This window comes from Corynebacterium sp. 22-2729 (assembly GCF_053479475.1).
In genome coordinates this window covers 1-217,544 of the sequence record NZ_JBRBCA010000003.1, presented here as the reverse complement: position 1 = coordinate 217,544, position 217,544 = coordinate 1, and the positions used below count along the sequence as shown (strand labels likewise).

At 59.5% G+C, this 217,544-nt stretch carries 168 protein-coding genes, 4 tRNA genes and 2 pseudogenes; 52 read left to right on the top strand and 122 right to left on the bottom strand.

The window, feature by feature from the left end; genetic code table 11:
- Positions 1 to 169 precede the first annotated feature (169 nt).
- Positions 170 to 988 (bottom strand): translation elongation factor Ts, encoded by an 819-nt coding sequence (gene tsf, locus ACUY2T_RS03600; protein WP_293790051.1) that lies wholly within the window; start codon positions 986 to 988, stop codon positions 170 to 172.
- 170 nt (positions 989 to 1,158) lie between these two features.
- Entirely contained in the window at positions 1,159 to 1,953 is a 795-nt protein-coding gene (gene rpsB, locus ACUY2T_RS03595) for a 30S ribosomal protein S2 (RefSeq protein WP_293790048.1), read from the bottom strand.
- Positions 1,954 to 2,422: 469 nt separating this feature from the next.
- On the opposite strand from rpsB, the gene ACUY2T_RS03590 reads away from it, so the two are divergent.
- The gene (locus ACUY2T_RS03590; protein ID WP_448307599.1) at positions 2,423 to 2,977 is read left to right on the top strand and encodes a peptidoglycan DD-metalloendopeptidase family protein; all 555 of its coding nucleotides are present in this window, start codon (positions 2,423 to 2,425) and stop codon (positions 2,975 to 2,977) included.
- Here ACUY2T_RS03590 and ACUY2T_RS03585 read toward each other — a convergent pair.
- From ACUY2T_RS03585 to betT, 11 genes are all read right to left on the bottom strand, one after another.
- Positions 2,952 to 3,860, bottom strand: coding sequence for a tyrosine recombinase XerC (locus tag ACUY2T_RS03585; RefSeq protein ID WP_448307598.1), 909 nt, complete (start codon positions 3,858 to 3,860; stop codon positions 2,952 to 2,954). The two genes, ACUY2T_RS03590 and ACUY2T_RS03585, sit on opposite strands and share 26 nt — an antisense overlap.
- A 17-nt stretch (positions 3,861 to 3,877) precedes the next feature.
- Complete coding sequence (gene dprA / locus ACUY2T_RS03580; protein WP_448307597.1) at positions 3,878 to 5,068, bottom strand: DNA-processing protein DprA; 1,191 nt, start codon at positions 5,066 to 5,068, stop codon at positions 3,878 to 3,880.
- A 3-nt stretch (positions 5,069 to 5,071) separates the two neighbouring features.
- On the bottom strand, positions 5,072 to 6,601 hold the full coding sequence (locus tag ACUY2T_RS03575; RefSeq protein WP_448307596.1) for a YifB family Mg chelatase-like AAA ATPase: 1,530 nt from the start codon (positions 6,599 to 6,601) through the stop codon (positions 5,072 to 5,074).
- A gap of 3 nt (positions 6,602 to 6,604) precedes the next feature.
- Positions 6,605 to 6,967: a YraN family protein gene (locus tag ACUY2T_RS03570; protein WP_448307595.1), complete on the bottom strand. Its 363-nt coding sequence runs from the start codon at positions 6,965 to 6,967 to the stop codon at positions 6,605 to 6,607.
- Between the two features lie 191 nt (positions 6,968 to 7,158).
- Positions 7,159 to 7,464, bottom strand: a complete 306-nt coding sequence (locus ACUY2T_RS03565) for a DUF2469 domain-containing protein (RefSeq protein ID WP_005295294.1) — start codon at positions 7,462 to 7,464, stop codon at positions 7,159 to 7,161.
- A 4-nt stretch (positions 7,465 to 7,468) separates the two neighbouring features.
- Positions 7,469 to 8,095, bottom strand: a complete 627-nt coding sequence (locus ACUY2T_RS03560) for a ribonuclease HII (protein ID WP_293790028.1) — start codon at positions 8,093 to 8,095, stop codon at positions 7,469 to 7,471.
- Between the two features lie 6 nt (positions 8,096 to 8,101).
- Positions 8,102 to 8,968, bottom strand: coding sequence for a signal peptidase I (gene lepB / locus ACUY2T_RS03555; RefSeq protein WP_448307594.1), 867 nt, complete (start codon positions 8,966 to 8,968; stop codon positions 8,102 to 8,104).
- 85 nt (positions 8,969 to 9,053) lie between these two features.
- Positions 9,054 to 9,395 (bottom strand): 50S ribosomal protein L19, encoded by a 342-nt coding sequence (gene rplS / locus ACUY2T_RS03550; protein WP_293790022.1) that lies wholly within the window; start codon positions 9,393 to 9,395, stop codon positions 9,054 to 9,056.
- 113 nt (positions 9,396 to 9,508) lie between these two features.
- Positions 9,509 to 11,740 carry a Tex family protein gene (locus tag ACUY2T_RS03545; RefSeq protein WP_448307593.1) on the bottom strand — a complete coding sequence of 744 codons (2,232 nt, stop codon included), beginning with the start codon at positions 11,738 to 11,740 and terminating at the stop codon, positions 9,509 to 9,511.
- Positions 11,741 to 11,831: 91 nt separating this feature from the next.
- Positions 11,832 to 13,403 carry an aldehyde dehydrogenase family protein gene (locus tag ACUY2T_RS03540; RefSeq protein ID WP_448307592.1) on the bottom strand — a complete coding sequence of 524 codons (1,572 nt, stop codon included), beginning with the start codon at positions 13,401 to 13,403 and terminating at the stop codon, positions 11,832 to 11,834.
- Positions 13,404 to 13,451: 48 nt separating this feature from the next.
- On the bottom strand, positions 13,452 to 15,689 hold the full coding sequence (betT, locus tag ACUY2T_RS03535; protein WP_448307591.1) for a choline BCCT transporter BetT: 2,238 nt from the start codon (positions 15,687 to 15,689) through the stop codon (positions 13,452 to 13,454).
- A 231-nt stretch (positions 15,690 to 15,920) separates the two neighbouring features.
- On the opposite strand from betT, the gene betA reads away from it, so the two are divergent.
- Positions 15,921 to 17,705 carry a choline dehydrogenase gene (betA, locus tag ACUY2T_RS03530; protein ID WP_293790010.1) on the top strand — a complete coding sequence of 595 codons (1,785 nt, stop codon included), beginning with the start codon at positions 15,921 to 15,923 and terminating at the stop codon, positions 17,703 to 17,705.
- Between the two features lie 6 nt (positions 17,706 to 17,711).
- Here betA and trmD read toward each other — a convergent pair whose 3' ends face one another.
- From trmD to ftsY, 9 genes and pseudogenes are all read right to left on the bottom strand, one after another.
- Positions 17,712 to 18,560, bottom strand: a complete 849-nt coding sequence (gene trmD, locus ACUY2T_RS03525; protein WP_293790007.1) for a tRNA (guanosine(37)-N1)-methyltransferase TrmD — start codon at positions 18,558 to 18,560, stop codon at positions 17,712 to 17,714.
- A gap of 2 nt (positions 18,561 to 18,562) precedes the next feature.
- On the bottom strand, positions 18,563 to 19,126 hold the full coding sequence (rimM, locus tag ACUY2T_RS03520; RefSeq protein ID WP_448307590.1) for a ribosome maturation factor RimM: 564 nt from the start codon (positions 19,124 to 19,126) through the stop codon (positions 18,563 to 18,565).
- 3 nt (positions 19,127 to 19,129) lie between these two features.
- Positions 19,130 to 20,473 carry an NADP-specific glutamate dehydrogenase gene (gdhA, locus tag ACUY2T_RS03515; protein ID WP_448307589.1) on the bottom strand — a complete coding sequence of 448 codons (1,344 nt, stop codon included), beginning with the start codon at positions 20,471 to 20,473 and terminating at the stop codon, positions 19,130 to 19,132.
- Positions 20,474 to 20,704: 231 nt separating this feature from the next.
- Positions 20,705 to 21,232, bottom strand: a complete 528-nt coding sequence (gene rpsP, locus ACUY2T_RS03510; protein WP_448307588.1) for a 30S ribosomal protein S16 — start codon at positions 21,230 to 21,232, stop codon at positions 20,705 to 20,707.
- Positions 21,233 to 21,416: 184 nt separating this feature from the next.
- Positions 21,417 to 25,529 carry a hypothetical protein gene (locus tag ACUY2T_RS03505; protein ID WP_448307587.1) on the bottom strand — a complete coding sequence of 1,371 codons (4,113 nt, stop codon included), beginning with the start codon at positions 25,527 to 25,529 and terminating at the stop codon, positions 21,417 to 21,419.
- Positions 25,530 to 25,578: 49 nt separating this feature from the next.
- A complete protein-coding gene (gene ffh / locus ACUY2T_RS03500; RefSeq protein WP_448307586.1) occupies positions 25,579 to 27,168 on the bottom strand; it encodes a signal recognition particle protein in 1,590 nt (529 codons plus the stop codon).
- 93 nt (positions 27,169 to 27,261) lie between these two features.
- Positions 27,262 to 27,600: a P-II family nitrogen regulator gene (locus ACUY2T_RS03495; RefSeq protein WP_448307585.1), complete on the bottom strand. Its 339-nt coding sequence runs from the start codon at positions 27,598 to 27,600 to the stop codon at positions 27,262 to 27,264.
- Positions 27,597 to 28,914 (bottom strand): annotated as a pseudogene (locus ACUY2T_RS03490) (ammonium transporter). The gene ACUY2T_RS03495 and the pseudogene ACUY2T_RS03490 overlap by 4 nt, the downstream one beginning before the upstream one ends.
- 281 nt (positions 28,915 to 29,195) lie before the next feature.
- Entirely contained in the window at positions 29,196 to 30,617 is a 1,422-nt protein-coding gene (ftsY, locus tag ACUY2T_RS03485) for a signal recognition particle-docking protein FtsY (protein WP_448307584.1), read from the bottom strand.
- 79 nt (positions 30,618 to 30,696) lie between these two features.
- On the opposite strand from ftsY, the gene ACUY2T_RS03480 reads away from it, so the two are divergent.
- Positions 30,697 to 31,992, top strand: a complete 1,296-nt coding sequence (locus ACUY2T_RS03480) for an alpha/beta hydrolase (protein WP_448307583.1) — start codon at positions 30,697 to 30,699, stop codon at positions 31,990 to 31,992.
- Here the strand turns inward: ACUY2T_RS03480 and lysX are convergent.
- From lysX to ACUY2T_RS03405, 15 genes are all read right to left on the bottom strand, one after another.
- Positions 31,961 to 35,212 carry a bifunctional lysylphosphatidylglycerol synthetase/lysine--tRNA ligase LysX gene (gene lysX, locus ACUY2T_RS03475; RefSeq protein WP_448307582.1) on the bottom strand — a complete coding sequence of 1,084 codons (3,252 nt, stop codon included), beginning with the start codon at positions 35,210 to 35,212 and terminating at the stop codon, positions 31,961 to 31,963. The two genes, ACUY2T_RS03480 and lysX, sit on opposite strands and share 32 nt — an antisense overlap.
- 22 nt (positions 35,213 to 35,234) lie before the next feature.
- Positions 35,235 to 38,822: a hypothetical protein gene (locus tag ACUY2T_RS03470; protein ID WP_448307581.1), complete on the bottom strand. Its 3,588-nt coding sequence runs from the start codon at positions 38,820 to 38,822 to the stop codon at positions 35,235 to 35,237.
- A 21-nt stretch (positions 38,823 to 38,843) separates the two neighbouring features.
- Positions 38,844 to 42,338 carry a chromosome segregation protein SMC gene (gene smc, locus ACUY2T_RS03465; RefSeq protein ID WP_448307580.1) on the bottom strand — a complete coding sequence of 1,165 codons (3,495 nt, stop codon included), beginning with the start codon at positions 42,336 to 42,338 and terminating at the stop codon, positions 38,844 to 38,846.
- A 28-nt stretch (positions 42,339 to 42,366) separates the two neighbouring features.
- Positions 42,367 to 42,768 carry a GtrA family protein gene (locus ACUY2T_RS03460; RefSeq protein WP_448307579.1) on the bottom strand — a complete coding sequence of 134 codons (402 nt, stop codon included), beginning with the start codon at positions 42,766 to 42,768 and terminating at the stop codon, positions 42,367 to 42,369.
- A 6-nt stretch (positions 42,769 to 42,774) separates the two neighbouring features.
- Positions 42,775 to 44,253: an alanine/glycine:cation symporter family protein gene (locus ACUY2T_RS03455; protein WP_448307578.1), complete on the bottom strand. Its 1,479-nt coding sequence runs from the start codon at positions 44,251 to 44,253 to the stop codon at positions 42,775 to 42,777.
- A gap of 99 nt (positions 44,254 to 44,352) precedes the next feature.
- Positions 44,353 to 45,216 (bottom strand): bifunctional DNA-formamidopyrimidine glycosylase/DNA-(apurinic or apyrimidinic site) lyase, encoded by an 864-nt coding sequence (gene mutM / locus ACUY2T_RS03450; protein ID WP_408925566.1) that lies wholly within the window; start codon positions 45,214 to 45,216, stop codon positions 44,353 to 44,355.
- Positions 45,209 to 45,943 (bottom strand): ribonuclease III, encoded by a 735-nt coding sequence (gene rnc, locus ACUY2T_RS03445; RefSeq protein WP_408925565.1) that lies wholly within the window; start codon positions 45,941 to 45,943, stop codon positions 45,209 to 45,211. The genes mutM and rnc overlap by 8 nt, the downstream gene beginning before the upstream one ends.
- A 40-nt stretch (positions 45,944 to 45,983) precedes the next feature.
- Positions 45,984 to 46,523, bottom strand: a complete 540-nt coding sequence (locus tag ACUY2T_RS03440) for a YceD family protein (RefSeq protein ID WP_293789975.1) — start codon at positions 46,521 to 46,523, stop codon at positions 45,984 to 45,986.
- 18 nt (positions 46,524 to 46,541) lie between these two features.
- Positions 46,542 to 47,276, bottom strand: coding sequence for a DivIVA domain-containing protein (locus ACUY2T_RS03435; protein WP_293789973.1), 735 nt, complete (start codon positions 47,274 to 47,276; stop codon positions 46,542 to 46,544).
- A 59-nt stretch (positions 47,277 to 47,335) separates the two neighbouring features.
- Entirely contained in the window at positions 47,336 to 47,821 is a 486-nt protein-coding gene (coaD, locus tag ACUY2T_RS03430) for a pantetheine-phosphate adenylyltransferase (protein WP_448307577.1), read from the bottom strand.
- Between the two features lie 10 nt (positions 47,822 to 47,831).
- Positions 47,832 to 48,401, bottom strand: coding sequence for an RsmD family RNA methyltransferase (locus ACUY2T_RS03425; RefSeq protein WP_293789969.1), 570 nt, complete (start codon positions 48,399 to 48,401; stop codon positions 47,832 to 47,834).
- A gap of 19 nt (positions 48,402 to 48,420) precedes the next feature.
- Positions 48,421 to 48,654: an acetyl-CoA carboxylase biotin carboxyl carrier protein subunit gene (locus ACUY2T_RS03420; protein ID WP_448307576.1), complete on the bottom strand. Its 234-nt coding sequence runs from the start codon at positions 48,652 to 48,654 to the stop codon at positions 48,421 to 48,423.
- 26 nt (positions 48,655 to 48,680) lie between these two features.
- Positions 48,681 to 50,846, bottom strand: coding sequence for an ATP-dependent DNA helicase RecG (locus ACUY2T_RS03415; RefSeq protein ID WP_448307575.1), 2,166 nt, complete (start codon positions 50,844 to 50,846; stop codon positions 48,681 to 48,683).
- A gap of 3 nt (positions 50,847 to 50,849) precedes the next feature.
- Entirely contained in the window at positions 50,850 to 52,385 is a 1,536-nt protein-coding gene (locus tag ACUY2T_RS03410) for a DAK2 domain-containing protein (RefSeq protein ID WP_448307574.1), read from the bottom strand.
- 128 nt (positions 52,386 to 52,513) lie between these two features.
- Positions 52,514 to 53,014 carry a VOC family protein gene (locus ACUY2T_RS03405; RefSeq protein WP_448307573.1) on the bottom strand — a complete coding sequence of 167 codons (501 nt, stop codon included), beginning with the start codon at positions 53,012 to 53,014 and terminating at the stop codon, positions 52,514 to 52,516.
- Positions 53,015 to 53,027: 13 nt separating this feature from the next.
- On the opposite strand from ACUY2T_RS03405, the gene ACUY2T_RS03400 reads away from it, so the two are divergent.
- Entirely contained in the window at positions 53,028 to 53,495 is a 468-nt protein-coding gene (locus ACUY2T_RS03400) for a MarR family winged helix-turn-helix transcriptional regulator (protein ID WP_408925560.1), read from the top strand.
- On the opposite strand, the gene ACUY2T_RS03395 is transcribed toward ACUY2T_RS03400, so the two are convergent.
- On the bottom strand, positions 53,492 to 54,190 hold the full coding sequence (locus ACUY2T_RS03395; RefSeq protein WP_408925559.1) for a uracil-DNA glycosylase: 699 nt from the start codon (positions 54,188 to 54,190) through the stop codon (positions 53,492 to 53,494). The two genes, ACUY2T_RS03400 and ACUY2T_RS03395, sit on opposite strands and share 4 nt — an antisense overlap.
- A 9-nt stretch (positions 54,191 to 54,199) precedes the next feature.
- Positions 54,200 to 55,198 carry a thiamine-phosphate kinase gene (locus ACUY2T_RS03390; protein WP_448307572.1) on the bottom strand — a complete coding sequence of 333 codons (999 nt, stop codon included), beginning with the start codon at positions 55,196 to 55,198 and terminating at the stop codon, positions 54,200 to 54,202.
- Between the two features lie 94 nt (positions 55,199 to 55,292).
- Here ACUY2T_RS03390 and ACUY2T_RS03385 point away from each other — a divergent pair, with 94 nt between their 5' ends.
- On the top strand, positions 55,293 to 56,405 hold the full coding sequence (locus ACUY2T_RS03385) for a DUF3515 domain-containing protein (protein WP_448307571.1): 1,113 nt from the start codon (positions 55,293 to 55,295) through the stop codon (positions 56,403 to 56,405).
- A 225-nt stretch (positions 56,406 to 56,630) separates the two neighbouring features.
- Here ACUY2T_RS03385 and ACUY2T_RS03380 read toward each other — a convergent pair whose 3' ends face one another.
- Together ACUY2T_RS03380 and ACUY2T_RS03375 are read right to left on the bottom strand one after the other, a co-directional pair.
- Complete coding sequence (locus ACUY2T_RS03380) at positions 56,631 to 57,734, bottom strand: D-alanine--D-alanine ligase family protein (RefSeq protein WP_448307570.1); 1,104 nt, start codon at positions 57,732 to 57,734, stop codon at positions 56,631 to 56,633.
- An 81-nt stretch (positions 57,735 to 57,815) separates the two neighbouring features.
- Entirely contained in the window at positions 57,816 to 58,820 is a 1,005-nt protein-coding gene (locus tag ACUY2T_RS03375; protein WP_448307569.1) for an NAD(P)H-dependent glycerol-3-phosphate dehydrogenase, read from the bottom strand.
- 104 nt (positions 58,821 to 58,924) lie between these two features.
- Between ACUY2T_RS03375 and ACUY2T_RS03370 the strand changes: the two genes are divergently transcribed.
- Positions 58,925 to 59,953, top strand: a complete 1,029-nt coding sequence (locus tag ACUY2T_RS03370; protein ID WP_448307568.1) for an NUDIX hydrolase — start codon at positions 58,925 to 58,927, stop codon at positions 59,951 to 59,953.
- 3 nt (positions 59,954 to 59,956) lie between these two features.
- Here the strand turns inward: ACUY2T_RS03370 and leuD are convergent, their stop codons facing one another.
- Complete coding sequence (leuD, locus tag ACUY2T_RS03365; RefSeq protein WP_408925554.1) at positions 59,957 to 60,553, bottom strand: 3-isopropylmalate dehydratase small subunit; 597 nt, start codon at positions 60,551 to 60,553, stop codon at positions 59,957 to 59,959.
- Positions 60,554 to 60,587: 34 nt separating this feature from the next.
- A complete protein-coding gene (leuC, locus tag ACUY2T_RS03360) occupies positions 60,588 to 62,009 on the bottom strand; it encodes a 3-isopropylmalate dehydratase large subunit (protein WP_408925553.1) in 1,422 nt (473 codons plus the stop codon).
- Positions 62,010 to 62,067: 58 nt separating this feature from the next.
- On the opposite strand from leuC, the gene ACUY2T_RS03355 reads away from it, so the two are divergent.
- The gene (locus tag ACUY2T_RS03355; protein WP_408925552.1) at positions 62,068 to 62,802 is read left to right on the top strand and encodes an IclR family transcriptional regulator; all 735 of its coding nucleotides are present in this window, start codon (positions 62,068 to 62,070) and stop codon (positions 62,800 to 62,802) included.
- Between the two features lie 68 nt (positions 62,803 to 62,870).
- On the top strand, positions 62,871 to 63,308 hold the full coding sequence (locus ACUY2T_RS03350; protein WP_408925551.1) for a carboxymuconolactone decarboxylase family protein: 438 nt from the start codon (positions 62,871 to 62,873) through the stop codon (positions 63,306 to 63,308).
- Between the two features lie 7 nt (positions 63,309 to 63,315).
- Here ACUY2T_RS03350 and ACUY2T_RS03345 read toward each other — a convergent pair whose 3' ends face one another.
- On the bottom strand, positions 63,316 to 63,582 hold the full coding sequence (locus tag ACUY2T_RS03345; RefSeq protein ID WP_408925550.1) for a hypothetical protein: 267 nt from the start codon (positions 63,580 to 63,582) through the stop codon (positions 63,316 to 63,318).
- Positions 63,583 to 63,705: 123 nt separating this feature from the next.
- Between ACUY2T_RS03345 and ACUY2T_RS03340 the strand changes: the two genes are divergently transcribed.
- Genes ACUY2T_RS03340 through ACUY2T_RS03325 form a run of 4 tightly spaced genes read left to right on the top strand, consistent with a single transcriptional unit; the run spans position 63,706 to position 67,311 of the window.
- Positions 63,706 to 64,386 carry a DUF1707 SHOCT-like domain-containing protein gene (locus ACUY2T_RS03340; protein ID WP_408925549.1) on the top strand — a complete coding sequence of 227 codons (681 nt, stop codon included), beginning with the start codon at positions 63,706 to 63,708 and terminating at the stop codon, positions 64,384 to 64,386.
- 9 nt (positions 64,387 to 64,395) lie between these two features.
- Positions 64,396 to 64,986: a GIY-YIG nuclease family protein gene (locus ACUY2T_RS03335; protein ID WP_448307567.1), complete on the top strand. Its 591-nt coding sequence runs from the start codon at positions 64,396 to 64,398 to the stop codon at positions 64,984 to 64,986.
- Positions 64,983 to 66,227 (top strand): DUF2075 domain-containing protein, encoded by a 1,245-nt coding sequence (locus ACUY2T_RS03330; protein WP_448307566.1) that lies wholly within the window; start codon positions 64,983 to 64,985, stop codon positions 66,225 to 66,227. Before ACUY2T_RS03335 ends, ACUY2T_RS03330 begins: the two co-directional genes overlap by 4 nt.
- The gene (locus tag ACUY2T_RS03325; protein WP_408925547.1) at positions 66,220 to 67,311 is read left to right on the top strand and encodes a M24 family metallopeptidase; all 1,092 of its coding nucleotides are present in this window, start codon (positions 66,220 to 66,222) and stop codon (positions 67,309 to 67,311) included. The genes ACUY2T_RS03330 and ACUY2T_RS03325 overlap by 8 nt, the downstream gene beginning before the upstream one ends.
- 23 nt (positions 67,312 to 67,334) lie before the next feature.
- Here ACUY2T_RS03325 and ACUY2T_RS03320 read toward each other — a convergent pair whose 3' ends face one another.
- On the bottom strand, positions 67,335 to 68,864 hold the full coding sequence (locus tag ACUY2T_RS03320) for a peptide MFS transporter (protein WP_448307565.1): 1,530 nt from the start codon (positions 68,862 to 68,864) through the stop codon (positions 67,335 to 67,337).
- Positions 68,865 to 69,001: 137 nt separating this feature from the next.
- Positions 69,002 to 69,074, bottom strand: a tRNA-Glu gene (locus ACUY2T_RS03315).
- 111 nt (positions 69,075 to 69,185) lie between these two features.
- On the opposite strand from ACUY2T_RS03315, the gene ACUY2T_RS03310 reads away from it, so the two are divergent.
- The gene (locus tag ACUY2T_RS03310; RefSeq protein WP_448307564.1) at positions 69,186 to 70,415 is read left to right on the top strand and encodes a YihY/virulence factor BrkB family protein; all 1,230 of its coding nucleotides are present in this window, start codon (positions 69,186 to 69,188) and stop codon (positions 70,413 to 70,415) included.
- A 779-nt stretch (positions 70,416 to 71,194) separates the two neighbouring features.
- Here the strand turns inward: ACUY2T_RS03310 and ACUY2T_RS03305 are convergent.
- Both ACUY2T_RS03305 and ACUY2T_RS03300 read right to left on the bottom strand, forming a co-directional pair.
- Positions 71,195 to 73,618: a DNA cytosine methyltransferase gene (locus tag ACUY2T_RS03305; protein WP_448307563.1), complete on the bottom strand. Its 2,424-nt coding sequence runs from the start codon at positions 73,616 to 73,618 to the stop codon at positions 71,195 to 71,197.
- 948 nt (positions 73,619 to 74,566) lie between these two features.
- Positions 74,567 to 75,808, bottom strand: coding sequence for a hypothetical protein (locus tag ACUY2T_RS03300; protein WP_448307562.1), 1,242 nt, complete (start codon positions 75,806 to 75,808; stop codon positions 74,567 to 74,569).
- Positions 75,809 to 75,988: 180 nt separating this feature from the next.
- Between ACUY2T_RS03300 and malP the strand changes: the two genes are divergently transcribed.
- From malP to ACUY2T_RS03255, 9 genes are all read left to right on the top strand, one after another.
- Complete coding sequence (malP, locus tag ACUY2T_RS03295) at positions 75,989 to 78,370, top strand: maltodextrin phosphorylase MalP (RefSeq protein ID WP_448307561.1); 2,382 nt, start codon at positions 75,989 to 75,991, stop codon at positions 78,368 to 78,370.
- A 196-nt stretch (positions 78,371 to 78,566) separates the two neighbouring features.
- A complete protein-coding gene (kdpF, locus tag ACUY2T_RS03290) occupies positions 78,567 to 78,659 on the top strand; it encodes a K(+)-transporting ATPase subunit F (RefSeq protein WP_034992682.1) in 93 nt (30 codons plus the stop codon).
- Positions 78,656 to 80,308, top strand: coding sequence for a potassium-transporting ATPase subunit KdpA (gene kdpA, locus ACUY2T_RS03285; RefSeq protein WP_448307560.1), 1,653 nt, complete (start codon positions 78,656 to 78,658; stop codon positions 80,306 to 80,308). The genes kdpF and kdpA overlap by 4 nt, the downstream gene beginning before the upstream one ends.
- On the top strand, positions 80,305 to 82,518 hold the full coding sequence (kdpB, locus tag ACUY2T_RS03280; RefSeq protein ID WP_448307559.1) for a potassium-transporting ATPase subunit KdpB: 2,214 nt from the start codon (positions 80,305 to 80,307) through the stop codon (positions 82,516 to 82,518). Before kdpA ends, kdpB begins: the two co-directional genes overlap by 4 nt.
- Positions 82,519 to 82,570: 52 nt before the next feature.
- On the top strand, positions 82,571 to 83,164 hold the full coding sequence (gene kdpC, locus ACUY2T_RS03275; RefSeq protein ID WP_448307558.1) for a K(+)-transporting ATPase subunit C: 594 nt from the start codon (positions 82,571 to 82,573) through the stop codon (positions 83,162 to 83,164).
- Between the two features lie 126 nt (positions 83,165 to 83,290).
- Positions 83,291 to 85,972 carry a DUF4118 domain-containing protein gene (locus tag ACUY2T_RS03270; RefSeq protein WP_448307557.1) on the top strand — a complete coding sequence of 894 codons (2,682 nt, stop codon included), beginning with the start codon at positions 83,291 to 83,293 and terminating at the stop codon, positions 85,970 to 85,972.
- On the top strand, positions 85,969 to 86,661 hold the full coding sequence (locus ACUY2T_RS03265; protein ID WP_448307556.1) for a response regulator: 693 nt from the start codon (positions 85,969 to 85,971) through the stop codon (positions 86,659 to 86,661). The genes ACUY2T_RS03270 and ACUY2T_RS03265 overlap by 4 nt, the downstream gene beginning before the upstream one ends.
- A 104-nt stretch (positions 86,662 to 86,765) precedes the next feature.
- Entirely contained in the window at positions 86,766 to 89,333 is a 2,568-nt protein-coding gene (locus ACUY2T_RS03260) for an esterase-like activity of phytase family protein (protein ID WP_448307555.1), read from the top strand.
- Positions 89,334 to 90,008: 675 nt separating this feature from the next.
- A complete protein-coding gene (locus ACUY2T_RS03255) occupies positions 90,009 to 90,602 on the top strand; it encodes a Type 1 glutamine amidotransferase-like domain-containing protein (RefSeq protein ID WP_034975217.1) in 594 nt (197 codons plus the stop codon).
- 203 nt (positions 90,603 to 90,805) lie between these two features.
- Here ACUY2T_RS03255 and ACUY2T_RS03250 read toward each other — a convergent pair.
- A pseudogene (locus ACUY2T_RS03250) lies at positions 90,806 to 90,947 on the bottom strand (NAD(P)(+) transhydrogenase (Re/Si-specific) subunit beta); the annotation flags it as partial.
- A gap of 87 nt (positions 90,948 to 91,034) precedes the next feature.
- Here ACUY2T_RS03250 and ACUY2T_RS03245 point away from each other — a divergent pair.
- Both ACUY2T_RS03245 and ACUY2T_RS03240 read left to right on the top strand, forming a co-directional pair.
- Positions 91,035 to 91,886: a hypothetical protein gene (locus ACUY2T_RS03245; protein WP_448307554.1), complete on the top strand. Its 852-nt coding sequence runs from the start codon at positions 91,035 to 91,037 to the stop codon at positions 91,884 to 91,886.
- A gap of 24 nt (positions 91,887 to 91,910) precedes the next feature.
- Complete coding sequence (locus tag ACUY2T_RS03240) at positions 91,911 to 92,654, top strand: hypothetical protein (RefSeq protein ID WP_448307553.1); 744 nt, start codon at positions 91,911 to 91,913, stop codon at positions 92,652 to 92,654.
- Here the strand turns inward: ACUY2T_RS03240 and ACUY2T_RS03235 are convergent.
- The 8 genes from ACUY2T_RS03235 to ACUY2T_RS03200 all read right to left on the bottom strand — a co-directional run bounded on the left by ACUY2T_RS03235 (position 92,651) and on the right by ACUY2T_RS03200 (position 98,528).
- Positions 92,651 to 93,085 (bottom strand): LURP-one-related family protein, encoded by a 435-nt coding sequence (locus ACUY2T_RS03235; protein ID WP_448307606.1) that lies wholly within the window; start codon positions 93,083 to 93,085, stop codon positions 92,651 to 92,653. The genes ACUY2T_RS03240 and ACUY2T_RS03235 overlap by 4 nt on opposite strands.
- Positions 93,086 to 93,130: 45 nt before the next feature.
- Entirely contained in the window at positions 93,131 to 93,277 is a 147-nt protein-coding gene (locus tag ACUY2T_RS03230; protein ID WP_448307552.1) for a hypothetical protein, read from the bottom strand.
- Between the two features lie 6 nt (positions 93,278 to 93,283).
- Positions 93,284 to 93,356, bottom strand: a tRNA-Glu gene (locus ACUY2T_RS03225).
- A 1-nt stretch (position 93,357) separates the two neighbouring features.
- Positions 93,358 to 93,429 (bottom strand) — tRNA-Gln (locus ACUY2T_RS03220).
- 240 nt (positions 93,430 to 93,669) lie between these two features.
- Positions 93,670 to 95,172, bottom strand: a complete 1,503-nt coding sequence (gene gltX, locus ACUY2T_RS03215; RefSeq protein ID WP_448307551.1) for a glutamate--tRNA ligase — start codon at positions 95,170 to 95,172, stop codon at positions 93,670 to 93,672.
- 180 nt (positions 95,173 to 95,352) lie between these two features.
- Positions 95,353 to 96,408 (bottom strand): alpha/beta hydrolase family esterase, encoded by a 1,056-nt coding sequence (locus ACUY2T_RS03210; RefSeq protein ID WP_448307550.1) that lies wholly within the window; start codon positions 96,406 to 96,408, stop codon positions 95,353 to 95,355.
- 157 nt (positions 96,409 to 96,565) lie between these two features.
- A complete protein-coding gene (locus ACUY2T_RS03205) occupies positions 96,566 to 97,609 on the bottom strand; it encodes an alpha/beta hydrolase family esterase (protein WP_448307549.1) in 1,044 nt (347 codons plus the stop codon).
- A 109-nt stretch (positions 97,610 to 97,718) separates the two neighbouring features.
- Positions 97,719 to 98,528, bottom strand: a complete 810-nt coding sequence (locus ACUY2T_RS03200; protein ID WP_448307548.1) for a TIM barrel protein — start codon at positions 98,526 to 98,528, stop codon at positions 97,719 to 97,721.
- A 162-nt stretch (positions 98,529 to 98,690) separates the two neighbouring features.
- On the opposite strand from ACUY2T_RS03200, the gene ACUY2T_RS03195 reads away from it, so the two are divergent.
- The gene (locus tag ACUY2T_RS03195) at positions 98,691 to 99,833 is read left to right on the top strand and encodes an isochorismate synthase (RefSeq protein WP_448307547.1); all 1,143 of its coding nucleotides are present in this window, start codon (positions 98,691 to 98,693) and stop codon (positions 99,831 to 99,833) included.
- A 24-nt stretch (positions 99,834 to 99,857) separates the two neighbouring features.
- Here the strand turns inward: ACUY2T_RS03195 and ACUY2T_RS03190 are convergent, their stop codons facing one another.
- Positions 99,858 to 100,670 carry a fumarylacetoacetate hydrolase family protein gene (locus ACUY2T_RS03190; RefSeq protein ID WP_448307546.1) on the bottom strand — a complete coding sequence of 271 codons (813 nt, stop codon included), beginning with the start codon at positions 100,668 to 100,670 and terminating at the stop codon, positions 99,858 to 99,860.
- 133 nt (positions 100,671 to 100,803) lie between these two features.
- On the opposite strand from ACUY2T_RS03190, the gene ACUY2T_RS03185 reads away from it, so the two are divergent.
- The gene (locus ACUY2T_RS03185) at positions 100,804 to 102,513 is read left to right on the top strand and encodes an alkaline phosphatase D family protein (RefSeq protein WP_448307545.1); all 1,710 of its coding nucleotides are present in this window, start codon (positions 100,804 to 100,806) and stop codon (positions 102,511 to 102,513) included.
- Between the two features lie 66 nt (positions 102,514 to 102,579).
- Here the strand turns inward: ACUY2T_RS03185 and ACUY2T_RS03180 are convergent, their stop codons facing one another.
- On the bottom strand, positions 102,580 to 103,596 hold the full coding sequence (locus tag ACUY2T_RS03180; protein ID WP_448307544.1) for a 3-isopropylmalate dehydrogenase: 1,017 nt from the start codon (positions 103,594 to 103,596) through the stop codon (positions 102,580 to 102,582).
- Between the two features lie 172 nt (positions 103,597 to 103,768).
- Here ACUY2T_RS03180 and ACUY2T_RS03175 point away from each other — a divergent pair, with 172 nt between their 5' ends.
- Together ACUY2T_RS03175 and ACUY2T_RS03170 are read left to right on the top strand one after the other, a co-directional pair.
- Complete coding sequence (locus ACUY2T_RS03175; RefSeq protein WP_448307543.1) at positions 103,769 to 104,650, top strand: ABC transporter ATP-binding protein; 882 nt, start codon at positions 103,769 to 103,771, stop codon at positions 104,648 to 104,650.
- 5 nt (positions 104,651 to 104,655) lie between these two features.
- Positions 104,656 to 106,287 (top strand): ABC transporter permease, encoded by a 1,632-nt coding sequence (locus ACUY2T_RS03170; RefSeq protein ID WP_448307542.1) that lies wholly within the window; start codon positions 104,656 to 104,658, stop codon positions 106,285 to 106,287.
- Between the two features lie 80 nt (positions 106,288 to 106,367).
- Here ACUY2T_RS03170 and serA read toward each other — a convergent pair whose 3' ends face one another.
- From serA to ACUY2T_RS03120, 10 genes are all read right to left on the bottom strand, one after another.
- Positions 106,368 to 107,957: a phosphoglycerate dehydrogenase gene (gene serA / locus ACUY2T_RS03165; RefSeq protein WP_448307541.1), complete on the bottom strand. Its 1,590-nt coding sequence runs from the start codon at positions 107,955 to 107,957 to the stop codon at positions 106,368 to 106,370.
- A 98-nt stretch (positions 107,958 to 108,055) separates the two neighbouring features.
- Positions 108,056 to 109,276: a GTP-binding protein gene (locus ACUY2T_RS03160; protein WP_448307540.1), complete on the bottom strand. Its 1,221-nt coding sequence runs from the start codon at positions 109,274 to 109,276 to the stop codon at positions 108,056 to 108,058.
- A 54-nt stretch (positions 109,277 to 109,330) separates the two neighbouring features.
- A complete protein-coding gene (locus ACUY2T_RS03155) occupies positions 109,331 to 110,110 on the bottom strand; it encodes an ATP-binding cassette domain-containing protein (protein WP_434829658.1) in 780 nt (259 codons plus the stop codon).
- The gene (locus tag ACUY2T_RS03150; protein WP_448307539.1) at positions 110,110 to 111,162 is read right to left on the bottom strand and encodes an iron ABC transporter permease; all 1,053 of its coding nucleotides are present in this window, start codon (positions 111,160 to 111,162) and stop codon (positions 110,110 to 110,112) included. Before ACUY2T_RS03150 ends, ACUY2T_RS03155 begins: the two co-directional genes overlap by 1 nt.
- 20 nt (positions 111,163 to 111,182) lie before the next feature.
- Positions 111,183 to 112,094: a FecCD family ABC transporter permease gene (locus ACUY2T_RS03145; RefSeq protein WP_448307605.1), complete on the bottom strand. Its 912-nt coding sequence runs from the start codon at positions 112,092 to 112,094 to the stop codon at positions 111,183 to 111,185.
- A gap of 126 nt (positions 112,095 to 112,220) precedes the next feature.
- Positions 112,221 to 113,114 (bottom strand): ABC transporter substrate-binding protein, encoded by an 894-nt coding sequence (locus ACUY2T_RS03140; protein WP_448307538.1) that lies wholly within the window; start codon positions 113,112 to 113,114, stop codon positions 112,221 to 112,223.
- Positions 113,115 to 113,202: 88 nt separating this feature from the next.
- Positions 113,203 to 114,168 (bottom strand): cation diffusion facilitator family transporter, encoded by a 966-nt coding sequence (locus tag ACUY2T_RS03135; protein ID WP_448307537.1) that lies wholly within the window; start codon positions 114,166 to 114,168, stop codon positions 113,203 to 113,205.
- Positions 114,169 to 114,265: 97 nt separating this feature from the next.
- Positions 114,266 to 115,282: a ketol-acid reductoisomerase gene (gene ilvC, locus ACUY2T_RS03130; protein WP_448307536.1), complete on the bottom strand. Its 1,017-nt coding sequence runs from the start codon at positions 115,280 to 115,282 to the stop codon at positions 114,266 to 114,268.
- Between the two features lie 156 nt (positions 115,283 to 115,438).
- Complete coding sequence (gene ilvN, locus ACUY2T_RS03125) at positions 115,439 to 115,957, bottom strand: acetolactate synthase small subunit (protein ID WP_448307535.1); 519 nt, start codon at positions 115,955 to 115,957, stop codon at positions 115,439 to 115,441.
- Positions 115,957 to 117,819, bottom strand: a complete 1,863-nt coding sequence (locus ACUY2T_RS03120; protein ID WP_448307534.1) for an acetolactate synthase large subunit — start codon at positions 117,817 to 117,819, stop codon at positions 115,957 to 115,959. Before ACUY2T_RS03120 ends, ilvN begins: the two co-directional genes overlap by 1 nt.
- Positions 117,820 to 118,331: 512 nt before the next feature.
- Here ACUY2T_RS03120 and ACUY2T_RS03115 point away from each other — a divergent pair.
- From ACUY2T_RS03115 to ACUY2T_RS03100, 4 genes are all read left to right on the top strand, one after another.
- Entirely contained in the window at positions 118,332 to 120,098 is a 1,767-nt protein-coding gene (locus ACUY2T_RS03115) for a mechanosensitive ion channel family protein (RefSeq protein ID WP_448307533.1), read from the top strand.
- A gap of 13 nt (positions 120,099 to 120,111) precedes the next feature.
- A complete protein-coding gene (locus ACUY2T_RS03110; protein WP_448307532.1) occupies positions 120,112 to 120,693 on the top strand; it encodes a PH domain-containing protein in 582 nt (193 codons plus the stop codon).
- Positions 120,694 to 120,788: 95 nt separating this feature from the next.
- The gene (gene ilvD, locus ACUY2T_RS03105) at positions 120,789 to 122,636 is read left to right on the top strand and encodes a dihydroxy-acid dehydratase (protein ID WP_293789872.1); all 1,848 of its coding nucleotides are present in this window, start codon (positions 120,789 to 120,791) and stop codon (positions 122,634 to 122,636) included.
- Between the two features lie 105 nt (positions 122,637 to 122,741).
- Positions 122,742 to 125,195 (top strand): ATP-binding cassette domain-containing protein, encoded by a 2,454-nt coding sequence (locus ACUY2T_RS03100; RefSeq protein ID WP_448307604.1) that lies wholly within the window; start codon positions 122,742 to 122,744, stop codon positions 125,193 to 125,195.
- Positions 125,196 to 125,214: 19 nt separating this feature from the next.
- Here ACUY2T_RS03100 and ACUY2T_RS03095 read toward each other — a convergent pair whose 3' ends face one another.
- From ACUY2T_RS03095 to gatC, 8 genes are all read right to left on the bottom strand, one after another.
- Complete coding sequence (locus tag ACUY2T_RS03095; protein ID WP_448307531.1) at positions 125,215 to 126,471, bottom strand: DoxX family protein; 1,257 nt, start codon at positions 126,469 to 126,471, stop codon at positions 125,215 to 125,217.
- Positions 126,472 to 126,565: 94 nt separating this feature from the next.
- Complete coding sequence (gene gatB / locus ACUY2T_RS03090) at positions 126,566 to 128,083, bottom strand: Asp-tRNA(Asn)/Glu-tRNA(Gln) amidotransferase subunit GatB (protein ID WP_448307530.1); 1,518 nt, start codon at positions 128,081 to 128,083, stop codon at positions 126,566 to 126,568.
- Between the two features lie 46 nt (positions 128,084 to 128,129).
- A complete protein-coding gene (locus ACUY2T_RS03085; RefSeq protein WP_448307529.1) occupies positions 128,130 to 129,227 on the bottom strand; it encodes an HNH endonuclease signature motif containing protein in 1,098 nt (365 codons plus the stop codon).
- Between the two features lie 166 nt (positions 129,228 to 129,393).
- A complete protein-coding gene (locus ACUY2T_RS03080) occupies positions 129,394 to 130,422 on the bottom strand; it encodes an ATP-dependent 6-phosphofructokinase (protein WP_293789865.1) in 1,029 nt (342 codons plus the stop codon).
- Positions 130,423 to 130,488: 66 nt separating this feature from the next.
- Positions 130,489 to 131,925, bottom strand: coding sequence for a DHA2 family efflux MFS transporter permease subunit (locus ACUY2T_RS03075; protein ID WP_448307528.1), 1,437 nt, complete (start codon positions 131,923 to 131,925; stop codon positions 130,489 to 130,491).
- Positions 131,926 to 132,609 (bottom strand): NUDIX domain-containing protein, encoded by a 684-nt coding sequence (locus ACUY2T_RS03070; protein ID WP_448307527.1) that lies wholly within the window; start codon positions 132,607 to 132,609, stop codon positions 131,926 to 131,928.
- 136 nt (positions 132,610 to 132,745) lie between these two features.
- Positions 132,746 to 134,248 (bottom strand): Asp-tRNA(Asn)/Glu-tRNA(Gln) amidotransferase subunit GatA, encoded by a 1,503-nt coding sequence (gene gatA / locus ACUY2T_RS03065; RefSeq protein ID WP_448307526.1) that lies wholly within the window; start codon positions 134,246 to 134,248, stop codon positions 132,746 to 132,748.
- Positions 134,249 to 134,323: 75 nt separating this feature from the next.
- Positions 134,324 to 134,629, bottom strand: a complete 306-nt coding sequence (gene gatC / locus ACUY2T_RS03060; RefSeq protein ID WP_293789857.1) for an Asp-tRNA(Asn)/Glu-tRNA(Gln) amidotransferase subunit GatC — start codon at positions 134,627 to 134,629, stop codon at positions 134,324 to 134,326.
- A 63-nt stretch (positions 134,630 to 134,692) separates the two neighbouring features.
- On the opposite strand from gatC, the gene ACUY2T_RS03055 reads away from it, so the two are divergent.
- Positions 134,693 to 135,361, top strand: a complete 669-nt coding sequence (locus ACUY2T_RS03055) for an amino acid-binding ACT domain protein (protein ID WP_293789855.1) — start codon at positions 134,693 to 134,695, stop codon at positions 135,359 to 135,361.
- 46 nt (positions 135,362 to 135,407) lie between these two features.
- Here the strand turns inward: ACUY2T_RS03055 and ilvA are convergent, their stop codons facing one another.
- Together ilvA and ACUY2T_RS03045 are read right to left on the bottom strand one after the other, a co-directional pair.
- Entirely contained in the window at positions 135,408 to 136,979 is a 1,572-nt protein-coding gene (gene ilvA / locus ACUY2T_RS03050; protein WP_448307525.1) for a threonine ammonia-lyase, biosynthetic, read from the bottom strand.
- 90 nt (positions 136,980 to 137,069) lie between these two features.
- Positions 137,070 to 138,587: a cation:dicarboxylate symporter family transporter gene (locus ACUY2T_RS03045; RefSeq protein ID WP_448307524.1), complete on the bottom strand. Its 1,518-nt coding sequence runs from the start codon at positions 138,585 to 138,587 to the stop codon at positions 137,070 to 137,072.
- 555 nt (positions 138,588 to 139,142) lie between these two features.
- Between ACUY2T_RS03045 and ACUY2T_RS03040 the strand changes: the two genes are divergently transcribed.
- Complete coding sequence (locus ACUY2T_RS03040) at positions 139,143 to 140,480, top strand: hypothetical protein (protein ID WP_448307523.1); 1,338 nt, start codon at positions 139,143 to 139,145, stop codon at positions 140,478 to 140,480.
- 36 nt (positions 140,481 to 140,516) lie between these two features.
- On the opposite strand, the gene ACUY2T_RS03035 is transcribed toward ACUY2T_RS03040, so the two are convergent.
- On the bottom strand, positions 140,517 to 141,191 hold the full coding sequence (locus tag ACUY2T_RS03035) for an exonuclease domain-containing protein (protein ID WP_448307522.1): 675 nt from the start codon (positions 141,189 to 141,191) through the stop codon (positions 140,517 to 140,519).
- Positions 141,192 to 141,467: 276 nt separating this feature from the next.
- Between ACUY2T_RS03035 and ACUY2T_RS03030 the strand changes: the two genes are divergently transcribed.
- From ACUY2T_RS03030 to ACUY2T_RS03020, 3 genes are all read left to right on the top strand, one after another.
- A complete protein-coding gene (locus ACUY2T_RS03030; protein WP_448307521.1) occupies positions 141,468 to 143,423 on the top strand; it encodes a vWA domain-containing protein in 1,956 nt (651 codons plus the stop codon).
- Between the two features lie 25 nt (positions 143,424 to 143,448).
- The gene (gene ligA / locus ACUY2T_RS03025; RefSeq protein WP_448307520.1) at positions 143,449 to 145,506 is read left to right on the top strand and encodes an NAD-dependent DNA ligase LigA; all 2,058 of its coding nucleotides are present in this window, start codon (positions 143,449 to 143,451) and stop codon (positions 145,504 to 145,506) included.
- Positions 145,507 to 145,571: 65 nt separating this feature from the next.
- Positions 145,572 to 146,414: an aldo/keto reductase gene (locus ACUY2T_RS03020; RefSeq protein WP_448307519.1), complete on the top strand. Its 843-nt coding sequence runs from the start codon at positions 145,572 to 145,574 to the stop codon at positions 146,412 to 146,414.
- On the opposite strand, the gene ACUY2T_RS03015 is transcribed toward ACUY2T_RS03020, so the two are convergent.
- The 3 genes from ACUY2T_RS03015 to ACUY2T_RS03005 all read right to left on the bottom strand — a co-directional run bounded on the left by ACUY2T_RS03015 (position 146,411) and on the right by ACUY2T_RS03005 (position 149,075).
- Complete coding sequence (locus tag ACUY2T_RS03015) at positions 146,411 to 147,397, bottom strand: IS481 family transposase (protein ID WP_448307518.1); 987 nt, start codon at positions 147,395 to 147,397, stop codon at positions 146,411 to 146,413. The genes ACUY2T_RS03020 and ACUY2T_RS03015 overlap by 4 nt on opposite strands.
- An 86-nt stretch (positions 147,398 to 147,483) precedes the next feature.
- Positions 147,484 to 148,137, bottom strand: coding sequence for an NAD(P)-dependent oxidoreductase (locus ACUY2T_RS03010; RefSeq protein WP_448307517.1), 654 nt, complete (start codon positions 148,135 to 148,137; stop codon positions 147,484 to 147,486).
- Entirely contained in the window at positions 148,134 to 149,075 is a 942-nt protein-coding gene (locus ACUY2T_RS03005) for an EamA family transporter (protein ID WP_448307603.1), read from the bottom strand. Before ACUY2T_RS03005 ends, ACUY2T_RS03010 begins: the two co-directional genes overlap by 4 nt.
- 16 nt (positions 149,076 to 149,091) lie before the next feature.
- On the opposite strand from ACUY2T_RS03005, the gene ACUY2T_RS03000 reads away from it, so the two are divergent.
- Positions 149,092 to 150,006, top strand: coding sequence for a LysR family transcriptional regulator (locus ACUY2T_RS03000; RefSeq protein ID WP_293789837.1), 915 nt, complete (start codon positions 149,092 to 149,094; stop codon positions 150,004 to 150,006).
- Positions 150,007 to 150,054: 48 nt separating this feature from the next.
- On the opposite strand, the gene ACUY2T_RS02995 is transcribed toward ACUY2T_RS03000, so the two are convergent.
- Genes ACUY2T_RS02995 through ACUY2T_RS02985 form a run of 3 tightly spaced genes read right to left on the bottom strand, consistent with a single transcriptional unit; the run spans position 150,055 to position 153,537 of the window.
- Positions 150,055 to 151,083, bottom strand: coding sequence for a hypothetical protein (locus ACUY2T_RS02995; RefSeq protein ID WP_448307516.1), 1,029 nt, complete (start codon positions 151,081 to 151,083; stop codon positions 150,055 to 150,057).
- An 8-nt stretch (positions 151,084 to 151,091) separates the two neighbouring features.
- Positions 151,092 to 152,285: a tRNA 2-thiouridine(34) synthase MnmA gene (gene mnmA, locus ACUY2T_RS02990; RefSeq protein ID WP_408925477.1), complete on the bottom strand. Its 1,194-nt coding sequence runs from the start codon at positions 152,283 to 152,285 to the stop codon at positions 151,092 to 151,094.
- Positions 152,286 to 152,328: 43 nt separating this feature from the next.
- On the bottom strand, positions 152,329 to 153,537 hold the full coding sequence (locus ACUY2T_RS02985) for a cysteine desulfurase family protein (protein ID WP_448307515.1): 1,209 nt from the start codon (positions 153,535 to 153,537) through the stop codon (positions 152,329 to 152,331).
- Positions 153,538 to 153,713: 176 nt separating this feature from the next.
- Here ACUY2T_RS02985 and ACUY2T_RS02980 point away from each other — a divergent pair, with 176 nt between their 5' ends.
- Positions 153,714 to 154,868, top strand: coding sequence for an ATP-binding protein (locus tag ACUY2T_RS02980; protein WP_448307514.1), 1,155 nt, complete (start codon positions 153,714 to 153,716; stop codon positions 154,866 to 154,868).
- Positions 154,869 to 154,983: 115 nt separating this feature from the next.
- On the opposite strand, the gene ACUY2T_RS02975 is transcribed toward ACUY2T_RS02980, so the two are convergent.
- The 5 genes from ACUY2T_RS02975 to ACUY2T_RS02955 form a co-directional block, all read right to left on the bottom strand.
- Positions 154,984 to 155,937 (bottom strand): electron transfer flavoprotein subunit alpha/FixB family protein, encoded by a 954-nt coding sequence (locus ACUY2T_RS02975; protein WP_448307513.1) that lies wholly within the window; start codon positions 155,935 to 155,937, stop codon positions 154,984 to 154,986.
- A gap of 21 nt (positions 155,938 to 155,958) precedes the next feature.
- A complete protein-coding gene (locus ACUY2T_RS02970; protein WP_293789825.1) occupies positions 155,959 to 156,747 on the bottom strand; it encodes an electron transfer flavoprotein subunit beta/FixA family protein in 789 nt (262 codons plus the stop codon).
- A 92-nt stretch (positions 156,748 to 156,839) separates the two neighbouring features.
- Positions 156,840 to 158,012 (bottom strand): THUMP-like domain-containing protein, encoded by a 1,173-nt coding sequence (locus tag ACUY2T_RS02965; RefSeq protein ID WP_448307512.1) that lies wholly within the window; start codon positions 158,010 to 158,012, stop codon positions 156,840 to 156,842.
- 13 nt (positions 158,013 to 158,025) lie between these two features.
- Entirely contained in the window at positions 158,026 to 158,937 is a 912-nt protein-coding gene (locus ACUY2T_RS02960) for an NUDIX hydrolase (protein WP_448307511.1), read from the bottom strand.
- A gap of 10 nt (positions 158,938 to 158,947) precedes the next feature.
- Positions 158,948 to 159,871 carry an ABC transporter ATP-binding protein gene (locus ACUY2T_RS02955; protein WP_448307602.1) on the bottom strand — a complete coding sequence of 308 codons (924 nt, stop codon included), beginning with the start codon at positions 159,869 to 159,871 and terminating at the stop codon, positions 158,948 to 158,950.
- A gap of 51 nt (positions 159,872 to 159,922) precedes the next feature.
- Here ACUY2T_RS02955 and ACUY2T_RS02950 point away from each other — a divergent pair, with 51 nt between their 5' ends.
- Both ACUY2T_RS02950 and glgB read left to right on the top strand, forming a co-directional pair.
- Entirely contained in the window at positions 159,923 to 161,947 is a 2,025-nt protein-coding gene (locus ACUY2T_RS02950; protein WP_448307510.1) for an alpha-1,4-glucan--maltose-1-phosphate maltosyltransferase, read from the top strand.
- 11 nt (positions 161,948 to 161,958) lie between these two features.
- Positions 161,959 to 164,094, top strand: a complete 2,136-nt coding sequence (gene glgB, locus ACUY2T_RS02945; RefSeq protein WP_448307509.1) for a 1,4-alpha-glucan branching protein GlgB — start codon at positions 161,959 to 161,961, stop codon at positions 164,092 to 164,094.
- 49 nt (positions 164,095 to 164,143) lie between these two features.
- Here glgB and ACUY2T_RS02940 read toward each other — a convergent pair whose 3' ends face one another.
- The 17 genes from ACUY2T_RS02940 to rho form a co-directional block, all read right to left on the bottom strand.
- Positions 164,144 to 165,163, bottom strand: coding sequence for a tetratricopeptide repeat protein (locus tag ACUY2T_RS02940; RefSeq protein ID WP_448307508.1), 1,020 nt, complete (start codon positions 165,161 to 165,163; stop codon positions 164,144 to 164,146).
- 44 nt (positions 165,164 to 165,207) lie between these two features.
- Complete coding sequence (gene nucS / locus ACUY2T_RS02935; protein ID WP_448307507.1) at positions 165,208 to 165,933, bottom strand: endonuclease NucS; 726 nt, start codon at positions 165,931 to 165,933, stop codon at positions 165,208 to 165,210.
- A 59-nt stretch (positions 165,934 to 165,992) separates the two neighbouring features.
- The gene (locus ACUY2T_RS02930) at positions 165,993 to 166,412 is read right to left on the bottom strand and encodes a DUF2550 domain-containing protein (RefSeq protein ID WP_293789804.1); all 420 of its coding nucleotides are present in this window, start codon (positions 166,410 to 166,412) and stop codon (positions 165,993 to 165,995) included.
- Between the two features lie 101 nt (positions 166,413 to 166,513).
- Positions 166,514 to 166,888 (bottom strand): F0F1 ATP synthase subunit epsilon, encoded by a 375-nt coding sequence (locus ACUY2T_RS02925; protein ID WP_293789802.1) that lies wholly within the window; start codon positions 166,886 to 166,888, stop codon positions 166,514 to 166,516.
- A gap of 12 nt (positions 166,889 to 166,900) precedes the next feature.
- Positions 166,901 to 168,346, bottom strand: a complete 1,446-nt coding sequence (gene atpD / locus ACUY2T_RS02920; RefSeq protein ID WP_293789799.1) for a F0F1 ATP synthase subunit beta — start codon at positions 168,344 to 168,346, stop codon at positions 166,901 to 166,903.
- Positions 168,347 to 168,348: 2 nt separating this feature from the next.
- Positions 168,349 to 169,329, bottom strand: a complete 981-nt coding sequence (locus ACUY2T_RS02915) for a F0F1 ATP synthase subunit gamma (RefSeq protein ID WP_434819959.1) — start codon at positions 169,327 to 169,329, stop codon at positions 168,349 to 168,351.
- Between the two features lie 66 nt (positions 169,330 to 169,395).
- Positions 169,396 to 171,033, bottom strand: coding sequence for a F0F1 ATP synthase subunit alpha (atpA, locus tag ACUY2T_RS02910; RefSeq protein WP_434819986.1), 1,638 nt, complete (start codon positions 171,031 to 171,033; stop codon positions 169,396 to 169,398).
- Positions 171,034 to 171,125: 92 nt separating this feature from the next.
- On the bottom strand, positions 171,126 to 171,944 hold the full coding sequence (locus ACUY2T_RS02905) for a F0F1 ATP synthase subunit delta (protein WP_293789793.1): 819 nt from the start codon (positions 171,942 to 171,944) through the stop codon (positions 171,126 to 171,128).
- A 5-nt stretch (positions 171,945 to 171,949) separates the two neighbouring features.
- Positions 171,950 to 172,510, bottom strand: a complete 561-nt coding sequence (locus ACUY2T_RS02900) for a F0F1 ATP synthase subunit B (protein WP_005292982.1) — start codon at positions 172,508 to 172,510, stop codon at positions 171,950 to 171,952.
- A 69-nt stretch (positions 172,511 to 172,579) separates the two neighbouring features.
- Positions 172,580 to 172,822, bottom strand: coding sequence for an ATP synthase F0 subunit C (locus tag ACUY2T_RS02895; RefSeq protein ID WP_005292984.1), 243 nt, complete (start codon positions 172,820 to 172,822; stop codon positions 172,580 to 172,582).
- Positions 172,823 to 172,915: 93 nt separating this feature from the next.
- Positions 172,916 to 173,716, bottom strand: coding sequence for a F0F1 ATP synthase subunit A (atpB, locus tag ACUY2T_RS02890; RefSeq protein WP_293789779.1), 801 nt, complete (start codon positions 173,714 to 173,716; stop codon positions 172,916 to 172,918).
- A 358-nt stretch (positions 173,717 to 174,074) separates the two neighbouring features.
- Positions 174,075 to 174,572, bottom strand: coding sequence for a hypothetical protein (locus ACUY2T_RS02885; RefSeq protein WP_448307506.1), 498 nt, complete (start codon positions 174,570 to 174,572; stop codon positions 174,075 to 174,077).
- A gap of 5 nt (positions 174,573 to 174,577) precedes the next feature.
- A complete protein-coding gene (locus ACUY2T_RS02880; RefSeq protein ID WP_448307505.1) occupies positions 174,578 to 175,750 on the bottom strand; it encodes an MraY family glycosyltransferase in 1,173 nt (390 codons plus the stop codon).
- Entirely contained in the window at positions 175,750 to 176,409 is a 660-nt protein-coding gene (locus ACUY2T_RS02875; protein ID WP_293789771.1) for an L-threonylcarbamoyladenylate synthase, read from the bottom strand. Before ACUY2T_RS02875 ends, ACUY2T_RS02880 begins: the two co-directional genes overlap by 1 nt.
- 55 nt (positions 176,410 to 176,464) lie before the next feature.
- The gene (locus tag ACUY2T_RS02870; protein WP_448307504.1) at positions 176,465 to 177,379 is read right to left on the bottom strand and encodes a N5-glutamine methyltransferase family protein; all 915 of its coding nucleotides are present in this window, start codon (positions 177,377 to 177,379) and stop codon (positions 176,465 to 176,467) included.
- 25 nt (positions 177,380 to 177,404) lie between these two features.
- Complete coding sequence (gene prfA, locus ACUY2T_RS02865) at positions 177,405 to 178,481, bottom strand: peptide chain release factor 1 (protein WP_293789765.1); 1,077 nt, start codon at positions 178,479 to 178,481, stop codon at positions 177,405 to 177,407.
- A 3-nt stretch (positions 178,482 to 178,484) separates the two neighbouring features.
- Complete coding sequence (gene rho / locus ACUY2T_RS02860; protein ID WP_448307503.1) at positions 178,485 to 180,212, bottom strand: transcription termination factor Rho; 1,728 nt, start codon at positions 180,210 to 180,212, stop codon at positions 178,485 to 178,487.
- 288 nt (positions 180,213 to 180,500) lie between these two features.
- Here rho and ACUY2T_RS02855 point away from each other — a divergent pair, with 288 nt between their 5' ends.
- Both ACUY2T_RS02855 and ACUY2T_RS02850 read left to right on the top strand, forming a co-directional pair.
- A complete protein-coding gene (locus tag ACUY2T_RS02855) occupies positions 180,501 to 182,171 on the top strand; it encodes a long-chain fatty-acid--CoA ligase (protein WP_448307502.1) in 1,671 nt (556 codons plus the stop codon).
- A gap of 66 nt (positions 182,172 to 182,237) precedes the next feature.
- Positions 182,238 to 182,921 carry a DedA family protein gene (locus tag ACUY2T_RS02850; RefSeq protein WP_448307501.1) on the top strand — a complete coding sequence of 228 codons (684 nt, stop codon included), beginning with the start codon at positions 182,238 to 182,240 and terminating at the stop codon, positions 182,919 to 182,921.
- Here ACUY2T_RS02850 and thrB read toward each other — a convergent pair.
- The 5 genes from thrB to argS form a co-directional block, all read right to left on the bottom strand.
- Positions 182,918 to 183,844 (bottom strand): homoserine kinase, encoded by a 927-nt coding sequence (gene thrB, locus ACUY2T_RS02845; RefSeq protein ID WP_293789754.1) that lies wholly within the window; start codon positions 183,842 to 183,844, stop codon positions 182,918 to 182,920. The genes ACUY2T_RS02850 and thrB overlap by 4 nt on opposite strands.
- Entirely contained in the window at positions 183,844 to 184,917 is a 1,074-nt protein-coding gene (gene thrC, locus ACUY2T_RS02840; RefSeq protein WP_448307500.1) for a threonine synthase, read from the bottom strand. The genes thrB and thrC overlap by 1 nt, the downstream gene beginning before the upstream one ends.
- 151 nt (positions 184,918 to 185,068) lie before the next feature.
- Positions 185,069 to 186,394 (bottom strand): homoserine dehydrogenase, encoded by a 1,326-nt coding sequence (locus ACUY2T_RS02835; RefSeq protein ID WP_448307499.1) that lies wholly within the window; start codon positions 186,392 to 186,394, stop codon positions 185,069 to 185,071.
- Between the two features lie 123 nt (positions 186,395 to 186,517).
- Positions 186,518 to 187,933 carry a diaminopimelate decarboxylase gene (gene lysA / locus ACUY2T_RS02830; protein WP_448307601.1) on the bottom strand — a complete coding sequence of 472 codons (1,416 nt, stop codon included), beginning with the start codon at positions 187,931 to 187,933 and terminating at the stop codon, positions 186,518 to 186,520.
- A gap of 131 nt (positions 187,934 to 188,064) precedes the next feature.
- Positions 188,065 to 189,735, bottom strand: coding sequence for an arginine--tRNA ligase (gene argS, locus ACUY2T_RS02825; RefSeq protein ID WP_448307498.1), 1,671 nt, complete (start codon positions 189,733 to 189,735; stop codon positions 188,065 to 188,067).
- Positions 189,736 to 189,863: 128 nt separating this feature from the next.
- Between argS and ACUY2T_RS02820 the strand changes: the two genes are divergently transcribed.
- Both ACUY2T_RS02820 and ACUY2T_RS02815 read left to right on the top strand, forming a co-directional pair.
- Positions 189,864 to 189,936 (top strand) — tRNA-Arg (locus tag ACUY2T_RS02820).
- Positions 189,937 to 190,133: 197 nt separating this feature from the next.
- Complete coding sequence (locus tag ACUY2T_RS02815) at positions 190,134 to 190,622, top strand: hypothetical protein (protein ID WP_448307497.1); 489 nt, start codon at positions 190,134 to 190,136, stop codon at positions 190,620 to 190,622.
- A 5-nt stretch (positions 190,623 to 190,627) separates the two neighbouring features.
- On the opposite strand, the gene ACUY2T_RS02810 is transcribed toward ACUY2T_RS02815, so the two are convergent.
- The 4 genes from ACUY2T_RS02810 to ACUY2T_RS02795 all read right to left on the bottom strand — a co-directional run bounded on the left by ACUY2T_RS02810 (position 190,628) and on the right by ACUY2T_RS02795 (position 198,857).
- Positions 190,628 to 193,405: an AAA family ATPase gene (locus tag ACUY2T_RS02810; protein WP_448307496.1), complete on the bottom strand. Its 2,778-nt coding sequence runs from the start codon at positions 193,403 to 193,405 to the stop codon at positions 190,628 to 190,630.
- A gap of 22 nt (positions 193,406 to 193,427) precedes the next feature.
- A complete protein-coding gene (locus ACUY2T_RS02805) occupies positions 193,428 to 194,696 on the bottom strand; it encodes a metallophosphoesterase family protein (RefSeq protein WP_448307495.1) in 1,269 nt (422 codons plus the stop codon).
- An 8-nt stretch (positions 194,697 to 194,704) separates the two neighbouring features.
- The gene (locus ACUY2T_RS02800) at positions 194,705 to 195,583 is read right to left on the bottom strand and encodes an SWIM zinc finger family protein (protein ID WP_448307494.1); all 879 of its coding nucleotides are present in this window, start codon (positions 195,581 to 195,583) and stop codon (positions 194,705 to 194,707) included.
- A gap of 157 nt (positions 195,584 to 195,740) precedes the next feature.
- A complete protein-coding gene (locus ACUY2T_RS02795; protein ID WP_448307493.1) occupies positions 195,741 to 198,857 on the bottom strand; it encodes a DEAD/DEAH box helicase in 3,117 nt (1,038 codons plus the stop codon).
- 173 nt (positions 198,858 to 199,030) lie between these two features.
- Between ACUY2T_RS02795 and putP the strand changes: the two genes are divergently transcribed.
- The 3 genes from putP to ACUY2T_RS02780 all read left to right on the top strand — a co-directional run bounded on the left by putP (position 199,031) and on the right by ACUY2T_RS02780 (position 201,920).
- Positions 199,031 to 200,611, top strand: coding sequence for a sodium/proline symporter PutP (putP, locus tag ACUY2T_RS02790; protein ID WP_448307492.1), 1,581 nt, complete (start codon positions 199,031 to 199,033; stop codon positions 200,609 to 200,611).
- A gap of 155 nt (positions 200,612 to 200,766) precedes the next feature.
- Positions 200,767 to 201,342, top strand: a complete 576-nt coding sequence (locus ACUY2T_RS02785) for an HNH endonuclease family protein (RefSeq protein WP_448307491.1) — start codon at positions 200,767 to 200,769, stop codon at positions 201,340 to 201,342.
- Positions 201,343 to 201,434: 92 nt separating this feature from the next.
- A complete protein-coding gene (locus ACUY2T_RS02780) occupies positions 201,435 to 201,920 on the top strand; it encodes a hypothetical protein (protein ID WP_293789730.1) in 486 nt (161 codons plus the stop codon).
- 287 nt (positions 201,921 to 202,207) lie between these two features.
- Here the strand turns inward: ACUY2T_RS02780 and ACUY2T_RS02775 are convergent, their stop codons facing one another.
- Together ACUY2T_RS02775 and ACUY2T_RS02770 are read right to left on the bottom strand one after the other, a co-directional pair.
- A complete protein-coding gene (locus ACUY2T_RS02775) occupies positions 202,208 to 204,361 on the bottom strand; it encodes a DEAD/DEAH box helicase (protein ID WP_448307490.1) in 2,154 nt (717 codons plus the stop codon).
- Positions 204,362 to 204,471: 110 nt separating this feature from the next.
- Entirely contained in the window at positions 204,472 to 205,869 is a 1,398-nt protein-coding gene (locus ACUY2T_RS02770) for an FAD-dependent oxidoreductase (protein ID WP_448307489.1), read from the bottom strand.
- A gap of 261 nt (positions 205,870 to 206,130) precedes the next feature.
- Between ACUY2T_RS02770 and ACUY2T_RS02765 the strand changes: the two genes are divergently transcribed.
- A complete protein-coding gene (locus ACUY2T_RS02765; RefSeq protein WP_448307488.1) occupies positions 206,131 to 206,619 on the top strand; it encodes a hypothetical protein in 489 nt (162 codons plus the stop codon).
- 13 nt (positions 206,620 to 206,632) lie between these two features.
- On the opposite strand, the gene ACUY2T_RS02760 is transcribed toward ACUY2T_RS02765, so the two are convergent.
- Entirely contained in the window at positions 206,633 to 207,526 is an 894-nt protein-coding gene (locus ACUY2T_RS02760) for a hypothetical protein (RefSeq protein ID WP_448307487.1), read from the bottom strand.
- 126 nt (positions 207,527 to 207,652) lie between these two features.
- On the bottom strand, positions 207,653 to 209,167 hold the full coding sequence (locus ACUY2T_RS02755) for a carboxylesterase/lipase family protein (protein ID WP_448307486.1): 1,515 nt from the start codon (positions 209,165 to 209,167) through the stop codon (positions 207,653 to 207,655).
- 143 nt (positions 209,168 to 209,310) lie between these two features.
- Between ACUY2T_RS02755 and ACUY2T_RS02750 the strand changes: the two genes are divergently transcribed.
- The 3 genes from ACUY2T_RS02750 to ACUY2T_RS02740 all read left to right on the top strand — a co-directional run bounded on the left by ACUY2T_RS02750 (position 209,311) and on the right by ACUY2T_RS02740 (position 217,370).
- On the top strand, positions 209,311 to 210,078 hold the full coding sequence (locus ACUY2T_RS02750) for a hypothetical protein (protein ID WP_448307485.1): 768 nt from the start codon (positions 209,311 to 209,313) through the stop codon (positions 210,076 to 210,078).
- A gap of 69 nt (positions 210,079 to 210,147) precedes the next feature.
- Positions 210,148 to 213,621, top strand: a complete 3,474-nt coding sequence (locus tag ACUY2T_RS02745; RefSeq protein ID WP_448307484.1) for an ABC transporter ATP-binding protein — start codon at positions 210,148 to 210,150, stop codon at positions 213,619 to 213,621.
- Positions 213,622 to 213,674: 53 nt separating this feature from the next.
- On the top strand, positions 213,675 to 217,370 hold the full coding sequence (locus ACUY2T_RS02740) for a multifunctional oxoglutarate decarboxylase/oxoglutarate dehydrogenase thiamine pyrophosphate-binding subunit/dihydrolipoyllysine-residue succinyltransferase subunit (RefSeq protein ID WP_448307483.1): 3,696 nt from the start codon (positions 213,675 to 213,677) through the stop codon (positions 217,368 to 217,370).
- An 81-nt stretch (positions 217,371 to 217,451) separates the two neighbouring features.
- Here ACUY2T_RS02740 and ACUY2T_RS02735 read toward each other — a convergent pair.
- On the bottom strand, positions 217,452 to 217,544 hold a 93-nt coding region (locus ACUY2T_RS02735), incomplete at its 5' end, for an IS3 family transposase (RefSeq protein WP_448307600.1).

Below are 217,544 nucleotides of genomic sequence, written 5' to 3'. Positions count from 1 at the left end.
CCCTGCTCGAAACACTCCACTAACTGCTCGCGCTGATATTCACTTAGCGAACTTCGTGCTCTCAATGAAAACTACTCCCCACTAGTCGGTAACTGATTTCTCAGTCCAACTAATGGGGAGCAGTTCACCTATCGGTGCGGGGACTTTTGTAGCTAAGCCTGGTGGCTATTTAAGCCTGGCCAACCTCGAAGCGCTTGAAGCCCTTCAGGGTCACGCCAGCCTCGTCCATAACCTGCTTAACAGACTTCTTGGACTCGGTGACAGACGGCTGATCCAGCAGGCAAACGTCCTTGAAGTAGCCCTTCAGGCGACCCTCGATGATGTTCGGCAGAGCCTTCTCCGGCTTGCCCTCCTCGCGAGCGGTAGCCTCAGCGATCTCGCGCTCCTTGGCGACGGTCTCGGCCGGAACTTCGTCGTTGCTCAGGAACTTAGCCTTCAGAGCGGCAACCTGCATAGCGGCAGCCTTAGCTGCGCCCTCGTCATCGCCCTCGTAGGAGACCAGTACGCCGACTGCCGGCGGCAGGTCTGCGGAACGGTGGTGCATGTAGACGGCAACCTTGTCACCCTCGATGGTGGTGGCGCGCTTCAGCTCCAGCTTCTCGCCGATCTTTGCGGACAGCTGCTGCAGGGCGTCGATTGCCTTCTGGCCATCAACCTCGACTGCCTCGAGCTCTTCGCGGGAGTTAGCCTTAGCCTCTGCAGCGGCAGCCGCGACCTTGTCGGCGAACTCGATGAACTCGGAGTTCTTAGCGACGAAGTCGGTCTCAGCGTTAACCTCGATCATGGTGTTGCCGGAAACGGCAATCAGACCCTCGGAAGCGGAGCGCTCTGCGCGCTTGCCGACGTCCTTAGCACCCTTGATGCGCAGGATCTCGATGGCCTTGTCGAAGTCGCCTGCGGCTTCTTCCAGGGCCTTCTTGCAGTCCATCATGCCGGCGCCGGTGATCTCGCGGAGCTTCTTTACGTCTGCAGCGGTGTAGTTCGCCATGTGGGGCGATCCTCCTTCTGGTGGAAGTGTTTCATAGTGGCTGAAATAACAGTTTTTAAAATCAGTCCTGTTTTCCAGCCTAGGTTACAAGTAACGCCCACGCCCGTCGGACACGGGTCTAAAACTGTGTCCCATACGGGGGTGGGCGCTATTCGCTGGCCAAAAGCAGCCTATGCCTCGGAAGACTCGGTCTTCTCAGCCTCTGCCTCGGTAGCCTCGGCCGGTGCCTTCTCGGCGTCGCCAGCAGCTTCCTTAGCAGCAGCCTCCTGGCGCTCAGCGCGAGCCTGGCGGCCAGCCTCAACAGCGGAGGAGATGATGCTGGTCAGCAAAGTTGCGGAACGGATTGCATCGTCGTTGCCCGGGATCGGGTAGTCGACAACGTCCGGGTCGCAGTTGGTGTCCAGGATGGCAACAACCGGGATGTTCAGCTTCTGTGCCTCGGAGACAGCGATGTGCTCCTTGTTGGTGTCGACGATCCACAGTGCGGACGGGGTCTTGGTCATGTCCGCGATACCGCCCAGAACGCGCTCCAGCTTGTTGCGCTCGCGGGTCAGCATCAGAACTTCCTTCTTGGTGCGGCCCTTGTAGCCGTCCTCAGCTGCGTCCATTGCCTGCAGCTCCTTGAGGCGGTGCAGACGCTTAGCAACAGTCTGGAAGTTGGTGAGCATACCGCCGAGCCAGCGGTGGTTGACATAAGGCATGCCCACGCGCTCTGCCTCGTTAGCAACGGCCTCCTGAGCCTGCTTCTTGGTGCCGACGTACAGGATGTTGCCGCCGTGGGCAACGGTCTCCTTGACGAACTCGTATGCCTCGTCGATGTAGGTCAGGGTCTGCTGCAGGTCGATGATGTAGATGCCGTTGCGGTCGGTGAAGATGAAGCGCTTCATCTTCGGGTTCCAACGACGGGTCTGGTGACCGAAGTGGACACCAGCGTCCAGCAGCTCGCGCATAGTAACAACAGCCATGGTGTTACAGGGGCGTATCTTCTTCTAGCCGACCATGTGGCCGGCGCCGCCCCTTCCTCGCTTTCAAAGTTTAGGGTTTGACGGTTTTCTTCACGATGCACTCGACACTCACTGTACGTGGGTGGCTTATGCACCATCCTGGCAGATATTCCCCGATGTAGCTGTGGCTCGCCATGTTCGCCCGCTTACGGGACCGTGCTGGTGAGCCATTGTGTGGGGTGCGAATTATCTACGCGTAGTCAGTAGCCTTGCTTCACCCCGCGGTCTTCGCGAAACCACTTGCACTTCCTTGAGCGGTGCAGAGACGAATCCGGACATACTGCGCTTGCAACACTACCCCCTTTCACGCAGCTAAAACAAGTCCACTACACCGCGCGTCGCACGCAATCTGTGGACAACTTTGACTTATCCACAAACTCGTTCGCTTACTCTTTCTTTTTGGTGACGCCCCCACGCATCATTTCTAACCATGACCCCTTGGTTCTTACGTCTTCTGTACAGCGCTTTTGCAACGGTTTTCCTGTTGTATGCCGCTCCCCTGCCTCCTGCCGTTCCCAGTGCTTCATTTCCGGAGCATTCCACCCAGATTGTGCGTTCTCATCGTCTCCCCACTTCCAAGGATGCGACGGTTCTCCGTGCTGCGGACATACCCGATCAGGCGTGGAAGCCCGGGCACCGGGGTGTGGATCTCCAGGCAACTCCCGGGCAGGTCATCGTGGCGAGCCGGGGCGGCGCTGTAGCCTTTGCCGGCGTGGTGGCAGGCACTCCTGTGGTTTCCATTAGTCACTCTGACGGTATCCGCACGACGTATGAACCGGTGCTGGCTCGGGTAAAAGCAGGACAACAGGTACGCCGGGGTGAGCCCATCGGCGTGCTTGCGGATGCCACAGCCCTGCCGGACTATGCCCGTGCATCACCAGGACTGTCGTGGGGCGCGCGTATTGAGGGCAAGGAGCGAAGGTATATAGACCCGATGACGCTGCTCGGCAGTGTGCGCGTCAGGCTCTGGGATGTGCCTGGTTAAAAACAGCCTTCAAACGTTCGGTACCTACGTGGGTGTAAATCTGCGTGGTGGACATATTCGCATGCCCCAACAGTTCTTGTACGACGCGCAGATCAGCTCCACCTTCAAGGATTGCAGTGGCTGCAGAATGTCGCAGACCGTGGGGGGAAAGTTTCGGACCGGGTCCTGCCTGAGTGACCCTGTTCACCACATTGCGAACCTGACGGGGGTCGATGCGCTTGCCGCGCACTCCGACGAAGAGCGCCGAAGTTTCTTTTGCCATTTCTTTGCGCACGGATAGCCACTGCTCCAGCGCTGACACCACTGTGGCTCCGAAAGGAACGACCCGCGTCTTATTTCCCTTACCCGTGACACGCAGGAGGTTGTTGGAAAAGTCAACGTCGTCGACATCACACCCTGTCAGCTCAGAGACGCGGATACCCGTGGCGTAGAGGAGCTCGACCATGGCCCAGTCGCGAATGCCGGTAGGTGTGGCATTTTCCGGCTCGGTGCGCAGCCCGTCGAGCAGCTCGGAGGCCTGGTCGGCGCGCAATACTCGCGGGAGCGTGCGCTGCGGTTTCGGGGCTTTAAGTGCGGCAACGGGATTGGCGCTAACGAACCCACGGTGTGCCAGGAAGGCTCCAAAGCCCCGCATGCTGGAGGCGAGACGGGAAAGGCTTGCTCGACTTGCCCCGCTGTCTACCGCCCAGCCGAGAACATCACGAGCTCGGTCGAGATCAAACTCCTCGATCCGCTCCAGCCCCTCCAGGGCGTTATCAAGGTCTCGGCGATACGCGCGAATGGTGTTTTCGCTGCGCCCCACCACATGGCGGAGGTGCTGTTCATAATCGTCCAGTGCGGCACTCAACGATGCCTTGTTGCCGACGGGACGGGAGTTGCTCATGTGACTAATGTAGCCGGTCACTCAACCCTAATCCAGCAATCCGCCTCTCTGCGAAGCCTGCCCATCGCTTCCAAGTCGCGTAGGCAGCGGATCACCGTACGAGCTGGCAAACCGGTGGCTTCCACCAATTGAGACAGCCGACCTTCGCTCCCCCGGCCGGAGGGCAAACCTGCGGCGTCAAAAATGGCTGTCTGCTCCCAGCTCAGAAGAGACGAGCGATCTTCTTCGGCAAACCCCAGACTCATCTGCTCCCCCAGGGGGCTTAGATCTTCAATCAAGTCTCTAGCACTGACTGCCAGCGTGGCCCGCGAGGTGCGAATACGGTCGAGGCACCCCAACGACGCATGCGAGGTCACCGGCCCAGGCACCGCGAAAGTTGGTTTAACGAAAGCCTCCGCCCAGTTCAAGGTGTTGAGCGCCCCGCTCCTAAGGGGCGCCTCCACCACCAAAGTCGCCTGGCCAAGTGCTGCGGCGATGCGGTTACGAGTAAGGAAACGGTGGCGCGCAGGCGGAGTGCCAGGAGGATATTCACTGATGACCAGTCCCCCTGCGGCAATGATGTGCTCGAATAGCTCTGTGTGAGCCTTGGGATAAGGAATATCCAAACCGCAGGCCATCACCGCCACCGTAGGCGCTTTAGACTGCAGAGCCGCCCGGTGGACAAGTGCATCGATTCCCACCGCACCCCCGGAGATCAGGCTAAAACCCGCATCGGCCAGATCTCTAGTGAAAGACTGCGTGACCTGCTCGCCGTAGCGCGTCGCCGCACGTGTGCCTACGACGGTGACGGAGCGTCGCACGGCCACATCCAGGCGAATATCTCCACGCACCCACAACGCAAACGGCGCGGCGGCCTGTCCGCGCACGGAAGAATCATGGTCGGCACCTGAATTGGCCATTCGCATGAAGCTGGCGCTAAGTTCCTCCGGCCATTCATCGTCCTCGGGTGTGACAAGTCGCCAGCCGCGCGCAGCAGCCAGCTCAATGTCCTTTGATGGATCCTGTTCATATCGCTGTGAAGTCGCGTCGGCCAGTTCATCGGGCAGCCTGCCACCCCGGCGCGCCAATGCCTCGGCGACCACTTTAACCTGCGACGCCCCAGCCTTTTCCCATCCTTCCGGCCAGAGCAAGTCCAGCACATCAGTCCGGGAAGCTTCCACGACGCGTCGCAGATAGGCCCACTCATAGAGATTGTCAGTGGTTGTCATGGCTTATGCCACCTCCGTTAGTTCCTGGTCTGCTCCGAAGAGTTCCACCGCGTCACTGATATGCCCCAGATGTGGCGCGGGTGCAGACTCCAGATCCGCGAGTGTCCACGCCACACGGATGGTGCGGTCAACGCCCCGCTGGGTGATAGTGCCTGTTCGAAGCATGTCCTCGAGCAGCAACTCACCGGCTTCATCTACTCCCACCTCCCGCAAATCCTTTCCGGGTACCAGGGCGTTGCTGGCTGTGCCCCATCGCTGACGCGCACGATCCCGCGCTGCAGCTACCCGCTCTGCCACCACCGCGGTGGACTCAGACGAGTTTTTAAGCCCCGCTATCTGCGGTCGCCCCGTAGTGCGGGCAAACACGTCCACCCGATCGCGAAGCGGGCCAGAAAGCTTCGCCTGATATCTGAGCCGGGTTCCGGAAGGACATGTGCAGTCAATGGCCAGCTCTGCCCCGCACGGACAGGGATTCGCGGCTAATACCAGCTGGAAATCCGCGGGAAAAGTCGAAATCCGTTGTGCACGCACAAGCTCTACCCGGCGCAGCTCCATGGGCACGCGCAGAGTGTCGAGGCAGTCCCGGCGCGCCTCACTGACCTCATCGAGAAATAGAACACCGTGGTGTGCGAGACTCACCGCTCCGGGAACTGGCACACGTCCTCCACCAATCAATGCCGCTGGAGTCACAGAATGGTGCGGGGCGATGAAAGGCCTTCGGCCAGCAAGCACCTCCGGAAGATTCCCCTTGACCCCCGCTAAAGAATGCACGATGGCAGCCTCCACGCGCTCGCTATCGCTCATTGGCGGCAAGATTCCTGGCAACCGCTCGGCCAGCATGGACTTGCCGCTTCCCGGAGGTCCAATAAGCAACAGGTTATGTCCGCCTGCCGCAGCAACCTCCACTGCCCGGCGTGCCGCCGGTTGTCCCAACACCTCCGCCAGATCCCCCACCTCACGGGGAGGCACCTGTTGCCCTGGTTGTGCTTCCGGTAAGTCTCCGCCTCTTAACCACTCGATAACGCTAGCGAGATTGCGGGCTATCAGCACCGTTACCGCAGACTCCGCTGCCTCCGCCGCAGCGGCAGCCTCTGCCTCATTGCCCGCCGGAACCACAACCGTGGAAAATCTCTCCATCGCCGCGGCCAATACGAGAGCAAACACCCCTTGTACTGGGCGAATCTGCCCATCGAGTCCCAGCTCCCCCACTAGGACAGTTGCAGACAGTCTGCCAGCCACCACTGCGTCCTCCGCAACCGCGGAGAGCATCGCACACACCATCGCCAGGTCGTATCCCGCCCCCTGCTTCGGCAACCCAGCTGGTGACAGACTCATCACCGTCCTCGACCCCGGCCACGCCACGCCCGAGTTCTTTAACGCCGAGCGGATGCGATCCTTCGCCTGCACCACCGCGGTATCCCCCATACCCACAATCGAGATGCCGGGAAGCCCCCTGCTCACATCACATTCGACGGTAATAACCGTCCGCCGCGTCCCCTCCAACGCCAGCGCTTGCGCATGCCCTACGGCCATCGGTCACCACACCCCCTGGACATGCTCCCGCACGCCCTGCGGACCAACGTCGATCACATCCACGCGCATTCCCCCGGAAAAGCGCACCCCCTCGCGATTCTGTTCCAGCCACAGGCCAGCCACGGTGCGTATCCGCCGCAGCTTCCGTGGACCGACTGCTGCCACTCCGCCCCCGTCGGAGTCCGAGGTGCGATACTTCACCTCGATAAAGGCGAGATCGCCCTCAGGCGTGCGTGCAACTATATCCAACTCCCCGTAACGAGTATGGAAATTGCGTTGCAGTACCTCATATCCCGCCCGATGCAGATACTCCGCGGCTAGGTTTTCCCCTGCGTTACCCACCCGCCGCTTGTTCACCGTTGGCACTGTCGCTTCCCCTCACTTCCTCGCGTCCCCTACCTTTTCAATCGGCACCGGCTCTTTCACGGCCAGCACCTGGTTCACAAGTGTGGAGCATTATCCACGCGAGGGGGCGTCACCAAACAAGAAGGGCAAAGCAAAAGCCCAGGGGTCTGTGGATAACCTCTGGGCTGTGAATAAGAAGGGAAAGTTACTGGTTAGTCTGGCAGTTGCAGTTCGGGCTTGTCGAGTTCCTCGATGTTGACGTCCTTGTAGGTGATGACGCGAACATAGCGGACAAAGCGGGCAGGCCGGTACATATCCCACACCCAGGCATCGGACATGCGGACTTCGTAGTACACCTCGCCGCCGGAGTTACGGGGAATCAGCTCGACGGCGTTGGCCAGGTAGAAGCGGCGCTCGGTCTCCACCACATAGGAAAACTGGCTGACCACGTCGCGGTACTCGCGGTACATCGACAATTCGACGTTAGCTTCGTAGTCGTCTAGTTCCTCAGCGCTCACGGACTTACCCTCGATCCTTTCCCTCTAGCCACTGCCGATGCGCAGCGGCCACGTTCTTGTAACTGTAGCGGTGATAAGGGGTGCCACCATGCAGACTCACCGCGTTCATGTGTGCCTTGGTGCCATAGCCCTTGTGACTAGCCAAACCATACCCCGGGAACTCTTCGTCGAGGGTTCGCAACACTCGATCCCTGGAAACCTTTGCCAGCACGCTTGCCGCACTAATGCATTTCGCCATCTGGTCGCCTTTGATCACTGGCAGGTGCGGCATAGGAAGTCCCGGCACCTTGACCGCGTCGGTCAACACATACCCCGGCTGAACGTCCAATGCCGCGACTGCGCGACGCATGCCGGAAACATTGGCGTGCTGAATACCAAAACTGTCGATATCCGCGGCGCTGATGTGGATGATCGAATACGCCACGGCGACGTCCTTGATGACCTCAAAGAGGCGCTCGCGGGTTTTCTCAGTCAGCTTCTTCGAATCGGTGAGCCGCTCCAGCCCCGCACCGTCTAAATCTGTGGGGAGGATGCATGCCGCAATGGAGATCGGCCCGCAGCAGGCGCCACGACCGGCCTCGTCCACCCCCGCTACGGGCCCCAGCCCCGCGGCTTCTAACTCGCGTTCCAAGGAGCTTTAGCCCTGGATCGGCAGGGAGTCCACGCCACCGATACGGTTAACTGGCAACAGAATGGACTCGACCTCGCCGACGATGTTTTCCACCGGGATGGTGCCCTGGTGCTCATCCCCCATGTGCGCGCGAGAATCCAGGGAGTTGGTGCGGTTATCGCCCATAACCCAGACGGCATCATCCGGCACGGTAACCGGGCCGAAGTAGTTACCCTGGCATTCCTTAGATCCCATGGTGGGGTCGATCGGGTTGACGGGCGGATCCATCGTGTAAGAATCATCGACCTTCTTACCGTTGACCATGATTCCCGGGTCGCCCTCCTGGCACTGCACCGTCTGCCCACCGGTGGCAATCACGCGCTTGACCAGGGTATTTTCATCGGGAGCGACAATGCCGATGGTGGCGCCGAGGTTCTGCAGGCCACGCACGACACCATTGGAACTGCGACGGGAAGTGTATTCTTCATTCCACGATTCGGTGCCCACGAAGACAATTACGTCGCCCGGATCAGGCATCTTGTTGCCACGATAAGCCAGTTTGTTGACGAAGATGCGGTCGGGCGTACATCCCTGACAGCCGTGGAGAGTGGGTTCCATCGACTCGGAAGGAATCAAGTACATGCGGCCAACGAAGTTGTTGAACGCACCTAGCACTAGCATCGTCACCAGGATGATGATCGGCATTTCGACCCACCATGGGTAGGTCTTCTTCTGCTTCTCTTTCTTCTTTTTGTTAGGTGACGCCCCATCCTCCGGCTGCGCAGCGGCCTTCGGTTCACCATTGGCGTCTTCCGGGGCTGGGCGCTGGGTGGGGTACTCGCCCGGCTGGCCAGGGAGCTGCTGGGGATCGTTCGGTTCCTGTCGATGAGTCACAAATAGCCAGGATACCAGTGGCAAGAAAAGCAAAAAACCCAGCCACGAAACTGTGGCTGGGTAGTTAGCACTTAGGGGGTAAGTACTAGCGGCGCTCCTTGATGCGGGCTGCCTTGCCGCGACGCTCGCGCAGGTAGTACAGCTTCGCACGGCGAACCTTACCGCGGGACAGAACGTCGATGTGGTCGATGTTCGGGGAGTGAACCGGGAAGGTACGCTCCACACCAATGCCGAAGGAGATCTTGCGGATGGTGAAGGTCTCGCGGATGCCGGAGTTCTGACGACGGATTACAACGCCACGGAAAACCTGCAGACGGGACTTGCTGCCCTCGATAACCTTGACGTGAACGTCCAGGGTGTCGCCAGGGCGGAAATCAGGAATGTCATCGCGCAGCTGAGCTGCGTCAACCTTGTCAAGAATGTGCATGGATAAAATCCTTTTGCTCGTCTGGATAGAGGATCCTCGCGGCTTTTCGCTTGTTCCACGCGCCTACGGGTTCGTACCCACAACAGAAATTAACTTGAGTAGTATGCCATCGGTCAGCGGCGTTTACCAAATCCGGCGTTTTTTAGTGCAGCGGCCATGCTGCCCTGTGGCCGGCGCTTCTTTCTGCCCTGCTTGCCGCTGGCCTTTGGCTCATCCTGCAAGCGTAGGGAAAGCCCGATGCGGTTGCGGGGCACATCCACGTCGACCACGCGCACCTTTACAACCTCGCCAGAGCTCACCACGTCGTGTGGATCCTTGACGAATTGATTGCTCATTGCGGAGACGTGGACAAGGCCATCTTGGTGGACGCCGACATCCACGAATGCACCGAAGGCGGCAACATTCGTCACGGTGCCTTCCAGCACCATGCCGGGGCGTAGATCCTTGATGGTCTCAATCCCTTCGGCCAGCGTGGCGGTCTTAAACGTCGGGCGTGGATCGCGCCCGGGCTTGTCCAATTCCGCTAAAACGTCCGTGATTGTGGGAATTCCGAATGTGTCATCGGCGAAGTCTTTGGCGCGCAGTTTGCCTAGCACGGCGGTGTTGCCCACAAGCTGTGGCACCTGCACGCCCGTGGATTCAACAATGCGCCGAACCAATGGATAAGCCTCTGGGTGGACTGCCGACCCATCCAGCGGATCAGCCGCACCATTGATGCGGAGGAAGCCCGCGGCCTGTTCGAAAGCCTTCGGCCCCAGACGGGGAACCTTCAGCAACTCCTTGCGGGACTTAAACGCCCCGTTTTCGTCCCTGTAGGCCACAATATTTTCGGCCAATGTGGGCGTAACACCTGCGACTCGGCTGAGCAACGGGGCGCTGGCGAGGTTGACATCCACACCCACGGAGTTCACTGCATCCTCCACCACGCTATCCAACCCGGCGGCGAGCAGAGCCTGGTTCACATCGTGCTGGTACTGGCCGACACCGATCGACTTCGGGTCGATCTTCACCAATTCCGCCAAGGGATCCTGCAGACGTCGAGCGATGGAGACAGCCCCACGGAGGGAGACATCCATATCGGGGAACTCCTGTGCGGCCACCTCTGAGGCGGAGTACACCGATGCGCCGGCTTCGGAAATGACGACCGTCTGGGGCTTCGTCCCCTCGGCCAGCCCGGCAATTTCCTTTGCCAATTTCTCGGTTTCGCGGCTGGCGGTGCCGTTGCCCACGGCTAGCAGTTCCACGCCGTGCTTGTTCACGAGGGCGCTCAAAATGGTGCGAGCTTTATCCCACTGTCCGGAGTGTGGATAGACCACAACCGTATCCAAAACCTTGCCGGTGCTGTCCACGACGGCGCATTTCACTCCATTGCGATAGCCCGGATCCAGCCCTAAGGTCGCGCGGTGGCCAGCCGGTGCCGCCAAGAGCAGATCCTTCAGGTTCTTGGAAAAGACATTGACTGCAGCTTCGTCTGCTTTTTCCTTAAGGCGCATCCGCGCATCCACCGCAGAGCTCACGGCCAGCTTGGTGCGCCAGCCGAAGCGAACACACTCGGCACGGAACTTATCCGCCGCGTCCCCCTGCGACCCCAACCCGGTGCGGTCAGCGATGATTCCCTGGTAGAACTCGTCACTCTCCCCCGGGGCGAAGTTAACACGCAGCACGCCCTCGTTTTCGCCGCGCAGCAGTGCTAGCACGCGGTGGCTTGGCAAATCCCCGAAAGGCTCATTGAACTCAAAGTAATCGCGGTACTTCTGGCCTTCCTCCTCCTTGCCCTCGATGACCGCGGATTCGGCGCGGCCCCGGCGGAAGTACTCCTCGCGAATCTCCCCCACCACATCGGCGTCGGTGGAAATGTCCTCAACCACGATGGCTCTGGCGCCCGCCATCACTGCGGCGGCGTCAACAAAACCTTCTTGAACATAGCTTTCCGCCAGTTCGGGACTACCGCCGGCGAGGAGCTTTTCGACCAGTTCCCCGAGCCCCGCCTCTCGCGCGATGGCAGCCTTGGTGCGACGGGACTTCTTGAACGGCAGGTAGAGGTCCTCGAGCCTTGCCTTCGTGTCCACTTCCAAAATTTTTTGCCGCAGCTCATCGGTCAGCTTGCCCTGCTCGTCAATGCTCTTCAGGATTGTTTCCTTGCGCGCGGCCAGCTCGCGCAGGTAATCGAGGCGCTGCTCTAGCTGGCGCAACTGGCCATCATCCATGCCACCGGTGATCTCCTTACGGTAGCGGGCGATGAAAGGCACGGTCGCCCCACCGTCGAGCAAATCGATGGTCGCTTGGACGCGAGAAACTTCCACCCCAAGTTCGTGGGCAATGCTGCTAGCGATGCTATCGGTCATTCCCCACATTCTAGAGGGGCTACTGCTTGCCGAAGTCCTCGCCCCACTCCGGGGCGTCGTTGGTGAACTCAGTCAGCTCCGGCTGCAGTACCTATCCTTTGAACCACCCCGTTACCGCCGGGGCGATGTTCGTGTAAACATGCTTGTGCTCTTGGTACTCGGCCAGTCCGGTGGGGCCAAGTTCTCGGCCATTGCCGGACTGCTTCATTCCGCCCCACTCTGCCTGGGGCAGGTAGGGGTGGAAATCATTAATCCAAATGGTACCGTGACGCAGCTTGCGCGCGACCCGTTCAGCCTTTCCGCCATCCGTGGTCCACACGGCCCCAGCCAGGCCGTACTCCGTGTCATTGGCAATGGCGACGGCCTCGTCCTCAGTGGTGAAGGTCTCGATGGTCACGGTGGGGCCGAAGGCTTCATCGTGAACGCAGTCCATCTCCTGAGTGCAGCCATCAATGATCGTCGGCAGGTAGAACACGCCCTTGGTCAGGTCGGTGTTGCCCGTCGCGTGGCTACCCTCGTTGTCCTCAGCAGTCGGGATTCGGCCACCGCAGAGAATGTTGGCGCCCTGCTCACGTGCATGATCGACGTAAGCGGCGACCTTGTCCCGGTGGTCGGCAGAAATCAAGGCGCCGGTCTCGGCAGCCTCATCCAGCGGGCCACCGATCTTGATCTGCTCAGCCTTGGCCACGAGTGCCTTGACGAATTCGTCGTGGATGGACTCCTCCACCACGATGCGAGAACCCGCGGAGCACACCTGGCCCGAGTGCACGAATGCACCGTTGAGCGCGTTATCCACTGCCGCGTCGAAGTCTGAGTCGGCAAAAATGACATTCGGGTTCTTGCCGCCCAGCTCCAAAGCCACGCGCTTGACGGTCTCCGCCGCATTCCGGGCGATTAGCTTGCCGGTAACAAGGCCACCGGTGAAGCTGACCATGTCCACGTCCGGGCTTTGCGAGAGGGGGTTGCCGCAATTGGCGCCCGCGCCGGTGATCAGGTTCGCCACGCCTGCGGGCAGTCCCACCTGATTCAGAACTGTCATCAGCATCATCGCGGTGTGTGGCGTCAGTTCCGCCTGCTTCAGCACAAAGGAGTTACCCGCCGCCAATGCCGGTGCAACCTTCCAGGCCACCTGCAGCAGTGGATAGTTCCACGGGGTGATCAAGCCGCACACGCCGACGGGCTCGGCGTCGATACGAGAGCGAACATTCGCATCACCCGGATCGACCACACGACCCGCCTGGTGCTGGACGAGAGTGCCAAAGAATTCAAAAGAGTTGGCAATGTCATCCATGTCGATCTCTGCTTCGGCCAAGCGCTTTCCGGTGTCGGCCGCTTCTGCACGAGCGAAATCATCTTTGTTCTCGCGGATCTTCTCAGCGACCTTCAGCAGCAACTTGCCACGCTCGACAGCGGGAACATCGGCCCATACGCCGGAATCGAAGGCAGCGCGGGCGGCAGCGATGGCCTTGTTCGTATCTTCGTCGGAGGCCTCGGAGACCACTCCTACCGTGGTGTTATCAGCGGGGTTGATGATGGTGCGGGTCTCACCGTTGTTGGCTGGCACCCACTTGCCGTTGATAAACAGCGAAGCGGGGGCGCCTTCATTGTGGTGTACCCCGGCCAGCAGATCGCAGGTAGTCGGGTCGAAGAGTGCAGCGTTCATATTTGAGGTTCTCGCTTTCCGATTGTTCTTGCGGTCGAGTGAAAGGTTTTAGTCTTCGGTCCAGGCACGCACGGGGTCGGCACCGTCGGACATGTCCGAGGTACCTGGCAAGTCGCGCTGCATGTGCAGGAACTCTAGGTGACGCTCGTAAAGATCCAGGACGTTATCGATCAGTTGCTCGGTCGTATAACCGTAGATGTCGTAGCCGAGGGAGCCCGTGTTATCGAAGACCTCCAAGCGGTAGTAGTTCTCCCCATTGCTAGTGTTGCGAGTAAAGCTCGGCACCGGATGTTCCATTGGGTAGATCTGGTAGCGGAAATCTTGTTCTTCGCCCAGGTGCAGGGTGAGATCCAGCTGGTTTACCGGCAGGTTGGGCACTTCGGCAGCCACCAGCGTAGTCTCGATTCCCTTGTCATTCAGTTCGCGGGCGACGGATGCCAAAGCGGGCTGGGCGACGTTGACCAGATATTCATTGGCCTTGGAAGCGCTGGGCCACGTGGAGGCTCGCGAGAGGCGCTTGCGCCAAGACTGATTGTCCCCAGATCCACTCGAGCGGCCGGACATGGCGCTGTGCAGGGAAACACTGCGGGCTTCTGTCGCGTAGCTCTCCAGGCGCAGCGAGCGCCATAGTCCAAGCATGATGAGGTAGATCACGATGGTGAACGGAAGTCCCATCACGATGGTTGCGTACTGCACTGTTTGGACGCCATTAACTTGCAACATGACAAGCGTCAGTACACCGACCAATACAGCCCAGAAAATGCGGGACCACTTCGCCCCGTCCTGGCGGGAATCTTCGATCTTGGAGGTGAAGTTGGCGGTCACTAGAGCGCCGGAGTCGGCAGAGGTGATGTACAGCAGCAGGCCGATCAGTGTGGAGAGAACGATCAGTACCGTGCCGCCACCCATGTCCTGCAGCAAGGCATAGAAACCTTGTTCCGGATACTCCATCGTGTTGTTGGCGAAGTCCATATCTCCGCTGATAACGCGACGCAAAGCGGTATTACCAAACAGGCTCATCCACAGCAGGATGAACAGGAAGGGAATGGTCAGCACGCCGACGACGAACTGTCGCAGGGTGCGGCCACGGGAGATGCGGGCCAGGAATAGACCGACAAAGGGAGCCCATGCCACCCACCAAGCCCAGAAGAACAGGGTCCAGGCGCCCATCCAGGCCTTGGTGGATTCCGGATCCTCGGAGAAAGCAAACGTGTCCATGGTCATGCCTGGGAATGACGAGACATAGTCACCGATATTCATGACGAGGGCGTCAAGAAGGAAGGCAGTCTGGCCGGTCACCGTGACGTAAACGACCAAGCCAATGGCGAGCAACACATTGATTTCGCTCAGTCGCTTGATGCCCTTGTCCACGCCAGAGACCGCAGAGAGAGTGGCCACGCCGACGGCGAAAATGATCAGGCCGGATTGTACGGCGACACCTTCGTCCCAGCCGAAGATGAGGTGCAGGCCATAGGTCAGCTGCACCACGCCGATACCGAGAGAGGCGGCGATGCCGAAGACGGTGCCCAGAACTGCGGCAATGTCCACCGCACCTCCGATGGGACCGTGGATGCGCTTGCCGATCAACGGGTACAGGGCGCTACGGATAGCTAGAGGCATGTTCAGGCGGTAGGCGTAGTAGCCGAAGGCCATGCCCATCAGGGCGTAGAGAGCCCAACCGGTGATGCCGTAGTGGAAGAGAGCCCACACGACGGCTTGCTCGGCAGCTTCCCGGGTTTGTCCATCGCCGACGGGCGGAGCCATGTACTGAGTGACAGGCTCGGCTACGGCGAAAAACATCAGGTCTACACCGATACCAGCGGCGAAGAGCATCGCCGACCAGGAGAATAGGCGGAATTGCGGGCGAGAGTGGTCTGGCCCAAGGCGGATCGAACCGGACTTGGAAAAGGCGACCACGAGGACGAAGATCACAGCGACTGTTGCGGTGACGATGTAAAACCAGCCGAGGTTGGTGGAGATCCAGCCAGTCACCGACGCCAAAGTGTCCTTGGCTTGCTCCCGCCCCACGAAGGCATAGAGCGCAACTGCGAGGATGCCCAAGGCGGAGATGATGAACACAGGCCAATTGGTCTTAGGGGGCGTTACTTCACCGGGCGAATAGCTATCGCGGTCATTAACATCAAAAGAGCCGACAATGACACGCGGACCGGAGGCCTTCTTCCTTCCCACGATGCGCCGGGCTTTGAGGTCGTTTTGTGCAGGCGGCCCGGTGCTTGTGGCACCGTCAGTCGATTCGGGCCGGGAGTCGTTGTCGGAATTGGTCATGTAATTCTCCTCGATTACTTCCCGCCAAAGGGAGTTCATTTTCTAAGAAATACAATTTTCTAGACTACACAGCTATTTCTAATATGCCAGCCGAACCCCTCATATAGGTGCCATTCTCACCTCACTAGCGAGGTATGCCAAAATTAGGTTTTACCTGCTACCTAGAAATCCTATTAAGAAACTGGCATACTAGATTTTGTTCAGTCATTTAACTAGGAGGTAAGTGAAAAGATGGGCTTCATCGACAAGCTGATTCCAGGTAAGAAGAACGACACCGAAGGCCAGGTCGTCGAAGATCGTCGTCGCGATACTGTCATCGTCGGCGGCGGATCCGCAGGTTCGGTTTTGGCCAACCGACTTTCCGAAGACTCCACCAAGGACGTCATGGTTCTAGAGGCCGGACGCCCCGACTCCCTGTGGGATCTGTTCATCCATATGCCCGCCGCATTCTCCTTCCCTATCGGCGACAAGCACTACGACTGGGAGTACGAGTCCGAGCCGGAGCCAGAGATGAACGGTCGCCGTATCTACCACGCCCGCGGCAAGGTGCTGGGTGGCTCCTCCTCCATCAACGGCATGATCTTCCAGCGCGGCAACCCGATGGATTACGAAAAGTGGGGCAACCTGCCAGGCATGTCCAACTGGGGCTGGAGCCACGTTCTGCCCTACTTCAACAAGATGGAAACCGCGCTGGCCGCTGACCCTGATGACCCACGTCGTGGCCACAACGGTCCGCTGAAGCTGACCCGTGGCCCGGCAACCAGCCCACTATTCCAGGCCTTCTTTAAGTCCGTCCAGGAAGCCGGCTACAACCTGACCAACGATGTAAATGGCTACCGACAGGAGGGCTTCGCACCCTTCGACCGCAACATCTTCGAGGGCAAGCGCCTCTCCGCGGCTCGTGCGTACCTGCACCCGGTAATGAACCGCAAGAACCTCGACGTGCGCACCCGCGCATTCACCACCCAAGTAATCATTGAAAACGGCAAGGCCGTGGGCGTGGAATACCAGTGGAAGGGTCAGACCCACCGTGTCTTCGCCGACAAGGTCATCCTTTGCGGCGGCGCCTTCAACACCCCGCAGCTACTGGAGCTATCCGGCATCGGCGACCGCGCAGTGCTGGAGAAGGCAGGAGTCGAGGTCAAGAAGCACCTGCCCGGTGTGGGTAACAACCTGCAAGACCACCTCGAGGTCTACGTGCAGTACAACTGCACCCAGCCGGTCAGCTCCCAGCCCTACTACAAGATGATCAACCGCCCGTTCATCGGTCTGCAGTGGCTGCTGACCCACCGTGGCCCGGTTGCTTCTTCCCACTTCGAGGCCGGTGGCTTCGCCCGCTCCAACGACGACGAGGCCTACCCGAATCTGATGTTCCACTTCCTGCCGATGGCGATCCGCTACGACGGCTCCCAGCCGGAAGGCGAGCACGGCTTCCAGTTCCACGTCGGCCCGATGTACTCCGATACCCTGGGGCACGTACACATCAAGTCCAATGACCCGAAGGAAAAGCCGGAGATCCTGTTTAACTACCTGGCCACCGAGCAAGATCGCCGCGAGTGGGTCGAGGCAGTGCGTACCTCCCGCAAGCTGCTTGATACCCCGGCAATGAAGGAGTTCACCGACGGCGAGATCTCCCCCGGCGCTGCTGTGCAGACCGATGAGGAGATCCTGGAGTGGGTTCGCAATGACGCAGAGACTGCCCTGCACCCCTCCTGTACCGCCAAGATGGGCCCGGCAGACGACGAGATGGCCGTTGTCGACCCGGAGACCATGCAGGTGCACGGCGTTGACGGCCTGTACATTGCCGATGCATCGGTCATGCCGATCATTACCAACGGCAACATCTACGCTCCTGTCGTCATGTTGGCGGAAAAGGCTGCCGACCTGATCAAGGGTGAAAAGCCACTGGATCCGATCGACGCTCCCTTCTACCGCGCCAAGCAGGACATGCCGCTGTACGCGGAAGGCGAAGAGGTTCGCGACCACGTCAACGCCATCCCCGGCGCTGACCACTAGGAGCGTTTAGCCTTCTAGGCCGTCAAGGTACGCCCGGTCTGCTTCGGATAGCTCCACGCTACCCAGCAGGTCAGGGCGTATTTTTTTAGTCCTGGCGAGGGATTGCTCTCGGCGCCATTGGGCGATCTTGGCATGGTTGCCACTAAACAATACGTCGGGCACGTCCAGCCCACGCCACTGCCTGGGGCGGGTGTAGCTAGGCCCTTCTAAGAGACCATCTTGGAAGGAATCCTCCTGGTGGCTAGCTTGGTTACCCAACACGCCAGGGATCAGCCTCACCATGGCTTCCGCCATGACGAGCACCGCTACCTCGCCGCCAATCAGTACATAGTCACCGATGCTGACTTCCTCCACGCGATAGCGGTTCTGTGCATCCTCCACTACGCGCTGGTCAATGCCCTCATAGCGGCCGCAGGCAAACACGACATGCTCTTCCCTACTCCACCGTTCAGCCATGTCTTGGGTAAACGGTCGCCCTGCCGGTGTGGGCACAATAAGCAGCGGTTTTGTGACGCCACCTGTTCCCCCTCCTGCCACCCCAGCATCGGTCTCGGGGGTTGCGGGCAGCAGGTTGCGTTTGTGTTCCGCAGAGGTTTCCAGGTCGGCTGTGGCAGCTGCCGGACCAGTTCCCGCCGCCACATCATCAAGTGCTGGCCCCCACACCTCGGGCTTCATCACCATGCCCGGACCACCGCCGCAGGGGGTGGAATCCACCGACTGGTGTACGTCGTTGGTCCAGGCCCGCAGGTTGTGCACGCCGACGCTTAAGATTCCCTGCTCGATGGCCTTGCCCAGCAGAGCATGGCGCAGAGGTTCGAGATACTCGGGGAAGATCGTTACAACATCCAGGCGCACAGCTAACTCAGCTCCAAAAGCCCCTCTGGCGGGGTCAGTACGATTACTTCTTCTTCCAGATCCACCACCGGGACGATCTCATGACGGAAGGGCACTAGTACTTGCTTTCCAGCTGTGGGCAGCTGGGATTCGGCGTCAATAAGAATAGCGAGCAACTGCCCGGCTGGGGTGTGCTCGACGCCGACGACCTCGCCGACCAGATCCCCGAGCTCGATCTCGTCTCCTTCAGCATCCGTGCCGGGCACGAGAAGATAGGCGATCAAACCCTCGAGTTCGTGGTCGTAGAAACCGTCATCATCCTCATCGTGGATCGGAGCGGCAAAGAAGCGTACGCCGCGTAGCGATTCGGCGGTGGTGCGGTCAGTGATCTCCTCAAACGTGACCAGGAGGCGCCCCTGGTGAGGGCGATAGGCGCGCACGGTGAGCTTCAGCTCCTTACCCGCCTGCTTACCTGTGAGAACCTCGCCGGTGGCGAAACGCTGCTCCGGGGTGTCCGTCGTGGGATCGACAACGACCTCTCCACGCACGCCATGGGGTTTAATTACCCGACCGATCTGCAGCTCCATTGGCTAGATGACGCCCTGGGCGAGCATAGCGTCTGCCACCTTACGGAAGCCGGCAATGTTAGCGCCGATGATGTAGTCGTCTTCCTTGTCGTATTCCTTGGCTGTGATGTCGCAGGACTTGAAGATGCCGCGCATGATGTCGCGCAGTCGCTTATCCGTGTAGTCGAAACTCCAGGAATCGCGGGAGGCGTTCTGCTGCATCTCCAGTGCGGAGGTTGCGACACCACCAGCGTTGGCTGCCTTGCCCGGGGCAAAGAAGATCTTGCGCTTGCGGAATACCTCAATGGCTTCCGGAGTGCAGGGCATGTTTGCGCCCTCGGCAACATAGCGGCAGCCGTTGTCCGCCAGTATCTTTGCGGCTTCACCGTCCAGCTCATTCTGGGTAGCACATGGTAGGGCTACGTCTGCCTCGACCTCCCAGATATTGCCGCCAGCGTGGTAGGTCACGCCATCGGTCTCCTTGGCGTAATCGGACAAGCGGGCGCGACGAACCTCCTTCACGTCCTTCAGCAGCTCGATGTCCACGCCCTCCGGGGTGAATACATATCCAGAGGAATCGGACATCGCCACGACGGTCGCACCAAGCTCCTGAGCCTTCTGAGCTGCGTAGATCGCAACATTACCGGAACCGGAAACAATCACCTTCGCACCGTCGAAGCGATCACCGTGAGCCCCCATCATCTCCTGAGTGAAGTACACGGTGCCGAAGCCGGTAGCTTCAGTACGCACGAGGGATCCACCCCAAGTCAGCCCCTTGCCGGTGAGTACGCCGGACTCGTGACGGTTCGTCATGCGACGGTATTGGCCAAACAGGTAGCCGATTTCCCGGCCGCCCACGCCGATATCGCCGGCAGGAACGTCCACTTCTTCGCCGATATGATTGTGCAACTCCGTCATAAAGGACTGGCAGAACGACATGATCTCACGGTTCGACTTTCCCTTCGGGTCGAAGTCGGAACCGCCCTTGCCGCCACCGATGGGCAGTCCGGTGAGGGAGTTCTTAAAGATTTGCTCGAATCCCAGGAACTTGATGATGCCCAGGTTTACAGACGGGTGAAACCGCAGGCCGCCCTTGTAGGGCCCCAGCACGGAGTTGAACTGCACGCGGAAGCCACGGTTCACGCGAACTTCACCCTCGTCGGTGATCCACGGCACGCGGAAGATGACCTGGCGCTCTGGCTCGCACATGCGCTCAATCAGCGCGTAGTCAGCGTAGTGCTCGTCCTTCTTCAGCACGTACGTCAGGCTGTCCAGCACCTCTGCGACAGCCTGGTGAAATTCGGGTTCACCAGCGTTGCGCTGGATGATCTGCTGGTAGTAACCACTGACGGTTTCTTCGACGTTCATTGAGGGATGCCTTCTTTGCCTCTAGCGAAAACTCCACATCCGGGCTTGCAGCCGTTTCTGTGATGACAGTCATTAAGTCTACTCCCCATGACCGACAACACATTCAAGCGGTAGTTATGGGGGCACTACCTTCGGCCAAGATCAAAGAAAAGCCCAAGAGAAAACCCCAGGCGAGCAATGAATGCTCATACCTGGGGTGAAAAGCGATTGGCGGCAGAATCGCCTGCGCTTTTACTCTGCGGACTCAGCCTCAGCTTCGCCCTCGGAGTCAGCAGCCTCAGCCTCAGCCTTCTCGGCCTCCTCAGCTTCCTTAGCAGCAGCCTCTTCAGCAGCGGCAGCCTCGGCAGCAGCCTTGGCCTCTGCTTCTTCCTTAGCCTTGCGCTTCTTCTCGGTGATAGCCTCTGCGGTCGGGCCATCGGCAGCCTCAGCCAGAGCCTCGTTGAACAGATCCAGCTTGGACTTCTTCTCCTCGGCCACCTTCAGGGTGCCCTCTGCACCCTCGATGCCCTTGAACTTCTGCCAATCACCGGTGACCTTCAGCAGAGCCAGAACAGGCTCGGTCGGCTGAGCACCAACGCCCAGCCAGTACTGTGCACGCTCAGAGTCGATGCGGATCAGGGAAGGCTCCTGGGTCGGCTGGTAGATGCCCAGGTTCTCAATAACCTTGCCGGAACGCTTGGTGCGGGAATCCTGAACAACGACGCGGTACTCCGGGGTACGGATCTTACCCAGGCGCTGCAGCTTAATCTTGACGGCCATGTGATGGCTCCTTTTCTTCTAGTTGGTCACTGGGCAGTTCAGACACTCCGTCAATGTCAACGGAGCCGGTTCAACCCTTGGTATTTTTGCTGCGCGTGACCACCGGCCGACCGTGGTCGGGGACAGTGTTACACAGACAACCTGGATAAGTGTAGTAGCGGTTACCGACTGGAACCAAATCCGTCTAGTGCCCCTTCACTGTCTGTTTCTTCCAGCCGAGTGCGACAAATTCCCGGCGATCTCCAGCGACATAGTGCTCGACCAGTCTCAGTGCTTCGTCGAGGCTCTTGGTCTTCCGCTGAAAGTTTTCGATCTGTCCGAAATCGTGGCCCCATCCGACAATAAAGCTGGTACGAAACCTTCCACCGTCGTTGTAAACCCGAATGTAATCGCCCTCTACCTGCGAATCGAGCACCTGGATAAAATCGCCGTTCTTTCGCAGCTTCACAGCCCGCAGAACGTGAAGGTTCTCTGGACCAAGGGGAACCGGCTCGAAGAGGTTCGACTGCATTTCGAAACGCGTGTTCCCCTGCCACGGTACCGGGGATTGGCCAAAGCCATGCCATTTCACAGAGCCTAGAAGTGCCGACGGCGCTTGGATAAAGATCTCAAAGGCCGCACAAGTCTCTCCATCCGTCAGACCATTCACCGCGTAGTTCATTCCACCCGGCACCTCATAAGACAGCAAGTACCCTCGTCTTTTGTTCTTCACGGTAAGGTTAAATTCTTGTAGCGTGGCATTGGCCTCTACAGCTGGCGTTCCTGCCGCCATTTGGATGTGCTTGCTCACCTCCACCACTTCGTCGATTGCCAGGTTCTCTACTGCTTCCGCGAACGCCGCACCCGATGGTTCTACCCAAATCTGGGTAACGGAGCTGTGGTTCGATTTCATCATGATGCAGTATTCCAAGGAATCTGTCCCGGTTCGGGCACGATTCAAGAAGACATGCCTGCCGTTAAGAACGACGGATATCCCGTACTTCATTGCAAGGTGCAGAATCGTGGCAAAGGTTCCGACAAACACCGCCCGCTCCACCCACACGCGCGTCACGGCAAACGACTCTAAAGCGGCGCCCTGCGGCCCTGAGAATCGCACGCTGTCGGACCGCTCTGCCTGCAGGGCATAGACAAATGCCTCCATGTCGCCGGACGTTAAATGATTGTTCTGCGCTAGCCACCTCTGAAAGTGCAAAACGGTCGAATTTGCCCAGGGTGCTTCGCGTTCCGGTAGCACCAAGAGGCTCACCTCAGCCACGCCTTGCGGAGCAAAACGCTCCTCCATGGACGGCACGAATGCCTGGAAGGCACTATTCACTGCGGCTGCATCGGCAGCCACGTACCAACGGGCAAACTCGACTGTTTCCTGTCCACTAGTGAATGTTCGAGTCGCAACAAAACCGTTGTCCCGGCTCAATGTGGCGAGCCATTGACCCTGATGGGTTTGGCCGAATGTCAAGCGCTCCCTAGGCTTATCCTGCAGTGGCATCATGGTTCCCCGCGGAAGTTCGATCACGGCGTCGAAGCGGCGAAGCGGCAAAGCCTGTCGCTTTTCTAGAGTTACTTTCTCCATCGCGCCTACTGCTTCGTCCTCACGCCACGGGAGCTGACCAAGGTATGGGCTGCGATCCGCGAATGCGAGCAACAACTCTTGTGCTTCGTCAAAGTTCCGGGCACGAAGCTCGAGGTTCTTTTTAGGGTCGCCAAGGACGGGCTTCGCAAACTGCCACTTTAGCAACCAACTGCCGTCGTGCTGGAGCTGGGCGGACAACGCTTGACTAGGACGGAAGAAACTCCGCCCGATTTCAACTCTCAGCCATGCGTCATTCAGATGGGGGCTCCGCAGGGCATCTTCAAAAGCTATGTCCAAGGTTCTTGGCGAAACCTCACGCCAGTAACTGCCGAGCGAGTTCGTCAATCTTGCTCCACTTCCGACCTGAATGTCGGAGCCGACACCATTAGCAAGTAGTCCTCCATCGGCATCGAATACAAGCGCATGGTGCTTCAATGCGATTTTGCAGATGCCTCGGATACGTTCCGTATCAAGCGGATCTACCAGAACCTCTAATCGTAGCTGTGGCACAAACTTCTGTTTAAAGAGCTCTTCGAGGTCTCGGCAAATGTCCTCCATCTCTGATGGCGGAACACGTAGATCCATTTGATCGTTGGCATTGAACTCTTGGACAAGCTCGTGGTGATTCCTGTTTGTCTGGGTCCTGGGAACATAGATAAAAAGCGGGGTTTGTGCCCTCCTAGGCTCTACCCGAATTTGCCTCTTTTCCAGCATTGTCCAGTGATCACCGACGAACTCCTTGTAGATCTTGGTGGTCTCGTCGACATCGCTGGCATAGACAGCGCCGCGTTCGGTTTCGCCGTGGTTGTAACCCCATGTCGTCATGACCCAGCCGGGGTTATCGGCATGCTCGATCCTTAGGAAGTCACCGGGAGTGCGCACATCCGTTATCTCGATCCAGCCGCCTGGGTCATTAGACGCAAACTCTTTAAGCGACTGAGAGAACTTTCGGTCATCCAAGCGGATGGGGGGTTTTAGGGTCGGTGTGCTGATATCGAATGGAAGGTTACTAGCACTCCTTATATCCCCGGAATGTATGTCCCAGTCAATGAACTCGTCAAGCTCTAGCGGTTGCTTCGCTACCTGCTCGAAAAGGTCGAGGACTTGTCCTTGCGACAGCTTTTTAGCTTCCTTCAAAGACCAGCCATGAAAACGCCCTTCCTCTACAATCTCGGATGTATAGGCCTTAATGCTGAAGTTGTCGAGAATCTGGCTGTCCGGCTCAACAATGAGAATTTGCCGACACCCAGGGTGTTCTTCGGATGTGTAGGTTAGCCGCAGTTGCCAATCCGAGTAGCTCAGTGTCATTGCTTCTTCCATCGCCTGCAGTGTGGCGATTTCCCATCGGTTTCGGCACTGGCTCGACCCGAAAAGTTCTGCTGTACTTCGCCACTCCCCTTCACCGCGCCGTCCGGACGGATTGAGCAATACCCAATTCCCATCAACAACCAGAGAAACACCGTGCCGCATGGCGACGGCCGTCAGCAGGTCGAAGGTACGAGCCGATTCCTCTTGTGGAACCTTCATCATGATCTGCCCACGCTCTGCAGTTTCTGGGTCGATGACTTCAAACCACGAAGCAAAGTCCCGCATTATCTCCTGCAGAAAACTCTCCACGGAGCCGACAGCTTGAAAGCTACGGCTCATCGCAAACTCATGGATTCTGCAGACTGAGGAGTTGGTCCACGGCTCATCACGTTCTGGAAGAACCACCGCACTCACAATGTGCATCGGCGGTTCAGGTATCTCGGCGGTCTCTGGAAAGTAGTCAAGGAACGTGCCTCGCTCATTGCGGGTATAGGCCTCCGCGATCTCCAACAAAGTTTCGAAGTTATCAAAGGTCTTTTCCAAGCCACCTGACGTAGACCGTTTCAGAGCCGCACGCCATTTTCCTTCAGGGGCTCTTCCCAGCTCCAGCGAAAACTCGGGCTGGTCATGAAGACACAGCATGGATTTTTCGGGAAGATCGCGGAATGCCCCGAGCCGTCGCAGTCTGTATTGCATGCGCTGCTTAAGGTCGCATGTCGCAATACATAGTTCAGGTCTCAGCACACTCCTCAATCGCTGCGAAGGAACCGACCAGTAATGCTGGAGAATTGTCGGGCAGCGATCCGCGAAGGCGAGGAGCATCGCGCGCGCATCCACATACCCGCCAGCCCGACGCCATTGCACATCAACAAGCTCACTGCTGGTTTTTGCCCATACCACTTCGATCTCGCCGTTTTCCAGCAGGTGAAAACGCATCGAATGCCCGAATTCATCGGGGCGGGGCCCATAACTGGTGACTCTCACCCATACCCCCTCGGTGGTGCTGGCACGCAACGCATCTGCGAAAGCACGATCCACGGTGTGCTCGCTGATCTGAGTCCACACCGTGCCCAGGGAGTTCGTCAGATAAAACTCTGGAGCAATTGCACCGTTGATACCGCTGGCGTCGACGAGAAGATCTCTGGTACCCACATAAGCATTTACGCGGTGCTTAACCGCTGCGAGTCGAATGTCGTGTACCGCGAATGGATGTTCGGTATCTACGGTGGCGCTGATCACCCGGCGGGCTGGGAAGTCTGCTTCCAGGATGTCCCCCAAATCCTGGGCAAAGTGCTTCATTGCTGGATCCGGCGTGCGTCGCAGTTCCTCGAGATCTGCGTCCTGCAACAACGCCGCCTGAACTTCGTGGTTGTTGGCGATGCGCGAAGGGGGCCGGATGAAATGAAGCTCAAATTCCATGTAGCCCAAGTTACCGACTTAGGCGATATCCCACCGGGCTAATGAACCGCTACTTCTTGGGGAAGTTCATCTTCGACAGATCGATCCCCTCGAAGCCTGGGGGCAGCTGCTCCTGCATCTTTTCCAGATCCTTCATGCTGGGCATGCCGCCACCCATACCCGGCATTCCACCCATTCCCGGCATTCCAGGCATTCCGCCGCCCATGCCCTTGCGCATGTTCTGCTTCTTCTTTTTGGCGTTCTTGCCCTTTTTGCCCTTGCGGTGAACCTTCTGTTTCTTGGTAGCCGAGCGTCCACCCAGGCCGAACTGGCCGGCCATCTTGCCCATCATCTTCTTGGCCTCAAAGAAGCGCTCCACCAGCTTGTTTACGTCGGAGACGCTGACGCCGGAACCATTGGCGATGCGCTTGCGGCGGGACGCGTTCAGAATCTTCGGGTCTTGGCGCTCTGCCGGCGTCATGCCGCGGATGATGGCCTGGATGCGATCCAGCTCTTTTTCGTCCACCATGTCGGCCATCTTCGACATCTGGGAGCCACCGGGCATCATCTTCAGGATGTTGCCCAAGGGACCCATCTTGCGAACCATCAGCATCTGCTCGAGGAAGTCCTCCAGCGTCAGGTCGCCGGAGGCCATGCGCATGGCAGAATCTTCGGCCTTCTCGGCATCCAGAACCTGCTCGGCCTGCTCGATAAGGGTCAGTACATCGCCCATGCCGAGGATGCGGTTAGCCATGCGGTCCGGGTGGAAGATGTCGAAGTCTTCCAGCTTCTCACCCGTGGAGGCGAACAGGATCGGCTTGCCGGTGACCTCACGGATCGACAGCGCAGCACCACCGCGGGCGTCACCATCCAGCTTCGTCAGGACGACACCCGTGAAATCCACGCCATCGCGGAACGCCTCGGCCGTAGTAACGGCATCCTGGCCGATCATGGCGTCAATAACAAAGAGCACCTCGTCGGGCTCCACCGCATCGCGAATGTTGCGCGCCTGGCGCATGAGCTCCTCGTCAATGCCCAAGCGACCCGCGGTATCGATGATGACGATGTCGTGCTGGCTGCGATAAGCCTCTTCGATACCGCGCTGGGCAACGTCGACGGGATCGCCGTGGCTGGTGCCCATCTCGTGCTCATGGGAATCCAAGCTGGTTCCCGGATCCGGTGCGAAAGTCTTTACTCCGGCGCGCTCACCGACGATCTGCAGCTGCTGCACCGCACCTGGACGCTGCAGGTCACAAGCCACAAGCATCGGAGTGTGGCCCTGCTTGGCTAGGTGCAGAGCTAGCTTACCGGCCAGGGTCGTCTTACCAGCGCCCTGCAGACCGGCCAGCATAATGACTGTCGGCGGGTGCTTGGCCAGGTTTAAGCGGCGGGTTTCGCCGCCTAGGATCTCCTTGAGCTCCTCGTTGACGATCTTGATGACCTGCTGGGCGGGGTTAAGAGCCTCGGATACCTCTGCCCCCGCGGCGCGTTCCTTAATGCGCTTAATGAAGGCACGCACCACCGGTAGGGATACGTCTGCCTCCAACAGCGCAAGGCGGATCTCGCGAGCGGTGGCATTGATATCAGCCTCGGACAACTTGCCCTTGCCACGAAGGCCCTTCATGGCAGATTGCAAGCGGTCTGACAAAGACTCAAACACTAGTGAGTGCTCCCTTGTAGGTGTCGAAGGATGGCTTTTAACTCCCCCAGCTTAGCCAGTGGCCAACGGAACAGTCACATTCAGCCGGCCATGTTACAGTGCGGCCTCCCCGCGCTCGCCGGTGCGTACGCGGATCACCTCGTCCACCGGTGTGACCCAGATCTTGCCATCGCCAATTTTTCCGGTGCAGGCCGCGCCGACGATCGCGTCGACGATGCGGTCCACTGACGCGTCTGCCGCGACGATCTCTAGCTTGACTTTCGGCACGAAGTCCGACGCAAACTCGGCGCCGCGATATACCTCGCTGTGTCCACGCTGACGGCCAAAGCCTTGAGTTTCGCTGACGGTCAACCCGTGGATTTCAATGGACTCGAGTGCCTGCCGGATATCAGGCAGGGTGAAAGGCTTAATCACTGCGGTGATGAGTTTCATTCTTCTTCTCCCTTGTGCTGGGCGTTGTACAGGCTACGGATGTGCGAACTGGATGTAACTTTGAGGTCGTAGGCGGACTCGCGGTGCTCCACCAAGTCGATGCCCGTATCCTCATCTCCGTCGTCGACCCTCCAGCCGATGGTGGCCTTAATAAGCAGCGCCAGCAGATACGTAATCACACTGGAAACTACCATCGCCACGACAGCGATCACGATCTGCACAGCCAGTAGCTTGAGGCCATCCTTTCCACCGCCGGTGAGCAGCCCATTGTCCTTGGACAATAGTGCCAACCCAACGGTTCCCCACAGTCCAGCGGCTAGGTGTACGCCGACGACGTCGAGGGAATCGTCGTACCCGAAGCGGTATTTAAGCCCAATAGCCATACATGCGATGACGCCACCTACGAATCCGAGAATGATGGAGGTCAGCGGCGTCAACGTTCCCGCTGCCGGGGTGATCGAGACTAACCCTGCGACGGCGCCAGAGGCAATGCCTAGCGACGTTGCGGCGCGGTCGCGGATCGTCTCACAGCACATCCATCCGAGCATCGCAGCTGAGGCTGCGACAGTAGTGTTCACCCAGGAAATCCCCGCAATACCATCCGCGGCGAACGCCGAGCCTCCGTTGAAGCCGTACCATCCGAACCACAGCAGCGCCGTGCCGAGCATCACCATCGGCAGATTGTGAGGGCGCCCCACCTTCGTTGGGAAACCGGCTCGTTTGCCGACGATCAGCGCCAGGACGAACGCTGCCGTACCCGCGGAAATGTGCACCACAGTGCCACCGGCGAAGTCGATCGGGGCGATAGTGGCCTCCCCTTCGGTCGTACCGAACATCCATGCGGCGATGGAACGCTCACCATCGCCAAGCAGGCCACCGCCCCACACCATGTGGGCCAGAGGGAAATACACCAACGTGACCCAGGCGCCTGCGAAGGCCAACCAAGCGGCGAACTTCACGCGCCCCGCTAGCGCACCGGAGATGATTGCAGTGGAAATGATGGCGAAGGTTACTTGGAAGCCAATGTCGATGGCATTCGGGTAGCCGTTCGCACCTTCGATGGGCTGGCCCGCGGCGTCAAAAAATTGGCCAGAAAGTCCGAATGCGGTGAAGGGGTTACCGAACAACCCCGCGATGTCCTCGCCCGCGTAGGACATAGACCAGCCCCACAGTACGTACAGGACGGGGACGAGGGCCATCACACCGAAGGACATCATCATCATGTTCAGGACTTGACGGCGTCCCGTCATTCCGCCGTAGAACAATGCGAGTCCGGGGGGTCATGAGCAGCACCAGCGACGCGCTGATGAGCATCCACGCTGAATTGCCGGAGGAAAGTACAAGTTGGTCTGGGGTCATGGTTTTCATCCATATCTGTGAGTCTCAGCACTTGTGAGGCAAAGACTAAGCAGTCCCGATTACGCATTCGGTAGCTTAAAAATTCTTTGAGACGCAGATCACTGGTTTTCTGACCCAAAAACGCAATCAACCCCGCACGCGTCACACATGCGGGGTTGACTTAAAAAATTTTTTGTATGGAAGCTGCCCGGCGGGGTGGATTTTCTACCCCAGCGGGGTTCTAGCCCACAAAGGTTCTAGCCCAAGAGTGCGTCCACGAAGCCTTCCACTTCGAAGGGGGCAAGGTCGTCCGCGCCCTCGCCGAGACCCACCATCTTCACGGGCACGCCGAGCTCTTCCTGCACCTGGAAGACAATGCCGCCCTTGGCAGTGCCGTCGAGCTTGGTGAGAACCACGCCGGAGATGTCCACAACCTCGCGGAACGTGCGCGCCTGCATGAGGCCGTTCTGGCCGACAGTTGCATCCAGCACCAGCAGTACTTCGTCGACCTTGGCCTTTTTTTCCACAACGCGCTTGACCTTGCCCAGTTGATCCATCAGGCCAACGCTGGTGTGCAGACGACCTGCGGTATCGACAAGTACGACGTCTACGCCCGCGTCGATGCCCTTCGCCACTGCGTCGAAGGCCACGGATGCGGGGTCTGCGCCCTCGGCGCCACGGACTGTTTCTGCCCCTACTCGACGCCCCCACGTCTCTAGCTGATCAGCTGCAGCCGCACGGAACGTATCGGCCGCACCCAGAAGCACCTTGTGTCCCATACCGATGAGCACACGCGACAGCTTGCCTGTGGTGGTGGTCTTGCCAGTTCCGTTGACGCCCACCACCATGATCACAGCTGGTTTGCCGTCGTAGGGCATGGCCTTAATGGAACGATCCATGTCCGGCTTACAGGCATCAATGAGCGCTTCGCGGAGCATGGCGCGAGCTTCCTGCTCGCTGGATACGCCATTGATTGCGATGCGCTCGCGGAGGTCGTCAACAACCTTCATGGTCGTCGGGGTACCCAAGTCGGCCATAAGGAGGGTGTCTTCAATTTCCTCCCATGCGTCTTCGTCTAGGTCACCGGCGCTCAAGATACCCAGCACGCCACGACCGATGACGTTCTGGGACTTGGACATGCGGCCACGCAGCTTGCCCAGGCGCCCCTGCACTGGGGCGATCTCCTCGCGTTGCTCCGCTGGTGCGGGTTCTTCTGGTGTGGTTTCTTCCACCGGCTCCGGTTCTGGCACCGGTTCCGGCTCGGGCGTTTCTACTGGTTCCTCAGTGGGTTCTGGTTCCTTAGAAGGCTCCGGCTCTTCGGTTGGCTCAGGTTCTGCCACAGGTGCCGGGGTGGGCACCGACTTCGGAGCTTCCGGTTCTGGGGTTGGCTCAGGTTCTGGGGTTGGTTCCGGAGTTGGTGCCGACTGCTTCAGCTCCTGGTCAGGCCGCAACTCCGGCTGCTTCTCCGGCTGCTTGGCTTCCCCACCACCAGCGGTGAAGTTGAAGCCACCCTGCGCCTTGTAATCGCCGCTGCTTGGCTTCTTCTGCTCGATCTCCTCCTTCTTTTCAAAGGAGACCTGCTTCGCCTTCTTCCGGCGTAGCCCCAGAACAACGAGAATCGCCACGATAATGGCAAGAACCAAAAGTCCAATAAGGACCCACATCACAACAGTATTCATAGCCTCCAGTGAATCAGAACTTCAGCATCGATGCCGACTCATATCTTGTTTTTCCACTTTCGGTCTAAGATGTGACTTCGTGCCTGAGTATGTTCGCAGCATCCCCCTCACCGGAACCTGGCCGGAAGTAGTCACTTGGTTCCTGATTCTCAGTACCCTCATTGCGCTTCACTTTTCGCTTCCCGACGATCCCCCGGGACGTCGCAAGAGGGCAATTATCTGGTCCATTATCGTGACCGTAGTTCTGACCTGTGGCGGTCTCGCGGCGTTGCTGTGGGGCACCACCACTCCGTGGTCAGAAATCGGAATACGCCTCGTGCTAGGCGCAGCCACCATCATCCTTGCTGGAAACATGGCCGCATGGTGCGTAAAGGCGTCAATAAAAAAGATCTGGACGCTACTGCTCGTCGCGGTACTCGCCGTCGGCGGCGCGGCAGTGGCAAATCAGTCCTATGAACTCTATCCGGACGTCGGAGAGGTAGACCCAGTCGAGCTGCGAACCTTTAATAGCGTGGACGAACTCCCGAAAGCGCAGTCAATCCCGCTGAAGGACTGGCTCAAGGCACGGCATGACAACCTCCCTAGGGAGGGCAGCATGCTCAAAGTCTCGGCGCCGAAGGAAAAATCTCAGTTTCACGCACGCGACATGCGCGTCTATCTGCCACCAGCCTGGTTCAGCTCCCCGCGGCCGCAACTGCCTGTGCTCGTGCTGTTGGCGGGCATTCCAGGGGATCCCGACCAATGGTTCGACACCGGTGACGCCAACACCGTCGCCCGCAAATATCAACAGCAGCACGATGGTGTGGCACCGATCATCATTTCTGCCGATGCGACGGGTGGGACATGGGAAAATCCAGTGTGCACCGACTCGAACAAGGGCAAAGTGCAAACCTACCTGACGGAGGATCTGCCCCACTGGATCCAACAGAACCTCTCCCCCAATCCCGACCAGCACACCTGGACCCTCGGTGGGCTTTCCTACGGGGGAACCTGCTCATTGCAGGTCATAACAAACCACCCGGATGTCTACGGTAGTTTCGTCGACATCTCCGGCGAGAGGACTCCCGACGACGGGATCGGACACGACTCCACTGTGCAGGACTTCTTCGGTGGATCGGAAGTGAAGTTCAAGGCGCACAACCCCGAGGACCTCATGAAGAAACACAAGTACCCGCGCACCGCGGGCATGTTTATTGCCGGGCGCGCCGACTCGGAGGCCACCAGCGACCTCAAGCACCTTCACAAAGTGGCAGTGAACGCTGGAATGAAAGTGAGCTACAGCGAGGTCGATGGCGGGCATAACTTCAAGACCTGGCGATCCGGCCTCAAACTAGCCTTTCCGTTTATTGTCCGCCGGGGTGGGCTGGAAAGCTAAGCACTCCGCGGATCGGGCGGCCGGTCAGCAGCATGATAAGCCGGTCCACGCCCAGGCCCAGGCCACCAGTTGGTGGCATGCCGTTTTCTAGAGCATCCAGGAAGGCCTCATCGACTTCCATCGCCTCTGGGTCGCCACCTGCTGCCTTCAATGACTGAGCTTCCAGGCGATCGCGTTGTTCCAGCGGGTCGGTGAGCTCCGAATACGCTGTGCCAAGTTCCACTCCCCAGGCCACCAAATCCCAGCGCTCGGCCACGCCAGGCTGGCTGCGGTGCTGGCGAGTCAATGGGGATACGCTCGTCGGAAAATCCGTGTAAAACGTCGGCGTAGTGGTTGTGCACTCCACCAGCTGTTCATAGATTTCCTGCACAATCTCGCCTGCATCCCACCCCGGTTGGGTGGCAATGCCATGGGCCGCACAAAGCTCCAACAGCGTCTCGAACTCAGTATCCGGGGTGACAGCCTGGCCGACTTTTTCGCTAATGGCCCCGTAGACGGTCTTCACTGGGAAGTCCCCAGCGATACTCACCTCATTGCCCTGCGGATCCATCACCACTGGCTCGCCCCGGTAGGCAGTCGCGGCGGCTTGGATGATTCGCTGAGCCACCACCCGCATCGTCTCATAGTCACCGTGCGCCTCATACGCCTCCACCGTGGTGAACTCCGGGTTGTGCGTTGCATCCACCCCTTCGTTACGGAACACGCGTCCCAGCTCGTATACCCGCTCCGCCCCCTGGGTCAGCAACCGCTTCAAGTACAACTCCGGTGCAATGCGCAGATAAAGATCCTGGTTGGCCGCATTACTACGGGTCTTAAAAGGCCGCGCATTGGCGCCACCGTGGACACGCTGCAGGATCGGTGTTTCCACCTCCACAAAACCCAGCTCATCCAAGGTACTGCGGATCGCGGCATTCACCACGCTGCGAGCACGCAGACGCTCATTGACCTCCACAATGCCAGCGCCCCGGCGCTGCAAGGGGTGCAGCCCCTTTGCCTCAATGTCGATACTGTGCACCAGCAGCGAGGGCTCACCGGAACGCGACTGCCCGCGAGTACCCGTCGCCGCAATCAGGTCGCCTAGATCCAGTGCCCGGACACGTGCGCTGAGTGTCTCCTCCGGCGCCTCCACAATCATCTGGCACTTCCCCGACGCATCACGTAGGTCGATAAATGTCAGCGCACCGAAGTCGCGCTTCGCCACGATCCTTCCTGCCACCCGCAATTCCCCGGCAGCGGTGGCGTCACTACCTTCGGCAACCTCGACACACTGAGTAAGGGCAAGGGCAGAACCATCATCGGCCCGCTCCGCGACAGGCCACGGCTCCGCGCCTGCCTCCCGCAACGCCATGGCCTTCCTGATACGCACCGCAGTTTGCTCACTGGCGGACTTTTTATTGGCATCCGTGAGCTGCTCCACGTAGTTCAGCGCCTGTGCTGCCTCAGGTTGACCGGTGGCCGCCTGCTCACGGTGTGTCTCTTCAGAGCGGCTAAAAAGCGCACCCACCGTCGGCACGAAGCCCTCGGCAATGCCGGAGGCGAAACCGACGCGCGCCATCGACAGCGAATCCGGATAACACACATAACGTGGAATCCAGACGGGCTTGTATTTCTGGTTAGAGCGGTACAGCGTTTCCATCTGCCACCACTTCGACAAATACGACAGCACCCGGCGCGCTTGCCTGCGAATCGGCCCCACGGCCACGGCATCTTCGCTGGCGAACAGCTCGCGGAAAACAGCAAAGTTAAGAGAGAGCTTCTGCAGGTTCGCCTCTGTACACAACGCGACGATCATTGCCTCGACCGTGCCATTCGGTGCCTTAGGACTGCGGCGCATAAGGTCCAGCGAGGCACCGCTTAGACCCCACGGGATGAACGAAAGCACCGCCACTGTTTCTTCGCCCACCAGCGCTTCGGCCAGCAGGCAGTCTTTATCCTGCGGATCGCCTAACCTTCCCAGCGCCATAGAGAAACCACGTTCGTCGGTGGTGTCGCGCCATTTGTCGGCAAGTTCTTCGACGTGCTGCATCTCTTCGGCGCTGAGCTCGCCGTGGCGGCGAATCCGCACGCGCACCCCAGCCTTGTGCGCGTGCGCCCGCGCTTGCCGAACCTCACGCAGTTCGGATAGGTGGAAGTGCTGTGTATCGATGACGGCCTCGTCCCCCAGGTGGATCGAGCTCAGCCCGTGTCTTTCGTAGGCTCTCGTTCCTGGTTCGGACGCCCCCATCACAGCGGGCACCCATCCAAATGACCGTGCGCGTTCCAACCAGGCGACGATTGCCTCATCCCAGTACCTGGGATCGCCAATCGGGTCAGCTGACGCCAGGCAGACGCCAGCCTCGATGCGGTACGTCACCGCTGCCCGGCCTTTAGGCTCATACACAACTGACTTATCGCGCCGGGTAGCGAAGTATGCCAGGGAGTCGTTGGCGTTGAAGCGTCGAATGAGGGCGCGTATGGCTTTTTCATCCTCGGCGCTGATACCGAACTCGTCACGGTGCGAGCGCAGCAACAGCAGCCCAGCCACCAGCAACACCAGTGCCGCGAGGGCGGAAACGAGGAAGCTCACGAACTTCGGCGGATGCCCGACTACGTAGGTGTGGTTAAACAGGGAGAAACCGGCGGAGTGGTTCAAAGCCCACAGTGTGCTCCATTCCGGTGCTAGGTCGCCGTGGAAGAAGTGCACCAGCACCAGGGCAATAAGGAAAACCGCAACGGTGCCTCCAAGCCACACCAGAAACGCAGTGAGGATTGCTCCCTTCACGGTGTGAGTGTAGAAGTCCCTGCGCTGCCGCAGCATCAAAATTAACAGCAGGAGCTGCACGCCCATGCCAGTAATAAACAGCGAGTGCGCCCACTGCGGGCCTTCGTCGAAGTACTGCGGCAGGCACAGGAGGATGACGTTACTAACGTTGAGAACCAGCAGCGCGGCAACCGCCACCACCCAGGCAGCGCGCTTTGCTTTGTATAGCCCGACTCCCAGCACCAATAGTGCGGCGGACCATGCGACGGAGGGCACCGGTACGGGGAGAAAGACGTTGTCCATCACCACCAGCAGGTGGCGGACGTGCACGCGCGCTGCCGTGGATATGCTGAGCACCAGTGCTATCAGGGCATAGGCGCACAGGATGGTGCCGATAAAACGCGGGAAGAACTCCGGGGTCGCTGCGTCAACCTGTGTTCTATCGCTTCTCCATTGAGCGTTTCTGCGATAAACATTCACTCAACGAATTATGCACTTCCACCTATACGGTTGGGCCAAACACGCCGCGCACCATCGCATCTGCCATCACAATATCTCCGGTTACCAGGTCCGGAACCAAGCGCGCCATGGCAGCCCATCCGGGGTAGGCACTGAGCAGCTTGCCGAGGCTGGACATCTTCTTGTGTGCGTACATGCGCGTAGCCAGAGCGAACACCATGGAAATCACGGGAGCCAATGCCCAACGGTTTTCCGGGTTGTCGGTATCTACTCCGTCGAGCTTGTCGAAGCGCACGCGTGCAGACAAGTACAGCTGACGGTTGGCTGCCTTGACCTTACGCAGAAGGGTTACGGCGGTCTTCATGAGCTCCGGATCACCCAGCAGCTCGGAGAGCTCCTGCCGCTTATTGAAAGTCTCAAACACAGCGATCAGGCGACTATTCTCTTCGCTCAAAGCTCCAGGCACCACACCGGCCTTACCGAAGAACATATCCAGCACGGCCTTTTGCTGCGCGGGGTCCATGTGCGCGATCTGCACGGTCGTGTTGTCGATGCAGGCTGTATCCAGGGACACATCGCGGCCGGTATCCACCGTTTGCACTACAGGTTGCCCGGCGATCTTCTTAAGCTCTTCTTTTAGGCGCTTGTCTTGTTCTTTCTCTTCTGACGCCCCCTCGGTATCCACCAGCGATAGGTCGCCCAAAACCTCAAGGGCTGCGATCCACGGGGTGTTCGAGCGTTCGACGTCGGCTCCCACCAAGGTGGAGTGAACCAGCCCGGACAGGATGAACTGGGCGGGACGATCCGCCGCGGACACGAGAGATTGGGACATGGCGTGGACGGACTCGCGGGGATTGTTCGTCAGCGCCGTACGCAGCTTATCCAGCACGTCGAAGCGTCCGCGCAGCCAGCCGGCCTGCACGTCCCACAGCGTGGACAAGGTGGCTGCGTCGCAGGGAAGCTGGTCGGACTCCCCCGCCAGGAAGGCAGAGAGCTGCACCCACGGATCAGTTTCGCCATCTAGTCCACTGCCTTCGGCGCCAGCACCGTAGTAGCCCTCGGCCTCGGCAACTGCACTGTGCGGGCCGGCGGCGACGGGTGCGCGAAGGTAGTTAAAGCGATCCCGGCCGAATAGCTGCACGCTCAAAGGACCTGCGCCCACTAGATCTGCGGGAAGCTCGCCGTATGCGATGGCCGCGCTCCCCTTGGGGGCGGCAGTCAGTTCCACGAAGGATGCCGCTTGCCAGGGGGCGGTGTTTGGCCACACCCAAGCTCCAGCACCTGGGGCGCCGAATTGCACAGGCACGTCCTCGGAATCACTCAGAATACGCAGCGTGGAGCCATCGACGTCGGCGGTGTAGTCGAAGGCAGGCACGATGCGCGCCAAACGCACACTCACGCGACGGTCTTCGACAAACTCCAGTTCGATGGATCCAGAGGCCATCGTGGCTAGGGAGGCTTCTGCACTGGCGAGGTCTACGAACCAGGTCACCTCGTCGATGGTTTGTAGTTTCAGGGTGCGCACCGGCGCGCCGTGGTGGTTGCGGATCACTACGCGTGCGTCCCCCATGAGAGCCAGGTTTTCCGCCTTCGAACCCATGCCTGGGCGCAACCCGGGGCGCACGCGGAACCGGGTTTGGGTGTCAATCGCACGGGCGGAGATTTCAATGGGATCGGTGCGCCACATCGGTGCTTCGCCCCGCATCGTCAGTTGGTAGCGCAGTCGGGAAGGCTTCACGATGACAGGCAACGCATCGCCAGCCTCGGTCTCCACGACGGTCGTGCTAAAGCGATCCGCGGGGCCGAGTTTCTGCGGCGAAATTTTCTCGAAGGGCTTTTCCCCTGGCATCAAGCGCACTGTCACGGGGCTTAAGCCTCCAGCCATGGGCAGGCGGGTTTGGGTGCTGGGGCCGCCAAACTCCATCTCCAGGGAAAGCCCCTCCACCAGGGCGTATTCGTGACGGAAGGATTCGTTGCGGGGGCCACGCAGACGCACCAGGTACTCGCCCACCCAAGGGCTATCCCACGCCTCGGGGTCAAAGACGTCGAATACGCCGCCTTCCGCTGGCACTTCCAGCGGTTCTTCCTCAGATACCGCCTCGCCGGTTTCGCCTGGTCCCGCATAAGACGATACCGACAGGTACCAGATCTCCTCCGCACCGGAGATTGTCGGTGGGAACTCTACTTGCAGGCTTTCGGAGTGGATGACCTTACCGCTAGTGGTCTCCACGCCACCGACCACGTCATCGGGCTCCACGAACTGGGCGCGCTGGCGCGGATCCACCGCGCGCACTCCAGCCATGGAGGGGCTATGTTCACCGGGCTTGGCGATGTGCAGACTCAGGCATTCGCTGAGGTCCAGCAGGCGAATAACCCAGCCGCTCCAACTCTTCATGGGTTGTTCTTCCATCACCGGGATGTCCGCCCCGGTCACCGGATCCACCGCCGTGGTCTCGGCGGGCACGACTACATAGACCTGTTGGTGGTGCAGGGACACGCGCCCTGTCAGGTCCGCGCCGCGAATGGTGAATACCAGTACTGGATCTTCGGTATCGACCAGCGGCAGCTGCCAGTGCTGACCGTCGTTGGCGTTGCGAACGCTCACCTTGCGCAGCGGCTGGCGGACGGGAATATCCAGGATCTCGGAAACCGCCCTCCCGGCGTTGTCGGCGTGCATCGTGCGGAACGCCGCGGGCGCACCATCGAAGTCGACTCGCCAACGCACCTCAGTGTGTACCTGTCCCCCGGTTTCCAGGGACTGTGCGGGAAGTCGCAGCACAACGCGCTGTCGGAGTGTGTCTAGCTGTAGGCGCGGCTGATCTTCGCGGTGCGCCACTCCCACGCTATGACGCCGATCCTGCGTGCCTACCGGCCTTTCCCGCAGCTCCTCAATCACATCCTCCTGGATGAGTGCCGGTAGCTCCACTGGCGGGAGGGTGTATTCCCAAGTATCGGGGTGGACAGCGGCATGGGAGACGACCTCCACGATCGGAGCGATCAGTTTCTCTGCGGTCTGAGGCAGCGTGGCGCACAGTGGACCAACTTGGCGGGGTTCGTCAGCCAACTCGGCGACGATCCCCTCGGCGATGCTGGAAGGGGTTGCATCGGTGTCTTCCGCCCGTCGATTTTCCACCAGCTCGATCAACTCGGGCACCCAGTCCGAGGCAATGCCAACGTGAGCGAACAAACGTCCGAGTTCGCCATCTGGCCCTCCGGATACGGCATCCATCGGATCCAGCCCGGCGGCGGAAAGCAGCTCTGCGAAGCGTCCCTCGATCAGTTGGGTACGTGTGGGCGTCGGCTCCAAACCAAGGCCGTACCAGTACTCCGCGGGCAGCTCCGAGACCTCATTGAACCGCGCGGCGCGGGACAGCAACGTGGCAATCGTCAGCGCGGGACATGCCTGCAGCAAAGCCTCTTCGGTGGAACCAGCAGCGACCTGGCGGGCGATAAACGTGCCAAAGAAGCGACTCAGTCGCTCCAGCTCGTCACCGTCGATATCCAGTTCTACGAAGAGTTCCACCTCCGCCAGCTTCCCGGCGAGAGCCGCCTCGGTAGACGAGGCCCATGGCAAGAGGGAATCTTGTAGGTCGGAGATCGGACTGGCTGGAATCTTCTCACTGGAACTCACGCGACCATCCTACGCGAGGGCTCAGCCGGTCTTCTCGGGAGCCATCCTCTGCGAAATCACCCTGGTCACACCGTCGCCGCGCATGGTCACGCCATAGAGAACATTCGCCACATCCATGGTGGGCTTTTGGTGGGTAATGACAATCAGCTGCGAATCCTTCCGCAGCTCCTCGAACAGCGCGATCAAACGGCGCAAGTTCACGTCATCCAGGGCGGCCTCGACCTCATCCATCACATAGAACGGGCTCGGACGCGCCTTGAAGATGGCCACCAACATCGCCAGTGCCGTCAGAGACTTCTCACCGCCAGAGAGAAGCGATAGTCGCTTGACCTTCTTACCCGGCGGACGGGCTTCGACCTCGATGCCGGTAGTCAGCATGTCATCCGGGTCGGTCAGCACCAACCGGCCTGCGCCGCCCGGGAACAGGGTGCTGAATACCTGCGGGAAGGCCACCTCAACGTCGTTCCATGCTTCGGTGAACAGTTGCAGAATGGTCGCATCGACATCTGCGATCACCTCGTGCAGATCGTTGCGGGCACGCTCGACGTCATCTAGCTGCTGGGCGAGGAAGTTGTAGCGTTCCTCCAATGCCTTGAACTCCTCTAGCGCCAGGGGATTCACCTTGCCCAGCGAGTTCAGCGCCTTCTCCGCCTTCTTTAGCTCGGCCTTGGTGGCGGTCGCGTCGAAATCTTCTGGCAGTTCTTCGGCCAGTAGCTGCTCGGCGGTAAGCCCCAGCTGCTCCATTGCACCCGCCACGGCTTGCTCGATCTTCACCTGCGCCTGAGTGCGCGCCAGCTCGGCGGTGTGCGCGCTGTCGTTCATTCGCCCCAGCTGCGCGGTCAGGGCAGAGACCTTGTCGCGCTGCTGTGCCATCGTGGTCTGCCACTGCTTGTGCGCTTGCTCGGTGTGCGAGCGGTTGGTCTCGGCGGTGGCCAGCGCATCGCTGATTCGGTCGGCGATTCGCTGCGCCTGCTCACGCACGCAGGTGGCCATTTCGCGCGCGGCGGCACGGCGTGCTTGTTGCTGTTGGTGGTGCTTGCGCGCGGCCTCTTCCGCCCGGGCTTGGCGGCGTAGGTTCTCAGCCTTGCCGCGAGTGGATTGGGCGCGCTCCTCCGCCGTGCGCTGCGCTAAGCGCGCCTCCATTTCCATTGCCTTGACCTGTGATAGATGCAATGCTGCGGCATCGCGCTCAGCCGACGAGGGTTCGGTGGTGTGTTCCTCGTCGTCGACTCGCGCCACGCGATCGGCCAGCTCGTCGAGCTGTTCGGTGGCCTGTGCCAGGCGTTGCTCGGCGGACTGTTGCTCGGCGGTACTGCGCTCAAGCTGGCGTTGTGCGGCCTCGCCCTGTTTTTGCAGCGCACTGAGGCGCTTGGCCGCCGCATCGCGCAAGGCCCGGTGTTCTTGTTCTGCCGCACGCGCCGCAGCCGCGGCAGTACGTAAATCACTTGCCGCATCGAGTGCGCCAGACAGCGCTGCCTGCAGGTCGTCTAGTTCCTTCTTTTTCTTGGTGACGCCCTCTGTTTCCGCCGCGATTCTATCCGCCAACTCGACAGGGGTCGTGCCGCCGGAGCCGCTGGCGACCCAGCCGGCGCCGTAGACGGAACCGTCCTTCGTCACTGCCCGTAGGCGTGGATCGGCAGCTACAACCTTGCGTGCATCACTGGCGCTGTCCACTGCCACAACATCCACCAGCAGGGCGGTCAGAGGCCGCAGCAGATCTTGGGGAACGTCCATCAGGTCGAGTAGCCATGTCCCCGCAGACACCTCGGTTTCCAGGCGGAAGGTTGCCCCCGTCCCCTCTGCACCTTCTGGAGTCGTAGGATCCAGCAACACCGCGCGACCTTCACGGGCATCGGTGAGGGCGGAGATGAGGGCGTCGGAAAGAGGGGCGACAATTCCCGAGCTCGCCGCATCGCCCAACACGGCGGCTGCGGCGGCGCCCCATCCGTCGCGAATATGCAGGTGCTCGGCTAGGCGGCGAGTAGCGATGCCCTGCTTGTCGGCAGCGCGGACGACAACCGCAGCGCCATCGGTGGGGGTCAGTCGGTCTTGCCAGGCGGCGATGGTGGCTTCGGCGGTTGCGATATCGCGCTCTAGTTGGAGCTGCTCGGCGCGGAGTTGTTCGGCACGCTCTTCTGCTCCGGCGGCCTCGCGGTCGGCCTGGGCGCGGGTTTCCTCCAGGTCGCCCCCGGAGGCCTCGGTTTCGCGCAGAGCTTCCTCGGCTTCCGTGATGTCTTCTAGCAACCCGTCGAGAGTTTCCTGTTGCTCGGCGGCGCTATCCTGCAGTCGCTCGACCTCCGCGGCGGCGTTGTCGCGCTGAGTAGCGGCGGCCTCGTGCTGAGCCAGCAGGCGAACCACGCCCTCGCGTCGATCGGCGATGGCGCGGACTTGTGCAAAGTGTTCTTGCTCGGCAGCGCGAGCTGCTTCCTCGGCTTCGGCGACCTGTTCGGCGATGGTTTCCAGCTTTTCGGCCGCGATCTCGACGTTCTCTTCAAGCTCCGCCTGTTCTTCGGCGGCGCGCTCGGCACGTTCCAGCAGCTCCTGCGGGTCCGGACCGGACCATTCAGCAACCTGAGCCTGTTCTGCACGGTCGCTGGCAATACGCAGAGTGGCGGAGTTCTTTTCCTGCACCGCGGATAGCCGGTACCAGAGGTTCTTCGCCGCCTCGGCTTCCTCCAGGGCAGTGCGCAGTTCCTCTTCCGTCACGGCGAGTGTTTCGCTGTGTTCCTCCAGCTCCGCCTGTACTTCGGCGCGCTGTTCGGCCAGTAGCTCACTGCGGCGCGTGGAATCGTTGAGTTCCTCTGATAGCTGCTTGACGTTGTGCGCGGCCAGCTGCACGCGTGTACTGCGGATGGTGGCCTGTACCGCAGACGCCTTCTGCGCAGCTTCTGCCTGCCGCGCGAGTGGCCCGAGCTGTTTGCGCAGCTCATCGGTCAGGTCGTGCAGGCGGTCGAGGTTGGCCTGCATGTTAACGAGCTTGCGCTGCGCCTTTTCTTTTCGACGCCGATGCTTCAGCACACCCGCGGCCTCCTCGATGAAGGCACGGCGTTCTTCGGGGCGGGATTCCAGGATCTGCGATAGTCGGCCTTGTCCGACGATCACGTGCATTTCGCGGCCGATGCCGGAATCGCTGAGTAGCTCCTGGATGTCCATCAAACGGGCTTTAGCTCCGTTGATCTCGTACTCCGAGGCCCCGTCGCGGAACATGCGACGGGTGATGGAAACCTCGGAGTACTCGATGGGTAGTTTGCCATCAGAGTTGTCGATGGTCAGTGTGACTTCCGCGCGCCCCAGTGGCTTGCGGTCCCCCGTTCCGGCGAAGATGACGTCTTCCATTTTCCCGCCGCGCAGGGTCTTCGCCCCCTGCTCCCCCATGACCCATGCCAAGGCATCCACGACATTGGATTTTCCGGAGCCATTTGGCCCCACCACGGCGCAAATGCCTGGCTCTAGTTTCAGGGTCGTCGCGGACGCGAAGGACTTGAATCCTTTGAGCGTCAACGACTTTAAGTGCATTGCTTGATGCTATCAAAGCGATCCGGCGCTAAGCAGCTTCCTGCGCCCTAAACACCCAAGTGTTTTGCAACACGAAGTTGAGAACCGTAGCGACGGCCTGGGAAACGAACCACGACCAGAACAGTGCGTGTGGTAGATCTGCTCCCCAATGTCGCATTAGAGCATCTACGACAACTGCTGTTATGAAGCAAATGGTGTAAACCACCGCGGCACGAGCCTTCTCAGCTCCTGAACGATCCCCCTGGAACGTGAAAAAGCTGTTGAGGTAGTAGGCAACCGTGCTTCCCACAATGTAACTGCAAGCGCGCGCGACGAAGCCAATGACTCCGAGATTGAGCAGCAGTGTCCTCGTCCCGAAGTCGAAGCACGCCCCGACCACGCCGACAAGCGTGAACGTAGCGAGTTTCCTGGTAAGTGCAGGCGATTTCATCCGCAACTAGTTGGTTATTGCTCCGTTATGAGCCTCGCGGCGCTGGCACTCCGGGTCCGTGCCATCCCAGCACTCGACGTTCTTAAGCTCCGGCAGGCTGTCGCGGTGGAAGATCGGATCCAGGCCCGCGGCCTTCTGCTGGGAGAAGTCGCGCAGCAGCTTGATGGCCACACCACCCAGCGGAACGATTGCGCAGAGGTTAATCAGGACCATCGTGGCCGCAAAAGTGTCAGCCAAGGACCACACCAGCGGCACCGTGCCGATGGCACCGCCGAAGACACAGAGGACAACAAGTACACGGAAGGTATTCAGCTTCGCCTTGGACTTGGTGAAGTACTCCACGTTGGCTTGGGCAAGGTAGTAGTTGCCCAGCACAGAGGAAAACGCCAGGAAGAACAGAATGATCGTGATGAAGTGAGTACCCCACTCGCCTACCTCGGCGGACAGTGCACTCTGAGTCAGGTTGGCCGTCTGCACGCCTTCGCCGTAGGCCGGGTCAGAAAGCAGAATGATGAAGGCGGTGATGGTACAAACAATCAGGGTGTCAAAATATACGCCCAGAGTCTGCACCAGGCCCTGCTTTACAGGGTGAGACACAGCAGCGGTAGCTGCTGCGTTCGGGGCGGAGCCCTGGCCGGCCTCGTTGGAGAACAGACCACGGCGCATGCCGTTCATGAACGCTGCGCCCAAGGTGGCACCGGCGATCTCCTTGATGCCCAGGGCGTGCTCGACGATCGTTCCGAACATGCCCGGAACCTCAGTAATATTCATGGACAGCACCACCACTCCCAGCAGAATGTAGCCGGTAGCCATCAGCGGAACGATCACCTGGGTGGCGTTGGCGATACGCTTCACACCACCGAAGATCACCATGGCGGTCAGTGCTGCAACCACCAGGCCAACGGTCACCTTGAGCCAGGTAGCGTCAGCGGCGATATTCGGGTTGAGAGAGTGCAGCGAAGAGCCCGCAGCTTCTGCGATGGAGTTGGTCTGCACCGCGTTGTACACAAAGCCGTAGGTGATGGTGATAGCGATGCCGAAGATCAGAGCCAGCGGCTTCGCTCCCAGCCCCTTCGTCATGTAGTACGCCGGGCCACCGACGTAGCCGTTCTTGTCGCGGGACTTCCACAACTGAGCCAAGGTAGCCTCAACGAAAGCGGTAGCACCGCCGACCAGGGCGACTATCCACATCCAGAACACGGCACCCGGCCCGCCGAGGGTGATCGCGATAGCCACACCAACCACATTGCCTGTACCCACGCGAGATGCTGCAGAGATACTGAATGCCTGGAAGGCAGAGATGTTCTCTCCACTCTTTCCCACCGCCGGTTCCTTGACTGAGCGGAACATGTCCGGAACCATGCGGATTTGCACTACCAGAGTGCGGATGCCGAAGTACGCGCCGGCTGCGAGGAGGAAGACGGGGATGATCTTCCACACATTTTCGTTGAGCGTATTCGCCACGAAATTTTCAATTGTTTCCATGGCGAGAAATTTACCTGAAACGAGTGCCAAAAATAAATGCACGCGCCTATTTTTTCACCCATCACCGCAGTTCAGGAAGTTCTAAGTTATGTCAGTCCCCTAGGTCTGACATGCCGCACAATAGTGTGTGGAACGCCCACCGACAACAACCCGCTTGATCGGCTCCCCGCACCTCTTGCAGGCTTCGCCTCCGCGCCCGTACACGTTCAGCGAGCGCGAGAAGTAGCCGGACGCACCGTTGACGTTCACATACAACGAGTCGAAGCTGGTTCCACCCTGTTGAAGGGCACGTTCCATCACTTCTGCTGCTGCATTGAGAACGCGGTGCAGTGTCGGTCGGCTAAGCAGCGCGGCACTGCGTCGGGGCCGCACTCCAGCCAGAAAGAGCGCCTCGTCCGCGTAGATATTGCCGACTCCCGAGATGACCTCTTGGTTAAGCAACACCGTCTTAATAGCCGCGCGTTTGGCCTTCATCCGTTCCACTGCCAGCGTGGCATCGAACGCAGGTTCCAAAGGATCTGCGGCAATGTGCTGAACATTGCGGGGTAAAAATTTTTTTGACGCCCCCTCGGTCTCCTCTGCCCACGAGTCTGGCACGGCCTTTTCCAGCCGCCACTCGCCGAAGGTTCGCTGGTCCACGAAACATAGCTCGCGGCCGTCAGAAAGTCCGGCCCGAATGCGCACATGTGGAGACTGCACCTGGCCGGGTTCGGCCACAAGCATCTGGCCGCTCATACCCAGGTGCACTTGTACGAGGAGATCTTGGCCAAAATCTATCCACAAAAATTTTCCGCGGCGTTGAACGGCGGTACAGGTGGCGTCACGAAGAAAAGAAACAAGCTCCGATGGATCGCCGGAGCGAACGGCGCGCGGGTGACAGACCTCAACGTCGGTGAAGCGACGGCCGACCAGGTGCGTTTCGAGGCCGCGGCGGACGACCTCTACCTCGGGTAGCTCAGGCACGCTCGTTGAGCTTCTGTACGGCCTGCTTGGCGGCAGCGTGCTCGGCAACCTTCTTGGTGTGCCCCTCGCCGTGGGTGACCAGGTCTCCAATGGTGACGGTGGCGTAGAACGTCTTATCGTGCTCCGGCCCCTCGCCGCGTACCTCGTAGGTGGGCAGCGGCAGCTTCAGTTCAGAGAGCTTCTCCAGCAGCACGGTCTTCCAGTCCATGTTTAGGCCAGTGGTGGGAGCCTCGGTAATCATTTCGGAGAACAGGCGCAGCACTGTGGCCCGAGCAGTCTCAAAACCGTGGTGCAGATAAATCGCGCCGAGCATGGACTCTACGGAGTCCGCCAAAATGGAGTGCTTGTCCTTTCCTCCGGTCAGCATTTCGCCGCGTCCGAGCAGGATGTACTCACCCATTCCCAGGCGGCGGGCTACACCGGCCAAGGCGTACATGTTGACCACTCCGGAGCGCATCTTGGAGATGTCGGATTCCGAGCGATCGGGGAACTGGCGGTACAGCTGCTCCGCAACGGCCAGGCCCAGCACGGCATCGCCCAAGAATTCCAGGCGCTCATTGTTGGGCAGGTTACCGTTTTCATTGGCGAAGGAACGGTGCGTCAGCGCCAGGCACAAAAGGTCATCCGGAAGATCTACACCCCAGGCTGCAAGCAGCGGGGTGTGGTCGGACTTGCCATAGGCGGCGTTGAGGGCGGCTTCGCCGGTTAGTCGGCGTTTACGAGCCATGTGGTTTTAGATTGCCTTTCTCGATGCTTTACCCGATGTTTTAGAGGTTCTTGAATTTTTCCAGCCCGGCCCAGCGCGGGTCCGGACGGTCCTCTTCCTCAGCTTCCTCGCTGATGCCATCCGGTGCCGGGGTATCCTCGCGGCATTCGGTGCCAAAGTCCGTGCACACAGGGCTAAAGGGTGCATTTAAGCCAGCTTCGTCGATCACCAGCTGAGAGATATCGATGGCATTGTCGTGCACTAGCAGCGGCTCGTCGACGTCGTCCTCATCATCGGAGCTGTCGTCAGTGGTGATGAAGTCCGGGGTCAGGCCGAACACATCGCTGATGGAATATTCCAGGGTGGTGGAAAGCTTCTGCAGGCAACGGGAGCACGTGCCCGTAGCTTCACCGCTTACCTGCAAGGTGGCCATAATCGCCTCGCCCAAGTTCGCCAGGGTTCCATGAACTTCGACGGGCGCGCCCTCGGCTACGCCCAGCATGTTGCCGCCCCACGGTACTGGTGACGCCCCCTGGGCGTCGACCGGCTCGCTGAGTCCAGTTGGGATGTCGCCGACTGCAAGAACGAAGGGGTTACTCATACCCCTATTTCTACCTGTCTAAAGCTGTTGACGGTAACCGTGGGGGTCGCCGTCGTTCTGATAACCGGAGGCGCCGGCGCCCTTGCGCAAGGCGGAGCGGTCACGATTGACGGTGCGCAGTGTGGTGGTGAGGGTCTCCTCGAAGTCTGCCAGGGTGGAATCGACGTAGCGGTCGCATTCGGTGCGCAGGCGGTCGGAGTCCGCGTGGGCGGATTCAATGATGCGCTTAGCTTCGGCCTGTGCGTTGCGCACGACCTCCGACTCGGAAACCAAGCGACGCTGCTCGGCCAGACCTTCGTCGACGGAGCGTTGGTAGCTGGCGTTACCTTCGCTGACCAGGCGCTCGGCCTCGTCGGCGGCACGGCTGGTTACCTGGTCATACTCGCGACGGGCATCGCTGACAAGGCGATCTGCCTGATCCTCAGCCTGCGCGACGGTGTTGGTAGCGCGCGTCTGGGCGTCGTTGAGAATCTGATCAGCCTGATCCTGGGAGTCCTGGACGATGGCATTAGCTTCGGAGTTGGCGTCGGCGATAGTCGCATCGGCTTGGTCGCGGGCGTCGGCGATGATGTCATCGCGGTGGTCTAGGACGTCCTGCGCATCATCCATTTCGATGGGGATTGCGTTGCGCATTTCGTCGAGAATGTCCAGCACCTCGCGGCGCGGAACCATGCAGTTAGAGGTCATGGGCACGCCATAGGCCTGCTCCACCATTTGCTGTAGGTCATCCATACCCTGGAATGTCTTGTACATGGCCTCCACTGTGCCATCACTTGACCTCAAGTACAGGTTTAGACACGGCTTTGCGTGCGTTAGCCGCGGAACTTCTCCTCCACCGCAGAAACCACCGGCTCGGGCAGCAGACCGGAAACATCACCGCCGTACTTCGCCACTTCCTTGCACAAGGTGGACGAAACATACCCATACTCCGGGGAGGTCAGCAGGAAGTACGTCTCCGCCCCAGAAAGGCGCTGGTTCATCTGCGCCATCGGCAGCTCGTACTCGTAATCCAGGGAGCTGCGCAGCCCCTTGACCATCGCCTTAATATTGTTTTCCTTTAGGTAATCCACCAGCAGTTTGTCCCAGGTATCCACAGTGATGTTCTGCGGGCCGTTCGGGATAGCGGCGATCGATTTCTCGATCAACTCGATACGCTCTTCAGCGGTGAACAGGCCATTCTTGTTCGGGTTATATGTCACCAGAACAACGACCTCTTCCCAGTTGGCCGCAGCACGGGTGAAGATATCCAGGTGACCCAGCGTGATGGGGTCGAAAGATCCAGGGCAAACTACTCGCATGGCACCTAACCTAACCCTCGCCCCGCCAAATCGCCATGTCGAAGCGGGCGATGCCATAGGTACGCTTCTTCAACTTCTGCCCAGTCGGCTCAAAGCCCTCCGGCCACGCGGTCTCCGGTGAGGCACTATTGCGTTCGACCACCACCACGGCGTCCTTCGTAAGAACCGGAATGAGAGCTTCCACCATCTCGGCGACGGCCTCATCGGCGAGCTCGTAGGGCGGGTCGGCCAGCACCATGGTGTAGTGATTGCGCGGTGCTGCGGCTAGGAAGGATGACGCCTTCGCCTCCACTACCTGCAGCTTCGCCTCAGGCACGACGTGGGCATTGTCCTTGATCACCTTGATCGCCGCGGCGCTACTATCCACCAGCGTGACCTCCTTGGCTCCACGGCTGGCAGCCTCCAAACCGAGGGCACCGGAACCGGCGAAAAGATCCAGCACTACTTCATCAACAAAGCCGAAGCGAACCTGCAGGGAGGAAAACAGGCCTTCGCGGGCGCGGTCGGAGGTGGGGCGCGTGCCCGCCGGAGGAACCTTGATGCTGCGTCCGCGAGCCGTTCCAGAGATGATGCGTGTCATTGCTTTGCGTTCAACCTGCCTATTTGTTTACTGCTGTGTCTTCTGGCGCTTCAACCCTTAACAGGACGTCCCCGCCGTGCACGTCCACATAGTCCTGCGAGTTGCTTCTGCGCACCACGCCAGGCCCCGGCGCGAGGACGGGCGCTTCCAGCTTTAGCGATTCCACCGTGCACAAAACATCACCCGTGGCGACGGCATCACCGTCGGCGACGAGGAAGTGCACGACTCCCGCAAATGGGGCACAGATTTCCATGCCCCAGAGTCTAGCAACTGGGGTGACTAGTTCCTTTCGATGAAGTCCTGATCGTCGATCTCGATGTCCACCACCAAGGAGCGCGCTAATTGTTCGTCGTAAGCCACCAGCGCTTCGGCGTAGTCGCGGGCCGACTCAATCACCTCGCCGTCGGTGCTGAGGTCTAGCAGACGCGCCCTCCGCGCCGAGCGTCCCGACTGATCCTGGCCGAGGATATCCCCCTCGGTGCGCATCTTGAGGTCCTCTTCGGCAAGGCGGAATCCATCATTACTGTCGGCCACCACCTGGAGGCGATGGAAGGAAGGACTATCCGGTGCGGCGGTGGTGTGCAGCAAGCACAGCGAATCCCGCCGTCCACGGCCGATTCGTCCGCGTAGCTGGTGGAGTTGGGAGAAGCCGAAATTCTCGGCCTCCAGAATCATCATCATGGAGGCATTGGGCACGTCCACGCCGACTTCAATGACGGTGGTAGCAACCAGAACGTCGATCTTCCCGGCAGCGAAGTCCTGCATGACCTCGTCCTTGTCGGCTGCGTCCATTTTGCCGTGCAGCATTGCCACGCTGCAGCCAGGCAGCTCTTGCGTAGCGATGCGCTCGCACCACTGTTCCACGCCAGTGGGACCATCGATTCGGGGTGCCACTACATAGGCCTGCCCTCCGGCTTGGATTTCCTCCCCCATGCGCTCCCAGGAGCGACGCACCCAGCGCGCTTTGTCAGCGGGCACCACCACGGTTTCAATATCACCCCGACCACCGGGTTTGCCCACCAAGGTAATGGGAGTCAGGTCGCCGAACATCGTCATACCCACCGACCGCGGAATCGGAGTCGCGGTCATCACCATCATGTGTGGAGTCGCATCCACCGGCGCTGATTCCCGCAGTTTGTTGCGCTGCTGCACGCCGAAGCGGTGCTGCTCATCCACCACGACCATGCCAAGCCGATAAAACTCCACGGAGTCCTGAATCACCGCATGGGTACCGACCACAATGTCCGTTTGCCCCGAAACCAGGTCCAGCAAAGTGCGTTGTTTATCGGCCTGCTTCTGGGAGCCAACCAACACGGATACTCGCACATCGGTGTTCTCCAGCATCTTCACCAGGTTGCGGGCATGCTGCACGGCCAGAATTTCCGTCGGGGCAACGAAGGCGCACTGATAGCCGGAATCCACCGCCCACAGCATGCTGATCAGCGCCACCATTGTCTTGCCGGAACCGACCTCTCCGTGCAGTAGCAGGTTTGCCGGGGTGGTTCCGTCGAGGCGGGAGCCGATATCCTCCAGCGCCATTTTCTGTCCCGCACTGAGGTCAAATGGCAGCCCTGCAATCAGCCTCTCCACGTTCTCGCCCGGCGCGAGTGCCATGCCGGTGCGCTTGGTGGCGTCATTGCGCCGTAGAGCCATGACCAGCTGCAGTTCCAGCGCCTCGTTGAATTTCAACCTTCTCCGGGCCGGTGCGGGGCCGGCCTCACTGGGTTGGTGAATCTGCCGGAGCGCATCCGCGAAGCTAATCAGCGGGCGCCCCTTTCCGTCGACGGGCCAGGCAGGCGCGCCGGGGTTACGGCGTGGCAGCGGCAGGAATTCGCCGGGTTCGTCCATCACCCGCAGCACGTGATCCATCACCCCCAGCATCTCTGCGGTGGACGTACCGGGGCGGCGCTTGTAGCCCGGCATCCACGGCTTGGCCAAGAGCTCCTGCGCAGCGGTTTCGGAACCCATGACATCCACGATGGTCTTCAGCGGCCCAAACATGCCGAATTCGGCATCCATTGCGGGGAGGATGGAGACATAGCTGGGGTTTTTCAGCTCCCACTGTCCATTGAACTCGGAGAGCTTGCCGTGTAGGAGCAGCATCGAACCATTTTTTATGCGGCTGCGGTGGTAGGCCACGTTCCCAAATAGTGCAGAGCGGAAATGCCTGCTGCCGTCGGTAAAGGTAAAGGCCAGGTATTTCCGCGGCCCACGCCCGGAGTGGTTGTCCTTTTCCTCCACGCTGATGATCTCCCCAGCGCAGGTGTACTTCTCCCCTACTCGCAACTCGTCCAGCCCTTGAGGTGAGCCGAGGCGCGCGTACGTTGTGGGGAAATTCAGTACTGCTTCGGAGATCGTCTTGATGCCTGGCTTATCCGCCAGCCGTTTGGCGCGGTCGTTGGTGATCGCCACGGAAAGCGGACGCGAGTCCTGCCATCCCAGCATGGGCTACTCCACTCCGATCTGCACCAGGCACGGGTCGTGGTCGTTGCCTTGTAGCTCGATGTGGTGATCGTCGATCTGCACGTCCGGGTATAGCTCGGCGAAGGTGGCTTTCAGCCCATCGACGGCAGCTTGGTTGGTTGCCGGGTCGCTCCACAGCAGGGTCACCAGCTCGCCACCGTCGGCCAGCATGGCGCTGAGGGTATCGACCATCGTGTCGGGCGGGCAGGTGGCGAAACGCTGAGCTTCGACCGCGTCGATCATTTCTTCGACGTTATCGTCCCAGTCCACGGTGGGGTCGTTCACCGCTAGTGCCGCTAACCCACCAACCAGCGATTTCGTGTCGATAATGTCGACTTCCCGCGCCCCGTCCAAACCTTGTAGGGCGGCGACATCCTGTCCGTTGGTCAGCACGGCTATCGGCCCTGCGCCCAGCCCCTGCACTGCTTCGCCCAGGGTTTTATTGTTTGGTGACGCCACCGCCACTGCCCCCGCAGCCTCGAAAAGTCGCGCGACCCCGCCGGTGGGCGTGAGCGCCACGATGAACGGCCCCTGGTCTTCCGCCTTAGGCTCACCGGTCGTCGGAACAGGCGTGCCCTGAATTCCGGGGTGGCTGGGTTCCCCGTCGGCCGGCAGAACCTCGATGCGCAAGTCGGTGACAGTTCCCAGGGAGAAGGCCTTCTCGATGACTTCGCCGGCTCGGTTGGTGTGCACGTGCGCGGTGCCGGACTCTGGCCCCAGGGGTCCTACGATCACCGAATTGCCATGAGCCTCCAGCAGCTCCCGCAGGGCGGCCAGATTCCCTTCGAAGAAGAACATCACTTCGACTTCTTGCTGGGTTCGGTCGTGGTCTGGCGTGGGGGCGTCATCAACGAGACCCGCCCCGTCCAGAACATCGACCAGGGCCTGCAGGATCACCACGAGGCCTTGGCCGCCCGCGTCCACGACACCAGCTTCGGCGAGAACGGGCAGCTGGTTGGGTGTGTTGGCCAGGGCTTCCTCGGCGGCGTGGAGGGCGCGGGTGGCGACGTCGGCGAGGTTCGGCTCGGCTTCGTGCGCGGCGGTGGCGGCGGCATCGAGCACGCTGATGACGGTGCCCTCGACGGGCGTGGAGATTGCAGTGCAGACGAAACCCACCGACTGCGAAAGGGTGTCCGCCACGGCGGGACCATCGATGTGCCCCTGCGAAGCTGCTTCGGCGAGCGCGCGCAATACCTGACTGAGCACCAGGCCGGAGTTTCCACGGGCGCCACGAACCGCGCCGGTGGCCAGGGCGATGGTGACCTCGGGGAGGCTTGCGCCTTCCTCCAGCGCATCGACCGCCGAAACTGCGGTGGTCATGGTGTGCGCCATGTTGGAGCCAGTATCGGAATCCGGGATTGGGAAGACGTTCAGGGCGTTGATTGCCTGGCTCTGCTCGCGCAGCCGGCTGGCCGAAAGGCGAGCCCACTGGGCGACAATGCGCGCGTCGAGCTGAGCGGGCGCCTGATTGGCCGGTTGTGCTTCTGCCACCGGTTGCGCCTCTGCCTTCCTGGATTTCACTCCCACTACCCTAGCGAACCAGCCGGACAGCAGGGCGGTTTACGGGATCGTGGCGCGTTATTCCTTCCGTGCCAGTGATGTAGATCTCCCGCATCCAACGCGAATCCAGGTGGGGGGGGTTGACTTGTTTATCGTTCACCCAGAGAGCACATAGTCTCCATGAGAGTGCTGTAGACGGCACTCGGCTCGCTATCGTGCCACTCGGTGTCACTGTCGCGCTCGTCCTGGTTTTGCGGTTGAGCCGTCGGCTCGTAGAGCCACCAGAGGTTTTGCCACGGATCAAGAAGTCTTGCGAGACGATAGCCACCGTAGAAATCGCTAGTTGGAGTGACGACGCGGCCTCCTTCCTTTACAGCCCTATCAAGGCACGCCTGGGCGTCAGGAACGTAGACCTGCAGGAGGGCTGGCGTGAACGGCCAATCTTGCTTTCGATCACAAAGCATGATTGTGGCATCTCCAACCATTACTTCCGCATGGATGATCGAACCATCTCGATCCGGCGTGCGAACATGCGCTGCTTCTCGACCATCGAAAACTGTTTCCACGAAGTGGATGAAGCTCACGGAGTCGGGGACGATAGCGAAGGGATTTACTGTGTTGTGTCCAGTCGGGATTTTCAACGAAGTCATGTATACATAAAATATGAATAATTCGAGCAAAGTCAAGTACCGCCAAGGCGCTAGTTTCCTGTTGGCCACACTTGGACGCCGCGCCGAGAGAGCATGGGCAGCTCTCCTCACAGAGCAGGGAATTACCACCGCGCAGTTCACAGCCATGGCGGCGATCGCGGAAGGCGAACGAACGCAAAACGACGTAGCAATGGTTACAGCCGTTGACCCGCGAAACATCGGCGCCACAATCAAAAAGCTCACGGCGGTGGGGTGGGTTCAAGCTCGATCAAACCCCGCCGATGCGAGATCACGACTCCTCTGTTTGACACCCGCTGGCCAGCAGTGGTGGGACGATGTTCAGCCTGCCCTACGTCAAGGACGTGACTCATTTTTCCAGGGACTCACCCATAGAGAGTTGACCAACTTGGAAGAACTCCTCGGAAAACTCGAGGCCGCACAATCCGACAAAGAAGCGAACGGACCCGGCCATCGTCGCTAGAGCCGCCAGTCGACGGGCGCGCCGCCGGAAGCCTGGAGGATCGCATTTGCCCTGCTGAAGGGACGCGAACCAAAGAAGCCTCGATAGGCGGACAGCGGCGAGGGATGCGGGGACATCACGCAGCGCTCCGCGCCGATCAGCGGAGCGAGCTGCTGGGCCTGCTTGCCCCACAGGATGGCGGCGAAGTGCGGGTTGGCGGCAACCTGGCGGACAGCGGCCTCGGTGATGGCCTCCCAGCCGCGACCGCGGTGGCTACCGGCATTGCCCGCCTGCACAGTGAGCACGCGGTTAAGCAGCAGCACCCCACGGTCGGCCCACGGGGAAAGATCCCCGTTGGAGGGGGCTGGCAGGCCGAGGTCGTCTGTGTACTCGGTGTAGATATTCTTCAGCGACTTCGGCAGTGGCTCGCCCGCGGGCAGCTCCGCAGAGAACGCCAGCCCCACGGAATGTCCGGGCGTGGGGTACGGATCCTGCCCAACGATCAGCACTTTCACCTGGGTAGGGTCGGACTCGAAAGCCCGCAAAATTTTTTCGGGCGCGGGCAGGACCTGCGCTCGTTGTCCCGCCTGCACCTGCTGGGCCACCAGCTGCCCCTCAGCCAGCGCACCCTCCAGCACCGACTGCAGCCCCGGCAGGTACCACGCCGGGTGGATGCGCTCGATCAGCTGGTGCGCTTGTTCTCGTACGGAATTCATGCCTGCTCCTTACACCGACTGCCAGCCAGATGAAAACGGCGGGCGGCCGCCGTCGACCAGCACGTAGTCCACCCCGCCAGGCGAGTCCTCCCCAACCTCATCCGAGAGGCTGCGAACAGTCCCGATGCGGCGGTAGCCACTGGGCATGCGGGCGTCCGTAGTTCCAAGGAGAGTATGGTCCTCACCGCCGGTGTAAATCCACTCCAGAGGGTTCTTGCCCGTCATCTGCGCCGCGTGCCGCAGCTTCTCGTCGGGCACCAGCGCCGCCCCGTCCAAGTCCAGGCACACCCCGGAACGCTCCGCGATGGCGCACAGGTCCACGATCAACCCGTCGGAGTTATCGGTCATGGCGCTCGCACCCGTCGCCCGCGCAACGGAGCCACGGCCGGGCTGCAGGCGCGGGGCACAGTGCCAATCGGCTAATTCGTTGAGGATCGGATCGTCGGCCGGGATCGCCTTGCGCGAACCATAGTGCCGCAGAATCGCCAGCCCTGCCGCGCTGTAGCCGATTGGCCCACTGGCGATCACGCGCTGGCCCACGCCCGCACCATCCAGCGTCAACGCATCGGCAGGGCCAGAGATCTCCCCCAGCGCGGTAATAGAAATCACCAGATCCTTGCTGGTCACCACGTCTCCACCGACAAGTTCCGCGGCCCACGGCGAAGCCCCCTCGTCGATGCCGCGCGCGATATCCGCCACCGTCTGCAGCGGCAAATCCCCTGGCGTGGCGATCGCCATTAGGATCGCGGTGGGGCGTGCTCCCATCGCCTGAATGTCCGCGAAGTTCTGTGTCACAGCTTTCACCCCGACCTCCCACGGAGTCGAGTAGTCGAAGGTGAAGTGCCGCCCCTGAACGAGGATGTCCGTCGAGCACACGTGTCGTGAATTGGTGCCTGTTGGCTCCAACACTGCGGCGTCATCGCCATTAAGAGAACTCGGCGCGGCGTTGCGGATCGCCGCGATGGTAGCGGCCTCGCCTGCCTCGGCGACAGTGAGTTGAGTACGCATGCGAACCTTTCCGTGGTTGCGGTGATGCTTGGGTTCCAATGCTTGGGTTCCAATGCTTGGGTTCCCGCGCTTAGTCTAATTAAGATGGTGCGCTATGAGTGACGAAGCCTCCTCCCCCGTCTCCACCCCGCGGTACCTGATCATTCTGTCGACGGTGCTTGCCGTGGTGCTGATTATTGCGGTGATCACTGCTGCGAAGATCACGGTGGATCGGAAGGTGTACGCGCCTGTGGCGCTGGGCCCGGTGGATGCGCCGGAGGCGTCGTCGCAGGTCTGCGCCGATTTTGTGGCTGGGTTGCCGGAGGAAATGGATCGCTTCCGTGCCGTTGAGGTGCGGGATCCTAGGCCGGACGGCACGGCGGCGTACCGCGATTCTTCGGGTTCGGAGCTTTCTGTGCGCTGTGGAGTGACCGTGCCCGACCAGTACTCGGAGTTGTCGCCCGTGGTGTCGGAAGGCGATACGCGCTGGACCGTCGTCTCGGATGCTACTCCTGGGTCTGATCTGCGAACGTGGTACGCGGTCGGCGGTTCGCCTGCGGTTGCGGTGACTGCGTCGGCGGATGTCGGCGATGCCCTCGGTGCGGTGGGGTCTGCTCTTTCCTCTGTTTATGACGCCAACTCTCCAGCAAAGCCCGCCCCCTACCCACTGTCCGATGCTGCGGTGGCTGGCGGTTCCGGATCCCGCGAGGCCGGCGGTCCCACTTCCGGCGGCGCGACCGAGTCCCCTGCATGCCATAAGTTCCTGGGATCTCTGCCGGAGGCACTGGGCGACTGGCGTTTGGTCCACAGATCCGCTGGAGGATCGGAAAAGGGTGCTGACCAGGACAAGCAGGGTACTGCCCTGGTGAATCCTGATCTCCTTCCCGATGGACTGGACCGGTCTGTGGTGGATAAGGCTCCCAGCGGATCGGCTACCTATCTCGCCGAAGAGCAAGAACCTGTGGTGATTCGCTGTGGCCTGGCTATGCCTAAGTCCTATGCCCCGGGTGCACAATTAACGCAGGTAAACAAGGTTCCCTGGTTCTCTGATCCATCTCTTTCCCGCGGGTCGACTATGGGGCATTGGTTTGCCCTGGGCCACGAGCAGGTCATCGGCCTAGCCATGCCGCAATCCGCTGGCAACGAGGTAATCTCTTCCGTCTCAAGTGCAATCTCTACATCCCTGAAGAATACGGAGAAGGCTGGGAGCTCTGCTCAGTCGCGCTAACCTCTTTCCCTTTCAGCGACACCGGCCCCTCAGGAGTGGGTGCCCCAGGGGGATGTCGCTAAAACGGGAAAGTGCCCACGCGCCGATAAGTAGCCCACCAAACTGCAAGCCCCTGACCTGGGCTTTTGTTTTATAGACAACCATTACCGGTAACAGATTCCCGATCTAGCGACATTCGGGACTCGTGAGCAGGTTAAAAGGAGCCCGCCACAAGGTTCCCCAGGCCTAAGCCAGCGCCCGGGCAATCAGCGCGCTGACCAGGTCGCCGAAGCTGATCCCCTCAGCCGCGAACATCTTCGGATACATCGAGATCGGCGTAAATCCAGGCATGGTGTTGATTTCGTTCAGCACGGGCCCGTTCTCCGTGGCAAAGAAGTCCACGCGCGCGATGCCATCACACCCCAGCGCATTGAACGTGCGAATCGCCAGTTTGCGCACTTCCGTCACAACGTCCGCAGGTAGCGGCGCCGGGATGGTAGCGGAGACGGTCGAATCGACATACTTGGCGTCAAAACCATAGAACCCTTCGGCGCCATCCTCGGTGCCGTTCAGCATGGCAGGAACCGACGAGACGATCGAGCCATCCGCATACTGCAGCACACCGCACTCGACCTCGGCTCCGTGAATCATCGCCTCCACAATCACCTTGTTGTCATGGGAAAAGGCCAGGTCAATAGCCGCATCTAGTTCTTCCCAGCTATCCACCTTGGAAATGCCGATGCTCGACCCGCCGCGCGCCGGCTTCACAAACACCGGCAGCCCGAGCCGCTGCTTTTCTTCAGCGGCCAGATCGCGGGGCTGGAATAGAATCAGTTCCTCGCCCACCGGAATCCCCGCTTCGCGTGCCAGCCGCTTGGTGAAGTCCTTATCCATGCCCGCAGCGGAAGCTAGCACGCCATTGCCGACGTACCGCACGCCCGCCAGATCCAGCACGCCCTGCACGGTTCCGTCTTCGCCATTCTGGCCGTGCAGTACCGGGAACACCACATCGACGTTCGCAAATACCTCGCCAGCCTGCGGGCCGGTCACGTAGCGCATCTCCCCCGCGGCAGCCAAGCCAGCCCCACCGAATGTCAGCTGCACGTGTACGCCGGAATCCTCTACGCGTGGCATCTCGCGCCCATTGGCTCGCAACCGGGAAGTATCGGTCGTCCCCGGCACCCACGCGCCCGCCTCAGTGATCCCCACCGGCACGACCTCGTAAATCTCCGGATCCAGGTGGTCGATCACCGCGCCTGCGCTAATGCAGGAGACGGAGTGCTCAGTCGATTGCCCTCCGTACAGTACGGCGACAGTGGTACGTGCGTGCTTCTTGGCTTGGTTACTCACGGTGTTTTACCTTAGCTGTTTTTCTGACGCCGCATTCCCACCGCCCCGCCCCTTCGACCCGACTGCCAGTCTGCCTGTGGCTTACTCGGCCTTCCGGCTGCGGCCGAGCAACCCCATCATCACCTGTTGCACGTCTGCGCCTTCGTGGCACACTCCCACCACGGCTTCGGTGATCGGCATTTCCACGCCGACCTTCCCCGCCAGCTCGAACACGGACTGACTGCTGACCACGCCTTCAGCAACTTGTCCCTTGGTGGCTTTGGCGGCCTCTTCGAGACTTTCGCCTTTGCCGAGGCGCTCGCCGAAGCTGCGGTTGCGCGAGAGCTTCGATGTACACGTGGCCACCAGGTCGCCCATGCCCGCCAGGCCGCTGAGCGTGCGCGCGTCGGCGCCGACCTCCAGCGCTAACCGAGTGATCTCCGCCAGGCCGCGGGTGATCACGGTGGCGGCGGTGTTATCGCCGAATCCCATGCCAGCGGCAATGCCCGCCGCCAGAGCGATGACGTTTTTGCACGTGCCGGCGATTTCGCAGCCGATGACGTCCGTGTTGGTGTACGGGCGGAAGTACGGCGCCGCCACGGCGGCCTGGATCAACTTCGCGCGGTCCATATCCGAACATGCCACTACGGTCGCAGCGGGTTGTTGTTCGGCAACTTCGCGTGCCAGGTTCGGCCCGGTCAGCACAGCCACGCGTTCGCTGGGCACGTCCGCTACCTCGGAGATCAGCTGGCTCATGCGCAGCCCGCTGGAGTGCTCGATGCCCTTGGCCAGGCTCACCAGGGAGGCATCCGCGCCGATGAGATCCTGCTCTTTCCATTTCTGCAGGTTCCCGCGCAGTGACTGTGAGGGCACGCCCAGCACCACGATCTCCGCCCCGTCTAGTGCCTCGGCGGGGTCACTTGTACCGGTCAGCGCGCCAGGCAGCACAATGTCTCCCAGGTATGCACTGTTGCGGTGGTTGTTGCGCACGTCGTCTGCGACTTCGTCGCGCCGTGCCCAGAGACGGACCTCGTTGCCGGCGTCGGCAAAAACCTTGGCAACAGTCGTGCCCCAGGATCCCGCGCCCATCACCGCTACTTGCACCATGTCGCTTTGTTGCCTTCCCGTCTGCTGTGGCTTCAGTTCGAAATAATTTTTGGGTTCGTTATACGATTGTCGGCAATAGTCTATCGAAAGGGATCCCTTTAAAAGTGATCACTCACACAGGAACTGGCGATCTTTCTACGTCCCTGGCCATGTCGCGGCACGATCAGGGGCATGTGACCCGCATCGGATCCCGTCCCAGCGAAGAGTTCGCTCGCCCCACCTTCGCCGCCGGCGCGGTTATTTGGCGCTTTTCTGGTGACGCCGCAGACTCCACTCCTTCCGCCCCCGAGTCCACGGACGTGGAGATCGCGCTGATTCACCGTCCTCGCTACGACGACTGGTCTTTGCCGAAGGGCAAGGTTGATCCGGGTGAGAATCTGCCGGGTACCGCCATGCGCGAGATTTTGGAGGAGACTGGCTTTGAGGTGCGTTTGGGCTGGCTGTTGGGCTATGTCCACTACCCTGTGGGTTCCCGCACGAAGGTGGTTTATTACTGGACTGCCCAGCACCTTTCGGGTGAGTTCGAGGCCAATGATGAGTCCGATGAGCTGCGTTGGGTTTCCCCCGCCGAGGCGAAGGAGCTGCTGAGCTATGAGGCGGATCTGAAGGTCGTGGATGCGGCTATGGGTCTGCTGCAGTTGGGCTGCGATCGCCGAGTGCTGTATGTCCGCCATGCGAAGGCGCATGCGCGTGAGGGGTGGGCTGGTGACGATGATCTGCGTCCTTTGAGCAAGAAGGGCCGTCGCCAGGCGGAGCTGCTGGTTTCCGGGTTGTCGGGTTACCGCCCGGAGGCGATTTCCTCTGCCGTGCCGGTGCGTTGTGAGCACACGGCTGCGCCTATTGCGGAGGACTTGGGTCTGGATGTTAATTCTGACGCCAACCTGGGCGATGCCGGTTGGGCTGCCGATTCGGATGCAGCGGTGGATGCGTTCCACGCCGCCACGAACGCGCCTGTGTCGATGGTTGTCGGTCAGGGGACGGTGATCCCGGGTGTGCTGGCCCGCGTGGCGGGCGAGCACGGCGTGGAGATTGAGGATATGCGGGTGAAGAAGTCCAGCACGTGGGTACTGCACTTCGCCGGCGATAAGCTGCTGGGGCTGGACTACTTGGCCAGCCCGTTGGCTGTGAAGTAAGCGCTAGCTGGCGGGCAGGGTGCGTGGCTTGAAGCTGGCGCGCTGGGACTCGAAAGCCTCAATGGCCTCTTCGTTGCGCAGGGTCAGGCCGATGTCGTCCAGGCCTTCCATCAGGCGCCAGCGGGTGTAATCGTCCACGTCGAAGCCGAAGGTGTGGGTGCCGAGGGTGACGGTGCGGTCTTCCAAGTTCACGGTAATTTCCGCCCCTGGCTGCTGTTCCAGCAGTTTCCAAATCAGTTCAATGTCGGACTGCTCCATCTGTGCGGCCAACAGACCCGCCTTGCCCGAGTTACCGCGGAAGATATCGGCGAAGCGGGAGGAAAGAACCACGCGGAAACCGTAATCCATCAGCGCCCAGACGGCGTGCTCGCGGGAGGAGCCAGTGCCGAAGTCGGGGCCTGCCACCAGGATGGAGGCGTTCTTGTAGGGCTCCTGGTTCAGAATAAACTCTGGATCCTTGCGCCAGCCGGCGAACAGGCCGTCCTCGAAGCCGGTGCGGGTCACGCGCTTCAGGTAGACGGCGGGGATGATCTGGTCGGTGTCGACGTTCGAGCGGTTCAGGGGGGCCGCCACGCCAGTGTGAGTGTTGAACTTTTCCATGGTGTTTGTGTTCCTCTGCGTTGTCGTGGTCGGTTTACAGATCCGCTGGGCCTGCGAGGTGGCCCGTCACGGCGGTGGCGGCAGCAACTGGTGGGGAGACCAAGTGCGTGCGCCCGCCCTTACCCTGGCGGCCTTCGAAGTTTCGGTTGGACGTGGAGGCCGAGCGCTCGCCGGGAGCGAGTTGGTCGGGGTTCATTCCAAGGCACATGGAACAACCTGCGGTGCGCCATTCCGCCCCGGCGTCGATAAAGATCTGGTCGAGGCCTTCATCTTCTGCTTGCATCTTCACTCGCGTGGAGGAAGGCACAACGATCATGCGCGTGCCGTCGGCAACTGTGCGGCCTTTGATGACTTCCGCGGCGGCGCGCAGGTCTTCGATGCGGGAGTTGGTGCAGGAGCCCAGGAAGACCGTGTCGATCTTGATGTCGCGCAGCGGGGTGCCGGGCTTGAGATCCATGTACTCCATGGCACGCTCGGCGGCGAGGCGGTCGTTGTCGTTGGTGAAGTCCTCCAGCTGTGGGATGGATTCCGCCAGTGGCAAGCCCTGACCGGGGTTGGTGCCCCAGGTGACAAAGGGAGTCAGCGCGGAGCCGTCGATGTGGACGACGGTATCGAACTGCGCGTCGTCGTCGGTACGCAGAGACTTCCAGTACTCCACGGCTGCGTCCCAGTCCTCGCCCTTCGGCGCGTGCGGGCGGCCTTCGAGGTAGTCGAAGGTGGTCTGATCGGGGGCGATCATGCCGGCGCGGGCGCCGGCCTCGATGGACATGTTGCACATGGTCATGCGGGCTTCCATGGACAGCTTTTCGATAGCCTCGCCGCGGTATTCGATGATGTGACCCTGGCCGCCACCGGTGCCGATCTTGGCGATGATGGCCAGGATCAGGTCCTTGGAGGTCACGCCTGGCTGCAGTTCGCCGGAGACCTCGATGGCCATGGTCTTGAAAGGCTTCAGCGGCAGGGTTTGGGTGGCCAGCACGTGCTCGACCTCGCTGGTGCCGATGCCCATGGCGATGGAGCCGAAGGCGCCGTGGGTGGAGGTGTGCGAGTCGCCGCAGACCACCGTCATGCCGGGCTGGGTCAGGCCCAGCTGCGGACCGACGGTGTGGACGATGCCCTGTTCAATGTCGCCCATGGAGTGCAGACGGATGCCAAACTCTTCGGCATTGTCGCGCAGGGTGGAGACCTGCAGGCGGCTGGTGGGTTCCTGAATCTCGGTCAGTTGACCTGTCTTCACGCCAACGGTGGGAACGTTGTGGTCCTCCGTGGCGATGGTCAGATCTGGTCGGCGGACTTTGCGCCCGGCCTGTCGCAGGCCGTCGAATGCCTGAGGGGAGGTAACCTCGTGTACCAGGTGCAGGTCGATGTACAGCAGGTCGGGGCCGCCATTTTCTCCGGCTTCGACGACGTGGTCGCGCCAGACTTTTTCCGCGAGGGTTAAGGGTTGGTTCGTCACGGTCTCTCCTCTGTGTCCGCTATACAGTTCCACTGGATGGAATGTATAGTATCAAATCATGGGACACAATACGGAAATTCCCGCAACTAGCGGTATTCAAGTTTTGGACCGGGCGATCTTCATCCTATCGGTCATCGCAGCAGAACCTCGCAATCTTTCCGACCTGTGCGCCATCACCGGCCTGCCGCGCGCCACGGCGCATCGCATCGCCGTCGCGTTAGAGAAACACAGATTGATCGAGCGCGGGGTGGACGGTGCGTGGGTCACTGGTCCAGCCTTGGCCGAGATGGCACCGTCTACCTCTTCTCGTTTGGAGGACGCCGCAGAGTTCATCCTCCCCGACCTCATGGCAAAGACTGGCGAGTCCGTGCAGCTATATCGCCTTTCCGGAATGGAACGCGTGTGCATCGCCAACGCCGAACCCGCCACCGGTCTGCGCGATACCGTGCCGATTGGTCACCGCATGACATTGAACGCGGGCTCCGCAGCCAAGCTGTTGGTTGCCTATGCGCCGGAGGCATTCCAGAACCAAGTACTCCCCCATGCCGCCTACACCCGCAAGGACCTAGAGCAGATCGCTGCCGATGGCATTGCGGAATCCTCCGCCGAGCGCGATCCCTCCCTCGCTTCCGCCTCCGTCCCCATCTTTGGAGCGGATGCACACAATCGCACTGTCATTGCCTCCCTTTCCATTTCTGGCCCCGTCGCCCGCATGGGCGAACACCCGGCTGAGAAATTCGGCGCGGATCTCAAGGAAGCCGCCCGACTGCTGGAGGACCTACTGCGAAAGTAGCCATCGGCTGCCAGCAAAAAATTTTTGTACAACACGCTCGCCCGCACATTAAAGGAGAAACTGACGCCATGACCAGCGACGATTCCGCAAGAACAAACCCGGCCACAAACGACAAGCGCTACGACGCAGGCATTCAAGTCCGCCGGGAGGTCATGGGTGATGCCTTCGTCGATGCCGCCCTGGAACGTAACGCGGGCTCTGATGGCGAGGCGCTGCAGAAGCATGTCACCGAAACCGTCTGGGGTTCCGTGTGGACGCGCGACGGCCTGGCCCGCCGCGACCGCAGCTTGCTGAACATCGGCATGCTGGTGGCATTACGTGCCACTGAGGAGCTGCGCGGGCACGTCCGCGGTGCGTTGGAAAACGGCCTGACTCGCACGGAGATCACGGAGGCGATCATCCATGCCTCGGGCTACTGCGGCGCACCCGCGGCACTGTCGGCAATGAAAGTTGCCCAGGAGGTGCTGGTAGCAGAGCTCGGCCCGCTAGAGAGAGACGACAACTAGCCGTGCGCTAGGTACGCGGCAGCTCCCGCCACTCCACCGTCAGCTCGGAATCCAGCTCGTCGGCACGGGCGGCCAGGAAGTTGTACAGGCTTTCCGTGCCGTCCTCGATGCCATCGGCGACATCCTCGCCCGCGGAGGTGATGTCCACCATCGCCGATTCATCCGCCGCGCCAGCGTTGGCGAGCTCGGCGCCCCAGCCGCCCTCCCCACGCCGACCGTCCTCGTCCGCCGATAGGGTACGGAGCCAGGCTTCGGCTGACGTGTGGGCGTCCACACCAAAAAGAACGGCGCGAACCGTGGCGGGCGTGCCGTCGTTGCCGGGCGGGGTGCCCCAGAGCCAGTCCAGGTTTACGCGATATGGGGAGAGAATGGGAGCCTCCTGACGTAGGGTGAATCTATGAGCGATTATAAGGACAAGCGCTGCACTGACCAGGAACGTTCTGCCACTGTGGGGGCGCTGTCCGACGCGATGGCCAATGGGCAGCTGAGCATCTCGGAGTTCGACGAGCGTTCCGGCCAGGCGCATGCTGCGATCCAGCGTAGCGAGTTGGTGGATCTTCTGGATGACTTGGTGGACGAGCCTGCAGCGTTGCTCTTTGGGGCGGGTGCGGTTGAGCGCCGCGCGACCGGTGACGTCGCCGAAGCTGGCGAGAGTTCGGACGCTCAACGCCACCGTGAGCTTGTGCTTGCGCGGGCGCAGAACATGGTGACTGGCGAGGGGACCGAGACAGGCTTCAGCCTGACTATTTTCGGTGGAACAGAAAAGTCTGCAGGGGTGTTGCCGAAGAACCACTGGAACTTCACTGTGTTCGGCGGGACTGATTTCGACCTCCGCCACTGCAGATTTAGCGATCCCGTAACCACGCTGTGGCTGAACTCCACCTTTGGTGGTGTGGACGTTGTGGTGCCGGAGGGCGTGCGCGTGGATATGGGCAACCTGGGCATTTTCGGCGGTTCAGAGCTGATCGTGGAAAGCGGCGCGATCCACCCCGGCAGTCTGCCTGCGAACGCTCCCCTGCTAAAGATCCGTGGACTTTCGGTCTTCGGCGGTGTGACCGTGAAGGTTGTGCGGGGTTAGGAGCAAAATATGCGAAAGCAGCCCGGAACAGGAGCAACCTACCAAGAAATCCGTTTCAGCGAGGCAGGCGTTCAGCAGCTAAAGGCCTATCGTGAAGAAAATGACCATTTAGCAGCTTATCGAGATCAAAAGATCAAAACCGACGATGACCTTCTTTACAATTTTCCGGTCGTATATGTCATCAAGAATGAAGAAAAGACACATGCGAAACCTTATACCGCATATGTAGGTGAAACCACAGATATTATCCAACGCACCACGTCGCATCTTAAAAATACACGCAAGGATGATGCTGACTGGACAAAGCTCAAGGATTCTAAAAATAGTAGCCTCATCATTCTCGGGCATGAACTTTTCAATAAATCATTGACACTCGACGTGGAGAATCGTCTAATGCTGATGCTCTCGAGCGTCGAATCTGTAAAAAGCTCGAGAACCGGCGAAGTAATGACCAGCTGGACTATTACACTAAAGAGCGCTTTGACGAGGTATTCCATGAAATTTGGGGACAGCTACAGACTGTTGATCAAAATTTGTTTCCGGAACTGGAGAAGATTTACGACTCCGCTCTTTACAAGGCCTCTCCTTTCCACAGCTTGACCGAAGAACAGATCAAGGCCAAGCGTGAAATCATGGAGGTTCTCTACGACAAGATTCACACAGGCTCTCGTGGCAATCTTGTCATGGTCGAAGGTGAGGCAGGAGCCGGAAAAACCGTGCTGCTTAGTAGTCTTTTCTACGACATTATGCAAAACCCGGTCATCACCAAATCTGGTGAGGAACGCCAACTAAATTGCTATCTGATTGTTAACCACGACGAACAGGTGAATGTCTACACTCAAATTGCTGAAAAGCTAGGACTCCACTCGAAAGCCAACGAAACCGTTTTAAAACCGACGAGGTTTATCGAGCAACACTCTCCTGACGAAAAGATTGACCTGGCACTGATCGACGAAGCACACCTGTTGTGGACTCAAGGTAAGCAAAGCTACCGAGGCGATCACCAACTACTAGATATCATCGAACGCGCAAAGGTAACCATCGCAGTCTATGATGCACGTCAGGTTCTGCAGGCTAATCAATGGTGGGAGAAAGAACCTCACGAACTTGTCCCGGAAGATAGGTACTCAAAGATTCTTCTGAAGAATCAAATGCGTATGTCTGCCTCCCAGGAAACTCTCAACTGGTTCAAATCCTTTTTCGAGAACCGTACGATTTCTAACCTCTCGCTAGACACCAATTATCGAGATCGTGAGGGTTACCATGTTCGCTTTTTCACAGATGTGAAGGATATGCGATATGCAATCGTCAGAAAAGCATCCAAGACCGATCGCGGCTTAAGCAGAATGGTCGCAACTTACGACTGGCCATACCATTCTAAAAAGAAGCCCGATGGTACTGGTTTATGGAGCGTAACCATAGGTGACTTCTCTATGCCTTGGAATAGAGAAATCACGGTTGATGCCAAGGTGAAGAAAAAGAATCTTTCTTGGGCAGAACAGCCTCAAACGATTAACGAAGTTGGCTCGGTATACACCATTCAGGGCTTCGACCTGAATTACGTAGGAGTGATCATTGGCCCCTCGGTGAAGCTACGAGATGGACAGATTGTAATTTCTCCAGATGAGAGTTACTTCCGAGCAGCAACGAATAGGCGAACGTTGAGCGATGGCTCCGGCAAAGGAATTTTCTCAGATACACTCCTATGGAATCAGTTATATGTGCTGATGACTCGAGGTGTTCATGGCCTCTTTGTCTACGCCTGCGACGACGAGCTTCGCGAAGCCCTGTTGAAGGCTCAGAGACTCACCCCAGGCGCGTACCCTGGGTGCCATGAGTGAATTCTTCCCAGTCGAAACGTTTAGCAAGCGCCTCGCCACCGTCCGCGATATCGCCGCGCAAGCCGGCCTGGACGGCGTCATCGCCACACCCGGCCCCGACATGGAGTACCTGATCTCGTCGAAGATCAGCACCCACGAGCGGTTCACGGCTCTGGTTCTTACTAATGACGCCACCCGCATCATCGTCCCCGGCGTGGATGTCGCTGACTTGAAGAAGTCCGTCGCCGGCAAGCTCGGCATCGAGATCATCGGGTGGAACGATGGCGAAGACCCCTACGGCCATATCTCTGAAGGTTCCTACGCAGTCAGTGCAGCTATGACCGCCGACCACCTGCTGGAGCTGCAGTCCCGCGGAATCTCCACTGTCAATGCCACCCAGGTGCTCGCCCAGGCGTTCATCCGCAAGGACGATGAAGAGCTTTCCGAGCTGCGCCGCGCCAGTGCTGCCATCGACGAAGTCCACCGCCAGGTACCGAACCTGCTACGCGCAGGCGTGACTGAGAACGACGTTGCGAAGCAGCTGGAGAGCCTCATCCTCGAAGAGCACGAGGTAGTGGACTTCATCATCGTCGGCTCCGGCCCACACGGCGCCGACCCGCACCACGACCATTCCGATCGCGTCATCGAAGATGGCGACGTGGTGGTTGTCGACATCGGCGGCACCCTGGCCAGCGGCTACCACTCCGACTGCACCCGCACCTATGTCGTCGGCGACCCCACGGACGAGCAGCAGCAGATTTATGACGTCCTGCAGCGCGCCCAGGAAGCCGGGCTGGAGTTCGCCAAGCCGGGCGTCACCGCCGGCGAGGTGGACAAGGTCGTCCGCGACATTATCGACGAGGCCGGCTACGGCGAGTACTACATTCACCGCACGGGCCACGGCATCGGACTGTCTTGCCACGAGGAGCCCTTCATCATCGCTGGCAACGACTTTGTGATTGAGGAGGGCATGGCCTTCTCCATCGAACCCGGCATCTACATCCCCGGTAAGTGGGGCGCACGCATCGAAGACATTGTGATTGTGGCGTCCAAAAACGTAGAGCCCATCAACAAAACACCCCACGAGCTAGTGCGCGTGGGGTGAGAGGGGGAAAACCTAGTTGGAAGTTAGTGGACGTCCACGAACTTCTTAACGATCCACTTCCGTGCCAGGAAGATGAGCGCGCCGAGGGCAATCATGACCGCGAACATCGCCAGGAAGTAGGTGCGCTCCGCGGAGGCGTCGTTCGGGTTGTAGAAGCCCGCCAAGCTGCCCGAAAGAGCAGTACCCAGGCTGATAGATAGCAGCCACAGGCCGAACATACGGGTGGGGAACGCCTTCGGCGCCAAACGGGTGGCCATGGAGTTACCCACCGGGCTAAGCATCAGCTCGCCCATGGTGAACAGGAACAGAATCAGCACCATCACCCACATCGGCGTGGAGTTCGCGCCACCACCGGCGAACGGGATGAACAGCAGCAGCGCCACGCCAATCAGGCCAAGAGCCATGGAGAACTTCACTGCGTAGGAAGGCTGCTTGTCCCCCAGTTTCGTCCACAAAGCGCCGAACACGGCGGCGAACAAAATAATAAACAGCGGGTTGATGGACTGTACCATGCCCGGAGGAACCTCGATGCCGAACAAGTTACGGTTCAGGCGCTCGTCGGAGTACAGCGCAATCACGGTGAACTGCTGCTGGAACAGCGACCAGAACGCGACGGATGCCACGAACATGGGGACAAAACCAACGAGGCGGGAACGTTCAATATCCGTGGTCAGCGGGGAACGGTACATCTGAATCCACAGGACAATGGCGATCACCGCGGCCAGTAGAGCTGCAATGTTGGACAGCTGCGCTACCTTCAGCACTCCCGTGACGAACAACAGAACGAAAGCAGCCACCGCTACAACAGCACCGAGGAAAACCGGGAGGTACTTCTTGTGCGGCAGCGGGTTAACAACCTCGTGGCCCGCATCGCGGATGGTCTGCTTACGCAGAGCGGTGTACTGGATCAAGCCGATGGCCATCATCACAGCGGCGGCACCAAAGCCCCAGTGGAAGCCCTTCCAGCCCCACAGCGCGTTAGTGATCAGCGGGCCGAGCAGGCCACCGATGTTCACGCCCATGTAGTAGATAGAGAAGCCACCGTCGCGACGGGGATCATCGTGCGAGTACAGAGAACCGAGGACCACCTGGGAGGTCGTCTTGAGAGCACCTGAGCCAACGGCGATGAACACCAGGCCGAGGGTGGCGCCGACATAGCTCGGCAGTAGTGCCAAGCTGATGTGGCCCAGCATCACTAGCACTGCGGAGTAGAACAGAGTGCGCTCCGCGGAGAGGATGCGGTCGGCCACCCAGGCGCCCGCCACGCCGGTCAGGTACACCAGGCCACCGTAGGCACCGACGATAGAGAGGGCGGTGGACTTTTCCATCCCCAGGCCACCGTCAGCAACGGTGTAGTACAGGTAGTACGCCAGCAGCGCCTGGAGGCCGTAGAAGCTGAAGCGCTCCCACATCTCCACGCCCGAGAGGTTGGCTAGACCGAAGGGGTGGCCGAAGAACGTCCGTTCGTTCTGGTGCGCGCTAGATGATTGCGCGGTTGCTGTGGAGGCCCCGTTAGGTGCGGGGGAATCCTCCGGGTTCGATTGAGAGGTCATTCGTTAATTCCATCACAACCGTTGCGGATTAACGAAGCCATCGGCAAAAAAATTTGGGGAAGATTGCTGCGCGAAAACGGTTTTACCGCCCACCGTCCCACAAAAAGAAAAGCACGGCATATGCCGTGCTGATGTTGTACCCCGTACGGGATTTGAACCCGTGTTACCGGCGTGAGAGGCCGGCGTCCTAGGCCGCTAGACGAACGGGGCGCGTGTGCCACAAAAACTGGCACGCGTGCTTCTTCAAGCAGCAGGGAGAACTCTACACAACGCAGTGCCAATCCACCTAATCCCTAATTTCACCTGCTAGTTTGTTCGTTGATGAACTCTTCACCCACACCTTCGCAGTTCCCCGCCAACGTGCTCGGCGATACCCCGCGCGCGGACGCTGAGCGCACGGACGGCGCGGGTGGCGTCATTAAGAAGGTGCGGGAAAAGAAACACACCCCGCGACGCATCGTCAACGCCGAAGGCGGCGAGGGCATCGTGGCGCTGAGCCGCGCGGAGTACCGCGAAAAGGTCACCAGCAAGAACCGGTTTGTCAGCCCGAAGGCGTGGCCGCTTATCGCCAAGCGCCTGTACTTCGAGTTTTTCTTCCGCGCCATGATGGATCGGGGTGCGGTCTTGAGCTTCTTTACGTTGCTGACGGCGATCCCGACCCTCACCGCGTTCTACTCCATCACCACCCTGGTGCTGGATCAGAACCGCAAACAGGTTACTGACCTCACCGACCAATTCATCGACGAGAACGTCCCCGAAACTTTCGCCGACAACGCGCGCACAATCGTGGACGTCATTATCGGTTCCACCCAACAATCAGTTGTCACACTGACGGTGAGTGTGATTATCGCCCTATTCTCCTCCTCGGCCTATGTCCGCGCATTTTCGCGCAGTGCCAACGGCCTCTACGGACGGCGAGAGGGCCGCAATATCGTGCGCACGTGGCTGGCCATGTGGGGCCTGACGTTTCTTCTGGTTCTGGGACTCGTACTTGTTGCGGTGGCTTTCTTCTTCCGCGGTGACCTATTGACGCCACTCTTCGACCGCTTTGCCGAACCCCTACACCTGAAGTGGCTGGAGCGTTTTATTGTCCAGGACTTCCTTCCGATCTGGGGCTACCTTCGGTGGCCGGTGATCGCCATACTGTCGACCTTCCTCATCGCCGCGCTCTACCACGTGGCGCCCAACGTAAGCTATGGGCGCTTCCGCTGGCTCACAGTCGGCTCGGTGTTCGCCTTTGTTGGAATCATCCTGGTGGCGCTGGTCGTAAAGCTGTACCTGAATGGCTTTATGCACTTCGGCATGTATGGCGCTTTGGGTGGCCTCATCGCAGGGTTCCTAGGGTTGATCGTGGCCAATACCCTGCTGCTGATGGGGTTGAAGCTGGATGCGGAGATCACGCGCGCCCGTGAGCTGCAAGCTGGGCTAGATTCCAGCGAGATTATCCAGGCTCCCCCGACATCGGACGAATCGGTGGATGGGTTCAACCGGCTGCAGGACTCGCTTCGGCAAGATGCACTAAAACTGTTCAAATCGAAAGAACCATCCTAAAACTGTCCCCAGCGCAAAAGGAGAAAATCGTACAACCACACAGGTAAAATATAACTAACAATTTTGCATTAAAACCAAAACAGACCGAACTCCATACATACTACACAATATAATAGATATTAAAAAAGCTAAATAAACTGGGGTAAGAAAGAATGACCATTAGCTGACAGAAAAAGAAAACCCTAATGAAGAACTACCTAAACATCGGCATACGAACAATGCAAATACTCTGCAATAGCAGAACACACCATCACAAAAACAATCAACGGAACAAAACGAATCCAGATAAACACGCTACAGATCTACATTGATAAATGATTAGTGAATCGTAACCTACCCAAGCCTAAAAGCTCTTCTAGAAAATTTAGAGGAAATTATACAAAATTAATGTCAAGGTGAAAAACAGAACTCTGACAGTGAAACCAATAGACCCTTCGATAAACTTACTAACATCCGTCCCACCAATCCGAATAAACAAAACCTCAAGCCAAGATTGATTAAAACGATCCGATGGCAGCAGTCGACAAAAGAAAAACCTATGACAAGCTGGTAACGCAAACTTGATGATTAAAACCCACACAGAATTGTGTAGTCCGCTGGCAAAACATACACAAAAAAATATAGGGTTTAAAAATCACCGCCAGTCAACCAACATTATCGACAAAAAAGCTTGGCTCTTAATATTAAAACGCAAACGTTGACCGGTTTCTCAATTCAATAAAGTATATTACAAAATTTCGCAAAGGATAATATTTAAAATACCCGATCAACAGTCGAAATCAACAATTATCGGGCAAAACGAAAAGAGTTTTTGAACTGGGTGTTGGCAAGTTGGATGAACAAAACTCCTGATCTTCGAAAAAAGGAATGCCCCACCAGAAAATCGAAACTTTATCTAAATTCAACGAGCGAACAGAAAAATTCCTCGCGATTCGATAAAAATAAAAAAACAAACGAGAATTCAAAAATTCGATTGTCCTTTCAACAGGGTACTCAATCTTAGGGATTAGCACTGCCACAGAGCCGTCGACATAGTAACCCTGCGGCAGAATTGCAACCCGGGGATAGTAAGATAAATTTGGAGCAACTAAACACACTCCGTGACTCGTTATATTCCAAAACGATGCAGGCACCACTGAAGAATCCACAAAAACGTCTGAAGAGTCCAACGTACCCGCACGGAGACCGCGGGATTTTAAAACTGGCAATCCATCCGATTCTCGAAAAAGCTTCTTGGTAATCTTCCTATCTCTAAAAACCTCAAAGCAATTAAACTCGATATGTGCAGCTACCTTATCAAAAAAACCATTTCTATAAAGAAGCCAATTGGGGTACTCACTACTGCAGACGTAGTCCTGCTTCGTCCAACGAATGGAATTAAAAAGACGCGAACGAACCAAAAGATTCCGATTTTCGGAAACATTCCGAGATACGATCAATCCAATCGTTTCTATTTTAACATCTAAAAAAGCGCTTTCGCCATAATCTTCAATAGCTTCAATCTTATACTCATGCGAGAGATGGTCTCGAAACGATTTAAATTCAGCCCCAGAAATAAACGACTTTGGAATGATGAAAGCTACGGTGTTCGAAATCTGTAGAGCTTTCCGAAGAAACTTCGCGTACCAGTCTTTTAAATAAAACGGGTTATCAAACGCACCAGAGGACCCGAAAGGTGGGTTTCCTATAACAAAATCGTACTCCACTGATGGCGTATACGATAGAAAATCACCAATCCAGGTATCTGAATTGATAGATTTACTAATCATCTCATCTTCAAATAAATCACATGCAGTATCTACAGCTCTTTTATCAATATCAATCAAAGTGAGGTCAAGATCCTTGCCCTCGAACAAAGACATTATTGAGGGCAGGAAAGAACCAGAACCACACGATGGTTCCAATATGGAAATTCGCTTCTTTTTAGGTATTTGAAGTAGGCTTACTAAAGAATAGGCAATATCTTGCCGTGTGTAGTGGCCACATAACTTCTTCCGGTTCGAATTAGTTAATTCATACTTCCGCAGGGTACGTGAAATCTCGCTTTCAAACCCGTTTTCGGCTATTATCCTAGCTCGGCGCGCAATCGATTTCATTACGGGAGTAGGAACCCCCTCACCAAGGCATTGCCTTATATTACCCTCATGATCTTTTAAATAGCCCTCTTTTTCAGATTTCGGTAACGAATTTAATTCAACCAACTCAAATTGAGACCATTTGAAAGATTCAGGGACCCCCATAAGTCGACATAATTCTCTAATCGAGAAAACGCGGTCATCAACTGGGTGGATAGTTGATTGGCTAGATAAAATATCATTTCGGGTATGAACACAAGGAGCTACCCTATCCCAAATATTCCTCCTATATTTGTCGCCATTTCCATTCTTATTCTCTACACGTTGACCATTTACCCAATGATGTGGCCTTTTTACCAGTTCGGTATTATCGAAAGCAGATTGTCCCTCCCCCAAATCTGATATCCATGGACGCATGTGAGGCGCGTAGGGCTTAAAACTATGATATATATCATCTTCATATATTTCGCCCATAGTATTAAGGGCGGGTAAATCGCCTATAAGCTCATGTAAGGTTGGAGCCTCTTCTTCCTTAGGGAATATATCCAAAGGCGTCACTCCATGCAGGTCGTGACGAACTCCAATCACTAAAGTTCTGGTCCTGGAGCTCGGTGAGCCATAATTTTTAAGATTGACTACCTTTCGATAAATATTATAATCACCGGAAAGATGCTGATCAATAGCGTCGTTGATAGTCTTGTTATCGCCATTGACATCAGTACAAAGAGTTTTTAGAAACGCTCTAACGTTCTCTAAAACAAAAAATCTTGGCTTAACTTGTTCGATAAATAGAAGTGAGTTCACAACTAGCGAGTTTCTTTGAAGCTCATTTTTCTTTTTATGGTTTGCTACCGACATTCCCTGACATGGTGGTGTTGCAATAACAAAAGTCAGATCTTTCGTAGCACTTCGAACATGTTCGATGATTTCATTAAGAAAAGCTTGTTCGGACAAGTCTCCCAGAAAATAGTCTTCAGGTCTCTCGCAAACACTGTTGGCTTTTTGAACCTCTAGGCGTCTCGCAATCAGCTCGGCGGTCGCAACGCATCGGTATTGTTCCTCTTTGAATCCATAACAACCTAATCCGGCGGCGCTGAACAACGTGGCGTAAGTCAACTGAGGTCGCATGCGAACTACATTACCACCGTCTTTTGTTTAGAGGAAAATCTCGGCCACCCAAGCCTCGAATCCTCCTTTTGCTGGTTATATGGTTTTTTATGACCGCCTAATGAAGCCCGCACGTAGCTGCTCCGGTAACAAGCTGGTCGGCTTTTGAACGGCTTCTTGTGAATCCAATCTGCTATCTTTCTCCAGACGGCTCGCGGTGTCGTCTGCTTTCACTGTATAGCCCACTAGACCCCTTAAGTTGGAATCTTTTTCGTTTACCTATCATTTTTTTGCTCGACAATACTTCCAGTAGATGGCAAACGACCGCACTCTTGACTCTTCGACAGGAAAACTGTTTTAACGTTGAAATTAGTGGATCTTAATGTTGCTAAAACCTAGGCTTTTATAAACCTAGCAATAGATTATTGTTGACCCTTGCTGTACGTAGCTATTATTTCCGAGCTGAGAACTCGTTTTCGATACCTGCATCAGGAACACGGGGGTACGTCACAGACGTGTAACTCACAAATCATAGCGCACCACCGAGAAGCCGGATCCATAAGTGTATTTGTCGCAATGTTACCAACTCGGGTATTTATTATGATTTTTATTTTTATACCCAATAGAAATATGAGGACTTTAGTTCCACAAATTTTAGGTTATTTGAAATCTTTTCAGCAAAAGGTCACGCTATCCAACACTTTTGTCTATTCTATCCATACAAAAAAGACGGTAGAAATTTAACGATATAGAAACATTCGTCGTTAATAGCGTAATCATCATAAGCTAGCTTGACCTGTAACGGCATTATTTATGAAAAATCGTTACTGAGAAGCATTTTTAATTACATTTTTGGGTTTAAGCTGTCGTCCGCGCACCTGAAAATATATTTTGAGGTTGATATACTACCATTACTTTCTCAGTATCAGTAGTCTAGCGTAAAGCCCGACTTTACATACAAACTATCCCTCACTCCCTCAGACTTCTATTTATTCTTTCGCCATTTTGATACCCCCGTAAGATTGCAACAAGATCTTCATAGGTCGCATTCATGCTTATCCCGATATCTTTATAGCCTAGATTGACAACACTAATAAATCGTTGCAGATCATAGAAATCACAATCTGCGCTATCGATACAATCTTGAACGCTCTCCAATTTAGCCAGTAGGCATTCAATTTGATAATCAAAGTCTACCGCGCCAGTTCGGTTTTTAGGGTGTGCCTTCGTGTTGTGCTGTGTCGCTGTTAAGAGAATTAGATTTTCAGGAACAGATTTTAGATCATAGTGGCTACTTTTAGGGAATATGTGGTGAACCTGCGTTGCGACCCCATTCCCCCACGCATCCTTAACTTCACTGACATGTTGATGCATGTTCTTGATGACCTTCATGTTCTGATTCATCAACGCGTCTGCATTGTTACTCTTGAGAGCAATTTTTTCTAATGCTTGCGCTCTGGTTTGGTTTTTGGACTTTTTACCAAAATCGCGAAAGTTTTCCCTATTGTATAGTAGCTCACTTGCCGTTATTGGGTCTGCGGAAAGACGTCCCCTAATGGCACCTTGTAAGCCACGTTTGTGACAAAGAGGATTAAGTACTTTTGGAAAAATTCTTTGAACTTCAACGGTATTATTGATCGGAGTAGAGGAGAGAATTAGTCGATTGAAACCGTCTCGCAAATTAAGGAAAGATTCTTGGTTGACGTTCGCGAAATAATATTCGAATTTTGGCCATATTCCAGAATCTGCAAGAACTTTTTCTAAATACCAGATAAGAAATGCTCTCGCATTCCTTTGATTTATAGATACGAATTCTAGAATTTCTTTTTCTTTAACCTTGAAGTAAATAGAGTGGCCGGCTTTCTCTGCAGTGAGAAGCCCTGCAAAACAAAACGTTTTTAATGGTTGTGCTATAAATTTATCATACTCACTCCTCGCCGTTTCTTCACTAACATCTGGTTTTGAAAACTCTTCTCTAATGTAGATTTTAAAAAACTCGGAGGTCCATATCGTTTTGCAAGCAAATCCGGCATTCTGGATACTGCTTTCCAAGCTAAGAATCCATTGAGCTGCGGACATTAAGACATCGGGCGTGCATTTTTGATCCATAAAACGGGGGGTTATTCCCGTTTCTTGCTTGATACGGTTTGTAGCACGTATATCGAAATTCGTATTTTTAAGTTTGTCATTTATGTCACTCAGGGCTATCATTTTACACTCTCTCTTTGCGAGCTTCTCGTCTATCCTAGACACAGTCAAACATTGCTTTGCTTTTGTTTAGTATAGCTTGACCAGCCTGCTGGAGTTCACATTTTTGTGCTTTATTTTGCGCGGCTCTATGCTCGTAACCCGACCAGCGAGTTCCCCGCCGGCACCATAGAATCAGTACCTATGAGCCACGAACTGAACTCCACCACTGTAGGCGGCCACGTCCGCGCCGCCGCCGGTACCAGCCCCGAGCACGCTTCCACCCGTAAGTTCTGGACGGGCCTGTCCCGCAACATCCAGGAGCGCATTGCCGACGATTGGGAGCGCACCCGCGAGGCCTACAATGCCACCCGCCAGCAGCACTACTTCTCCGCTGAGTTCCTGATGGGTCGCGCGCTGCTGAATAACCTCACCAACCTCGGTCTTGTGGAGGAGGCTCAGGCCGCCGCCCGCGAACTGGGCCACGAGCTGACCGATGTGCTGGAGGTCGAAAACGATGCCGCCCTGGGCAACGGTGGCCTGGGGCGCCTGGCCGCCTGCTTCCTGGATTCCGCCGTCACTCAGGACTACCCCGTCACCGGCTACGGCCTGCTGTACCGCTACGGCCTGTTCCGTCAGTCCTTCGACAACGGCTTCCAGGTCGAGCGCCCGGACCCGTGGCGCGAGGAAGAATACCCCTTCACCATCCGCCGTGCCTCCGATCAACTGGTCGTGCACTTCGATGATATGAAGGTCCGCGCGATTCCCTATGACATGCCCATCACCGGCTACGGCACTCGCAACGTCGGCACCCTGCGCTTGTGGAAGTCCGAGCCGTGGGAGGAGTTCGATTACGACGCTTTCAACTCCCAGCGCTTCACTGAGGCCATTATCGAGCGCGAGCGCGTCAGCGATATTTGCCGCGTACTGTATCCGAACGACACCACCTACGAGGGCAAGAAGCTGCGCGTGCGCCAGCAGTACTTCTTCACCTCCGCCTCCCTGCAGGCGATGATCCGCAGCCACCTGGCGCAGCATGGAAGCCTGAAGAACTTCGCAGACTTCCACTCCGTGCAGCTGAACGATACCCACCCGGTGCTGGCCATTCCGGAGCTCATGCGCCTACTGATGGACGAGCACGGCATGGGCTGGGAAGATGCCTGGGAGATCGTCTCCAACACTTTTGCCTACACCAACCACACCGTCCTCACCGAGGCCCTGGAGCAGTGGGATCAGCAGATCTTCCAGCAGCTGTTCTGGCGTGTGTGGGAGATCATCGCCGAGATCGACCGTCGCTTCCGTATCGAGCGTTCGGCGGAGGGCATTGATGGCGTCACCATCCAAAGAATGGCCCCGATCCAACACGGTGTGGTGCACATGGCGTGGATCGCCTGCTACGCCGCGTATTCCATCAACGGCGTGGCCGCACTCCACACGGAGATCATCAAGCGCGAAACCCTCGGCGATTGGTTTGCGCTGTGGCCGGAGAAGTTCAACAACAAGACCAATGGTGTAACACCGCGCCGCTGGCTGCGGATGATTAACCCGCGCCTGTCTGCGCTGCTTACTCGCCTTTCGGGTAGTGACGCCTGGGTCACCGACCTCGACAAGCTCAAGGAACTGCGCAGCTACGCCTCCGACGAGAGCGTCATGCAGGAGCTCCGCGAGATCAAGGCAGCCAACAAGCACGACTTCGCCGAGTGGATCGCCGAGCGCCAGGGCGTGGTCATCGACCCGAACTCCATCTTCGATGTGCAGATCAAGCGCCTGCACGAGTACAAGCGCCAGCTGCTAAACGCCCTGTACGTGCTGGATCTGTACTTCCGAATCAAGGAGGACCACCAACGCGACCTGCCGCCGCGCACCGTCATCTTCGGCGCGAAGGCGGCGCCGGGCTACACGCGGGCGAAGGCGATCATCAAGCTCATCAACGCGATCGCGGATCTTGTGAACAATGATCCGGTGGTCTCCCCGCTGCTGAAGGTCGTGTTCGTGGAGAACTACAATGTCTCCCCCGCCGAGCACATCCTGCCGGCCTCCGATGTGTCGGAGCAGATTTCTACGGCGGGTAAGGAAGCCTCCGGCACCTCCAATATGAAGTTCATGATGAACGGTGCGCTGACGCTGGGCACCATGGACGGCGCGAACGTGGAGATCGTGGACTCGGTCGGTGAAGAAAACGCCTACATCTTCGGCGCCCGCGAAGAGGAGCTGCCGGAGCTGCGCGCCGAATACAAGCCCTATGAGCTCTACGAGTCCGTGCCGGGGCTGAAGCGCACCCTCGATGCGCTGGATAACGGCACCCTGCACGATGACTACACGGGATGGTTCTACGATCTGAAGCAGTCGCTGATTCACGGCTTCGGCGAGGACGCATCCGATACCTATTACGTACTGGGCGACTTCGCAGACTACCGCGATGTCCGCGACCGCATGGCCGCTGACTACGCTGCGAACCCGCAGGGTTGGGCACAGAAGGCATGGGTGAATATCTGCGAATCGGGACGGTTCTCCTCTGACCGGACGATCCGTGACTACGCCACTGAGGTCTGGAAGCTGCAACCTACGCCAATCGCTGGCGAATAATCATCCGCCTGCACCGGCGCAGGTCGGGGCGTCAAAAGGCGGTGTTAAGGAGGGGCGTTAAGAAAGCGTAAAGAGTCATAAGCATGGGGTGACAACGGTGTTGTTATATTCCCATGCTTTTTGACTTTGTAATGGTTGCAGTAACCTGCGCGCTGTTCGGCGCAATGGGTGCCGCCTTGAAGGCGGTGGATAAGCTATGAGCTGGGAACTGATCGTCGGTGGGGTCCTGGGGATCCTTGCCATCATCTACCTTTTGGTTGCCCTGTTGAACCCGGAGAAGTTCTCATGAGTGGCAGCATCACAGGGTGGATCCCTGTCATCACGGTCATTATTGCCCTCGCAGCGTTCTACGTGCCGCTGGGCAACTACATGGCCACCACGTTCACTGCTCAGAAGCACAATGGCTTCGAGCGTGGCTTCTACCGACTCATCGGTGTAAACCCCGACGGCCAACAGAAGTGGACTCGCTACTGTGCAAGCCTGCTGGCGTTCTCCGCTATCAGCGTCGTGTTCGTCTACCTGCTGCAGCGCGTGCAGCAGTGGCTTCCCCTGAACCACGGTAAGGAACCCGTGCACTGGGACCAGGCGTGGAACACCGCTGTGTCCTTCACGACTAACACCAACTGGCAGTCTTACTCCGGTGAGGAAGCCATGACCATCCTCACCCAGATGGCTGGCCTGGCTGTACAGAACTTCGTTTCCGCCGCGGTGGGCATTACCGTGGCCATCGCACTGATCCGTGGCCTGGCCAACCGCATGGGCAACGGCCAGATCGGCAACTTCTGGGTGGATCTGACCCGTGCTGTGTTCCGCATCCTGCTGCCGATGGCAATCATCGGTGCGATCCTGCTGATCTCCCAGGGTGCGATCCAGAACTTCCACGCCCCGACCACCGTCGAGACGATTACGGGTGGCCAGCAGACCATCCCGGGCGGTGCAGTGGCATCGCAGGAGGTCATTAAGGAGCTGGGCACCAACGGTGGTGGCTACTTCAACGCCAACTCCGCCCACCCGTTCGAGAACCCGAATGCATGGACCAACATGCTGGAGATCTTCCTCATCCTGGTGATCCCGGTCAGCCTGACCCGCACCTTCGGCAAGATGGTGGGCGATACCCGCCAGGGCTGGGCCGTTCTGGCAGCCATGGCTGTGCTGTACTTCTCCTCCCTGGCAGTAGTTATGTCCAGCGAGACCTCCCTGGCCGCATTCCAGGGTGGCGGTATGGAGGGTAAGGAGTACCGCCTGGGCGTGCTGCCTTCCTCCTTCTTCGCGGTCACCACCACGATGACGTCCACGGGCGCGGTGGACTCCTTCCACTCGAGTTACCACCCACTCGCGGGCGGCATGCTGATCCTCGACATGATGCTGGGCGAAATCTCCCCCGGCGGCGTCGGCACCGGCCTCTACGGCATGCTCATGATCGCCCTGCTCAGCGTGTTCGTCGCCGGCCTGATGGTTGGCCGTACCCCGGAGTATCTGGGCAAGCGCATCGGCGTTTCCGAGATCACCAAGGTGAGCCTGTACATCCTGGTTATGCCAACGTTGGTGCTGGCAGGCGTAGGTATTTCCGCCATGCTGCCAGACACCCGCGAGTCGGTTTCTGCCGATGGACCGCACGGCTTTAGCGACATTGTGTACGCCTACACATCGGCCTCCAACAACAACGGTTCCGCATTCGCCGGCTTCGGTGCCGATACCCCGTGGTTCAACATCACCCTGGGTCTGTGCATGTTGCTGGGACGCTTCCTGCCGATCGTGATGGCTCTGGCCTTGGCAGGAGACTTCGCTAAGCAAAAGCCGGCTGCTGAAAACGCCGGTACCCTACCCACCCACCGCCCGCAGTTCGTGGGAGTGATGGTCGGCATCGCCATCATCGTTGGTGCCCTGACCTTCCTGCCCACCCTGGTTCTCGGCCCGTTGACGGAGGCCCTGTCATGACAACCCTCAATGCCCCTTCCCGCTCCACCGCGAAGCGTGCCTCGGCTCCAGCCAAGCACAACAAGAAGAACGAAGGTGCGTTCTCCGCAGCCCAGCTAAAGCAGGCTCTGCCGCTGGCGCTGAAGAAGATGGACCCGCGCCTGCTGTACAAGACTCCAGTGATGTTCCTGGTAGAAGTCGGCGCGCTTTTCACCCTCATTTTGGCGATCGCACACCCCTCACTGTTTACCTGGTCAATCACAGTGTGGCTGTGGCTGACCGTGTTGTTCGCCACTCTCGCCGAAGCCGTTGCCGAAGGCCGCGGTAAGGCACAGGCGGACGCCCTTCGTTCCACTCGCACCCAATCCAATGCGCTCAAGTTCGGCGGTTCCGACGTCAACGACCCCCATCTGGCTCGCGCACTGGAGGACTCCGGTGCAGGCATTAAGGACGTCAGCGAGGAAGTCTCCAGCGAGTCCCTCTTGCCAGGCGATATTGTTCTGGTGAGCGCAGGTAACGTGATCCCTGCCGACGGCGACGTCATTATGGGCGCCGCCAGCGTCGACGAGTCCGCTGTTACCGGCGAATCCGCACCCGTTATCCGTGAATCCGGCGGTGACCGCTCCGCCGTGACCGGTGGTACCCGCGTGCTCTCCGATGCCATCGCTATCCGCGTCACCAGCAAGCCGGGCGAGTCCTTTATGGATCGCATGATCGGCCTCGTCGAAGGCGCAGAGCGCAAGAAGACTCCGAACGAACTGGCTCTGGGCACACTGCTGATCGTGCTGACCATCATCTTCATGATCGTGGTTCTGGCGCTTGCTCCTATGGCTGCTTTCAACGGCGCGGAACAGTCCCCGGTGGTGCTGGTTGCCCTGCTTGTCTGCCTCATCCCCACCACCATCGGTGCGCTGCTATCCGCCATCGGCATCGCAGGTATGGACCGCCTGGTGCAGCACAATGTGCTGGCCATGTCCGGCCGAGCCGTCGAGGCAGCCGGTGACGTTGCCACCCTGCTGTTGGATAAGACCGGCACCATCACCATCGGTGACCGCCAAGCCAGCGAGTTCGTGGCCATGGAAGGCATCGACCAGAAAGAGCTCGTCTACGCCTGCCAGCTGTCGTCGCTGGCGGACGAAACTCCGGAAGGCCGCTCCATCGTGCAGCTCGCCGAGCAGCAGTCTGGATTCGTCATTCCCGAGGAAACCTTCCGCGAGGCCGAGTTCATCCCCTTCACCGCTCAGACCCGCATGAGTGGCATTCAGCTACCCGCTGGCGCTGGGGAGCACACAGAATGGTCCGCCCGCAGCAATGCCACGAGCCGCAAGATCGTTAAGGGTGCTGCGTCCGAGGTTGCCAAGCTCGTCACCAACCTGGGCGGTGACGTCCCGCCTTCCATCACCGACGTCGTCAACGACATCTCCAACAGTGGTGGCACCGCGCTCGTTGTCGCTGAAATCGCCCTAAACTCCCAGGGCGAGGATCTCACCGGCCGAGTTTTGGGCGTCATTCACCTGAAAGACGTAGTAAAGCCCGGCATGACCGAGCGCTTCGAGCAGCTACGCAAGATGGGCATTCGCACTGTCATGGTCACCGGCGATAATGCACTGACCGCGAAGGCCATCGCTGCCGAGGCCGGTGTGGACGACGTGCTGGCGGAAGCCACCCCGGAGCAGAAACTAGAGCTGATCCGCAAGGAACAAGCTAAAGGTCGCCTGGTTGCTATGACCGGCGACGGCACTAACGACGCTCCTGCCCTGGCTCAAGCCGACGTGGGCGTGGCCATGAACACCGGCACCACCGCCGCCAAGGAGGCCGGCAACATGGTGGACCTGGATTCCGACCCGACGAAACTGATCGACGTGGTGGCCATCGGCAAGCAGCTGCTGATTACCCGTGGTGCGCTGACCACCTTCAGTATCGCCAACGATATTGCGAAATACTTCGCCATCATCCCGGCGATGTTTGTGGTTGCCTTCCCTGGCTTGTCCGCGCTGAACGTCATGCGTCTGCACTCCCCCGAGTCCGCGATCCTGTCCGCCGTGATCTTCAACGCGCTGGTGATTATCGCGCTGATCCCGCTGGCCTTGAAGGGCGTGAAGTATCGCGCGGGTTCCGCAGCCTCCCTGCTCTCGCGAAACCTGACCATCTTCGGCCTCGGTGGTGTGATCGTGCCGTTCATCGGCATCAAGATCATCGACCTGATTATCTCCGGAGTCTTCGGACTCTAACCCTGCGGGTCTGCTTTTGCCGGCCCCTTTTGAAAGGAAACACAGTAATCCCATGGCACGCGCAACATCTAGCAATGGCCTGCGTCTGGCCTCTACAACAGTGCGCACTTTCTTCCTGCTCACGCTGATCCTGGGCATCGTTTACCCTGCGTTCATGGTGGGTGTGGGGCGGATTATGCCCGCCAAGGCGGACGGTTCGATGATCACCAATGCGTCAGGCCAGCCCGCCGGTTCCACCCTTATCGCTCAGGAAGTCACCAAGCCGGGCTTCTTCTTCCCGCGCCCTTCTGCTGCGGGAGACAATGGTTATGACGCCATGGCGTCCTCCGCGACCAACCTCTCCCCCTATAGCAAGGAGTACCAGGAGGCTATCGCTGAAAAGCGAGACGAAATCGCCCAGCGCGAAGGAGTCTCGCCTGAGGAGGTTCCGGTGGACGCCGTGACCTCTTCCGGTTCTGGCCTAGACCCGCACATCTCTACTGCCTACGCCAAGCTACAGACTCCGCGCGTAGCGAAGGAACGCGGCCTGGACCAGCAGAAGGTAGAACAGCTTGTCAATGACGCTACCGAGGGCAACTACACCGGAAGCGCCGACGGAGCACCGGTTAATGTGGTGAAGCTCAACAAGGCACTCAGCGAGCAGTAGCGCTGGGAAAAGTCCCAGCGTGGTCTGCCTGGCGGTGTAAAAAGTAATTAACGCTGGGAGACGTGGCGTCACCCACATATGCACCGCGAACAGGGTGCAGCAGGAAAGCAAGGAGCACAAGCAACGATGACAAAGCGTGGCACGCTGAAGGTCTACCTCGGCTTCGCCCCTGGCGTGGGCAAGACGTGTGCCATGCTCAACGAAGCGCACGACCTGTATGACCGCGGGCGCGACGTACTGGTTGGCATCGTGGAGGACCACGGGCGCGAACGTACCCGTAAGCTCACTGAGGGACTGCCGACGTTGCCCCGCAAAACGGTTCCGCACCGGGGTGGCAATTACTCGGAACTGGACCTTGAAGCGGCGCTGGAAGCGCACCCGGAGATCATCCTTGTCGACGAGCTGGCGCACACCGTGGTGGGTGAGCAAGCCGCGGACAGTAGCCGCACTGCCGAAACGGCAAAGCGCTGGCACGATGTGTACGCGCTGCTGGATGCCGGCATCGACGTCATCTCCACTATGAACATCCAGCACCTGGAGTCGCTCAACGACGTGGTCTCTGCTGTCACCGGTACGCGCCAGCTTGAGACGGTGCCGGATCAGGTGCTGCGTGACGCCGACGAGATCGAGCTGGTGGACCTCTCCCCCGACGCGCTGCGTATCCGCCTCGCCCGCGGTGAGGTCTACCGCCAACAGCAGGCGGAAACTGCGCTGAATAACTACTTCCGGGTCGGCAACCTCACGGCGCTCCGCGAACTGAGTCTGCTGTGGCTGGCGGACAAGGTCGACGAGGGACTGGAAAAGTACCGCGAAGACAAGAAGATCAAGGAAAACTGGCCCACCCGCGAGCGCGTGGTGGTGGCTGTACAGGGCGATGAGGTTTCCGAGGCGCTGATCCGCCGCGGGGCGCGCATCACCGGGCGCGTGGCAGGTCGCGAGATGCTGGTGGTTTATGTCTCCGGCGCAGACGAAGCGCTGGGGGCCGATCTGCCCCAGCGGCTGCGGCGGTTGCAGGAGCTCACCGAATCCCTCGACGGCCAGTGGCGGGTGATCGAGGGCGATGACGTGGCGGATACGCTGCTGGAGTTCGCCCGCACGGTCAATGCCTCGCAGTTGGTGATTGGTCTGGGCACGCGAATGAGCCGCCTGTTCAGCTCGACCAGCCACAAGATCATCGACGGTTCCGGGCGTATCGATGTGCACATCGTGTCCACGTCCAGCGCGTCTACTAAGTCTGCCGATGCCAAAAAACCCAGGCTCTTTAGCCTGTCGCGAGCGCGCAAGTCGGGTCTGGATACCTCGAAGCAGCTCAGCCCGGCGCGCCGTTTACTCGGTTGGCTGTTAGCGATAGCAGGGCCTGTGCTGCTGACTTTCGCCATGCTGCCCTTCGACCGCGAAGACGGTGCCTTGGGATCCATCCTGCTGGGCTACCTGACCATTGCGGTGTTCGCAGCTCTGGCTGGCGGGTTCGGTCCGGCGATCGTGGCGGTGATCATCGGCTCGGTGATGGCTAACTGGTTCTTTACCCACCCCTTCCACACGCTCACTGTCACGGAACCTGCCAACGTGGTGCAGATTATCCTGTTCTTTGTGATCTCCGCGGCTGTGGCCGTGGTGGTGGATATTGCGGAAAGGCGGCGCGCCATCGCCAATCGGCGCCTGGGGCAGGCCGTGGTGCTCTCCGATTTGGCCCGCGGTGCTCTGGACGAGGGCGACGATATCCGCAGCCTGCTGGAGCGCCTGCGCGAGACATTTAATCTGCGCCGCGTGGATCTGCAGCAATATTCGAAGGAACGCAAGAAGTGGTTCACGATGGAGACCACCGACCCCGGTGGTATCGGTGAACCGTGGAATAGTAAGAAGGCTCCGGCTCATGTTGGCGCGGGCGATGGCATGCGCTTCGTGCTCGGCGGCCGCGATCTCTCCCCTGCCGAAAGTGCGATGATCGAGGCGCACGGCGCCCGTATCACCGCCATCATTGACCGTGAGCAGATCGACGCAATGCGCCGAGCCACCGCCGCTTTGGAGGCCGGCAACCGGGTGGGCACCGCGCTGCTTACGGCCGTCTCGCACGACCTGCGCACTCCGCTGGCCGGTATCAAAGCCGCGGTCAGTGCTCTGAACATGGATGACATGCAGCTGGATGATGATTCCCGCGCTCTACTGCTGGACACCATCGAGACCAGTACCGACCGATTGGAAACCGTCATCGGCAACCTGCTGGATATGAGCCGTGTGAACTCCAATGCCGTCGCCGTGCACAATTCCCCGGTGCTCTACACCAATGTGGTCGAGGCCGTCCGCGCCGAACTGCCGGAGGCCACACAGCACATCGACTCTTTTATCGACGCCTCAGTCCCGCCGGTTTTGGGCGATGCAGGTTTGGTGCAGCGCATCATTGCAAACATTGTGATTAATGCCCGCACCTACGCTCCCCACTCTCGCATTGAACTGCGCGCTGAGGAGACCGCTGGCGCTGGTGGCACCGCTGGAACCGCTGGCGCTGATGGCACTGTGCAGTTGGCCATTATCGACCACGGTCCGGGATTCCCCTCGGAACACTTAAACGACATTTTCACCCCATTCCAGCGCCTCGGCGATCAAACTGCCAACACCAATGGCCTTGGGCTTGGCCTGGCAGTTGCGCGCGGGTTTGCCGAAGCCATGAACGGAACACTTGAAGCCCGAGAAACCCCAGGTGGAGGCGCCACACTGGTTCTATCCCTGCCGAAGGCAACGGGAGCCCTGGAGGACGGGGAGGCGCCTGGCGTCACAAAGAAAGAAGAAGGAGAACAGCTAGCCCCATGAGCGGCGAGAAAATTTTGATGGTAGAAGACGACGTCGCCCTGGCAAACGCGGTGCTCGTCACCCTGCGGGCGCGTGGCTACGACGTACAGGTAGCCACGACCGCGACGGCGGCGATTCAAAAGGCCTCGAAGTGGCACCCGCAGGCAGTGCTGCTAGACCTCGGGTTGCCGGACCTGAGTGGCCTGGAGGTCCTGCGCTCGCTGCGGAATTGGACGGATATTCCGGTGCTGGTGGTGTCCGCGCGCCACGACGAATCGGGCAAGATCAACGCGCTCGACGAGGGGGCGGACGACTACGTGACCAAACCTTTTTCCGTCGGCGAGTTGCTGGCACGCCTGCGGGCGGCGTTGCGCAGGGCGCCCGGCGAGAGCATCCCCGAGGAGCCGATGGTTGAGACCTCCGACGGGCGGGTGAAGTTTGATCTGCCTGAAAAGCGCGTCACAGTGGACGGTGAGGACGTGCACCTCACCCCGCGCGAATGGGGCATTGCCGAACACATGATCCGTCGCCGCGGGACGTTGGTTACGAAGGTGGAGTTGCTGCAGGCCGTGTGGGGTCAGGCGTACAAGAAAGAGACGAACTACCTACGGGTTTACATCTCCCAGCTGCGGCAGAAGTTGGAGGCCGACCCGGCGAACCCGCAGTACTTTACGACCGAGACGGGAATCGGCTACCGCTTGGTGCTGTGAGTTCACCTGAACGCCATGTTGTCTTAAACCTGCGGCAAAAACTACGTGGAAAAATCTGTTCGGTTATTCGTAATTTATAAGAACAGATAGGTGTAAGGCGCTCCATGCAACTCAACAGCGTTAAGTCCAACGGCAAGAAGTCTTTTAACTCGGCTGGTAAGCGAAAGATCGCAGGTATCTCGCTGGCTCTGGCGGTAGTTCCCTTCGGTGGGGTTCCCGCAGCTAACGCGACGGTCGGCTCGCAGACCGTGGTCGGCTCTACCCTGGGATCCTCCAGCTTCGGCTCCTCGGCTGGATCTTCTGCGGGGTCTACTGTCGGCTCATCCCTACCTGGTTCCAGCGCACCCGGTTCCAGCGGCCTTGCTGGCTCCTTGCAGCCGGGCAACCCAGGTAACCCAGGCACCCCGGACGCACAGTCCACTTTCGAGCGCACCGCGACTTTCCCTGTGTACGAAAACCGCCCTGACGGCGAAGACAAGTCCACACCGACCGTTGCCGAGATCTCCACTGTGTCGAAGGACGGCAAGACGCTGATCCACACCGACGCACTGGCGCAGCGCATCGGGTTCATTGACATCAGCAACCCGAATGCACCAAAGGGTCTCGGCACCCTGGACCTCAAGGCACAGGGCCACGCCAAGGACGAGCCGACCTCCGTAGCTGTGTACGGCGACTACCTGCTGGTGGTTATCGACGAGACGGGCGGGGACTTCGCCAACCCGAAGGGCCGCGTAGACATCGTGCGCATCTCCGACCGCACCCGTGTTTCCTCCATTGATTTGAAGGGACAGCCTGACTCCATCGCTATCTCCCCCGCTGGCGCATCCGGTACTCCCAAGGCTGCTATTGCCATGGAGAACCAGCGCAATGAAGAGCTCAATGACGGCAACCTTCCGCAGCTGCCTACCGGCTTTGTGCAGACCATTGACCTATCCGGCGAGCCAAAGGGTTGGAAGGCCACCCCGATTCGCTTCGAGGACGAAAGCGGCCAACTGCTGGACATCGTGAAGAAGGCCGGACTGGATACCCCAGAGGATCTGGAACCGGAGTACGTCAGCATCAACGGGAAGAACCAGCTGGCCGTCACGTTGCAAGAAAACAACGGTGTGGCCATCATCGACCTTGAGACTAACCGCATCACTAACGTGTTCAGCGCAGGCAACGCCGAGGTTAAGGGTGTGGACACGCAGTCCGACAAGATCATCAACCCCACCGATACCCTGCCAGAGACTCCGCGCGAGCCGGATGCCATCTCGTGGATCGACGATAACCACGTGGCCACGGCCAACGAGGGCGATTGGAAGGGCGGCACCCGCGGCTGGACCGTCTTCGACACGAACGGCAAGATCACCTGGGATGCCGGAAACTCCGTGGAGAACCTGGCCATCCGCCACGGCCTGCACAACAACAAGCGCGCCAAGAAGAAGGGCGTGGAGATCGAAGGTATCGCCACGGCCAAGATGAATGGCACCACTTATGCGTTCGTCGGCTCCGAACGCTCCAACTTCGTTACCGTGTACAACGTCAACGATCCGGCGAACCCGCAGTTCGTGCAGATGCTGTTCACCACCAACGGTCCCGAGGGCATCCTGCCAATCCCGGAGCGCAACATGCTCGCTGTATCCAGTGAGGTGGACGAGCCGGAAAACGGTGTGCGCAGCGCAGTGACGCTGTACCGCCTGGGTGGCAAGGAATCTCAGCCTTCCATTGTGTCTGCCGATGAGGGCGACGCGCCGATCGGCTGGGGCGCACTGGGTGCTCTGGCCGCCGATCCGAAGGACGCCAACCGCCTGTACGCAGCCTCCGATTCCGCATTCGCCAACGGCTGGGTGTACACCATCGACACCTCCAAGCAGCCCGCCGTGATTACCGAGCGCCGCGCTGTGAAGCGCGACGGTGCTCCGGCCGAGGGCCTGGACATCGAGGGCATTTCCGTAGCCGCCGACGGTGGCTTCTGGCTGGCGTCCGAGGGCAAGAACGGCAAGGGCAACCGACTATTCCACACCGATAAGGACCTCAACATCACCTCTACCGTCGAACTGCCTTCCGACGTTGCTGAGCACATCGGCAAGTGGGGGCTAGAGGGCGTCACTTCCGCCAAGGACGCCAACGGCGTGGAACAGCTATTCGTCGCCGTACAGCGACCGCTGTGGAAGGACCCGGAGGCGAAGAAGCTCGAGGCGGCAGAGGGCGAGAACACCACGCGCATCGGCAAGTACGACACGAAGACCAAGACGTGGCAGTGGTTCGGCTACGAGCTGGAAAAGCCCGCTGGCAAGGGCGACTGGATGGGTCTGTCGGAGATCACCGCGCTGGATGACAAGCACCTGCTGGTGATCGAGCGTGACAAGCTGAACGGCCCGGATGCGAAGGTCAAGCGCGTAATGAAGGTGACGTTGCCCGAGGGCGGCGAGAGTCTTGGTCAGGATGCTGGCCAGGGCGCGGGTGCGGGCAAGGCTCAGGGCGCGAATGGTGGCACGCTGCCGATGGTGAAGAAGGAGCTGGCCGTGGACGTGCTGCCGAGGCTGCGCGCGACGAACGGCTGGACGCAGGAGAAGCTAGAAGGCTTCACCATCGCGGCGGATGGCCAGATGTACGCGGTGACGGATAATGACGCGCTGGAGGATGCCACTGGCGAGACCGTCTTCCTACGCCTGGGCAAGGTGAATTAAACAGCCGTACGCTGTCGGGATAGTCGGTACTGGGCTATCCCAACAGCCTGGCACTAATCCGCTTTTCTACCTGTATAAACCGTCAGGAGGAAGAGTCCAAGCGTTCCTAGAGCCGCAAGTTCCGAGAATCTGGACCAGTCCATTTGCTCATCCCACCCTATGAAACTTCTGAATGCAACGTACGCAACCAGAAATAGGATCCCAACAACCCACTTGAACAAGAACTTTCTTACAGATTCCAACTTTGATCCTTTGTTTCTTTATACGTGCATCCGACGACTTACCAGCTTCCCTTGCATTGCCAACCCCAGTAGGCAAGCAATGCAGCCACGGCGGCAGCATTTCCAAATCTACCGTGCGAACTCCGTGAAACTTACTAGAACCCACCCCTTCTTGACACCCCTTTTCATTTAAAAGTGTTACGATTACCTCTTGATTACCTCTTTCTGAGAGTACAAATAAACCGCTTTACCAGCTTGAAGGCTTCACCATCGCGGCGGATGGCCAGATGTACGCGGTGACGGATAATGACGCGCTGGAGGATGCCACCGGCGAGACCGTCTTCCTACGCCTGGGCAAGGTGAAGTAACAGGCGGGCAGCGGTGCCAACTGGGCAGGCCGGGGCTTGCAGTACAGTCCTAACGCAGCGAAGCGTGAGGATCTAGGCTGAAACCCATGAACCTACTTCTCGCTTCGTATCTACATCCCAACATTGGCGACTATTTGTCCGGCAGAGTTCTTTACATCGACGATGCCGCTTCCACAATGCGGCAGGCTCCATTCGCACAGGAAGAGCTCAATGCCATCAAGGACGTCGCCGACGCGGTGGTTCCCATCACGGTAGCTGAGACAAGCCCCGCCGCTTTCCACAATGAACTGGACGCCGCGGACTGCATCTACGTGGCCGGAGGCGAATCTTTCCGCCTGCTCTACGGATTGAAGTCCACTGGGGCTGACGAATTGCTGGTTGACGCTGTTCGGAGCGGAAAACCCTATGCGGGGAGTTCGGCAGGCGCAATTATTGCTGGCCCCTCCGTCGAACCGGCGTCTGTGATGGACGACCCGACTGTGGCTCCGCAGCTCACGGATTGCTCGGGCCTCAATCTCACGGAGTTTGTCATTGTCCCCCACGCCCAGGGCACGACTGGCCCGTACCCCATCGAGGTCATCAGCCAAACAGTGGAAAAGTACGGCAAGGATTGGAAACTGGTACTGCTCCGCGATGGGCAAGCGCTGCATGTCAGTAGCCGCGGTTCAATGCTGATTTAGAGCCACAGCTTCCAGGCGGATCCCGCCTGTTGTCCGGGCGAATCCCGCCTGCTATTCCAGGCGAATGTCCCAAATCTTCGAGTTATTGAAAGTAGCGGGTGTGCAGCTAATTTTGGCAACGCGCTGACCTGCAGAAACAGAATAGTTATATTCTAAGACGTGGAATTTGGGACATCCCCCCTTTCCCGGGCAGAGCTCTGGCAGGCCCCAGGCGGACCCCGGCTCTTCGGCGATTGGGTTGACGGTGTCGTTCGCGCCGATGACCAGCACCACGTCGATGTCCCCGAAGTCGTCATCTACCTCGTCGAGTTCAAGGACAATGCCATAAGGCACCTTGGCCTCGGCTCTGTGGAGGCGGCGCCAATTAAAGCCATTCAGAGTTACCGAAATAAAGCCATGCGAGGCTTTAAAAACTTGCGTAGTCTCACTGCCATGTTCGGACTATTTGGCAAGAAGAACAAAAACAACACCACCCCACCACAAGAATCAGCCGCTCAGCAGCCAGCAGCGCAGGAAGCTGCTGGTCAGCAGCCAACAGCGCAGCAGCCAGGAGCTCAGCACGACCACTTGAAATTCGACGGTAACGCGACCTTAACCGCCCCGAATGGAGAGCTTGTGTACGACATCATCTCCCCTGCCCCGAAGGATGCCAGCAACTACTCATACGCAAAGGAGATCCTGCCAGGCGTCTACCGCTTCCTCGCCACCGTAGATTCCGGTTTCAAGCCACTCTCCGACGCTGATCTTCCGCAGGACTTCGACCTTGACGTGCCAGTTCTGGGCGACGCGACCTTCCCGGGCATGGACATGCCCGGGAGCAACCACACCTTTTTGTCAGCGGCTTCTACGGCCACCACACGTAAGTCTCTCGAAACGTTGAAGATTGCAAGCGCTGGCGATGTCTTCTTCCAGGTTAAGTCCGACTTCCCATTCGGGGCGACGCTCGCCATCACGTTCGATCGCTTCCTGCAGATCACCAAGATTCCTGACCATGGCCACGGACACATGGTCTCCATGCCCGGTGGCAGCACGGTTCTGGTTCACCCTGTGGTACCGAACCAGCCGGCGGACAACATTATGCAACAGATGACCCAGACCCGCCACGAGCTGCGCCAACACCCAGTGAACGTCTCTCCGCTGACGTTCTGGGTGCACGATAACCACTGGGATGTGCTCACCACTAAGGATGGCGTATCCCTCTTCCTGCCAGAGAGCTTCCCCGTGCAGCGCAATGCTGACGGCGCGCCGGTGACATCCCGCGGCGATTCCGGTACGCGGGCTTAAAGCAGGATTAAAGGATCGGTGACCATGCTGCGAATCACGACTGAGCCCGACGGCACGCCCACCCTCACCAACGCCAACGGCGCGGAGGTCTACGCCTTCATCACGCCATTGCCACAGGATGCGTCGAAGGTTACCTACGCCAAGCCCTCCCCGATTCCGAATGTCCATCGCATGTTGGCAACGCTGGAGGGCGGACACTTCAACCCGATCGAGGATAAGGATCTCCCCGACCGCTTCGACATGGATGCCAAGCCAACATCGGAGTTGTTCTTCCCCGGGGTTGATGCAACTAATGGGTCCATGCCGTTGTTCTTCATGGCGCTATCCAACACGATCCACAAGTCGCTGAACGAGTTGCACCGTGTTACGTCGGCAACGCAGTATGACATGCAACTGCTGGAGTTCGATTTCCCCTTCGCAGCCGCATGGATCTGCGCATTCCCAACCATGGTGGACATGCTGGGTTTGCCCGATCACGGCCATGGTCACGTAGCGTCTGTCGTCGGCGGGCGCACGATCCTCATCCATGCGATCCGCCCGGACAACACCGCGGATGACATCATGGCGCTCGCCGCGGCTACGGAGCAGTACTACCCCATGCAGGTCGGCAAGGTTTCTCCGCAGGTCTACTGGGTTCAGGGGACGAAGTGGCGCTCGCTGGCGCTGAAGGAAGGGCGCGGCATCTTCTTGCCGGAGGATTTCCCCGTGAAGCGTAATGCCGACGGCGCGCCACTTATGTCCGACGGCAGGGCGGGCATTCGCGTTTAGCTCTCTCGCATCTTCTTCCGGCGCATATCCAGTGCAAAAGCGATACCAAGGACAGCGGCATGCAGGTTCTCGTCGAGTCCCGGTTCGAAGGCGACGCAGTATGTCGTCTTGCCCATCAGCGCCTTGCCTATACCGGGAAACTCCGCGTCCACCCACGCGATGGTGCTTCCCTGGCTCGTCAGCTCGAAGTTGAGCTGGAAGATCTCACCGTTGATCTCCATTTGCGGATATCCGGCGATATCCACGTCGTATTTAGCGCCGATCCACGAAAGACGCCTCGCAATGTGCGCGAGCTCTGAGTGTTCGCCGGACTCAGGGTCGGTTCGGTGCACGGCGTACCTGTCGAAGAAGAAATTCACCGGGTCCTCGATCGTAAGCACAGGCGTGCCTGTGGCATCGAAGACCTCTACCCCGCGCGAAGCTTTGAACAGATCGCCCAGCTTCCAGGTTTGGTGTGCACTGCCAAGCTGTACGCCCTACGGATCGGTGATGGTGAACTCATCCTGGCCGATCGCCTGGTATTGGGAGATAATCAACTCATTCGACGTCAGCATGCCGCCAACGATAGCGAAAACCTCCAGCCCACTTCTGTAGTGAAGCCGACCGGAGGTCGTCGTATTCAATATTTGTACCCCGTACGGGATTTGAACCCGTGTTACCGGCGTGAGAGGCCGGCGTCCTAGGCCGCTAGACGAACGGGGCGCTGGCCTACCAGGACTCGAACCTAGAATGACGGTACCAGAAACCGTAGTGTTGCCAATTACACCATAGGCCATCGTTTGTCGAACAAAACTCGCACGTCACACGCCCTTTGAATGCAGAGCATTTAACGCAGCGAACCTCGTTCGCAACGAGGAATACTATAACCAGAACAGTGAATTACAAGCAAATCAGCTGCTCAGCGCAACTTTTCCGGCAGTGACCGACCGCGTTTCGGCGACAACCGACCCCTCCTGGCGGCAGCCCACCCGCTTTCGGTTCCAGCCAGCCACTTCCCCGCCGCGCGGGTAACCGCCTACTGCTGCGAGGACACAAACGGGGTCTGTTCGCGGGCGGATCGCAGGCGCGCCAGCGTGGACTCCTTACCCAAAAGCTCCATGGACTCAAACAGCGGCGGAGACACAGCCGCGCCACTGATGGCCACGCGCAGGGCACCATAGGCCTTACGCGGCTTCAGCTCCATCTCCTCGATCAACTTCGACTGCAGAGCCTTCTCAATGACGTCAGTCTTAAACTCCCCGTCCGCGATGGCCTCCAGCTGCGCGATGGCAACCTCGAGAACCTCCACCGCGTCCTCCTTCAGGTTCTTCTTCGCAGCCTTCTCATCCAGGGACAAATCGGCGTCAGAAGTAATGAGGAAGCGCAGCAGACCGTCGGCGTCCGAAAGAGTCTTGATGCGCGTCTGCACCAGCTCCGCGGCGAACGCGAACTTGTCCGCAGGATAATCCGCGGGGAAGTCCTTGCGCTCCTCCAGGTAGGCGCGCAGGCGCTGGGTGAAGTCGCCGAGCTCCAGCAGGCGAATGTGGTCGGCGTTGATAGCCTCCAGCTTCTTCTGGTCGAAGCGTGCCGGGTTGGGCTTCACGTCCGCCACGTCGAAGTTGTCGATGAGCTGCTGCATCGTGAAGATATCCTCGTCCGCAGATAGCGACCAGCCCAGCAGCGACAGGTAGTTCAGCATGCCCTCGGGGATGATGCCGTTGTCGCGGTGGTTAAACAGGTTCGACTCCGGGTCGCGCTTCGAAAGCTTCTTGTTGCCTTCGCCCATCACGAACGGCAGGTGGCCGAATGTAGGTACTTGTTTAGCGACGCCTACTCGTACCAGAGCCTCGTACAGTGCGATCTGTCGTGGCGTGGACGGCAGCAGGTCTTCACCTCGCAGGACGTGCTTGATTTCCATCAGCGCATCATCCACCGGGTTCACAAGCGTGTACAGCGGCTGGCCATTGGAGCGGGCAACCACAAAGTCCGGGACGGTCTTGCCGTCGACGCTCATATCGCCGCGGACCAGGTCATGCCACTCGTAGATACGATCATCGGGCATCCGCAGGCGCCACACCGGCTCGCGGCCTTCGGCCTGGAACTGCGCGATCTGCTCTTCCGTGAGGTCGCGGTCGAAGTTATCGTATCCCAGCTGCGGGTCGCGACCTGCGGCCTTGTGGCGAGCTTGAACCTCCTCATTGGTGGAGTAGGCCGGGTAGACGTCGCCAGATTCCTTTAGCTTTTCTAGGACATCGGCGTAGATGTCCATGCGCTGGGACTGGCGATAAGGCTCATGCGGGCCGCCAACCTCGATGCCCTCATCCCAGCTGAGGTTCAGCCACTTTAGGGAGTCGATGATGGCCTGGTAGGACTCTTCGGAGTCTCGCTTCGCATCGGTGTCCTCGATGCGGAAGATGAGCTTGCCGCCAGTGTGGCGGGCATAAGCCCAGTTGAACAGTGCCGTGCGGACCATGCCGACGTGCGGGGTACCAGTCGGTGACGGGCAGAATCGAACGCGAACTTCGCTAACTTCACTCATGGTCTTTAACTGTACCTTTTCGCTTTCAGCGCTTCGCGTTCACTTAGTCGCCGCGCACGGAGGGAACTGAATCTGCTGGAAGCATAAAGAAACCCCCGCGGGTTAGGCGGGGGTTCAGCCACACACTGGATGCGGATCCATTAAGGAGCTAAAGGCCTAAAGGCCAAGAGGGCTTGAAGCCTAGAGGTGACGCTGGCGGGAAAGGAAGTGCCATGCAGCCTTTGGAGCGTCCGGGGCAAAAGCATTCCAGTTGTGGCCACCGGCATATGCACGCCACAGCACGGTGGAGGCACGGCAGCCGTCGTAGGTGAACCCAGCGGTCAATGCGTGAGCGCGCACCCCATGGAGCGTACGCATGTTGCAAGAGTTACGGCGCGCCGCGTTGTCGAAGGCAGCGCGAGCACCGTAGTAGTGCATGCCGTGGCGGACACCCCCGCCGTAGCGGACCACGTCATCGTGTGCGCCGTGGATCAGCATGGTCGGTACGTTCCGCCCCGAGCAGTCATTCATGGTGGCGTCATAGTAAGCACCAGAAACTGATACGACACCGGCGACCAGATCGGGAGCCTGGCAGGCCAAGTTCATTGCCATACCGCCGCCGTTGGACATGCCGGCTGCATACACGCGATGAGTGTCAACGTTGTAGCGCTTGGACAGGGAGCGCACCATCTCACGAACAAAGGCAACGTCTTCGCCACGGCGGGTCTTGGAGTACGGCGCACCCTCCCAGGCGTTGTCGATTCCCTGCGGGTGAACGATGATCGCGTTTTTGCCTGCAATGGCATTCAAGCGAGACTGGCTCTTAGTCGCAGCAGCGTTAACCCCTAGGCCACCGAACATGAACAGGATTGGCTTCTTGCGGTTCGCCGAGTTTGCAGGGACGTCGACGATCGCGGTGCGGGTCTTTCCCTTGACATTGAAGGTCTGGTATTTATTCGCCGGACGTGGGGAGAGCGAGCCTGCGAGGCCACTGAAACCGGCAGAAAGGCTGCCGATGAGGTTCGGGGCGGCACTAGCCTGGGGCGTTGCAGTTTCCGTACCGGCGACTGTGTCCAAAGCTGGACCTGCAAGGGTGCCCATGCCGAGGCCAAGGGCTACCGCCAGGGAGAGAGTGGCCTTGCGGAAGCGACTGGAGCGACGGGGCACCGGGTTGAGTGAGCCGGATCCACCGTGGGTCGCTGCAGTTGAGTGGGTTTTACTGTGGGTTGTTGCGGAGCTAGTCAGACTCGAACGCATGTAGTTGAAAAGCACCGTTCAAACATACACGTTGATCCGAAAAATCAGAAAGTTTTACTTACAAAACACTTAAGGTGGGTGTACCCCATGTTAAACAAATCAAAAGTTGACTACTTGTGTGACCCATGCGAGGCGTTTCGGGGGTACCAATCCCCCCCTAGCCAGCGGCTCGCGGCAACGCTTTGTTCTGACGCGCAAGGAAGTTCCACGCCTCGTTTGCAACATCTGGCGCAAAGTGCCAGTTGTGCCCCTGGTCATTAATGCGCCAGAAGACAGCTTCATCCCGGCAGCCAGGGTAACCAAACTGGGTAACATTGCTGGGCTTCTGCTCCACTACCGGCTGCGGAGCGCACCCATTGCGCATCGCTCGCGAGTGAATCAGCCTTGGCGCCGGAAGATACGGAGCATTGTGCAGCATCCCACCGTCGTAGTGGGTCAGCTCATCCTGCTGCCCATGAATCATGAACGTCGGCACCGACCCTGGCGCACACCCCTCGTTCACCGGGTTATAGAAAGCTCCAGACACGCTCACCACACCCGCAACCAGGTCGGGCGCCTGGCAAGCCAGGTTCATCACGAACCCACCACCGTTGGACATGCCCGCAGCGTAGATGCGGTTGCGGTCGATATTGAATTTCGTGCCCAGCTCATGGACGATCTGCCGTACAAAATCCACATCCTGGCCACGCTTCGTGGTGGCGTAGGGCGCGCCTTCCCAAGCATTGTTTACTCCGCGTGGGTACACGACAATCGCCTCATTGGCCGCTCCCGTGTTCGAGAAGCGCGAGTAGTTGCGATAATTCTCCGGCGTATCGTCGCGCCCTCCAAAACCAAAGAGAACCGGAACAGGTTTGGCCGGGTCATAGTTCGAGGTAACGCTCACGATCGCACTGCGGACACTGCCGTCAGGACGGGTGAACTCAATATTCTCTGGTCGCCCCGGTTGCGCCTTCTCCATTGTGGACGCCTTCTTTCCCGCCGGTGCAGGTGTAGGCGCAGGCTTAGGTGCCGGTGCAGGCGCGGGCTTAGGCGCTGGTGCTGGAGCGGGCGCAGGAGCAGGTTTGGGAGCTGGCGCCGACTGAGCCTGCGCCACACTCCCTCCCCCGACAAGCATGGCAGCAAGCATCGTCACGGCCATTGCGATGGAAATGGCCACGAGCACAACAAACCGCGCAGTTTTCACACTTTTAACAGAAGTCACATGAGTCACAAGAGTAACAGTAGGGGCAATGGGCTCTCCATCACTCTCGTGACACGCCGATTCTCTTATAACTTCATCAGGTTCCCACTACACACTGCCTTGCCGCGCACTAAACGTGCTCGAGGACGACCTCACCCTCATAGCCAGCTTCACGCAGCGCATTGACCCACTCGCCTAGCGGGGTATCCCCACTCCCCGGCACACCGCGACCTGGGAAGTCCGCGATTTGAATATGCTCCGGCCACAATTCATACCCCGGCCCACGGTCGGCAAGCCAAGTCCAGTCCTCACCGTTAGCGGCCAGGTGGTAGGCGTCAAGAAGCAGGCGACCACCTGCAGCAACGAGGGGCGCTGCCTCCTTAATACTGGTGACAGGATAGTTCTCAATTCCACTAAGCGGCTCGATAAGCGCGATACCACCGAATCTAGCCAGGCGCTTCGCCACCGCCGCGAAGGCCCGCACCTGACGGCGTTGCAACACGCGTCCGCCACGCCCCACAAGCACATTAAAACGACGCACACCTGTGAGACGGTGCAGATACTCAATCACATTGAGGTGCTCGATAAGCTCCTCGGTAATAGCGGAGTCACCCTCATCTTCAGGATCCTCCGAACCGACTAAGTGCAGCACTCCCCGATCGCCGGCGGCCAGGTCACCGGCCCACAGGTTCAAAGCGACAAGCTGGCGCGGATCCTCCTGGCGCCCCTTGGCTAACGCTTCCACGAGCTGGCGCATCTGCTGCTCAGAAGGGTGCGGCGTATCCCATGGCCACCACAGTTCCACCTTGTCGAAGGGAGAATTCGCGACAGCCTCAAGAGCCTCGGCACCGCTGTGTGCCCCAAGAGAGTAGTTCATTGCCGTGGCAAACTCGACAGACTGTGCATCCGATGTCGACTGTGCACTTGATTCTGTATTCATAAGCACCATCATTTCATGCGAGTGGTCCAATCCAGAATTCACAAAAGCACTGCTGGCACCCCACGGTGCTCCACATGCAACGACAAACTTACCCCTCCACCCCGTAGCGCCGACCCCATACCGAGGCGGCCTGCCAAAACCACAAGCAGTAAAATGGCAGCCATGACCCACGAGCAGCGACCGGCAACCGCCCCGGATTTCCTGCTTTCCCGACCAGATCGCAGTATCCGCACCCAGGGGCGTAAAGCGACCTTCCCGGATCCTTTTGAAGCATCCACAGCGCTCCGAAACAAGGATGCAGACTTGATTGTGGGCGCCTTCCCCTTCGACACTTCCCTCCGTGCAGCGCTCATGGAGCCGGAGACCGTCACCCGTGCCGAAGGCCCGCTAGAGCCACCCGCGTTCTTCCGCGGCAAGGATGCCGCCCGCCACCTCACCGTGGAATCCGTGGAGCCACAGACCACCACAGAGGAACACACTGCGATGGTCGCCGCCGCCGTCGCCACAATCCAGCAGTCGCGGTTGGAGAAGGTAGTCCTTGCCCGTGCCGTGGATATCACCTTCGCTGAGACTGTCGACCCGCTGCTTATTGCAGCCCGGCTAATCGACTTATCCGCTTACCGTGATGGCTTCGCCGTGGATCTTTCTGCCACCGGCCGTGACGAGTACCAGGGCGCGATGTTCGTCGGCAGTTCCCCGGAGATGCTAATCCGCCGCGAAGGCCAAGAAGTCCGGGCCTTCCCCATGGCCGGTTCCGCGCCGCGCACCGGAAACTTCTCTGTTGATGACGCCACAGCGCGCGAACTCGCGAATTCCACCAAGGATTTACGCGAGCACCGCTTCGTGGTGGAGCATTATCGCCGTGTGTTGGAACCATTGTGCGAAAAGCTGGACATCCCGGATACTCCCGAGATTCATGAGACTAACGAGATGATCCACCTGGGAACCCAGATCACGGGCACCCTGCGGGATGACGAGTATTCTGCACTGGATTTGGCGCTGATGCTGCACCCCACCCCGGCAATCGGTGGCACGCCGACCGATGATGCATTGGGGGTTATTGCGCAGGAGAAGTCCCCACGCGAGTTCTACTCCGGTGCGGTGGGCTGGTGCGATTCCAGCGGCGATGGGGAGTTTATGGTCTCTATCCGCTGTGCCATCGTGGAGGACAACACTGCACGTGCCTGGGCTGGCGGAGGCATCGTCGTGGACTCGGATCCGATGAAGGAGGCGGAGGAGACGTCCGCGAAGCTGCAAACAGCGCTGCGGGCACTTAATGTGCCTGCAGCGCTGCGGAAGATCTAGCGCGAAGCCGGAAGTTTCGCGGGCTTATTTGCCGTAAGCCTGCACCGGGTTAGCCAGCTTGCCTAGCCCCGGGATTTCCACCTCAATGCGGTCGCCCGGAACCATCTCTGCGGTGCCGGCGGGCGAGCCAGTGCAAATCACATCGCCCGGCAGCAGCGTAAAGGCAGACGAGACCCACTCAACGATCTCCGGGATGGACTTGATCATCTGGTTGGAGTTGGAATCCTGCTTGGTTTCCGTCTTGCCATCGTGCGTGAGGTGCGCCTTGATCGGCTGGTTATCAATGTCGATGCTGTCTACCGCAGTCTCGATCCATGGACCCAGCGGGCAGAAAGAATCGAGGCCCTTTGCGCGAGCCCACTGACCATCCTGGAACTGCAGATCGCGGGATGAAACATCGTTGACGATGGTGAATCCCAGCACTACGTCTTTCCAATTGTTTCGGTTTACGTCCTTGCACGGGCGGCCGATGACGATCGCCAGTTCGCCTTCGAACTCCACGCGCGTGGCCCATTCCGGAATGCGGATTGGAGCCTCCGGACCCACGACGGCTGTCGGCGGCTTGAGGAAGATAGTCGGCGGCAGGTGTTCCGCACTCTTCTCGAAGACTTCCTTGACGTGGTCAGCGTAGTTTCGCCCGACGGCAACGATTTTCGATGGCAGGATCGGAGCCAGTAGCCGGACCTCTTCGATGGGCCACGATTTTCCGGTGAATTCTGGCTGGCCGAACGGGTGGCCGGCGATCTCGCGGCAGGTGGCGCCGGTTCCATCCGGCTGCCCCCCTTCGACGATCGCAAACGCCATGCCCTCGGGGTGTGCAATTCGAGCAATTCGCATGTTTTCATACCCTACTCCACCTGGCCTGGGCTCTCTCGTTTCGCCCCTCCTCTTGTGCCCACTATTCACCTATTAACCGTGAGTTCGTTTCTGCGTCACGGCTACGACAGATTGAATCGTTAATTTGGCCGTTATGACTTCTCGCAGAAATAATCCTCAATCCTCCAATTTCGATTCCCCCTCGCACACGCCTTCCACACACTCTGCTTCCCTCACCACCCGCCGTGCATTCCTAGCGGGAGCCGGTACCACTGGTGCCATCCTGCTCGGCACCGGAGTCGCGCAGGCTCTTGGTTCGCAAGCCGGAAGCATGGCCGGTTCCACAGCCGGATCATCGGTGGGCTCCAGCGGCGCAGTGGGATCGGTGGGACTTCGTCGCTCCCGTCCGGTGATGACACATGGCGTCGCAACCGGCGATGTACGCCCCGACGGCGGTCTCGTGTGGTCCCGTGTCGATCGACCGGCGCGGATGATCGTCGAAGCCTCGACAGATCCGGCGTTTCCACGGCACAAGACCAAAACCTTCCGCAGCAACAGCGTTCTTACCCCAGAAACGGATGGAACCGGCCGCCTCCGCTTGGTCGGGTTGGAGCCGGGTAAGAAGATCCACTACCGCGTGACCATGGAGGATCAGGAGACCTCCATGCGCTCCGTGCCGGTCATCGGCAGCTTCACCACCGCACCGAGTACCGCCCCGGGCGCTAAAAAGGCGCACAAGAACATTCGCCTGCACTGGTCCGGCGATGTGGCGGGTCAGGGCTACGGCATCAACCCGGACATCGGTGGCATGTACTGCTGGAAGACAATGGCGGATCGCAACCCGGATCTGTTTATTCACTCCGGCGATACGGTCTACGCCGATGGCCCGATCGAAGCGAACCACAAACTGGACGACGGTCGCGTGTTTAAGAACCTCACCAGCCCGTATAAAAACAAGGTGGCCGAAACTCTGGAGGAGTTCCGCGGCCAGCACGCTTATAACCTGATGGACGAGAACTACAAGCTGTTCAACTCCAAGGTCGCACAGCTGGTGCAGTGGGATGACCACGAGACGACGAACAACTGGTACCCAGGCGAGATCCTGGAAGACGACAAGTACCAGGTCAAGGATGTAAATCTGCTGGCGCAGCGCGGCTTCCAGGCCTTCCATGAGTGGCAGCCACTGGATCGGAAGATGGCGGTGGATGGCCGCGTTTACCGCAAGATTTCCTACGGCTCGCTGCTGGATATCTTCGTACTGGATATGCGCAGCTACAAGGATCGCAACCCGGATGCCGGAGCGTCTGCCACCAAGCCGGGGCACATTCTGGGGCCGAAGCAGGAAAAGTGGCTGATCGACGGAGTTAAGAATTCCACCGCTACGTGGAAGATCATCGCCAATGACCTTCCGCTGGGCATCGTCGTGCCGGATGGGGATGACCAGGAGGGCGTATCAAATGGCGCGGGTGGCAAGGCTGTGGGTCGCGAGGCGGAGATCGGTCGCGTCCTCAGTGGCATCAAGGATGTGCGAAATGTTGTGTGGCTCACCGCCGACGTGCACTACACCGCTGCGCACCACTACTCGCCGGATCGCGCGGTCTTCCAGGATTTCGCACCGTTCTGGGAGTTCGTCTCTGGCCCGTTGAACGCCGGCGGATTCGGTCCGAACAAAATGGACGGCACCTTCGGTCCGGAGGTTGTGTACGTGCACGCACCGGCGAAGGATAAGCAGAACTCCTCGCCGCTGGATGATTTCCAGCACTTCGGAGAGGTGGATATCGATGGTGGTTCGAAGGATCTCACCGTCCGGCTGTTCACCACCCGTGGCAAGGAGTTGTGGTCGAAGACGCTGCGCGCACAGTAGAGCACAGCGCAGCGCGGCAAACCACGGCGCACTCGCCCGGCCTAAGTACCGGGCTGGCAGCTTTTCCTATTTCAGGTTTGCGACGACGCGGTCGCCAACCTCCGCAGTCTTGACGGGGCCGCCGTCGCGTGAGCTTGCCTCCGCCAGAACCGCGGCCTCAATGGCTTCCGCTTTGGCGTCATCGCCCAAATGGCGCAGCATGAGCGCGACGGACAGGATCGCCGCGCAGGGGTCCGCAATCCCCTGGCCCGCGATGTCCGGTGCGGAGCCGTGGACCGGCTCGAACATGGAGGGGTTCTTTCGCGAGGGGTCGATGTTGCCCGAGGCTGCCAGGCCGATACCACCGGTGACTGCGCCCGCCAGGTCAGTGAGGATGTCTCCGAAGAGGTTGTCCGTCACAATGACGTCGTATTCCTGTGGTTTGGTGACCATGTAGATCGTCGCGGCATCGATGTGGTTGTAATCCACCTGAACTTCGGGGTACTCCTGCCCCACTGTCTCGATCGCGCGCTGCCACAGGCCACCGGCATTCACCAGCACATTCGTCTTGTGCACCCATGTCAGCTTCTTGCGTCGGCTCTGTGCGCGCTCGAAAGCATCGCGCACCACGCGCTCCACACCGAAGTAGGTGTTTTGGGATACTTCGGACGCCACCTCGTGGTCAGTACCCTCGCGCAGAGTGCCGCCGTTGCCGCAGTAGAGGCCTTCGGTTCCCTCTCGCACGACGACGAAGTCAATATCACCCGGGTTCGCCAGCGGGCTGGAAGATCCGGGATACAGCTTTGACGGACGGAGGTTCACTGCGTGATCGAGCTTGAAGCGCAGTGGCAGCAGCAAACCTCGCTCCAGCACTCCAGCGGGTACGGTGCGGGGATCCCCGATGGCCCCCAGCAGGATCGCGTCGTGTTCGCGCAGGGATTCCAGGTCTGCGTCGGTCAGGAGTTCACCATTGCGCAGGTAGCGGCGAGCACCGAGGTCGTAGTCGGTGGTCTCTACATCGTCGCGCAGGGCGTGCAGAACTTTCAGTGCTTCTGCCGTTACTTCAGTACCGATTCCATCACCGGCAATCACTGCGAGTTTCATTATATGAACTCCTTTGTCTCACTAGCTGGTCAATTATGACCATAGCACGACACCCGGACAGCACTTGCCTAACAACCTAAAAATGGATTACTTCCAAGGCGCTCACACCTCCGCGGCGACAGAAACACTTCTTTGACACCTCTAAACAGACGCCGCTGTTAGTGTGAAGAACATGACTTACGAGCCATATCCCTCACATACAACTACAAATCCGGAGGTCAGCGACGCAGCGCTGGTCATCCGCAATCTATATAAGAATTTCCCTGGCAAGGTGGCGGTAAATAATCTCAGCCTCACCGTGCCAAAGGGCAGCTTTTACGGAATTGTCGGCCCTAACGGCGCCGGTAAAACCACCGCCATCCTCGCAGCAACGGGCATAATTCGCCCCGATGGCGGTAACTCCTGGATCGCCGGCCACCCATTGTGGAGCGACCTCGAGAACACCCAACCCGAAGAGGAAGTACTGGCAGCAAAGCGTGGTTACGGTCTGCTGGTGGACGGCCTTCCCGTTTTCGAGCGCCTCAGCGGCAAGGAATACCTTGAGTATCTGGGCTACCTCCGCGACATCCCCGGCGACGAACTGCAGCAGCGTATCGCAGACCTGCTGCGCGCACTCGACCTGGAAGACGCCGGAAAGAAGTACATCGCCGACTACTCCGCGGGCATGAAGAAGAAAATCCTGCTGGCCGGTGCCCTTTTGCACAGCCCGGAGGTACTCATCCTGGACGAGCCTTTTGAAGCCGTGGATCCCGTTTCCGGCGAAGTTATCCGCACTATCCTGCGACGCTATGTCGGCGCGGGCGGCACGGTCATCATGAGCTCGCACGTCATGGAACTGGTAGAAGGCCTCTGCGACCATGTGGCAATCATCAACCAGGGCACCGTCGTTGCTGCCGGTACCACCGAGCAGGTGCGCGCGGGCAAGTCCCTCTCCGAACGTTTCGTGGAGGCCGTGGGCGGCAAGCAGCTGGATACGCAATCCTTCGGCTGGCTGCGCGGTGGACAAGCCGAACACAGCGGACGTGACCTGCCCACCCACCACCACGAAGGGTAGGACCAGTGTCGAAAACCAAGACCCTTCTCAAACTCCACTGCACACTCTGGGCACACGCCTTTACAGGCAATATCCAGATGATCATTTCTTCCGTAGCCATCACCATTTTCGCAGTGATGGGCTGTGTTGGTCTGGCCTTTACCAGCTACGGAATCCTCGTGTCCGACGGCAACCCGGCCATGTTCGTGCTGACGATGGGGCTCGGCAGCGTGCTCTACCTGGCGCTATCAGCTATCTTTCCCAGCGAGGAACGCATGCTAGATCCACGCATGTTTAGCTCGTTGCCGCTATCCGACCGTGACCTCCTGCCAGGCATGGTCACGGCAATGTTCCTCAACTCCCGCGCCGCGATCTCGCTGGTCAACACGATCATCATGTCTGTGCTCGGTTACCTCGCCTTTGCGAAGATGGATTCCCCCGGCGCCGGCGCGCTGTGGATACTCGGGTGCGTACTCCAACTAGTATTCACCCTCCTGGCGGGAGAAGCTCTCGCTGCTGCGCTCAGCAGCATTGCCACCAAGTTCAGCGAACTCTGGGGCAATGTCGCCGGTTTCGTCGTCACTTTCAGCTTTTTGACACTGTACCTCTCTCCACAGTTGCTTTCCGATGGCTCGGATCCCACCGCCGCCGTGGAGACCAGCTCCACGATCATGTCCTGGACTCCCTTCGCCGCCGCCGCTGGCGCTGCCGCTGACATGACCGACATGGGAAATGGTGGCGTCAATACGGGCATCGCCAAGGGTGTAATCTGCCTCGTTTCAATCCTTGCAGTCACTGTTGTGCTGCGCGTGGCCGTCAAGCACGACCTGAACAATCCCCTCCCTCCTCAGCATGCTACCCGGGCAGCGAAGGGAGACAGCCTACTACTGCCGCGAGTCCCCGCATCCCCCGTTGGCGCACTGTACTCCCGCGAGATTCGCTATTGGCGCCGCGATAACCGCTTCGTAATGAGCTTGACCTTCGTGGTCGTCTTCTGCGCTTTTTACATGCTGATGGGAATGACCAATAGCGACAGCAGCTGGATGCTGTGGTTCGCGATGTTCTTTGTATCCCTTGGCCCCCAACAGGTGGCGGGCAACTCCCTGGGCATGGACGGGCCGTCCAACTGGGTGCACATGGTCGCCGGTGTGCGCGGCAAGCAGATCGTCACCAGCCGCACCCTTTCCACCGTGACGGTATTGCTCCCAATATGGCTGATTATTTGCATCGCCGCGGGAGCTTTCAAGAGCTTCAGCGCCGCCTGGCTTCTAGCCAGCGCCTTGACGCTGGGGACCGTCTTTATCGCCTCCGCCATGGCGAACTTCAGCGCCGCCTACTTCCCCTCCCAGACCACCGCACCGGGAACCAACGCCTTTAAGCAGCGTAACGGTGGTTCCAGCGCTATCATCTCCGCATTCGTGATCATGCTGACCTTGAGCCTATCCATCCTGCCGGGTGCGCTTCTAACGCTCATCCCACTGGAGACCTCCGCTGGCAACAGCGACAGCATTGCCGACATCCCACTTCTGAGCTGGGCAGGCGTACTGCTCCACGGGGTCATCATCATCGGCGTCGCCTGGATCTTAAACCGCCGCGCCTCCCGTCAGCTCGATCTACACTGGCCGGACATCGCGCAGAAGGTACAGCACTACCTGTAGCTGCGCGGCGTGGGGCGTCAATAGAAAAGGCCGGGCAGATCCTGCCCGGCCTGACGCGATAACAACTATCGCTTAAACCATTAGAAGTTCAGCACGAACGCGTTGGAGGCGCTCAGCTCTGCCTTGACCTCGTCGACCAGCTCTTGATCCAGATCCTGGGCGACACGCAGAACCAGCGTAGCCTGCGACTCATCGTTGGTCGGGGACAGTGCGGCGGCGTCGATGTTGATGCCCTTGCCGCCTAGCAGCGTACCGACCTTGCCCAGCGCTCCCGGCTGGTCCGGGTAAACCAGGAACAGGTTGGTGCCTGTGGCGCGCAGATCCAGGCCGCGGTCGTTGATGCGAACGATCTTCTCCACGTGCTGCAGGCCCGTCAGCGCACCTGCGACGGAGGCGGTAGCGCCATCGGTGCCGACAACCTTAACCTCCAGGACGGAGCGGTGGCTGACGGACTCGTCGTGGGTCTGTACATCCAGCTCCACGCCGCGCTCTTCGGCGATCTGCGGAGCGTTAACAAAGGTGACCTGCTCGTCGATCACGCCGGAGAACACGCCACGCAGGCCAGCCAGGCCCAGTGCGTCAACGGACTCGGTGGACAGCTCACCTCGGGCGGTGACAGTCACGGTGCTCGGAGCGCCGTTCAGCAGCTCGCCGGCCACGCGACCCAGGTTGGTGGCCAGGTTCAGCCACAGGGCAACCTCTTCGGAGACCTTGCCACCGGAAACATTCACAGCGTCAGGCACGAAGTCGCCGGACAGAGCCTTCAAGACGGATGCGGCAACGTCGGTACCAGCGCGGTCCTGAGCCTCTACGGTGGAAGCGCCCAGGTGCGGCGTAACAACGACTTCTTCCAGCTCGAACAGCGGAGAGTCGGTGCAAGGCTCAGAAGCGTATACGTCGAAGCCGGCGCCGCGGATGTGGCCGGACTTGATGGCCTTTGCCAGGGCGGCCTCGTCCACCAGGCCGCCACGGGCGGCGTTGATGATGATCTGCCCCTTCTTGGACTTGGCCAGCAGGTCCGCGTTGAACATACCCGCGGTTTCCTTGGTCTTCGGCAGGTGGATCGTCACGAAGTCGGAGCGACCCATCAGCTCTTCCAGCTCCACCAGCTCCACGCCCAGCTGTGCGGCGCGGGCGGGGTTCGCGTACGGGTCGTAGGCGATGATTTCGGTCTCGAAGGCGGCCAGGCGCTGCGCAAACAGCTGGCCGATGTGGCCGAAGCCGACGATGCCGATGGTCTTGCCCAGGATCTCCACGCCCTTGAAGGAGGAGCGCTTCCACTCTCCGTCGCGCAGGGTCTTGTCCGCCGCCGGGATCTGACGGGCGGTGGATAGCAGCAGGCTGATGGCGTGCTCGCAGGCGGAGTGGATGTTGGAGGTCGGAGCGTTGGCAACCATCACGCCACGGGAGGTAGCGGTCTCGATGTCGACGTTGTCCAGGCCCACGCCTGCACGGCCGACGATCTGCAGCTTCGGCGCTGCCTCGAGTACCTCGGCGTCAACGGTGGTTGCGGAGCGGACCAGCAGCGCGTCTGCGTCTGTGACTGCCTTCAGCAGTTCTGGGCGGTTCGGGCCATCGACCCAGCGAACCTCGACGGAATCACCAAGGGCGTCGACGGTGGACTGGGACAGCTTATCGGCGATGAGGACTACCGGACGGTTGTTACTCACGAATGTTTCTCCTGAGGTGCGTGCGTTGCCTCGCCCGCGCCGAAACGACCGCGCCGACGCGGGAAGGGACCACGCCATCCAAATGTGACGTGCGACCCTTACAGCATATCCTTTACCTCTGCGTCACTCAGCATTGCCTTCCGGAAACGCTGTACTGCTCTGTCTGCATCGAAATTGACGCCGATAAGCACCACTTCGCTGGAGGGGGTGAGCCCAACCTGCCGCCATCCACCGGCGGGCTGAATCCGCAGATCGGGGCCAGCTTGATGCCAGACCTGAGCTAGCTCAGGACGGTCGGCAATCCAGCAGTAGCCCTTGGAGCGCACCAATCCGGTCGTGGAGCGAAGCGCCTCGATCAACCTACCCCGATCGAAGGGGCGATCCCCGCGGAAGACCACGGAACTGATGCCATATTCCTCAGTTTCTGGGGTGTGGGGGTTTTCCAACTCATCGAGGTAGCCCTCGTAGGCGCGGGCTGTGGCCTCGTCATATAGCTGGGCGCCGAGGATATCGTCGACGGCCGACCGCCCGGCGCCGTCCGCAGTATCCGTCACCTCAGCCGCGCTGCCTGACAAGCCACCAGGGGTCCCGTTCCCGCCCAGCGATCCAGCGGTGACGATACGGCCGTGAATGAGCTTTTCGATGCGCGCCCGCGGGTTCATCCTGTGCAACAGGGCGACGGTGGCGCGATAGTGTTCCTCGCTAACTAGGTCCGCCTTGGTGACGTAGATAATGTCCGCGAACTCGACCTGATCGACCAATAGGTCCGCGATCGTCCGCTCATCTTCCTCAGTCGCCTGCAAATCCGCCTCTGTGAGCAGCTTCTTCTGCCCTATTTGCTGCAGGAACTGGGCGGCGTCGACAAGAGTGACCATTGTGTCGATCGGCGCAACGTCTGCAAGACGAGTGCCGTCCTCCCAACGCCATTCGAAGGTCGCTGCGACAGGCATGGGTTCGGAGATGCCGGTGGATTCGATGACTATATGGTCGAAGTCACCGCTGCGTGCGAGTGTGCCCACGGATTCCACCAGATCCTCACGCAGTGTGCAGCAAATGCAGCCGTTGGTGAGTTCGACGAAGCGGTCCTCGCCGCGGGTCAGATGACCTTCGCCAGCGATCAGGGCGGCGTCGATGTTGATTTCCGAGAAATCATTGACGATCACCGCGATCCGGCGACCCCCGCGATTGGCCAGCAGGTCGTTCAGCAGTGTGGTTTTACCTGAGCCGAGGAAGCCGGACAGAACTGTAACCGGTGTGCTGCTCACCTCTGGGTCGCTTGCGGTCGGGTGATCGTGAGTATGGCTATGCAGGTGTCTCATGCGTAGGGATACTACACGTTATTGAGATCCGTTTTCATTAGGGGTGCGTTGCGGTTAGCGATACGGGATTGGCAACACTCGACCCGTTTCCGGATCCCGCACTTCCAAACAGGAAATCCCAAAGAGTTTTTCAACGAGCCCTGGGGACATAACTTCTTCCGTCTCCCCCGCCGCGAGTACCTTGCCGTCGTACATAGCGACAATGGAATCAGCGAAACGAGCCGCGTGCGTCATGTCGTGCACAACCATCACGACAGTCCGGCCGGCGACATTGAGATCCCGTACCAAGTCCAGAATTGCAATCTGGTGCGCGGGGTCCAAATAGGTCGTCGGCTCGTCGAGGAGCAGCACGGGAGTTTGCTGGGCCACCGTCATCGCCACCCATACACGTTGGCGTTGCCCACCCGACAGATCCGTTGCCGGTATGTCAAGGAGAGCGGTAACCCCAGCACGCTCTGCCGCTTCCTCTACCGCGCGGTGATCCTCCGCCTTCAACGAGGCAAAAGCACCGGTGTATGGGTATCGACCATAAGCAATAACCTCCCGGACGCTCACTCCTTCAGGAGTAATGGGTTGCTGCGGCAGGAAGGATACATGCCGGGCAAACTCTCGGGCGCTCATCTCTTGGATAGTGCGATCACCAAGGTAGACCTGCCCCTTTGCGATTGGTTGTTGACGCCCCAACGCTCGCAGCAGCGTAGATTTTCCGCAGCCGTTCGGGCCAATAAGGGCGGTAATCTTCCCCTCCGGAACCTGGAGGGAAACATCTTTCAAGACATCGGGGCCACCGTAACCCACCGTGATATTTTCAGTACGCAAGGCAGTCTCGCTCATCAGGAACTCCTTTCATCCGTGGTGGGCATTGCGGAAGCGCCCGCTGGACTTCGCGACATACGTAACAAGAGATAAATGAAATATGGGGCGCCGACAATGGAGATCAACGCCCCCACAGGGATTTCGGTGGGAGCGAATACCCAGCGGCCGAGAGCGTCACACAGAACGACAAGTCCCGCACCTGCCAAAGCGGATACAGGCAACACTCGCCTTCCCACCCCGCCGACAAGCAAGCGCGCAGCATGCGGAACGATCAATCCTGCAAACCCCAGTACACCCGCCGCAGCTACCGCGGCAGCCCCCAGCAGAATCGCAAACAACACTGTCACCGTACGCCATGTGCGCTCGCTGACGCCTACTCCTGCCATTGCCGAAGAGTCCAGGTTTAGCATGTCCAGATGCCTAGAGAGCACGACTGCTACTGCGATGACCACCAGCACCACGGGCCCTACGACTTGCGCATCTGCGAGAGTGCGGGCGTAAAGCGAGCCTTTGAGCCACGTCATTGCCGCACCGGCTTCCGGGGCAGCTTTCACCAGTAGCAGCTGAGTAAGCGCGCCCAAACCAACAGAGACCGCCACTCCTGTGAGAGTGAGCCGTACCGGATCAGTTGCTCCCCGCCCGGCAAGCAGTAACACCAGGCCTGCACCTACCAGTGCACCAACGAACGCCACTGGAGTAAGCGCCTGCGCCGGCAATGCTCCGACACTTAACAGAGCCGCTACGGCGGCAAGACCGCCACCCGCGGTGACGCCCACAGTATCCGGCGCTGCCAGCGGATTACGCAATGCAAGCTGTAATAGCGCACCGGAGACAGCCATGGCCGCGCCAGCGAGGATACCTACAAGCACGCGGGGCATGCGATAGCGCCAAATAAGTTTCCCGCCCGTGAAAAGGTCGTGAATTGTGTCCGCTGGAGGCTTCATAACAGCCCCGACACTGAGCCCCAAGACTATTGCGAACGCCAGCAGACCCAGGAGAGCTACGTACACCGCTACAACGCGAGTCGCCTTGAAGCCGGAGCCACGCCGGGAGATTAGCGTGCGATTCAACCTGCTATTCCTCCTGTTGTTCATCGGCGCGCACCGCCCGGTTGAAGTCGATTAATCCCCCATAGCAGCAGTGGCACACCGGCAATGGCAGTTACCACGCCCACCGGAGTCTCCGCGGGAGCCCACAACGCCTGCGCCACGGAATCCGCCACTAACAGAACCGCTGCACCCACCACGGGAGCAATTACCAGCCCCGCCCGGTGCCGCGGACCTGCCGCCCGATGCGCCACAACCGCTGCCATCAGGCCAAGAAAACCGATCGGTCCGGCAGCTGCAACCGCCGGGGCGATCAGTAGCACGGCGCCCACGACCGCAAATATTCGTAGCCGGTGGGGGTTAGCTCCGACGGAGGACGAAAGGGCGTCACCAGCAAAGAGAGTATCTAGCCCCCGACCAACAGCAATCGCGAGAGGCAACACCACCGCAACAGCAATCATGCTGGGTATTACGTCCCCGAAACGCACCCCACCCAAGCGGCCCGAAAGCCACGACAGGACAGTCGAAAGCTGGGCCTCATCGATCACCAAAGTGATCGCAGTGCATGCTGAGAATAGTGCAGAAACAGCTATGCCCAGCAGAATCATCCTCTGTACCGACTGAGCACCGGTCGGATCTCCTACTGTTACACGCATTCCAATGCCCACCGTTATCAGCGCTCCAAGCGCCGCGCCACACAGTGCACCCGGCAGCACCGCGGCGCCGGACACCGATCCCGTTATCGTCGTGCACAGAACCGCGCCAAACGCCGCCCCAGCGTTCACGCCAGTGATTTCCGGATCCGCTAGTGGATTGCGAGTAGCGGTGCGCAGCAACACACCCGCGGCACCCAAGGCCAGGCCGATCGCTGTCGCCGCCAAAAGCCGGTCGCGCATGACGGCGTGCACCTCCCCTGCCAGTTCTGGCGCGTTCGGAGGCACTTCCACACTGTTCATGCGCCAAACCCACGTCGCGAGAATGACGGCCAACCCCAGCGCCAGCAGGATCCACTGCGTTGTACGGCGTGGTTGTAGCTCTCTTTGCACTTCACTTCCCTCGGTCGCTGACGCTCGAAGGTGCGTTTATTTGCGAGCGTTTTCCGTTTCGATGATCTGATCCAGCATTGCTTCTGCGGCCAGTGGGCCTCGAGATCGGGACCACGTGTCCTGCTCCACGTCCACGATGTCCTTGACCACGTCCTTGTATGGGCTGGACTTAAAGCCTTCAATGTCGTTGTACAGGTACATTCGATCCAGCTTCATCGCCGGGAGCTTATCGCCTGTCATTTCAGCAACGTCAGTCTTGGATTCGATCGCGGTGCGGGAACCGTCGTAGCCGTAGACGTAGCCGGCGTCAGAAAGAAGGGATCCTGCGAAGGAATCCTTGATCCACGCATAGAGAGTGCCCTTCGACCATCCAACCAGTGCAGCACGAGTGTCCGGCTTAACGAGCTTCTTTGCCTCTGAGACTTTGCCTTCAATACGCTCGCGGATCTCCTTTGCCTTATCTTCTTTGCCCAGCTTCTTTGCGATGTCATCCATGGCATCAAGGACGTCGGTGTAGCTGGCGTCGCTGTAGGACTTTGTCTCCGCAATTTCCTCCAGCTGGGGCATGATCGATTCCTGACGCGTTGGGCTAGCGAGGATCAAATCGGGCTCAAGAGACTGAATAACCTCCAGGTTTGGCTGCTTAGCCTGGCCGACCGATTCGATGCTCTCGAGCTTGCCCTCCAGGGTTTTCGGCCCGGATGACTTGCCGATCTCGACAATTCCTACCGGTTTTACGCCCAGAGCCTCGAGGATTTCCTCATAACGCCAGTCCAGAGCAACGACCCGCAACTCGCCATCTTTTGCGCCGTTATCGTTGGTGCCACCGGAACCGCATGCAACCAAAGTTGTGGCTCCTAGAATCGTCGCGACTATGAGGGCAAGGGCGCGTCGAAGGGAGCCGCGCAGGGATTTTCGAGAATTCATCATTCCCCAGACACTACCCGACTTAGGGTTACCTAAACAAGGTAAGCCTATATCCTAGACTTGCCGCTATTGTGAACAGTTTTCCGAGCCCTTAGCAGACATTTTGCGGCCCCTCATGGCCTGCGTGTGCGGCACGCTCCACCTGAATGGTGGCGTGCGCAATCCCCCACTCCTGTAATTCCTGCTGTGCCGCGCACAGCACCGAAGCTGGGTCACAGCCGTCCGGAACCACAAGGTGCACTGAGGCTAGAGCGCTTGTGCCATCCAGCGACCACAAGTGCAGGTCGTGCACGTCCAGCACGTTGTCGACCTGCCGCAGCAAAGCGTCGATCTCAGCGGGTTGATACCCCGGAGGAGCTTGCTCGAGCAAAATGCGTAGGGCCTGCATCATCAGCTGCCAAGCCCGCGGCAGTACCAGCGCAGCGATTACCAGCGAAGCAATAACGTCGGCATATTGCCAGCCGGTCACGATAATCACACCGCCAGCCACAAGCACCGCGACGGATCCCAACATGTCCGCCAACACATGCAGGAATGCACCTTGCACATTGACAGAGTGATCCCGTTGGCGATTCAAAACCCACGCGGAGATCGCGTTGGCCAGAAGACCGATCACGGCGATAATCATCATCGGACCGGCCATAATCTCAACCGGCTGGTGGAGCCGCTGGAACGCCTCAACCACAATCCAGATTGAAATCCCCAACACAGTCACCGCATTAACGAGTGCGGCGACCACTTCTACCCGTCGATAGCCGAATGTCGCCTGCACTGTAGCAGCTCGACGGCCGATAAAAATGGCTACGACGGCAATAATCAGCCCGGCAGCGTCCGACAGCATGTGCATAGCATCGGCGAGCAGCGCGACGGAGCCGGTAATCAGGCCACCAATCAACTCTGCAAAGAAGACTGTGCCAGTGACTCCGAGAACGATAAGCAACGCGCGCAGCGGAGAACTCGTCGGAACATAGTGCGAATACGCAGAACCGTGGCGGTGTTCATCGACACCACCACGGTTCTGCGGTTGTTGTTGAGCTGCACTTGCTGGAGCGTTCATGCCCTCACTTTAAGCAACTTCAACCTTATTGACAACTTATTGAAAATGGGGACTGGGAGCGCGCAGCTTTTAGGGAAGCCTGTTTGGGCAGGCTGCCCTACGCAGTCTCGGCGCGAGCGTCGACCTTAACCCAGCTCATCAGGTCGCGAAGCTTAGCGCCAGTCTGCTCGATCTGGTGATCATTGTAGGAAGCACGCAGCTCCTCCAGCTCCTTGTTGCCACCCTCGACGTTGGCAACCAGGCGCTTGGTGAAAGTTCCGTCCTGAATGTCGGACAGAATGTCCTTCATGCGCTTCTTGGTATCCGCGTCGATGACGCGCGGACCGGACAGGTAGCCACCGAACTCTGCCGTGTCAGACACGGAGTAGTTCATGTTGCCGATGCCGCCCTCGAACATCAGATCCACGATCAGCTTCATCTCGTGCAGGCACTCGAAGTAGGCCATCTCCGGCTCGTAGCCAGCCTCGACCAGAACTTCGAAACCGGTCTTGACCAGTTCCTCGGTGCCACCACACAGAACGGCCTGCTCGCCGAACAGGTCGGTAACGGTCTCCGCCTCGAAGGTCGTCGGGATCACGCCGGCGCGCGCACCGCCGATAGCAGCAGCGTAGGACAGCGCCAGGTCGCGACCATTGCTCTTCGGATCTTGCTCCACGGCGATGAGGCAAGGAACACCCTTACCATCAACGAACTGACGGCGAACCAGGTGACCCGGCCCCTTCGGCGCAACCATGCCGATGATGATGTTCTCAGCCGGTTCGATCAGCTTGAAGTGAATATTCAGGCCGTGTCCGAAGAACAGTGCATCACCGTCATTCAGGTTCGGCTCGATGTCCTCGGTGAAGATCTTCGCCTGGGAGGTGTCCGGAGCCAGCAGCATGATCACGTCGGCCCACTTTGCAGCCTCTGCGTTGGTCTTCACAGTGAAGCCAGCCTCTTCCGCCTTTGCACGGGACTTGGAGCCCTCACGTAGGCCGATAACAACCTCCACGCCGGACTCGCGCAGGTTCTGCGCGTGTGCGTGGCCCTGGGAGCCGTAGCCGATGATGGCTACTTTGCGACCCTGGATGATCGACAGATCAGCGTCGTCGTCGTACAAAACATCAATTGCCATAGGGAGCATCCTTTCGTTGACTATCTACATTTATAGCAGACTTTATTTCATTTAGTGAGACTTTTGTGTCCACATAGTGAACCCTGTTGGCTTCTTGCCCTCTTTCGTAGGTAGTGACGCCCACCCGGCTGCAAGCTGAAGGCGTCACCAAAGAACCTAAAGATTCGCCGGATACATGGCACGAGGGCCACGGCTAATCGCAGTCGGTGAGGCTTCAACCAACTCGCGAATGCCGAACGGTTCCAGAACATCCAGCAAAGCCCGCAACTTCGACGGCGTACCGGTGCACTCAATGATGACCGACTCCGGGCCGACGTCCACGACATGGGCACGGAATAGCTTGGCGGACTCCACAACCTGGGTGCGGTTCGAGTTGTCTGCGGAAACCTTCACCATCATCAAGCCGCGGGAGACGATTACCTCCGGATCATGACGGGTGACTTTAATAACGGGGATCAGCTTGTTCAGTTGCTTCGTGATCTGCTCGACCACATGATCCTCACCTTCGACAATGATGGTGATGCGGTTGATACCCTCCACTTCCGTGCGCCCCGAGCTGATCGAGATGATGCTGAACGCACGGCGGGTGAACATGCCGGAGATTCGCGAGACGATACCGTCAACGTCCTCACACAGGACGGACAGAGTGTGGACCTGTTCCTTACTCGTGCTCATTAGTCTTCCTCACCTTCCTGGGTGATCTCGTGGATCTCCGCGGGCTCTTCCGCCGCCGAGGATTCCTCGTCGAACAACGGTCGCAGGTTGCGCGCGTACTGGATTTCTTCGTTGGACGTGCCGGCGGCGACCATTGGCCACACCTGCGCGTCCTCGCCAACGATGAAGTCGATGACGACCGGGCGGTCGTTGATTTCCTCCGCCTTACGGATGGTCGGCTCCACGTCTTCTGGCTTCGTGACGCGGAATGCCGCGCAGCCCATGGACTCCGCCAGCATGAGGAAGTCCGGCAGGTACGTCTCCCCCGGCTTCAGGTTGGTGTGGGAGTAGTGCTGGTCATAGAACAGCGTCTGCCACTGACGCACCATGCCGAGGTTTCCGTTGTTTATAAGAGCAACCTTGATGGGCAGTTTCTCCACCGCGCAGGTAACGAGCTCTTGGTTGGTCATCTGGAAGCAGCCATCACCGTCGATGGCCCAAACGGAGGTATCTGGCTTGCCGGCCTTCGCACCCATGGCCGCGGGCACGGAGTAGCCCATTGTGCCGAGGCCACCGGAGTTCAGCCAGGTGCGAGGATTCTCGTAGTCGACGAACTGCGCAGCCCACATCTGGTGCTGCCCCACGCCGGCAACATAGATAGCTTCCGGCCCGACGGTCTTCGACAGCGTTTCAATCACATACTGCGGAGCGAGCTTGCCATTGGGCTGCTCATCATAGCCGCGGGGGAAGTCCTGCTTCAGCTTGCGCAGGTAGTTCAGCCAGCCCGCGGTAGCGGGCTTCTTCAGGTCCAGGTTACGCATCGCCTGATGGAGAGCTGCAAGTACTTCCCTAGCGTCTCCGACAATCGGCACATTAGCTTCGCGGATCTTGCCGATCTCTGCCGGGTCGATGTCGGCGTGGATGACTTTCGCATCGGGCGCGAAACTCTCCACGTGACCGGTGACGCGATCGTCGAAGCGGGCGCCGATGGTGATCAGCAGGTCGGAACGCTGCAGCGCTGCCACCGCCGGAACACTTCCGTGCATGCCCGGCATGCCCATGTACAGCGGGTGCGAGGCCGGGAAGCTACCCAGTGCCATAAGAGTCGTGACGACTGGGATGTCGTTCGCCTCTGCAAATTCCAGCAGCTCCGCGTGAGCCTCTGCCTTAATGACGCCACCGCCGATGTACAGCGTCGGGCGCTTTGCAGCGCTGATCATCCGTACAGCTTCCTCGATCTGCCGCGGGTGCGGGCTGGTGACTGGCCGGTAGCCGGGCAGCTCATACGTCGGTGGCCAGCTGAAATCTAATTCTGCATTCTGCACATCCTTTGGGATATCCACCAACACCGCACCCGGGCGGCCAGTGGAGGCTACATGGAAGGCCTCCGCGATGGCGCCAGGGATGTCCTCCGGGCGAGTCACCATGAAGTTGTGCTTGGTGATCGGCATGGTGACGCCGCGAATATCTGCCTCCTGGAAGGCGTCAGTACCCAGCAGCCCCTTTCCCACCTGGCCGGTGATCGCAACCAGGGGAACGGAGTCCATGTTGGCGTCAGCGATGGGGGTTACCAGGTTCGTCGCACCCGGCCCGGACGTTGCGATGCACACGCCCACCCGGCCGGTAGCCTGCGCGTAGCCGGTGGCAGCGTGACCAGCGCCCTGCTCGTGGCGAACGAGGATGTGGTTCAGCTTTTCGGAGTCGTAAAGAGCCTCGTAGAGCGGCAGCACGGCGCCGCCAGGCAGGCCGAATACTACGTCGGCGCCTAGCTCTTCTAGCGAGCGCACCACGGCCTGTGCGCCGTTAATTCGCTCCGGCTGCTTGCCGCGGGGGTGCTTCGCCAAGGTGGCGGGGCTGGGTTGCGAGCGTGATGTGTGTGTCACGTTTTCCTTCGCTCCTTGAGTCCTTGAGTCCGTCCTGCCTTCAATTCTTTGCCCTTAGCTCCCGGAACGGTTGGCGCAACTCTGGGTCGCCTACCGCCTCTAGGAAGCGAAAAGCCGAAAATCTTCGGTGTGGAATCGCTTGTTCGGTTTGGATGTATGTCCTCCACACAACAAACAACAAAAGCCCCCAAGCAGCCGACCCTGTGAGTCGGTTGTCGGGGGCGCCGTGTCGAGCTCGACGAGGAAGCTAGTGGCGCCCCTCGATAATGAGTACTCGTACTAGTTGCGTGGATTTCATGGCTCTAAATATAGCGCTTTCCAGCAAGGCAGTCAAGCGTTTGACCACATGTTTCTCAAAGTATGGCGCCGTGATCTCACATATTGAACATCCTAAAACCGCCCCCGACCTGTGTTTCCCGGCGCCACACGGCCGGCCGATCTCAAGCCAAAAACCGGCCTTTTGCCGACGACTGCCAGCTTCCCAACAGGTTCCCTGACTACGGTGGAATACCATGTTGAAGTTCTATGCTTTCCAACTCTGGGAATGGCTAGTCGTTCACGGCATTCCTTTGAGCGCATTAATAATTATCGCAATTTTGATCCCGCGCTTGGGTCGTTTGGCGATTCGCATTGTTAGCAGTCGATTTGACGAGGGCGAAGAGGCCACCAAGTCGCGCCTAGCTCTCGTCGGCGCACTGGTCTACGTATTGCAGGCAATTGCGTATTTCGCAATCATCATGCTCGGGCTAACCAATCTCGGCGTACCCGCAATGGGCGCCGCACTGCCAGCAACGGTGGTGTCGGCTGCTATTGGTTTCGGTGCACAGAACGTGATTGGCGATTTCCTCGCAGGCTTCTTCATCATCTCCGAGCGTCAATTCGGTGTGGGCGACTTCGTCGCCTTCGACGGAACATCCAGCAACATTTCCGGCACCGTCGTCGGGCTGACATTGCGTGCCACGAAGGTTCGCACGGCTTCCGGCGAGGTCGTAACCATCCCCAACGGCTCAGCCGGTGTAATTACCAACTACTCCCAAGACTGGTCGCGCGCGGTAGTCGACCTGGCCGTTCCTCTGCAGCCGGGCGAGTCCATGTCGAAGCTAACGCAGCGCGTCGAAACGACTGCAGGTCGCGCTTTGGAAGACGAATCGATCGCCGACGACGTGACGGGCGAATTAGAAGTTTTGCCTGCCACGGATATTGTCGCCCCCACCGCTGCTGGGCAGCCGTGGCAGGTGAACTTTCGTGTGATGGTCGTTGTGAACCCAGCGCGCCAATGGGCAGTGGAACGTGTTCTGCGGTCGGCGCTGGTCAACGTGTTCTGGGATCGCTACGACATGCCACGGGCGTTCCTCGGCGGTGCTGAAACTCCCTCTACCGACCCCCGTAAGGCCGTAGCGGCAGAGCACGCGCTGGCTCCCACGGAAGTCTTGCCCACTCAGCATTCCCATGCAGCCGCAAGCGACGCGGCTAAGGCAGAGCAAGGATCTACTCCATCCACAGTTGATAACCCGCTTCATCCCGCTTCGAAGGACGATGGTCCGGGAGTCAAGCCACTTGATAGCGACGGTACCGTTGGCCGTACGCGAGGCGCACACGCTGGCCAGGTCACCTCGGACGGAACAGTCGCTGATACAGCCGCTAAAGGCAGCACACATGATGCGGACATTGCAGCCGAGTCAATCGAAGATAAGACAGGCGACGAAGAGTCGGCCGAGTTCGAGGGCATTTGGCGCAACGCTGAGTACAAGTCAAAGTTCAAGAAGCTAATGAGCATAGGAGGCCGTACCCGCCCATCAACAACGGGTCTGATCTTGGCGCTGCTCCTGGTCGGCGGGTTGGCCTTGGCGTCGTCCAACCCGGAGGGTGGCGACACCGGATGGCTTTCCCCGGATTATTGGCGCGATCGCCAACCCAAGAGCGAATCGACAGTGGATCCAAAGGCAAATGAGACGTCCGACTCCGATGCAACGGGCGAGAGCGCAACCGCCGATAACGCAACAGAAAGCAATGCCACGGACGGAAATGTCGCGGACAGCAGCGTGACAGACCGCAATGTGACAGACGGCAATGCCAACGAAAACAACTCCGAAGCAGGCGGAAACAGTCAAAGTGTAGACGGCGGCTCCTCCGGAAGCACCGCCGAAACATCCGCTGGTAATCCCAATAGACAAAACGGACAGGCGCGCACGAGTGCGCCTGCTAATGGCGGTCAAAGCGCAACGCAAAACCCTAATGCGCAGAACGAGCCCAATGCGACCGACACCACCCGCGGCTGATTAAATGACATACATGAGCTCGAAGGTTTTCCATCCCAGCCGTGAACACATCCTCGGCGGGATCGTTATGTTCTTGATCTGCCTACTTTTCACGGGCTATAAGGTCGCCTGGTTTTTCTGGGTTCCACTGGTGCCGCTAGTGTTTATTCTGTGGACTTTGCGAGTGCGCACCACCGTCACCGACAAAGCCATCACCACGCGCTACCTCTTCCGCGCAGGCAAAACCATGCAGTGGGAAGACTTCCGGGCGCTGCGCTTTAACCGAGCCGGACGCGCCTACGCAGTGGACAAGCAGGAAAATAGCTTCTGGCTTCCCGGCATTACTTTCAACTCCCTTATCGACCTACACAAGGTAAGTGGCGGACGTATCCCCGACCCTGTCACCCCAGCACGCGAAGCGACGGAGGACAAGGTTCAGGTGGTCAACAAGGACGGATACGCCGTTCTCATGGACAAGGACGAGTACAAGGAGTACGAAAAGCAGCGCCGCCGCGAAGCGGGAGTGGAAACAGAAGCTGAAGTACCGGAAGGCAGCTCCAAGCAAGGAAACGCCGAGCGGGGAAACGCCGAGCGCAACACTGAAACTAGCGAATAGCGCAAACCAAAATCAGCAGTTGCGCACGGTGGCCAGTCGAAAACTGCTAAAAACAGAACAGACCTTCAACGACGAAGACGAGAACCGAGAACAGCATGAATGCCATCCCCTTGAGATCCACCGTCACCACCCAAGGCCGTAACGCCGCAGGCGCTCGCGCCCTATGGCGTGCCACAGGCATGACGGACAAGGACTTCGAGAAGCCCATCATCGCCATCGCGAACTCTTACACACAATTTGTCCCGGGGCACGTGCACCTGAAAGACGTTGGCGAAATCGTCGCCGACGCCATCCGCGAGGCAGGCGGTGTGCCCCGCGAGTTCAACACCATTGCCGTAGACGATGGCATTGCCATGGGGCACGCGGGCATGCTCTATTCGCTGCCAAGCCGCGAAGTGATTTCTGATGCCGTGGAGTACATGGTCAACGGCCACGCAGCCGATGCGTTAGTTTGCATCTCCAACTGCGACAAGATCACACCCGGCATGCTGAACGCCGCCATGCGTCTGAACATCCCGGTGGTTTTCGTTTCCGGTGGGCCGATGGAGGCAGGCAAGGCGGTGGCTGTCGATGGCGTCGTGCAAGCTCCGACGGATCTCATTACCGCCATCTCGGCCTCTGCTTCCGACAAGGTTGATGCGCAGTCTCTGTTGGAAGTTGAGTCCGCCGCCTGCCCGACGTGTGGATCCTGCTCCGGCATGTTCACCGCCAACTCGATGAACTGCCTGACCGAGGCACTGGGGCTTTCGCTACCGGGCAATGGTTCCACGCTGGCTACCCACGCCAAGCGCCGTGATCTGTTCACCAAGGCTGGCACGACCATCGTCGAACTCTGCCGCCGCTACTACGGCGAAGGTGACGCCTCCGTCCTGCCGCGCAACATTGCGACTCGCGAAGCGTTTGAAAATGCCATGGCACTGGACATGGCAATGGGCGGATCTTCGAACACCGTGTTGCACATCTTGGCAGCTGCCCAGGAGGGCGAAGTTGATTTCGACCTCCACTCCATCGACCAGCTTTCCCGCGAGGTTCCCTGCCTGTCGAAGGTTTCCCCGAACTCCGATTACCACATGGAGGACGTCCACCGCGGAGGCGGAATCCCCGCCATTCTGGGCGAGCTCTATCGTGCCGGCAAACTGAACGAAGGCGTCCACTCCGTCCACTCCGCCACGCTGAAGGAGTGGCTGCTGGCCTGGGATATCCGCTCTGGCGCCGCCACAGAAGAAGCCATCGAGTTGTTCCATGCTGCCCCCGGTGGGGTCCGCACGACCGAGCCATTCAGCACAGAGAACCGTTGGTCCAGCCTGGATACCGACGCAGAAGGTGGCGTCATCCGCGATGTAGAGCACGCATACACCACGGACGGCGGATTGGTTATCCTGCGCGGCAACCTCGCCGAAGACGGTGCTGTGATCAAGTCCGCGGGTGTTGACCCGTCAATCTGGCACTTTGAAGGCACCGCGCTGGTTGTTGAATCTCAAGAAGAAGCCGTACGTGTGATCCTGGACAAGAAGGTCAAGCCCGGACACGTGGTAGTCGTCCGCTATGAGGGGCCTGCCGGTGGGCCGGGAATGCAAGAGATGCTGCACCCGACTGCGTTCCTCAAGGGCGCTGGCCTGGGCAAGGAATGTGCACTGATCACCGACGGACGCTTCTCCGGTGGTACGTCTGGCCTGTCCGTCGGCCACATCTCCCCCGAGGCTGCGCACGGCGGTCTGATCGGTCTGGTTCGCGATGGCGATCCCATCACGATCGACGTCCACGAACGTCGCCTCGAGTTAAACATCTCCGACGCTGAGATCGAGCAGCGCCGTGCCGAGATGGAGGCCTCCGACAAGCCCTGGACCCCCACCACCCGCCAGCGAAAGGTCACCAAGGCACTGCGCGCGTATGCCGCCATGGCAACTTCCGCAGACCGCGGAGCCGTCCGCGAAGTCAGGTAGTGCCCTGCCGGCAGCCATTGCGCCGTCCGTAGACTGGGAAGCATGCAAGATTCCACCTCCCAGTCCCCCGCACACAACGCAACAGATGGTGGCAGCACGGATGGCATGATCCGCGTCCGCGACGCGCACCTGCGAAATCTCAAACATCAGAACGTTGAGCTTCCGCGCAATGCGCTTGTGGCAGTGACGGGTGTTTCTGGATCGGGGAAATCTTCACTTGCGTTTGGAACGCTGCATGGGGAGGCACAGCGCCGGTATCTGGAGTCGGTCGCACCGTTCGCACGGAGGTTGATCGGTGGAGCCGTGGACCCGCGGGTCGGTTCCGTGGAGGGGCTACCACCGACGGTCGCTTTGCAACAAGGCGCATCCGCGGGAGGGGCGCGCTCGACGGTAGGAACGGTATCGAACCTGTCGAATACGATCCGTCTGCTGTACTCCCGATGCGGGGAGTATCCGTCGACGTTGCGGAAGCACCGTGGCCGGCTGGATTCTGATTGCTTCTCTCCTAACACCACGGTCGGTATGTGTCCGGAGTGCCAAGGCACTGGAGTGGTGCATGAGCCGACGGAGGAATCGATGGTTCCGGATCCGTCGCTCAGCATCGACGAGGGCGCCATCGCAGCCTGGCCGGGTGCCTGGTTGGGTAAGAACTTCCACGATATCGTGGCGGAACTTGGATTTCCGATGGATATTCCCTGGCGTGACATCCCGCGTGCCGACCGAGATTGGATTCTCTTCACCGATGAGCGCCCCGTCGTGACAATCCATCCACATCGCGGGGCGGATCAGATTCAGCGAACATATGAAGGCACCTGGCGTTCGGTGGCCTCCTATCTGCGGAAGACATTGGCCGAAACAGGATCCGATTCCACGCGCCGGCGGGTGCTATCGTTTATGCGCTCGTCACGCTGCGGCACTTGCAAAGGGCGTCGGCTAAATACCGAGGCGCTTTCCGTTAACTATCTCGACTACCCCATCGATAGCCTCGGAGCGCTTCCTTTAGAGGAGGTGGTAGAGCATTTCATAGAGCGTCGAGCCGACCTCCCAAACACATCCGAATCCCTCAACGGCGCAGCCGCTGAAGCCGAGAGGATCCTGCTGGATCAGGCAATTCCCACATTACAGTCGGTGGTGGATTTGGGGCTCGGACATCTCAGCCTAGACCGAGCAACGGCGACGCTGTCAGCGGGTGAGCTGCAGCGACTGCGATTGGCGTCTCAATTGCGCTCGGGACTCTTCGGCGTGGCCTATGTACTGGATGAGCCCTCTGCGGGGCTGCACCCCGAAGAACGCCGCGCAGTGTCGAAACTTATCCGCAGGTTCCTGGACGCGGGCAACAGTGTCCTTCTCGTCGAGCACGATATGCACCTAGTTGCAGAAGCCGACTGGGTTGTCGACGTCGGTCCTGGCGCGGGCGAACTCGGCGGCGAGGTGCTCTACTCCGGCCCCGTCAGTCCTACAACGGGACAGCGCGGACTGGCCGAGATGGATTGCCCCACCGGACGAGCGCTCTCCGCCGGGCCTTTGGAGCTGACCAGCGACTCTAAGGCTCGCACCCCTTCCGGGTCGCTCGTACTCCGGGACATCAACCAGCGCACCCTGGACAACCTCACCGTGACTATCGGCCTCGGCACGTTCACCGCGTTCACGGGCGTATCCGGTTCCGGCAAATCCACCCTCCTCCAGGTTCTCGCCAGTACTCTACGCGAACAAGTCAAGACTGCCGTGAACGATGGAGACGTGGAATCGAAGGGCAAGAACAGTAGTGGTGAAAACCATGGTGTCGACCGGCTAGTACAAATCTCTCAGAAGCCCATCGGCAGGACTCCTCGCTCTTGCCTTGCAACCTATACCGGGCTATTCGACCGCGTTCGGAAATTGTTCTCCCAGACCCGCGAGGCGAAGCAGCGCGGGTGGACCGTCTCCCGATTCTCCTACAACGTCACCCAAGGGAGGTGCCCGACTTGCAGCGGCGAAGGGCAGATCGAGATCGAGTTGGTCTTCCTGCCCGGCAGCTATGCTCCTTGTCCAGACTGCCACGGTGCACGATACAACGCGGAGACACTCGAAGTGACGTGGAACGGGAGGACGATCGCGGATGTACTGGGGCTGACGGTCGCCGAAGCCAAAGACGTTTTCGCGAACGAAGAGCCGATCGCTCGCGCTTTGCAAGCGCTATCTGCTGTGGGTTTGGATTATTTGCGGCTCGGCCAGCCGGCGACGGAGCTATCCGGTGGCGAAGCTCAACGGATCAAGCTGGCGACCGAGCTGCAGCGTGCGCAGCGTGGGCACACCGTGTATCTCATGGACGAACCGACCACTGGATTGCACCCCGCGGACGTAGACCTGCTGGTGGCAGAGATGCAGCGCTTAGTCGACAACGGGAACACGGTGGTGATTGTGGAACACGACATGCGCGTTGTCGCCCAGGCAGACCGAGTGATTGAAATGGGACCAGGTGCAGGCACGCGCGGAGGGCAAGTTGTGGCAGATGGAAGCCCCGCCGCAGTGGCCCAAACGGACACCGCGACGGGGCGGATACTGGCCGAGCGCAGTTGAGTGCTACGACGAATGTTCCCTAGTTGAACGGGTTACCTCCGCCGACTGCGAGCCAGAGACCAGCAGTCGCCGCCACTGCAACCACGAAGAAGATCCACGCCGAGGCTAGTGGACGAGTTGCCCATCCTCGGCTGCGATCAAGACTGATACGGCCAGGGCCGACGAAAATAAGGCTGATCGAAACCACTGTCAGAACGACCCATAGCTGGATATAAGGGCTCATTCCATATGGCCAAAGGGAGCCTTGGAAGTTGTTGAGGTTGTGGAATGCCATGAAACCTGCAACCACCGTAGCCAGCGCCGCACCGAACGGTGTGAGTAGACCAAGCAACAGCAGTCCACCGGCTACAACCTGCGCTACTGGGATGCCGATAGCCAGGATGTCCGCGAAGTTGTAGTTCTCCAGCTGGGTCTGGAAGACATCCACGCCGGGGTCTCCGCCGAAGGAGAATAGCGTCTGCAGTCCACGAACTAGCAGGTATGCGCCTAACGCTGCCCGCAGCACGAAGAGGCCAAAGCTTGTGGTTCCGCGCTTCGCGGTTGCAGAAGCGTCTTCCGTGGGCGTCCCCACAGTGTCACCTGTCTCTGCGGTGTTCTGCGTTCCAACCGCTGCCGGTGCCCCAACGGCTGCGGGCGCCACAACAGTCTCAGGCGCAGTAGTGCTCTCTGGAGCAGCTGCGGTCTCAGGCGCAGCAACTGCGGATCTCTCCGTTTCCGCGGGTGCGACGCCGGCCTCTAGTGGGCGCTTCTCCTCAGGCAAGGACTGGTCGCTAGCTCCCGAATCTGGATACTGCGCAACGTCGGAATCATCGATCTTGTCCCAGCGATCCTCCGCAGTCGTACTAGCGGCGCCAGTGGCGCTTGCCGCGCCAGCTGTGCCGGCTGCCGTGGATTTGGTGGGAGCGTCAAGGTTAGTCAGATCTACGTCAGAATCCTTGGACTCAGCGGGAGTAGGTTCCGCTGCCCTGCTCTCAATTCGCTGGGGCCGGGCGCGACCAGCCAAGGCGTAGATATCCCGCTTCGCGGGTTTAGGCTTACCTTCCGCGGCTGATTCTGGAGCTGGCGCAGCCTCAGCTCCGGGCTCGTCCTCAACTTCGCTCGGCTTCTCAATTTTCGTCGAACCGACTGAGGGCTCGTCCACAGCAGGCTCCTCAGCGGCGGGCTCATTCGCTTCACGACGGTAGACCGGCACGTCGATGTCATTGTGCATGTCATCCGCCAGATCGTCATCTGGACTAGTGGGCCTAGGGTTGTTTGGCTTCGCGTTGTTATTCACGCCACCCAGACTATTCCGACCTTTAGAGCTTGTGGGGGAGGTCACTCGGCATGTCTCGGACGCTTAAATAGCAGCAGCCCGCTTTGCTGCCCCTTTAGCTGAGCTTCTTGGCAATAAGTTGGTTCACCTGAGCAGGGTCAGCCTTGCCCTTAGTGGCCTTCATCACGGCGCCGACAATCGCACCAGTGACCTTCTTGTTGCCTGCGCGGTATTTCTCCACGATGTCGGGGTTGGCAGCAAGTGCCTCATCGACGGCAGCTTCGATGGCGCCGTCATCGCGGACAACTTCCAAACCACGAGCGTTTACGACCTCATCGACGTCGCCTTCACCGGCTAGTACGCCGTCCACGGCCTGGCGCGCAAGCTTGGTGGTCAGCTTGCCCTCATTTACCAATGACGCCACCCGCGCCACCTGGGCTGGCGTGATGTCTAGCGCAGACAGTTCCACGCCCTGTTCGTTTGCCTTTCCTGCGAGGTAGGAGACCCACCAGGAACGCGCCTCATCGGGCTTGGCTCCCGCTTCGACGGTGTCGATGACGAGATCGAGGGCACCGGCGTTGACCAGGTCTCGCATCTCTTCGTCCTTCAGTCCCCATTCCTTTTGAATGCGAGCACGGCGAATCCACGGCATTTCCGGCAGGGTGGAGCGAATCTCCTCCACCCATTCGGCGGGCGCCAGTACGGGTGGTAGATCCGGGTCGTTGAAGTAGCGATAATCCGCCATGGTCTCCTTCGGGCGACCCTTGGAGGTGGTTCCGTCGGTTTCCTGGTAGTGGCGGGTTTCCTGCACGATCTCCACGTCGTTGACAAGGCATGCTGCCTGACGCTGCATTTCAAAGCGCACTGCCTGCTCAACGGACTTCAGGGAGTTGATGTTCTTCGTCTCGGTGCGCGTGCCATATTCAGTGGTTCCCACGGGGCGCAGCGACAGGTTCGAGTCGACGCGCATGGAGCCCTGGTCCATGCGCGCGTCGGAGACACCCAGGGCCTTCACGAGATCGCGCAGCGCAGAGACGTATGCCTTCGCAACCTCGGGAGCGCGTTCGCCGGCGCCTTCGATCGGCTTGGTCACGATCTCAATCAGCGGCACTCCGGCGCGGTTGCAGTCTACGAGGGAGGCGGTTGCGCCATGGATGCGACCGTCGGCACCGCCGAGGTGCGTCAGCTTGCCGGTGTCCTCCTCCATGTGAGCGCGTTCAATCTCCACGCGCCATTCGGTTCCGTCTTCCAGGACAACATCCAGGTACCCGTCGTAGGCGATCGGTTCGTCATACTGGGAAATCTGGTAGTTCTTTGGCTGGTCCGGGTAGAAGTAGTTCTTCCGTGCGAAGCGGGACTTCGGAGCAATCTTGCAGTTCAGTGCCAGGCCAATCTTGATTGCCCATTCCACGCCCAGCTTGTTCACTACCGGCAGCGCACCCGGCAGGCCAAGGCTGCACGGGTCAACGTTGCTGTTAGGTGCATCGCCGAACTCTGCGGAAGAGGTGGAGAACATCTTCGTCTTCGTTGCGAGTTCGACGTGGACTTCCATGCCCATTACCGGGTCGAAGCGCTCCAGCACTTCGTCGAAGTCCATCACATCATCGGAGTAATCGTAGACAGGCGCAGTCATGCCAGCCATCTTAATACGTCCCCGCTGCTGTGTGTCGTTGGGGTCGCTACCGCTGGGCGTCCTTGGGCGCTGCCCGCCCGGGTGGCAACCAGGTGACGCGTCCGCTTACCCGCGCCATCCTCCCTCGGTTTGGCTGTCCATTTACTCCGTTGTGGTACGGGCATAAGAGCGACATGTTCTCGGGGTTCGTTTCCCCTCCTCGTGCAAATTCCTGAAGGTGGTGTACTTGGCATTCACTCGCAGGACGCCCACACCCCGGCCAGGCACATTGCGTCGTTTCGGCTTCCAGCATTCGGCGCTGCTTTTGTGACGCCAACCGCCTCACCCGATATAGGTTCACCGGTCCTTGCTCCGCCGATATCAGAGTTATGTAATCCCCATTCCTCAATTCAACGCCGTTCATTTCAACGCCGCTCAACTCGGAGGCGCCCAACTCGGCGGCGCTCACTTCAACGGCATGCGGCTCTACCCCACTGGATTCTGCGAAGCGTCGGGCGACGTACTCCGCTCCGGTGAGGACTGCTCCATTGGTCGCACGTAATTCCACTTCATCGCCCTGACCGCTAAGCACCTGCATGTATTCGTCTAGCTCGACGACAACATTGGTGGTCAGCGTGCTGCGCTGAATGGTTCGATTCTCGGTTAACCATGCCAATGGGTCTAGGCGTGCAGACTCCCAAATCTCCGACATTTCGTGTGCCGGTCCGGTGAACTGGATGGTGGTCTTCGTTCCGTGGAGGATGCGACGTCCGCCATCGTCTGGCACTCGTGGCCCTTGCATGCGGCGTCGAAGCTGTGTGGCGCGGCGAGAGATCGCCGTCAGGTCTCCGGCTGTGTTGCACAGTTGCTCCGTGAAGACGTAGCGATGTTTGATACCCAATGTGCGCGCCCGCTCGGCAATGAGCATCAGCACGTCCAGGCCGTGACGATTGCGGCGCGCAGCTTCCAGCGCGCGCTTCTTGTAACGCGAATACGCCGGCCCGGAGAAGTGCTCCGCCGCCCGCGCCACTCTCCTAGCGAGTTCTTTTTCCAAGGGCAGCTGCTCGGCAGGAACGCCAAAGGCTTCGCTCAGCAGATCAGCGCCGTGGCGCTGGGCCGCTGCCACTTGGCGCTGAAGCTCCCCGAGCTGCCGCAGTTTTTCCATAGCGCCAACGCTAAAACATCGCGCCTTTTCTCGCCCCGCCGCAAGAAACTCCCTGTGGATAACTCTCTCCGAAAAAACGGTTTTCCACAGGGAAAACAATTCTCCCTTGACAGGCGCCCGACTCCTATGCCTTGCCGTCCGCTCTAGTGGATGGCGCGGTGTGTCACTACCCGAACAGGGAACGTGCCGTCTCGTAGCGCTTCTCGGGAACTTCCTTCAACGTTCCGACGGCTTCTTCAAAGTCAATCAGATCAATGTCGCCGCCCTTAAGCGCCACGACCTTGCCGAAATCGCCGTTGATTGCAGCCTTGGTGGCGTTCACGGCAAAGCGCGTTGCCAGTACGCGGTCGAACGCAGTGGGCGTACCGCCGCGCTGGATGTGTCCGAGGACGGTGGAACGCACGTCGGTATCCAACCGGTTCTCGATCTCCTTGGCAATCAATGCCGACATGTTCTGGAACTTCTCGTGGCCGAACTGATCCACTTCACGCTCCGCAACCTCCAGGGTGCCTTCCTTCGGCAGCGCTCCCTCGGCGACAACGATGATGCCGTATTTCTCCCCCAGCTGGAAGCGGCGTGCCATGCGACGGCAGACGTCATCAATGTCGAATGGAAACTCCGGAATGAGGATCTCGTGCGCACCGCCGGCCATGCCCGCGTGCAACGCAATCCAGCCAACGTGGCGGCCCATGACCTCCACGATCATCACGCGATCGTGTGATTCAGCGGTAGTGTGTAGGCGATCAATGGCGTCGGTCGCGACGGCGACGGCAGTGTCAAAACCAAAGGTGTAATCCGTGCCGTTGACATCGTTGTCAATGGTTTTCGGCACGCCGATCACCGGGACTCCGTTGTCATGCAGGAAGCGCGCACCCTTTAGGGTTCCCTCGCCACCGATGGGGATCAGAGCGTCGATGCCCGCGTCGGCGAGATTAGCCTTCACGCGGTCGATGCCTGCCATAAAGTCTTTCGGGTGCAGGCGACCGGTACCCAAGATGGTGCCTCCGCGGCGCAGAATACGATCGATGAAATCGTCGTCGTACAACTGCACACGACGATCTTCCAACAGTCCCTGCCAGCCGTCTTCAAAGCCAACGACGGTATGGCCTTCCCCTGCCGCCGTACGCACAATGCCTCGGATGACGGCGTTCAATCCTGGGCAGTCTCCACCACTGGTCAAGGTCGCAATACGCATGCTTCAAAGTTTAGCGATATGGCGTCGGATCTGCCGGACGGCAAGGGAATGTACGCCTATGGACGCCTACTCGTCTCCGTGGCTCGCCTCTTGCCGAGCCATGCTGGAAGCCAGTGCGCCGAGGATGAGCATGACTACGGCGGGTAGCAGTGATTCTCCGAAGGCTTGGGGGCCGACTACGCTAACGCGTGCTTGCACGACCGCGGCGATCACCGCAGCGCCGGTGACTGCACCGAGCTGCCTGGTGGCGTTGTACATTCCGGAGCCCGCACCGGCGAACTGCGGCGGCAGGTCTCGCAGCGTGGCGGTGGAGTTCGGCGCCCAGACAAAAGCATTGCCAAAGCCCAGGATCACGAATGATCCGATGATCATCCACAGCGGGCGCTCGGGTCGCATGGACAGCGCCAGCGCGGCCACTCCAATGGCCATCAAGCAGAAGCCCAACACGGCGAAACGCCGGGGATCGTAGCGGTCAACAAGCCTGCCGACGAATGGCGCCATCACCCCCGCGATGATGGCCATGGGAGTTACAACGAAGGAGGCTTTCATTGGACCGAAGCGATGGACTTCCTGCAGGAACAACATCACCGGAACCATCATGCCGGCGATGGTGAACCCCATAGTGAAAATCGAAGCGTTACCGAAGGCAAAATGGCGACGGGCAAACAGCGCGATGGGTACCAACGCGCTGCCCGCGGACAGGCAGGATTGCAGCCAAACAAAGGCGATCATCATCGCCACGCCGCCGACCAGCAGCGCCCAAATCCACGGAGCCCAGCCGGCGGGGTCGCCTTCCTGGATGCCGTAGATCACCATCGTCATCGCCACCATGGAAAGCAGGATCGACGGCACATTAATGCGGTCGCGCGTCGGCCGGAAGCGCGGCACCCACCGGGCAACCATTACTACGGACAGCACGCCAATCGGCACATTGATAAAGAACACCCAGTGCCACGTGGCGTACTCCGTGATTAAGCCGCCGAGCAGCGGCCCGGCGAGCGTGGAAATTCCTGCCGTCGCACCCCAGATACCCAATGCTGCTCCGCGCTTGTCGCGCGGGAAGATACGGTTGATCACGCTCATGGTCTGCGGCGTCAAAAGTGACCCGCCGATACCCTGCACGGCGCGGGCGGCAATCAGCATTTCGATACTGCCCGCCAGGCCGCAGGCCAATGACGAGAGGGTGAAGATCGTCATGCCCGCTATATATAGGTTCTTTGGCCCGAAGCGGTCTCCTAGACGGCCTGTGACCATCAGGGGCACTGCGAATGTCAACAAATAAGCGCTGGTGACCCACAGCACCTGCCCGTAGTCGGCGTGCAGGTCTGCTTGGAATGCTGGCGTGGCGACGGCCACGATCGTCTGATCCAGCAGGATCATGAAAAACCCGATACACAACGCCACGAGGGCGCGCCACGCCTGTGACAGCGGCAGAGGCAGTGCAGGATAGGTTTCTTCTGCAGAGCGAGTGCGGTGTGTGGGTGGGAGCTGCTGTGCGTTCACTTACAGTGAGTCTACTGCCGCCCTCAAAGCAGACAAACTTGCTTGAAACTCCGGCATGAGCGGCAGCTCCTCCAACCGGTCAATGGGTTGCCACAGCAGCTCCAGCGATTCGGCGGTCGGATGAAGTTCCAGGTGCTCGGCGCAGGTGGCTAGGACAGTGGTGTACGTCCACTCAGTGATCTCCGGGTTGACGTACTGCCACCAGAACGTGCCTCCGAGTCCGAAGATGCCGTGAGCCTCCAAGTCGGCGTCCAGGCTAGGGTGCCGAACCGGAAAGTCCTGCAGGGCTTGGCGGGGATCCCCGTTGCGCTCGATGATCTTTTCAATCCCCGCAAAGAGGTGCCGTTCTTCTTCGCGAACTGGAAGGCGGCAGTACGCCTTCTTGACAGGCACGGTCGAGGTCACGATTTCTTGGTGGACCTTTATTGCTGACGCCCCCACGCCTGTTTCTTCCCGCGTTTCTCGTAGGGCGCCGTCGGTAGGTGACTCGCCGACGTCGATCGCTCCCCCGGGCAGAGCCCAGGTTCCGCCACGGTTCGTCCACTTGGCGCGGTGCTGCATCAGAACGTGGCGGTCGTCAGTGACGAGAAACAGCCCCGCGGCGCCGAGCACACCCCAGCGGCGGGAGCCGTCGGGGTCTTCGACGAAACCATCGCCTGTGTAAAGTTCGGGAAGCTTACCCATGACTTCCACCATACGCGTGCGGCTATGGGCGGATCCCGCCCCGCCAAAAAAGCTAGCTAAAAGCTAGTTGAAAGCTGGCCGAAAGCTAGACGGCTAGCCGCCAGTCAATGGCCAGTTTCGGCGTGCTTAGGCACGCTTAGGCGCGGCCGGCTTCGAAAGCGGCGCCGACGCGGTACAGACGGTCGTCGCCATGTGCTGGGCCCATGATCTGCAGACCGGTCGGCAGGCCGGAATCGCTTGCAAAGCCACCGGGCACGGACATGCCGCATACGCCCGCCAGGTTCAGCGGCAGGGTAAACAGGTCAAACATGTACATCGCCAACGGATCGTCGACCTTCTCCCCCAGCTTGAATGCGGTGGACGGGGTAACCGGTGCGACGATAGCGTCGACCTGCTCATAGGCCTTGGCGAAGTCCTGAGAGATCAGGTTACGCACGCGCTGCGCCTGCAGGTAGTACGCGTCGTAGTAGCCAACGGACAGGGCGTAGGTTCCCAGCATGATGCGGCGCTTCACCTCGGAGCCGAAGCCCTCGGCGCGGGTCAGGCTCATCACCTGGTCGGCGGAGCGGGTACCGTCGTCTCCCCGGCGCTGGCCGTAGCGCATGCCGTCGAAACGAGCCAGGTTGGAGCTGACCTCACAGGGCAGGATCAGGTAGTAGGCGTTCATGGCATGGTCGAAGTTCGGGCAATCAACTTCCACCAGTTCAGCGCCCTGAGACTTCAACTGTTCCAAGTTGGCGTGGTACGCCTCCAGCACGCCGGGCTGGAAAGCCTCAGCTCGCTCGAACTGCTTGACTACACCGAGCTTCACCCCGTTGAGGTCTCCGGAAGCGCCCTGCTTTGCGGCCTCGACGACCGGTGCGACGGCGTGGGTGGAGGAGGTGGAGTCGTTGGCGTCATGGCCTGCAATAACCTCGTGCAGCAGCGCGGTGTCCAGTACCGTACGCGCCGTCGGGCCGCCCTGATCCAGAGAGGAAGCGCAAGCCACCAGGCCATAGCGGGAAACGGTGCCATAGGTGGGCTTCACGCCCACGGTGTTGGTCAGTGCGGCGGGTTGGCGGATCGAACCACCGGTGTCCGTTCCGATAGCCAGTGGAGCCATGCCTGCAGCCAGAGCTGCGGACGAGCCACCACCGGAACCGCCCGGAGTGCGCTCCAGGTCGTAGGGGTTCTTGGTCGGGCCGTATGCGGAGTTTTCCGTGGAGGAGCCCATGGCGAACTCGTCCATGTTGGTCTTGCCCAGGATCGGGATACCCGCTGCGCGCAGGCGCATGGTGACGGTCGCGTCATAGGGGCTCATGTAGCCCTCGAGCATCTTCGATGCACAGGTGGTCGGCGCGTCCATGGTGGTGAACACGTCCTTCAGCGCCAGCGGCACGCCCGCCAGCTTGCTGGTCGGCTGATCGCCTGCGGCCAGCGCCTCGTCGACGTTCGCGGCTGCGGCGAGAGCCTCGTCGGGACCAACGTGCAGGAACGCGTTGATATCCCCGTCAATCTCACCGATGCGGTCCAGGTGAGCCTGGGTAACCTCCTGAGAGCTGATCTCGCGCGCGTGAATCTTTTCCGCCATTTCCGCGGCGGTCCAGGTGGTGAAGTCCGAGTCATCCCGGGAACCGACGATGTACTTGTTCTCAGCCATGAGTGTTCCTACAGTTCCTTATTTCTCTAACGTTCGTTGTTCTAACGGGTTCTAAACGGTCTGTTGGCGTTGTGGCTAGTCCGCGAGGATCTGCGGCACCTCGAAGCGCTGCTCGCTCTGCTTCGGAGCCTGGTCGAGTGCCTGCTCGGGCGTAAGGCTCGGAACGACCACGTCTTCACGCATGACGGCAACGTCGCCGTCAACGTTTTGGGTGGGGTGGCTCAATGGCTCAACGCCTTCGGTGTCCACCTTCCTGATCGCTGCAACGTGATCGACGATTCCATCGATCTGAGCTGCGTATTCATCCAACTCCTGTTCCCCTAGGTCCAGGCGAGCCAGGCGGGCCAGGTGGGCAACATCTTCGCGCGAAATCTCAGACATGGGTTCTACTCTAGCCAAGCCAACCTGCCCCCGTGGACTTCAGGTGGCGCTAGTATCGGTTCCATGTCTTTCCTCATGCGTGTCCGTATGCCTGATTCCCCCGGATCCCTTGGCTTGCTAGCCATGGCACTGGGGACTGTCGGCGGCGATATTCGTGGCGTGGATATCGTCGGACCAGCGGAGGATGATCCGGACTCCGTCATCGACGACATTGTCGTTTCCATCCCCTCGGGACATCTGCCGGATAGTCTCATCACCGCCACGCAGGAGCTCGATGGCTTCTATGTCGATTCGATCAGACCTTTTTCCGGCAAGATCGACCGACGTGGCCAGATTCAGATGCTGTCTGGAGTGGCGGAAAAGCGGCGTCAACTACAAGAAGCGCTAGAGATCATGATGCAGGATCTGCCGCGCTCCATGACGGCGGGCTGGGCGCTGGTGTTGGATACGTCGCCACGAACGCACCGGGTAGCTGCCTCCTCCGCCGCCCCGGAGGATAACGGGCTGGAACTCGACCACCCGCCACTAACCGAGGCCCGCGTGTTGAACCCAGAGCGCGAGGATTGGATTCCCGAGAACTGGGTTGTGATGGAGTCCGCGTTGGCGGGAACGCCAATCAAGGGAACTGACTTACTGCTCATAGTCGGCCGCCCGGGCGGGCCGGACTTTCTGCTTAGCGAGGTAGAACACCTGCGGCAGCTCGGCGCTATCTTTGGGGCGTTCTTTAGTTAGCCACTGTCTTTAGATAGCCACTGTGCCCGCCGGCAGCCCGCCGGCACTATTGGCTGCGGATAAAGAAGTTATACGCCGGGCTATCCGTCACATCGGTCGCGTGGTATCCCAGCTGCTGCAGGTGTGCTTGGAACTCGATATCGCCGGATACGTCCTCAAACGCCGCTAGCACGCGACCGTAGTCCATGCCGAAACTGCGGTAGTGGAAGCCGGTGATATTCCAACGGGTTCCCAGCACTTCCAGGAAGCGCAATAGTGCGCCGGGGTGCTCGGGGAATTCAAAGCTATACGCGGTCTCGTCAACGCGCTGACCGGGTGTGCCTCCTATCATGTAGCGCACGTGTTCCTTGGCGACGTCATCGTCGGAGAGGTCGACCACTCCATAACCTGCGCTGCTGAGATCCGCGGCGATGCTCTTGCGCTCCTCCTCGCCGTTTTTCAGTTTGACGCCCACAAAGATTCGGGCTGGTTCTTCCCCACCACGCTGGCCGACTCGGTAGCTGAACTCTGTGACGGAACGCTGGCCGAGGATCTTGCAGAACTCGAGGAACGCACCTTCGCGCTCGGGAATTGTCACGCCGAAGATGCCCTCGCCACCCTCACCGATTTCCGCACGCTCGGAGACATAGCGCAGGGAGTGGAAGTTCACATTCGCACCGGAGAGGACGTGAGCCAGGGTTTCGTCTTGAATTTTGTGGGTAGCAACATAGCGCTTCAGCCCCGCCAGTGCGACGGCGCCGGCGGGTTCGGCGATGGCTCGCGTGTCGTCGAAGATGTCCTTGATGGCAGCACTGATCTCGTCGGAGCTTACGGTGATCACGTCATCGAGGTAGTCGCGGCAGAGGCGGAATGTCTCTGCGCCGATTTGTTTGACGGCTACGCCTTCGGCGAAGAGGCTGACGTGGTCGAGGGCAACGGGTTGGTCTGCTGCGAGGGCTTGGGTGAGGCAGGCGGATTCTTCCGGCTCCACTCCGATGACCTGAATTTTGGGGTTCAGTTCTTTGAGAAGCACGGCTACGCCCGCTGCCAAACCACCGCCGCCGACCTGTACGAACACGCGGTCAACGTCCGGTCGGGATTGGAAGATTTCGAGGCCAGCGGTTCCCTGCCCGGAAATGACCGCCTCGTCGTCGAACGGGGCGACCCAGACCATGCCCTCCTGGTCGGATAGTTCCATGGCCTTTGCCTTGGCTTCGTCGAAGTTAGCGCCGTGTAACAGTACTTCCCCACCGAAGCTGCGCACTGCGTCGATTTTGATGCTGGGGGTGACCTCCGGCATCACAATGACAGTGCGGATTCCCAGTTCCGTGCCGGATAGTGCCACGCCCTGTGCATGGTTTCCGGCGGAGGCGGCGACGACTCCGCGGCGGCGCTCTTCTTCCGTGAGCTGTGCCATGCGGTTGAATGCGCCGCGGATCTTGAAGCTATGCACGGGCTGCAAGTCTTCGCGCTTGACCAGAATTTCGTTTCCACTGCGCTTCGACAGCGTGTCCATGTACTCAAGCGGGGTGTTTTTGGCCACGCGATACACGGGTGCGGAAACGATTTTCTTCAGATAGTCCGCGCCGGTGGCAGCAGATTCCGTGGCAGCGGGGGCTTGTGAAGCTTCATGTGACATGCGCTTCAGTATAGTCCTGCCGGTGATCCCCCTTACACGGCAGTGCCCGTCCACCGCACCTCTGCGGCAGACGGGTTTGCACGACTGCAGTTACTGCTGACGGTAGTCGTCCAGGTTTACCTGCGGGGTGGGCTGCAGGTGATCCGTTGCGGGGTTCTTCACCGACGGGTACTTGAGGTCGACATCATGGTCATCTGCGGTTCCAACATATGGATCCTCGCCGTTGAGCACGCGCTTGACCTGTTCCTTATCCACGGTGTGAGTCCACTTGCCAACCAGCAGAGTGGCCACTGCGTTACCGGAGAAGTTGGTCAGGGCGCGGGCCTCAGACATGAAGCGGTCGATGCCAGCGATGATGTCCACGCCGTCCAACAGCTCCGGACGGTGCGATTGCAGACCGACAGCCAGGGTTGCGATACCCGCGCCGGACACACCCGCGGCACCCTTGGAGGCGATAATCATGAAGATCAGCAAGCTGATCTGATCCCCCATGCTCAGGTGCACGTTCATGGCGTCCGAAATAAAGATGGCTGACATGGTCAGGTAAATCGCGGTGCCGTCCAGGTTGAAGGAGTAGCCCGTCGGCACGACGATTCCGACCGTGGACTTGTCCACGCCGACGTGTTCCATCTTGCGCATCAGGTTCGGCAGCGCGGACTCAGAGGAGCTGGTAGCGAAGATAAGCAGGTACTCGCGCCCCAGGTACTTCACCGGCTTGAAAATATTGAAGCCAGTGAAGACTCGCAAGATGGTTCCCAGAATCACGAAGATGAAGATGATGCAGGTGATGTAGAAGCCTAGGATCAAGATACCGAGCTGCAGCACTGCCTTAATACCAGTGCCGCCGACTACGCCAGCCATCGCACCAAACGCGCCGATCGGGGCCAACCACAGGATCCAGGACAGGATCTTGAAGACCAGCTTCTGCAGAGCGGCCACGAAGCCCAGGATCGGCTCGCCGGCCTTGCCCATGGATTGCGTTGCGAAGCCGACCAACAGGGCGATTAGCAGTACCTGCAGAATCTTGCCTGAGGTGAAGGCGCTGAAGAAGGTTTCAGGAATGATGCTTTGCACGAACCCGGTCTCTTGCCCTTTTTTGGCGTCGAAGCCACCGGTATTTCCAATGTTCAGCCCTTCGCCCGGCTGCAGCAGGTTTCCCACGACTAGGCCTACTGCGAGGGCGAAGGTGGACATCGTGATGAAGTAGGCCAGTGCCATGCTTCCTGCTTTGCCTACTGACGCCGCAGACCTCACCGAGCCAATTCCCAGCACGATCGTGCAGAAGATCACCGGCGGGATGATCATTTTGATCAGCGTGACGTAGGTGGTTCCGAGCTCTTTGAACCCCTTTGCGACATCGGGTGCCACGAGGCCGAAAATGATGCCGGCGATCACGGCGACGATCACGCCGATGTATAGCCAGTGTGTGTTGTCTTTCTTCTCTTTCTTCGGCTCCGCGATCTGCGGGGAGCTAGCTACCGCAGCCCCCAACGAAGCTTTTACTTCCTGCGCCTTTTGCTCGGTGACGTGGTGATCAACGTCATGCTGCTGCGCGTTTTCGTGATCCGCATTGTGGTCTGCGCCCTGGGGATTGTGCTTGTCGTTCATGGATCCCTAGTGCCCCATTTCGATGTCTATGAGATGGACTCTTGAAAGTGCTGATCTTTTCCCCCTTGTCAGTCCGCAACAGCCATGGGGCTCGGTGGGAGCCGTGTGGGCGTCACAAAAACCACGCAGGAGTTAACCTCAACACCTTTATTGTGCTACTTCACCAAGATAAGAAACAAATAGAGAAAGCGATAGGTTTCCCCGAGGATTTTCGTCCAGCGGGCGGACAGTGTTGACCTGCCTTTTCTTAGAAGGAAGTTCGAATAAATGGTTGCTGGAGCTGCTGGAGCACTGTGCAGCACCACAGTGCAGCGCAGCTAAGTCAGCCGCTTTATAGCGAGCAGTACCCCCTGAGGGTACGAAGCAGAAGCTTATTCCTGCGAAAAGGTGAATCGTTCCCTAGTGTTCTCCCTAGCATTGATTCTCCACAGCATTGTTTCTTTGCAGCATTGATTCTTTGCAGTGGAGAACTTTTTCGCGTTGGGAACATTGCGTGGCCACGCTTCATCCCATCCCTATAGAACACCAACAAACCCAGAAAGGCGCTAGTTCCTCGTGCGGGCTCCTCAAGCAAAGACCCATCAGCTTCCACAAACCTGGCGATTCGCTGCTGCAGTGTTCGCGTTTCTCACCGGCATTACTCTGCTGCCGATCTTCGCCGTTAACGCGAACGCCGACGACGAAAACAGAGTCGCCGGAGTTTATGAAGCTGCAGGTACACCCGTCCAGCTATCCGACGATGCCACCGACGCGTTTTACCTAGGCGAGGGTTTGTACCAAAGCACCTTGCCCGGTTCCAGCAACAGCGGAAATGATGGTGACGATAAGTGGTTCAACATCAGCGTCCCTCAAGGGAGGAAAGCTGTGATCTCCGTCAATGCTGTTCCCCTGGGATCCGCTAAGGACGATTCAGCCTCATACGGCACCCGGGTGGGATATAAAAATGACTCGTGCAGTGACGAAGTCAGTGGTTATTCCACTTCAAATAGCTGGCCCGATCCACCGGAGGCGGAAAGTGTAACAATCGTTCCGGAGGGTGACTGCGACCCCACGAAGTACCGTGTGAATATCAGCTCTGCGGGTAGCAGTTTTGACGGCGAACTCCCGGTGGAAATTGTCGTCGGCTTCCCGCCTCTAGTCGACGGTGCCGAAGCCGGTCCGGAAAACGACCGAGAAACCCCGGATGGCGATGACAAGGACAAGGTCAAGGTGCCACACACTGACCCGAAGTCGACCCCTGGTGGCCTGTCTTATGACAAGGCGACTGAGATCACCCCAGGCACCGTTTCTGACACCCTGGTTCCAGGCGAAACAAAGTTCTACCGCATGAACGTCGACTGGGGCCAGCGCCCCATCGCAGAGGTGGAATTCGATAAGAAGCAGACCGATGATTCCCGCAGTGGAAAAATCTTTGTCGCTTCTCCGCGACGTGTTCAAACGTCATATTCGTCTTCGGAATCACTGGATGAGGATCTTCCAGTTACCGCCCGCGCAGTAGGCACGCCCTATGTCTTCTTTCGCAATGGCGAAGGAAGCTCATCCCAAGGCGATGCCAAGGAAGCTGGCCAGTGGTACGTGATGGTCTCGCTTGATGGAAGCAGTGATAACGGCATGCAGTCCGAGGAAATCGAGTTCCGCCTGTCCACCGCCCTGGAAGGCGACAAGGTCGATGGACCGGAATGGCGTCAACCCCTAGAGCCCGGTCCGGCGCCAACCCTCGAGCCCACAAGCAACGAAAACAACAGCAATAGCGGCGAAAGTGCCAATAACGCCAGCTCCGGAAACGAGAACAGTTCCCAGAGCAACGCCGTGCTGTACGTTGGCCTCGGAATCCTGGCAATCATCCTGATCGCTGCTGTGGCGGTCTACTTCACCGCCGTTCGCCGCCAGTAGCAATTTTCCGCCAGTAGCGCTACGCCGCCGGTGGCGCTACTCCGCTAGTGGCCAGGCGGTGTTGACGGGCACGTCCCTGCCCTTCTTCTGGAACCATTCCTGCAGCCCCTTCTGGGACTCGTAGAACCAGGTGGCCTGGGAGAGCATCAGTTCATCTGCTGCCATTTGTGTCAGCTCGGGGTATTTCCGCGCCAACATCCACGCCACGCGGGCGGCGGCCACCGCATCCGCCGTCGCCTCGTGAGCGTTATCCAAACTCACACCGTAGTGTTCGCACACACTCTCCAAGGTGCGCTTGCCTTTGCGATACTGATCCTTCGCCCTATCAACAACATAGGGGTCGAACACTGGCCCGTCGACGGTAAAGCTGGGCTCCAATGCCCGCAACACACTGAGGTCGTAGGCGGCGTTGTAGACGATCAATGTGGCTCCGGCGCGCCAGGCCTCCCGAATTCCTTCGATGGTTTTTGCCAGCACTTCACCGTGGTCTTCGCCGTGCTCACGGGCGTATTCGGTAGTGATGCCATGCACATCAGAAGCCTGCTGCGGAATCTCCACGCCCGGATCAGCCAGCATCTCTAGGTCTTTTCTTTCCTTGCCGTTGATCGTCACCAGGGCGCTGGTAACGATGCGGGCTGTCTTTGGATCTACGCCGGTGGTTTCCAAGTCAAAGCTCAACATGTGTGCCGGATCAAAATGCGGTGCAGTCATGTCGACCACTTTATAACGAGCGCCGGACACCCCCTGAACACCCGAAGGAAAGAATCCTTTTCCTGCGGAATCTATCGATGTTCCCTAAGATTTCTACCCAGATTGGGAGCTTTCTCACAGGAACTTTCCACGCATCGGGAACATTGCGTTGCCGTGAAGCGTCACACCCTCGTAAGGAAAAACTCTCTCAGGCTAAGCCAGCAACTAAACGGCATATCCAAACCAGAAAGGCGCTGATTCCCCGTGCACGAAGTTAAATCTGCTCACCAGATAAAAGTGAAACAAAGGCCTGGTACAGGACGGCTTGCTGCGGCGGTGCTCGCTTTCCTCACTATCATGGCGCTGCTGCCGATCCTCGCAGTCAACGCGAACGCCGAAGACAATGAAAACTCCGGCAACGCTGGTGGCGACGGCGATGGCAAGGTCGCTGTCGTTCTCGACGCCTCAGACTCCATGGCCGAAAAAGATGCTGGCAACGGTGAAACCCGCATGGACGCAGCCAAGAAGGCTGCCAACGACACGGTGAAAACTCTGGCCGACAAAGCCGAAACCACCGTCATCGCCTACGGCTCCAAGGAATCCAACGCTCCTGACAACCGCGAAAAGGGCTGCAAAGACATCACCACGCTGGCGCCCCTAGGCAAGAACAAGCCCGAGGATCTGGAAGGCAAGATCAACGAACTCGCTCCAAAGGGCTACACCCCCATCGGCAACGCCATCAAGAAGGCAGCCGCCGAACTCGGAGACTCTGGAACACGCAACATCATCCTCGTCTCTGATGGCATCGACACTTGTGCCCCACCACCAGTCTGCGAAGTAGCGAAAGACATCGCTGGCGATGGCATCGACCTAGCCATCCACACGGTCGGCTTCAAAGTCGACAACAAAGCGCAAAAGGAACTCGAATGTATCTCCGAGGTCTCCGGCGGCACCTATTCCTCTGCCGACGACACGGATGCACTCCAAGAAGCACTCAGCGACGTCGCGCAACGCGTCGCCGGGGAATATGAGTCCGCAGGCACACCCGTCCAGCTATCCGACGACGCTACCTCTGGTTTCTACCTAGGCGAAGGCCTCTACCAAAGCACCCTGCCCACCGCACGCGACAGCAACGAGGACGGCGATGATAAGTGGTTCAGCCTGAGCATCCCGGAGGGAAAGACAGCTCAGGTCACCGCAAACCTGGTGCCCATTGGCTTCGAGGGTGGCGACCACATCTATTACGACGTGGACGTCGAGTACAAGAACGAAACCTGTAGTGACAGCGGTTCTGGCTACTACAGTGGCTCTAGTTGGCCGGGTCCACCGGAGGCGGAAACTGTAACCATCACTCCGGAGGACGGATGTGATCCGACGAAGTATCGCGTGAAACTCAACCATTCCGGCACCGGCATTGATCGGGATCTGCCCGTCGAGATCATGGTTGGTTTCCCACCCCAGGTCGACGGCGCAGAGGCAGGTCCGGAAAATGATCGCGAAACCCCGGAGGGCGACGACAAGGACAAGGTCAAGGTGCCACACACTGACCCGAAGTCTACCCCCGGCGGCCTGTCCTACAACCAGGCCACCGAAATCACCCCGGGCACTGTATCCGACACCCTAGTACCAGGCGAAACAAAGTTCTATCGCATGAACGTCGACTGGGGCCAGCGCCCCATCGCAGAAGTGGAATTCGATAAGAAGCAGACCGATGATTCCCGCAATGGAGACATCTACGTGGCATCTCCCCGCCGAAAAGTTACATCGGAGGAGACCACGCAGACGCTCGATAAAGATGTCCCCACCACCGCACGAGCCGTAGACACGCCTTATGTCTTCTACCGCAACCGCGAAGAAAACGTGAGCCATCAGGAAGCCTCGGATGCGGGCCAGTGGTACGTGATGGTCACCCTTGAGGGGTACAGCGACAACGGAAAGCAGGATAAGGACATCGAGTTCCGCCTGTCCACTGCCCTGGAAGGCAACAAGGTCGATGGACCGGAATGGCGTCAACCCCTAGAGCCCGGACCAGAGCCAACCCTCGAGCCCGCCGGCAACGAGGAAAACAACGACAACGGTGGCGAAAGCGCCGAAAGCGCCAACGCCGGTAACGAGGACAAGTCCGACGCACAGGCGAAGGACATCGAGAACACCTCGCAGAGCAACACCGTGCTGTACGTCGGCCTGGCAATCCTGGCGATCATCCTGATCGCTGCCGTGGCGGTCTACTTCACCGCCGTCCGCCGCAAGTAAATATTCCGCAAGTAGACTAGCGGGGGTGAGTACTCATTCCCGCTGGCAAGAACTCGCTGACCAGGTGCGCCACCACCGGCAGCTCTACTACTACGGCGATCCGGAAATCTCGGACGCGGACTTCGACGCCCTGCTGCAGGAACTCAAAGCCCTGGAGCAGGCGCATCCTGAAATCGTCACCGGGCCGTCCCCGACCGAAGAGGTCGCTCCGGCGCCACCCACCAGCAGCCCGTTTCGAAACGTAAACCACCGCGAGCCGATGCTCAGCTTGGACAATGTTTTCGACACTGAGCAACTCGCCGGCTGGCTGGAGCGTACGCCCGCGAAGACATACCTGACGGAGTTGAAGATCGACGGGGCGTCGATAAATCTGCTGTATATCAACGGCAAGCTGGAGCTTGCGCTGACCCGCGGCGATGGTACGACGGGCGAGGACATCACTCACAACGCTCGCACCCTCGACGATATCCCGGACACTCTCCACGGCACCGATGAATTCCCCGTCCCCGAACTGGTAGAGATTCGCGGCGAGGTGTTCATCGACGTCGAGGACTTCGCCACGATGAACGCACAGCGCCAGGCCGAGGGCCTAAAGATGTTCGCGAATCCCCGTAATGCCGCCGCCGGTGCCATGCGGCAGAAGAATTCCGCGGACACGGCCAAGCGTCCCCTGAAGTTGATCTGCCACGGGATCGGTGCACGCGAGGGCTTCTCCCCTGCTTCACAGCACGATGCATACCGCGCGATCGCTGCGTGGGGGCTGCCGGTGAGCCCTTATACCAAGCAGGTCCACTCCGCTAAGGAGGTCCAGCAGCAAGTTGAGTACTGGGGCAACCACCGGCACGATGCGGCGCACGAAATGGATGGGTTGGTCGTCAAGGTCGATTCCCTGGACGAGCAGTTGGAACTGGGCCACACCAGCCGTGCCCCGCGGTGGGCGATCGCCTACAAATACCCGCCAGAAGAAGCCATGACCACTTTGCATAACATCCGCGTTGGCATTGGTCGCACTGGGCGCGCCACCCCGTATGCTGTGATGGCGCCGAAGTACGTTGCAGGCTCCACGGTCTCAATGGCCACGCTGCACAATCCGACGGAAGCGCACCGCAAGGGCGTGATGCTCGGCGATACCATCACCATCCGCAAGGCCGGCGAAGTCATCCCGGAGGTGCTAGGCCCAGTCGAGGACAAGCGCACGGGTACAGAGCGACCTTTCCTGTTCTCAACGTTCTGCCCCGAGTGCGGCACGCGGTTGGCTCCCTCGAAGGTTGGTGACGCCGACTGGCGCTGCCCTAACACTCAATACTGCCCTGGCCAGTTGCATACGCGGCTGACGTATCTGGCGTCCCGCAAGGCGTTTGATATCGACGCTTTGGGGGAAAAGGGCGCCTACGATCTGATCCACTCCGGCGTGCTGGCGGATGAGTCGGAGCTGTTCGACTTGAGCCCGGAGGATCTGGAAAAGACCAGTTCCTATGCAACGAAAGCCGGGAAGTTGAATAAGTCCGGCGAGACTTTGTTGGAGAAGCTTCAGGCCGCGAAGGAGGCAGATCTATGGCGGGTGCTGGTCGCGCTGTCGATCCGGCACGTCGGCCCCACCGCAGCCAAGGCGCTGGCTAAGCAGTTCGCTTCCGTGGAGGATATTTCCACAGCCACGGTGGAGGACATGGCCGGGATCGACGGGGTTGGTGAGACGATCGCTGAATCCATTTCCGCGTGGTTCTCCGTGGATTGGCACCAGCGCATTGTGGAGCGCTGGGCCGCCGCGGGTGTGCGGATGCACCAGGAGGCCGCGGATGCGTCCGGCGCAGCCGAAGGCATGAATGCGGCGCTCCTGGAGGGTCTGACGATCGTGGTCACCGGATCGCTGGAGGATTTCGATCGCACGGCGGCGAAGGAGGCCATCGAGGCACGCGGCGGTAAGGCGGCGGGCAGCGTATCAAAGAAGACTGACTTCCTGGTTGCGGGAGAAAAGGCTGGCTCGAAGCTGACGAAGGCGCAGGATCTGGGGGTACCGGTGCTGGACGAGGATGGTTTCAAGAAGCTTCTGGACAGCGGCGCTCCGGGTAACGCGGGCAGCTAACAGGCCATCAGTTATCAGCGGGGCATCAAAAGAGTTGAGTGTACAGAGTCGAAAGTGAGGAAACGATGACTAAGAAGTCAGCACTATCCCTTCCAGAAATCGGGCTGGGTACGTACAAGATGCAGGGCCAGGCCGGCGCGGACTCCGTGGCAGCGGGCATCCGCACAGGCTATCGATTGATCGACACGGCCTACAATTATGAGAACGAAGGCGCAGTTGGCGCGGGCATCCGCGCAGCGACCGGCGCCGATGCCTCCGCGCCCGCTATCTCCCGCGACGATGTGATCGTCACCTCCAAGCTGCCTGGACGTTACCAGCGGCATGACGACGCTGTCGCCGCTGTCGAGGAATCCCTGTTTCGCTTGGGGCTAGACCGCATCGACCTGCACCTGATCCACTGGCCGAACCCGCGCCAGGGGCACTACGTCGAGGCCTTTGAAACGCTGCTGGAGCTGCGCGAACGCGGGCTTATCCGGCACGTCGGCGTGTGCAATTTCCTGCCCGAACACTTGGAGGCCGTGCACGCGGCCACGGGTGAATACCCGGTGGTCAACCAGATCGAACTACACCCGCACTTCCCGCAGGCCGAGGCCGTTGCGGTACACCGCGAGCTGGGCATAGTCACGCAGGCCTGGTCGCCGCTGCTGCGCGGCGCGGTCTTGGAGGAGCCAGTCATTGCTGATATTGCGGACGCCCACTCCGCAACTGCCGGACAGGTCGTTTTGGCCTGGCACCGTGGCCGCGGGGTGCTGGCAATCCCGAAGGCCTCCTCGGCGGATCGGCAACGCGAGAACCTCGACTCGTTGGACATCTCCCTTAGTGATGAGGAGATCGAGGCCATTACCGCGCTGGGACGTCCTGATGGGCGCCGGAAGAACCAGGATCCGGCAGTCTACGAAGAGTTCTAGCTGTACTGACCGGGTACGTTGGTCAAGCGTGAGAAGGGCGGCTGGTTCCCGCAAGCGGTGTGGGGCCGGTGGTGGTTGTAGTAGGGCAGCCAGCCGTCGAGTTCTCCGCGGCGTTCGGTCTCGCTGGTGTAGCAGCGGGCGTAGGCCCAGCCGTCGGCCAGGGTGCGGTGGAAGCGTTCGATCTTCCCGTTGGTCTGCGGCCGATAGGGCCTGGTGCGCTTGTGCCGGATGCCGAGCTCGTGGCAGGTGTCTCGCCACAGGTGTGAGCGGTACGCGCCGCCGTTGTCGGACAGGACCCGCTCAACGGTCACCCCGCGTGCGTTGAACCACTCGACGGCCCGAACGAGGACCGCGGTGGCGGTGAGGGCGGTTTCGTCGTCGTGGATCTCGGCGTAGGCGACGCGGGAATGGTCGTCGATGACGGTGTGGACGTAGGCCTTGCCCATCAACGGGTCGCTGTACTTGTTCTTGGGCTTGCCCGGGGTGGCGGCGCGGTTCTTCTCGCCCTGCTGGCGGCCGACGTAGCGCCAGCCGCCGCCGTCGGGGATGTTGCCGAGCTTCTTCACGTCGACGTGCAGCATCGCCCCGGGTTGGTCGTGCTCGTAGCGGCGGACCGGCTCCCCGGTTGCCCGGTCGACATGCGAAAGCCGGTTCAGGTGCGCGTCGACGAGGATCCGGTGAACCGTCGACGGAGCGATCCTCAGCCGGCAAGCGAGCTGCACGGGTCCTTCTCGAAGACGGAGACGGAGCTGGATGCAGCGCTTCGTCGTCTTCGCGTTGGTCTTGTTCGGCGAGTGATGCGGCCGTGACGAGCGGTCCTGCATCGACTGGCCGGCGCGATAGCGGTCGGCCCAGCGCTTCACAGTGGGCCAGGAAACCTGGAACCGGGCGGCGACCTCGCTGATCGGCCAGCCCTGGTCGACCACGAGCTGGCCGACGATCAAGCGGTGGCGCGGGGTCAGTGCTGCGTTGGCGTGGAGCAAGAGCGTCCCCTTGGAATAGACGGAGGGGGCCGATAGCTCGACCCCCTCACGGTTGTTAGCGTGGATTCCTCTGTGGACCGCTGGCCCTAAGCCAGACCCTTTGCCAGCTCGATGGCGGTGAAGTGATGTACGGCGCTGGGCTGCTCGAGCTCGTCGAGCACCGCTAGGGCCAGGTCCGCAGGGGTGATCCGCGACGTGCCATCGTGGTTGATGAGGAGCGTGTCACCGCTACGGCGATAGGCGCCGGTTCCCTGTCCGGGCTCGAAGACTGCCGACGGACTCAGGTAGATCCAGTTCTGGTTCGGATGTTCGGTACACGCGTTGAACTGGTCGAGGCTGGCCAACGCGACGTCACGCCACTGGGTCGGCACGAAGGCGGGGTCGTCCAGGACGAGCATCTCTCGATCGTGAGGTGAACGCAAGGGCGCTGCTCCTCCCACGACCAAGACCCGGACCCCCGCGACGGCGGCGTGGTCGAGGACACGGCTGGTCAGCGGAGCCACACGGCTTTCGTCGCCGGGGGCCATGCGCACGGCGAGCACGACGGCGTCTGCGTCGTTCAGGACGGGCTGCAGGGGTGCCTCGAGGTCTGTCAGATCGAGACGAGTGACGGTGGTATGCGGGTCGTTGGTCTCCTGTGGGTTCCGCGATACGGCAGTGACGTGGTGGCCGCGGCGTGTGGCCTCCTGCGCGATCGCTGCGCCGGCCATGCCGGTAGCTCCGAGAACCGTGATGTTCATGAATTGTCCTTTCGACGATGGGTGGGTGCGGGAAGCTGGCCACAGACCATGGCGGCCAGGGCGATCGCGAAGCCGAGGTACTGCTCGGCTCCGAGGTGTTCGTGCGCGATCAGGACGCCGAGCAGAGCGGCGACCAACGGCGAGAGAAGCCCCAGGAGGGCTGTGGACGTGACGGGCAGGCGTCGGATGCCGGTGAACCAGAGGCTGTAAGAGACCAGTGCCCCGACCAGGCCGAGCCAGGCGTACCCAAGCCAGCCACGACCGGAAATCACTGCCGGTGGCCCCTCCACCAGCAGCGCCGGGATCGCCAGCAGAAGGCCGGCGGCCGTCAGCTGCCAACCGGCCAATGCGATGGGCGAGACACCTTGGGGGAGCTTCCACTTCTTGGTCAGAACCACGCCCGTGGCCATGGCCCCTGTGCCACCGAGTCCTGCAGCCACACCCACCGGGTCCAGGGCGGCGCTCGGCCCAAGAACCACGAGAGCCACCCCCACGACACCCACGACACCCCACCCCAGGCGCCAGCCGGAGAGTTGCTCGTGGAGGACAGCCACGGCCAGCAGGACAACGATGATGGGCTGCACCGCACCCAGCGTGGCCGCGACCCCGCCCGGAAGACGCTGCGCCGACAAGAACAGCAGGGGGAAGAACGCGGCCATGTTCAGACCGCCCAACACGAAGCTCTTCCACCACCACGAGCCGCGCGGCAGCTTCCTCGACAGGCCCACCGCGATGATCCCTGCCGGCAGCGTCCTCATGAACGCGGCGAACAAGGGGTGTCCGGCTGGGAGGAGGTGGGTGGTCACGATGTACGTTGTCCCCCACGTAGCGGGGGCCAGCGCCGTCAGACAGGTCCACAGCAACGAACTGCGGGCCCCATGGGAAGAAGTGTTCACAGATCCATTGTCAGTCGCCCACCAGCGTTGAGTCCAACACATTGTTCTCACCCAAACAATGACCTACAATCATGGTTTAGTGGAACTCCAACAGCTCAGGTACGTCGTGGCGATCGCCGAGGAGCGCAACTTCACGCGAGCAGCAGAACGCTGCTTCGTCGTGCAATCAGCACTGAGCCACCAGATCAAGGCCCTCGAACAGGAACTCGGCACGGCACTGTTCGTGCGCTCATCCCGTCGGGTGGAGCTGACCGCCGCCGGCGAAGCCTTCCTCACGGAAGCACGCGCCAGCCTCGCAGCCGCCGACCGTGCCGTGGCGGTCGCTGCCGAGGCCGTGGGCCAGGTCCGCGGAAGCCTATCGGTAGGTGTCATCCCGACGGTCACAGCCGTCAGCGTGCCCGACATCATCGCGGCCTTCCACGCCAGCCATCCCCACGTGGACCTCACCGTGCGGGGCGGGGGAAGCAATGAGTTCATGCGCGACCTCGGCAGCGGAAGACTCGACGTGGCCTTTCTCGGCGTGGACGCCGACGTCGCCCCAGCGTCCGGACTCACCGCGCACGAGATCGCCCGAGGGCGTCTCGTCGCCGTCATGGCGTCACAACACCGGCTAGCGCACACGGGTACCCTGGCCCTGGCTGACTTGGTCGACGAGACGTTCATCGACTTCCCGGCCGGGTCACCAGGCAGACTCCAAGGCGATCGGGCATTCGCTGCCGCAGGCCTTCAGCGCCGCGTGGGCTTCGAGGCGATGTCGACCGAGTTCATGCTCGCCCTCGTCGAACGTGGGTTGGGCGTCTGCCTGCTGCCCGTCGAATGTGTGCCGGCTAACCCAGCGCTGCGAGCAGTTCCCGTGGCCGATGGCCCCTGCCGGGCCGAGTACGTCGCGTGGGGCTCTTTCAATCCGAGCCCCGCGTCTCGGGCGTTCATCGAACAGGTCAAGGAATCAATCGCCCTGCACATGGTCGGCTGATGCCGGTCCCATCGATCAACGTCTCCGGTCCGTACATCTAGCGCGGCATCAGTTACGCCAGAGCAATGCCGCTGCGTGGCGGGCGCGGGCGGCGGCCACGGAGGCCTGCGCCGCTGTACGCTTCCCCTCGGGCACCACAATGTCCACCAAATTCGGCAGTTGATCGGCGGGAAGTGTCCATTGCTCCCACTGACGCAACACGGCACGGGCGATCGCCCCGGCGGCTTCCTCTGCCGCATCCGAGCCAGTCCCCGGCGTGCCCGTCGGCGACACTGCCCAACCGATCCCCTGACCACGCCCGAGCATCCCGCCGACCAGATCCTTTCCCCCAGTCGTAAGCAACTGATCCACCGGTACCACGATGCGGTGGAAGCCGGGCGCGTGCGAGAGGGCGTCGTCGATAAAAGAGTCCGTGTCCAACACCACGGGGCACCCAACCTGCTGTTGGAAGCGCTGCCACACTCCATAGATGAACTCGCGGTCGACGGCGGGAATGGTCTCGAAACGCGTGGCTCCGGGCAAGCCACCCATGACTTCGCAGACGCGTGGCTCGTGCAGGGCTACAATCACCTCGCAGCCAAGCGTGGCCGACAGTGTGCGGGTGATCTGTTCCGCACCAAAGCCCAGGTGCAACGCGCAGTCTTTAAACGCCGGACGGTCGCGCAGCACTGGATGGCCGCGGAACTCCACGTCCGCGCCAAACGTCCACGGACCAGTGACGTGCAGCATCAGCCGCTCGGTTTTCCCCGCAAGCAACTCCTCGGCAATGTCCGAGGCCTCCCGCACCCAGCCGTCCATGCGGCGAGACTCGAGGCTAGGGTGGGCAGTCAGCTCCCAGCCGCGCGGGTTCGCGCGAATCGGCAGCTGAGCAAAGCTGGCAGACAGCGCCGTGAGATCCCCTGCCCGTCCGCACCGCGGAAGCGACAGGGTGGGCGGCACGCCCGTATCCTCATCCACGTCGCACGTGCGGGTGAGTGCGGATTGGGCGGCGGCGCGCAGATCCGCGTGGTCCGTGACGGTGTTTTCCCACCAACCCAGGCGCCCCATGGGCTCGGGTTGTGTTGCGTCATCTGCCATAGTTCGCGCTACGCCTCTGCTGCAGGCGCTGCAGACTCAACAGGAGCTGTATCCGCCGCACCTGCGCTGCTCCACGGCGTGGTGGCACGAATGGTGCCGCTGCCCAATAGGATGTCACCATCTGCATCCGGCTGGTAGACCACTGCCGCCTGCCCGCGCGCCACGCCCTGCAGTGGCTCATGCAGTTCTAGCTCCAGGCGCCATGGGCTCTCGCCGTCCTTCTTGACGCGCCCTGCCGGCGTGATCCCCTCCGGGTCGTCGACCAGTCGTGCGGTGGCGGGCACTACCCCTCCATGCGCACGAACCTGCACCTCGCACTCAAACTCGCGACCGTGTACGGAAGGGTCCAGGCGCTTCAGACGATCTGCCGTGATCCCGCCGATGCGTAGGTCGTCACGCTGACCGACGGTTACGGTGCCCGTGGCAGCGTCAATATCCGTTACATAGCGCGGCTTTCCATCCAGGCCTTCGCGTGGCAGCCCCAGCCCCTTGCGCTGGCCGATGGTGAATCCGTATACGCCCTCGTGTTCGGCGACGGTGGAACCGTCCTGATCCTTCATTAGCCCCGGCCGCAGGCCGATCTTTTTGCCCAAGAAGGCCTGCGTTTGCCCGTCGGGGATGAAGCAGATGTCGTGGGAATCTGGCTTGGAGGCCACGCCGAAGCCATGGCTTTTCGCCTCCTCGCGGATCTCCGGCTTAATTGTGTCTCCAACCGGGAACATGCAATGCGCTAATTGCTCGTCGGTCAGCACGCCTAGGACGTAGGACTGGTCTTTGTTGGGATCCACTCCGCGGCGCATCACGCCATCGTGCAAGCGGGCATAGTGGCCGGTTACCACGGCATCGAAGCCCAGTGCGATGGAGCGATCCAGCAGTGCCTCAAACTTGATCTTCTCGTTACAGCGCAGGCACGGGTTCGGGGTTTCGCCAATAGCGTAGGAATCTACGAAGTCGTCGATCACGTCCGCCTTGAAGCGGTCGGAGAAGTCCCACACGTAGAACGGAATCCCCAGTTTGTCTGCCACGCGACGCGCATCCGCGGAATCTTCCAGGGAGCAGCATCCGCGCGAACCGGCCCGCACGGCCTCCGGAGATTGGGAAAGCGCCAGGTGCACACCGATCACTTCGTGCCCGGCTTCGAGCGCTCGGGACGCTGCCACGGCGGAATCTACACCGCCACTCATTGCTGCTACTACTCGCATGAGTGGCACCCTACTCGCGTTCCGGTGGATTAGGCCATTCCGGTTAGGCCATTCCAGCGGCACGCGCCTGTTCGACCACGCGCGGCAAGATTCCTGCCAGGTATTCGACTTGCTCATCGGCGATGTCCGCACCGATGGTGAGTCGCAGCGCGCCTCGGGCCACATCTACGGGAACTCCCATGGCAGTGAGCACGTGGCTGGCGCGGTTCACCCCGGCGCTGCATGCCGAGCCCGTCGAGGCGTCCACCCCGGCGGCGTCCAAAAGCATGATCAGCGAGTCGCCCTCGGCGCCAGGGAAGCTCATGTGCAGGTGCCCGGGCAGCGCGCCGTCCTCAGGCGTCCAGATCCGTACTCCGTCGATCTCCTGCGCCGCCGCCCGGAGCGTCTCGCGCGCGATGCGCATTCTGGCGGTTGCTTGGTCTAGTTCCTTTATTGATGACGCCAGCGCGGCCGCACATCCCACCGCACCCTGGACGTTCACAGTGCCGGAACGGAGCTTTCGCTCCTGTCCGCCTCCACGCACGGGGCTCAGGATGTCCGCATCTCGGCGGGCAAGCAGCAAACCGGTGTTCTTTGGGCCGCCGAACTTGTGGGCGCTTGCGGCCAGTGTGGTGGCACCGAGGGCATGAAAGTCGACTGGCAGGTGGCCGATTGCCTGCACTGCGTCGGTGTGGAAGGGAACGTTGTGCTCCCGGGCGAACTCCGCCAGTTGTTGCACCGGCTGGATCGCGCCGGTTTCATTGTTGGCCCACATGCAAGTCAACAGCGCCAGGTCGCTAGGTGTGTCCGCGCCGCCTTCTAGACCGGCTATCCACTCTTCGGCGCGGACGCGACCGGTGGCGTCCACAGGAAGAACGGCACGGTCAAAGCTCAGATCGAGCGGCCCCATGGTAAGCCAGTCGACGGACTCGACTACGGCGGGGTGCTCGATGTCGGAGCTGGCGATAACGTGCGCACCCCGATGAGCCTTCGAGCCAAATGCGAGCCCTTGAATGGCGATATTATCCGCCTCCGTGCCGGAGCCGGTGAAGATTACCTCTGCTGCATCCGCGCCGAGGAGTTCTGCGATCTGTTCGCGGGCTTCCTCAAGGCTGCGGCGGGCTTCGCGGCCGGTCTTGTACTGGCCTGCAGGGTTCAGCAGACTTGCGGCTCGCTCCATCGCCTCCTGCGCTTCGGGGCGCAAGGCCTGGGATGCTGCGTTGTCCACATACAGGCGCCCTTGCGCGCTCGCTGCGTGGTTTGTCTCGTTCACGCCCCTACCCTACTTGTTTCTCGAATTCGGATGCTTCAGGGTCATGGGAGCTAGATCCTGGTTTTTCTTTCACTTCAAAGATCTAACAATTAAACCGGGATCTAACACTTCTAACAAGACCGCCAAGATCTAACGGATCTAACACAATCCACCAGGGTGGCGCTATGCTATGAGGCATGTCCGAGCACCCACATCAGACGCCCACACCCAGCCAGCGCAACCCCTTCCGCCCCAGTTTCGGCACATCGCCATATTACTTGGCAGGCAGGGCGGAGCTGCTACAGGATTTCGAACTCAGCCTAGCCGAAGGGCCCGGCTCCCCGCATCGCACAATCCTGGCCAGCGGTCTGCGTGGCGTGGGCAAGACAGTGCTACTCAACGAGATCGAGGACAAAGCCCGCACACAAGGCTGGATCATCTTGCGCGCCTACCCCAACAGCGACATGATCTCCGAGTTGGTCGAGACAACCATCCCCACCGCTATCGCCAACATCGAGCAACCCCCAGAGCGCAAACTCTCCGGCGCCTCCCTCACCGGCGTAGGCAGCTTTCGCACGGAGGTTCACTCGCGAGCCGAGGAGCTCCGCAGTGTGCCCACACTCATCACCCGTCTACGCGAGCTCTCCGGCGCCATCACGGGCGCTGGCATCCTCATCACCCTCGACGAGTTGCAGTCCGCCGACCTCGACCAGCTCCACCGCCTAGCCACGGCAGTCCAGGACCTCATGCGTGACGAGCGCGATATCGCCTTCGTCTGCGCGGGACTCCCCCACGGCGTGGACACCCTGCTGCAGCACGAGGGCACCACGTTCTTGCGCCGCGCCTTCCGCGTGGATCTCCACGCTGTGCCGACCGAGGAGGTTTCCAAGACTCTCGCCATCACCGCTGCGGACTCTGGTCGCCCTTTTAGTGATGACGCCCTAGGCCGCGCCACTGACATTTGCCGCGGATACCCCTACCTCATTCAGGTGGTGGGCGCACTGTCGTGGGCTGCCGCGGGAATCGACGGGTCAAACACCATCGAGGCCGCACACGTGGAAACTGCCTCCCAGCGGGCGATCGACCGCATGACCAGCCACGTGCACCGCCCCGCGCTGAGCCGCCTGCCGGAGGGCGAAATGAACTTCCTCCGCGCGATGGCTGCGATTTGTGCCGACGAAAGGGGCGTCAAGACCGGCGACATCGCCTCCCGCCTCGGCGTGGAACCGCGGGGACTTTCCACTTGGCGCAGCCGGCTCATTACCCGCGATCTCATTGAACCGGCCGGCTTTGGGGTCGTACGCTTCACGCTGCCGTATATGGAGGACTATATCCGGCAGCAGGACATTTAGCCTGCACGACAAATAAAAAACCGGCGCCCTCCCCGCCAGCGTGAAAGCTTGGCGGAAGGGCGCCGGTTTGATGCAGCCGCCGAGGGGGGCGGCTTTCAACACCTAGGCCGAAGAACTACTTGCGGTTCTTCAGCTCCTCGGTAGCCTGCGGGGCAACGTTGAACAGGTCGCCCACAACACCGAAGTCTGCGATTTCGAAGATGGAAGCCTCTTCGTCCTTGTTCACAGCAACGATGGTCTTGGAGGTCTGCATACCAGCCTTGTGCTGGATAGCGCCGGAGATACCCAGTGCGATGTACAGGTTCGGGGAGACGGTAACACCGGTCTGGCCGACCTGGAACTTGCCCGGGTAGTAGTCGGCGTCCACAGCTGCACGGGAAGCACCAACAGCAGCGCCCATGACGTCGGCCAGTGGCTCGACAACGTCGGCGAAGCCCTCCGGGCCACCCACGCCACGACCACCGGAGACCACGATGTTGGCCTCGGTCAGGTCCGGGCGGTCACCCTGCTCTGCCGGAGCGAAGGAGGTGATGGTGACAGCGGTCGGGCCAGCGCCCGGCAGCTCTACCTGCTGGACGTTGCCAGCGGCAGCCTGCGGCTCCGGATCCAGGGAGCCCGGAGCCAGGGTGAAGACCGGGGATGCGCCAGCGGCGGAAGCGGTAACGGTGTAAGCGCCACCGAAGATGCTGATTTCAGCGGTCTTCTCCGCGGTGATGTTGTTGGTGTTGTACAGAACACCGGAAGCGACGCGAGCGCCGACGCGGCCAGCAACCTCGTTGCCGGTAGCGGTAGCGGAAACAAGAACCGGAACCTGCAGCTGGGCTGCCAGGCCGGACAGTGCGTCAACCTCAGGGGTGATCAGCAGGGACTCTGCCTGATCGGACTCAGCGGCGTAGATGTTCTCTGCGCCAGCCTCAGCCAGTGCGCCCTGCAGCTTCTCGGTGGTTCCGGGAGCGCCCACGACGACGGCGCCGACGGTGCCGAACACGCGTGCAGCGGTGATCAGCTCGACGGTGGAGTTCTTCAGCTGACCCTCACCGTGCTCAACCAGTACTAGTACGTTGGTCATGTCCTTAAATCCCTACTTCCCTTAAACCAGCTTTTCCTTGACCAGGAACTCGACCAGCTTCTTGCCGCCGTCGCCCTCGTCGTTGATGATCTCACCAGCCGACTTCGGCGGCTTCGGGGTGGAAGCAGAAACGGAGGTGGTGGCGTTTGCCAGACCAACGTTTGCAGCGTCCACGCCGATCTCTTCCAAAGACAGCTCTTCGATGGTCTTCTTCTTAGCAGCCATGATGCCCTTGAAGGCAGCGAAGCGCGGGGTGTTGGACTTCTCAGTCACAGAGACGATGGCCGGGGTCGGAGCCTCCAGACCGAAAACGCCCTCTTCGGTAACGCGCTTACCGGTGACCTTGCCACCCTCTACGTTTAGCTCCTCCATGTGAGTCAGAGCCGGGATCTGGCGGTACTCAGCCAGCAGACCCGGAACGGAGCCAGCGCCGCCATCGGTGGAGGCGTTACCGGTGATGATCAGCTCGATGTCCTCGATCTGGTTCAGAGCGTTGGACAGGGTCCATGCCGTGCCCAGTGCATCGGAGCCGGCCAGGTTGTCGTCGACAACCAGCTTGGCCTCGTCGCAGCCCAGGGACAGAGCCTTACGCAGCGCCTCGGTTGCGCGCTCCGGGCCGACAGACAGGACGATGACGTTGCGGGAGCTGTCAGCTTCCTTCAGCTGCAGCGCAGCCTCAACAGCGTTTTCGTTGATTTCGTCCAGGACAGCGTCTGCGCTGTCGCGGTCGAGGGTGAAGTCATCGTCGGTGAGCTTGCGCTCGGAGTAGGTGTCCGGCACCTGCTTAACCAGAACAACGATGTTCGACATTCGTTGACCTTCCTGCTTGGGTATTGTGATTTGGCACCATAGTACCTACCACTAGGTGATCACCGCCACAACTTTCCTATATTGTTTTAGAACTACCCCCGCGCCCCCTGACACGGGCGACACACATAGGCCATAGCCTTCGCGGCGGCACCCTCCCCCAGTCGCGTCACGATGACGGAATACATTTCATTACTCCCCTTTTTCAGCTTCCATTTTTTGCGCAGCTCATCCGGATCCACGTCCACACCCCGCACAAGAATCTCCACATTCTTTGCCCCCAGCCCCACCAATGCAGTGCGGGCCTTCTTCAGCGGAACTTCCTCTAGAACCTCAAAACCGCGCTCCCCGGCAGGCACCTGATCCCCGCTGAGATAAGCGATATGCGGGTCAAGCTGCCATAGGCCGTGCCGCGCAGCATAATGCCGTACCAACCCGGCGCGCACTATGGCTCCATCGGGATCCACAATGTAGCGCCCCACCCCACTCACACAATCCGTTTCAGGCTCGTCACAGCTAATTGTCTCTTTAACTGTTGACGCCCGCATCACCACCGCGCGGCGTCCCCGCCCGACTATGCCGGGAGTATAAAGGCACGTTTCCTTTACTCCTCCATCGACTGACACGACCTCCACATGGCCGTCGAACTCAGAGTAGTCAATTCCGGGCGCGCATTTGACCACTAAATTTTCGTACCGCTCCGTGAGCTCCGGCAGCGGTGGCTGTAGGTCTTCCAACTTCGTCACCCGTCCCGAAGAATTGCGTCGGGCCGGGTCGGCTACGACTACACCGGAGGTCACGGCTCTCGTACAAGCTGGGCGTAGTGCATCCATTCGCACCACGGGAACCTCTGGCACATTGAAGCGAGCCATGCGGAGGCGTTGGTGGTCCAGATCTCCACCCAGTACCTGCAACCCGGCTTGGGCAAGCGCTTGCAACTCGGTGCCGATACTGCAAGTGACATCCACGGCATTGCCCACCCCGGCGTTCTTCAAGACCTCTGCGCGCCACGCGGCCACTACGGGCGGGGTGGCCTGCTGAGTGGATTCACTATCCATCAACCAGCTTTGCGGCAGCTTGTCGGCACGGCGAGCCTGCACGAGTTCGACGAGGGCGCGGGCGTGCTCACCATATGTCTTGCGCAGGTGGGAAAGGTCCTGCACGAGGGATTTCTTGGTCAGCTGATACGTGGTGGCGTCATTAATAAAGAGCGAGCCAGCGGCAGAGTCGGCAAGTAAAAAGTCCAGTTCAGATGCAGTAAAGGCCATAGTTGTGCGGGGCCTACTGCTCGTAGGAGTCCGGGCGGCTAGCGAAGGGGTTAGCGGGAAGCTCGGCAGGATCCACGGCGAACTTCATACCCGGCGCGAATTGGCGGGCGGGCGCGCCGTACATCTGCTGCTCCATCAGGTAGTACTCGGCCATGTAGGGCTCATCGACAGGCTCAGCCAGTACGGGGTCGACAGAAAGATTCGAGGAGAAGTCCAATACTTCCTCGACAGTCCGGAAGGTATCCAGCAATTTCAGCTGCGCCCATGTCGGGGGCATCAGGGAAATTTTGCGGGAGCGCCAGCCGTCCAACAGCGTGGAGGGGCGGAACCATCCCGTAGAAGTGGCCTCAGGAGTGTCATCGCGAGTCTGCTGTCCCTCCGGCATGGCAGCGACAAAGAAGGCCGTGTCATAGCGAATGGGCTGCTCAACCGGGGTAACCCAGTTCGCCCAGGGGCGTAAAAGGTCGGAGCGGAGAACAAGGTTATTGTTGCTCATGAAGTCCGAGAAACTCAGCTGGTGGTTCTCCAGCAACTTGCGCTCCGCCTGAAATGGGGTGGTGTCAACCACAGGGGAACCATCGCGGTGCGTCGCCAGCAGAGTGCCGGACTCTTCGAAGGTTTCGCGCACCGCGGCACAGACGAGGGCGCGTGCCATGGATTCCGGCTTCTGCAGGCGCTTAGCCCACCACTTGACCTCCGCACCTTGCCAGTTAATCGCTGGCGATTCGTGACCATCGCCGTCTACGTCACCTGGCATGTCACGGGAATCCACGCCCCCGCCTGGGAAAACCGTCATCTCGGCGCAGAATTTCATGGTCGAGGCACGTTCCTGGACGTACACCTCGATCCCTGACAACGTATCGCGCAACAGAATCACCGTTGACGCGTGGCGTGGCTGCACTGGGCCCAAACGGTTTTCCAACATGAATCAGAGTCTACCGATCTTCCCGGGAGCGGTGGCTGCCGCGGCGTTGGCGGCTGCGGCGGGCAAACCAGCGACCTTGTTCGTACTTGACCTCAATTGGTTGATGGAAGGTGCGGGTCAGGTTCTCGCTGGTCATCACGTCCTCCAGGATGCCCTGGGCGACGACTTCCCCCTCGTCCAACAGCAGCGCGTGAGTAAATCCCGGCGGGATTTCCTCCACATGGTGAGTAATCATCACAATTGCCGGGGAGTCCGCGTCCGCCGCTAGTTCGGATAAAAGCGCCACCAAATCCTCCCGACCGCCTAAATCCAGGCCGGCACCCGGTTCGTCCAGCAGCAGCAGTTCCGGATCGTTCATCAATGCCCGGGCAATGAGCACGCGCTTGCGCTCGCCTTCACTCAGCGTGGACCAGGTTTGCTCGGCCAGGTGATAGGCGCCGATGCTTTCCAAAATCTCGATAGCGCGGTCATAGTCCAACTCGTCATAAGCCTCGCGCCAGCGGCCGAGTACGTCGTAGCCGGCGGAGATGACGATATCCGCGACCTTCTCCTCACCCGGCACGCGTTGTGCCAACGCCGAGGAGCTCATACCGATGGCAGTGCGCAGCTCGCGCAGGTCGACTTTACCCACCTGCTCACCCACCAGTTTTACGGTGCCGGTGGTCGGAAACATCTGTGCCGAAGCCAGACGCATCAAAGTGGTCTTGCCGGCCCCGTTAGGGCCGACGATAATCCAGCGTTCGTCCAGCTCCACCTGCCAATCCATGGGTGCCAGAATGGCTCGGCCATCGCGCACAACGGATACGCCGCGCATGTTAACAATCAGGTCGTCCTCGTCGACCTGGGCGGTAGCTGGGGCAGAAATCAGGTTCGTCACGTTGTCGCTCACTCCCCCATGGTGCCTCATGATCCGCGCGAAGTGTGCCAACAACATAGGCTTACGGTGTAACGCCACAACAAACGCCATGTGTAAGGAGTTTCCACCATGACCGGCCGCCTCGGCATCGACTGCATCTCCCCCGTCATTTCCCACGGAGCCACCCCCGCCAAGGCCATTGTCGGCCAGGTGTTCCCGGTCAGCGCCAGCGTCTGGCGTGAGGGACATGACGCCATCTCCGCCACGCTCGTCGTTCGCCGCCCTGCCGGCGCCGAGGGCGGGCGTGCGAAGATCACAATGACTCCCGACCCCGAGGACGTCGACCGTCGCCACGCCGTGTTCGTTCCGGATGTGCCGGGTATGTGGACCTTTCGTGTTGACGCCTGGTCGGATCCAGCCGCGACCTGGTTCAACGCGATCACCAAGAAGGTAGCTGCAGGCCAGGATGCCCATGCCTTGGCCAACGATTTCGAGATCGGCGCGCGGCTGTTCGAGCGGGCATCGGAAAAGGCGTCCCGCAAGCACCGCGAGCTGGTTTCCTCCGTACCTGGCCAGCTGCGCGATGAATCACTGAGCATTGACGAGCGCTTGGCCACTGCGCTCTCTCCGGAGATCAAAGAGGCACTGGACAAGCGCCCACTACGCGACCTGCTGACGCGCGGTCCGGAGTTCCACGTACTGGTGGAGGAAAAGACCGCTGGTGTGGGTTCCTGGTATGAGATGTTCCCGCGTTCCACCGGCGGCTGGGATGCCGAGGGCAACCCGGTACACGGGACCTTCGCCACCGCCGCAGCGGATCTTCCTCGCATCGCGGACATGGGATTCGACGTGGTCTATCTGCCACCGATCCACCCGATCGGGGAAATCAACCGAAAGGGCAAGAACAACACGCTGACCCCTACCCCGGAGGACGTTGGCTCTCCGTGGGCGATCGGTTCTAAGGACGGCGGCCACGAGGCTGTTCACCCACGCCTGGGCACTGTCGAGGACTTTGAGGCTTTCGTCGCCGCGGCCAGCGACCTTGGCCTGAAGGTCGCGCTGGATCTGGCTTTGCAATGTGCCCCCGACCATCCATGGGCGCAGCAGCATCCTGAGTGGTTCACCGTATTGCCAGATGGCACCATCGCCTATGCCGAGAACCCGCCGAAGAAGTACCAGGACATCTACCCGCTGAACTTCGACAACGATCCGGAGGGCCTGTACCACGAGGTGCTGCGGGTCGTACGCCTGTGGATTGGCCGCGGCGTGCGGATCTTCCGCGTGGATAACCCCCACACCAAACCCGCGAACTTCTGGGAGTGGCTGATCTCGGAGATCCACGCCACCGACCCGGATGTAGTCTTCCTCTCCGAGGCATTCACCCGCCCGCCGCGCCTCTATGGCCTGGCGAAGGCTGGATTCACTCAGTCCTACAGCTACTTCACGTGGAAAACCACAAAGGCAGAACTGGAGGAGTTCGCGGGAGATATCGCGAACTACGCCGATGTTTTCCGCCCGAATCTCTTCGTCAATACCCCGGACATTCTGCACGAGTCCCTGCAGACCGGTGGCAAAGCCATGTTCGCCATTCGCGCTGCGCTGGCTGCCACGATGTCTCCGCTGTGGGGTGTGTACTCCGGCTTCGAGATCTACGAATCCACCCCGGTGCACGCCGGTTCGGAGGAGTACCTAGATTCCGAGAAGTACGAGCTACGCCCGCGCGACTACACGGCGGACAATTGCTCTGAATGGATCCGGGATCTGAACAAGTGGCGTCGAGAAAACCCGGCGCTACAGCAGCAACGCACCCTGCGCCTCCACGAGACAACCAGCGACGACCTTCTGGCTTATTCGAAGGTCGACGGGGTAACCGGCAATACGGTGCTGGTCGTGGTGAACCTGAACCCGAGTCAGATCGTCGAGGGTTCGGTGAACCTCGATACCGAGGCGCTCGGCCTGGGCGCCCCGCACGATGCACACTTCGAGGTGACTGACCTGCCGACGAACCAGACCTACACATGGGGCGCCAACAACTATGTGCGCTTGGATCCAGATTTCCAGGTTGCGCACATCTTCACACTGCCCACCCTTGGTGAGGGTGAGCGCGAGCGGGTCTGCATGCGAGGTCAGGAAGAATACGATCCCCGCAGGTAGAATTGGCGGGTATGAACCACGATTACCACCGGCTCGCAGAACGCAGGCACCACGCCCCTCACGACGTCCTAGGGGCGCACGATAACGGCGACGGCACCACCACAATCCGCACGGTCCAGTGCGGGGCGGAGTCCGTCGCCGTCCGTATCAACGGTGGTGATCTCCTTCCGATGACACCAACCGACGAATACCCGGCGCTATTCACCGCAACCGTGGACTATTTCGTTGACACCTACATCTTCGAGGTCACGTGGATGGGTGGGGGCACCACCACCCTGGAAGACCCCTACAGCCATCTGCCAACCGTTGGCGACTTGGATCGCTACCTCATCGGCGAAGGCCGCCATGAGGAACTGTGGAAGGTTCTCGGCGCGCACATAGTCGACGGTGGCGTGGCCTTCTCCGTATGGGCTCCGCATGCGGCAGGCGTGTCCGTGATCGGCGATTTCAACGGCTGGAATGCTAACCAGCACCCCTTGCGTGCACTGGGCAGCAGTGGCATCTGGGAGCTGTGGATCCCCGGTATCGGGGCCGGCACCCGCTACAAGTTCTCCATCACCACCGGCGACGGCGTGCGTTTGGATAAGGCCGATCCCATGGCACGCCTAGCGGAACCTGCCCCTGCGACCGCCTCGATTGTTGTCGTGGATAGCGAGTTCCAGTGGAGCGACGACGAATGGTTGGCTCACCGCGCCGCCGTAGGCGTTGACGAGACGATGAGTATCTACGAGATGCACCTCGGTAGCTGGCGCAAGGGGTTGTGCTACCAGCAGCTGGCCGTGGAGCTCGTGGAGTATGTCAAGAAGATGGGCTACACCCACGTGGAGCTCATGGGCGTCTCCGAGCACCCGTTCGAGCCCTCGTGGGGTTACCAGGTCACCAGCTACTATGCGCCGAATAACCGCTATGGAACTCCGGACGATCTGCGCCTGCTGATCGATTCCCTTCACCGCGCGGGCATCGGCGTCATCATGGACTGGGTTCCCGGGCACTTCCCCAAGGACGGTTGGGCTCTGGGGCGCTTCGACGGTGAGGCCTGCTACGAGCACCCGGATCCCCGCCGTGGAGAGCAGCCGGACTGGGGAACGTACGTTTTCGACTTTGGACGCAACGAAGTCCGCAACTTCCTCGTAGCCAATGCACTGTATTGGTGCAAGGAATTCCACATCGACGGTCTGCGCGTGGATGCTGTGGCTTCCATGCTCTACCTGGACTACTCCCGCGATGACTGGCTACCCAACGAGCACGGCGGGCGGGAGAACCTGGATGCCGTCCGGTTCCTGCAGGAAATGAATGCCACCGTGCACCGCGAATGCCCGGGCTCGCTGACCATTGCAGAAGAGTCGACCTCCTGGCCGGGCGTGACCGCCCCCACCAGCGAGGGCGGGCTGGGCTTTAGCCTGAAATGGAACATGGGTTGGATGCACGACAGCCTCGAATACATCCAGCGAGATCCGGCCTACCGCAGCTACCACCACAACGAGATCACGTTCTCCATGGTTTATGCGTACTCCGAGAAGTACGTGTTGCCGATCAGCCACGATGAGGTTGTGCACGGCAAGGGCACGCTGTGGTCGCGAATGCCTGCAGGTTCTGCGTGGGACAGGGCCGCAATGGTGCGGAGTTACCTGGCCTTTATGTGGGCTCACCCCGGCAAGAAGCTATTGTTCCAGGGTCAGGAATGGGGCCAGACCGAGGAGTGGAACGAATCCCGCGGTCTCGATTGGCAGAACCTAGAGGGATGGGAGGGCGAGTTCCACCGTGGCATTAGCGCCCTGACCAGCCAGCTCAACGAGCTTTATCACTCCGAGCCTGCACTCGGCCAGGATCACTCCCCCGAGGGCTTCCAATGGATCGCCAACGATGACTCGTCGAACAATGTTCTCTCTTTTATTCGACGCCACCACGGGCGTGAGCTGGCGTGTGTGATTAACTTCTCGGGCATCACGCAGGAGGACTACCGCATCGGCCTGCCGCAGGCCGGAACATGGCGCGAGGTGCTCAATACCGACGACGTGCAGTACGAGGGTGCTGGGCGTGTCAGTGGTGATCTGCACACCGAGCCAACCGGTTCGCACGGCATGGATGCCTCTGCCGTACTGCAGATCCCGGCGCACAGCGCGCGCTGGTTCGTCCTGGAGGGATAGATCCCGCCGGGGTCGTATGGCTCCAGCGGGGTCAAAGAGGCGAAAGCGCTTAGAACAGTGCCGAGGCCATGCGAGTGCGGCCTGCAATAACCTCGGGGTCTGCCGGGTCGAATAAGCTGAACAGCTCAAGCAGGCGGGTCTTCGCCTGCTTTTTGTTTTCCTCGCTTCCCTCGGCAGAAGGTCGCAGCTGTTCGATCAGCAGATCGAAAGCCCGGGGCTTATCGCCGGCCAGCAATAAGCGGTCAGATTCCGCAAACTCGTCTCCCCCGTCGGCAAGGCGTTGCATAAGCAGCGCATTCGCGCGTGCCGCCCGAGCTTCTGCCACAGTCTCCTCATCGGCCTGTCCTGGCGCCGCAAGAATCGCGTCATACTCCGCCACAGCACCCGCGTAGTCTTCCTGTTCCAGCTTCTCGGCGGCAGCCTGAAGTCGCGGGTCGCCGGCGTTAGGATCGGTGTCTCCTGCGCCGCCAACACCATCTGCGCCCTCTGCACCGGCAGCGCCATGAGCTGGATCCTCCTCCGCGGCCAGCCCGCGGAGTTTGCCGTCCACTGCCTGTACAACAGCATCGACCCAGCCCTTGAGCTGAGCTGCCGGCTGACCGCCTTCAAAGTTGGTCAAAGGGCGACCTGCTGCCAAAGCGATCACAGTGGGGATCGCCTGCACGCCAAAGGCCTGCGCGACTTCCGGGGTGGCATCCACATCCACGTAGCGGAAAAGCCACTTTGTTGGTGCCTGCTGAGATTCCACCATCTGGGTGAAATCCTGGCGCATCTGCTCCGAGGCCTCCGAGCGAGCGGAGCCCAGCAGCGCGATCACCGGCACCTGAGTCGAACGCACGACCAGGTCAAGCTCGAAATTTTCTGGAGTAATCGTAGATACGAAGGTGGCAGCACCACCGGCTGCACCGGCTGCAGCTCCCTGGGTGCCCGGTGCTCCCTGCCCAGCCTGAGCGCGTTGAGCCTGTGCCGCTTGGGCTTGCGCGCGTTGCTCCGCCTGCTGCTTCACCGCACCGAGATCCACCGCACCCGCAACGAACCGAGACGGAGGAGTATTGGAAGGATTCGTCACCTTAGAAAGATCCTTTCTTCGGCTTCTGCTAGCTTCTTAATGTTTTAGAAGAGCCTGAACTCCGAGGAATCGGTTCCTCGCATTGCTTCGTAGTCCAGCGTAACGCACCGGAATCCCCGATCCTCTGCCAGAGTGCGCGCCTGTGGTTTGATCTCCTGCGCTGCTAACACGCCTGACACCGGCGCAAGCAGCTCATCGCGGTTCAGTAGCTCCACATAGCGCGTCAGCTGCTCCACGCCGTCGATGCCGCCGCGGCGTTTAATCTCCACCGCGACTGTCGCCCCGGTGGAGTCCTTGGACAGAATGTCTACCGGGCCGATGGCAGTTGGATATTCGCGGCGCACTAGTGTGTACCCCTCCCCCAGAATCTCGATCTGCTCGGCCAACAATTCCTGCAGGTGGGCTTCCACACCGTCCTTTACCAGGCCAGGATCCTCCCCCAGATCATGCTCGGTATCTGAATAGATTTCGAAGATCTGGATTCGCAGCTGCTCTCCCTTTGGATTCGCTACGATCCACAACTGTTCGACCCCCTCATTGTCTAGTTCCGAATATTCGGTGGGGGCGTCACCACCCTCGAAAGAAGAAGCATCGACGGCCTCCAAGGTGCAGGGCGGCATCATCCAGTTGAGGGGCTTGTAAGCTCGATCGTCCGCGTGGATGGAAACCGAACCATCGGCTTTGACCAGGATCAAGCGATCAGCGGGTGGCAGATGGGCCTCAAGACGGCCGACATAATCGACACAGCAGCGGGCAATGACTAAGCGCATGGTTGTTCAGCCTACGCTACGGTCGCGCGGGCCAACCAGTAAGGCGCGGAAGTGCTCTACTAATGGCGGGGTATACGGCGCTCCGACGGAGCCGACTCCAGCCATGCTACGAGCGCGGTATCACCCGAACTGTCCAAGGCAATTTCCCAATGCCTGCCCCGGTGAGAGACCTCTACAATATGAACGTGATCCTCCAGGAAAGCCGACTCGCGCTGCGTTATCTCGCGGCGAGAAACGATATGAGTGCCCAGGCGCGTTAGCACAACATCGGAGGCAGGGCGGAGGCTGCGCAGTTTATAGAATTGGGCGGAAAGGCCAGAATACTTCAAAATCCCGTGGCGCCAGTGCCTGCCATCGGAGTTAGGCAGGCGCCGCAAAACCACGGGATAGCCCTGGGAACGTAAAGCGAAAAATCGCCACACGATAGCAACGATGACGAGCGCCACCAACGCCAGGATTAAGTACCACAACCACGCCATATATTTAACTTACAGCCCTGAAGGAAGTTTCGAAAAGCAAAGCGGGCTCCACCCTAAGAAATAGAGTGGAGCCCGCTTAAAAAGGGACGTATGGGCTAAAACTAGTTAGCGGTCATACGCTTCGCAGCGCGCAGCTCGGACTCGGCAACGGCCTTCTCGTGCTCAGTCTCAGCGGACTGTGCGCGAGCCTCGGCGTCCGCAACGTTGACCTCGTTGGCCCACGTCGCAGAATCCGCCAGAATGGTGATCTTCTCGGAAGATACGGACAGGAAACCGCCCTGCACCGCAGCGACCAGCTTCTCACCGGTGTTAGTCCGAATGGTGACGACGCCGTTCTCGACCAGCTGGCCGAGCAGAGGCTCGTGACCAGGGAGCACGCCGATCTCGCCCTCAGTGGTCTGCGCGGTAACGGACGTTGCGGTACCAACCCACAGCGGACGTTCCACGGAAACCAGTTGTGCGGCAATCTCAGCCATGTGCTTAACCCCTTACTTTTCGGTCATCTTCTTGTAAGCAGCCTCGACATCGTCGAGACCACCCAGACCGTTGAAGGCCTGCTCCGGGTAAGCGTCGAACTCGCCATCGCAGATGCGCTCGAAGGCATCGATCGTGTCCTTCAGTGGCACGTAGGAGCCCGGCAGGCCGGTGAACTTCTCCGCAACGAAGAAGTTCTGGCCCAGGAAGCGCTCCAGGCGACGTGCGCGCTGAACGGTGATCTTGTCCTCTTCCGAGAGCTCGTCCATACCCAGGATGGCGATGATGTCCTGCAGTTCCTTGTTCTTCTGCAGGATGTGGATCACGCGCTGAGCAACCTCGTAGTGACGCTCGCCGACGATACCCGGCTCGAGGATACGAGAGGTAGAGGTCAGCGGGTTCACAGCAGGGTAAATACCCTTCGAGGCGATGGAACGATCCAGCTCGGTGGTCGCATCCAGGTGGGCGAAGGTCGTAGCCGGTGCCGGGTCGGTGTAGTCATCGGCCGGCACGTACACGGCCTGCAGGGAGGTAATGGAACGACCCTTGGTCGAGGTAATACGCTCCTGCAGCACACCCATCTCGTCAGCCAGGGTGGGCTGGTAGCCCACGGCGGAAGGCATACGACCCAGCAGGGTCGATACCTCAGAGCCGGCCTGGGTGAAACGGAAGATGTTGTCGATGAACAGCAGCACGTCCTGGTTCTGTACATCGCGGAAGTACTCCGCCATGGTCAGACCGGACAGAGCCACGCGCATACGGACTCCCGGCGGCTCGTCCATCTGGCCGAACACAAGCGCGGTATCCTGCAGCACGCCCATCTCTTCCATTTCCAGGAAGAGGTCGGTGCCCTCACGGGTACGCTCACCAACACCTGCGAACACGGAGGTACCGGAGAACTCGCGAGCAATACGGGTAATCATCTCCTGGATGAGCACCGTCTTACCCACACCTGCACCACCGAATAGGCCGATCTTGCCGCCCTTGACGTACGGGGTCAGCAGGTCGATGACCTTAATACCGGTCTCCAGGATCTCGGTCTTGCCCTCGAGCTGGTCGAATGCCGGCGGCTCGCGGTGGATGCCCCACTGCTCGCCGTCGCGGCCCAGACCTGGCTCGTCCAGGCAGTCGCCCAGCGCGTTGAAGACGTGGCCCTTGACGACGTCACCGACGGGCACGGAAATCGGCTTACCGGTGTCGGTAACCGCGGCGCCACGGATCAGACCGTCGGTCGGAGCCATGGACACGGCGCGAACGAGGTTGTCCCCGAGGTGCTGTGCGACCTCCAGGGTGATGGTCTTTGCCACTGCCTCGAGGTCAACCTCGACGGTCAGGGCGTTGAACAGTGCTGGCTGCTGGCCACGCGGAAACTCCACGTCGACGACCGGGCCGATAACTCGCACGACGCGGCCCGCAACAGCCGATTCAGCGGGCTGCTGAATCTTGTTTGCTGTAGTCATACTTAATCACTTTCTCCGCTATCGGCGAGCGCGGATGCGCCACCGACGATCTCTGTAATTTCCTGGGTAATCTGGGCCTGACGAGCCTGGTTAGCCACTCGCGAGAGCTGCTTGACCAGGTCGGTCGCGTTGTCGGTTGCGGCGCTCATCGCGGTACGACGCGCTGCGGATTCCGACGCCGCAGACTCCAGCATTGCTGCGAAGATGCCTCGGGAGACATACTGCGGCAGCAAAGCCTTCAACAGGGTGTCTGGGTCGGGTTCAAAGTCGTAGTCGGCAGCGACATGGTCGGCCTTGTCGGAGACCAAGTCCTCGCCGAGTTCCAGCTTTTCTTCCTCAACCACAGTCTCGATCGGCAACAGTCGGTGTGCCTCTGGGGTCTGGCTCAGCATGGAAACGAAACGGGTGTACACAATGTGCACCTCGTCGAATCCCTGAATGCCCTGTCCTTCTTCCACATTGAGGCCCTCACGCCACTTAGCGGTTCCCTCGGAACCGGCGACGAAGCCATCAATCAGGTGGCGACGAACATCGTGGGTGGCTGCGTAGTCGGGATCCTGGGAGTAACCCGACCAGGCGCCTGCGATGTCCTCACCGCGGAAGTTGTAGTAGGAGATGCCCTTGTTACCAGAGACGTACAGAACAACGTCCTTGCCTTCGTTCTCCAGGCGCTTGCGCAACTCTGCAGTCTTCTTGAAGACGTTGTTGTTGTAGCCACCGCACATGCCACGGTCACTTGAAACCACGAGGATCGCGGCACGGGAAGCCCCGACAGGCTCCTGCAGGATCTTGTGATCCAGGGAGCTTGCGGATGCCAGACGCTGAACGACGCGGGTGATTTCCTCCGCGTAAGGCTCTGCCTCTTCAACGCGCGCCTGAGCCTTGGTGATCCTCGAGGTGGCGATGAGCTCCTGGGCCTTCGTGATCTTCTTCGTTGAGTTCACGGACTTGATGCGTGTCCTCAGCTCGCGAAGACTAGCCATAACTATCGCCTCCCTTCTGTTTCATTAATGTTCTTGGTGGTCACTGTGCTCACTTACCTTCCGCGGTTACTTTGCTTTGCGGGAGACAGTGATCTGAGACTTCGAGACCTCATCGTCGCCGAGCGGGCGAGCCTCAGGCTCGTTGATGACGGGGGTGCCATCGGTGGTCTGGAAGCCCTGCTTGAAGTCACGGACGGCACCGGCCAGTTCGGCCTTCGACTCGTCGTTGAACGGGGTGCCACCCTTGATCTGCTCGAACACGCCACCGTGGGAAGCGTGCAGGTTCTCCAGCAGCTCGGACTCGAAGCGGCGGACGTCCTCAACCGGAACGTCGTCGAACTCGCCCTCGCCAGCCAGGTAGATGGAAACCATCTGATCCTCGACGGACTGCGGCTGGGTCTCCTTCTGCTTCAGCAGCTCAACCAGGCGCTTACCGCGCTCCAGCTGTGCCTTGGAAGCAGGGTCCAGGTCGGATGCGAAGGCTGCGAAGGCCTCCAGGTCGCGGTAAGCGGCCAGATCCAGACGCAGGGAACCGGACACCTTCTTCATGCCCTTGGTTTGTGCGGCACCACCCACACGGGAGACGGACACACCAACGTTAATAGCCGGTCGGACACCCTGGTTGAACAGATCGGACTCCAGGAAGACCTGACCGTCGGTAATGGAAATGACGTTGGTCGGAATGAAGGCAGATACGTCGTTTGCCTTCGTCTCAATGATCGGCAGTGCCGTCAGCGAACCGCCGCCCAGCTCGTCGTTGAGCTTCGCTGCACGCTCCAGCAGACGGGAGTGCAGGTAGAAAACGTCACCGGGGTATGCCTCGCGGCCCGGCGGGCGACGCAGCAGCAGGGAGATCGCACGGTAGGCCTCAGCCTGCTTGGTCAGATCATCGTAGATAACCAGGACGTGCTTGCCCTGGTACATCCAGTGCTGGCCCAGAGCTGCACCGGTGAACGGTGCCAGCCACTTAAAGCCGGCGGAGTCGGATGCCGGTGCTGCCACGATGGTGGTGTACTCCAGCGCGCCGTGGTCTTCCAGGGTCTTACGGATCGAAGCGATCGTAGAGCCCTTCTGACCGATGGCAACGTAGATGCAGCGAACCTGCTTCTTCGGGTCGCCGGATGCCCAGTTGTCGCGCTGGTTCAGGATGGTATCGATGCAGACCGAGGTCTTACCGGTCTTGCGGTCACCAATGATCAGCTGGCGCTGACCACGGCCAATCGGGGTCATTGCGTCGATAGCCTTGATGCCGGTCTGCATCGGCTCCTCGACGGGCTGACGCATCAGAACGGAGGGCGCCTGGAGTTCGAGGGCGCGTTCTTCCTCGGACTCAATGTCGCCCAGGCCGTCGATGGCCTGACCCAGTGGGTTGATAACGCGGCCGAGGAACTTCTCCCCGACCGGGATGGACAGGACCTCGCCGGTCCTCTTGACCTCGTCGCCCTCCTTGAGGGACTCGAAGTTACCCAGGATTACGACGCCGACGGTGTCGGTGTCGAGGTTCTGTGCAACGCCAATAACGCCGCCTGGGAACTCGAGTAGCTCGTTAGCCATCACAGAAGGCATGCCGCTTACCTGGGCAATACCGTCTGCAGCCGCCGTGACCACGCCGACCTCCTCACGGGAGGCCTCCGGGGAGTAGCTCGAGGTGTAGTTCGCAATCGCGCTACGGATCTCATCGGAGGAGATCGTCAGCTCCGCCATGTTCTTCCTGCTCTCGGTTTCGTCTTCCAGCATTAATTCTCTTGCTTGGGTCGGTGTCGGTTACTTCTAAGGAGCGATTCTTTATGACGCCCTTAAGCAATCGACTGGCGCAGGCGCCGCAGCTGTCCTGCAGTGCTGCCGTCGATAACTTCGTGACCGACGCGGATTACGGCACCGCCGAGGAGGCTGGTATCAACCTCGGAGTGGACCGCAATCTTGCGACCGTAAATCTTTTCCAGCTTGTCCGACAGAGTCGACTTCTGCTGTTCACCCAGGGCAGCTGCAGAGCGGACACGCGCAACGGTGCGTCCTTCCAAAGCAGCTACCTCCTCAGTCAACGAGTCAAGCTCCTCGACTGGGCGCTGGCGGAGGCGACCGATCGCCTGCAGTGCCAGAGCCTCCGTCGTGGAGGTGACCTTTCCGTACAGGACCTTAGCCAGCAGATCTCGGCGTGCATCCGAAGATGCAGCACGGTCGGCCAGCTTCAGCTCTAGCTCCGGCTCACGCTCGATAATTCGAGCCAGCTGGAACAGTTCGTCTTCAACGCGATCCTGTTGTCCCTGGGCGTCGGCGGCGCGCAGCAGGGCCAGGCGGCCCAGCTTCACAAGTCCGTCGCGCAGGTCACGGGTGTTGGACCACGACTGGGATACAGCAGCAGACACGATTTCTTCCGTCGAGGCGGATACCTTTCCACCGAGCAGGCGCTTGGCCAGCTCGACGCGGGTGTTGGCATCCCTCGCCGGGTCGATCAGCGCGACACGCAGGCCGCGGTCACTGTCGAGCAGTTCAACAACATCGAACAGCTCGGTGCCGGTGGTTACACCGGTGCCCACTTTGTCGGAGGTCTCGTTCAGACCCTGATCCAGGGTCTTCTCGAGGCGCTCAATTGCCTCTCGGCTCGCTGCGTGCATACCGATCACTTCCCGGATGCGCCGACGTTGTCCAGTCCGGCGAGGAAGTTATCGATGGTGCCCGAGCGCTTTACGTCGTCCGACAGCTGCTCGCCCAGCAGGCGCTCAGCCAAGTTGATGGAGTTCTCACCCATCTCCTTGCGCAGGTCGGTAACAACGGCGGAACGCTGTGCTTCGAGCTGCTTGTGGCCCGACTCGACGATACGGTTGGACTCTTCGGTTGCCTGAGCCTTCATGTCCGCGATGATCTTCTGGCCCTGAGAACGGGCGTCATCACGAATCTGTGCAGCCTCAGTGCGTGCCTCAGCGAGCTGAGCGTTGTACTTCTCCAAGGCAGCCTTAGCTTCTGCCTGAGCGGACTCGGCACGCCGAATGCCGCCCTCGATCTGATCCTCGCGCTGATTCAGCACTTCCTGGAACTTCGGAAGAACGAACTTCCAGAAGACAAACAGGATGACTGCAAAAGGAATGATGGACCAGACGATGTCGTACAGCGGAGGAATGAGCGGGTTAACCGACTCCTCCATTGGCAGCTTCTCAGCTGCTAACAAAAAGGTGTTCGTCATAGTCTCCAGCTTTCGATTCTGGTGCGGTGGTTAGAAAGTGCTCTTAACGAGCGGCCAATCGCACTGAAATTAGAACAGGAAGCCGGCGACGAAGCCGATCAGAGCCAGTGCCTCGGCGAAAGCGATACCCAGGAACATGGTGGTGCGCAGCTGGCCGGCCATCTCAGGCTGGCGAGCCATAGCCTCTGCGGTCTTACCTGCAACGTTGCCCACACCGATAGCGGAGCCGATAGCAGCCAGGCCGTAGCCGATGGTGCCGAAGCCCTGGAACTTGGTGGTGGTGTCCTGCGCGATGAGGAAGATGTCGTTCATTTGGTTTCCATTACCTTTCTGAGAACCGGCCGGTTGCAGCTTTTCTGTTTTTGTTGTCCGGCCTGGTCATTTTAGTACTTAAAAAGGGGCGAATTAGTGCTCGTCCGCATGGAGGGACAGCTCGATATACACGGCGGTCAGCAGGGCAAAGATGTATGCCTGCAAGAAGATCACCATGAGCTCGAACAGGGTGAAGGCGATCGCGAAGAGGATCGTGCCGCCAGCAACCAAGCTCCAGCCGCTCATCTGCCAGAAGAAGAAGTTCGTAGCAGTGAACAGCATGACGAGGATGATGTGTCCAGCCAGCATATTCGCCATAAGACGAATGGTAAGCGTTACCGGACGGAGGACGAATGTGGAGAATGCCTCAATCGGCGCCACGATGAAGTGGAGCCATGTCGGCAAACCAGGAATGATCAGCGAGGACTTGACGTACTTGCCGAAGCCGTAGCGCTTCACACCCGCGTAGATGAAGGCAATGTATGCGACAACAGCCAGCACCAGGGGTAGACCCACGCGAGCGCTGGCTGAAACATTCATGAACGGGATGATCGTCGACATGTTGACGGCAAGAACGGTGAAGAAGATAGAGGCGATGATCGGCAGGAACCGGCGCCCTTCCTTCTTGCCCAAGATATCCTCCGCGATGTGAATTCGAACGAAGTCCAAGAAGAGCTCAGCAACGTTCTGAACGCCACTCGGAATCAGCTTCGGCTTCCGCATTGCAAAGAAGAAGAATGCAGAAACCAGCAGAATCATCACAATACGGATGACCATGAGGCGGTCGAGCGCGAACGCTCCACCGGCAAACTCACTGAACCACAGGTGGTTGCTATCCACTTGCCCCGGGAAGAATTCGTGCTCCAATGAAGGCGGGTGGAATTCGCCCTTCATGGCCAAGGTTGTTACGCTCAGCGTTCTCTCCCGTGATTGGGCCGCAAGATTGCATGGAATCACTGCGGTGCGATGGAGGTCTCTTTTCGAAGAGTTAGGCCGATAATTAAGGGACTCCGTCGCACGTCCCTACAGAATCAGCCGGTGCCGTATCTACTGTTCACACATACGTGTGCCAATAAAAGGCCCGCTAAGACAATATCAGTATTGCTTCGCGAATCGCTAAGTGAAACGCAGCGCGGGTCCCCCCACTTGGTCGTGCTTTTCAACGTTTTTGGAGCAAGAATCATTTGCGGCCTACTCCACACTCCCCCTCTCCAGCTTTTTAGCTGAAGGGGCGCATTGAGCGCCCTACTCCCTAGCTAATGTACAGCTTTTGAGTGCGGGTAACTGCCAGCGTCTCAATGACTAGCACGGCAATCATGCTGAGCATAACGGTCACGGCCAGTGCTGGCGTGTCGTAGAAAGTCTTGTCTTTAAGGAAGAACAGGATTCCCAGCAGTGCCGCGGCCTTAACCAACCAGCTTCCCAAGATCAACCCCATCGTGGCAGAGGGCGACGTATTGGAACTCACCAACACAATTACAACGGTCATCAGCATAAACCCGCCGCCGACCAACCAACCGATGCCGGCTCCCCACAAGCCTGCTGTACCGCTAATCAGCCCCCACACCAGGAGGGACACCACACCCAGAGCCAGGAGAACCAGCACTCCAGCACGCATCGCAGCTTTCAGCGGCGCGACGTGGTCTTCCACTTGGGATACATCATTTAGTTCGGGTAGCTCTTTGGCACCGTTGTGCCCAGCGTCCCCAGTGTTCCCAGCGTTCCCAGTGTTCTCAGTCGCATCACTCATGGCGATTAGCTTACCTGAGCAGTGTTTGACTTCCGATTTGCTCGCCGCAGTGGAACGACCGTTGCCGAAATGGCGATAATCACCAGCATGCTAAAAGAAATCGCCATGACAGGCAGAGGTAGAACGGTCAACCCCACGGCACCGAATGCCACTACCCCAACCCAGGTGTACAAAACCAACACCACACGCTTTTGAGTGTGGCCAATACTAAGAAGTCGATGGTGTAGGTGCTTCTTGTCCGGGGAGAAAGGACTCTTGCCCTTCGACACGCGGCGCACCACCGCCATTACCAAGTCCAGCAATGGAATGGATAGTGCTGCCAGCACCACAATCATGGGCGACAGTAGCGCCATCATATCCGCGGGTCCATAGAGCGCAGCGTTGATCCGCCCAGATGCGGAAGTGCAGGCCGCGGACAGCAACAAACCAATCAACATTGCCCCGCTATCTCCCATAAAAATGCGAGCTGGTGAGAAATTGTGTGGCAAAAAGCCCATGCAGATACCGACTAACGCCGCAGAAATAATCGCCGGTGGGTATGCCGCCACTGTGCCACTCTGGTCATGCAGAATGGTCAACGAGTAAATCAGAATAGTTCCCGCTGCAATTGCTCCCAGTCCGGCGGCTAATCCGTCCAGCCCATCGACGAAGTTCATTGCGTTCACAATTGTCACGGTCAACAGTGCCGTCAGAATCGTAGACTGCACTTGATCCAGAATCAGTGTGGTGCCGTCGCCAAAGGGCACGTAGAACAGGTACCAACTGAGCCCCATCAAGCTCATCACCACGGCACCCACGATTTGTCCGCCCAGCTTCAAGACCCAAGAGATGTCATAGAGGTCATCGACCACACCAACCACAACGATCACAAATGCGGCTATCAACACCGCCGTCATATCGGGTGTCACGGGTGGAAATCCGCGCGTCAACGCAGGTAGCTGATTGGCCACAATCACTGCCACAACCAGGCCCGTAAACATCGCCACACCACCTAACCGGGGCATGGGGACTGTGTGCACATCACGCTGGCGCGGGGCGGCCATGCGTCCATATCGCAAGATCAACGACCGCACTGCACCGGTTACTAAGTAAGTAACTGTGCAGGCAACGAGAAGCACCAGCACCAACTCGCGCAGGGGAATTCCTGCGCCGATGGCCGGCTGGGCGAGCAATTGCATTAAATCTCTCCCCGCAGCTCCATACTGCTCATCCCCAGCACCTCTGCTACGCGCTCGGTGGTGGCAGCTCCTTCGCGCAGAATACGCGGTCGGCCAGAGGAAAGATCCACAATAGTGGATGCCACACCGTGGTGCGCTTCCCCACCGTCGATGTAGGTGGTCACGTCCGCACCCAGCTGATCTTCCGCCATCTGCACATTCGTAGCCGGCGGCTGACCCGAAATATTGGCACTGGAGACGGCCATGGGGCCAGTTCGCTCCAATAGTTCAAGTGCGATCGGCTGGTTGGGCATGCGCAACATGACTGTGCCGCGTGTGTCGCCCAGGTTCCACGGGAGGCTCGGAGCCTGGTGCACAACCATGGATAGCCCGCCCGGCCAGAAGGCCTCCACGAGCTTGCGCATGTTATAGGTGTATTCGCGCACGAGCCCCTCGATGGTGGTCCAGCTGGGCACCAGCACGGGAACTGGCATGTCGGGGCCGCGTCCTTTGGCTCGCAGGAGTGCGGATACAGCCTCGTTGTCGAAAGCGTCGCAGCCAATTCCGTACACAGTGTCGGTCGGCAATACGACCAGCCGCCCACCCTTGACCGCATTCGCCGCGGTTTCGATCGCGGCCTCTCGGTTCTGCGGATCGGTTGCGTCTACGGTTCTCGACATTGCAGCCCTTTCTTGCTTATGAATTACGTGCTCTACCTTAGCCCCATCGTCCGAACTATTGCGGCAGCAGGGCGGTTACGAAGCGTGGCCGACCTGCCAAGTCGCGGTGTTGAGTAACTTCTTGCCACCCACGGCGCTGCATCATCTCTGCTACTTGTTCGCCGTTGGAGTCATCGTGTTCGATGCCGACGCCCCCACCTCGCCGTCCCAGCGCCTCAGCCCACAACAGCACCCGGGGCATGAGGTCCAGCCCGTCTGGTCCGGAGAACACGGCTGCGTGCGGATCGGCAGCGACTTCTGGAGTGACGTGTGTAGATTCCGGCACATAGGGCGGATTGCACACCACAACATCGGCAGGTGCGTTGGCACCCCACCCGAGCTCACAGGCTTTTGCAAACGCCTCGGGATCGTCGGCTGCCAGATCTGCTTTAACAAAAGTAGCGTTTACCTGCGGGATCAACCGTGCATTCTTTTCAGCCAAGCGCAGAGCGCGATCCGAGATATCTACGCCCAAAAGGGAGATGGGGGCGTCATAAAGAAAAGAAGCCCCAAGCCCCAGCGTGCCAGGCCCGCAGCAAAGATCAACCACGCGCGGCGCGGGGTGGTTCGCAAGGGAGCGCGCGGCCCATTCGGCTAGCAGCTCGGTTTCGGGGCGGGGTATAAAGCAGCCCGGCTCGGCAAAAAGATCCACCCCGCAAAAGGGAGCGGAGCCGACGATGTGTTGCAAGGGCTCACGGGAGGCGCGACGAGCAACCCACCCCGCATAGGCGGCGGGTGCTGGTTCATCGGAGCGGAGGAAGAGGGTGCCCGGATCCACTGCGGTGCGGGGGCTATTGTCCGTAGCGGGCTCGGCCAGCAGATAGCGCATCAACAGGCGCGCGTCGACCACGGCAGAATCGATCCCCGCGGCGTGGAGCTGCGCGGTGGCCTCGCGGATTGCCTCGTTGATATTCACAAGGTTGATATTCACAAGCTACCTGCGCTGAGGACGGAAGCTAGTCTTCCGCCTCGAGGCGGCGTGCGCGGTCGGCTTCCTTCAAAGCCGCAAACAGTGCTTCCAGGTCTCCGCCCAAAACGGCGTCCAGGTTGTTGGCTTTGTAGCCAATCCGGTGATCGGACACGCGCGACTCTGGGAAGTTATAGGTGCGGATGCGCTCGGAACGATCCATAGTGCGGATCTGTGCAGCGCGACCCTCAGCTGCCTCTGCCTCAGCTTCTTCTTCCCTCATCTGCTGCAGACGCGCAGCAAGCACCTGCATCGCACGAGCGCGGTTCTGGATCTGAGAGCGTTCCTTCTGACAGGTCACCACAATATTGGTCGGCAGGTGGGTGATACGCACGGCGGAGTCCGTGGTGTTCACGCCCTGGCCGCCCTTACCGGAGGAGCGGTAGACGTCTACGCGGATGTCCTTCTCGTCGATCTCCACGTCCTCCACCTCGTCGGGTTCCGGGTATACCAGCACGCCCGCAGCGGAGGTCTGAATGCGACCCTGCGACTCTGTGACGGGGATACGCTGCACGCGGTGCACGCCGCCTTCGAACTTGAACTCGGACCAGGCACCGTCGCGGGACGGCTGCTTGGAGCGGATCGACAAGGTCATATCCTTCACACCACCCAGGTCGGTCTCATTGAGTCCAAGAATCTCGGTGCTAAAGCCATGGCGCTCTGCGTAGCGCTGGTACATACGCGCAAGCTCACCGGCGAATAGTGCGGCCTCTTCGCCGCCGGCACCGGACTTGATTTCCATGACGATGTCGTCGCCATCGTGCGGGTCACGCGGCGCCAGCAGGTCAGTCAGCTGTTCCTCCAGCTGTCCGATTTCCTGTTCCAGGCGCTTAGCTTCCTCCGCGAATTCCTTATCCTCGGACGCCATCTCGGAGGCTGCTTCATGATCTTCTCGTGCCTGTTCGAGCTTTTGGTGCGTCTGGATGATCGGCTGCAGCTCGGAGAAACGCTTGCCTACCTTGCGAGCTGCCGCCGGATCGTTGTGCAGCTCGGGGTCGCCCAGCTGCATCTCTAGCCCCTGGTACTCAGCCAGGATGTCATCGATGACTGATGGTGATTGGCTCATGGTTTAATCCTCCTCGTCCTCGCCCGCCAGAGGCGCGGAGCTAGCAACCTGCAGCATGAACTCCCGGTTGGTCTTGTTCTTACGCAGCTGCTTGATCAGCAGGTCGATGGCTGCTTGCGGGTCCAGCGCCGAAAGAATGCGGCGCAGCTTGTGCATAATGCGCGCCTCCTCCGGGCTGAGCAGCAACTGGTCCTTGCGGGTACCCGACGGGTTGACGTCCACAGCCGGGAAAACTCGACGCTCGGCGATCTTGCGGTCCAGCTTTAGCTCGGCATTGCCGGTGCCCTTGAATTCCTCGAAGATCACCGTGTCGCCAGCAGAGCCGGTCTCCACCATTGCCGTGGCAATGATGGTCAGGGAACCGCCGTTTTCGATGTTTCGAGCCGCTCCCAGGAAGCGCTTCGGTGGGTACAGTGCATTGGAATCCACACCACCGGACAGGATGCGTCCGGAAGCTGGCGAAGAGTTGTTGTACGCACGACCCAAACGGGTGATGGAATCCAGCAAAAGAACAACGTCCTTGCCCTGCTCGACGAGACGCTTTGCGCGCTCAACAGCTAGCTCCGCAACGTTGGTGTGCTCTCCCGGCGGGCGGTCGAACGTCGAGGCGATGACCTCGCCCTTGACGGATCGCTGCATGTCCGTGACTTCCTCGGGACGTTCATCGACCAGCACAACCATCAGGTAGCACTCGGGGTTGTTTGTAGAGATCGCGTTCGCGATGTCCTGCAGGATCGTCGTCTTACCAGCCTTCGGTGGGGACACGATCAATGCACGCTGGCCCTTACCGATCGGCATGATCAGGTCAATCACGCGAGTCGTCAGGATCTTCGGGTCGGCCTCCAAGCGCAGTCGCTGGTTTGGATACAGCGGAGTGAGCTTCGCGAAGTGCGGGCGTGCCGCCGCCTGCTCCGGGGTGAGTCCGTTAACGGTCTCCACCTGGTAGATCGGCGTGTACTTCTGACGGTTTCGACCGCGGCCGCCACCGTTATTGTTGTTGTTCTTCGGACGAATAGTGCCGGTAATCGCATCACCGTGACGCATTCCGTACTTGCGCACCGTGTTAATCGGCACGTACACGTCGGTCGAGCCTGCGTGGTAGCCGGTGGTGCGGATAAAGGCAGTATTAGCATCAACGAAATCGAGGATGCCGGCGACCGGCGTCAGCTCTTCCGGCTTCTGCTCACGGTTGTTGCCGCCGTTCCCATTGTTATTGCCGTTACCGTCGCCACCGTTATCGCGGCTATCACGGTTATCCCGGTTATCTCGGTTATCACCGTTGCGGTTGTTATCCCGCCCACGGTTACGGCGATTACGGCGGTTACGGCGATTACGGCGGTTTCCGCGATTGTCCTCACGGCCACCGTCGCGCCCACCGTCACGGTCGCGGGAACGAGCTTCGCGCTGCTCCGAACCCTGCTGATCACTTTGCTGATCGTTCTGCTTAGTTTTCTCTTCGGCGTTCTCGTTGGCCTGGTTGTCTTCTTTGTGACGCCCCTCCGACGCCTCCACAACCGGCTCTTCCTTGGGCTCGCGCACCTTCGTCGGTCGAGATGCTGACGCAGCTCCCCCACCGCTGCCAGCGGATTCAATAGCGGCAATGAGATCGCCCTTGCGGAGACCAGAGGTACCCTTCAGCCCCTGTGCCGCCGCGACCTGGCGCAGCTCCGGCAACTTCAACGAGGCGAGGCCATTGGCTTGGCCACGAGCCAAAATATCGGACAGGCTCACAAAAGTCCTTTCACGTCTGATGCTTTCCATGACCCTTCAAAAGCCTGCGAAGCCCCAGGATCGGCCAGACATGCGTGTTCGACAACAGTTTTAAATTTAACCCAAAGATTGCGGGAATCTTCTAGAAAGATTGCCACCTCAAAGTCCCAAAATGTGACTGGCGGCGGGTGTAGCGCGGGGTGGCGTCGTAAAGAAAGAAAAGTGGAGAAAACGAGCCTCGCATCCGGCTTCCGTTGCTTACAATAGCACCTCCCCCACGCCCTGCACCTAACAGCTAGGCTGAAACGCATGAAGTCGACAATGCAGGAGATCCCGCTTTCCGTAGCCAGGATTCTGGAGTACGGCGCCAGTGTTCACCGAAATACGTCTGTGACCACGTATTTTGATGAAACTGCGGAACAAACCAGCTTCCTGCATATCGGCATCCGCGCCGCTGCCATGGCCAACATGTTCCGTGACGAATTTGGCATCCAGCAAGGCGAGCGTGTGGGAACCGTCCTGCCCAATTGCACCGAACATCTTGAGATCATGCTGTCGGTCGCGTCTATGGGAGCGGTTTTTAGCCCCATTAACCGGCACCTTATGGGCAGCCAGATCACGAGCATCATCAATAAATCCGCTCCACGCGTCCTGGTGATCGACGTCACTTGCAGCGAACAGATCGTGCCCATCCTCGCAGACTGCCCTTGTGTGGAAGCTGTACTTGTCATCGGCGCCGACCAAGCCCCTACTACTACGGTGCAACAACTCATAGAGGAACTGGGTCTGCGCAACGAACGCCATCTGCGCGTCCTCAATCTGGAAGCCACCTTGGACGGACGCAGCGCCGACTTCGACTGGCCAGCTATCGAAGAGACCGACCCCGCGGCGATCTGCTTCTCCACCGGCACTGAAGGCCCGCCGAAAGGTGTGGTGTACTCCCACCGAGCACTATGGCTGCATTCGATGCAACTGCGCGCCGCCGATAGCTTCAGTATCCGCAACGGCACCAGTTTCCTGTGCGGCGTACCGATCTACCATGTGCTCAGCTGGGGTGTGCCGCTGGCTGCGTTTATGGCAGGCGCCCCCATTGTGTTTACCGGCCATCGTGCCGACCCGGAGCACATCGCGCACGTTGTTGAAGACGCGATGCCACGCCAGGCACACGGTTCCCCCGCCGTTTGGACTGGCCTGCTGGTGCACTACACCAAACACCAGCCGAAGAAGATGAGTCTGCAGGAGATCTACGTCGGTGGGTCGCAGGTTCCCCCGGCTCTCATCGACGCATGGGAGGAACGCTTCGGTGTGGACATCGTCCACGCCTGGGGCATGACCGAAACAGGCCCTGTGGGCACGGTCGCCCACCCTCCGGCAGGCGTAGCCGGCGCCGCACGTGCCAAATATCGCGAAAGCCAGGGTCGCTTCCATGCAGGTATGCGCTATCGCATCGTCGACGATGACGGCAACGAGCTCGAAGCCCATGACCGTAACTCCGGCGAGCTTCAGGTGCGCGGCAACACCGTGACGGGATCCTACTATGAGGACGATAGTCCTCGTTTCACTCCCGATGGCTGGCTCCGCACCGGAGACATCGCCACGGTAAACAAGGATGGTTACCTGACGATCCACGACCGCAAAGCCGACATCATCCGTTCCGGTGGTGAGTGGATCTACTCTGCGGCACTCGAAACCTACCTTATGGAACCGGCCGCTGTAATCGAGGCGGCGATCATTGGCATCCCCTCCGAAAAGTGGGGGCAGCGTCCGCTGGCAGTGGTGGTACTGGCCGACGGCACCCCCTGGAGCGTTGACACTGCTCAAGAGCTAGCCGACGAACTGCGACAACGTGTTCCAGGTTGGATGGTGCCGGAGAACTGGACCTTTGTTGAGCACATCGATAAAACCAGCGTGGATAAGTTCGACAAAAAAGATTTGCGCCGCCACTTCCGCGAAGGGAAGTTCGACGTCATCACGATTTAGGCGGAGCATAAACCTCACAGCTCGCCTTTAACTATTGCAGATAAAAATAGAGTAGCGTCTCTTTGCATGACCGATGTAACTGTGATGGCTCTAGGGCCACAGTGGCTCGACCCGATGCACTTGCTATCGGGTTCTGGCCCCTTCGGCGCGGCAATCCTGCCCGCTATTTTTGTGATTATCTTCATCGAATCCGGCTTGTTTTTCCCATTCCTGCCGGGCGATTCTCTGCTTTTCACCGCTGGGTTGCTGGCCAGCCAGCCCGATGGTTTTGCACCACTTTGGCAGGTGCTGCTTATCACCCCAATTGCAGCAATTTTAGGTGATCAGGTGGGCTATTGGATCGGCCACCGCTTCCACCCCGCACTGCGCAAGCGCAAGGATGGACGCTTCTTTAAGCAGGAGCACCTACACCGCTCCGAGGAATTCTTCGCCAAGTACGGTTCGATCACAATCATCCTGTGCCGCTTTGTCCCCTTTGTGCGAACCTATGCCCCGTTGGTGGCCGGAATGTCGGGTATGCGCTACCGGACGTTCATTGTCTTCAACATCATCGGCGGTGTGCTGTGGGCCAGCGGCATCGTCTACCTGGGATCCCTGCTTGGCGGCGTGGAGTTCGTGCGGAACAACATTGAGGCCATCTTCCTCGGTCTCGTTGCGTTCTCCATCGTTCCGGCGCTGTTTGGCGTCGTGCAAAAGAGCCGTAGCGAGAAGAAGCAGACTGCCCTCGCCCCGGCGCCGGCTAATGACTAGCCGGTAACGTCCACCTCAACTGGGCCGGCGACATCTAGCTCTAGAACCTTCATTCCACGCCCCCGAGCTTCCTCCACAAGTGCGTTATCCACCCGCTCGGTACTGAGCACCAGAATCGTCGGGCCTGCACCGGAAAGAAATGCCGGGTACCCCAGGTTTCGCAGGCGGTTCACCCACTCTGCGGTCACTGGTAGCACTTCAGCGCGGTACGTCTGATGCATACGGTCACGGGTGCCCTCCCACAGCAATTCCGGATCGTCGCGCAGCGCGACCGTCATAACTGCAGTGCGAGAAACATTGAAGCGAGCATCCACGTGGCTGATATCGGACGGCAGGACGCGACGAATCGCCTCCGTCGACGCATGGAAATCCGGGATGAACGCAGTGGCCTTGATATCCGGGTGTACGTCGATTCGGCGGGCGTGATACTCCGGCGCAGAAACCCCGTCGATGGGAGTATTCGTCCACGAGACGACACCGGCACCCAGCACGGAAGCACCCGCGTTATCGGGGTGCCCTTCAAAAGTCGAAGCGATCTGCACCTGCGCTTTGTCGTCCAGGGTAAAGCCAGCCAAACCGTTGGCTGCGGCCACACCAGCTGTAGCGGCAGCAGCTGAGGAGCCCAAGCCGCGAGACTGTGGGATGGAGTTAGTGCAGCTCACACGTAGCCCCGGAACCGTTACGTCCGCTTCCTTCAATGCCGCCCTGAGCGCACGAACGACCAGGTGGCGCTCATCTAAAGGCACCTCGCCTTCGCCTTCGCCGGTAACCTCAACGACCAGGCCGGACTCAATGACCTCGGCGGTCACATAGTCGTATAGCCCAAGAGCTAAGCCCAGCGTGTCAAAGCCTGGCCCCAGATTCGCGGTAGAGGCGGGAACCTTAACGGTGGCCTTGCGGCCAACCGGGATTTCGACGCCCATTACTTCAGCCCCAGCGCATCTGCAACGGCATGCGGATCTACGTCGGTGACGGTGGGATCCGGCATCTGGGACAGAGCAGTCGTCGGATCCTTCAGGCCATGGCCGGTGACGGTACACACGATGCGCTGGCCAGCAGTCAATTCACCATTGGCATGTGCGTCCAACAGTCCCGCTACGGACGAAGCGGAAGCCGGCTCAACGAAAATGCCCTCACGGCCTGCGATCAGGCGATATGCCTCGAGAATCTGCTCATCGGTCTGGGCGCGGAAATCGCCGCCCGATTCTTCCTTGGCTGCTACTGCTTGCTGCCAGGAAGCCGGGTTACCGATGCGGATCGCGGTTGCGATCGTCTCCGGCTCCAGCACTGGCTCGCCCTTCACCAGCGGGGCGGCTCCTGCGGCCTGTACGCCCTTCATCACGGGGCGTTGGGTGGAAACGCCGTCCTCGGCATACTCGGTGTAGCCCTTCCAATATGCGGTGATGTTGCCTGCATTGCCGACCGGCAGGAAGTGGACATCGGGGGCGTCACCAAGGCAATCGACGATTTCAAACGAGGCGGTCTTCTGTCCCTCGATGCGCATCGGGTTCACAGAGTTGACCAGAGCGATCTCTGGGAACTCGGTGGTCGTCTTGCGAACTAGCTCCAGGCAATCATCGAAGTTTCCGCGGATCTGGATGATCTGCGCGCCGTGCATCACGGCCTGTGCCAGCTTGCCCTGGGCAATCTTGCCCTCGGGGATCAGCACGGCGGACTTGAGGCCAGCGCGGGCAGCGTATGCGGCTGCGGAGGCGGAAGTGTTGCCTGTCGAGGCGCACATCAGGACCTTCTGCCCCTTGTGATAAGCATCGGTCACGGCAACGGTCATGCCACGATCCTTGAAAGAACCCGTTGGGTTGGCGCCTTCGATCTTCAGGTACACTTCACAGCCGGTCAGTTCCGACAGGTGGTTCGCCCGCAGTAGCGGGGTGCCGCCTTCGTTGAGGGTCACCGGCTCCCAGTCCTTCGCGAAAGGCATCCGATCGCGATACATGTTGATCAGGCCGGTCCAATGGTTCAGAACCTTGTTAGTCATGAGTTCCCTGTCGTCTCTTCCCAGTTGTTGCTACTTTTAGAAGCTCTACTTTATTGCCACTGTAGTGCCACAAAGGCGTGCGCAAGCACACCTTTGGTTTTTGACACTGCGTTTGGGGTTAGCGCTAGGGGCTAGCGCTTCAGACTTGTGGTTAGCCTTCCATGCGAATAACAGAATCGATGGCCTTGACCGCCTCCAGTTTCTTCAGCTTGGCAACGGTCTCCTCCAGGTCGCGCTCCTTTGCGCTGTGGGTGATCACAACGAGGCGCGCACCATTGTTGAGTCCTTCTTGACGCACCGTCTTCAGCGATACGCCCTTGTCCGAGAACACGGAGGCCACCTCAGCCAGCACACCCAGACGATCATCGACCTGCATATCAACGTGGTAACGGGTGCGAACTTCACCGAAATCAGCGATGGGCAGGGAGGCATAGGTGGACTCCCCTGGGCCGCGACCGCCGAGCACGATGTTGCGGGCCACGGCCACAACGTCACCCAATACAGCCGAGGCAGTCGGACCACCGCCGGCACCGTTGCCGTAGAACATCAGTCGTCCAGCGGACTCGGCCTCGACGAAGACTGCGTTGTAGGACTCAGCAACGCTGGACAGTGGGTGCGAAATGGGGATAAGCGCGGGGTACACGCGCGCGGAAACAGATTCCTGGTTTTGATCGTCCACGAGGCGCTCACAGATGGCGAGTAGTTTGATGGTGGAGTTCGCAGCCTTTGCGGCTTCGATGTCGGCAACGGTGATGTTGCGGATACCTTCCGTATGCACGTCCTCACCGGAGACGCGGGTGTGGAACGCCAGGGAAGCCAGGATAGCGGCCTTGCTGGCGGCATCGAAGCCGTCGACATCTGCAGTCGGGTCGGCTTCCGCATATCCCAGCTCCGTGGCTTCCGCCAGCATCTCGTCGTAGCTGGCACCGCGGCTGTACATTGCGTCCAAGATGAAGTTGGTGGTGCCGTTGACGATGCCCATGACCTGGTTAACCTTGTCGCCAGCCAGGGAGCGGCGCAGCGGGCCGACCACCGGGATGGCCGCGGCGACGGCAGCTTCAAAGAACAGATCCACACCGGACTCGTCTGCGGCGGCAGAGAGCTCATCGGCGTGAGCGGCGATGAGAGCTTTGTTTGCGGTAACCACGGACTTACCAGCGCGCAGCGCTGCTAGCACTACCTTGCGCGGATATTCAATGCCGCCGATTACCTCGATGACGAGATCGATGTCCTCACGGTCAACGAGGGAGAGTGCATCATCGGTTAGCTTTTCCGGATCTACACCCGGGCGCGGCTTGGCTAGGTCGCTGACAGCGATGCCACGTACTTCCAGCTTTCCACCAATGCGTTCGGCGAACTCATCAGCGCGCTCCTCCAAGAGACGTAGTACCTCGGCGCCGACGGTGCCCATGCCCAGCAGAGCCACACCAACGGTCTCGCCAATTCCCTTGCCTGGCTTGAATTTCTGCTCGGTCATGTCGCTCCTTTGTGGGGTCTCAGTCGAGTTCTGTCGGTAATTTTCCTTAGGTTATCGCACCAATCTACCGCGCGACTAGACAAAGCTGTCCATTACCCCTATTTTACCTCTCTTAGAGGGGGTCTACTCCTCCAAAGACAGCACGTCATCAATGGTTTCGCGACGAATCATCAAACGCGCTTCACCGTCTGCAACCCGTACCACCGGAGGCCGGGTCATCATGTTGTAGCGGGAGGCCATCGCATAACAATAGGCTCCCGTTGCACCAATCATCAGCAGGTCACCGGGGCGCACGTCCTCTGGCACCAAAGCGTCATTGACCAACACATCACCGGATTCACAGTGAGAGCCCACGATACGCGTCGGCAACAACTCCCCCGCGACCTCCCGGTTCGCCACGCGGCAATCATATTCGGCCTGGTACAGGGCCGGACGGATGTTATCGCTCATGCCACCGTCGACGGAGATATAACGACGGGAAATCCCGTCCGCCACCTCAACATCCTTCACCGTACCCACGCGGTAAAGGGTAATCATCGACGGTCCGGCGATCGCGCGTCCCGGCTCCACGTTAAGGGTCGGTTCGGGCACACCGGCCGACTTCGCCGCTTCGCACACCTTGCTCTTAAGCTCGGACGCCACCTCTTCAACGTCGAGAGCCTCATGATCCGGCATATAGGCGATACCGTAGCCACCACCGAGATCGAGGGTATCCAGCACCGTAGGGGCGTCCGACCCCACGACCCCCACACCGCGCGACGGGTCGACAGCATGATCGTCGTGCAAGGTCTTAATGGAATCCAAAAGCTGCTTCCACAGCCCCAAAAGGCGCTCGGCGGCCAGAGCGAAACCAGCGGCTTCAAAAACCTGAGAGCCTACATGGCAGTGCAGGCCGCGCAGGCGCACGCCGTCGGCGGTATGGCAGGCCATGGCCGCATGGTGAGCCGCGCCGGAGGCAAGAGAGAACCCGAACTTCTGATCCTCGTGACTAGTGGCGATGAACTCGTGGGTATCGACGTGCACACCCGGAGTTACGCGTACTAGTACGTCCTGGGCCTTGCCCAGTTCGCCTGCAACGGCGGACAAAGACTCAATTTCTTGTAGCGAGTCTACGACGATCAGCTCCGCACCTTCGGAAACCGCCAGTCGCAGAAACTCCGGGGACTTGTTGTTGCCGTGGACAGTGATGCGTTCAGCTGGGAAGCCCGCAGCCAGTGCCACCTGGAGCTCGCCTAAAGAGGCGACGTCGAGGGACAGCCCCTCATCCATCACCCAGCGGGCGACCATCTTCGACAGGAACGCCTTGGACGCGTAGTGGACGAAGCGCCCTCCGCCGAATGCCTTGGCCAAGCGGCGACAGCGGGTGCGGAAGTCTTCCTCGTCCATCACGAAAGCCGGAGTACCGAAGGTTTCCGCGATATCGGTGATCGGCACGCCACCGATGGTGACCTCGCCTGCCCGCTCCCCCGCCGTCTCGCGGCGAAGGGTCTGCGGGTAGACGTGCGCTGGGATCGCGTTGAACTCCGCGGTGTTGGCGATGCGACGGCGCAGTCGTGTGGAGTTCAGGTGAGTCTCCGGATCCAAAGGATTCTCCTAGGTGAGTTGAGTGTGTGTTGGGTGCTGACGTGAGGGCGTCAAAAAGGAGGCAGCCGTCCTCAGTGCGCTCTGGTCTACATGCGCTCCGGGGCAGACACACCGAGCAGCTCCAGCGCGTTGGCGAGAGTCTGGCGAGCCGCAGAGGCCAGGGAGAGGCGAGCGGCGAACAACGCCTTGTTCTCTGCAACGGTCTGCTCGTCGTCGCTGGGTTTCGGCAAGATCTGGCAAGCGTCGTAGAAGCGGTGGAATGCTCCGGCCAGCGCCTCCGCGTAGCGGGCCACACGGTGGGGTTCGCGCAGCTCCGCAGCGGTCTTCACGACGGCCGGGAACTCACCCAAGGTACGGATGAGGTCGCCCTCGCGGTCATGCGTTAGTAGGGCTAGATCGGCGCCTTCACGGGTGACGCCGAGATCCGCTGCCTTGCGTCCCAGGGAGCACAGGCGAGCGTGTGCATACTGGACGTAGAACACCGGGTTGTCGTTGGACTGCGAAGCCCACAGATCCATATCGATATCCAAGGAAGAATCGACGGAGCTGCGGATCAGCGCATAGCGGGCGGCATCCACGCCGATGGCCTCCACAAGGTCGTCCAAGGTGATGACAGTGCCAGCGCGCTTCGACATACGCACTGCCTTTCCATCCTTGACGAGGTTTACCAGCTGACCGATGAGCACCTCGACCTGCTCCGGGTCGTAGCCCATGGCGGCAGCTGCTGCGCGGAGACGGGCGATATAACCGTGGTGGTCGGCGCCGAGCATGTAGATGCATAGATTATGGCCACGGTCGAACTTGTCGGCCACGTAAGCGATATCACCGGCGATGTAGGCCGCGTTGCCGTCGGACTTGATGACCACGCGGTCCTTGTCGTCGCCGAAGTTGGTGGAGCGCAGCCACCAGGCACCGTCGGCTTCATAAAGGTTGCCGTTGTCCTTGATCTTCTGGATCGCCGCTTCGACGGCGCCGGACTCGAACAGGGAGTTTTCGTGGAAGTACACGTCGAACTCCGTACCGAACTCCGCCAGGGTGCGCTTGATATGGGCAAACATCAGGTCCACGCCCTGGGAGCGGAATAGCTCCTGTGCGTCCTCTGCGCTGAGCTGCTGCCAGTCGGGGTTTTTCTCCACGATCTGCGAGGCAATGTCCTGAATGTAGTCGCCGCCGTATCCGTCTTCCGGGGTAGGTTCGCCCTTGGCGGCGGCCAGCAGGGAGCGGGCAAAGCGGTCGATCTGTGCGCCGTGGTCGTTGAAGTAGTACTCGCGGGTAACTTTCGCGCCGCGGGCGGTTAGCACTCGTCCCAGCGCATCGCCCACGGCGGCCCAACGTGTGCCACCCAGGTGGATGGGGCCAGTTGGGTTTGCAGAGACGAATTCAAGGTTGATGGCGGTTCCGGCGAACTCATCGCCGTGGCCGAAATCTGCACCGCTAGCGAGGATCTGCTCGACAATCTTGCCTTGTGCAGCAGCGGCCAGGCGAATGTTGATAAAGCCTGGGCCTGCAACGGTGGCCTCGTCGATACCGTCGTGGCCGGCGAGGGATTCCGCGAGCCAAGTACCGAGCTCACGAGGGTTCGTACCGGCCTTTTTGGCGACCTGCATAGCGATGTTCGTTGCGTAGTCGCCGTGCTCCGGGTTGCGTGGGCGTTCCACGGTAGCGCCTTCCGGCACCACGGAAGAATCCAGGCCGTGGGCATCCAGGGTCGTGCGGGCAGTTTCGGTAATCAGTTCAGACAATTCAGCAGGAGTCACAGCATTAAACACTAGCAGTGGAGTCGAGCCGCTCACGCAGTGGTGGAGGTGATTAAACTACTGCCCTATTGCAGTGCTAGACTTTCAACCCGTATTGACGTGAACTTAAAGTGAACCGCCAATACGACGCCTTCGTAGCTCAGGGGATAGAGCACTGGTTTCCGGTACCAGGGGTCGTGAGTTCGAATCTCGCCGAGGGCACGTTGTAAAGCCTCGGGACATCGCTTTTGATTTTGTTCCGAGGCTTTTGCTTTTGGATTGCCCTAGTGGAGGAAGTTACGTTTTCCGCTTTAACCGGGGCAGCGTCATGGCTTTAACTCCGGCGAGGATATGGCCACGATGATCCGCATGCTGGGTATTCTTAAGAAAATTCTTTTTATTTCTCAAGGAGATCGACCATGCGCCGCGCGAGTACTTTCGCTCTGGTTTTAACATCCGTCCTTGCCCTGTGTGGTTGTGGTTCCGGCGGGGATGACTCAGGGGATGTGCAGACCACTACCGTAACTGCGTCCCCAGAAACCACGACAAGTACGTCCAAAACGAAGAGCTCAGAAGCTAAATCCCCCACCCCCACTCCGGGCGGTCCACAGCAAAAGACGACCACGAACGGTGAGGCTGTCATTGGGCACACTGAAGCTCCAGGTCAGGCTGCCCCTTCAGTAATGAACAAGACAATCGCATCCTGTGGCGATCCCTCACTTCACGAAACTGGCACAACATTCTTTACCGATGGGACGTCAGGTTGGACTCAGACCTGTGCCAACAAAATGATGGCCGCTCGTCCCGCCGAGCCGGCTCCCGCCCCAGGCGATTCCTATTACGAGGGCTACAACGATGGCTATAGCGACGCACAGGACTACGACTACGGGTACGAGGAAGGCTACTGAGAGAATTAAGCTTCAGAAGCTCCCGATCCTGAGTTCTTTACGCTCTCGATACTCTGAAAATTCACGTTTGGAATCCGCGAGAATCGATCCTCGTCACAAGTCAGCACGATGATCTGATTGTCCCTACCCAGCGCACCGAGCACCTTGTTCATACTCTTCGACCGATCAGTATCGCTGAACCCCAGAACGTCGTCCAGGAAGATCGGCACACCGCTGCCATCGTGACCCACCAGCCGGGCAATCGCGAGGAGCTGCAGAATCTCCACCTGCTCCTGTGCACCTCCAGAGAGCTGTTCTTTGTCCAGACGCACACTGCCGATTGCGCGGCTTGAAACTTGGAACTTCTCGTCCACATCCAGATCCACATCGCTGCCGAAGACCATCCCAGAAAGCTTATTCAGAGCCTTTCGATAAGGCTCGGAGTACTTCTCCTGCATCCGCTTCCGCGATGCCTGAACCACCTCGTGCAACAGCTCCGCAGCATCCGCTTGCCTGCGCAATCTAGTAACCACACCCTTAAGGCGCTTCACCTCCGTTTCTGCTCGCTCCTTCGTATCTGCAGAGCCCCGAGCCTGTCCAAGCTTCGCATTCATTGCAGCGATATTCACACGGCATTCCTGCATTTGCTGACTGAGCATATTCAGCCGGCTTTGTGCCCCGTCGAGGCTTGCCTGCGCATCCGTAACGTCCCCAAGCTCTCCCACTTCTCGGCGCTTTGATTCCAATTCCGAGCGCGCCACTTCCACGGCCGCAATTGCCTGCGTTCGTTTCGTGCGTAGGTCTTCATCGGAGTGACGTTGACGAGCCGCCTCCAGATTCTTCGATGTCGCATCCAACTGCTGCTGCAGGCTCTCAACCTTCGCCTCATGTTGGATTTTCCGCTCGATTGCGTCACTGTTTTGCAGTGAAAGTAGCCGCTCACTGGCCGCATCGCGATCCCGGGTCGCTACCTCCAAGGCAGCGGTGGCTTCCGCATCGTCGATAGTCCCATCAGGCTCCGCATTGGCGTCACTTCGCAAGCTACCGCAGTTCTTCCATAGGTCTTCCAGTTCGGCAGTAAGGCTACTTACCAGACTGTTGAGGTCAGACATCGAGCGCTTGCCAAGAGTGGCCTTGAGACTGGCTCGCAGGTCACGCAGGTTCTCCTCCTCCTCGTTACGTGCTCGCACAGCGCGTCCGAATTCCTCCAAAACTTCAGCGCGGGAGTCCTCCAGATCGATGTGCTCGCGCCCAACTGATGAAAGCTCCGCATTGACCTTCTGTAGCGCCTCGGTGACCTTCAAGTCGAGGTTGCTGGAATCCTGCGCTGGAGTCACACATACTTGGTATTCACCCAGCCCCACCGTCCATTCGGTGGTGACTTTCTTTTCCAGACCACCGTCCCCCAGTACCCTTTCCACCCCATCATCCACGACCGTGCCTCCGATCGGCCCGGTAATGTGCACGGCAGTCGCTCCGACATCGCGAATCTTGATCTGTGCTTCTAGATCCGAGATCGCTTCACGAATCCTCTGCTCCGCCTTGGGCGTTGCGGGGTCGCGATCTACCTTCTGTGCCAGCTCCGTGACCTTGGAGTCCAGCTCGATGGCATCATCGCGTTCCTCTGCAGCGCCATCCAGCTGCTCCTGCACCTCCGCTTCTTTCTTCAGCGCAGCAGCCAGCTTGGCACGCTTATCCGCCAATGCATAGGCAACATGGGCACTATCGAAGGCCTTCTGGGCTTCATTGCGCTCAGCCTGTTGTTCGTCGGCTTTCTTTTGGACGCCGCCAAGTTCCTCGGTCGCCGTCTTCAGTGACTGCTCCTGCTTCTCCAGCGCTGACTTCAGATTTTCCCGAGCTTCGAAGGCGTCGTCCCAACGCCCGACCTGATCGTGTTTCAGATCCAACTCGTTTTCCAAGGTGCGGAGAGTCTCCGCAACCTTCTTCGCGGCTTCCAGCCGCTGGACGCACTCGTCGTACTCCTTCTGTGCATCCGGTAGGTCGGCCTCCGCCTCCGCCCGCTGGGTCTGCAGGGATTCAATGTTGCGAATTGTCCCTTGAGCGTTGTTGTAATCACTCTCCGCAGTTGCCAGAGCTTCTTCCGCACTAGCAAGTTCCGCCTCGGCCTTCGCCAGTTCTCCCCTGGAGTTTCGGTTGCTTCGCCGATCCCGTAACTTCCTGTCCTCTTCGTCGATCAGGCGAACCAGTCTCTCTGCTGCTCCCTGATCGTCTTCACGGATGCCACCAACGGCGCCTACTGTGGCGTCATGAGCCTCACTCCCTTCCTCCACAGCGCGATCACCGGCAGTTCGAAGAGCTGAAGAAAGGGCGGGAATTGCAGTGAAATCTAGGGCATCCAAGCGTTCGCCCTGACTGACGAACAGTGCCTCGCGCAGCGCAGAATCTATGTTCTCGTTTAGTAGTGCGTTGAACTTTTCCATCGCAGCGTCACCGTCGTAGTTACGTACGGAAGGGCGCAGCACATCCAGCTTCGTTTTCTTTTTCTCGAAGTCCTTGGTGTACTCCACCTGGTACTCGCCAAGGCGCATGCGGGCGGTGATTTTCGGTTTTGAGCCTCCACCTACGGGGAAAAAGACACTAACCTTCCTGGAACCTGTCGAAACCTTCCAATCGGAAAGCAGCAACCCAAAGGCATTCATCAAACTGGATTTGCCGGCCTCGTTACTGCCGTAAACAACGGTCACTCCCGTCGCTTTAGGAGTGAAATGGGCAGAGCTGATACCTGCAAAGTTGTAGACTTCCAGGCTTTCCAAGACAAAGCTGGCCTGGTTAGAAGTTGTCATCTTCCTAAACCGTTCCTCTCCCCTAGTTGCCCTTCTCCGCGTGCTTGGCCAGCCGCACCAGCAAGCGCAGTGCATCCTGTGCACACTGGGATTTCCGCACCTGCTCTGGATCCTTACTCTTGATTTCGGCTATTGCCTTGAGTTCATGTGCTGCCTCACCAATAAAGCCCTGACCCAGCAGCCCTTCAGATAGCTCATCCTCATCGGGAATAACGTGCACATCCATTAACCGATCGCGTTCATATAGAGCTGCGAAGGTCGGCTTAAGTTTGGCTACTCGTTCATCCAAGTAAGCAGCATCGTGAACGGATAGCATCCCCTCCAGCGAGTATTTGATAACGGTGGTGCGCTTGGCCTCGATAGCTTCCAACCGCCCCAGGAATTCATCAATATCCTCCGTTGAGTTCACTGTCGCGGCCACAGCCCTCAACGTCCACCCTCCCACCGGAATCTCTTCAACCTGCACCTGTGCCTGCTGCTCGGGGCGCGCCGGATCCACTGCAATGTCCACCACCAGCACGTTGCCAGAGTTCGATTCACCTCGGCCGTCCTTATCAACGAAAGCCGTGGCCTCGTGCGCACCGGAGTACCACACTCGTGCCTGGGTGCCGTCTGCATCTAGCGGCATCGTCGAGTGCGTATCTCCTAGCGCCACATAATCCACTTTGCGATCACGGCAGGCCTGGGCTGCATTGTCCACGTCGATGCAGTCGAGATCGTCTTTTTCACCAAAAGAGCTCACCCCACCATGCCCGACCAATACTCGAATACCTGCCCCCTCTATCGGCTCTAGCCCGCTCAGAGCGGCTGCAACCAGATCCTGTTCTGCGCTTTTCCCCCGCAGCGGCGCTCCCACGATTTCTAAGGTCACATTCCCCTCGTGGGCTCCGTCGGAGTTCGGCACCGCAATTGGCTGCGTGTCCTTGAGGACGAAAACGTTCGTCAACTCGTCGAATTCCTCCCTGTGGTACACGCTCGCCGCGTCCAGCGGATCGTGGTTACCTGGCAGTAGAAAAACGGGTACCGCTGAGCCTTTCAACACGTCGATGGCTCGACCGTAGATTTCTGGTTTCAGCAAGTTATTGTCAAAAACATCGCCTGCTACCACTACTGCGTCGCATTCCTTTTCCTGTGCGAGCTCTAGCAGCTTCTCAATCGTAGATAGCCGCGATTCATCAAAACGCGACTGTGCCTCAGCACTTAAGTAATGCCTCTGCATCCCCAGTTGCCAGTCCGACGTGTGCATAATCCGCGCTCGGTGCGCGGACATTGCCGTCATTGGTTGTGCCATATCTTCCGCTACCTGTTCTTCCCGATCTCGTCGCTTTTATCGCGATCTATTTCGCCGTTTGCTCGTTCCGCTGCGTGATCCGTCGCTCTGCCACTTGCCTCGCCCGTAGTTTTATCAGTCCCGTCGGACAACCTAGTTTTATAATAGAACATAGGTTCGGATTTCTCGAGGGTTTCAAAACAAACTTCCAGCTCATGCGTCGCTTTGAGCTGATCCACCGCATGCCACGCGACCGAACGCATAGCCTCATTCAGCGCCTTCTGGTCCCCCTGTTCCAACCCGGATTCCCAACTCAACGGCTCCCAATCGACCGGCTCTGCCGCGGTGCCCCAAAACTCTGCCGAGTCCACCTGTTCTGACTGTTGTTCCCGCACCGTTCCGGCATTGCGCGCCTGAGGCTGCTTTCGTGGCGACGCCCCCACACCCCCGTTGCTCCAGCCCTGTACCGGGCGCAGCAGCTCCTGCGCATTCAGCCCCCGCCATCGCAGCAGAATACTGGGGTCCTTTTCCAGTCGCTCCGCAGCAGAATAAGCCAATGCCACCACATGCTTGCAGATCGCGGACTTATCCGGGCACGTACAGCTCACCCGATTGACATGCCCGGGATGCAATAGCACTGAAGCCACATCCATACCCGGCGCGCCACCGCCCAGGATGGAACGAATATGCGAGCTATCGGAAAGCATCTCATCGTATACAAAGTCACGCTGCCGATCCGTGAGTTTGCGCAGGTGAATCGAAGTTTCAAAAGGCTCCAGCTGAGAACCGTCAACAAGGCCGGCAACCACGTTCTCGGCAAACTCCACGCTCAGTACCTTGCCGCCCCGGAAGTATTCCCGGCCACGCGCCAAGCGCCCCGAGTCCGTAGCTTTCGATACGGCCTCCATTAACTGCGAGCTTGCCCAGCTATCTTCCCCACGTATATGCGTGCCATGGGCATCCCGCAGCCGGTCCATTTCCTGTCGTCGTCTAGCCCCAAAATCGGCGAGCACCACATTTTCGCCCCATGTCGCGTCTGTGCGTGAGCGCCTTCTCGGTGGTTTGCTAACCATCGTTTTCCTCCAGCTGGGTGGACTCGCGCAGCTGAAGCAGTTCGCTCAGCTCGGCATCGCCAAGATTGGCGATCCAGCCCTCGCCTGCGCCGACGATATCGCCCGCCAGCTCGCGTTTGCTCATAATAATGTCGTGGATTCTCTCGTCGATGGTGCCCTGTACCACGAGCTTATAAACCTCCACGGACTTGTTCTGTCCAATTCGGTAGGCACGGTCGGTGGCCTGATCCTCAACGGCTGGGTTCCACCAGCGATCGATATGGATCACCACCGACGCCTCAGTCAGCGTGATGCCGGTGCCGCCCGCCCGCACCGAAAGGATCATAATCGGCGGTCCGTCCGCACTCTGGAAATCGTGAACCATCCGCGTGCGCTGTGTGCGCGACAGCCCGCCGTGCAGCACGGGTGCCTCCACGCCAAAGGTGGCCTCCAGCTCTGGTGCAAGCACCTTTCCAAAGGTCGGGAACTGCGTAAACATCAGCACCTTTTTGCCTTCTTCTAGGGCATTTTCGGTGATTTCAAAGATGCGCTCGATCTTCGCCGAGCGATGTTTCCCCTCGGCCAGGATCCCCGACCCGTCGCCTGCGTAGTGTGCCGGATGGTTACAAATCTGTTTGATCTTCACCAGCGCCCCCAGGATATTCGCGCGCCGTTTGCCACCGGGTAGCTGCAGGCGCATCTCCATATCCTTAATGAACGACTCGTATAGCGCAGCCTGCTCCCTGGAAAGGGGAACGCGCTCCACAATGTCTTGCTTCTCCGGCAAATCCAGCCCAATCGCCGCATCGTCCTTCAACCGACGCAAGATAAACGGCTGAACCAAGGCTCGCAGCCTGCGCTTCGCTTCGTCATCTCCATAGCGCTCGATGGGTATAGCCAGGCGATTTTGAAATGCCGCTGCGGATCCGAAGATTCCGGGATTCGCGAAATCCATGATCGCGTACAGATCACTCAACCGGTTCTCCACCGGTGTACCCGTTAGCGCAATATGCGTGGCCGCTGGAAGGGAGCGCACTGCCCGGGACTGTTTTGTCGCCGGGTTCTTGATCGATTGTGCCTCGTCGGCTACCACTCTGCCCCACTGAACCTGCTGGTATCGGGCGGTATTGCGCGCCACTCGACCGTAAGTTGTCACCACCAGATCCGGTCGCTTCATTCCGCTTTCCAGCCCTTGGATTGTGGCGTCACCAAATTCTTTATCGTCCAACAACCCCGAACCGTGATCGACTAAGACCTCCAGATCCGGCACATGCAATGCAGCCTCCGCACGCCAGGCTTCCACAACTGTGGTGGGTGCCACGACTAAGGTGGGGCCTTCACAATCGCCAGCCTCGCGCTCCCATGCCAGTAGTGCCAGCACCTGCAGAGTCTTTCCCAAGCCCATATCATCGGCCAGAATCGCGCCGATGCGGTGGCGGTGCATCCAAGCCAACCAGTTCAAGCCCCGTCGTTGATGATCGCGCAGTGTGGTCTTTACAGCGGCAGGCACGTCTACGAGCTCAGGCGGATCCAACTGCGCTTCACCGTCCAGCAGCCTTGCGACCCATCCGTCGGCTTCCACGCGAAACTCGTGGTCAGCATCCACTATCTCAGCGGCGCTCAGCAGATCGGCTTCTAGGATGTCACGCACGCTCACAGTGACATCTCCAACAGCTTTTTCCTTTTTATCCTGCTGTTTCGTAACCTGTGCAAACCACTTGCGCGCAGCCAAGAGGGATTCCTGATCTAGGAATACGTACTCGCCGTTGATGCGCACAATCGCCTCAGCCGCGTTCAGCAGCTCTTGGCGCGTCGCCTCGTCGAGCCCCTCGCCGGCACCGTCAGCGCCATCAGCGTTACCCAGGCTGACCTCCCACGAGAAATTCATCAGCTGATCCATGCCTAGCTTGCCAGCACCCGGCCCCTGGCCAACCGGCGTGGCTTTAGCCTTGACCCGCGGTCGCACTTTGCCCCACCCGCGTGGAATCATCACCCCGAACCCAGCCTTACGCAGCGCCGCCGCCCCGTGCTCCAGGAAGCTTGCCAGCTCGGAGATCTCCAGACTCGTCCCCAAGGTCGGCTGTTCGCTCGGCAGCTCTTCTGGACGCCACCATCTCCGCCCCTGCGGATTCGCGCCCATGTTGAGCCATGCCAGGAGACTGCGCAGATGCGGTTCGAAATCCGGCCATACATCTCCGGCACGATTGAGACCGCGGATGATCCTTACTTTTAACTCTTCGCCCACAGTGGCAGGGTTGATTGGCTCAGCAGGGCCACCATTCATCGAATGGGCTATTTGCAACCACCACGACGGTGCTACGGTCACATCGTCCTCACCCGCACCCTTTTGCTCGTCGGTTTGTTCCACTTCGGAGGGGGTCGACAACAAGAACAGCAATTGTCCAGCCTCCGCCTCCGCTTCCCGCCGCCACTGTCCCAGGCTGGCTACGGTGCTGGCTCCACCTCTTCGAGTTGCCGTTCCCGTAGCGAGGGCGCGCACGAAATCCGACGTGAACTCCATGGGCTCGCGGCGCAAATGTGCCACGGCAATCCAGTGGGCGAACTCATCGGCCAGGCGCTCCACCACATCTTCTCCCCCGTTGCGCGTCAACACCCCGGGCACGCGTTCGCGGAACTGCTGCAACACACGCATGTGATCACCGGCGGGCGAAAGAGTCCAGCGTGGGAACCACTGATCGTCTACGCGCTCCATGCGCATCATCACACGCCCGGCAAGCACTGCTTCTTCAACGAAAGCACAGAGTTTCATAAGGAATTTAAGCTCCGGGGCAAACCCATCAATCAGTCCGACCTTAGAGGCAGTTTCTTCGATTGCATTTTTATGCGCATATTCACATAACTGCCCCATTAGAGCGACCGATTCTTCGGGGGTCAAAGCTACCGCGGGTACCGGCAATTCCTTCACCCTTCCCCGTGGCGTAGAAAGCCAGATTCCTCCCCGATTACGCCAGGGGTGCATCCCCAGAATATCCATACAAACCGCTGGTAGATCCCCCATTTCCAGCTCGTCAATATCCATTACCACCCCATGCCCCTCGACACGCTCCACCCACAACCACAGCCCGCCTGAAGTTGGTGCAACTACGTGCATTTGATGCGTGAATCCCATGCTGGAAGTTTTACCATGTACGCCGGACACCCCTCGAAGCGCGACTACGTCCGCTAACGTGGATGTCGAGTTGTGCGCGTCACACTTGCGCGCGCCTTCTACACTTCGGAGCACAGAGAGCCCGAAAGCTGACGTATAGAATTTATACATTCAACTTGAGGAGATGACTGTTCGTGGCTGACCAAACATGGTTTGTCATAGCCATGGTGATCTATCTGATCGTCATGCTGCTGATTGGACTTTATAGTTTCAACCAGACCGACGAGTACGAGGACTACATGCTCGGCGGACGAAACCTACACCCCTTCGTTGCCGCCTTGTCCGCTGGCGCCTCCGACATGTCCGGCTGGCTCCTTATGGGCCTGCCTGGCGCGCTGTACATGCTCGGATTCTCCGAGATGTGGATGGCCATCGGCCTCCTCGTCGGCGCTGCGGTCAACTGGATCATTACCGCACCTCGCCTGCGCTCCTACACGGAAGTGGCGAATAACTCGATCACTATCCCCTCCTTCTTGGAGAACCGCTTCCACGATCGCAGCCACTTCCTGCGTATCGCTGCGGGCATCATCATCCTGGTGTTCTTCACCTTCTACGTGTCCTCCGGCATGGTTGCCGGTGGCCGCTACTTCGAGTCCACCTTTGAGGGCGACTACTTGACCGGCATGATCATCATCGCCGCCGTCACCGTTGGCTACACCTTCATCGGCGGCTTCCTGGCTGTGTCCTTCACTGATACCGTCCAGGGCTGCATCATGTTCGTCTCTCTGCTGCTGGTGCCCATTATGGCGCTGCTGCACATGGATGACCCGGGCGCTATCTGGACTTACCAGCTTGAGAACGCATATGGTCTCGAGTCCATCGAACCCAACCCCGACTGGTTCTCCCTGTTCACCGGCGTATCCTTCGTCACCATCATCTCCAACCTGGCATGGGGCCTGGGCTACTTCGGCCAGCCACACATCATCGTGCGCTTCATGGCACTGCGTGGCCCGTCCGATGCTCGCGCAGGTATGCGTTACGGCGTTGGCTGGATGTTCCTCTGCCTGGTCGGCACCGTCATGGTTGCCATCATCGGCCCGGCTTTCTTCGGCATGGATCCTTCCATCGCAATCACTGACCAGGAGAACTTCGAGACGATCTTCCTGGACATGGGTCGCATCCTGTTCCACCCACTGCTCGCAGGCCTGATCCTGACCGCCGTGCTGGCCGCGATCATGTCCACGATTTCCTCCCAGCTGCTGGTTGTGTCCTCCGCTCTGATCGAGGACATCTACAACGGCCTTATCAACAAGAACGCCTCCGACCAGTCCCTGAAGAACCTCTCCCGCATCGCCGTGCTGGTTGTTGCCCTGCTGGCTGCATTGATTGCACTGAGCCCGGACTCCGGAATTTTGGGTCTCGTCGAGTTCGCCTGGGCTGGCTTCGGCGCTTCCTTCGGCCCGGTCATCCTGGGTGCATTGTTCTGGCGTCGCCTGAACGCCGCAGGTGCAGCTGCTGGCCTGGTCACTGGTGCAATCGTCGCCTTCCTCTGGGGTGGCCTGCCACAGTTCGGCGTCATCGACAAGCCATTCGACCTGTACGAGATGATTCCGGGCGTTATCCTGAACGTGATCGTCATGGTCGCCGTAACCCTGATGACCAAGGCTCCGTCCAAGGAAATCACCGATACCTTCGACCAGGCAATCAAGCTGTCCAAGGTTGCTGCCAAGAAGGATATCGACTTCGAGGAAGCCGCAGAGGTTGCCGCCAAGTAGCCTTCGCAGGCTAACCGCCCAAAATAGGGGCGAACCTTTCTAGCGTCGCTGCAGTATAAAGCTGCATGCGGCGCTTTTTCTTTTACTCCCTCCGCCCTTCCCCTTTCACCTCCTACTGCTTATTTCTGGTTGTACTGCTATTTGGGGTTTATTGGGTGGTGACGCCACATTCTCCCCGCCCGCAGGATCAGCGCACCGTCGCAGAGTACCTACAACATATTCACCAGATCCCCGCCCGACCGCGGGTACTGGGATATTCTCGCGATCGCTTCGGCGATGGCTGGGGGATGCAGGTCACCGAACTTGGCACTTGCGATACGCGGCACCTGTTGCTGGTGCAAGCATTCGGGGGTTCTACTGGAGGGTGTGCGAGTACTCGCGGAAGAGACGGGGCAATGGAGCGAGGGGGCGTCGATCCCTATACGCACCGCACGATGAACCGCCATAACGTCGATGTCGACCATATCGTTCCGCTGGCTGCCGCGTGGGATCTGGGCGCTTATGCGTGGCCGGACGCACGTCGTCGAGAATTTGCGAACGATACGTTGCGCAACCTGGTCCTCACATCGTCCGAGGTCAACCGGGAGAAGTCAGACTCGACCTTGAGTGAATGGCTGCCTCCGGTGAATCAGTGTGGCTACTGCGCACGCTTTGTTCGGGTGATCGGTGAATACGGTCTTGCGATGACTGTGGCGGATTTGCAAGCGGCCCGAGTTGCCTGTGACTTGTAGTCCACATCAGCGAACAAAGATTTTGGGCAAAGGCACTTTCAAAAGGCCCGTCAAAGTGACAAGTCACCTATCAATCTGCCAGAGTAGGTGGCATGTCTACCCTTATTGTTGCACTTCACGTTCTGACAGCGATCCTGCTGATCGGCCCCGTAGCGATTGCTTCCTCCATGTACGCGCCCCAGTTCCGCAAGGCTCAATCCGGTGATCCCGCGGCCGTTGGCGCGCTGCGCCTGGTGCACCGCATCACCCGCTCTTATGGCTTTGTTTCCTTGCTGGTCCCGGTGCTGGGCTTGGTCGCATTCTTCACTGTCGATGGTGCGATGAAGAACCATGCTCTGCACTTCGCCCTGCTTTTGGCGATTATTGCCTGGGGTGTGCTAATTGCCCTGGTTATCCCCCGCCAGCGCCAGGGTTTGGTGGTCTTGAACGCCGTGGAGGCTGGTGACGCTCCTGCCTCCGAGGCTGAGACCGCCAAGGCAACTAAGGCAGATGCCTCTAAGATCCCGGGACAGGCTGCTATGTTCGCCGGCATCTTCAACCTGCTGTGGCTCATCACAGCGATCCTGATGTTCTTCTAAACCCCAAGGGTTTCAAAAAATCCCGCGCAGGTGCTTTTCAGGCAACCTGCGCGGGATTTTTGTATAGCTATCCGGCGCTGTAGACAGACTGCGTAGACACGAATCGCGCGTCGATGTCGCTGGATCAGGAATCTGTTAAAAGCAATAATTCCCATTACGGAAAACGTCCAGGTCAGAGCGTCGCCAAAATTCTCTTCTTCGCGAGAGGCTCGGCAGATTCACGATATAACGACATTTCTGCCCCGGACCCCGGACACCCCCGATGCCCTGACGCTACAACCTCCGCCTTAGCGGCGTCCGCCGCGGTGGCCGCGCTCTCCCTTGAAACCGCGTCCGCCGCGATCATCACGGTCATTACGTCCACGACCGCCATTGCCACGGTGGTCACCACGGCCGTTCCGCTCGTTTCGGTCGTTCCAATCATTCCTGCGATTACGGCCTCCACGTCCACCGCGATCATCACGGTCACCACGGTGGCCGCCACGTCCACCGCGATCGCCGAAGTCATTGCGATGCTGACGCTTGTGGCTCCCCGGACGACCAGTCGGAGCACCGGGATCCGGCTCAATATTGATCAGCTGGCCAGAGACGCGGGTTTGGTCCAGTGCGTGGAACACTTCCATCGGTAGATCCGCCGGCAACTCCACCAGGGAGTGCTCGGCAAAAATGCTAATTCGACCGAAGTCGCGGGAACTCATGCCGCCCTCATTTGCCAGTGCACCAACGATGGCACCGGGGCGCACACGCTGCCGGTGCCCCACCGACAGGCGGTACACAGCAAGCTCCTTACCATTGCGATCCTTAATGCGCGGAGCTTCCTTATTAAAGCGCTCGTCGAAAGGCTTATATGCTCCGCCTCCGCTACGGGAATCGTCACCGTAGCGATCGTCGCGACGGCGACGCGGACGCTCCTCCTTCGGCTTCTCCTTCATTAAGAAGTCCTCACCAGCCTGCAACTGCGCAGCCAAGGCAGCGGCGATATTCGCCAACTCCACCTCGTTAGACTCCGAGTATTCCTTCACCAGATCACGGAAAATACTGATCTGTGGGTCGGACAGCGACTCAGTCAGGCTATCGCGGAACTTCTCCTTGCGAGCCTCATTCACCGCGTCCACAGTCGGCAGCTCAATCTCATTCAACCGAGACTTCGTTGCCCGTTCGATGGCCTTCAACAAACGACGCTCACGGGGCGTCACAAACAAAATTGCGCGGCCTTTACGGCCTGCACGCCCCGTACGGCCAATGCGGTGCACGTAGGATTCCGTGTCGTGCGGAATGTCGTAGTTGAACACGTGTGTGATGCGGTCGACGTCCAGGCCACGAGCAGCAACGTCCGTCGCTACGAGAATATCCAGACGGCCGTCCTTCAGCTGATCCACAGTGCGCTCGCGCAGATTCTGCGGAATATCACCATTAATTGCCGCAGCGTTAAAGCCGCGAGCACGCAAACGCTCGGCCAGCTCCTCGGTCTCGTTCTTGGTGCGCACGAACATGATCATGGCCTCGAACTCAGTGACTTCGAGAATCCGGGTCAGCGCGTCCAGCTTGTCCCGGTGGCTAACCAACAGGTAATCCTGCTCGATGTTTTCACTCGTCCGCTGGGCGGCCTTCACCGTGATTTCCTGCGGATCATTCAGGTACTGCTTCGACAGACGGCGGATGCCAGAAGGCATCGTCGCGGAGAACAAAGCCACCTGCTTTTCGCTGGGGGTATCTTCCAGGATGCGCTCAACATCCTCCTGGAAGCCCATGTTCAGCATCTCGTCTGCCTCATCAAGCACCATGAAGCGGAGCTCGGAAATATCCAAGCTGCCCTTCTCCAAGTGATCAATCACACGACCCGGGGTGCCCACCACAATGTGCGCACCGCGTCGCAGACCAGAAAGCTGCACTCCATAAGCTTGCCCACCGTAAATCGGCAGCACGTGAATACCACCCAGGTGCTCAGCAAAAGACTGGAAACTCTCTGCGACCTGCAGAGCAAGCTCGCGGGTCGGTGCCAGCACTAGAGCCTGGGGATGACGCTTCGACACGTCAATGCGCGACAGAATCGGCAGCGCGAATGCCGCGGTCTTTCCGGTGCCGGTCTGCGCAAGGCCAACCACGTCGTGGCCTTCCATCAGCACTGGAATCGTTTCTGCCTGAATTGGGGAAGGTACTTCGAAGCCGACCTTCTTGACTGCAGCTAGTACGTTATCAGGCAATCCCAGCCCGTTGAAAGAGCGCTGCTGCTCTTGGTTGTCCTCTGGAACTTTCACTTCAGCGTTCTCAGACTCCACTGCTTTATCAGTCGCACTTTGTGGCTCTTGTGGCTTTTGATTATCCACGGCAGAATCCTGGGAAGGATTCTCCGAGATGCCACCCTGCAGTTCATTCTGAGATACCCGCTCGTCATTGACCGGCTGGTTTACGTCGCCGGTGACGTTTTCAGTATCACTCATCGCTGTCCAAGCCTACGCCCACTTGAGCGATAAAGCGATTCACTGCGCACAGTCACTCCCCTGGCCTTTATCGCAGGTCTTCCCACAGTTCTGTAGCACTCCCGCGGTACTTATTCCGTTAGCTTGGAAAGTACGAAATTTGCAGCTCGCTGGCCGCTGCGCAATACGCCGTCGATGCTCGGCGTGGCATGCTGAGCGCCCGCCAAAGCAATGCGACTTCCCTGGAGCTCGCGGTCGCCCAGATTCTTACCTATGCGTTGCAAACCTTTTGGTCGGATCAGCGGGATGGCGTCGATAAACGATTGTTCGGCAACTAGCTCCCAACTGGAGGAATCGACGCCGAATAGCGAACCCAAACCGCGCTGCACTTCTGCAACCGACGGCACCTGCGAGGGATTTCCGCCCTGTGGATGCACATGATTGCAGGCCACCAAGTGCTGTCCCGGCGCATAACCGGGTGCAACCGCTGTAACTTCCGTAGCGGAGGTAATGGGTGTCTTACGCGTGCCGTCGACAGTCATTAGCCCTTCGGCGATCACGGGTTCTTCGGAAATAAACCACCAAGAAGACACGCTGGTGGTGGGCACCTTCGGCGACCCCAACAATGCAGTTTCGTGCCGTGGATCGACGGCGACGATCACATGGGAAAAGTGCTCGGTTGCCTCTCGATCAGTCACTGTACGGGAGGTCGCAGGGTGGCTGACCCCTGCCCCATTTGTGCCATCTTCCGCGGATTCCCCGACCGTGATCAGCACCCCATCGCCAGTTTCTTCGATGCTTGTCACCGGCGAGTTAAGGCGGAAATCCGCACTAGGCACTCGGGCCAGCGTTGTCGCCAGATCCCCCATCCCATTTTCCAATACGGCTAGGTTGCCTCGCAGCATCGTGCCGATCATCCATTTAGCGAAGATCGCAGAGGACTCACCTTCGGGGTCAAAGAGGAATGCCCGCAGCAGCGGATCAATCGCCACACACCGAGTGCGTCGGTGCACACCTCGCTGGTCAAGAGACTCGCAAACTTTTACATCTTCATCGATGTGGCGCTGTTTGATCTTTCTAAGTTCCAGACTGGAGCGATGCGAAAGCTCAGACTTCAGCCATCGACGCAGCGCCACAAGATCGCGGAAAGATAGCGCACTACGCACATTGGAGCGCATCAGGCTGGGGATCAGGTGGGGAGCGCGGATGGGATCGCAGATCAGGGCCAATCCATCCTCAGTCAGAGTTTGAATAGCCGGTTGAAAATTGCAGATCCCCAGGGATGAGTACTCTCCCGGCTGCAGAATCTCTTTTATTGAGGGGTACCAAGAATTGAGGGTTTGCAGGCCGTGGTCAACGGTTACCCCGTCAATCTTTTCGGAACGTACACGCCCACCGAGCCGACCACTGGCCTCGAAGACAGTGCATTTCACGCCACCTTTATGCAGGGTTCGTGCAGCCGCTAGCCCAGCCAGCCCACCGCCTACGATCGCCACGCTACCCGGTGCGCTGTGTGTCGCCTCCGCCATGTCGCTGCTCCCGAAAACCGTCGTTTCTTTATCGCTGTTGCCAGCTAATTCTTCGCCCATGCTATCGCACAAAACGTCGCGGACTATCGCGTGCCACACCTTCCTAGTTTAGTACATGTGTTCTATTCTTGTTCTAGGTGACGCCACCCTGTCCACCTCGCTACCTAAAGTGCACCCATGAACAAAGACCACCGCTGACGGGTCTCCATCACGAATGTCCCCCCCCACTACCCGTCCCCGACTACAAGGAAGTGAGTCAACATGAAGTCCCGTATCACCACTCAGCGCGCCCCCATGAGAACCTCCAATATTCGGCGCTTCAACCTGAGCGAACCTCATAGAGCCGCCAACGAAGCTCGCGGAATGCTGCGGCATCCACGCAGTCTCATCCGCATTACACCTGGTTGGCGCGCTCCCCGCTTTGCGTTACGAGCGGGTGGCTCCACTGCGCTGGTCCATGTTTCACGGCGCAGAATGTCGCCGTTGATGTGGCGCCGACTGAGTCAGCAGCAGCCGCCAGAAGGAGAAGATCTGTTCCTGGTCACGGTCTCCGTGGAATGTCCGAAGTGGATGACTAGCGAATCAACTCGGCTACTGGAGCTCACGCTCGGCCGAGCATGGATCGTGCGGGAAGATCCGCAGGAGACCCGTGATCGCCACAATCAAGCGCAAGTTAGCTTGACGTGGCATGGGTTGATGACTCAGCGGGATCTGCTTTCAAAGGAAGGCTCTACCCCACGAGCTGCCTAACGGCACTCACCCTTTAACGCTTTTCTTCAGCGTCGTCCTCTTCAGCGACAGTGTCTTCGTCGTCTTCGTCGTCTTCGTCATTGCCATCGTCGAAGTAGTCATCATCGAAGTCGTCGTCCAGCTCGTCTTCGAGGTCTTCAGGGAAGTCCTCAGCGAAATCCTCGTCGTCCGCCTCGAAAAGGGGGCGCATTCCGATCTCGTCGTCGAAAGGAACCAGCAGTTCCTCCCACTCAGTTGCCTGTACCTGCGCCACTGCCAACGCATCGAAGAGCTGATCGAAGTCCTTGAACGTTCCCAGTTCAAGGACTTCCTGGGTCATCTCAGCGGCATCTTCCAACACGTTTCGGTACATGACTTCACGCTCGAAATCAGTCAGGCTTTCATCGCCTTCCAGCTCCGCAACTGCCTGATCAACCAGTTCGTCGTAATCCTCACCGAAGGTCACAAAAGAGACTGTTGCCTCTGGCTCATCAGTACCGGAACCCAATAGCACCGTGAGCAGAGACCCATTGCCCACTTCCGCACGAACCATCATTGGTTCGATTAGATCCTGCTCAAACTCCAGGTCAGAGATCCGATCATCTGTCCCCTCAAGAAGGTCGTGCAGCACGGTAATGCACTGGTCGGTCGCAATATACTGTGCGACTACCGCAACCGCCGCCTCGACAGAAAACACCACGCCAACAAGGCTGGCTTCGAACTCCTCGATGCCCGCTTCCTCGTCCAACTCCCCCTTAGCCATAAACACATTCGCCGAGTCAATCCCCGCCGTCGTGCCGGTTTGCTCAATCTGCTGGAACTGAATTTCCAGTTCCGGGGCGATGGGCACGAACAACATTCCGTCATTTACTCGCGACTCAATGCCCTCAGTATCCAGCGCTTTAGCAATATCCTCGTAGAAACCCACAGCCAACGTCTCCTAGTGTTTTAGAGGTGTTTGAGAGGTGTTTTAGCCCAGAGCGACACGTGCATTCCGTGACTTGGGCACCATAGTAACCCGATCCGCTCCACCGCGTGACCTGTGCGCGCTTCCCTAGCGCCCCGGGCGCGGCATGGCCACTGAACTCTCGTCGCCATCCCACCCCCGCATATCGAATTTCTCCCACACTCGGCGGAACTGTGCCCGCGGGTCCTCCTCCATCCGCATCTCCCGCTCAAATACTTGGGTTGCACGGCACTCCAACGAATAAGGTTCCCACCCGGGATGTGCATCCCAAATAAACTTCTTCCAGGCCCTTTGCATATGCCCTGAAACCACGGCCATCTCATCGCCCAGCACGAAACTGGCTTTCGAAGACTTTGCGTCACCAAAAAGAGCCGATAGTTCCATCGAATGCATCGCCCCAACCCCCAAACGCCGCAGCATTGCCGGCGCATAGTCAAAGCGGTACATCCACACCGGCGCACCAGCGCTGTGGTGTAGCTCCGCAAGGCGAACGGACTGCGCCCAGAACACAGCGTCAGTAAGCATCTGCGCGAAAACACCGCGGCGCCCTACGTCCCCATAAGCCGCTTCAATTTCCGCAGCTAAAGCAGGGTCGTGTGCACGTAGCATCGTCCGAGCGGCTCGCAGCCGCGCAGATTTTGAAAAGAACAGGATCTGGGCGGCAGACAACTCATCGTTATTCGTTCCAACCAGTAGCGGAAGCTGTTGCTGTTCAGCTTGCTCAAAAATGTCCAAAGGGTGCCGCACCAAGAGCTCACCATCAATGCCGATACCGAATGCAGCATTGAGCTCTCGCAGCCCACGCCCCTTCCACAGCATCTGCTGCCCGGCGCGCACCACATCAGCAAAGGCCAATGTGCGTAGCTCAGCGATCGAGGTAGTGCGTGGCACCAACCCGGAATACTGCGCCAATTTGCGCGCCCACAGGTTCGACTGTGCGTTTGTGTGCACACTCATCACCGGAGCGGATTGCAAAATTACCCGATGGAATAGCCCTCGTGCAGCAGGAATTGCCATGAGAGCTGCTGCGGACGTACCGCCGGCGGATTCTCCCATCAGCACTACATTGTCGGGGTCGCCACCAAAATTCGCAATGTTTGTTTGCACCCACTGCAGCGCCAGAATCTGGTCGCGGGTTGCCGGATTGGCCTCGCAGGTCGCAGCATCCGGCACGTCCAGGGAGCTCATGTCCACGTACCCCAACGCACCGAGCCGGAAATTCAATGCCACATAAACGACGTCCAATTCCTTAGCGAAGTTATGCCCGCGCAGCACCGCGGTGTGGGAAGCCCCTGCGAAGAACCCACCGCCGTGTAGGAACACGACGACCGGCAGTGTGTCGTTCGTGTCTGGCCGAACTATGTCCAGATTCAGGCAGTCCTCGTCGCCTACAACCTCGTCTTTCCAGTTGTAGCCCGTCTGCGGCGCAACGTTTCCATACTCGTGTGCGGACCATTCCCCCTGCCAGCGAACGGGGCGTGGCGCTGCCCAGCGTTCTGCGGCACCGAAGGGAATGCCTCTCCAGGTCCGCACCCCATCGACCTTTACGCCGTGGACGGTTCCACCGGTGGTTTCTACCCGCACGTCGTTTTTAGTCGTCATCTTCCGTTGTCATTTGTCTGCCCTGCTGTCTTTTGTTGTCCTTAAAAAAGGTTTCCCACCATACTATGCGGGTTCCTATGCCGGTTCCCTTTCAACCATTGGAGTTCAACCAGCAGAGAATTTCTCCCCTAGTCTTGGGTGCCATGGGAATTTTTAATTTCGGCAAGTCCAGCGGTCACCGCGACGAAGCCACCGCCACGTCAGAGCTCCTTCACCAGGCTCGGCAGGCGCCTTACCCCTCGGGCCCTATCGCGCGCCGTTTTTTCGGTGCGATCGATCGCACGGTTGCGGTACAAGAGCCGCTCATTCGGTCGTATGTGGCCAAGATCGAAAAGAAGCATGGTGACGCCACGCTTCAACACCGTCAGGAAGTCCTCGACGCGCACTTTAAGAACTTCGCCACGGGTTCGGGAGCGGGCACCGGTGGCGTAGCGGCCGTACCGGGAGTCGGTACGTTGCTTTCACTGGCAGGAATCGCTGCGGAATCCGCACTGCTCGTCGAAGTTTGTGCACTATATGCCCTGGCCTCCGCAGAACTAAACGGCATCGACATCTCCAAGGAGGAGACTCGCCGCGCTGTTGTGTACCTGGCGATCTCCGGTGCCACGGCAAAGGAACTGGTGCAAGCACTGGCCGAGGACAGAACCTTCGGATCCCTAAAGGCAGCCAATAATCTGCGCGGTGCGCGCAAACTCCGCAACAGCAGCTCTGTTGAGTTGAAGCAAGCGAACAACGTCCTTGGACGCTTTGCCTTCCGCCAGGTACGCAAGCGCTTCGGCGGAGCGATGTTTAAGAAGGTTCTACCGTTCGGCGTCGGTGCCTACCTGGGCGCGAAGGCTAACCGCAAGATCGCAGAACAGATGATCGACAACGTTCATGTTTTTATTCGCGAGGCAGACGAGTTTTTCTAGCTGACTCTTCACTGACTTCGCCACTTCTCCACTATGGGGCTGTCCCGGGCCCGCGTTAAAATCATCGGCGTGTTCAGAGTCATCCGAGAATCCGCCCGTCACCACCCTGGGCTGTTTACTGCCGTGGTCGTGTTCTCGGTGTTGTTGCCAGCCATAGAACTGCTTCTGCCGTTAATTGCAGGCGCTTCTGTGGATGGCAACACTCGCGCGATTGGCCTGCTGGTGGCTGTCGCTTGTGCGCGTTTCGTGGCGCAAGCTCTGCGCCGTTTCCTCTCTGGGACTTTTAGTGTGCGCACCCAACACAGTCTGCGCATCCGGATGTTTGAGGCAATCCAGTCCGTGGATGCCCAAGCGGCGCGCTCTTTCGGCACGGGGCAGGTCATTTCGCGCACGATTTCGGATCTCACGAAGGTGCAGGGCACTCTAGCGATGCTGCCGCTGATGGCGGCGAGCATGCTCGAGCTGGTGCTGATTTTCGCCGTCGTGCTGTGGATTTCCCCGCCAATTGCTGGCATTGTGGCGGTGCAGATCCCGCTCCTTTTCGCCGTCGCTTATGCCTCACGCACGCGCCTGTATGGGCCTTCTCTGGCATCCCAGCGACAAGCTGCGGTTATTGCGGAGCAGGTTGATCGCACTGTGTCGGGTGTGCAGGTAGTGAAGAGTTTCGCCCAGGAGCCACGTGAGGTCGCGCGCTATAGGTGGGAATCTGCACGGCAGTACGGCATTAATATGCGGGTGGGCAGGCTCAGCGCTATTTTCCAGCCTGCGCTGTCTGCTCTGCCGAACGTCGCTTTGGTAGCTGCAATCGGACTCGGTGGTTGGCTGGCCATGCGCGGAGCAATCAGCGTAGGCGATTTTCTCGCGGTATCAACTTTCATCACGATGCTTGCACGACTCGCTCGCATGGCGGCGGGGATGCTCGTGAACGTTCACGTCACCCAACCGTGTGCCGATCGTATCTTTGAAATTATTGACGCCCCGCCGCGTCCCATCGGCACGACTGCCATTCGGGAACCAATGGGGTTTGTGGGCAGTGTTCCCGTCACCGCCGGGCAGCCCCCGATACACCTGAATATTTCACCGTCCAGCACCGTTATCGTGGAGGGGCCTGTGGCCTCAGGAAAGACCCGTCTGGCACACGCTTTGGCGGGTTTGAGTACTGCCGATGCGGGGAATATTGAGGTCACAGTCTCCGGGAGGACAGGTTCAGTTCCGCTGCTGGATGTGCAGGAATCCGATCGCCCCGCGCTAATCATGGACGAGGCATTCCTCTATTCGGGAACGATCCGAGAGAATATTCTGCTCGGCTACTCAGCCACGGATGAGGAGGTCTGGGATGCAGCTCGCCTAGCCTGTGCCGATGCTTTCATCCGCGAGGCCGGTGGTCTGGATACCGTCGTCGGAGAACGGGGAATCACACTATCCGGCGGGCAAAGACAGCGCATCGCCATCGCCCGCGCGCTACTTCGCGAACCTCATTCCATCATCTTTGATGATGCCACCTCGGCCATAGACCAGGCCACCGAGGCGCAGATTTTGGCTAATCTGCGCGCCAGCATTTTCCGGCCTACCGTGATCTACATCAGCCACCGAGCCGATGGTGGTTTCCGGAATCCGGAACAGATCATCACCCTGCCCACTGCACAGCCAGATCAGACTGTGCAGCCCGTCGAGGCTGTGTCGACGACTGCTTCTACGGCGAACGTGGCTTTTTCTTCACCCGAGGCAGATGCGGATCCCTCCTCCTACACAGTGGACACCCCACGTATTGCTGAGATCCAGGACGAGGCTGGGAGATTCCGGCTGCGCACTCTGTTTGCGATGGTGCCAGGGCTCGTCGCTGCAGTGGTTGTCACATTGCTGCTGTCCTCGGCAGCTGACATCGCGCTCCCTTCTTTTATTCGCCACGCCATCGATCACGGTGTCGCGAACAATGACATGAATTCCCTGCTGCTCACCTGCCTGTGTGCATTGGCGGTGGTTGCACTGTCATGGGTAGCCAGCATTGCCAATACTTTGCTCACCACTCTCACGGGCGAAAGGCTGATCTTCGCCCTGCGCAACCGACTTTTCCGCCACATCACTGGGATGGATCTTCTGTGGTTCCACCGCCAGTCCAGTGGCAGGATCATGACGCGCCTCACGACCGATATCGACTCCCTTTCGAATTTCCTACAATCAGGTCTCTCCCAAACGATCGTGTCGGCAACGTTGGCGTTGGGCATCATCGGCATGCTGATTTCTACCGATCTGACCCTGGCCGGAATCGTCGCGCTTTTCCTTCCTGTCATTGTGGTGGCAACAATCATCCTCCGGATGATCTCCCGTCGCTTGTATACCCGAGCCAGAAGCCAGATCAGTCAGGTGAACGCGACCTTCCAGGAGACCCTTATGGGCCTTCCCACCGGCCAGGCCTTCAGCTACGGGACGGCCCTTCAAAGCCGTCTCGAGGCAGAATCCCGTAAGTACCTTCGACTGCGTACCCAGTCACAGACCGCTGTGAGTTTGTATTTCCCTGGCATCAACCTTCTCACCCAACTCGCCCAAGCCGCGGTTCTCAGCGCAGGAACCTCACTGATCGCTAGCGAGCAGACCACAGAAGGCGCCCTGGTGGCGTTCAGCCTCTACCTGACGATGCTCTTTGGACCAATTCAGCAGCTCTCCCAGGTATTCGACCAATTCCAACAGGCAAGCGTCAGCGTCTCGCGCATCCGCGAACTTCTCAGCGAACGCCCAGCCCTTACCGTTTCCGCGGACGCAAAAGATCCGGCGTTTGTGAAAGGGCCAGCAATTCAGTGTGAGGGCGTCGTATATAAGTACGGCGAGGGCGAGCCCACCCTAGACATCACCCACACCTTCCGCGGCACCACGGCTGTGGTCGGTGCGACGGGTGCGGGGAAAACTACGCTGCTGCGGCTCATCAATAGGTTCATGGATCCGACGGAGGGGACGATCCGCGCGGATAATACGGACATTCGGGACTTCAACGTGCGTGGATGGCGGAGCTGCATTGGCACCGTGCCACAGGAACCACAGCTCTTCGAGGGCACAGTGGCCGAAAACATCGCCTACGGCGACAAGAATGGCGACAAAAATGATGACTGCGATCCTGCACTACGCAAAGAAAGAGCACGGACCGCTGTCGAACGCATTGGTGGAGAGAAGATCCTGCAAACGATCCCCGGTGGGCTCGACGCTGCCATTTCACCCGGCACCAATACCCTTTCGGCAGGACAAAAACATATGATCGCGCTTGCTCGGGCGGAGTACATCAGGCCGCCGATTATGCTGCTCGACGAAGCGACGGCAAACATCAATGACGACGAGGAAGCCCAGATTGTCGAATCGATCAACCGCGTTACCCGCGACCGCACCGCACTTATCGTCGCGCACCGCCTCCGCACCGCAGCAAGGGCCGACACCATCGTGGTGATGGATCAGGGCCGCATTGTCGAAATTGGAGAGCATAACAAGCTACTACAAAAAGGCGGAGCATATGCCGATTTGTGGAATGCCGCGCCAAGGCCGACAACCGGTTTGTAGTAGGGTGGAACGACGAGACTTAAAGCCATAAAGGAAAGAGGCGAGGACCTGCTGTGAGCAGTGCAAATTTCGGTCAAAACGAATGGCTGGTCGATTTGATGTACCAGCAGTATAAGGAAGACCCAAAGTCTGTCGACGCTGAATGGCGCGATTACTTTGAAAATAATTCCTCCCCCGTAAACGCGCCGGGCAACACCCAGGCTACGGCGGGCAACGGAGCACAGAAGACCACGGGCAGCCAGGGCGCTACCAAGAACACCGTCACCCCCACTCGGGATACGACGGCCGGTGGCAAGCAGCCGAAGGGATCTGCGTCCCAGAACCAGGACAGCAACGTCAAGCCAACCCCGAAGCGCACTGCACCGCCGGCTCCGAAGCAGCCGGTGGAAGCTCCAGAGCCGGGCAAGACCACCATTAAGGGTGCCGCCAAGGCCGTAGTTAAGAACATGGACATCTCCCTGGAGATTCCGACCGCGACGTCCGTTCGCGATATGCCGGCGAAGCTGATGTTCGAAAACCGCGCCATGGTCAACGAGACCCTGCGAGCCCGCGGCAGCGGCAAGATCAGCTTCACTCACATCATCGGTTATGCCCTGGTACAGGCCGTAAAGGCTCACCCGGACATGAACAACTCCTACGAGCTGGTCGACGGCAAGCCGACCCTCGTCACTCCGGAGCACATCAACCTCGGCCTCGCAATCGACATGGTTGGCAAGAACGGCCAGCGCTCCCTGGTGGTCGCCGCCATCAAGGAAGCCGAGAACATGACCTTCGGCGAATTTGTCGAAAAGTACGAAGACGTCGTTCACCGTGGCCGCGAAGGCAAGCTGACGATGGATGACTTCACTGGTGTGACCATCTCCCTGACCAACCCCGGTGGCATCGGCACCCGCCACTCCGTGCCGCGCCTCACCAAGGGACAGGGCGCCATCATCGGCGTAGGCTCCATGGACTACCCCGCCGAGTTCGCCGGCGCCTCCGAGGATCGCCTGGGCGAAATGGGCATCGGCAAGCTGGTGACCATCACCTCGACCTACGACCACCGCATCATCCAGGGTGCAGAGTCCGGCGAGTTCCTGCGCACCATGAGCCGTCTGCTGATCAACGACGAGTTCTGGGATGAGATCTTCCACGCCATGCGCGTGCCTTACGCTCCCACTCGTTGGAGCCAGGACCTGCCAAATATCGGCGTAGACAAGTCCACCCGCGTGATGCAGCTGATCGAGGCCTACCGCTCCCGCGGTCACCTGATCGCAGACATCAACCCCCTACAGTGGACCCAGCCGGGACTGCCGATTCCGGACCACTCCGACCTGAACATCGAATCCCACGGCCTGACCCTGTGGGACTTCGACCGCACCTTCCACGTCGGTGGCTTCGCCGGTCGCGAGACTATGACCCTACGTGAGGTGCTCTCCACCCTGCGCAAGGCCTACACCCTGAAGGTCGGCACGGAGTACACCCACATTCTCGACGCCGAAGAGCGCAACTGGCTGCAGGATCGTATCGAGGCTGGCCAGGCCGAGTTCACCCCAGCACAGCAGAAGTACATTCTGCAGAAGCTGAACTCCGCCGAGGCGTTCGAGAACTTCCTGCAAACCAAGTATGTCGGCCAGAAGCGCTTCTCCCTGGAGGGCGCCGAGACCCTGATCCCGATGATGGATGCCGCTATCGACCGTGCTGCAGACGCAGCCCTGGACGAGGTCGTCATCGGCATGCCGCACCGTGGTCGCCTGAATGTTCTGGCCAACATCGTGGGCAAGCCTTATGCCCAGATTTTCACCGAGTTCGAGGGCAACATCGACCCAGCTGCTGCCGGCGGTTCCGGCGATGTGAAGTACCACCTGGGTCAGCAGGGCCACTACCACCAGATGTTCGGCGACAACGACATCGACGTCTACCTGGCAGCTAACCCCTCCCACCTGGAAGCCGTTAACCCGGTCATGGAGGGCATCGCCCGCGCTAAGCAGGATCAACTGCACGAGAAGCACACCGTCATGCCGCTGCTGCTGCACGGCGACGCCGCATTTACCGGCCTGGGCATCGTGCAGGAAACCATCAACCTAGCTCGCCTCGAAGCCTACGAGGTCGGCGGTACCGTTCACATTGTGGTGAACAACCAGATCGGCTTTACCACCACCCCGGACGCTGGCCGTTCCACCCACTACGCCACAGACCTGGCCAAGGGCTTCGACTGCCCGGTCTTCCACGTCAATGGCGACGACCCTGAGGCTGTCGTTTGGGTTGCACAGCTGGCCGTTGATTACCGCAACCGCTTCGGCAAGGACGTCTTTATCGATCTGGTGACCTACCGCCGTCGCGGTCACAACGAGGCTGATGATCCTTCGATGACCCAGCCGCTGATGTACAAGCTGATCGGTGAGACCAAGTCTTCCCGCGATCAGTACACCGAAACCCTGCTGGGGCGCGGCGACCTGACCGAAGAGGACATCGAGCGTGTACAGCGCGACTTCCACGATCAGCTAGAGACCGTATTCACTCAGGTACGCGAAGCTGAGAAGGGCACCAAGCCGAAGGAACAGGGTGGCATCACTGGTTCCCAGGATCTTCCGCATGGCCTAGATACCTCCGTGGATCGCGAGCTCATTGAGCACATCGGAGACCTATTTGCAGACGTGCCGGATCACATCACCCCGCACCCGCGTGTGAAGCCGGTGATCAAGCGTCGCAAGGAAATGTCCCGTAACGGCAATATCGACTGGGGCTTCGCCGAACTGCTGGCTTTCGGCTCCCTGGTTGACGGCGGCAAGCTGGTGCGTCTGGTCGGTGAGGATACCCTTCGCGGTACCTTCACCCAGCGCCACGCCATCCTGTTCGACCACACCGACCACGACCGTTACAGCCCTCTGGAAGAGCTGGCTCGCGAGTCCGGCAAGGGCGGTGGCTTCGAGGCCTACAACTCCGCCCTGACCGAGTACGCGGGCATGGGCTTTGAGTACGGCTACTCCGTCGGCAACCCGGATGCTCTGGTGGCTTGGGAGGCACAGTTCGGCGACTTCGCCAACGGCGCCCAGACCATTCTCGATGAGTACGTTTCCTCCGGTGAGGCTAAGTGGGGCCAGATTTCCTCCCTGGTTCTGCTGCTGCCGCACGGCTACGAGGGTCAGGGCCCGGACCACTCCTCCGCACGTATCGAGCGTTTCCTGCAGATGTCCGCAGAGGGCTCCTGGACCATTGCTCAGCCTTCCACCCCGGCCAACTACTTCCACCTGCTGCGTCGCCACGCACTGGGCTCTCTGAAGCGTCCGCTGGTTGTCTTCAGCCCGAAGTCGATGCTGCGCAACAAGATGGCAGTCTCCGCCGTGGAGGACTTCACTGAGGTTAAGAAGTTCCAGTCCGTCATCGACGACCCGAACCAGAATGGAAAGAACGAAAATATCAAGACCGTTCTGATGTGCTCGGGCAAGATCTACTGGGATCTGGAGAAGAAGCGCCAGGCTGATGGTCGCGACGATGTCGCCATCGTCCGTGTGGAGATGCTGCACCCGATTCCGTTCAATCGCATCAAGGATGCGCTGGCCAATTACCCGAACGCCGAGGTGCGTTGGGTACAGGATGAGCCGGCCAACCAGGGTCCGTGGCCGTTCCTGGCTCTGCAGCTGCCGGAGCACATCCCGGGTCTGCAGATGAAGCGCGTTTCCCGCCGTGCACAGTCCTCCACCGCTACCGGTGTTGCGAAGGTGCACCAGCTGGAGCAGAAGCAGCTGCTGGACGAGGCTTTCAAGTAAGCTCTCTTCCGCACTTCCGCGCTAGCTAGAAAAACCCGCCGCAGTACTGAACTAGCCCCCGAAAGTTGGACTAGTTTAATTCTAGGCGGTGAGGGGTTCAAGGGTCTGATTCCGATATTGCATCGGGGTCAGGCCCTTTAGTCGTTGTTGGATGCGTTCGGTGTTGTACCACCT

Excerpts from the sequence above, each read along its gene's own strand:
- tsf (WP_293790051.1), bottom strand. The coding sequence starts at position 988 with ATGGCGAACTACACCGCTGCAGACGTAAAGAAGCTCCGCGAGATCACC.
- rpsB (WP_293790048.1), bottom strand. The coding sequence starts at position 1,953 with ATGGCTGTTGTTACTATGCGCGAGCTGCTGGACGCTGGTGTCCACTTC.
- ACUY2T_RS03590 (WP_448307599.1), top strand. The coding sequence starts at position 2,423 with ATGACCCCTTGGTTCTTACGTCTTCTGTACAGCGCTTTTGCAACGGTT.
- ACUY2T_RS03585 (WP_448307598.1), bottom strand. The coding sequence starts at position 3,860 with ATGAGCAACTCCCGTCCCGTCGGCAACAAGGCATCGTTGAGTGCCGCA.
- dprA (WP_448307597.1), bottom strand. The coding sequence starts at position 5,068 with ATGACAACCACTGACAATCTCTATGAGTGGGCCTATCTGCGACGCGTC.
- ACUY2T_RS03575 (WP_448307596.1), bottom strand. The coding sequence starts at position 6,601 with ATGGCCGTAGGGCATGCGCAAGCGCTGGCGTTGGAGGGGACGCGGCGG.
- rplS (WP_293790022.1), bottom strand. The coding sequence starts at position 9,395 with ATGCACATTCTTGACAAGGTTGACGCAGCTCAGCTGCGCGATGACATT.
- ACUY2T_RS03545 (WP_448307593.1), bottom strand. The coding sequence starts at position 11,740 with ATGACCGATAGCATCGCTAGCAGCATTGCCCACGAACTTGGGGTGGAA.
- ACUY2T_RS03540 (WP_448307592.1), bottom strand. The coding sequence starts at position 13,403 with ATGAACGCTGCACTCTTCGACCCGACTACCTGCGATCTGCTGGCCGGG.
- betT (WP_448307591.1), bottom strand. The coding sequence starts at position 15,689 with ATGACCAATTCCGACAACGACTCCCGGCCCGAATCGACTGACGGTGCC.
- betA (WP_293790010.1), top strand. The coding sequence starts at position 15,921 with ATGGGCTTCATCGACAAGCTGATTCCAGGTAAGAAGAACGACACCGAA.
- rimM (WP_448307590.1), bottom strand. The coding sequence starts at position 19,126 with ATGGAGCTGCAGATCGGTCGGGTAATTAAACCCCATGGCGTGCGTGGA.
- gdhA (WP_448307589.1), bottom strand. The coding sequence starts at position 20,473 with ATGAACGTCGAAGAAACCGTCAGTGGTTACTACCAGCAGATCATCCAG.
- rpsP (WP_448307588.1), bottom strand. The coding sequence starts at position 21,232 with ATGGCCGTCAAGATTAAGCTGCAGCGCCTGGGTAAGATCCGTACCCCG.
- ACUY2T_RS03505 (WP_448307587.1), bottom strand. The coding sequence starts at position 25,529 with ATGGAATTTGAGCTTCATTTCATCCGGCCCCCTTCGCGCATCGCCAAC.
- ACUY2T_RS03495 (WP_448307585.1), bottom strand. The coding sequence starts at position 27,600 with ATGAAACTCATCACCGCAGTGATTAAGCCTTTCACCCTGCCTGATATC.
- ftsY (WP_448307584.1), bottom strand. The coding sequence starts at position 30,617 with ATGAATACTGTTGTGATGTGGGTCCTTATTGGACTTTTGGTTCTTGCC.
- smc (WP_448307580.1), bottom strand. The coding sequence starts at position 42,338 with ATGCACTTAAAGTCGTTGACGCTCAAAGGATTCAAGTCCTTCGCGTCC.
- ACUY2T_RS03460 (WP_448307579.1), bottom strand. The coding sequence starts at position 42,768 with ATGAAATCGCCTGCACTTACCAGGAAACTCGCTACGTTCACGCTTGTC.
- ACUY2T_RS03455 (WP_448307578.1), bottom strand. The coding sequence starts at position 44,253 with ATGGAAACAATTGAAAATTTCGTGGCGAATACGCTCAACGAAAATGTG.
- rnc (WP_408925565.1), bottom strand. The coding sequence starts at position 45,943 with ATGGCTCGTAAACGCCGACTAACCGGCGAAGCCGCCCTCAACGCCGCC.
- ACUY2T_RS03440 (WP_293789975.1), bottom strand. The coding sequence starts at position 46,523 with ATGAGTAACCCCTTCGTTCTTGCAGTCGGCGACATCCCAACTGGACTC.
- ACUY2T_RS03435 (WP_293789973.1), bottom strand. The coding sequence starts at position 47,276 with ATGTACAAGACATTCCAGGGTATGGATGACCTACAGCAAATGGTGGAG.
- coaD (WP_448307577.1), bottom strand. The coding sequence starts at position 47,821 with ATGCGAGTAGTTTGCCCTGGATCTTTCGACCCCATCACGCTGGGTCAC.
- ACUY2T_RS03425 (WP_293789969.1), bottom strand. The coding sequence starts at position 48,401 with ATGACACGCATCATCTCTGGAACGGCTCGCGGACGCAGCATCAAGGTT.
- ACUY2T_RS03420 (WP_448307576.1), bottom strand. The coding sequence starts at position 48,654 with ATGGAAATCTGTGCCCCATTTGCGGGAGTCGTGCACTTCCTCGTCGCC.
- ACUY2T_RS03415 (WP_448307575.1), bottom strand. The coding sequence starts at position 50,846 with ATGCTGGGATGGCAGGACTCGCGTCCGCTTTCCGTGGCGATCACCAAC.
- ACUY2T_RS03405 (WP_448307573.1), bottom strand. The coding sequence starts at position 53,014 with ATGACTTCGTTGAAAATCCCGACTGGACACAACACAGTAAATCCCTTC.
- ACUY2T_RS03400 (WP_408925560.1), top strand. The coding sequence starts at position 53,028 with ATGAATAATTCGAGCAAAGTCAAGTACCGCCAAGGCGCTAGTTTCCTG.
- ACUY2T_RS03395 (WP_408925559.1), bottom strand. The coding sequence starts at position 54,190 with ATGAATTCCGTACGAGAACAAGCGCACCAGCTGATCGAGCGCATCCAC.
- ACUY2T_RS03390 (WP_448307572.1), bottom strand. The coding sequence starts at position 55,198 with ATGCGTACTCAACTCACTGTCGCCGAGGCAGGCGAGGCCGCTACCATC.
- ACUY2T_RS03385 (WP_448307571.1), top strand. The coding sequence starts at position 55,293 with ATGAGTGACGAAGCCTCCTCCCCCGTCTCCACCCCGCGGTACCTGATC.
- ACUY2T_RS03375 (WP_448307569.1), bottom strand. The coding sequence starts at position 58,820 with ATGGTGCAAGTAGCGGTGATGGGCGCGGGATCCTGGGGCACGACTGTT.
- leuD (WP_408925554.1), bottom strand. The coding sequence starts at position 60,553 with ATGGAAAAGTTCAACACTCACACTGGCGTGGCGGCCCCCCTGAACCGC.
- ACUY2T_RS03355 (WP_408925552.1), top strand. The coding sequence starts at position 62,068 with ATGGGACACAATACGGAAATTCCCGCAACTAGCGGTATTCAAGTTTTG.
- ACUY2T_RS03350 (WP_408925551.1), top strand. The coding sequence starts at position 62,871 with ATGACCAGCGACGATTCCGCAAGAACAAACCCGGCCACAAACGACAAG.
- ACUY2T_RS03340 (WP_408925549.1), top strand. The coding sequence starts at position 63,706 with ATGAGCGATTATAAGGACAAGCGCTGCACTGACCAGGAACGTTCTGCC.
- ACUY2T_RS03335 (WP_448307567.1), top strand. The coding sequence starts at position 64,396 with ATGCGAAAGCAGCCCGGAACAGGAGCAACCTACCAAGAAATCCGTTTC.
- ACUY2T_RS03325 (WP_408925547.1), top strand. The coding sequence starts at position 66,220 with ATGAGTGAATTCTTCCCAGTCGAAACGTTTAGCAAGCGCCTCGCCACC.
- ACUY2T_RS03320 (WP_448307565.1), bottom strand. The coding sequence starts at position 68,864 with ATGACCTCTCAATCGAACCCGGAGGATTCCCCCGCACCTAACGGGGCC.
- ACUY2T_RS03310 (WP_448307564.1), top strand. The coding sequence starts at position 69,186 with ATGAACTCTTCACCCACACCTTCGCAGTTCCCCGCCAACGTGCTCGGC.
- ACUY2T_RS03305 (WP_448307563.1), bottom strand. The coding sequence starts at position 73,618 with ATGCGACCTCAGTTGACTTACGCCACGTTGTTCAGCGCCGCCGGATTA.
- ACUY2T_RS03300 (WP_448307562.1), bottom strand. The coding sequence starts at position 75,808 with ATGATAGCCCTGAGTGACATAAATGACAAACTTAAAAATACGAATTTC.
- malP (WP_448307561.1), top strand. The coding sequence starts at position 75,989 with ATGAGCCACGAACTGAACTCCACCACTGTAGGCGGCCACGTCCGCGCC.
- kdpF (WP_034992682.1), top strand. The coding sequence starts at position 78,567 with ATGAGCTGGGAACTGATCGTCGGTGGGGTCCTGGGGATCCTTGCCATC.
- kdpA (WP_448307560.1), top strand. The coding sequence starts at position 78,656 with ATGAGTGGCAGCATCACAGGGTGGATCCCTGTCATCACGGTCATTATT.
- kdpB (WP_448307559.1), top strand. The coding sequence starts at position 80,305 with ATGACAACCCTCAATGCCCCTTCCCGCTCCACCGCGAAGCGTGCCTCG.
- kdpC (WP_448307558.1), top strand. The coding sequence starts at position 82,571 with ATGGCACGCGCAACATCTAGCAATGGCCTGCGTCTGGCCTCTACAACA.
- ACUY2T_RS03270 (WP_448307557.1), top strand. The coding sequence starts at position 83,291 with ATGACAAAGCGTGGCACGCTGAAGGTCTACCTCGGCTTCGCCCCTGGC.
- ACUY2T_RS03265 (WP_448307556.1), top strand. The coding sequence starts at position 85,969 with ATGAGCGGCGAGAAAATTTTGATGGTAGAAGACGACGTCGCCCTGGCA.
- ACUY2T_RS03260 (WP_448307555.1), top strand. The coding sequence starts at position 86,766 with ATGCAACTCAACAGCGTTAAGTCCAACGGCAAGAAGTCTTTTAACTCG.
- ACUY2T_RS03255 (WP_034975217.1), top strand. The coding sequence starts at position 90,009 with ATGAACCTACTTCTCGCTTCGTATCTACATCCCAACATTGGCGACTAT.
- ACUY2T_RS03245 (WP_448307554.1), top strand. The coding sequence starts at position 91,035 with ATGTTCGGACTATTTGGCAAGAAGAACAAAAACAACACCACCCCACCA.
- ACUY2T_RS03240 (WP_448307553.1), top strand. The coding sequence starts at position 91,911 with ATGCTGCGAATCACGACTGAGCCCGACGGCACGCCCACCCTCACCAAC.
- gltX (WP_448307551.1), bottom strand. The coding sequence starts at position 95,172 with ATGAGTGAAGTTAGCGAAGTTCGCGTTCGATTCTGCCCGTCACCGACT.
- ACUY2T_RS03210 (WP_448307550.1), bottom strand. The coding sequence starts at position 96,408 with ATGCGTTCGAGTCTGACTAGCTCCGCAACAACCCACAGTAAAACCCAC.
- ACUY2T_RS03200 (WP_448307548.1), bottom strand. The coding sequence starts at position 98,528 with ATGAATACAGAATCAAGTGCACAGTCGACATCGGATGCACAGTCTGTC.
- ACUY2T_RS03195 (WP_448307547.1), top strand. The coding sequence starts at position 98,691 with ATGACCCACGAGCAGCGACCGGCAACCGCCCCGGATTTCCTGCTTTCC.
- ACUY2T_RS03190 (WP_448307546.1), bottom strand. The coding sequence starts at position 100,670 with ATGCGAATTGCTCGAATTGCACACCCCGAGGGCATGGCGTTTGCGATC.
- ACUY2T_RS03185 (WP_448307545.1), top strand. The coding sequence starts at position 100,804 with ATGACTTCTCGCAGAAATAATCCTCAATCCTCCAATTTCGATTCCCCC.
- ACUY2T_RS03180 (WP_448307544.1), bottom strand. The coding sequence starts at position 103,596 with ATGAAACTCGCAGTGATTGCCGGTGATGGAATCGGTACTGAAGTAACG.
- ACUY2T_RS03175 (WP_448307543.1), top strand. The coding sequence starts at position 103,769 with ATGACTTACGAGCCATATCCCTCACATACAACTACAAATCCGGAGGTC.
- ACUY2T_RS03160 (WP_448307540.1), bottom strand. The coding sequence starts at position 109,276 with ATGAGACACCTGCATAGCCATACTCACGATCACCCGACCGCAAGCGAC.
- ACUY2T_RS03155 (WP_434829658.1), bottom strand. The coding sequence starts at position 110,110 with ATGAGCGAGACTGCCTTGCGTACTGAAAATATCACGGTGGGTTACGGT.
- ACUY2T_RS03145 (WP_448307605.1), bottom strand. The coding sequence starts at position 112,094 with ATGAACAGTGTGGAAGTGCCTCCGAACGCGCCAGAACTGGCAGGGGAG.
- ACUY2T_RS03140 (WP_448307538.1), bottom strand. The coding sequence starts at position 113,114 with ATGATGAATTCTCGAAAATCCCTGCGCGGCTCCCTTCGACGCGCCCTT.
- ACUY2T_RS03135 (WP_448307537.1), bottom strand. The coding sequence starts at position 114,168 with ATGAACGCTCCAGCAAGTGCAGCTCAACAACAACCGCAGAACCGTGGT.
- ilvC (WP_448307536.1), bottom strand. The coding sequence starts at position 115,282 with ATGGCAATTGATGTTTTGTACGACGACGACGCTGATCTGTCGATCATC.
- ilvN (WP_448307535.1), bottom strand. The coding sequence starts at position 115,957 with ATGAGCACGAGTAAGGAACAGGTCCACACTCTGTCCGTCCTGTGTGAG.
- ACUY2T_RS03115 (WP_448307533.1), top strand. The coding sequence starts at position 118,332 with ATGTTGAAGTTCTATGCTTTCCAACTCTGGGAATGGCTAGTCGTTCAC.
- ACUY2T_RS03110 (WP_448307532.1), top strand. The coding sequence starts at position 120,112 with ATGAGCTCGAAGGTTTTCCATCCCAGCCGTGAACACATCCTCGGCGGG.
- ilvD (WP_293789872.1), top strand. The coding sequence starts at position 120,789 with ATGAATGCCATCCCCTTGAGATCCACCGTCACCACCCAAGGCCGTAAC.
- ACUY2T_RS03100 (WP_448307604.1), top strand. The coding sequence starts at position 122,742 with ATGATCCGCGTCCGCGACGCGCACCTGCGAAATCTCAAACATCAGAAC.
- gatB (WP_448307530.1), bottom strand. The coding sequence starts at position 128,083 with ATGACTGCGCCTGTCTACGATTACTCCGATGATGTGATGGACTTCGAC.
- ACUY2T_RS03085 (WP_448307529.1), bottom strand. The coding sequence starts at position 129,227 with ATGGAAAAACTGCGGCAGCTCGGGGAGCTTCAGCGCCAAGTGGCAGCG.
- ACUY2T_RS03080 (WP_293789865.1), bottom strand. The coding sequence starts at position 130,422 with ATGCGTATTGCGACCTTGACCAGTGGTGGAGACTGCCCAGGATTGAAC.
- ACUY2T_RS03070 (WP_448307527.1), bottom strand. The coding sequence starts at position 132,609 with ATGGGTAAGCTTCCCGAACTTTACACAGGCGATGGTTTCGTCGAAGAC.
- gatA (WP_448307526.1), bottom strand. The coding sequence starts at position 134,248 with ATGGCTGAGAACAAGTACATCGTCGGTTCCCGGGATGACTCGGACTTC.
- gatC (WP_293789857.1), bottom strand. The coding sequence starts at position 134,629 with ATGTCTGAGATTTCGCGCGAAGATGTTGCCCACCTGGCCCGCCTGGCT.
- ACUY2T_RS03055 (WP_293789855.1), top strand. The coding sequence starts at position 134,693 with ATGTCTTTCCTCATGCGTGTCCGTATGCCTGATTCCCCCGGATCCCTT.
- ilvA (WP_448307525.1), bottom strand. The coding sequence starts at position 136,979 with ATGTCACATGAAGCTTCACAAGCCCCCGCTGCCACGGAATCTGCTGCC.
- ACUY2T_RS03045 (WP_448307524.1), bottom strand. The coding sequence starts at position 138,587 with ATGAACGACAAGCACAATCCCCAGGGCGCAGACCACAATGCGGATCAC.
- ACUY2T_RS03035 (WP_448307522.1), bottom strand. The coding sequence starts at position 141,191 with ATGACTGCACCGCATTTTGATCCGGCACACATGTTGAGCTTTGACTTG.
- ACUY2T_RS03020 (WP_448307519.1), top strand. The coding sequence starts at position 145,572 with ATGACTAAGAAGTCAGCACTATCCCTTCCAGAAATCGGGCTGGGTACG.
- ACUY2T_RS03010 (WP_448307517.1), bottom strand. The coding sequence starts at position 148,137 with ATGAACATCACGGTTCTCGGAGCTACCGGCATGGCCGGCGCAGCGATC.
- ACUY2T_RS03005 (WP_448307603.1), bottom strand. The coding sequence starts at position 149,075 with ATGTGTTGGACTCAACGCTGGTGGGCGACTGACAATGGATCTGTGAAC.
- ACUY2T_RS03000 (WP_293789837.1), top strand. The coding sequence starts at position 149,092 with ATGACCTACAATCATGGTTTAGTGGAACTCCAACAGCTCAGGTACGTC.
- ACUY2T_RS02995 (WP_448307516.1), bottom strand. The coding sequence starts at position 151,083 with ATGGCAGATGACGCAACACAACCCGAGCCCATGGGGCGCCTGGGTTGG.
- mnmA (WP_408925477.1), bottom strand. The coding sequence starts at position 152,285 with ATGCGAGTAGTAGCAGCAATGAGTGGCGGTGTAGATTCCGCCGTGGCA.
- ACUY2T_RS02980 (WP_448307514.1), top strand. The coding sequence starts at position 153,714 with ATGTCCGAGCACCCACATCAGACGCCCACACCCAGCCAGCGCAACCCC.
- ACUY2T_RS02975 (WP_448307513.1), bottom strand. The coding sequence starts at position 155,937 with ATGACCAACGTACTAGTACTGGTTGAGCACGGTGAGGGTCAGCTGAAG.
- ACUY2T_RS02970 (WP_293789825.1), bottom strand. The coding sequence starts at position 156,747 with ATGTCGAACATCGTTGTTCTGGTTAAGCAGGTGCCGGACACCTACTCC.
- ACUY2T_RS02965 (WP_448307512.1), bottom strand. The coding sequence starts at position 158,012 with ATGGCCTTTACTGCATCTGAACTGGACTTTTTACTTGCCGACTCTGCC.
- ACUY2T_RS02960 (WP_448307511.1), bottom strand. The coding sequence starts at position 158,937 with ATGTTGGAAAACCGTTTGGGCCCAGTGCAGCCACGCCACGCGTCAACG.
- ACUY2T_RS02955 (WP_448307602.1), bottom strand. The coding sequence starts at position 159,871 with ATGTTGTTGGCACACTTCGCGCGGATCATGAGGCACCATGGGGGAGTG.
- ACUY2T_RS02950 (WP_448307510.1), top strand. The coding sequence starts at position 159,923 with ATGACCGGCCGCCTCGGCATCGACTGCATCTCCCCCGTCATTTCCCAC.
- glgB (WP_448307509.1), top strand. The coding sequence starts at position 161,959 with ATGAACCACGATTACCACCGGCTCGCAGAACGCAGGCACCACGCCCCT.
- nucS (WP_448307507.1), bottom strand. The coding sequence starts at position 165,933 with ATGCGCTTAGTCATTGCCCGCTGCTGTGTCGATTATGTCGGCCGTCTT.
- ACUY2T_RS02930 (WP_293789804.1), bottom strand. The coding sequence starts at position 166,412 with ATGGCGTGGTTGTGGTACTTAATCCTGGCGTTGGTGGCGCTCGTCATC.
- ACUY2T_RS02925 (WP_293789802.1), bottom strand. The coding sequence starts at position 166,888 with ATGGCTGAGATTGCCGCACAACTGGTTTCCGTGGAACGTCCGCTGTGG.
- atpD (WP_293789799.1), bottom strand. The coding sequence starts at position 168,346 with ATGACTACAGCAAACAAGATTCAGCAGCCCGCTGAATCGGCTGTTGCG.
- ACUY2T_RS02915 (WP_434819959.1), bottom strand. The coding sequence starts at position 169,329 with ATGGCTAGTCTTCGCGAGCTGAGGACACGCATCAAGTCCGTGAACTCA.
- atpA (WP_434819986.1), bottom strand. The coding sequence starts at position 171,033 with ATGGCGGAGCTGACGATCTCCTCCGATGAGATCCGTAGCGCGATTGCG.
- ACUY2T_RS02905 (WP_293789793.1), bottom strand. The coding sequence starts at position 171,944 with ATGCACGCAGCGAGCCGAGAGGCAATTGAGCGCCTCGAGAAGACCCTG.
- ACUY2T_RS02900 (WP_005292982.1), bottom strand. The coding sequence starts at position 172,510 with ATGACGAACACCTTTTTGTTAGCAGCTGAGAAGCTGCCAATGGAGGAG.
- ACUY2T_RS02895 (WP_005292984.1), bottom strand. The coding sequence starts at position 172,822 with ATGAACGACATCTTCCTCATCGCGCAGGACACCACCACCAAGTTCCAG.
- atpB (WP_293789779.1), bottom strand. The coding sequence starts at position 173,716 with ATGAAGGGCGAATTCCACCCGCCTTCATTGGAGCACGAATTCTTCCCG.
- ACUY2T_RS02885 (WP_448307506.1), bottom strand. The coding sequence starts at position 174,572 with ATGAGTGATGCGACTGAGAACACTGGGAACGCTGGGAACACTGGGGAC.
- ACUY2T_RS02880 (WP_448307505.1), bottom strand. The coding sequence starts at position 175,750 with ATGCAATTGCTCGCCCAGCCGGCCATCGGCGCAGGAATTCCCCTGCGC.
- ACUY2T_RS02875 (WP_293789771.1), bottom strand. The coding sequence starts at position 176,409 with ATGTCGAGAACCGTAGACGCAACCGATCCGCAGAACCGAGAGGCCGCG.
- prfA (WP_293789765.1), bottom strand. The coding sequence starts at position 178,481 with ATGAGCCAATCACCATCAGTCATCGATGACATCCTGGCTGAGTACCAG.
- ACUY2T_RS02855 (WP_448307502.1), top strand. The coding sequence starts at position 180,501 with ATGAAGTCGACAATGCAGGAGATCCCGCTTTCCGTAGCCAGGATTCTG.
- ACUY2T_RS02850 (WP_448307501.1), top strand. The coding sequence starts at position 182,238 with ATGACCGATGTAACTGTGATGGCTCTAGGGCCACAGTGGCTCGACCCG.
- thrB (WP_293789754.1), bottom strand. The coding sequence starts at position 183,844 with ATGGGCGTCGAAATCCCGGTTGGCCGCAAGGCCACCGTTAAGGTTCCC.
- thrC (WP_448307500.1), bottom strand. The coding sequence starts at position 184,917 with ATGACTAACAAGGTTCTGAACCATTGGACCGGCCTGATCAACATGTAT.
- ACUY2T_RS02835 (WP_448307499.1), bottom strand. The coding sequence starts at position 186,394 with ATGACCGAGCAGAAATTCAAGCCAGGCAAGGGAATTGGCGAGACCGTT.
- ACUY2T_RS02815 (WP_448307497.1), top strand. The coding sequence starts at position 190,134 with ATGCGCCGCGCGAGTACTTTCGCTCTGGTTTTAACATCCGTCCTTGCC.
- ACUY2T_RS02810 (WP_448307496.1), bottom strand. The coding sequence starts at position 193,405 with ATGACAACTTCTAACCAGGCCAGCTTTGTCTTGGAAAGCCTGGAAGTC.
- ACUY2T_RS02805 (WP_448307495.1), bottom strand. The coding sequence starts at position 194,696 with ATGGCACAACCAATGACGGCAATGTCCGCGCACCGAGCGCGGATTATG.
- ACUY2T_RS02800 (WP_448307494.1), bottom strand. The coding sequence starts at position 195,583 with ATGGAGGCCGTATCGAAAGCTACGGACTCGGGGCGCTTGGCGCGTGGC.
- ACUY2T_RS02795 (WP_448307493.1), bottom strand. The coding sequence starts at position 198,857 with ATGGGATTCACGCATCAAATGCACGTAGTTGCACCAACTTCAGGCGGG.
- ACUY2T_RS02780 (WP_293789730.1), top strand. The coding sequence starts at position 201,435 with ATGTCTACCCTTATTGTTGCACTTCACGTTCTGACAGCGATCCTGCTG.
- ACUY2T_RS02775 (WP_448307490.1), bottom strand. The coding sequence starts at position 204,361 with ATGAGTGATACTGAAAACGTCACCGGCGACGTAAACCAGCCGGTCAAT.
- ACUY2T_RS02770 (WP_448307489.1), bottom strand. The coding sequence starts at position 205,869 with ATGGCGGAGGCGACACACAGCGCACCGGGTAGCGTGGCGATCGTAGGC.
- ACUY2T_RS02765 (WP_448307488.1), top strand. The coding sequence starts at position 206,131 with ATGAAGTCCCGTATCACCACTCAGCGCGCCCCCATGAGAACCTCCAAT.
- ACUY2T_RS02755 (WP_448307486.1), bottom strand. The coding sequence starts at position 209,167 with ATGACGACTAAAAACGACGTGCGGGTAGAAACCACCGGTGGAACCGTC.
- ACUY2T_RS02750 (WP_448307485.1), top strand. The coding sequence starts at position 209,311 with ATGGGAATTTTTAATTTCGGCAAGTCCAGCGGTCACCGCGACGAAGCC.